The sequence below is a fragment of the Rhodococcus sp. GB-02 genome, from assembly GCF_053470465.1.
This window is the reverse complement of record NZ_JBPUKE010000001.1, coordinates 858,330-1,089,015: the sequence shown is the minus strand read 5'-3', so window position 1 is coordinate 1,089,015 and position 230,686 is coordinate 858,330. Positions and strand designations below refer to the sequence as shown.

At 61.4% G+C, this 230,686-nt stretch carries 207 protein-coding genes, 1 tRNA gene, 6 rRNA genes, 3 pseudogenes and 3 riboswitches (2 of these 220 only partly in view); of the genes and pseudogenes, 86 read left to right on the top strand and 131 right to left on the bottom strand.

Features of this window, described 5'->3' with window-relative positions; translation table 11 throughout:
• The 4 genes in view from cysS to carD are tightly spaced (at most 23 nt apart) and all read right to left on the bottom strand, a layout consistent with a single transcriptional unit that may run on beyond the window.
• Positions 1–127, bottom strand: the 5' portion of a protein-coding gene (cysS, locus tag ACSW29_RS05210; RefSeq protein ID WP_448276729.1) for a cysteine--tRNA ligase. It extends 1,268 nt beyond the left edge of the window; 127 of the gene's 1,395 nt are visible here — the first part of the coding sequence; the start codon lies at positions 125–127; its stop codon lies off the left edge, out of view.
• 11 nt (positions 128–138) lie between these two features.
• Positions 139–615: a 2-C-methyl-D-erythritol 2,4-cyclodiphosphate synthase gene (ispF, locus tag ACSW29_RS05205; RefSeq protein ID WP_230816685.1), complete on the bottom strand. Its 477-nt coding sequence runs from the start codon at positions 613–615 to the stop codon at positions 139–141.
• Positions 616–1,314, bottom strand: coding sequence for a 2-C-methyl-D-erythritol 4-phosphate cytidylyltransferase (ispD, locus tag ACSW29_RS05200; RefSeq protein ID WP_347871839.1), 699 nt, complete (start codon positions 1,312–1,314; stop codon positions 616–618).
• Positions 1,315–1,337: 23 nt separating this feature from the next.
• Positions 1,338–1,826, bottom strand: coding sequence for a CarD family transcriptional regulator (gene carD / locus ACSW29_RS05195; protein WP_230816687.1), 489 nt, complete (start codon positions 1,824–1,826; stop codon positions 1,338–1,340).
• Between the two features lie 265 nt (positions 1,827–2,091).
• On the opposite strand from carD, the gene ACSW29_RS05190 reads away from it, so the two are divergent.
• The gene (locus ACSW29_RS05190; protein ID WP_448276727.1) at positions 2,092–2,727 is read left to right on the top strand and encodes a hypothetical protein; all 636 of its coding nucleotides are present in this window, start codon (positions 2,092–2,094) and stop codon (positions 2,725–2,727) included.
• Between the two features lie 98 nt (positions 2,728–2,825).
• Positions 2,826–4,259: a DNA repair protein RadA gene (gene radA / locus ACSW29_RS05185; RefSeq protein WP_230816689.1), complete on the top strand. Its 1,434-nt coding sequence runs from the start codon at positions 2,826–2,828 to the stop codon at positions 4,257–4,259.
• 23 nt (positions 4,260–4,282) lie between these two features.
• Here the strand turns inward: radA and ACSW29_RS05180 are convergent, their stop codons facing one another.
• A complete protein-coding gene (locus ACSW29_RS05180; RefSeq protein WP_347871840.1) occupies positions 4,283–4,843 on the bottom strand; it encodes a PaaI family thioesterase in 561 nt (186 codons plus the stop codon).
• 96 nt (positions 4,844–4,939) lie between these two features.
• On the opposite strand from ACSW29_RS05180, the gene disA reads away from it, so the two are divergent.
• A complete protein-coding gene (gene disA, locus ACSW29_RS05175; RefSeq protein WP_347871841.1) occupies positions 4,940–6,025 on the top strand; it encodes a DNA integrity scanning diadenylate cyclase DisA in 1,086 nt (361 codons plus the stop codon).
• 21 nt (positions 6,026–6,046) lie between these two features.
• Here disA and ACSW29_RS05170 read toward each other — a convergent pair whose 3' ends face one another.
• Both ACSW29_RS05170 and ACSW29_RS05165 read right to left on the bottom strand, forming a co-directional pair.
• A complete protein-coding gene (locus ACSW29_RS05170) occupies positions 6,047–6,787 on the bottom strand; it encodes a DUF4232 domain-containing protein (RefSeq protein ID WP_317827578.1) in 741 nt (246 codons plus the stop codon).
• A gap of 97 nt (positions 6,788–6,884) precedes the next feature.
• Positions 6,885–7,514: a carbonic anhydrase gene (locus ACSW29_RS05165; RefSeq protein ID WP_124568919.1), complete on the bottom strand. Its 630-nt coding sequence runs from the start codon at positions 7,512–7,514 to the stop codon at positions 6,885–6,887.
• A 229-nt stretch (positions 7,515–7,743) separates the two neighbouring features.
• Between ACSW29_RS05165 and ACSW29_RS05160 the strand changes: the two genes are divergently transcribed.
• From ACSW29_RS05160 to ACSW29_RS05115, 10 genes are all read left to right on the top strand, one after another.
• Positions 7,744–8,583, top strand: coding sequence for an MlaE family ABC transporter permease (locus ACSW29_RS05160; protein ID WP_317827579.1), 840 nt, complete (start codon positions 7,744–7,746; stop codon positions 8,581–8,583).
• Positions 8,583–9,428, top strand: coding sequence for an MlaE family ABC transporter permease (locus ACSW29_RS05155; protein WP_095970882.1), 846 nt, complete (start codon positions 8,583–8,585; stop codon positions 9,426–9,428). The genes ACSW29_RS05160 and ACSW29_RS05155 overlap by 1 nt, the downstream gene beginning before the upstream one ends.
• Positions 9,389–10,609 (top strand): MCE family protein, encoded by a 1,221-nt coding sequence (locus ACSW29_RS05150; RefSeq protein ID WP_448276724.1) that lies wholly within the window; start codon positions 9,389–9,391, stop codon positions 10,607–10,609. Before ACSW29_RS05155 ends, ACSW29_RS05150 begins: the two co-directional genes overlap by 40 nt.
• Positions 10,606–11,631: an MCE family protein gene (locus ACSW29_RS05145; RefSeq protein WP_448276723.1), complete on the top strand. Its 1,026-nt coding sequence runs from the start codon at positions 10,606–10,608 to the stop codon at positions 11,629–11,631. The genes ACSW29_RS05150 and ACSW29_RS05145 overlap by 4 nt, the downstream gene beginning before the upstream one ends.
• Positions 11,628–12,620, top strand: a complete 993-nt coding sequence (locus ACSW29_RS05140) for an MCE family protein (protein WP_317827583.1) — start codon at positions 11,628–11,630, stop codon at positions 12,618–12,620. The genes ACSW29_RS05145 and ACSW29_RS05140 overlap by 4 nt, the downstream gene beginning before the upstream one ends.
• Before the next feature lie 2 nt (positions 12,621–12,622).
• Positions 12,623–13,696 carry an MCE family protein gene (locus ACSW29_RS05135; RefSeq protein ID WP_448276722.1) on the top strand — a complete coding sequence of 358 codons (1,074 nt, stop codon included), beginning with the start codon at positions 12,623–12,625 and terminating at the stop codon, positions 13,694–13,696.
• On the top strand, positions 13,696–14,769 hold the full coding sequence (locus tag ACSW29_RS05130; RefSeq protein WP_448276721.1) for an MCE family protein: 1,074 nt from the start codon (positions 13,696–13,698) through the stop codon (positions 14,767–14,769). The genes ACSW29_RS05135 and ACSW29_RS05130 overlap by 1 nt, the downstream gene beginning before the upstream one ends.
• Positions 14,766–16,016, top strand: a complete 1,251-nt coding sequence (locus tag ACSW29_RS05125) for an MlaD family protein (RefSeq protein ID WP_448276720.1) — start codon at positions 14,766–14,768, stop codon at positions 16,014–16,016. Before ACSW29_RS05130 ends, ACSW29_RS05125 begins: the two co-directional genes overlap by 4 nt.
• Positions 16,013–16,537, top strand: a complete 525-nt coding sequence (locus ACSW29_RS05120; RefSeq protein ID WP_448276718.1) for a hypothetical protein — start codon at positions 16,013–16,015, stop codon at positions 16,535–16,537. The genes ACSW29_RS05125 and ACSW29_RS05120 overlap by 4 nt, the downstream gene beginning before the upstream one ends.
• Positions 16,538–16,653: 116 nt before the next feature.
• On the top strand, positions 16,654–17,535 hold the full coding sequence (locus tag ACSW29_RS05115; protein ID WP_347871966.1) for an A/G-specific adenine glycosylase: 882 nt from the start codon (positions 16,654–16,656) through the stop codon (positions 17,533–17,535).
• Here the strand turns inward: ACSW29_RS05115 and ACSW29_RS05110 are convergent.
• Both ACSW29_RS05110 and ACSW29_RS05105 read right to left on the bottom strand, forming a co-directional pair.
• Entirely contained in the window at positions 17,532–18,557 is a 1,026-nt protein-coding gene (locus tag ACSW29_RS05110; RefSeq protein WP_317827587.1) for a hypothetical protein, read from the bottom strand. The two genes, ACSW29_RS05115 and ACSW29_RS05110, sit on opposite strands and share 4 nt — an antisense overlap.
• Positions 18,558–18,616: 59 nt before the next feature.
• Complete coding sequence (locus ACSW29_RS05105) at positions 18,617–19,519, bottom strand: hypothetical protein (protein ID WP_448276716.1); 903 nt, start codon at positions 19,517–19,519, stop codon at positions 18,617–18,619.
• 225 nt (positions 19,520–19,744) lie between these two features.
• On the opposite strand from ACSW29_RS05105, the gene ACSW29_RS05100 reads away from it, so the two are divergent.
• On the top strand, positions 19,745–22,432 hold the full coding sequence (locus tag ACSW29_RS05100; protein ID WP_448276715.1) for a LuxR C-terminal-related transcriptional regulator: 2,688 nt from the start codon (positions 19,745–19,747) through the stop codon (positions 22,430–22,432).
• A gap of 38 nt (positions 22,433–22,470) precedes the next feature.
• A complete protein-coding gene (locus ACSW29_RS05095) occupies positions 22,471–22,896 on the top strand; it encodes an HIT family protein (protein ID WP_317827590.1) in 426 nt (141 codons plus the stop codon).
• On the opposite strand, the gene ACSW29_RS05090 is transcribed toward ACSW29_RS05095, so the two are convergent.
• Positions 22,881–23,618: an alpha/beta fold hydrolase gene (locus ACSW29_RS05090; RefSeq protein ID WP_317827591.1), complete on the bottom strand. Its 738-nt coding sequence runs from the start codon at positions 23,616–23,618 to the stop codon at positions 22,881–22,883. The two genes, ACSW29_RS05095 and ACSW29_RS05090, sit on opposite strands and share 16 nt — an antisense overlap.
• Before the next feature lie 45 nt (positions 23,619–23,663).
• On the opposite strand from ACSW29_RS05090, the gene mhuD reads away from it, so the two are divergent.
• The 3 genes from mhuD (at position 23,664) to ACSW29_RS05075 (ending at position 25,185) form a co-directional block, all read left to right on the top strand.
• Positions 23,664–23,972, top strand: a complete 309-nt coding sequence (gene mhuD, locus ACSW29_RS05085) for a mycobilin-forming heme oxygenase MhuD (protein WP_007726927.1) — start codon at positions 23,664–23,666, stop codon at positions 23,970–23,972.
• Positions 23,973–24,060: 88 nt separating this feature from the next.
• A riboswitch (cobalamin riboswitch) is annotated at positions 24,061–24,198 on the top strand.
• A 25-nt stretch (positions 24,199–24,223) separates the two neighbouring features.
• Positions 24,224–24,418: a CbtB domain-containing protein gene (locus tag ACSW29_RS05080; protein ID WP_230816706.1), complete on the top strand. Its 195-nt coding sequence runs from the start codon at positions 24,224–24,226 to the stop codon at positions 24,416–24,418.
• Positions 24,409–25,185 carry a CbtA family protein gene (locus tag ACSW29_RS05075; protein ID WP_317827592.1) on the top strand — a complete coding sequence of 259 codons (777 nt, stop codon included), beginning with the start codon at positions 24,409–24,411 and terminating at the stop codon, positions 25,183–25,185. Before ACSW29_RS05080 ends, ACSW29_RS05075 begins: the two co-directional genes overlap by 10 nt.
• A 59-nt stretch (positions 25,186–25,244) precedes the next feature.
• Here ACSW29_RS05075 and ACSW29_RS05070 read toward each other — a convergent pair whose 3' ends face one another.
• Both ACSW29_RS05070 and ACSW29_RS05065 read right to left on the bottom strand, forming a co-directional pair.
• On the bottom strand, positions 25,245–27,080 hold the full coding sequence (locus tag ACSW29_RS05070) for an NAD(P)-binding domain-containing protein (protein WP_448276712.1): 1,836 nt from the start codon (positions 27,078–27,080) through the stop codon (positions 25,245–25,247).
• A gap of 140 nt (positions 27,081–27,220) precedes the next feature.
• Entirely contained in the window at positions 27,221–28,366 is a 1,146-nt protein-coding gene (locus ACSW29_RS05065) for a hypothetical protein (protein ID WP_448276710.1), read from the bottom strand.
• Between the two features lie 219 nt (positions 28,367–28,585).
• On the opposite strand from ACSW29_RS05065, the gene ACSW29_RS05060 reads away from it, so the two are divergent.
• Positions 28,586–29,365 carry an acetoin reductase gene (locus ACSW29_RS05060; protein ID WP_230816709.1) on the top strand — a complete coding sequence of 260 codons (780 nt, stop codon included), beginning with the start codon at positions 28,586–28,588 and terminating at the stop codon, positions 29,363–29,365.
• Between the two features lie 77 nt (positions 29,366–29,442).
• Entirely contained in the window at positions 29,443–30,711 is a 1,269-nt protein-coding gene (locus ACSW29_RS05055; RefSeq protein ID WP_448277405.1) for a GAF domain-containing protein, read from the top strand.
• Here the strand turns inward: ACSW29_RS05055 and ACSW29_RS05050 are convergent.
• The 3 genes from ACSW29_RS05050 to ACSW29_RS05040 form a co-directional block, all read right to left on the bottom strand.
• Positions 30,690–31,334 (bottom strand): DsbA family oxidoreductase, encoded by a 645-nt coding sequence (locus ACSW29_RS05050; RefSeq protein WP_223257813.1) that lies wholly within the window; start codon positions 31,332–31,334, stop codon positions 30,690–30,692. The genes ACSW29_RS05055 and ACSW29_RS05050 overlap by 22 nt on opposite strands.
• Positions 31,335–31,410: 76 nt before the next feature.
• Complete coding sequence (locus ACSW29_RS05045) at positions 31,411–32,064, bottom strand: response regulator (RefSeq protein ID WP_019746809.1); 654 nt, start codon at positions 32,062–32,064, stop codon at positions 31,411–31,413.
• Between the two features lie 48 nt (positions 32,065–32,112).
• Positions 32,113–33,468, bottom strand: coding sequence for a sensor histidine kinase (locus ACSW29_RS05040; protein WP_448276709.1), 1,356 nt, complete (start codon positions 33,466–33,468; stop codon positions 32,113–32,115).
• Positions 33,469–33,492: 24 nt separating this feature from the next.
• On the opposite strand from ACSW29_RS05040, the gene ACSW29_RS05035 reads away from it, so the two are divergent.
• The gene (locus ACSW29_RS05035; RefSeq protein ID WP_230816713.1) at positions 33,493–34,008 is read left to right on the top strand and encodes a DUF4352 domain-containing protein; all 516 of its coding nucleotides are present in this window, start codon (positions 33,493–33,495) and stop codon (positions 34,006–34,008) included.
• The gene (locus tag ACSW29_RS05030) at positions 34,005–34,487 is read left to right on the top strand and encodes a hypothetical protein (RefSeq protein ID WP_448276708.1); all 483 of its coding nucleotides are present in this window, start codon (positions 34,005–34,007) and stop codon (positions 34,485–34,487) included. Before ACSW29_RS05035 ends, ACSW29_RS05030 begins: the two co-directional genes overlap by 4 nt.
• Here ACSW29_RS05030 and ACSW29_RS05025 read toward each other — a convergent pair.
• Together ACSW29_RS05025 and ACSW29_RS05020 are read right to left on the bottom strand one after the other, a co-directional pair.
• Positions 34,462–34,896, bottom strand: coding sequence for an OsmC family peroxiredoxin (locus ACSW29_RS05025; protein ID WP_317827597.1), 435 nt, complete (start codon positions 34,894–34,896; stop codon positions 34,462–34,464). The two genes, ACSW29_RS05030 and ACSW29_RS05025, sit on opposite strands and share 26 nt — an antisense overlap.
• Positions 34,897–34,993: 97 nt before the next feature.
• Positions 34,994–36,217, bottom strand: a complete 1,224-nt coding sequence (locus tag ACSW29_RS05020; RefSeq protein ID WP_347871857.1) for a TetR/AcrR family transcriptional regulator — start codon at positions 36,215–36,217, stop codon at positions 34,994–34,996.
• A gap of 338 nt (positions 36,218–36,555) precedes the next feature.
• On the opposite strand from ACSW29_RS05020, the gene ACSW29_RS05015 reads away from it, so the two are divergent.
• From ACSW29_RS05015 to fadD5, 3 genes are all read left to right on the top strand, one after another.
• Positions 36,556–37,545: an NAD(P)H-dependent flavin oxidoreductase gene (locus tag ACSW29_RS05015; RefSeq protein WP_448276706.1), complete on the top strand. Its 990-nt coding sequence runs from the start codon at positions 36,556–36,558 to the stop codon at positions 37,543–37,545.
• The gene (locus tag ACSW29_RS05010; protein ID WP_317827599.1) at positions 37,542–38,321 is read left to right on the top strand and encodes an enoyl-CoA hydratase; all 780 of its coding nucleotides are present in this window, start codon (positions 37,542–37,544) and stop codon (positions 38,319–38,321) included. Before ACSW29_RS05015 ends, ACSW29_RS05010 begins: the two co-directional genes overlap by 4 nt.
• 95 nt (positions 38,322–38,416) lie before the next feature.
• Positions 38,417–40,006 (top strand): fatty-acid--CoA ligase FadD5, encoded by a 1,590-nt coding sequence (gene fadD5, locus ACSW29_RS05005; protein ID WP_448276704.1) that lies wholly within the window; start codon positions 38,417–38,419, stop codon positions 40,004–40,006.
• Between the two features lie 56 nt (positions 40,007–40,062).
• Here the strand turns inward: fadD5 and ACSW29_RS05000 are convergent, their stop codons facing one another.
• The 5 genes from ACSW29_RS05000 to ACSW29_RS04980 form a co-directional block, all read right to left on the bottom strand.
• On the bottom strand, positions 40,063–40,542 hold the full coding sequence (locus ACSW29_RS05000; RefSeq protein ID WP_317827601.1) for a nucleoside deaminase: 480 nt from the start codon (positions 40,540–40,542) through the stop codon (positions 40,063–40,065).
• A 77-nt stretch (positions 40,543–40,619) separates the two neighbouring features.
• The gene (locus ACSW29_RS04995) at positions 40,620–43,163 is read right to left on the bottom strand and encodes an ATP-dependent Clp protease ATP-binding subunit (RefSeq protein ID WP_003945604.1); all 2,544 of its coding nucleotides are present in this window, start codon (positions 43,161–43,163) and stop codon (positions 40,620–40,622) included.
• Positions 43,164–43,460: 297 nt separating this feature from the next.
• Complete coding sequence (locus ACSW29_RS04990; RefSeq protein ID WP_448276702.1) at positions 43,461–44,351, bottom strand: esterase/lipase family protein; 891 nt, start codon at positions 44,349–44,351, stop codon at positions 43,461–43,463.
• Positions 44,352–44,356: 5 nt separating this feature from the next.
• The gene (locus ACSW29_RS04985; protein WP_448276700.1) at positions 44,357–45,298 is read right to left on the bottom strand and encodes an esterase/lipase family protein; all 942 of its coding nucleotides are present in this window, start codon (positions 45,296–45,298) and stop codon (positions 44,357–44,359) included.
• Positions 45,299–45,403: 105 nt separating this feature from the next.
• Positions 45,404–45,742 (bottom strand): histone-like nucleoid-structuring protein Lsr2, encoded by a 339-nt coding sequence (locus ACSW29_RS04980; RefSeq protein ID WP_230816812.1) that lies wholly within the window; start codon positions 45,740–45,742, stop codon positions 45,404–45,406.
• A gap of 434 nt (positions 45,743–46,176) precedes the next feature.
• Here ACSW29_RS04980 and ACSW29_RS04975 point away from each other — a divergent pair, with 434 nt between their 5' ends.
• Positions 46,177–46,506 carry a hypothetical protein gene (locus ACSW29_RS04975; protein ID WP_448276699.1) on the top strand — a complete coding sequence of 110 codons (330 nt, stop codon included), beginning with the start codon at positions 46,177–46,179 and terminating at the stop codon, positions 46,504–46,506.
• Between the two features lie 48 nt (positions 46,507–46,554).
• Here the strand turns inward: ACSW29_RS04975 and lysS are convergent, their stop codons facing one another.
• From lysS to ACSW29_RS04960, 3 genes are read right to left on the bottom strand one after another with little or no spacing between them, the layout of a single operon-like run.
• Complete coding sequence (lysS, locus tag ACSW29_RS04970) at positions 46,555–48,066, bottom strand: lysine--tRNA ligase (RefSeq protein WP_003945834.1); 1,512 nt, start codon at positions 48,064–48,066, stop codon at positions 46,555–46,557.
• Positions 48,067–48,077: 11 nt separating this feature from the next.
• Entirely contained in the window at positions 48,078–48,581 is a 504-nt protein-coding gene (locus ACSW29_RS04965) for an anthrone oxygenase family protein (protein ID WP_317827604.1), read from the bottom strand.
• The gene (locus tag ACSW29_RS04960; RefSeq protein WP_448276697.1) at positions 48,578–49,411 is read right to left on the bottom strand and encodes an NAD(P)H-binding protein; all 834 of its coding nucleotides are present in this window, start codon (positions 49,409–49,411) and stop codon (positions 48,578–48,580) included. The genes ACSW29_RS04965 and ACSW29_RS04960 overlap by 4 nt, the downstream gene beginning before the upstream one ends.
• An 80-nt stretch (positions 49,412–49,491) precedes the next feature.
• Here ACSW29_RS04960 and ACSW29_RS04955 point away from each other — a divergent pair, with 80 nt between their 5' ends.
• Positions 49,492–50,451, top strand: a complete 960-nt coding sequence (locus tag ACSW29_RS04955) for an AraC family transcriptional regulator (RefSeq protein ID WP_448276696.1) — start codon at positions 49,492–49,494, stop codon at positions 50,449–50,451.
• Between the two features lie 21 nt (positions 50,452–50,472).
• Here the strand turns inward: ACSW29_RS04955 and ACSW29_RS04950 are convergent, their stop codons facing one another.
• The 14 genes from ACSW29_RS04950 to ACSW29_RS04885 form a co-directional block, all read right to left on the bottom strand.
• Entirely contained in the window at positions 50,473–50,895 is a 423-nt protein-coding gene (locus ACSW29_RS04950; protein WP_003945445.1) for a rhodanese-like domain-containing protein, read from the bottom strand.
• Positions 50,892–51,452 carry a cysteine dioxygenase gene (locus ACSW29_RS04945; RefSeq protein WP_317827686.1) on the bottom strand — a complete coding sequence of 187 codons (561 nt, stop codon included), beginning with the start codon at positions 51,450–51,452 and terminating at the stop codon, positions 50,892–50,894. The genes ACSW29_RS04950 and ACSW29_RS04945 overlap by 4 nt, the downstream gene beginning before the upstream one ends.
• 219 nt (positions 51,453–51,671) lie before the next feature.
• Positions 51,672–52,487 carry a type III pantothenate kinase gene (locus tag ACSW29_RS04940; RefSeq protein WP_448276695.1) on the bottom strand — a complete coding sequence of 272 codons (816 nt, stop codon included), beginning with the start codon at positions 52,485–52,487 and terminating at the stop codon, positions 51,672–51,674.
• Positions 52,488–52,490: 3 nt separating this feature from the next.
• Positions 52,491–52,937 carry an aspartate 1-decarboxylase gene (panD, locus tag ACSW29_RS04935; protein WP_003945761.1) on the bottom strand — a complete coding sequence of 149 codons (447 nt, stop codon included), beginning with the start codon at positions 52,935–52,937 and terminating at the stop codon, positions 52,491–52,493.
• A gap of 27 nt (positions 52,938–52,964) precedes the next feature.
• Positions 52,965–53,897 (bottom strand): pantoate--beta-alanine ligase, encoded by a 933-nt coding sequence (panC, locus tag ACSW29_RS04930; protein WP_448276694.1) that lies wholly within the window; start codon positions 53,895–53,897, stop codon positions 52,965–52,967.
• The gene (locus ACSW29_RS04925) at positions 53,890–54,831 is read right to left on the bottom strand and encodes a Rossmann-like and DUF2520 domain-containing protein (RefSeq protein ID WP_317827607.1); all 942 of its coding nucleotides are present in this window, start codon (positions 54,829–54,831) and stop codon (positions 53,890–53,892) included. Before ACSW29_RS04925 ends, panC begins: the two co-directional genes overlap by 8 nt.
• A gap of 110 nt (positions 54,832–54,941) precedes the next feature.
• Entirely contained in the window at positions 54,942–56,051 is a 1,110-nt protein-coding gene (locus ACSW29_RS04920) for a DUF6779 domain-containing protein (protein WP_448276693.1), read from the bottom strand.
• 68 nt (positions 56,052–56,119) lie between these two features.
• The gene (locus ACSW29_RS04915; RefSeq protein ID WP_347871969.1) at positions 56,120–56,587 is read right to left on the bottom strand and encodes a DUF3180 domain-containing protein; all 468 of its coding nucleotides are present in this window, start codon (positions 56,585–56,587) and stop codon (positions 56,120–56,122) included.
• A gap of 17 nt (positions 56,588–56,604) precedes the next feature.
• Positions 56,605–57,108: a 2-amino-4-hydroxy-6-hydroxymethyldihydropteridine diphosphokinase gene (folK, locus tag ACSW29_RS04910; RefSeq protein WP_448276692.1), complete on the bottom strand. Its 504-nt coding sequence runs from the start codon at positions 57,106–57,108 to the stop codon at positions 56,605–56,607.
• The gene (gene folB / locus ACSW29_RS04905; protein ID WP_448276690.1) at positions 57,105–57,470 is read right to left on the bottom strand and encodes a dihydroneopterin aldolase; all 366 of its coding nucleotides are present in this window, start codon (positions 57,468–57,470) and stop codon (positions 57,105–57,107) included. The genes folK and folB overlap by 4 nt, the downstream gene beginning before the upstream one ends.
• A gap of 1 nt (position 57,471) precedes the next feature.
• Entirely contained in the window at positions 57,472–58,332 is an 861-nt protein-coding gene (gene folP / locus ACSW29_RS04900) for a dihydropteroate synthase (RefSeq protein ID WP_448277404.1), read from the bottom strand.
• 5 nt (positions 58,333–58,337) lie between these two features.
• Positions 58,338–58,955, bottom strand: a complete 618-nt coding sequence (gene folE / locus ACSW29_RS04895) for a GTP cyclohydrolase I FolE (RefSeq protein ID WP_019746783.1) — start codon at positions 58,953–58,955, stop codon at positions 58,338–58,340.
• A gap of 59 nt (positions 58,956–59,014) precedes the next feature.
• Positions 59,015–61,537: an ATP-dependent zinc metalloprotease FtsH gene (ftsH, locus tag ACSW29_RS04890; protein WP_448276688.1), complete on the bottom strand. Its 2,523-nt coding sequence runs from the start codon at positions 61,535–61,537 to the stop codon at positions 59,015–59,017.
• Positions 61,538–61,803: 266 nt separating this feature from the next.
• Positions 61,804–62,451 (bottom strand): FadR/GntR family transcriptional regulator, encoded by a 648-nt coding sequence (locus ACSW29_RS04885; protein WP_347871869.1) that lies wholly within the window; start codon positions 62,449–62,451, stop codon positions 61,804–61,806.
• Positions 62,452–62,550: 99 nt separating this feature from the next.
• Between ACSW29_RS04885 and ACSW29_RS04880 the strand changes: the two genes are divergently transcribed.
• A complete protein-coding gene (locus tag ACSW29_RS04880; RefSeq protein WP_347871870.1) occupies positions 62,551–63,891 on the top strand; it encodes an SLC13 family permease in 1,341 nt (446 codons plus the stop codon).
• 28 nt (positions 63,892–63,919) lie between these two features.
• Positions 63,920–65,329, top strand: coding sequence for an acyl-CoA synthetase (locus tag ACSW29_RS04875; RefSeq protein ID WP_448276686.1), 1,410 nt, complete (start codon positions 63,920–63,922; stop codon positions 65,327–65,329).
• A 42-nt stretch (positions 65,330–65,371) separates the two neighbouring features.
• Here ACSW29_RS04875 and hpt read toward each other — a convergent pair whose 3' ends face one another.
• The 4 genes from hpt to dacB are packed head-to-tail and all read right to left on the bottom strand — an operon-like array spanning position 65,372 to position 69,390.
• Positions 65,372–65,926, bottom strand: a complete 555-nt coding sequence (gene hpt, locus ACSW29_RS04870; RefSeq protein ID WP_317827613.1) for a hypoxanthine phosphoribosyltransferase — start codon at positions 65,924–65,926, stop codon at positions 65,372–65,374.
• 3 nt (positions 65,927–65,929) lie between these two features.
• Entirely contained in the window at positions 65,930–66,907 is a 978-nt protein-coding gene (gene tilS / locus ACSW29_RS04865) for a tRNA lysidine(34) synthetase TilS (RefSeq protein ID WP_448276684.1), read from the bottom strand.
• A complete protein-coding gene (locus ACSW29_RS04860; protein WP_448276682.1) occupies positions 66,908–67,981 on the bottom strand; it encodes a zinc-dependent metalloprotease in 1,074 nt (357 codons plus the stop codon).
• Positions 67,981–69,390, bottom strand: coding sequence for a D-alanyl-D-alanine carboxypeptidase/D-alanyl-D-alanine endopeptidase (gene dacB, locus ACSW29_RS04855; RefSeq protein WP_317827615.1), 1,410 nt, complete (start codon positions 69,388–69,390; stop codon positions 67,981–67,983). Before dacB ends, ACSW29_RS04860 begins: the two co-directional genes overlap by 1 nt.
• 103 nt (positions 69,391–69,493) lie before the next feature.
• Here dacB and ACSW29_RS04850 point away from each other — a divergent pair, with 103 nt between their 5' ends.
• The gene (locus ACSW29_RS04850; protein ID WP_003941181.1) at positions 69,494–69,985 is read left to right on the top strand and encodes an inorganic diphosphatase; all 492 of its coding nucleotides are present in this window, start codon (positions 69,494–69,496) and stop codon (positions 69,983–69,985) included.
• Positions 69,986–70,075: 90 nt separating this feature from the next.
• Here the strand turns inward: ACSW29_RS04850 and ACSW29_RS04845 are convergent, their stop codons facing one another.
• The 3 genes from ACSW29_RS04845 to ACSW29_RS04835 all read right to left on the bottom strand — a co-directional run bounded on the left by ACSW29_RS04845 (position 70,076) and on the right by ACSW29_RS04835 (position 72,873).
• Entirely contained in the window at positions 70,076–70,906 is an 831-nt protein-coding gene (locus tag ACSW29_RS04845) for a crotonase/enoyl-CoA hydratase family protein (protein WP_317827616.1), read from the bottom strand.
• Between the two features lie 96 nt (positions 70,907–71,002).
• Positions 71,003–71,209, bottom strand: a complete 207-nt coding sequence (locus ACSW29_RS04840) for a hypothetical protein (RefSeq protein ID WP_124568973.1) — start codon at positions 71,207–71,209, stop codon at positions 71,003–71,005.
• 134 nt (positions 71,210–71,343) lie between these two features.
• Entirely contained in the window at positions 71,344–72,873 is a 1,530-nt protein-coding gene (locus ACSW29_RS04835; protein ID WP_448276679.1) for an LCP family protein, read from the bottom strand.
• Positions 72,874–72,995: 122 nt separating this feature from the next.
• Between ACSW29_RS04835 and ACSW29_RS04830 the strand changes: the two genes are divergently transcribed.
• From ACSW29_RS04830 to ACSW29_RS04820, 3 genes are all read left to right on the top strand, one after another.
• Positions 72,996–73,814: a polysaccharide deacetylase family protein gene (locus ACSW29_RS04830; protein ID WP_448276678.1), complete on the top strand. Its 819-nt coding sequence runs from the start codon at positions 72,996–72,998 to the stop codon at positions 73,812–73,814.
• Positions 73,815–73,818: 4 nt separating this feature from the next.
• Positions 73,819–75,798 carry an amino acid permease gene (locus ACSW29_RS04825; protein ID WP_448276677.1) on the top strand — a complete coding sequence of 660 codons (1,980 nt, stop codon included), beginning with the start codon at positions 73,819–73,821 and terminating at the stop codon, positions 75,796–75,798.
• A 271-nt stretch (positions 75,799–76,069) separates the two neighbouring features.
• Positions 76,070–76,432, top strand: a complete 363-nt coding sequence (locus ACSW29_RS04820; protein ID WP_448276676.1) for an ASCH domain-containing protein — start codon at positions 76,070–76,072, stop codon at positions 76,430–76,432.
• 137 nt (positions 76,433–76,569) lie between these two features.
• Here ACSW29_RS04820 and ACSW29_RS04815 read toward each other — a convergent pair whose 3' ends face one another.
• Positions 76,570–76,710: a hypothetical protein gene (locus ACSW29_RS04815; RefSeq protein WP_157920627.1), complete on the bottom strand. Its 141-nt coding sequence runs from the start codon at positions 76,708–76,710 to the stop codon at positions 76,570–76,572.
• A gap of 563 nt (positions 76,711–77,273) precedes the next feature.
• Between ACSW29_RS04815 and ACSW29_RS04810 the strand changes: the two genes are divergently transcribed.
• Entirely contained in the window at positions 77,274–77,813 is a 540-nt protein-coding gene (locus tag ACSW29_RS04810) for a hypothetical protein (RefSeq protein WP_448276675.1), read from the top strand.
• A gap of 150 nt (positions 77,814–77,963) precedes the next feature.
• Here the strand turns inward: ACSW29_RS04810 and ACSW29_RS04805 are convergent, their stop codons facing one another.
• Complete coding sequence (locus tag ACSW29_RS04805) at positions 77,964–79,094, bottom strand: lipase family protein (protein WP_448276674.1); 1,131 nt, start codon at positions 79,092–79,094, stop codon at positions 77,964–77,966.
• Positions 79,095–79,771: 677 nt separating this feature from the next.
• Between ACSW29_RS04805 and ACSW29_RS04800 the strand changes: the two genes are divergently transcribed.
• The gene (locus ACSW29_RS04800; RefSeq protein ID WP_007727034.1) at positions 79,772–80,293 is read left to right on the top strand and encodes a 2-oxo-4-hydroxy-4-carboxy-5-ureidoimidazoline decarboxylase; all 522 of its coding nucleotides are present in this window, start codon (positions 79,772–79,774) and stop codon (positions 80,291–80,293) included.
• Positions 80,294–80,349: 56 nt separating this feature from the next.
• Here ACSW29_RS04800 and ACSW29_RS04795 read toward each other — a convergent pair whose 3' ends face one another.
• From ACSW29_RS04795 to ACSW29_RS04755, 9 genes are all read right to left on the bottom strand, one after another.
• A complete protein-coding gene (locus tag ACSW29_RS04795; protein ID WP_003941110.1) occupies positions 80,350–80,805 on the bottom strand; it encodes a tellurite resistance TerB family protein in 456 nt (151 codons plus the stop codon).
• An 84-nt stretch (positions 80,806–80,889) separates the two neighbouring features.
• Positions 80,890–82,446: a TerD family protein gene (locus tag ACSW29_RS04790; RefSeq protein WP_448276673.1), complete on the bottom strand. Its 1,557-nt coding sequence runs from the start codon at positions 82,444–82,446 to the stop codon at positions 80,890–80,892.
• A gap of 40 nt (positions 82,447–82,486) precedes the next feature.
• Positions 82,487–83,380 (bottom strand): SGNH/GDSL hydrolase family protein, encoded by an 894-nt coding sequence (locus tag ACSW29_RS04785; protein WP_020906054.1) that lies wholly within the window; start codon positions 83,378–83,380, stop codon positions 82,487–82,489.
• 158 nt (positions 83,381–83,538) lie between these two features.
• Entirely contained in the window at positions 83,539–84,933 is a 1,395-nt protein-coding gene (locus ACSW29_RS04780; RefSeq protein ID WP_019746739.1) for a TerD family protein, read from the bottom strand.
• Between the two features lie 27 nt (positions 84,934–84,960).
• A complete protein-coding gene (locus ACSW29_RS04775; protein WP_020968322.1) occupies positions 84,961–85,818 on the bottom strand; it encodes a hypothetical protein in 858 nt (285 codons plus the stop codon).
• Positions 85,815–86,924 carry a cysteine protease StiP family protein gene (locus tag ACSW29_RS04770; RefSeq protein ID WP_428691446.1) on the bottom strand — a complete coding sequence of 370 codons (1,110 nt, stop codon included), beginning with the start codon at positions 86,922–86,924 and terminating at the stop codon, positions 85,815–85,817. Before ACSW29_RS04770 ends, ACSW29_RS04775 begins: the two co-directional genes overlap by 4 nt.
• Entirely contained in the window at positions 86,921–88,210 is a 1,290-nt protein-coding gene (locus ACSW29_RS04765; protein ID WP_030534831.1) for a phosphoribosyltransferase family protein, read from the bottom strand. Before ACSW29_RS04765 ends, ACSW29_RS04770 begins: the two co-directional genes overlap by 4 nt.
• Positions 88,207–89,364 carry an HpcH/HpaI aldolase/citrate lyase family protein gene (locus tag ACSW29_RS04760; RefSeq protein ID WP_042950575.1) on the bottom strand — a complete coding sequence of 386 codons (1,158 nt, stop codon included), beginning with the start codon at positions 89,362–89,364 and terminating at the stop codon, positions 88,207–88,209. Before ACSW29_RS04760 ends, ACSW29_RS04765 begins: the two co-directional genes overlap by 4 nt.
• A 92-nt stretch (positions 89,365–89,456) precedes the next feature.
• Positions 89,457–90,602 carry a hypothetical protein gene (locus ACSW29_RS04755; protein WP_007727045.1) on the bottom strand — a complete coding sequence of 382 codons (1,146 nt, stop codon included), beginning with the start codon at positions 90,600–90,602 and terminating at the stop codon, positions 89,457–89,459.
• A 243-nt stretch (positions 90,603–90,845) separates the two neighbouring features.
• Between ACSW29_RS04755 and ACSW29_RS04750 the strand changes: the two genes are divergently transcribed.
• The 6 genes from ACSW29_RS04750 (at position 90,846) to ACSW29_RS04725 (ending at position 97,279) form a co-directional block, all read left to right on the top strand.
• A complete protein-coding gene (locus ACSW29_RS04750) occupies positions 90,846–91,421 on the top strand; it encodes a TerD family protein (protein ID WP_020906049.1) in 576 nt (191 codons plus the stop codon).
• Positions 91,422–91,558: 137 nt separating this feature from the next.
• Entirely contained in the window at positions 91,559–92,680 is a 1,122-nt protein-coding gene (locus tag ACSW29_RS04745; protein WP_317827636.1) for a DUF475 domain-containing protein, read from the top strand.
• A gap of 231 nt (positions 92,681–92,911) precedes the next feature.
• On the top strand, positions 92,912–94,906 hold the full coding sequence (locus ACSW29_RS04740) for a TerD family protein (protein WP_448276671.1): 1,995 nt from the start codon (positions 92,912–92,914) through the stop codon (positions 94,904–94,906).
• 104 nt (positions 94,907–95,010) lie between these two features.
• A complete protein-coding gene (locus tag ACSW29_RS04735; RefSeq protein WP_448276670.1) occupies positions 95,011–95,385 on the top strand; it encodes a GNAT family N-acetyltransferase in 375 nt (124 codons plus the stop codon).
• A gap of 18 nt (positions 95,386–95,403) precedes the next feature.
• Positions 95,404–95,853 (top strand): GNAT family N-acetyltransferase, encoded by a 450-nt coding sequence (locus ACSW29_RS04730; protein WP_448276668.1) that lies wholly within the window; start codon positions 95,404–95,406, stop codon positions 95,851–95,853.
• A 64-nt stretch (positions 95,854–95,917) separates the two neighbouring features.
• Entirely contained in the window at positions 95,918–97,279 is a 1,362-nt protein-coding gene (locus tag ACSW29_RS04725; protein ID WP_448276667.1) for a lipase family protein, read from the top strand.
• Between the two features lie 18 nt (positions 97,280–97,297).
• On the opposite strand, the gene ACSW29_RS04720 is transcribed toward ACSW29_RS04725, so the two are convergent.
• From ACSW29_RS04720 to ACSW29_RS04710, 3 genes are all read right to left on the bottom strand, one after another.
• Positions 97,298–98,002 carry an MgtC/SapB family protein gene (locus tag ACSW29_RS04720; RefSeq protein ID WP_003941187.1) on the bottom strand — a complete coding sequence of 235 codons (705 nt, stop codon included), beginning with the start codon at positions 98,000–98,002 and terminating at the stop codon, positions 97,298–97,300.
• Positions 98,003–98,011: 9 nt separating this feature from the next.
• Entirely contained in the window at positions 98,012–100,705 is a 2,694-nt protein-coding gene (mgtA, locus tag ACSW29_RS04715; protein WP_448276666.1) for a magnesium-translocating P-type ATPase, read from the bottom strand.
• A gap of 348 nt (positions 100,706–101,053) precedes the next feature.
• A riboswitch (M-box (ykoK) riboswitch) is annotated at positions 101,054–101,227 on the bottom strand.
• A 45-nt stretch (positions 101,228–101,272) separates the two neighbouring features.
• Positions 101,273–101,857, bottom strand: coding sequence for a TetR/AcrR family transcriptional regulator (locus ACSW29_RS04710; RefSeq protein WP_054187932.1), 585 nt, complete (start codon positions 101,855–101,857; stop codon positions 101,273–101,275).
• A 126-nt stretch (positions 101,858–101,983) separates the two neighbouring features.
• On the opposite strand from ACSW29_RS04710, the gene ACSW29_RS04705 reads away from it, so the two are divergent.
• The 3 genes from ACSW29_RS04705 (at position 101,984) to dszD (ending at position 104,364) form a co-directional block, all read left to right on the top strand.
• Positions 101,984–103,087, top strand: coding sequence for a hypothetical protein (locus tag ACSW29_RS04705; protein WP_317827641.1), 1,104 nt, complete (start codon positions 101,984–101,986; stop codon positions 103,085–103,087).
• Between the two features lie 15 nt (positions 103,088–103,102).
• Positions 103,103–103,576: a YbaK/EbsC family protein gene (locus ACSW29_RS04700; RefSeq protein ID WP_317827642.1), complete on the top strand. Its 474-nt coding sequence runs from the start codon at positions 103,103–103,105 to the stop codon at positions 103,574–103,576.
• 209 nt (positions 103,577–103,785) lie between these two features.
• Positions 103,786–104,364: an NADH:FMN oxidoreductase DszD gene (gene dszD, locus ACSW29_RS04695; protein ID WP_003941189.1), complete on the top strand. Its 579-nt coding sequence runs from the start codon at positions 103,786–103,788 to the stop codon at positions 104,362–104,364.
• Between the two features lie 52 nt (positions 104,365–104,416).
• On the opposite strand, the gene ACSW29_RS04690 is transcribed toward dszD, so the two are convergent.
• Both ACSW29_RS04690 and gabT read right to left on the bottom strand, forming a co-directional pair.
• On the bottom strand, positions 104,417–105,862 hold the full coding sequence (locus tag ACSW29_RS04690) for an NAD-dependent succinate-semialdehyde dehydrogenase (protein ID WP_448276665.1): 1,446 nt from the start codon (positions 105,860–105,862) through the stop codon (positions 104,417–104,419).
• A gap of 1 nt (position 105,863) precedes the next feature.
• Entirely contained in the window at positions 105,864–107,228 is a 1,365-nt protein-coding gene (gabT, locus tag ACSW29_RS04685) for a 4-aminobutyrate--2-oxoglutarate transaminase (protein ID WP_448276663.1), read from the bottom strand.
• A gap of 128 nt (positions 107,229–107,356) precedes the next feature.
• On the opposite strand from gabT, the gene ACSW29_RS04680 reads away from it, so the two are divergent.
• Positions 107,357–108,874 (top strand): PucR family transcriptional regulator, encoded by a 1,518-nt coding sequence (locus ACSW29_RS04680; RefSeq protein ID WP_448276662.1) that lies wholly within the window; start codon positions 107,357–107,359, stop codon positions 108,872–108,874.
• Here the strand turns inward: ACSW29_RS04680 and ACSW29_RS04675 are convergent.
• From ACSW29_RS04675 to ACSW29_RS04660, 4 genes are all read right to left on the bottom strand, one after another.
• A complete protein-coding gene (locus ACSW29_RS04675; protein ID WP_448276660.1) occupies positions 108,851–112,057 on the bottom strand; it encodes an NAD-glutamate dehydrogenase domain-containing protein in 3,207 nt (1,068 codons plus the stop codon). The genes ACSW29_RS04680 and ACSW29_RS04675 overlap by 24 nt on opposite strands.
• Positions 112,058–112,184: 127 nt before the next feature.
• Complete coding sequence (locus ACSW29_RS04670; RefSeq protein ID WP_448276659.1) at positions 112,185–113,873, bottom strand: flavin monoamine oxidase family protein; 1,689 nt, start codon at positions 113,871–113,873, stop codon at positions 112,185–112,187.
• On the bottom strand, positions 113,870–114,715 hold the full coding sequence (locus tag ACSW29_RS04665) for a carbon-nitrogen hydrolase family protein (protein WP_448276658.1): 846 nt from the start codon (positions 114,713–114,715) through the stop codon (positions 113,870–113,872). Before ACSW29_RS04665 ends, ACSW29_RS04670 begins: the two co-directional genes overlap by 4 nt.
• Before the next feature lie 133 nt (positions 114,716–114,848).
• Positions 114,849–115,484: a helix-turn-helix domain-containing protein gene (locus ACSW29_RS04660; RefSeq protein WP_448276657.1), complete on the bottom strand. Its 636-nt coding sequence runs from the start codon at positions 115,482–115,484 to the stop codon at positions 114,849–114,851.
• 146 nt (positions 115,485–115,630) lie between these two features.
• Between ACSW29_RS04660 and speB the strand changes: the two genes are divergently transcribed.
• Positions 115,631–116,587, top strand: a complete 957-nt coding sequence (gene speB, locus ACSW29_RS04655; RefSeq protein ID WP_317827648.1) for an agmatinase — start codon at positions 115,631–115,633, stop codon at positions 116,585–116,587.
• Here speB and ACSW29_RS04650 read toward each other — a convergent pair.
• From ACSW29_RS04650 to ACSW29_RS04600, 11 genes and pseudogenes are all read right to left on the bottom strand, one after another.
• The gene (locus ACSW29_RS04650) at positions 116,551–117,225 is read right to left on the bottom strand and encodes a class I SAM-dependent methyltransferase (protein ID WP_448276656.1); all 675 of its coding nucleotides are present in this window, start codon (positions 117,223–117,225) and stop codon (positions 116,551–116,553) included. The two genes, speB and ACSW29_RS04650, sit on opposite strands and share 37 nt — an antisense overlap.
• A 58-nt stretch (positions 117,226–117,283) precedes the next feature.
• On the bottom strand, positions 117,284–118,711 hold the full coding sequence (locus tag ACSW29_RS04645; RefSeq protein ID WP_448276654.1) for an FAD-binding protein: 1,428 nt from the start codon (positions 118,709–118,711) through the stop codon (positions 117,284–117,286).
• A 73-nt stretch (positions 118,712–118,784) separates the two neighbouring features.
• Positions 118,785–119,634 (bottom strand): annotated as a pseudogene (locus ACSW29_RS04640) (LLM class F420-dependent oxidoreductase).
• 184 nt (positions 119,635–119,818) lie between these two features.
• Positions 119,819–121,123 carry an MFS transporter gene (locus ACSW29_RS04635; RefSeq protein ID WP_448276653.1) on the bottom strand — a complete coding sequence of 435 codons (1,305 nt, stop codon included), beginning with the start codon at positions 121,121–121,123 and terminating at the stop codon, positions 119,819–119,821.
• A gap of 119 nt (positions 121,124–121,242) precedes the next feature.
• On the bottom strand, positions 121,243–121,938 hold the full coding sequence (locus tag ACSW29_RS04630; RefSeq protein ID WP_448276651.1) for an alpha/beta fold hydrolase: 696 nt from the start codon (positions 121,936–121,938) through the stop codon (positions 121,243–121,245).
• Positions 121,935–122,792, bottom strand: coding sequence for an alpha/beta fold hydrolase (locus ACSW29_RS04625; protein ID WP_448276650.1), 858 nt, complete (start codon positions 122,790–122,792; stop codon positions 121,935–121,937). Before ACSW29_RS04625 ends, ACSW29_RS04630 begins: the two co-directional genes overlap by 4 nt.
• Positions 122,793–122,946: 154 nt before the next feature.
• Complete coding sequence (locus ACSW29_RS04620; protein ID WP_448276648.1) at positions 122,947–124,275, bottom strand: MFS transporter; 1,329 nt, start codon at positions 124,273–124,275, stop codon at positions 122,947–122,949.
• A 680-nt stretch (positions 124,276–124,955) separates the two neighbouring features.
• A complete protein-coding gene (locus tag ACSW29_RS04615) occupies positions 124,956–126,170 on the bottom strand; it encodes a cytochrome P450 (protein WP_448276646.1) in 1,215 nt (404 codons plus the stop codon).
• 327 nt (positions 126,171–126,497) lie between these two features.
• Positions 126,498–127,739, bottom strand: coding sequence for an NAD(P)/FAD-dependent oxidoreductase (locus tag ACSW29_RS04610; protein WP_448276645.1), 1,242 nt, complete (start codon positions 127,737–127,739; stop codon positions 126,498–126,500).
• Between the two features lie 5 nt (positions 127,740–127,744).
• Positions 127,745–128,065, bottom strand: a complete 321-nt coding sequence (locus ACSW29_RS04605; protein WP_448276643.1) for a 2Fe-2S iron-sulfur cluster-binding protein — start codon at positions 128,063–128,065, stop codon at positions 127,745–127,747.
• Positions 128,066–128,100: 35 nt separating this feature from the next.
• Positions 128,101–129,105 (bottom strand): fumarylacetoacetate hydrolase family protein, encoded by a 1,005-nt coding sequence (locus ACSW29_RS04600; RefSeq protein ID WP_448276642.1) that lies wholly within the window; start codon positions 129,103–129,105, stop codon positions 128,101–128,103.
• A 350-nt stretch (positions 129,106–129,455) separates the two neighbouring features.
• On the opposite strand from ACSW29_RS04600, the pseudogene ACSW29_RS04595 reads away from it, so the two are divergent.
• A pseudogene (locus tag ACSW29_RS04595) lies at positions 129,456–129,934 on the top strand (Lrp/AsnC family transcriptional regulator).
• Positions 129,935–130,126: 192 nt separating this feature from the next.
• On the top strand, positions 130,127–131,272 hold the full coding sequence (locus tag ACSW29_RS04590) for a PucR family transcriptional regulator (RefSeq protein WP_448276641.1): 1,146 nt from the start codon (positions 130,127–130,129) through the stop codon (positions 131,270–131,272).
• Positions 131,273–131,532: 260 nt separating this feature from the next.
• Here ACSW29_RS04590 and ACSW29_RS04585 read toward each other — a convergent pair whose 3' ends face one another.
• From ACSW29_RS04585 to ACSW29_RS04575, 3 genes are all read right to left on the bottom strand, one after another.
• On the bottom strand, positions 131,533–131,973 hold the full coding sequence (locus tag ACSW29_RS04585) for an EthD family reductase (protein ID WP_448276640.1): 441 nt from the start codon (positions 131,971–131,973) through the stop codon (positions 131,533–131,535).
• A gap of 69 nt (positions 131,974–132,042) precedes the next feature.
• Positions 132,043–132,843 carry a cyclase family protein gene (locus ACSW29_RS04580; RefSeq protein WP_448276638.1) on the bottom strand — a complete coding sequence of 267 codons (801 nt, stop codon included), beginning with the start codon at positions 132,841–132,843 and terminating at the stop codon, positions 132,043–132,045.
• Between the two features lie 70 nt (positions 132,844–132,913).
• Positions 132,914–133,348 (bottom strand): RidA family protein, encoded by a 435-nt coding sequence (locus ACSW29_RS04575; protein ID WP_448276637.1) that lies wholly within the window; start codon positions 133,346–133,348, stop codon positions 132,914–132,916.
• Between the two features lie 529 nt (positions 133,349–133,877).
• Between ACSW29_RS04575 and ACSW29_RS04570 the strand changes: the two genes are divergently transcribed.
• Positions 133,878–135,479, top strand: a complete 1,602-nt coding sequence (locus ACSW29_RS04570; protein WP_448276636.1) for an ABC transporter substrate-binding protein — start codon at positions 133,878–133,880, stop codon at positions 135,477–135,479.
• A 35-nt stretch (positions 135,480–135,514) separates the two neighbouring features.
• Here ACSW29_RS04570 and ACSW29_RS04565 read toward each other — a convergent pair whose 3' ends face one another.
• The 3 genes from ACSW29_RS04565 to ACSW29_RS04555 all read right to left on the bottom strand — a co-directional run bounded on the left by ACSW29_RS04565 (position 135,515) and on the right by ACSW29_RS04555 (position 137,211).
• Positions 135,515–135,805 (bottom strand): hypothetical protein, encoded by a 291-nt coding sequence (locus ACSW29_RS04565; protein WP_317827651.1) that lies wholly within the window; start codon positions 135,803–135,805, stop codon positions 135,515–135,517.
• 35 nt (positions 135,806–135,840) lie between these two features.
• The gene (locus ACSW29_RS04560) at positions 135,841–136,206 is read right to left on the bottom strand and encodes a metal-sensitive transcriptional regulator (protein WP_317827652.1); all 366 of its coding nucleotides are present in this window, start codon (positions 136,204–136,206) and stop codon (positions 135,841–135,843) included.
• A 198-nt stretch (positions 136,207–136,404) separates the two neighbouring features.
• Positions 136,405–137,211, bottom strand: coding sequence for a hypothetical protein (locus tag ACSW29_RS04555; protein WP_448276635.1), 807 nt, complete (start codon positions 137,209–137,211; stop codon positions 136,405–136,407).
• Between the two features lie 251 nt (positions 137,212–137,462).
• Between ACSW29_RS04555 and ACSW29_RS04550 the strand changes: the two genes are divergently transcribed.
• From ACSW29_RS04550 to ACSW29_RS04540, 3 genes are all read left to right on the top strand, one after another.
• A complete protein-coding gene (locus ACSW29_RS04550; RefSeq protein WP_230816783.1) occupies positions 137,463–138,893 on the top strand; it encodes an MFS transporter in 1,431 nt (476 codons plus the stop codon).
• Between the two features lie 69 nt (positions 138,894–138,962).
• Complete coding sequence (locus ACSW29_RS04545; RefSeq protein ID WP_448276633.1) at positions 138,963–139,490, top strand: carboxymuconolactone decarboxylase family protein; 528 nt, start codon at positions 138,963–138,965, stop codon at positions 139,488–139,490.
• On the top strand, positions 139,474–140,808 hold the full coding sequence (locus tag ACSW29_RS04540; protein ID WP_448276632.1) for an MFS transporter: 1,335 nt from the start codon (positions 139,474–139,476) through the stop codon (positions 140,806–140,808). Before ACSW29_RS04545 ends, ACSW29_RS04540 begins: the two co-directional genes overlap by 17 nt.
• A 178-nt stretch (positions 140,809–140,986) precedes the next feature.
• On the opposite strand, the gene ACSW29_RS04535 is transcribed toward ACSW29_RS04540, so the two are convergent.
• The 3 genes from ACSW29_RS04535 to ACSW29_RS04525 are packed head-to-tail and all read right to left on the bottom strand — an operon-like array spanning position 140,987 to position 143,630.
• Complete coding sequence (locus ACSW29_RS04535) at positions 140,987–142,213, bottom strand: CaiB/BaiF CoA transferase family protein (protein WP_448276631.1); 1,227 nt, start codon at positions 142,211–142,213, stop codon at positions 140,987–140,989.
• Complete coding sequence (locus ACSW29_RS04530) at positions 142,210–143,076, bottom strand: HpcH/HpaI aldolase/citrate lyase family protein (protein ID WP_448276630.1); 867 nt, start codon at positions 143,074–143,076, stop codon at positions 142,210–142,212. Before ACSW29_RS04530 ends, ACSW29_RS04535 begins: the two co-directional genes overlap by 4 nt.
• Before the next feature lie 29 nt (positions 143,077–143,105).
• Positions 143,106–143,630 carry an Lrp/AsnC family transcriptional regulator gene (locus tag ACSW29_RS04525; protein WP_095970770.1) on the bottom strand — a complete coding sequence of 175 codons (525 nt, stop codon included), beginning with the start codon at positions 143,628–143,630 and terminating at the stop codon, positions 143,106–143,108.
• Between the two features lie 283 nt (positions 143,631–143,913).
• Here ACSW29_RS04525 and ACSW29_RS04520 point away from each other — a divergent pair, with 283 nt between their 5' ends.
• From ACSW29_RS04520 to ACSW29_RS04480, 9 genes are all read left to right on the top strand, one after another.
• Positions 143,914–145,185: a pyridoxal phosphate-dependent decarboxylase family protein gene (locus ACSW29_RS04520; protein ID WP_448276628.1), complete on the top strand. Its 1,272-nt coding sequence runs from the start codon at positions 143,914–143,916 to the stop codon at positions 145,183–145,185.
• A gap of 30 nt (positions 145,186–145,215) precedes the next feature.
• The gene (locus tag ACSW29_RS04515; protein WP_448276626.1) at positions 145,216–146,697 is read left to right on the top strand and encodes an aldehyde dehydrogenase; all 1,482 of its coding nucleotides are present in this window, start codon (positions 145,216–145,218) and stop codon (positions 146,695–146,697) included.
• 73 nt (positions 146,698–146,770) lie between these two features.
• Positions 146,771–147,280, top strand: coding sequence for a MaoC family dehydratase (locus tag ACSW29_RS04510; RefSeq protein WP_095970767.1), 510 nt, complete (start codon positions 146,771–146,773; stop codon positions 147,278–147,280).
• On the top strand, positions 147,277–148,440 hold the full coding sequence (locus tag ACSW29_RS04505) for an acyl-CoA dehydrogenase family protein (RefSeq protein WP_095970766.1): 1,164 nt from the start codon (positions 147,277–147,279) through the stop codon (positions 148,438–148,440). The genes ACSW29_RS04510 and ACSW29_RS04505 overlap by 4 nt, the downstream gene beginning before the upstream one ends.
• Positions 148,441–148,475: 35 nt before the next feature.
• On the top strand, positions 148,476–149,414 hold the full coding sequence (locus tag ACSW29_RS04500) for a carbon-nitrogen hydrolase family protein (protein WP_448276625.1): 939 nt from the start codon (positions 148,476–148,478) through the stop codon (positions 149,412–149,414).
• Between the two features lies 1 nt (position 149,415).
• Entirely contained in the window at positions 149,416–151,008 is a 1,593-nt protein-coding gene (locus tag ACSW29_RS04495) for a N,N-dimethylformamidase beta subunit family domain-containing protein (protein WP_448276624.1), read from the top strand.
• A gap of 13 nt (positions 151,009–151,021) precedes the next feature.
• Complete coding sequence (gene pdxS / locus ACSW29_RS04490) at positions 151,022–151,939, top strand: pyridoxal 5'-phosphate synthase lyase subunit PdxS (protein WP_448276622.1); 918 nt, start codon at positions 151,022–151,024, stop codon at positions 151,937–151,939.
• A 713-nt stretch (positions 151,940–152,652) separates the two neighbouring features.
• On the top strand, positions 152,653–152,778 hold the full coding sequence (locus ACSW29_RS04485) for an AAA family ATPase (protein WP_448276621.1): 126 nt from the start codon (positions 152,653–152,655) through the stop codon (positions 152,776–152,778).
• Positions 152,775–153,233 carry an ATP-binding protein gene (locus ACSW29_RS04480; protein WP_448276619.1) on the top strand — a complete coding sequence of 153 codons (459 nt, stop codon included), beginning with the start codon at positions 152,775–152,777 and terminating at the stop codon, positions 153,231–153,233. The genes ACSW29_RS04485 and ACSW29_RS04480 overlap by 4 nt, the downstream gene beginning before the upstream one ends.
• Before the next feature lie 105 nt (positions 153,234–153,338).
• On the opposite strand, the gene ACSW29_RS04475 is transcribed toward ACSW29_RS04480, so the two are convergent.
• Together ACSW29_RS04475 and ACSW29_RS04470 are read right to left on the bottom strand one after the other, a co-directional pair.
• Entirely contained in the window at positions 153,339–154,994 is a 1,656-nt protein-coding gene (locus ACSW29_RS04475) for an ABC-F family ATP-binding cassette domain-containing protein (protein ID WP_448276618.1), read from the bottom strand.
• A 431-nt stretch (positions 154,995–155,425) separates the two neighbouring features.
• Positions 155,426–156,307 carry a LysR family transcriptional regulator gene (locus tag ACSW29_RS04470; RefSeq protein WP_448276617.1) on the bottom strand — a complete coding sequence of 294 codons (882 nt, stop codon included), beginning with the start codon at positions 156,305–156,307 and terminating at the stop codon, positions 155,426–155,428.
• Positions 156,308–156,444: 137 nt separating this feature from the next.
• Between ACSW29_RS04470 and ACSW29_RS04465 the strand changes: the two genes are divergently transcribed.
• Together ACSW29_RS04465 and ACSW29_RS04460 are read left to right on the top strand one after the other, a co-directional pair.
• The gene (locus tag ACSW29_RS04465; protein ID WP_448276615.1) at positions 156,445–157,032 is read left to right on the top strand and encodes a 2,4'-dihydroxyacetophenone dioxygenase family protein; all 588 of its coding nucleotides are present in this window, start codon (positions 156,445–156,447) and stop codon (positions 157,030–157,032) included.
• Positions 157,033–157,049: 17 nt separating this feature from the next.
• Positions 157,050–157,901: a mycofactocin-coupled SDR family oxidoreductase gene (locus ACSW29_RS04460; protein WP_448276613.1), complete on the top strand. Its 852-nt coding sequence runs from the start codon at positions 157,050–157,052 to the stop codon at positions 157,899–157,901.
• Between the two features lie 1,085 nt (positions 157,902–158,986).
• On the opposite strand, the gene ACSW29_RS04455 is transcribed toward ACSW29_RS04460, so the two are convergent.
• The 8 genes and pseudogenes from ACSW29_RS04455 to ACSW29_RS04420 all read right to left on the bottom strand — a co-directional run bounded on the left by ACSW29_RS04455 (position 158,987) and on the right by ACSW29_RS04420 (position 168,630).
• A complete protein-coding gene (locus tag ACSW29_RS04455; protein ID WP_448277442.1) occupies positions 158,987–159,769 on the bottom strand; it encodes a hypothetical protein in 783 nt (260 codons plus the stop codon).
• A 9-nt stretch (positions 159,770–159,778) separates the two neighbouring features.
• Positions 159,779–160,147: pseudogene (locus tag ACSW29_RS04450) on the bottom strand (GNAT family N-acetyltransferase); the annotation flags it as partial.
• 20 nt (positions 160,148–160,167) lie between these two features.
• Positions 160,168–161,922 carry a DUF885 domain-containing protein gene (locus tag ACSW29_RS04445; protein WP_448276611.1) on the bottom strand — a complete coding sequence of 585 codons (1,755 nt, stop codon included), beginning with the start codon at positions 161,920–161,922 and terminating at the stop codon, positions 160,168–160,170.
• 36 nt (positions 161,923–161,958) lie between these two features.
• Positions 161,959–163,638, bottom strand: coding sequence for an ABC transporter substrate-binding protein (locus ACSW29_RS04440; RefSeq protein WP_448276609.1), 1,680 nt, complete (start codon positions 163,636–163,638; stop codon positions 161,959–161,961).
• Between the two features lie 27 nt (positions 163,639–163,665).
• Positions 163,666–165,411: a dipeptide ABC transporter ATP-binding protein gene (locus ACSW29_RS04435; RefSeq protein WP_448276608.1), complete on the bottom strand. Its 1,746-nt coding sequence runs from the start codon at positions 165,409–165,411 to the stop codon at positions 163,666–163,668.
• Positions 165,411–166,142, bottom strand: a complete 732-nt coding sequence (locus tag ACSW29_RS04430; protein WP_448276606.1) for an ABC transporter permease — start codon at positions 166,140–166,142, stop codon at positions 165,411–165,413. The genes ACSW29_RS04435 and ACSW29_RS04430 overlap by 1 nt, the downstream gene beginning before the upstream one ends.
• Before the next feature lie 122 nt (positions 166,143–166,264).
• Positions 166,265–167,260, bottom strand: a complete 996-nt coding sequence (locus tag ACSW29_RS04425) for an ABC transporter permease (protein WP_448276604.1) — start codon at positions 167,258–167,260, stop codon at positions 166,265–166,267.
• A gap of 1,091 nt (positions 167,261–168,351) precedes the next feature.
• Entirely contained in the window at positions 168,352–168,630 is a 279-nt protein-coding gene (locus tag ACSW29_RS04420; RefSeq protein ID WP_448276602.1) for a YHS domain-containing protein, read from the bottom strand.
• A gap of 273 nt (positions 168,631–168,903) precedes the next feature.
• Here ACSW29_RS04420 and ACSW29_RS04415 point away from each other — a divergent pair, with 273 nt between their 5' ends.
• Positions 168,904–169,863 carry a DMT family transporter gene (locus ACSW29_RS04415; protein WP_448276601.1) on the top strand — a complete coding sequence of 320 codons (960 nt, stop codon included), beginning with the start codon at positions 168,904–168,906 and terminating at the stop codon, positions 169,861–169,863.
• Here the strand turns inward: ACSW29_RS04415 and ACSW29_RS04410 are convergent.
• A complete protein-coding gene (locus ACSW29_RS04410) occupies positions 169,853–170,527 on the bottom strand; it encodes a TetR/AcrR family transcriptional regulator (RefSeq protein ID WP_317827658.1) in 675 nt (224 codons plus the stop codon). The genes ACSW29_RS04415 and ACSW29_RS04410 overlap by 11 nt on opposite strands.
• A gap of 158 nt (positions 170,528–170,685) precedes the next feature.
• Between ACSW29_RS04410 and ACSW29_RS04405 the strand changes: the two genes are divergently transcribed.
• The gene (locus ACSW29_RS04405) at positions 170,686–172,188 is read left to right on the top strand and encodes an MFS transporter (RefSeq protein WP_448276599.1); all 1,503 of its coding nucleotides are present in this window, start codon (positions 170,686–170,688) and stop codon (positions 172,186–172,188) included.
• 340 nt (positions 172,189–172,528) lie between these two features.
• Here the strand turns inward: ACSW29_RS04405 and ACSW29_RS04400 are convergent, their stop codons facing one another.
• A complete protein-coding gene (locus tag ACSW29_RS04400; RefSeq protein WP_448276597.1) occupies positions 172,529–174,136 on the bottom strand; it encodes an ABC transporter substrate-binding protein in 1,608 nt (535 codons plus the stop codon).
• Between the two features lie 159 nt (positions 174,137–174,295).
• Positions 174,296–174,874 carry a CGNR zinc finger domain-containing protein gene (locus ACSW29_RS04395; protein ID WP_448276596.1) on the bottom strand — a complete coding sequence of 193 codons (579 nt, stop codon included), beginning with the start codon at positions 174,872–174,874 and terminating at the stop codon, positions 174,296–174,298.
• A gap of 63 nt (positions 174,875–174,937) precedes the next feature.
• On the opposite strand from ACSW29_RS04395, the gene ACSW29_RS04390 reads away from it, so the two are divergent.
• Together ACSW29_RS04390 and ACSW29_RS04385 are read left to right on the top strand one after the other, a co-directional pair.
• Positions 174,938–175,315, top strand: a complete 378-nt coding sequence (locus tag ACSW29_RS04390) for a hypothetical protein (protein WP_347875839.1) — start codon at positions 174,938–174,940, stop codon at positions 175,313–175,315.
• 93 nt (positions 175,316–175,408) lie between these two features.
• Complete coding sequence (locus ACSW29_RS04385) at positions 175,409–175,753, top strand: hypothetical protein (protein ID WP_317827663.1); 345 nt, start codon at positions 175,409–175,411, stop codon at positions 175,751–175,753.
• Here the strand turns inward: ACSW29_RS04385 and ACSW29_RS04380 are convergent, their stop codons facing one another.
• Both ACSW29_RS04380 and ACSW29_RS04375 read right to left on the bottom strand, forming a co-directional pair.
• Positions 175,754–176,965, bottom strand: a complete 1,212-nt coding sequence (locus tag ACSW29_RS04380) for a saccharopine dehydrogenase family protein (protein ID WP_448276595.1) — start codon at positions 176,963–176,965, stop codon at positions 175,754–175,756.
• On the bottom strand, positions 176,958–177,995 hold the full coding sequence (locus ACSW29_RS04375; RefSeq protein ID WP_448276594.1) for an alpha/beta hydrolase family protein: 1,038 nt from the start codon (positions 177,993–177,995) through the stop codon (positions 176,958–176,960). Before ACSW29_RS04375 ends, ACSW29_RS04380 begins: the two co-directional genes overlap by 8 nt.
• A gap of 71 nt (positions 177,996–178,066) precedes the next feature.
• Between ACSW29_RS04375 and ACSW29_RS04370 the strand changes: the two genes are divergently transcribed.
• Positions 178,067–178,975 (top strand): PaaX family transcriptional regulator C-terminal domain-containing protein, encoded by a 909-nt coding sequence (locus ACSW29_RS04370; protein WP_448276593.1) that lies wholly within the window; start codon positions 178,067–178,069, stop codon positions 178,973–178,975.
• On the opposite strand, the gene ACSW29_RS04365 is transcribed toward ACSW29_RS04370, so the two are convergent.
• The 3 genes from ACSW29_RS04365 to ACSW29_RS04355 form a co-directional block, all read right to left on the bottom strand.
• Positions 178,954–179,568: a hypothetical protein gene (locus ACSW29_RS04365; protein ID WP_448276592.1), complete on the bottom strand. Its 615-nt coding sequence runs from the start codon at positions 179,566–179,568 to the stop codon at positions 178,954–178,956. The genes ACSW29_RS04370 and ACSW29_RS04365 overlap by 22 nt on opposite strands.
• Before the next feature lie 211 nt (positions 179,569–179,779).
• Positions 179,780–181,105 carry an aminotransferase class V-fold PLP-dependent enzyme gene (locus ACSW29_RS04360; RefSeq protein WP_317827668.1) on the bottom strand — a complete coding sequence of 442 codons (1,326 nt, stop codon included), beginning with the start codon at positions 181,103–181,105 and terminating at the stop codon, positions 179,780–179,782.
• A 53-nt stretch (positions 181,106–181,158) separates the two neighbouring features.
• A riboswitch (SAM riboswitch) is annotated at positions 181,159–181,273 on the bottom strand.
• Between the two features lie 34 nt (positions 181,274–181,307).
• Positions 181,308–181,616: a helix-turn-helix domain-containing protein gene (locus ACSW29_RS04355; RefSeq protein ID WP_448276590.1), complete on the bottom strand. Its 309-nt coding sequence runs from the start codon at positions 181,614–181,616 to the stop codon at positions 181,308–181,310.
• 304 nt (positions 181,617–181,920) lie between these two features.
• Between ACSW29_RS04355 and ACSW29_RS04350 the strand changes: the two genes are divergently transcribed.
• Complete coding sequence (locus tag ACSW29_RS04350; protein WP_230816799.1) at positions 181,921–182,061, top strand: hypothetical protein; 141 nt, start codon at positions 181,921–181,923, stop codon at positions 182,059–182,061.
• Positions 182,062–182,076: 15 nt separating this feature from the next.
• Here ACSW29_RS04350 and ACSW29_RS04345 read toward each other — a convergent pair whose 3' ends face one another.
• Positions 182,077–182,403, bottom strand: a complete 327-nt coding sequence (locus ACSW29_RS04345) for a hypothetical protein (protein ID WP_448276589.1) — start codon at positions 182,401–182,403, stop codon at positions 182,077–182,079.
• A 39-nt stretch (positions 182,404–182,442) separates the two neighbouring features.
• Here ACSW29_RS04345 and ACSW29_RS04340 point away from each other — a divergent pair, with 39 nt between their 5' ends.
• The 6 genes from ACSW29_RS04340 (at position 182,443) to ACSW29_RS04315 (ending at position 192,705) form a co-directional block, all read left to right on the top strand.
• Positions 182,443–182,847, top strand: coding sequence for a hypothetical protein (locus ACSW29_RS04340; protein WP_448276588.1), 405 nt, complete (start codon positions 182,443–182,445; stop codon positions 182,845–182,847).
• 428 nt (positions 182,848–183,275) lie between these two features.
• Complete coding sequence (locus ACSW29_RS04335; protein WP_448276587.1) at positions 183,276–185,129, top strand: BCCT family transporter; 1,854 nt, start codon at positions 183,276–183,278, stop codon at positions 185,127–185,129.
• Positions 185,130–185,251: 122 nt separating this feature from the next.
• Positions 185,252–189,145, top strand: coding sequence for a Pls/PosA family non-ribosomal peptide synthetase (locus ACSW29_RS04330; protein WP_448277403.1), 3,894 nt, complete (start codon positions 185,252–185,254; stop codon positions 189,143–189,145).
• A gap of 11 nt (positions 189,146–189,156) precedes the next feature.
• Positions 189,157–190,458, top strand: a complete 1,302-nt coding sequence (locus tag ACSW29_RS04325) for a M1 family metallopeptidase (protein ID WP_448277402.1) — start codon at positions 189,157–189,159, stop codon at positions 190,456–190,458.
• A gap of 148 nt (positions 190,459–190,606) precedes the next feature.
• Positions 190,607–191,122: a hypothetical protein gene (locus tag ACSW29_RS04320; protein ID WP_448276585.1), complete on the top strand. Its 516-nt coding sequence runs from the start codon at positions 190,607–190,609 to the stop codon at positions 191,120–191,122.
• Positions 191,123–191,133: 11 nt separating this feature from the next.
• Positions 191,134–192,705 carry an SPFH domain-containing protein gene (locus ACSW29_RS04315; protein WP_448276584.1) on the top strand — a complete coding sequence of 524 codons (1,572 nt, stop codon included), beginning with the start codon at positions 191,134–191,136 and terminating at the stop codon, positions 192,703–192,705.
• A gap of 48 nt (positions 192,706–192,753) precedes the next feature.
• Here the strand turns inward: ACSW29_RS04315 and ACSW29_RS04310 are convergent, their stop codons facing one another.
• Positions 192,754–194,028 (bottom strand): MFS transporter, encoded by a 1,275-nt coding sequence (locus ACSW29_RS04310; RefSeq protein WP_448276582.1) that lies wholly within the window; start codon positions 194,026–194,028, stop codon positions 192,754–192,756.
• Positions 194,028–194,672, bottom strand: coding sequence for a GntR family transcriptional regulator (locus ACSW29_RS04305; RefSeq protein WP_448276580.1), 645 nt, complete (start codon positions 194,670–194,672; stop codon positions 194,028–194,030). Before ACSW29_RS04305 ends, ACSW29_RS04310 begins: the two co-directional genes overlap by 1 nt.
• A 175-nt stretch (positions 194,673–194,847) precedes the next feature.
• Here ACSW29_RS04305 and ACSW29_RS04300 point away from each other — a divergent pair, with 175 nt between their 5' ends.
• Entirely contained in the window at positions 194,848–195,969 is a 1,122-nt protein-coding gene (locus ACSW29_RS04300) for a GGDEF domain-containing protein (RefSeq protein WP_448276579.1), read from the top strand.
• A gap of 14 nt (positions 195,970–195,983) precedes the next feature.
• Here the strand turns inward: ACSW29_RS04300 and ACSW29_RS04295 are convergent, their stop codons facing one another.
• On the bottom strand, positions 195,984–196,781 hold the full coding sequence (locus ACSW29_RS04295) for an SDR family NAD(P)-dependent oxidoreductase (RefSeq protein ID WP_448276577.1): 798 nt from the start codon (positions 196,779–196,781) through the stop codon (positions 195,984–195,986).
• Between the two features lie 352 nt (positions 196,782–197,133).
• Positions 197,134–197,592, bottom strand: a complete 459-nt coding sequence (locus tag ACSW29_RS04290; protein WP_317827680.1) for a carboxymuconolactone decarboxylase family protein — start codon at positions 197,590–197,592, stop codon at positions 197,134–197,136.
• Between the two features lie 49 nt (positions 197,593–197,641).
• Between ACSW29_RS04290 and pdxR the strand changes: the two genes are divergently transcribed.
• Positions 197,642–199,033 carry a MocR-like pyridoxine biosynthesis transcription factor PdxR gene (pdxR, locus tag ACSW29_RS04285; RefSeq protein ID WP_347875240.1) on the top strand — a complete coding sequence of 464 codons (1,392 nt, stop codon included), beginning with the start codon at positions 197,642–197,644 and terminating at the stop codon, positions 199,031–199,033.
• 210 nt (positions 199,034–199,243) lie between these two features.
• Here pdxR and rrf (ACSW29_RS04280) read toward each other — a convergent pair.
• The 5 genes from rrf (ACSW29_RS04280) to pdxA all read right to left on the bottom strand — a co-directional run bounded on the left by rrf (ACSW29_RS04280) (position 199,244) and on the right by pdxA (position 206,970).
• A 5S ribosomal RNA gene (gene rrf / locus ACSW29_RS04280) occupies positions 199,244–199,360 on the bottom strand.
• Between the two features lie 151 nt (positions 199,361–199,511).
• Positions 199,512–202,648 (bottom strand): 23S ribosomal RNA (locus tag ACSW29_RS04275).
• Positions 202,649–202,994: 346 nt separating this feature from the next.
• Positions 202,995–204,512, bottom strand: a 16S ribosomal RNA gene (locus ACSW29_RS04270).
• The 16S, 23S and 5S rRNA genes sit together here, the layout of an rRNA operon.
• Before the next feature lie 643 nt (positions 204,513–205,155).
• Positions 205,156–205,923 (bottom strand): DeoR/GlpR family DNA-binding transcription regulator, encoded by a 768-nt coding sequence (locus ACSW29_RS04265; RefSeq protein ID WP_448276576.1) that lies wholly within the window; start codon positions 205,921–205,923, stop codon positions 205,156–205,158.
• 27 nt (positions 205,924–205,950) lie between these two features.
• Positions 205,951–206,970 (bottom strand): 4-hydroxythreonine-4-phosphate dehydrogenase PdxA, encoded by a 1,020-nt coding sequence (pdxA, locus tag ACSW29_RS04260; protein ID WP_448276575.1) that lies wholly within the window; start codon positions 206,968–206,970, stop codon positions 205,951–205,953.
• Between the two features lie 287 nt (positions 206,971–207,257).
• Here pdxA and ACSW29_RS04255 point away from each other — a divergent pair, with 287 nt between their 5' ends.
• From ACSW29_RS04255 to ACSW29_RS04220, 8 genes are all read left to right on the top strand, one after another.
• A complete protein-coding gene (locus ACSW29_RS04255; RefSeq protein WP_448276573.1) occupies positions 207,258–207,446 on the top strand; it encodes a hypothetical protein in 189 nt (62 codons plus the stop codon).
• A gap of 68 nt (positions 207,447–207,514) precedes the next feature.
• Positions 207,515–208,072, top strand: coding sequence for an ABC transporter permease (locus ACSW29_RS04250; RefSeq protein ID WP_448276572.1), 558 nt, complete (start codon positions 207,515–207,517; stop codon positions 208,070–208,072).
• Positions 208,073–208,075: 3 nt separating this feature from the next.
• Entirely contained in the window at positions 208,076–208,753 is a 678-nt protein-coding gene (locus ACSW29_RS04245) for an ABC transporter ATP-binding protein (RefSeq protein ID WP_448276571.1), read from the top strand.
• The gene (locus ACSW29_RS04240) at positions 208,753–208,908 is read left to right on the top strand and encodes a hypothetical protein (RefSeq protein ID WP_448276570.1); all 156 of its coding nucleotides are present in this window, start codon (positions 208,753–208,755) and stop codon (positions 208,906–208,908) included. The genes ACSW29_RS04245 and ACSW29_RS04240 overlap by 1 nt, the downstream gene beginning before the upstream one ends.
• Positions 208,905–209,771: an ATP-binding cassette domain-containing protein gene (locus ACSW29_RS04235; RefSeq protein ID WP_448276569.1), complete on the top strand. Its 867-nt coding sequence runs from the start codon at positions 208,905–208,907 to the stop codon at positions 209,769–209,771. The genes ACSW29_RS04240 and ACSW29_RS04235 overlap by 4 nt, the downstream gene beginning before the upstream one ends.
• Positions 209,771–210,505, top strand: coding sequence for an aldo/keto reductase (locus tag ACSW29_RS04230; RefSeq protein WP_448276568.1), 735 nt, complete (start codon positions 209,771–209,773; stop codon positions 210,503–210,505). Before ACSW29_RS04235 ends, ACSW29_RS04230 begins: the two co-directional genes overlap by 1 nt.
• Positions 210,502–210,729, top strand: a complete 228-nt coding sequence (locus tag ACSW29_RS04225; protein ID WP_448276567.1) for an aldo/keto reductase — start codon at positions 210,502–210,504, stop codon at positions 210,727–210,729. The genes ACSW29_RS04230 and ACSW29_RS04225 overlap by 4 nt, the downstream gene beginning before the upstream one ends.
• 34 nt (positions 210,730–210,763) lie before the next feature.
• A complete protein-coding gene (locus ACSW29_RS04220) occupies positions 210,764–211,561 on the top strand; it encodes an HpcH/HpaI aldolase family protein (RefSeq protein WP_448276566.1) in 798 nt (265 codons plus the stop codon).
• Between the two features lie 29 nt (positions 211,562–211,590).
• Here ACSW29_RS04220 and ACSW29_RS04215 read toward each other — a convergent pair whose 3' ends face one another.
• From ACSW29_RS04215 to cspE, 12 genes are all read right to left on the bottom strand, one after another.
• Positions 211,591–213,015 (bottom strand): aldehyde dehydrogenase family protein, encoded by a 1,425-nt coding sequence (locus tag ACSW29_RS04215; RefSeq protein ID WP_230817979.1) that lies wholly within the window; start codon positions 213,013–213,015, stop codon positions 211,591–211,593.
• A 308-nt stretch (positions 213,016–213,323) separates the two neighbouring features.
• Positions 213,324–213,440 (bottom strand): 5S ribosomal RNA (rrf, locus tag ACSW29_RS04210).
• A 151-nt stretch (positions 213,441–213,591) separates the two neighbouring features.
• Positions 213,592–216,729, bottom strand: a 23S ribosomal RNA gene (locus ACSW29_RS04205).
• Positions 216,730–217,075: 346 nt separating this feature from the next.
• Positions 217,076–218,593, bottom strand: a 16S ribosomal RNA gene (locus ACSW29_RS04200).
• A gap of 511 nt (positions 218,594–219,104) precedes the next feature.
• Positions 219,105–219,302: a hypothetical protein gene (locus tag ACSW29_RS04195; RefSeq protein ID WP_003946112.1), complete on the bottom strand. Its 198-nt coding sequence runs from the start codon at positions 219,300–219,302 to the stop codon at positions 219,105–219,107.
• A gap of 152 nt (positions 219,303–219,454) precedes the next feature.
• Entirely contained in the window at positions 219,455–219,877 is a 423-nt protein-coding gene (locus ACSW29_RS04190; RefSeq protein ID WP_230816488.1) for a DUF2752 domain-containing protein, read from the bottom strand.
• Positions 219,878–219,907: 30 nt separating this feature from the next.
• Entirely contained in the window at positions 219,908–220,477 is a 570-nt protein-coding gene (locus ACSW29_RS04185; protein ID WP_448276564.1) for an RDD family protein, read from the bottom strand.
• Positions 220,478–220,598: 121 nt separating this feature from the next.
• A tRNA-Thr gene (locus tag ACSW29_RS04180) sits at positions 220,599–220,671 on the bottom strand.
• A 30-nt stretch (positions 220,672–220,701) separates the two neighbouring features.
• The gene (locus ACSW29_RS04175; protein WP_230816490.1) at positions 220,702–221,931 is read right to left on the bottom strand and encodes a DNA polymerase III subunit delta'; all 1,230 of its coding nucleotides are present in this window, start codon (positions 221,929–221,931) and stop codon (positions 220,702–220,704) included.
• 33 nt (positions 221,932–221,964) lie between these two features.
• Positions 221,965–224,895, bottom strand: a complete 2,931-nt coding sequence (gene topA / locus ACSW29_RS04170) for a type I DNA topoisomerase (RefSeq protein ID WP_448276563.1) — start codon at positions 224,893–224,895, stop codon at positions 221,965–221,967.
• A gap of 192 nt (positions 224,896–225,087) precedes the next feature.
• Entirely contained in the window at positions 225,088–225,672 is a 585-nt protein-coding gene (locus ACSW29_RS04165; RefSeq protein WP_003946106.1) for a hypothetical protein, read from the bottom strand.
• Between the two features lie 185 nt (positions 225,673–225,857).
• A complete protein-coding gene (gene cspE, locus ACSW29_RS04160) occupies positions 225,858–226,061 on the bottom strand; it encodes a transcription antiterminator/RNA stability regulator CspE (RefSeq protein ID WP_003946117.1) in 204 nt (67 codons plus the stop codon).
• Between the two features lie 456 nt (positions 226,062–226,517).
• On the opposite strand from cspE, the gene ACSW29_RS04155 reads away from it, so the two are divergent.
• A complete protein-coding gene (locus ACSW29_RS04155; protein WP_448277401.1) occupies positions 226,518–228,806 on the top strand; it encodes a DEAD/DEAH box helicase in 2,289 nt (762 codons plus the stop codon).
• A 7-nt stretch (positions 228,807–228,813) separates the two neighbouring features.
• Here ACSW29_RS04155 and ACSW29_RS04150 read toward each other — a convergent pair whose 3' ends face one another.
• The 5 genes from ACSW29_RS04150 to ACSW29_RS04130 all read right to left on the bottom strand — a co-directional run.
• Entirely contained in the window at positions 228,814–229,164 is a 351-nt protein-coding gene (locus ACSW29_RS04150; RefSeq protein ID WP_448276562.1) for an Rv3654c family TadE-like protein, read from the bottom strand.
• Positions 229,161–229,520 (bottom strand): TadE family type IV pilus minor pilin, encoded by a 360-nt coding sequence (locus tag ACSW29_RS04145; protein ID WP_317826497.1) that lies wholly within the window; start codon positions 229,518–229,520, stop codon positions 229,161–229,163. Before ACSW29_RS04145 ends, ACSW29_RS04150 begins: the two co-directional genes overlap by 4 nt.
• On the bottom strand, positions 229,520–229,723 hold the full coding sequence (locus tag ACSW29_RS04140; protein WP_230816494.1) for a DUF4244 domain-containing protein: 204 nt from the start codon (positions 229,721–229,723) through the stop codon (positions 229,520–229,522). Before ACSW29_RS04140 ends, ACSW29_RS04145 begins: the two co-directional genes overlap by 1 nt.
• Before the next feature lie 65 nt (positions 229,724–229,788).
• Positions 229,789–230,352, bottom strand: coding sequence for a type II secretion system F family protein (locus tag ACSW29_RS04135; protein WP_448277400.1), 564 nt, complete (start codon positions 230,350–230,352; stop codon positions 229,789–229,791).
• Positions 230,353–230,369: 17 nt separating this feature from the next.
• Positions 230,370–230,686, bottom strand: the 3' end of a protein-coding gene (locus ACSW29_RS04130; protein ID WP_347875579.1) for a type II secretion system F family protein. Its footprint extends 472 nt past the window's final position; only the last 317 of its 789 coding nucleotides appear in the window; the start codon falls outside the window, past its right edge; it ends in the stop codon at positions 230,370–230,372.

Below are 230,686 nucleotides of genomic sequence, written 5' to 3'. Positions count from 1 at the left end.
GAACGTGTCCGATGTGAGGGTCGCCCTGAACTGTCGCCCCACACAGGTACACCGATGCATGTCCGGGGGCCAACGGAACAAAATCCCGAAGGGCCCGCGTACCGGTGTCGTATAGGCGCAGGGTCACGACCAGCGATCTTACCTGTCGTGTTCGGTTGTCATGACCAACGCGGTGGCCATCGCGGCGATCCCCTCGCCGCGACCGGTCAAGCCGAGGCCGTCCGTGGTGGTCGCGGACACCGAAACAGGCGCGCCCAGTATCTCGGAAAGCACCCTCTGCGCCTCGTCGCGTCGCGGCCCGATCTTCGGACGGTTACCGATGACCTGCACTGCTGCGTTGCCGACGGTGAACTGGTTCTCCTCGAGCAGTCGGCGAACCTCCGCCAACATTCGAGCGCCGCTCACACCGTCCCATTCGGGCCTGCCGGTGCCGAAAACCGAACCGAGGTCACCGAGGCCCGCCGCGGAGAGCAACGCGTCGCAGAGCGCGTGGACGGCGACGTCGCCGTCCGAATGCCCTGAGCACCCGTCCGCTTCCTCGAACAGCAACCCCGCCATCCAGCAAGGTCGGCCCACCTCGATGGGATGGACATCCGTGCCGAGACCGACGCGCATCTAATTTCCGTTCCGTGAGTCCGCACTCAACTCTGTCTCCGAGATCAGGAGCGCCCGCGCAAGGACGAGGTCGAGCGGAGTGGTGATCTTGAAGGCGAGAGCGTCGCCGGGAATCGTCTGCACCGAAACACCGAGACGCTCGACCAGAGCGGCATCGTCGGTCGCGGCGACATCACCGGCGTCGTACGCACTCCGCAGGACGTCGGTGGAGAAGCCCTGAGGAGTTTGGACCGCACGCAACTCCGAACGCAGAGGCGTACCGGTGACTGCGCCGAGTACGTCGACCGACTTGATCGTGTCGGTAACCGGAAGTACCGGAATGACCGCGGAGCTGCCGGCCTGGAGAGTTTCGACTACGCGCGCTATCAGCGCCGGCGGCGTCAATGCCCGTGCAGCGTCGTGCACGAGTACAAAATCCGCATCACCGGCAGCACTGAGGCCGGCTCGAACCGAATCGGTCCTTTCGGCGCCACCACCGACGACATCGACATCCGTCGCACGACCGAGGTCGGCCACGACGGATTCGACCAGTTCAGGCGGCACAATGACAACAACGCGGTCGATCGCTCCGGATTTCCGGAGTCCATCGACCGCGCGTGCAAGCATGGTGCACCCACCGAGTTCGACGAATGCCTTGGGTAATTTCTCACCCAAACGCACTCCCCGACCTGCGGCAGGTACCAGGGCTACTACTGCCACTGTCAGCTTTGGTTGTATTACCGTCAGGACGCGGCCGCGAGGACCTCGTCGAGAATGGTATCTGCCTTCTCGGTGTCAGTACCCTCGGCGAGCGCGAGCTCTCCGACGAGAATCTGACGAGCCTTGGCGAGCATGCGCTTCTCACCAGCGGAAAGTCCACGGTCCTGCTCACGACGCCACAGGTCACGAACAACTTCTGCAACCTTGTTCACGTCACCTGAGGCAAGCTTCTCGAGATTTGCCTTGTATCGACGAGACCAGTTGGTGGGCTCTTCGGTGTGCGGTGCTCGCAGAACCTGGAAAACCTTGTCGAGGCCTTCTTGGCCGACCACGTCACGAACTCCGACGTACTCTGCGTTGTCTGCAGGAACCCGTACTGTGAGATCGCCTTGAGCGACCTTCAGAACCAGGTACTCTCTCTGCTCACCCTTGATGGTGCGGGTTTCGATAGCTTCGATCAGCGCCGCACCGTGATGGGGGTATACGACGGTGTCTCCGACCTTGAAAATCATGTGTCCCGTGCCCCTTTCGATTCCACTAGTTTAACACGTGAAAGAACCGACCACTCATCAACTGTGCAGGTCAGGGGCATCCTTGCTCGAGCGTAGGGGTTGACAGGGCTTGTTGTACGTGCATTCAACTGGTCTGGAGCACCCCTGCGTAACCGACTGAAAGCCCACGCAGACAACCGTTGTGGCGACCCGACGGCCAGCCTGCAGGACCTTATCTACTACTCTGCCTAGTGGAGTGCGAACCTGACGCCGTGGAGGACAAATCGTGACTGCTATCCGTAAGCCGACTCGTCGAGTCGCTACCGCCATTGCACTGGCTGCAGGCGCAGCCATCGCGCTGTCCGCTTGCGGTTCCGGACAGGTGAGCCAGACCGCCGTCCAGCAGGCCGCCGTGAACGGCAACACCGCCGACCTCGGTGAGATCGCACTGCGCAACGTGCACATCGCTTACCCCTCGTCCGAGGAATACAGCATCGAGCCGGGCGGCAACGCCGTGCTCGCGTTCACCATCGTGAACGACAGCGCCGAGACCACGGACAAGCTCGTCAGTATCACCACCGATTACGCAGCACGCGTCATCGCAGGTGAAGAGGTCGGCGGCTTGACGATCAAGCCTCAGACGTCATTGCAGGCCGGTCAGTTGCCCGCCGGCGAAGGCGCCGCGACCGAGGCCGAGACCCAGATCAAGAACAACGAAGAGAACGACGACGCACCCGCTGCGCTCACTCTCGTCGTTCTGCAGGACATCAAGGCAGGCGTTCGCCCGGGCTTGACCGTCCCGATCACCTTCAAGTTCGAGAAGGCCGGTTCGGTCACCGTCGACGTGCCTGTCGATGCCGGCCCGCAGCTCGAGCGCAACGAGTCGGACAAGTCGCCTGACGTTGCAGAAGCTGGGCACTGAGCCCCGAATCACCAAGGCGCACACTGCGCCTCGCAGAACAATTTCAGCATCGCACTAGAGGCGGGGTCCATGTCGGACCCCGCCTCTAGTCTGTCCCGGTGGCCAAAGTGAAATCGAACTACCGATGCTCCGAATGCCAGTCGGTAGTGCCCAAATGGGTCGGTAGATGTCCGGACTGCGACTCGTGGGGCTCGATGACCGAGGTCGCCGTCGTGGCACCCGTCGCCAGTCGCGCCGGCGCTTCACTCGCGAAAGCGGGGTCAAGCGCCGTACTACCCACGACGCCGGCCACCCCGTTGACACAGATCGACAGCACCTCGACGCAGGCCAAGCCCACCGGAATCGGCGAACTGGACCGCGTCCTCGGCGGTGGTGTCGTTCCGGGTTCCGTAGTTCTGCTCGCGGGAGAGCCCGGTGTCGGAAAATCGACGCTACTTCTCGAGGTCGTCTACCGCTGGGCGATGCGCAGCGAAGATGATCGAGCGTTGTACGTCACGGGCGAGGAGTCTGCCGGTCAGGTCCGACTTCGGGCAGATCGCACCAACTCTGTCCACGAACGGATGTATCTGGCGGCCGAATCCGATCTCGCGACCATCCTCGGCCACATCGAGCAGGTCAAGCCGACCCTGGTCATCGTCGACTCGGTGCAGACCATGCTTGCTGCCGACGTCGACGGAGTCGTCGGCGGCGTGACTCAGGTCAAGGCCGTCACCAGCGCCCTGACCTCCCTGGCAAAGGCCAGCGGAATCCCGGTGCTTCTGATCGGCCACGTCACCAAGGACGGCGCCGTCGCCGGTCCGCGCTCGCTCGAGCATCTCGTGGACGTGGTTCTGCACTTCGAAGGTGACAAGCACTCCACCCTGCGCATGGTCCGCGGTGTCAAGAACAGATTCGGTGCGGCCGACGAGGTGGGATGCTTCGAGCTGAGCGAGCAGGGCATCAACGAGATCAGCGATCCGTCCGGCCTGTTCCTGCATCACCGTGAAGAAGCCGTGGAAGGCACTGCCGTCACAGTGATGATGGACGGTAAGCGACCTCTACTCGGTGAAGTTCAGGCCCTCGTCGCCGCCACGCCTCTACCGACACCTCGCCGAGCCGTCAGCGGGCTCGACACCGCCCGTGTGGCCATGGTTCTGGCCGTGTTGGAGCGCCGCGTCGGAGTGTCGATCTCGAAGGCCGACGTCTACGCCGCGACCGTCGGCGGCATGCGGATGACCGAGCCGGGTGCCGATCTGGCTCTCGCCATAGCGGTCGCTTCCGCTGTGAAAGCCAAACCCGTCCCCAAGGGGCTCGTCATCCTCGGCGAGGTCGGACTCGCCGGAGAGGTTCGACGAGTTGCCGGCGTCAACCGGCGGCTGATCGAAGCTGCCCGATTGGGATTCACCAGCGCCATCGTGCCGGTCGATTCCGGCCCGAACATTCCCGGCATGCGCGTCAACGAAGTCGCGAACCTGGCCGAGGCACTCGCCTATGCCGGATTGATGGGCGGCAAACAAGCCCCGTCTCGCCCCAAGCTCACTCCGGTGAAATGACCGGCCTCCGGCCGACTACCGCGTCAGACCGAGGAGGTGCCGAACGGGGAAGTCGGTTCGCCGTCCACGAACTCCTTGGTCTTGGCGAAGTGTTCCGAGGTGATGGTCAGGAACAGTCCTCGGGAGGTTCCCACCACCGTGTCCGGGTCCGCTGTCGGACCTTCGACGATCACCGCTTCCGCGCTGGTGTAGACCTTGCGGCGCAAAACGCCGTCGATACGAGCCCGGAATTCGAGCACCGATCCCAACGGGATCGGCCGGGCGAAGTCGATCTCGAGGTGCCCGGTCACCACCGGTGAGCCGAGAGCCATGCATGCCATGCCCTGAGCCTCGTCGAAAGCCGTCGACAGAATGCCGCCGTGAATGACACCCGGACCACCCTGATACTTCTTGGCGACCTCCAGACGACCGGTCACTTCCAGCCCGCTACCGGCCCTGAAACTCATCGCCATTCCGGCAGGCTGGTCGTCGCCGCAGCCGAAGCATTTCGACCAGTGCTGAGGCAACTTCTCGCCGGCGGCCGGAAAGAATTCGGTCGGCTCCGGGAGGGTCAGGTCGTCAGGCAGGGTCCAGGTACTACTCATGGATAGGTAATCTAAACGGGGATCAGTCCGGCGCAGGCATCGGACCCGACCGAAGTGACATCGACCTCAGCAGGGAGTTTCTCAATGATCAGTGCGATGGCGGACACACAGTCGTCGTCGGCATTGCGAGAGACCATCGCCAGGTTGGCGCCGGGTACCGCGTTGCGAGACGGGCTCGAACGCATACTTCGCGGTCGTACCGGCGCGCTGATCGTCCTCGGATACGACGAGGAGATGGAAGCGCTGTGTGACGGCGGATTCAATCTCGACGTGGAGTTCGCCCCGACTCGCTTGCGTGAACTCTCGAAGATGGACGGCGCGGTCGTTCTTTCGACCGACGGCACACGCATCGTGCGTGCCAATGTCCAACTCGTTCCCGATCACAAGATTCCCACCGTCGAATCCGGTACCAGGCACCGCGCCGCCGAGCGCACGGCGATTCAAACCGGCTATCCCGTGGTCTCGGTCAGCCAGTCGATGTCGATCGTCAGTGTGTACGTCGGCGGTATCCGGCATGTCATCGACGGATCGGCCACCATACTTTCGCGTGCCAACCAGGCCGTCGCCACGCTCGAACGATACAAAGCGCGACTCGACGAAGTGACACGGCAACTGTCGGTCGTCGAGATCGAGGATTTCGTGACCCTGCGCGACGCGTTGACAGTCGTGCAGCGGCTCGAAATGGTTCGCCGTGTGTCGATCGAGATCGAGCAGGACGTTCTCGAGCTCGGCACCGACGGTCGCCAGCTTGCATTGCAGCTCGAGGAACTGGTCGGCGACAACGACATTGCACGTCAACTGATCGTTCGGGACTACCTTGCCGGCCCCGAACCCATCGGCACCGCGGCGATGGACACCGTCCTCGTCGCACTCGATCGCGTCACCGACGCCGACCTCCTCGATCTCACGACTCTTGCGCGGGTTCTCGGTTATCCGGGCACGATCGAAGCACTCGACACTCCGATGACCCCTCGCGGATACCGCGTACTGATGCGTGTACCTCGATTGCAGTTCCATCAGATCCACCGGTTGGTCGGATCCTTCGGCACTCTCCAGTCGCTGCTGGCCGCTACGGCTGCCGATCTGCAGTCGGTCGAGGGCATCGGCGGGCTGTGGGCCCGTCACATACGTGAGGGACTTTCCCGGCTCGCGGAGACGTCGATCACCGGATCGTTCAACTAGCGGGCCCGGTCAGGCTCGCTCTCACGCGATGTTGAACGGCTCCGGGGAGCTTCGCAATGCGCCGAGCTGACCGACAACCGTGTACGCGCCTGCGCCCACCGGATTGCGCTCGGGATTCTGCGCGGTCGCGCACTCGGGGTTCGACGTCGTGGCCGACCAGGCGACTTTGAACGCGGCTTGCTCACCCGGAGCGAGATTGCGCACGTCGGCAGCGGGCTGTGGGTAGCAGTCGACGTTGGACCACAGACGGGTCTTGCCGTCGATGCTGTAGACGAGCACCTGCTGAAGGCCGCCCGCCAGATCTCGATCACAGGGTGCCGACCCGATATTGGTGATGACGATCGTGAACGACGGCTCTTCGCCGGGAGCAAAGGTCGCCTTGTCTGCGGTTGCCTTGACCGCCAGCGAAGAGTCGGCGCACTGACCGGCCGGGACCGGGGCCCCGGTGGTCGACGAAGACGACGACGACGAAGATCCCGAAGCCTGCGTGCCCGAGCCGCCCGAACCTCCGGCAGCACCGCCACCCGAGCCACCGCCACCGTCCGGTGCGTTGGATCCGGAGGGGTTGGGGGTGAAGGAGACGTCTGTTGTCAGCGAGGAACTCGCAGCGGCCGAATCGGCCTCCGGGGTATCACTTCCACCGCCGAAGAGGGCGGACGCCGCCCAGATGATCAACGCCAGCGCAATAACGGCGGCACCAATGGCCAGCGCCCGGCGACGCCAGTAGATCTCAGGGGGCAGTGGTCCATTCGGTTCCAACACGGACTCAACGGTAGTTGGCTCAGGGTCGACTAACCGTCAGCTGAGACGGCGTGTCGGTACCCATTGTCCGGCACCAGGGATCACTGCCCCGGAAGATCTAACCCTCGACGCTCTCGCCGATGTCGCCGACAGCGCCCTGAACACGCATGTGACCGTCGGACAATGTGTACGTGACGCCGACGATCGCGCACGCACCCTTGTCCACCTTGTCGGCGATGATCCGGGACCTCTGCATGATCAACGAGCCGGTCTCCACGACGTGACGACCTTCGAGTTCGTCGACGGTGGACAAGCCTTCGTTGCGGCCCATCAGGATGGACGGAGCAACACGCTCGACCACGCTGCGAATGAAGCCGTCGGGAACCGCACCCTTGTCCAGGGCGTCGAGCGTTGCCTTCACGGCACCGCAACCGTCGTGACCGAGGACGACGATGAGCGGCACGTTGAGCACGTGAACGGCGTACTCGATCGAACCGAGAACCGAATCGTCGAGTACATGACCGGCCGTACGCACGACGAACATGTCGCCGAGGCCCTGGTCGAAGATGATCTCGGCGGCTACGCGCGAATCACCGCAACCGAACAGCACCGCTGTGGGGTGCTGCCCGTCGACGAGTTTCGCGCGGTCGGCGATTCCCTGGCTGGGATGGATGGATGCGTCGTTGACAAATCGCTCGTTGCCTTCGCGAAGAGACTTCCAAGCGGAAATGGGGCTTGATCGTGGCATTCACTCATTGTGCACCCGCTGCATTTCGGACTCTCGCCGGGAAGGTTGCGTAGACGCAAACGAAAGTTCCGCGTCGACATTCACACTTTGTGATGAAGCAGCCGAATTGGAACTTACTTCAGAGTCAGTTTCCTGATACCGTCTCCGAACGTGACCTGGAGCACTTTGAGCTTCCGAGTGTGATCTAAGAAACCCGACCAGAACGATTCGGCCGGAAAGGGGGGATGGCGTGAGCACCGAACTTGGAAAAACCGGGGACGCAACACCTGCCTCCCCCGCCAAGACGAACATGTTCTCGAACCTGCTCTCCGAGATCGGACTGCTGTTCACCTTCACCGTTCGCGTGTGCGTTGCTGCGGTCACGACCCTGCGACGCAGGCGCCTCGCCTGGCGTGAAGCGCTCGACCAGATGTGGTTTCTCGCCCACGTCACCTCCGTCGCGTCTGCTCTGGTGATGATTCCCCTCGGTGTGGGAGTGGCGCTGCAGATCGGTGCGCTGGCAGATCAAATCGGCGCGGGTGCGTACAGCGGTGCCGTGGTCGCGTTCCTCATCATCGGACAGGCCGGGCCTCTGGTGTGCGCCCTGATCATTGCCGGCGTCGGTGGTTCCGCGATCTGCGCAGACTTGGGCGCGCGAACGATCCGCGAGGAAATCGATGCGCTCGAAGTACTAGGTCTACCCGTGCTCGAACGCCTGGTCGTGCCCCGGATGATCGCGATCGCGATCGTCTGCCTCCTACTGAATTCGATAGTTCTCGTAATCGGTTTGGGTGCAAGTCTCTTCGTTCACGTCCTGATACTCGACGGTAACGCACAGAGCTTCCTACGCAATCTCGTCCAATTCAGTCAACCCAGCGACTTCGTCGTCTCCGGCATCAAAGCCGTTGCCTTTGCTCTCATCTCGGGAATCGTGGCCTGCTACAAGGGCTTGACCGTCAAGCGTGGAGCCCAAGGCGTCGGCGATGCCGTCAACGAGACCGTGGTGCTCTCGTTTGTCCTCGTGTTCGTCGCCAACCTCGCGATCACCCAGTTCTACCCGCTGTTCGTCTCGGTGAAAGGTGCCTATTGATGCACCTTCCCATCGCAATTCGTGCCAAGCGGGTCAGTTCGCGCACCGTCGACGGATTGAGTCGACTCGGCGATCAGTTCACCTTCCACGCGCGCGTGATCACCTCGATTCCGGCAACCCTCAAGCGCTACTGGCGTGAAGTTGCCCGTCTGGTTGCACAGGTGGCATTCGGTTCGGGCACCCTGCTCGCCGGCGGCGGCAGCGTCGTCGTCATCTTCGCGATCTCGTTCTTCGCCGGTTCCCAGATCGGCCTCGAGGGCTACCGCGGGCTCAACCTCGTCGGCCTCGCTCCACTGTCGGGGGTGATGTCCGCCATCGCGAACACTCGCGAAGTCGCACCGCTCGTTGCCGCAATCACCTTGGCAGCCAAAGTCGGAACCGGATTCACCGCGCAACTCGGCGCCATGCGGATCTCCGAGGAAATCGACGCTCTCGAGGTCATGGCGATTCCCTCACTCCGGTATCTGGTCACCACCCGAATGATCGCGGCACTCATCGCGGTGGTCCCGCTGTACCTCGTCGGCCTGTTTGCCTCGTATATGGCAACGGCGCTTGCGGTGATCCGGGTCAAAGGTCAGTCCGAGGGAACGTACGGGTACTACTTCAGTCTTTTTCTCTCTCCCAACGACATCTGGTTGTCCTTGATAAAAGTCATGGTGTTCGCGGTCGTCGTGACCCTCGTGCACTGCTACTACGGTTACACCGCGACGGGTGGACCTGAAGGCGTCGGCCGAGCAGCCGGGCGAGCGCTGCGCACCAGCATCGTCTTCCTGGCCTTCACCGACGTCGCCATGACCATCGCGCTGTGGGGACTCAAACCTCAGGTACCCGGGTTGACCGGATGATCGTCACCGGCACCAGTCGAATTGCGTTGTCACTGCGTGGTTTACTTGCGGTCGCCGCGCTGATCGTCGCCTATGTCTTCTTGTTCAGCAGAGGTACGGACACGTTCAGCTCCGCACCGCAGGTCAGTGCCGTCGTCCCCGCCAGCGCCGGTGCGCTGCGAGTCGGATCCTCGGTTCAGTACCGCGGCGTCGTCGTCGGTTCGGTGGCCGACATCGAGCCTGGCACCACCGCGTCCACCGTCTCACTCGCAATCGACGAGGGTGCGTTCGAGGACATACCGTCGACAAGCCAGGTGCGGCTGATGCCCCGCAACATCTTCGGCGACTTCTTCGTAGACCTGATTCAACCCGACGGACTCTCCCGTGGCCCTGCTCTCGCGCCGGGTACGGAGTTGGTCTCGGATCAGTCCGAGGTCGCGGTCCAGCTCTACCAATCGATCTCGCGGATCTACTCGCTCGTTTCTTCCCTCGACCCCGCCGACATCAACGTCGCGCTCACGGCAGTCTCGGACGCGATGAGCGGCAAGGGAAACCAGATCGGTGAATCTCTCGATGCCGTTCACCACGCGTTGGTCGGTGCGCAGCCGGTCATCGACGGGCTCGGTGACGACCTCGACGACATCGCCACCCTCGCCGACAGTCTCTCGTCGAGTGCGCCGGACATTCTCGCCGCATTCGAGAACTCCATCACCACATCCAAAACCGTCGTCGAGAAATCCGACGGATTGGCGTCGCTTCTGCGAGCCGGTACCAGCACGGGTTCTGCTGCCGCGACTGTGATCGGTGACAATCGTGACCGCATGATCACAGTGATCGACGACGCCGATTCCCTCACCGGCGCAATCACTTCACGACCCGACCACATCACCACCTTCTACACCGGCTTGCGCAATCTCACGATCAAGCTTCCGCCGGCGTTGGCGCAGGGCCCATGGCTGAGCACCGACCTGCGCCTGTCCGTCACAGATCTGTACCCGTACGGCAAAACCGACTGCCCACAATACGACGCGGCCCGCGGCCCCAACTGCCCTGCCGCCGCAGCCGCGTTCGGTGGAACAGTCGGACCGGTCGGCAGTCCCGTCGAACAGTCGCTGATCGCAACTCTCACTCAGGGCGGTACAGCGTTGGACACTCTGGTGGCCGGGCCGGTACTTCGTGGCACGACGGTGGTGGGCGAATGAGCGTGAAGAAGTCTCTGATCAGATTCGGAATGTTTGCTGCACTGTCGATTCTGGCCACCGTGATCGTGGTGAGCACCCTGATCAACCCCGTCTCCGGGCCGAGTTCGCAGTACCAGGCCGTCTTCGTCAATGCCTCCGGTCTGGTCACGGGCAGCGACGTACAGATCGCCGGGGTCCGAGTCGGGCGCGTCGAGAGCGTCGAGTTGGTGAACAATCAAGCCGTCGTCGGCTTCCAACTCGAATCCACACAACGCATTCCGACCGACGGTCGAGCAGTGGTGAGGTATGCGGATCTGTTGGGGGCGCGGACGATTTCAATCGAATCAGGCCCAGACGAACGAGCAACCGGCGAACCCGCAACCGGCAACTACCTGCCCCCCGGGGCCACCATTCCGGTGGAACAGACTCAGCCGGCGATCGACCTCACCGACATCCTCGGCGGCTTCCGTCCACTGTTCGACGCACTCGACCCCGCAGAAGTCAACGAGCTTGCCGGACACGTCGTCCAGGTATTCCAAGGACAAGGTTCCACCATCGAAAGTCTGCTCGAGCGCACCGTTGCCGTCACCGAGAACTTGACGTCCTGCGACGCAATCCTGGACCAGCTACTGACCAACCTCGACCGGGTACTGACCGTCACCACGACGAATCGACCCAACTTCGTCGAGATGATCAACACCCTCGACACACTGGTGGTCGGTTTGGCACAGGACCGCCAACATATCTCGGCCGCAGTGGATTCCGCAGGTGCCCTGACCTCTTCCCTTCAGGACTTGGTCACGCGGGTCGAGCCTGACTTGACGGGAACACTGACGTCCATCGATCAGTCGGCCCGCGCCGTCGTCGACAATCGAGACTCGCTCGCGACAGGTATCACCGCCTTCGATCAACTGTTCTCCCAGTTGGGAATCGCAATGAGCTACGGCAGTTGGGCGAACATCTACATCTGCAACTTCCAACTCAGTGCATTGGGCCAATCGGTGTCACTGGGTGGTCCTGAGCGCTCGGCGGTATGTCGATGAACTGGCTCACCGTCAAGAACCCGGTCCGCAACGGAATCATCTGCATTCTCGTCGGAGTCGGTGTCGTCCTGGCCGCACTTGTTGTCCCTCAACTGATCTTGAAGGTCAAAACCAACGAGTATCACGCCGTATTTGCCAACGCCACCGGGTTGACGCAGGACGATACGGTCAACGTCGCAGGAGTTCCGAGCGGGGTAGTCATCTCGTTGGCGGTCAGTGGCAACTCCGTTGACGTCACTTTCCGACTCGACGACGGCGTCAGTCTCGGCAAAGACTCGCGTGCGGACATCAAGATCTCGACTCTGCTCGGCCGACGCTCGCTCGACATCACTCCGAACGGATCGCGCTCGTTGCCCGCAGGTTCGACCATCCCCATCACGAACACCAGTGTTCCGTTCACTCTCGACGATCTCGGACGCAGCGCACAATCCACGTCGGAAAACCTTGATCTGCAACAACTGCGAAACATGCTGACCGTGGTCTCCGACAACTCACCGAACGATCCCGAACTCATCCGCCGCTCACTCGAGGGAATCGACGCACTCTCCGGGGTCGTCAACGACAACGACAATGCACTGCGCTCCCTTCTCACCGGGGCGCAGCAGACCACGACAACCCTCATCGAGCAGAAGGACACTCTGCACACCCTTCTGGGAAACGCAGATCTGGTGATGGCCACGATCGCCGACCGACGGGACGTGTTGAACGCCCTTGTACAAGACCTGAATCAGTTGAGTACCACCATTGCCCAGTTCCTCGGTGACAACCAGGCTTTGGTCGACTCGGTCATGGGAGACATCCACGAGGTGACGGGAGTTCTGTCCGAGAACGAACAATCGCTGACCACGCTGCTCGACAACTTCGCGCCCAGCGTCCGCTACGTCACCAACGCGACCGGCAACGGCAACTGGCTCGATCTCAACTCACCCTCCACGCTCATCCCGGACAACTGGTTGTGCGTCGTAGGGCTTGTTCAGGGGTGCCGATGACCATGACCGTCAAGAAACTCGCTGTCCTGGCCGCAATAGTGATCTGCGCGATCGGCGCTATCCTGTTCGTCACGCGTGACGAGCACCGACTCACTCTCACTGCCGAATTCACCTCCACCGATGCCATCTTCACCGGCAACACGGTGACAATTCTGGGAGTTCCCAGTGGGAGAGTCGAGAGCGTCACACCGGACGGGCCCCGGGTACGGGTGACCCTGAGCCTGCCACCCGGAACACGCGTGCCAGCCGACGCGCAGGCCTGGGTCCTCTCTCCCTCGGTCATCAGTGACCGCACAATCGAACTCGGCCCCGGCTACGAAGACGGTGAGTTCCTTACCAACGGCGCCGTGATCCCTCTCGCACGCACTCACTCTCCTCTGACGTGGGACCAGCTCACTGCTTCGGTGAACGAACTGACGGTCGCGCTCGGCCCCGGCGCCGACGGCGGTGGGATCGGCGACCTCATCGGAGAAGGCGCCCACGCGGTGCACGGCAACGGGCAAGCATTTCACGATGCCGTGCAGTCCATCTCACAGGCAAGCTCGGTGCTGGCGGGTGCAAGTCCTGACATCTCCGAGCTGGTGAAGAACCTGAACACCATTGTGCAGTTGATCGCGGACAACCAGACCCAGGTCGATTCGCTGTCGAACTCGGTGACAGTGACCGCCCGCGCGTTCAGTGAACAACGCGAAGACATCAGCGGGGCGCTCGATTCCCTGACCACGTTGCTCGGACAGGTCTCGTCGCTACTCGCCGAACACGGCGAGACAGTCACCGCCGACCTGGGTGCGCTCGCACAGTTGACCGGAGCAGTAGCGACCAAGCAGGACCAACTGCGCGAGATCATCGAAACGGCACCAACGGGATTCGAGAACGTCGCCAACCTCGTCACCGAAGACGGCAGAGCACGCGGCCGCTTGGACATCGCCACCGATCTCTCACAGTTCGACACGACGCGAGCACTGTGCGAGAAGATGCCGATTCCACTGTGCACCGGGCCGGGAATCGTCAATCCGATCGAATTCCCTTCCGCAGGCAGTTCCGAGTTGGCACGCATCTTGGGTGGAGGCAACTGATGGCGTCGAACAGGTCCGTGGCGAGCATTGTTGTGGCACTTGCCATCGCAGCACCATTGACCGGCTGCAGTCTCAATTTCCAGCATCTCCCCCTCGGGCGCGGGCTGCCAGGACAGTCGTACCCGTTGAACATGGAATTCGTTGACGCGTCACTACTTCCCGTCGGCGGCGAGGTACGGATCGGGCAGGCCGTGGTCGGCAAAGTCACCTCGATGAGCGCGGAAACCTTTGCCGCCGTCGTCCATACCGACATCGAGTCCGACATCGAACTACCCATCGGAACCCGCGCCCGAATCGAGCTGTCCACCCCGATCGGCGATGCATTCGTCAACCTCGAAGTTCCGGCCGATGCGACCGGACCCATCCTCGAACCAGGTTCCACCATCAAGCGATCGGAGACCGTGCGCGGGCCCGACGTCGCACAACTACTCGGCGCCGTCGGAACTCTGTTGAACGGCAGTGGGTTGGCTCAGGTCAAGAACATCGTCAGCGAGGCTGATCAGATTCTCGACGGCAGGGACGAGACGATCCGCGATCTGCTTGCACGCCTCGATGGTTTTCTCGGAACACTCGAAAACCGAAAGGAATCGATCAACTCGGCCCTGGACTCACTGAATCGGCTCAGCACTCTCATCGGTGACGAGAGCGCCACCATCGACGAAGGGTTGCGCGCACTCACCCCTGCCTTGGGTGTCGTCTCCGACCAACGGCAACCACTGCTGGATCTTCTCGATGAGACCGACAGACTCAGTACCGCAACCAATTCCGTACTCGATCAGTCGGCCGACCAGATTTCCGACATCACCGATCGACTCTCACCCATCCTCGACCAGTTCTCGGCGATGGAGCCGACACTGGGTGAGACGATGGCCAACCTGGACAACGCGAGAGTGCTCCTCGAACGCGCCAGCCCAGGTGACTACGTGAACATCGACCTCGACGTCGATCTCGAGGGAACCGTGACCGGAGTGCTCAACGAGATCATTCCCGGTGCCGCACCGCCACTGCCACCTCGGCCGGCCTCCGACCGGGAGCTGCCGATCACGACACCCCTGCAAGGAGGCACACGATGAAGAACCGAACTGTCTATTTCGAAATCGTCGCCTTTCTCCTCATCGCGGTGGTCAGCACTACGTACGTGCTCCGACAAGTAGGTGCTGGAGATCCCTTCACCGGAACATTCTCGGTCACCGTCGAATTGGAGAACGCAGCCGGAATCGCTCCGGGTTCGGAAGTGGCCTATCGCGGAGTCACCGTCGGCGACGTCGAGTCGGTGGAGGTGGACTCTGCCCGGGACCTCGTCGTGATGACGTTGAGCATCGCCGCCGACCAACAGATCCCCAACGATTCGCATGTGGCCATCAGCCAGGACACCGCCGTTCCGGTAATGAAAGTTCAGTTGTCCTCGCAGACCGACGGCGGCCCGTATCTGGTTGAAGGTTCGGTTGTTCCGACTGAGCGCACTTCGATCCCGGTCGCGTTGGGAACCGTGATTGCGAATTTCAACGCTGCTGCCGACACCGTCGATCCGGCAGACCTGCGAACCCTCTCGCACGAACTCGGTGAGGGATTGAACGGATTGGGTCCGGATCTGCAGGCGCTCGTCGACAACTTCGACGTACTCGCGCGCACTGTCCGAGCCGATCAACCGCAAGTCAACACACTCGTACAGAATTCGCGTTCACTCTTCGCCGCGAACGAAGACAACGTCGACGCTCTTCCCGAAGTTGCACTCACACTTCGCCAATTGACAGATCAGGTACGAAACTCCGATCCGCAACTGCGCACACTCCTAGATCGAAGCCCGAGCGTTCTCGACAATCAGCTACTCCCTCTCATCGAGCAGAGCCGTGAACCGTTCAGTCTGCTGTTGGCCAATTCCCTCGTCTCCACGCAGATCGTCACCGCACGGATGCCTGCCGTCGACGCCCTGTTGGTGGTGGTCCCGAAAGGCTTCGAGAAGTTCGGAAGCATCGTCAAAGACGGACGCGCGCAACTTGATCTGATCACAGCACTCGGTCCGGTCTGCCTCTACGACACACCCCGGCGATCGGTACAGGACACCTCACCGACCACAATCGACAAGAACCAACACTGCACGGACCAGTCGGGCCGCATCCAGAACCGAGGTTCGCAGAACATCCCCACCGGAACCGGAGCAAACACTGGAACGATCGACGGGTTCGCTGAATACGATCCTGCCGTCGGCACAGTCGCTACGGGTGACGGATCATCGATTCGTCTGGGCCTCAACGGTGGTCAGAACACCGTTCTCCGCGACAACTCGTTTGCCGCACTACTAGTACAAGGAACGCAATGACCGAGCCATCCGAACCCCAAACCTCCGCAATCGTCGACAAGCCCACACGCCTTCGCAAGCAGAGCATGCTGATCGCTGCCGGAGTCCTGGTCGTGGTCGCTGCACTCGGATGGGGTGCATTCGCGACCTGGCAGAAATCCGTCGACGATGACGCCCGCACCAGCGCATTGGAGAGCGGGCAGCAATTCGCCGCCGACCTCGCGACCTACAACTTCGGGAATCTCGATCAGAATCTCTCCGTGGTGCGCGACAACTCCGTCGGAGAGTTCGCCGGCCAATACGCCCAGGTGGCAGCCAACCTGCAGGACATGATCGTGCAGTATCAAGCGACCTCGTCCGCGCAGATCATCTCTGCCGGGCTGGCGAGCAGTGACCGCGACAACGCCGAAGTACTCGTTTTCCTCGATCAAACGATCACCAACACCAACTCCCCCGATCCGAGGATCGACCGCAACCGCATGCAACTTTCGCTGGTCCGCGAGGACGGCGAGTGGAAACTGAGCAACGTGCAGTTGTTGTGATCGGGAGGTCGGGCGTCAAAGACAGCCGTGTCGGCGACTGCCGATAAAGTGGCCTCCACAAGTCGACGTGTCCTTCGTCGGCCGGGAGCGCAGGTTCGAGGAGTGTGTCGGTAGCGGTGGCAGTGGAATCTTCGGTGCTGCTGAAGTGGTACTCCGATACGGCCCGTGACCTGCCGTGGCGACGTGCGGGCGTCAGTGCCTGGCAGATCCTGATGAGCGAGATCATGCTCCAGCAGACTCCGGTGGTGCGCGTTGCGCCCATCTGGGAAGAGTGGGTAGAGCGCTGGCCGGTTCCGTCGGCGATGGCAGCGTCCAGTCAGGCAGAAGTGCTTCGCGCGTGGGGCAAACTCGGTTACCCGCGACGCGCGTTACGCCTCCACGAATGCGCCGGCGTCCTGGCGTCCGAGCACGGTGACGTGGTGCCAGAAGACGTCGACATCCTGCTCTCGCTGCCGGGAATCGGTTCGTACACCGCCCGCGCCGTGGCGTGCTTCGCCTACGGACAGCGAGTACCGGTAGTGGACACCAACGTACGACGCGTAGTTGCGCGGGCCGTACATGGCAATGCGGAACCTGGCAATCCATCCAACACGCGCGACCTCGCCGACGTTGCGGCACTTCTACCGAAGGCGCGAGCGCGCGCCGCTACCTACAGCGCAGCTCTCATGGAACTCGGCGCACTGATCTGCACTGCGCGGACACCGAACTGCGAAAACTGCCCTTTGCCGAACTGCGCGTGGGTCGCGTCGGGCAAACCGGCACACACCGGACCGCCCAGGAAGGTGCAGAAGTTCGCGGGCACCGATCGCCAGGTTCGTGGAAAATTGATGGCCGTTCTTCGCGAGAGTCACCGTCCGGTCGAGCGCGCGCAACTCGACATCGTCTGGCCGACCGATCCGGGTCAGCGTGACCGCGCACTGCATTCACTGCTGGTCGACGGACTGGTCGAGCAAACCGATGACGGCTTGTTTGCGCTGGCCGGAGAGGGTACGGCTTAGCCGGCTCGCAGCGGGTTGCATTCTTCGGCTGTGGGTTCGTCGGTCTGGAGCGGTGCGACTTCCGGATCAGAACGCCGAAGTACAGCAGGAACGGCAGGCACCACCGGGTCGCAAGGTGCAAGTGTCGGAATCTGTAGGTCAGCGCCGGGGGGAGGCCCACTGATCGAAGTCGTCGGCTCGGCGCCGACGTTCGGGCGATCCGTGGACACCGCGCGCGACCCGTCTGGGGACAGCGCGATCAGCAACCCCGTCAGCATGAGTAGAAGCGGCAGTACTATTGCCGCCGCCCACCGGACCCTGTTGACGGGCCGGACAGCCATGCCGCCACCGGACCGAACTTTGCTTCCGCGATCGGCCGCTACCAGCGCAGCGCCTATCGCCAGTTGGGTCCGCTCGCCGAGAAACAGGAAGCCGAGACCTGCCAGTTCAGCGGCTTCCGCGGACGGCTGTCGAGAGTCTTCCTTCACGAGCATCGCGACGAGCATCTTGGGCGCAGGGTCTCGTTCGGCGACGAGGAGATCCAATGTCGCAGCAAATGTCGAGCTGTCCGCAAGCAACTCAGCGGTGTCGTAACGATGCGCCGAGTCCACGACGCCTGCTCTCGGGTCGACGGCAGCGATCACGGTCTCGCCGCCGTCCGGCCAGAACGCGAGAATCGGCGAAACACCATTCAGGGCGTCGACCGTCCGCAAGTAGGCAAGCCGTGCGTCGAGACCGTTGACCAACTCGACGTTCTCGAAAGGACTGGAGGACAACGAATCCGAGACAAGTTCGCGCACGTCCGCACGCTCGCACATCACTCCGACGACCGTGGGACACAGATTCGAGCGCAGGGCTCGACCGGTAGCGACCTCGGCGGCGGAGGCGAGTGCGCGCGCCGACGCTTGCGGAGAGGGAACAGTCCCGTCTGCACCCCAGGGGTGACGGAACTCGTCGATCGAGCCCAGAAGGGGTGTGTCCGCATCTACGAGAGCTGTTGAAATTGACTGATTTTCGAATACAACGCCCAGGCTTTCACGCACTGGATCCTCCATCGACTGCTACTGACTGTTACGAGTGTTGCCATTCCTGCGAAGCTGTATCAGAACGTCAGGCCACCGACCGCCATTGCACCTGGTTCCAGCACTACGTCCACCGGCGCTCGGCCGTCGACCGTGACGCGATACGTCCCCGGTAGTAGTCCGACAAACGAGAAGTGACCCTCGAATGGTTTCACCGTCCGCGCTGTCGCGTGCCCGCATTGATCGACGCCGTTGATCACCACCGCCTCCGAGATGCCCGATGTCACCAGACCTGAAATTCGTCCATCTGCCGAGACAGCAGTCCCCTGGCTTCTCTGACCACCGACAGAAATCCCGTGTGGATCACACACTCCCGCGGTGGTCGCCACCCGCACGGTGACATCGCCCGACCGCACGCGAACCGCCCCCTGATCTGCGGTGACCAGTGCAGCGATCGGTAGACCGTCGGCGTCTACCCGCTTTCCCGCAGTCATCGTCGCCGTTCGGGTGAAGTACCGGTCGGCTTCCAGATTGCCTATCAGGCAATGTAACCCGAACTCGTCGACACCCGAGCCGTCTCCGCAGTAGTCAGGCACGGACGGCAGAACGAAACCTCGAGGCACCGGAAGTTGCACGACCACGTCGGAGAGCGGATTGCCCCGGACACCGATGTCGATGACATACGTCACCGGATCACCCTCTCGGATAATGCCGTTGGACGGTCCCGAATCGAGCCCTGGACCGTCAGTGGAATCGAAGGGCGGCGCACCGTCAATCGCCGTCAGCTCGACGGTGAAGGGAGGCACGAACTCTCTCTCAGCCGCCAATCGAACATCCGACTGCATCGGAAGCACGCCGAGCGCAGCAGCGCCGACCACCAGGGCTCCGGTCACGACAACTATGCCGATACCTCGGCGCCACGCTCTCGGCCGGAGTCCGACGACAACGCCCTCCGACCACACCTCTGACAGACGAGTTCTCACGACGCTCCTTCGATGTCTGACTCTCGGGGCCCCCGACAGGCGCTCGCGGCTACATTTGGCGAATCCCGAGCTACGTTCAATAGAAGTCGCTCGAGGGACTCGAAAGCCAATGGTGACGGCGTGATTGTGTGGGTGAACTTCCCTCACCCAGGGTGAATTCCCGGGTGAATTGCCCGGGATGGCACGCTCTGGATTCGCACCAGCTACGCTCCTCCCTGTAGATAGATGGATCGAGACAATCCGCCCAAACTCTTCAATCACTGCGGGGCGCGAAAGCAGAAAGGGTCCGCGCTGATGTTCGGGATGGACGGCCACGACTGGGCAGCTATTCCCGAAAGGCGCACTCTCGCGACGTCGATTCCCCGGCAAGCGCTCTTCAAAAAACTTGACCGACGTGCCGCCCTGACCATCGTCCGTGCACCGAACGGCCACGGGAAATCGTCATTGATCGCATCGTGGCTGCGCGCTCACCTGGCATCCGAACGAGTACTCGTGTGGGTCTCGGCCCCACAGCCCTCGTCGACACTCGAAGATTTCTGGGCCGTTGTTCTCGATCGAATCCACGCTGCCGGAATCGCACTGCCCGACGTCGACGATCTCGCCGATCCTTTCACCGCTGTCGCCAAATCACTGAACGCCCTCAGCCGCCCCGTACTGCTCGTGCTGATCAGGCCGGATCTGATATCGGAACCAGAGTTGGACGATCAGTTGATCGAACTCCTCACCCTCTGCCACAACCTGGACCTCGTGGTCACGCTCTCGGGCTTCGGCATGTTCTGCGAGCCGTACCTGCTCGACACCGACCACGAGGTGATAAGCGCGAGTGAGCTGTTGTTCACGAAAGCCGATACCGCCCATTTGCTCGCACAAGCTGACGTACACACGACTGACGGTGATGCCGAACAAATCACATCCCTGACGGGTGGGCTGCCAGCGCTGGTTCGCGTCGCCGTTCCCGCCGTCCAGGCATCGGGTAGCCGCAACCGCGAGCAGATGATCAGGAAGAACATCGCGCAGGCGATAGACGACTACGTGAACAAATCCGTTCTCACGACCGCTGATCATGTGAAACAACTCGAGTTCCTGCTCGCGACGGCCTTTGCGCGATCGATCACCGTCGACATCGCCGCAATGCTGTTCGAGTCCCAACACCCTGAGGATGCCGAGACCGTTCATCAGGTTCGCGTGCGCCTGGCGATACTGGAGACAGCCGGATTGTTGTCGCGGGTCGAGACCGAAGCCGAAGAAACATGGGAGTTGCCGCCTGCAATCCGTCGATCGATACTCGCGCGCCACACCCGCGCTGGAGTCGATCCGGCGCAACGTCTTTCATTCCTCGCGCACAACCGACTCGACCACGGTCATCACGCGTCGGCACTGGACTACGCTGTCGAGGCACAGAACTGGACCCTGGCCGTAGACATCGTCGAGCAACACTGGGTGACGATGATCGTCCACAGCCTGGACTCGGTTCGCTCTGCCCTCCAACGGATTCCGGCGGAAGCTGCAGACAAACACTCTGCTGTGGAGGCGGGGCGCGCACTGTTCACGATGCATCCGAGCGAGCGCTCGACGGTAGTCGACTTGCTACCCGAATCGCCGGCAGAACTGTGGGATCTCGGCGCTGAAGCCGGCGCGAAGGACGCCTTGAGCATTGCCTGCGTTCAATCGATCATGCTCAGGATGGCCGGCGAGTACGGGCTCGCAGCAGAAACCACCCGGCGCCTGTCTCACCTCAGTCGCAGTGCGCTGGAGAACAACCCGGAAGCGGTCAGTGCACAGCTCCCTCTCATGCGGCTTCAATGGGCGATCAATTTCCAATTGAGCGGCAGGCTCACCGAATCCACGATCAAGGCCCGAATGGCATACCACGGCGCACTGTCTCACGGAGTCGACTTCATCGCTCGCAACTCCGCGGGTAGTGCCGCACTGAATTGGGCGCTGGCTGGTGAGCCTCGCCAGGCCGCATACTGGTTCGAACTCGAGCAAAAGCATCCGGATCCTGGCGGTTGGCTCGAACCTGTGGTCAAGATCGCCGGCCTGACAGCACGGGCGCTAACGGCTCTCGACACACTCGACTTCGACGACGCACGTGGGACACTGACCGAACTCGGTTTTCCTTCCGACACCGAGGAACTGTGGGCATTCGTCGTCTATGCGCACTGCCAATTCGCCTTGACCTCCGGCGACCACACTGCGGCACTACTGTTGCTCCACAATGCGATCGAAGCACATTCCAAGCAGTACACGGCTACATCTTTCGCACTCCCACTGATGCAATCCGCCGAGATCGATCTCCTGCTCGCTCTCGGACAGGGGAACAATGCCGTAGCACTGGCCAAGGAGATCATCGATCCTGCCGCCAATCCGTGGACCCTCACGTCGGTGGCACGCCTACGGCAGCGGATCGGCCAGAACGAAGCCGCGGTCGCCCTCTGCCACCAGTTCGACTGGTCCGGCGAGTCGTATCCGCGAGCACAGATGGAATCGCTTCTGGTGCAAGCGGTTGCACACTCCAGATTGGGTGAGCCGCGCCTCGCGGCGCAGGAATGGTCCAGAGCCTGCAGTATCGCGGATCAGACCGGACTTCTGCGTTCGTTCGCGACCATCTCATCGGCGGACGTCGAGAAACTCGAATCGATGGCGAAGTCGAATTCGCGAGCACTCGCCGAATTCGCGAAAACGCCTCGGGCTGACTCCTTTCCGGAATTCGTGCACATCGTGGAGCTGACCGAACGCGAACAGATGGTCCTCTCACTCCTGGCGATCGGAATGGGGTCGGCCGCGATGGCGGACAAACTGTACGTCTCCGTCAACACCGTCAAGACTCAACTACGCACTCTCTACAAGAAGCTCGACGTACACAATCGAAACGAAGCGATCACGAAGGCACGCCAACTGCGCCTGCTGTAGTCCCGGGTCGGATCTGATTCGGACTACATTCTGTAGACATGAGCACCGATACCTGCGTCTTCTGCAAGATCGTCGCACTGACCGAGCCGGCGATTCTCGTTCACGAGAGCGAGACGACTCTCGCATTTCTCGACGCCAGACCCGTGAGTCGCGGACACACTCTGGTGGTCCCCAAGCGCCATGCAGAAAACCTCGATGCTCTCGAAAGCCATGAGGGCGCAGAGATGTTCCGCGTCGGGACGCTCATCGCCGGCGCTCTACGTCGCTGCGACATCGCCGCAGACGGCGTCAACTTCCTGGTCAACGACGGTCGCGCCGCGGGCCAGACCGTGTTCCACTCGCACCTGCACGTCGTCCCCCGCCATCGCGGCGACAAGGCGAAGTTCGCTGCCGGACTTCTGGCCAGACGAGCCGTCGAACTGGAGCAGGTGGGCTCGTCGATCCGCAGTCAGCTCACCGTCTGAAGGAACTTCGTCACGACGTCGCGGTAACGCTGCGGTTGATCGTCGTGGACCAGGTGACCGGCGTCGGCAATACGTACGTACCGGGTTTGCGGCCGCTCGGCCATCTCTCGCATCTGTCCTTCGGGGGTGATGGTGAACTCCCCCTCGATCAGCAAGGTCGGTGCCTCGATCGCCTTCCACTGATCCCAGAAATGCCTCGTGCCCCATTCCTCGGAGATGTCGCGGAAGGTCGACACGTCGCCGTGCAGGTACCACCCGTCGTCGCGACGGTCGAAGGAGTCGAGAAAGTACTGACCGGCGACGGGGCCGAAGAATTCCTTCATCGCGTCCTCGGAAGCAAACGGCTGCGGCCACGCCGAAATCATCTGCGCCCAGTCCGCAGCGGTGCGTCCCCGAAAGTCCGGGGCCATGTCTTCCAGGACCAGCGCACAAACCTTTTCGGGATGCGCGGCGGCGAAGCACCACGCGTGCAGAGCCCCCATCGAATGACCGATCACGGTGATCGGCTCCTCGATGGAGGCAACGGCCGATGCCAGGTCGTCGACGAATGCCTCGGTAGTCAGCTCTGACGGCGCCGGCCTGCCGTGACCGGCAGCGTCGAAGGTGTAGACGTGGCCGAACTCGCGGATCCACGGAACATGGCGACGCCACGTTCGGGAGCTGCCCATGAGGCCGTGCAACAACAGAATCGGTTGGCCCGTTCCACCTTCGTCATGCAACACGAGTGTCACGGTACGCGGTGAGGCTACGCGGGTAATGTCGCTTGCATGGCAGTCGTGAAGATCAATGCAATCGAAGTCCCCGAGGGCGCCGGCCCCGAACTGGAGAAGCGCTTCGCAGCACGCGCTCACGCAGTCGAGAACTCCCCGGGCTTCCTCGGGTTCCAGCTCCTCCGCCCCACCGCCGGCGAGAGCCGCTACTTCGTGGTGACGCAGTGGGAGTCCGAACAGGCGTTCGCCGATTGGCGTGACGGCCCCGCCCGCGAAGCACACTCCGGCGAACGAGCGAAGCCCGTCGCTTCGGGTGCGTCGTTGCTTGAATTCGAAGTTGTCCTGGACGTAGCCGCCAAGAGCTGATCGCGAGCGATTGTGCCCGCTCGTGCGGGCACAATCGACGGTCATCTCGGGTTCGCGCGTTGACACGGAGCGGGCGGTAGTGCAAAAGTTCGCTTGTAAACGCGATGGTCCGACAGGAATCCGGTGCAACCCCGGAGCGGTCGCGCCACTGTAATTCGAGGTGAAGTGCCTTTTCGGTACGGCTATTTCGACAGCCAGACACTTCGGCCATCGCATGGACCTAGGGGACGCGAAAATCCCAGGAGGCTTCGATGGCTCTCGCCTATTCTCCCGATACGTCGATCGATTCGACTCGTCTTGCTTTCCTCGCCGCTGCAGTAGTTCTGTTCGCGATGCTGGCTCTCTACCTGGTCGGATTCGACCAGGGCGCGGTCTCTCGCACCGGCATGTACATGCATGAATTGATGCACGACGGACGCCACTTGATGGGCCTGCCGTGCCACTAGTCGACAATTTCACGAAGCTTCTCATTCGTGGATTGTTGGCTGGTTTGATCGCGGGCATTCTTGCCGGCGGTGTTGCGTTCGTGCTGGGTGAACCACACGTCAACGCTGCCATTGCGATCGAAGAAGCCAACAGTGCAGCCAGTGAGCATGCCGGCGAAGCCGCTGGGCATTCGCACGGCGACGAAGAAGAACCACTGGTGAGCCGCGACGGGCAGCGCGCCGGGCTGTTCCTGGCCACTGCGCTGGCCGGACTCGCACTCGGCGCGATCTTCTCGGTTGTCGCCAACTACGCGCGACGACTCACCGGAATGTCCGGGCCGTTGTTGGCGATCACCATCGCCGTCGGCGGTTGGCTGGCCATCGAGGCCGTGCCGTTCTTCAAGTACCCGGCCAATCCGCCGGCCGTCGGAGACCCGGACACCATCAACCAGCGGACACTGCTGTGGCTGGCTGCCGTGATTCTCGGACTGCTGTCCGTCACAGCGGCCGCAGCGGCGGCAAAGGCAGTTTCAGGACACGAGTTCCTCAGCGTGCGCATCGCTGCTCCGGTGGCTGCGTTCCTGGTGATCGTCGCGATCGGTTACCTCTCGCTTCCCGGCATCAACGAGGTGGGTGAGGACTTCCCGGCAAACCTGCTGTGGGAGTTCCGACTTTCCTCGCTCGCTACGCAGGCGACGCTGTGGCTCGTACTCGGATTGGCATTTGCCTTCCTCACCGAGCGCGCGACCAAGAACGCCGACGTGGCAAAGAAGTACGCCCTTCGCTGAACCTGCTGTGCGCCTTTGTTAACCGCCCGCGGTTGACGAAGGCGCACAGCAGTTCTTTTTCAGCTCAGATGATGCACTTCCTGCAGCCCGTAGACCGGCGTCGGAATGCCCTCGTAGCGCGCCTTCAACTGCAGCGCGAGGTACAGCGAGTAGTGCCGCGACTGGTGCAGATTGCCGCCGTGGAACCAGAGCGCTTCCTGCTGCGTCGGCTTCCACATGTTGCGCTGCTCGCCTTCCCACGGTCCCGGATCCTTGGTCGTGTTCGAGCCGAGGCCCCACACCTTGCCAACCTTGTCCGCGGTGTCCTGACCGATCAGATCCGCCACCCAGCCGTTCATCGAGCCGTAGCCGGTCGCGTAGACCACCACGTCGGCAGGCAGTTCCGTACCGTCTTCGAGGATCACGCTGTTCTCGGTCAGCTCACGAATGTTGCCGTGCGCGAGCTTGATGTCCCCGTTGGCAACCAGTTCGGCCGCACCGACGTCGATGTAGTAACCCGAGCCGCGTCGTAGGTACTTCATGAACAGGCCCGAACCATCGTCGCCCCAGTCGTGCTCGAAACCCGCCTTCTCGAGGCGATCGTAGAAGTCCTTGTCGCGCTCACGGATTGCGTCGTACACCGGGATCTGGAACTCGTGCATGATCCGGTACGGCAGCGAACCGAACGTGAGATCGGCCTTGTGCGTCGTCATTCCGGCAGCGAGCGCGCGCTCCGAATACAGATCACCCAAGCCCAGATCCATCAGCGAATCCGACTTCACGATGTGCGTCGAGCTGCGCTGCACCATCGTGACGTCGATGCCGTTCTCCCACAGAGCTCCGCAGATGTCGTGCGAGGAGTTATTGGCCCCGATCACGACGACCTTCTTGCCCACGTACTGATCCGGGCCGGGGTGCTTGCTCGAGTGGTGCTGATCGCCGAGGAATTTGTCCTGCCCGGGGAACGTCGGCACGTTGGCCTTGCCGGACATACCCGTCGCCATCACCAACTGCTTGGGACGCAACGTCAACTTCTCGCCGTTGCGGTTGACCTCGACTGTCCATTCCTGGGTCTTCTCGTCGAACGACGCGGAGGTGCAGGTCGTGGAACTCCAGTACGGAACCTCCATGACCTTGGTGTACATCTCGAGCCAGTCGCCGATCTTGTCCTTGGGCGCGAACACCGGCCAGTTGTCGGGGAACGGCATGTATGGCAGGTGGTCGTACCAAACCGGATCGTGCAGGCACAGGGACTTGTAGCGTCCGCGCCACTGGTCGCCCGGCCGCTCGTGGCTGTCGATCACGATGGCCGGAACTCCGAGTTGGCGCATCCGGGCACCGAGGGCGATGCCTCCCTGCCCGCCGCCGACGATCACGACGTAAGGCTGTGTGGTGTAACCGAGTTCGCGATCCTCGATCTCCTTCTGCTCGGCCCACGTGACGCGGTTCGGGTCTGCTCCGTGCTTCGCTCCACGAGGCCGGCGAGTGCCCTTACCTTCCTCGTGTCCCTTCAATTCCTGCAGCGACGTCAGCAGGGTCCAACCTTCATCTCCCTTCAAACGAAGGTGCCCGTGCGCGCGACCGGTTGCAGTCTCGAATTCGATCCAGGCCGACGTGACGCCGTCGGCTTCGTCGGGTGTCTCGGTCGTCCGAAATCCCGAAGGATCGGTGTCGTCGAGACGCTCGGAGAGCATGTCGGCAATCTGCTCGCGACCTTCGACGGTCTTGATGTTCCAGGTGAACGACACCAAGTCTCGCCAGAAGCTGTCGAGTGCAAATTTGCCTGCCACACGCTCGATGTCACGAGCCGCGAGGGCCGACTCGAAATCCGCCAGCCAGGCGTCGACGCGTTCCTGAGGTGTCACCGCCGTCAACTTCACCTCGGGGGTGACTGCGGAATCGATGGTTTGCGTCATCACTTCTCCTTGTTTGTGAATGTGACACACAGCACATCCCATGAGTGGCCCCGGTCACAAGCGTTGCAGTCTGTTGCAATCAGCGGGCGCGGTGCCGACGTCCGATACCGGTTGCTCGCACCGATGTGCGGGCAACCGACTCACCCCTCCGAAGGCTTGAATTTGCCGAGTCCCAGCGACTGAAATCCTACGACGTAGAACAACGTCCACAACACGGCCCAATCCACGAAACCCAGTGCATTGCCGTGCAATCCGTCGACAACTGCCGGCTCGTGAAGAATGTGCTCTGCCGCAAAGCGGTAATAGAACAAGAATGTGACCACCGCGAGCACAAACGTGAGCAGCGCGCGGATCCCCAGGTTGACCCCGCCCGCAAAGCCCGTGGGCTTGTTACCGAAGGCGTTGGCCCAGAAGATCATCCAGAAGGCCCAGCACACACCGAGCTGCGCCGGGAACTGATGGATCACACCGCCCAACTCTGCAACGGCATCGCTTCCCACCAGCACCTTCACAACCGGAAGTGCCACGAAGTACAAGCCTGTTCCCACGGCAAAGTTACCGATCGTGGCTGCGAGCGCCGTCTTTCCGCCGCCGCCGAACAGTCGCCACGGCCAGTTGTCGAGCGTCTGGCCGGTCAGGATCACGACCACCACGACGCAGTAGAACCACCCGAGTACGGTGTCGACGGTCATCAACGGATCCGTGGCGGACAGCGACACGGACGGCAGACCGAACACGAAGTACAGCGCCAGCGTCGGGACGGCGACAAACGCGATCTCACACAAACCCACCAACGGCTGCTTCATCCCTAGGGAAGTCCACGGCCAATGCTGCCAGTTCAGGACCACCATCACCCAGGTCCCGAAGCCGAAGAGCACGAACAGCGCACCCGCGAAATATCCGAGGCCGCCCTCACGATCGGCCGCGAAATCCGGGTACAAGCTCCCCAAGCCGTTTGCCAGGAGCCACGTCACGACGACGGCGAAGACCGCGGTCGCGACCATGATCGCCAGGCCTTTCGCCGGCTGCGGGAGTCGATCGAAGCCGGCGAACTCGCAGTTGAAGCCGATGAACACAACAAAGAGGATTGCCCAGAAAAGCGCCGCGTTGAACGGCAGAGGATAGAAACTCCAGGGACTGGTGGTCGGATCGGCCAGAAGATACCAACTCGCCACGGCCAGCACGAGAACGATCACGAGGTTCGCGATCCCGAACCCGATCCAGCGGCGTGACGGTTGTCGGCTCGGCGTGGCCGGTTCCGTGGGTGTGTCGACTGTAGCGGTCATGTGCCCTCTCCCAGATTGTCTCGCAAGATGATTCGCGAAGTGGTGGCGCAACTATGGAACCGTCGCGCGGGGTACCGGGAGGGTTGCCGAGGGTTGCAACCGCTGCCCCATTCTCCGGAATTGCAACACGGTGCAACCCTTCCGGACTGTGGTCGCCGTCACATACAAATCACTCACCGGTTCACAACCGACTGGTTCACTGCTTACGAGGAGATCTGCATGAGCATCACGGGCAAGGTAGTACTGGTCACCGGCGCCGGCCAAGGTATCGGACGTGGAATCGCTCTCCGCCTGGCCCACGACGGCGCCGACATCGCGTTGGTCGACCTCGACCAGAGCAAGTTGGACTCAGTTGCCGACGAGATTCGACAGATCGGGCGTCGTGTGACGACGTTTATCGCCGATGTCAGCGATCGCGCGCAGGTTCACGCCGCAGTCGAACACGCGCACAGTGAGTTGAGCGGATTCGACGTCATCGTCAACAACGCGGGAATCGCTCTCGTCGGCCCGATCTCCGATGCGACGCCGGAAGAGGTCTCCAAGATCTGGAGCGTCAACGTCGACGGTGTCCTGTGGGGAATTCAAGCCGCGGCAGCAAAGTTCCAGACGCTCGGTCAGCGCGGAAAAATCATCAACGCGTCGTCCATCGCCGGTCACGACGGGTTCGCCATGTTAGGTGTTTACAGCGCAACAAAATTCGCGGTCAGAGCCCTCACTCAGGCTGCGGCCAAGGAATACGCATCCGACGGAATCACCGTCAACGCGTACTGCCCCGGCGTCGTGGGCACCGACATGTGGGTGACGATCGACAAGAGGTTCGCCGAGTTGACCGGTGCGCCGGAGGGCGCCACCTACGAGAAGTTCGTCGGCGGAATTGCACTGGGTCGAGCTGAAACCCCCGACGATGTAGCCGGTTTCGTCTCGTACCTTGCCGGGCCCGATTCCGACTACATGACCGGTCAGGCCGGTCTCATCGACGGCGGCCTCGTCTACCGCTGACCGCGGTGTCTTCACTGAAAGCGGTGTCTTCACTGAAAGCGGTGTCTTCACTGAAAAAGCGGTTGCCCGAGCCCGCGATGCCGCCCGGCGAGGATCCTCGCGACTACGCGAGGACCCTCGCCGCGGTGTACGACGCGACGATGGCCGGAGACCGCGCACCGGCCCGGCCCAGGGACGTGGTGCGCCAATCGTGGCAGCGTCTGCGCGAACTCGGCATCGACCCCGAGCACAACCGGATCGAACCGTCCATGGACGTAGCCGAACTCGATCTCCGTCGTCGTGAGTCCGGACTGTACGACGTGCTCGACGACGTGACGCGTGGGCTCGAATCGGTCACCGCGAGCGGTGAGAACATCATGGTCGTCGCAGATCTTCGCGGAACTGTACTGTGGCGCAGCGGGTCCCATCGCGTACTGGACCAGGCTGCGCGTCTGGGATTTATCGAAGGGGCGAACTGGGCCGAGGACAGCGTCGGCACCAACGCCATCGGAACGGCATTGGTGTCACGACAGGCAGTTCAGATCTTCTCGGCGGAACACTATGCGCGCAGCCATCATCCGTGGACGTGCGCGGGGGCACCCATCCGCGATCCGCGGCACGACCGTGTCATCGGCGTCGTCGACATCAGTGGTCCTGCCAAGACCGTCCATCCCACGACGCTCGCTCTGGTCGACGCCGTCGCACGCCTCGCGCAATCACACCTGCGCGACAAGCATCGGGACAATCTCGATCAACTACGTTCTGTTGCAGGGCCGATGCTTGCACGAAGCGGATCACCCGCATTGGTGATCGACACCCACGGATGGGTCGCGGCGGTCGACGCGCTACCCCATCGCTCGCGCGTGCTGCTCCCCGCAGCTTTGACTCCCGGCAGGACATGGTTCCCCGCCCTGGGCCTGTGCGAACTGGATCCGCTTCCCGGCGGGTGGCTGGTTCGGCCGGTCACCACCGGCGAGAAGATCACCGCTCCCACCGTGCATATCGATCTGCGCGATTCCGAGAACATGTCGGTGACCGTGACGTCCGGTTTGGGCGAATGGGCGTACTCCCCGACCCAGCGCCATGCGGAGATTCTGTTTCTCCTCGGATCAGAGAGGCGCGGACTGACTGCATCTCGGTTGGCGCAGGATCTGTTCGGCGACCCGGCCCGCACGGTGACCGCGCGGGCCGAGATGTCGCGTCTGCGAAAGAACCTCGCCGGAGTTGTTGCAGCGCAGCCGTACCGGTTCGTCGATGCAGCCCTGGTGACGTTGTCCTGCCCCGTGAACGGCGCGCACCTGTTGCCGTTTTCCAACGCGCCGGCAGTTCGTGCCGCTCGCCTTACTCAGGCCGGTTCGGAGGCCTGAGTAAGCAACTGCAAGAACACTTCTTCGGGCTGAGCGCCGGATACTGCGACCGCACGGTTGGCAACGAAGAACGGAACGCCGCTGACCTGGAGTTGGCGCGCCATGGACAGATCCTCGCGTACCGCCTCCGCTGCGGCATCGGAGTCGAGTTGCTCGCGCACGACGTCGGCGTCGAGGCCGACGCTCACGGCCAGCTCGACCAGCACCTCACGGTCGTCGATCACCTTGCCGTCGCTGAAGTGCGCTTTGAACAGCGCTTCGAGGAGTTCGTTCTGCCGCTCACCGGCGAGATGCAGCAACCTGTGCGCATCAAAGGTATTGGCGGCGATCACGGTTTCGAAGTCCAAGGTCAACCCGACCTCGGCGGCCGTCGCGCTGACGTGGGCGAACATCTGACGTACCTGATCAGGCGCCATCCCCTTCATCTCGACCAAGGCGTCGAGTTCTGTTCGGCCCTCTCCCACTGGGGTCTCCGGAGCGAGCTGGTACGAGCGCCAGATGACGTTGACGCGGTCCTTGTTCTCGAAACGATCCAGCGCCGAGAGGAACCTGGTCTTTCCGATGTAGCACCACGGACAAGCGACGTCCGACCACACTTCGATGGTCACGTCTTGGTCAATCACGATTTGATCAGTCACCGAAGGTGCAACAACGAACAGGGTCGGGATTAGTCCCGAGTCACGTCACTAGGCCACAGAATCACGTGACCAGACCACACCGGAACGCGATCAACGACGCACTCACCCGGTTGGGCACACCGAGCTTGGCGAACAACGAAGAGATATGCGTCTTGACGGTGGTCTCACCGAGGTACAGCCGCTCCGCGATGACGCTGTTGGCCGCGCCTGTAGCCAGGATTGTCAGCACTTCACGCTCACGCTCGGTGAGCGAAGCGAGCGGAGTCTGATCAGGCGCTTGCCGACGCGGCGACGAGGCCACGATGGCGCGCAGAGAATCGCAACTGAACAACGAGTGGTCTGACGCCACTACCCGCACTGCCTGCTGGAACGCCTGCGGAGCTGCGTCCTTGCTCAGGAAACTGTGCGCGCCCGCCTCGACTGCCTGCACAACCATGTCGTCGACGTCGAAGGCGGTCATAGCAATGACCTTCGGCGGATTGCTCATGGTCATCAATTCACGCGTGGCCTCCAAGCCGCCGACCCGTGCCATCTTCAGATCCATCAGCACCACGTGGGGACGAAAACGAGTGACCTTGGCCGCGACCTGATCGCCGTCCTCGGCCTCGGCAACCACCACGATGTCCGGCGCTGCTTCCAAGATGTCCTTCATTCCGCGCCGAACCCACGCGTCGTTGTCGACGATCAAAACTGTGATGCGCGAGTCAGCGTCCATAGTGCGCTCAGATTACCCAGAGCCTCCGACGGTTGGAGGGTGGGAGGGTTACGACGACCAGGGCACCCAGCAACTGACAAGGAAATCGTCCCCCAGCGCGCCTGCCTCGACCTTGCCGCCGATCTCCCTCGCCTGTTCGGCCAACCCGCGTAGGCCGGACCGTGAACCGATCGACGTCATGGGTGCAAGCTCGCTGAGCCTATTGCGTGCGAGGATACGAATTCCGTCGTGCGGCGACCCGGTCACCGAAATGACCAGCATCTGATCGCTCGCGTATTTCTGGACATTGGTCAGTGACTCCTGCACGACGCGATAACAGACGTGCCCCGCCAACATTCCGACATCACCCGGGAGCAACTCCGATTCGAGACGGCAGTGAATGCCGGCGGCGCGTGCACCGTTGACCAGATCGCCGATCGCGTCGATCCCCTGATGCCCGCCGTGTTCGCGGCGATCACCGCTCCCCCTGAGCACTCCGACGATTCCCTTCAATTCGTCCAAAGCCTCGTGCGCGGTGGTTCTGATCATCGCAGCGGTGTTGACGACCTTCTCGGGATTGTCTGCCGCGCTGACCTGTAACCCACCGGCGAACAACGAAATCCGGCTCAGACTGGCCGCGATTGTGTCGTGCATGTCTCGAGCGATCCGCGTTCGCTCTTCGGTGCGAATCATCTCGTCGCGCATCACGTCGGTTTTCTCAGTGGCCAGATCCCGTACGTACTCGGCCTCGACGAGTTCGGTTCTGGTCCGAATCAGGAGCGAGAGCGCCACGACGATGCCGACCATGACGGCCGCGACGAGCCACGGGATCCAGATGGCGACGTCGTATTGAACAACCGCCGAACCGTCCTTGGGTTTCGCGGTGCCCATCGTGAGAACGGAGTACTCACGATTTCGAAAAGCGTCGTAGGTCAACGAAATTCCGCAGACGACGAAAGCAGCTGCCGCAGCGGCTGCAAGCCTAGGCCCACGCGCGATCCGAGCAACGGCGAACAACGCGATGAGCGCCGCCGTCGCATCAGTGGGGAAGAACAGCGGGCCGACAAGCGTGATCGCCAGAACCACCCAGGGATGTTGATGGCGCCAGACAAGCGATATCCCACCGGCCACACCCAGGACGAACCCGATACCGACCAACACCGGTGGCATGTTTCCCGACGAACCGGCGATGGTCACCGTCATGATCGAGCAGAAGATGCTGAACGCAACGGCGGCGGTAGTCCACACGCGTAGTCGCACAACAGTTCCTTTGGTGGTGATCACCGAGCAAGCGTATCGACCGCCACCGACGCCTCGAATCAGCCGAACGGGTGGACGAACCGCCAGGCTCCGACCGAAAGGATGAGGCGGACCGATCTTTCGACTGAAGCGGTGGAGGGTCCCCACATCGTTGACTTGTGCCATACCAACTCTCGAAAGGCGCACATCATGCGATCACTCCGCACTCCCCTCGCCCTCCTCGCCGTCGGCGCAGCCCTGTTCGCAACCATCGCCTCGGGCGAGACCGACGAAGCGAAGAAGGTCGACGACAACGGTTCTTCCGCCGCACCCGCGGCTGCCTTCGGAATCGGTGACGTCGTCGAACTGGGCGACTGGCGCGTCCAGGTACACGGCGTTGTCGATCCCTATGTCTCGACCAATCAGTTCATCACCGCGGATCCCGGAAATCGCTACATCGTCGTCGACACCGAGGTCACCAACAACAGCGACAAGCCGTCGACTGTGTCATCGGTGATGTGCTTCGAACTGCAGGACTCGACCAACAAGTCGTACAACATCACGTTCACCGACAGCAGCACGTCGAGTGTCGACGGAGAACTTGCGCCGGGCGCTGCCAAGCGAGGCGAATTGGCCTACGAGGTGCCTGAAACCGCGACCGGTCTTCGCCTTCAGTTCAAGTGCGACCTGTTCTCGTCCGGCTCGGCAACCATCAACCTGTCGTGAACCGCCCGGGCGATCTGCTGCTGAGTCCGTGGGCGCTGGTCTCGGTAGCCGTCATCTTGGTCAACGACCACGTACTCAAAGGGGCATTCGGGAACACGATGACAGGCAAGCTGTCCGACGTCGCCGGCGTGTTCCTGTTTCCCCTGCTTCTTCTCTCGGTTCTCGAGGTGCTCGGACGAAGCCTGGCGGGGCGAGCAGCGATCGACTGGTCCATCGCGGTCACGGGCATCGGCTTCGCCGCGGTGAAGACGGTCTCGCCGATCGGCGACGCGTACGAGTGGGTGATCGGATTTTTCCGCTGGACCGCAGGAGGATTCCGCGGCGAGCTCTTGCCGATCGTGGTCTTTCGCGATCCCTCGGATCTGTGGGTGCTCCCGATATTGTTCGCAAGCTACCTGGTCGTCACACACAACCGCACTCGGGCGCCGGAGGGGGCGCCCGAGCACGAGGTGATCAGTCCAGTGCCGCATCCAACGTGATGTCGACGCCGGTCAGTGCCTTGCTGACCGGGCAGGTTTCCTTGGCCGCCTGGGCAACCTTGGCAAAACCGTCGGCGTCGAGGCCGTCGACCTCGGCGCGAACGGTGAGCTTGATTCCGGTGAGCTTGAAGCCGACCGTGTCGGGGCCCAGCGACACGTCCGCGGTGATGTCGAGACTCTGCGGGGTTCCGCCGGCCTCGGCGATCAGCGCCGACAACTGCATCGCGTAGCAGGACGAATGTGCTGCGGCGATCAGTTCCTCGGGGCTGGTGGTTCCGCCGGCTTCCTCAGCTGCGCGCTTAGGAAACGACACATCGAAGGTCGCGGCACCCGAACTGGTGAGTTCGACCTGTCCCGACCCGGCTTCGAGGGTGCCGTTCCAGGCGGTGCGTGCGGTACGAGTTGGCATTGCTGTCCCTACTTCCGTCTTCACATGATTCGGTGAACGCCTTGCGATCACGAACCTACCCGCGATACGTGACGTCACACCTACTGTTTCGGACGCGCTACCCGAGGAGAGTCGCGGTCAGCAATTTCTCGACGCGTGCCTGCGCGGAGTTCTCCGAGGAAAAGTGCACGATTCTGCCGATGTCGAAGACCAGACCGAGCGCCGCGTGGACGAGGAACCGCGCTTGGACGATCGTCAACTCCGGACGCGCCTCGACGCACAGGTGCGCCCACTCCTCGACGTTCAAACGCTGAATGTTGCGCAACTCGGTCCGTGATCGATCCGGCAAGCTGCCGATCTCGGCAAAGTACACGGCCAACAGTTCGCTGGTTCCGAACGAAACCTCGACGTACATCTTCGCCAACGTCTCGACGGCCGCGAGAGGAGTCTCCGACTCCGCCAACGCCGAGCCCAACGTCATAGTCAGACGATCGGACGCCCGGTGGAAGGCCGCAGCAAGGAGGTCGGCTTTGCTCGCGAAGTGCCGATACACACTCGACGCATTGATACCCGCCGCGGCACCGATCTCTTCGATGCTCACGTCGTGGTAGCCGCGCTGATAGAACAGCAACACTGCTTCCTGAAGCAGCACTTCACGTTTCGACGTCCGTACGAGGCCTGTTTTGCGTTCGGACGCCTCTGCCCTCGCACCGTCCTCCTCGCCAACGGGCAATTCGACGCCGATGACGGACCAGCATGCTGCAAGAATCAGCGCTTCGATCTGCTTGGCGGACAATGCAGATCGATGCCCGGTGATGCTGGCTATCACACTGAGCACGGCGGGCGCGATGAGTTCGACATCGGCCGGGTCGAGTTCCGGACGAACTGCTGCCAGCGGCTCGGCAATCCGAAGATTGAGCGCGCGCATTCCCACCCGCAGTTGCTCACGATCCTCGTCGACCAGGTACCTGCCCTCCCATCGGTAGAGCCCTCCCCTGCGCCGATTCTCGATCGTCGCGCGGATGACACCCACCATCGTGGAGTTCAACTGCTCGCGTGGATTTTCGTTTCCGTGCACAGCTGGATCACTGGCATCCAACAACGCCTGCGTCAGGTTGTTCACGGTGTAGACGAACAGCGCGTATTTCGTAGGGAAATGACGATAGAGGGCCGGCCCGGAGATGCCGACCTTCGCTGCGATCTCGTCGATGCCGACCGCGTGGTAGCCACGTTCACTGAATGCCTCCGCAGCAGCGGCCGCGATTTGGGCCTTCCGATTCTTCGGACGCGTTCGTGGTACAGAGCCACTGCCGCTCACGGAGACGCGAGTCTGTCCGGGCACCTGACCCTCCACTTCCGTTGCCTTCTTCCACTGCCTTCGTCCGCTGCACCGCACTTCTAGGGGCGCGAGTCCGAACGGACCATGTTAACCGTCGCGAAGGTCGCAATTCGCGCCCGGTACGGCTTCACCCGAAACCCTACAACGCGGCTGTCACGGCGGACGGATTCCGGAAAAAGAGTCTTGACACCCGCTCTCACACCAGTGTTATGTTAGTGATGATTCGCACAAACTTGCACGCAGTCCGCTGGCGGGCTCGTTCCATGCAGCGCAGGATTTTTCTTCGCCTGCACTAGAGTTCGATGCCGATTGACCGATCGTAAGAAAGTAGTTGTGAGCAGATGATTCGCACTCGCTTCACCGAGATGTTCGGCGTAGACCATCCGATCGTGCAGGGCGGCATGATGTGGGTAGGACGCGCAGAACTTGTTGCGGCCACGGCAAATTCCGGCGCCCTGGGGTTCCTGACCGGCCTTACCCAACCCACTCCGGAAGATCTCGTCAAGGAAATTGCTCGGACCCGCGATCTCACCGACAAGCCTTTCGGCGTCAATCTCACGATTCTGCCGTCGATCACGCCGCCGCCGTACGCCGAATATCGTCAGGCGATCATCGAATCCGGGATCAAGATCGTCGAGACGGCCGGTTCCAATCCGATCGATCATCTTCCGCATTTCAAGGACGCGGGCGTGAAGGTGATCCACAAGTGCACTGCAGTTCGTCACGCCGTCAAGGCCGAGAGACTGGGCGTCGACGCCGTCAGCATCGACGGCTTCGAATGCGCCGGACACCCAGGTGAAGACGACATACCAGGGCTGATTCTGATTCCGGCGGCCACGCAGGAACTCACGATTCCGGTGATCGCTTCGGGCGGAATCGCAGATTCTCGCGGACTCGTCGCGGCCCTTGCGCTCGGAGCAGACGGCGTCAACATGGGAACTCGATTCATGTGCACCGTGGAATCTACTGTAGCGCAATCGGTTAAAGACCAGATAGTCGCCAACACCGAGCGTGACACCAAGCTGATTTTCCGGACCCTGCACAACACCGCACGCGTAGCAGCGAATGCGATCAGTGCCGAGGTCGTCGACATCGAGGCACGCGGCGACGCGCAGTTCAGCGACATCCAGCATCTGGTCGCCGGGGCACGCGGGCGCAAGGTCTTCGAAGACGGCGATCTCGATGCAGGCATCTGGTCCGCCGGGCAAAGCCAAGGGTTGATCAACGACATCCCGACCGTCGCCGACATGATCGACCGCATGGTCGCAGAGGCCGAACACCTCATCACCTCACGGCTTCCCGGATTCGTCACCGCCGTGAGTGCGGCATGACCGCCACCGCCGAGACGGGCTTTCGCTCCGAAATCACCGACGGTGTACTGCGATTGGCCTTCGACCGCCCGAAGCGGATGAACGCGATCGACCTACCCACGATGACTGCTTTCGCAGGCGCCGTCAGAGAGGGCGGCGCAGACCCGAGAGTTCGTACCATCGTGATCACCGGATCCGGTCGAGCGTTCTGCACCGGAGCCGATCTTGCGGCAGCCGCCCTCAACCCCGCAGACCCGAAAGTTGTCATGGATGCGGCGACTTCTCTGATTCGCGCCATCACCAGCGCCCCGGTCCCGGTGATCGCCGCGGTCAACGGCCCGGCAGCCGGCGTCGGAGTGTCCATCGCTCTAGCCGCGGACCTGACGTACGCAGCATCGAGCGCCTATTTCCTCCTCTCGTTCGTCAACATCGGCCTGATGCCCGACGGCGGCGCCAGTGCGCTGGTACCGGCAGCTATCGGACGTGCCCGAGCGGCCGAGATGGCATTGCTGGGCGAGCGGGTTTCCGCCGAGGACGCAGAGCGTTTCGGGCTCGTGTCCCGCACCGTCGCAGACGACGCGTTCGACGCACTCATCGACTCAGTCGTCGATCGCACGTCGAAGGCTCCCCGACGCGCCCTCGAACTCACCAAGCGCGCACTCAATGCGGCGACGCTGGACCGCCTCGATGCCGCGTTGGAGCTCGAAAATACCGGTCAGGCAGAACTTCTCACCGGCGACGACTTCAAAGAAGGCGCGATGGCGATGCTGCAGAAGCGCACACCGCACTTCAAGTAGTCATTGCGAATTTTCGTTAACAAAACCACTGTGAGAATCGACGGCTCACTGTAGCCTGAGTCACACAATCACCCACGCATGAGAGGAACCCATCGATGGCCTCCACCGATGCAGTCTCCGAGGCGCAGCGTTCACGCCGCACCAACTGGAACAATCAGATCGCCAGGCATGCGCAGATGATTCCCGATCGCACCGCGCTGCGATTTTTGGGCGATTCCATCACCTGGAGCACCCTCGACGCGCGCGTCGAGAAGCTGGCAGACGCTCTAGCCCGACGCGGCGTCAGCTTCGGCGACCGCGTGCTCATCCTGATGCTCAATCGCCCCGAATACCTCGAGATCGTGCTCGCGACCAACGCACTGGGCGCGATAGCTGTTCCGGTGAACTTCCGTCTCACGCCACCCGAGGTCGCTTACCTGGTCAACGACTCCGGCTCCAAAGTCATTGTCGCCGAGGGACCATTGGCTCCACTGGCCGGAGCGGCGCGTGCCGTGTCAGAGGGTATCGACATCTCCATCACCGTGGGCGCCCCCGCCGAGGGTGACAGCCTGAACTACGAGGACCTGGTCAGCGAAGAGGGCGAGGCTCACGCGTTCGTCGACATCCCGGACGATACTCCTGCACTCATCATGTACACCTCGGGAACCACCGGTCGCCCCAAGGGTTCGGTGCTCTCCCACTCGAACCTGGCTTCGCAAGCATTGACCTGTATCCGGGCCTTCCACCTGTTCAATGCCGATTCCATCGGCTTCTGCGCGTCGCCAATGTTCCACATCGCGGCCCTCGGTTCCATCGCACCGAATCTGCAACTCGGCACGACCACGGTGATCCATCCGGTCGGCGCATTCGACCCTGGTCAGCTACTCGACATTCTCGAAGCCGAGAAGGTCACCAGCTTGTTCCTCGTGCCCGTGCAATGGCAGGCCGTGTGCGCAGTTCAGAAGGCGCAACCTCGAGCACTGTCACTGAAGAACATCTCGTGGGGCGCCGCACCATCGTCCGATACAATCCTGCGGGCGATGGCAGAGACCTTCCCAGACGCGTTCAATGTCGCAGTCTTCGGTCAGACCGAGATGTCGCCCATCACTTGCGTTCTCGACGGAGAGGACGCGATTCGTAAGCTCGGATCCGTCGGTCGGGTCATCCCGACCATTTCGGCCAGGGTCGTCGACGAGAACATGGACGACGTGGCGCCCGGTGAAATCGGTGAAATCGTCTACCGCGGGCCCACGATGATGAGCGAGTACTGGAACAACCCCACCGCCACCGCTGACGCCTTCCACGGTGGATGGTTCCACTCCGGCGACCTCGTTCGAGTCGACGACGAGGGCTTTGTCTACGTCGTGGATCGCAAGAAGGACATGATCATCTCCGGCGGAGAGAACATCTACTGCGCCGAGGTGGAAAACGTTCTCTACGAACACGAATTGATCGTTGAAGCGGCCGTCGTCGGTCGCCCCGACGCCAAGTGGGGCGAGGTGCCGGTAGCGATCGTCGCGATGGCGCCAGGTTCGGCCGTGGACCTGACCATCGAGGAGCTGAGCAGCTTCCTCAATGATCGTCTCGCGCGCTACAAGCACCCGAAGGACATCGTCGTCGTCGAAGCGCTGCCGCGCAACGCTAGCGGCAAGGTTGTCAAGGGTGAACTGCGAGAGAAGGTTCGAGCGGTCGACGCAGTTTCCTGACTCGACATGAAACGGGCGGCACCTCCAGCGAGGTGCCGCCCGTTTGTGCGTGCCCTTCAAGCACTCTGCGAATGCAACTTCCGATGCAGATCCCGCACCTGCGGAACCAACTCCGGAATCGGACCTTCGACCGGGATGTTCGGCGCAACCTCGTTGACCGACAAAGACTTCACCGGCGCCGGAACCACGCCCCACTCCTCGAGCCAGTCGCCTAGTTGGGCCGAAGAACAGATGTAGACGATACGTCCCAGTCCCACCCATGCGTGCGCGGCCGAACACATCGCGCAGTGCTCGCCCGAGGTGAACACCGTTGCTGTGGAGCGCTCTTCCGGCGTCAGGTACTGAGCCGCCCACCGCGCCAGCTCGAACTCGGGGTGGCGAGTGTTGTCGCCGCCCGCAATCCTGTTTCGATCCTCCGCCAGAAAAGTTCCGTCGGCCGCTGCCAGGACGGAACCGAAAGGTTCGTCCCCCGCATCCAATGCCTCCGAAGCCAATTCGACGCAACGGCGCAGGTGACCCAGTTCGATGTCGTTCATGTGCTCATCCTCTCCCGCGATACACGAAACGGGCGGCACCGGTGAGGTGCCGCCCGTTCGTTACTTGCTGTGCTGTACTACTCTGCTGCGCTTTCGCTTTCGCCGGCCTTGGTCAGCTCGATCGGCGGTGCGTCCGGCACGTCGATCGGCTTCTTGGTGGGCGTGAACGTGAACTTCGCGTCCTCGCCCGAACCTTCGCCGTCCCAGTTCTCGACGTCGACGAGCACGATGTGACCCGGTCCGATCTCTCCGAAGAGGATCTTCTCGGACATCTGGTCCTCGATCTCGCGCTGGATGGTACGACGCAGCGGTCGTGCACCCAGTACCGGATCGAATCCGCGCTTGGCCAGAAGCGACTTGGCCTTGTCGGTGACCTCCATGGCCATGTCCTTGTTCTTGAGCGCTGCCTCGACGCGAGCGAGCATCAAGTCGACCATCTGAACGATCTGCTCGTTCGTGAGCTGATGGAAGACGACGATGTCGTCGATACGGTTCAAGAACTCGGGACGGAAGTGCTTCTTCAGCTCGTCGTGAACCTTGAGCTTCATGCGCTCGTAGTTCGACTCCGTGCCCGTTCCCGAGCTGAAGCCCAGGCCGACTGCCTTGGAGATGTCCGAAGTACCGAGGTTGGATGTGAAGATCAGCACCGTGTTCTTGAAGTCGACGGTACGTCCCTGACCGTCGGTGAGACGGCCGTCCTCGAGCACCTGCAGGAGGGTGTTGTAGATCTCCTGGTGTGCCTTCTCGATCTCGTCGAACAGCACAACGCTGAACGGCTTGCGGCGCACCTTCTCGGTGAGCTGGCCACCCTCTTCGTATCCGACGTACCCGGGAGGGGCACCGAACAGACGCGAAGCGGTGAAGCGGTCGTGGAACTCGCCCATGTCGATCTGGATCAGAGCGTCGTCGTCGCCGAACAGGAAGTTGGCGAGCGACTTCGCAAGCTCGGTCTTACCGACACCGGACGGGCCGGCGAAGATGAACGAGCCCGAGGGACGCTTGGGATCCTTCAGACCTGCACGCGTACGACGGATCGCCTTCGAGACGGACTTGACTGCCTCTTCCTGCCCGATGATCCGCTTGTGCAGTTCCTCTTCCATGCGGAGCAGACGAGTGGTCTCCTCCTCGGTGAGCTTGAAGACGGGGATACCGGTCCAGTTGCCCAGAACCTCGGCGATCTGCTCGTCGTCGACCTCGGCGATGACGTCCAGGTCGCCCGCACGCCACTGCTTCTCACGCTCAGCGCGCTGAGCAACGAGGGTCTTCTCCTTGTCACGCAGGTTCGCAGCCTTCTCGAAGTCCTGCGCGTCGATAGCGGACTCCTTCTCGCGACGCGCGTCGGCGATGCGATCGTCGAATTCGCGCAGGTCCGGCGGTGCGGTCATCCGACGGATACGCATTCGCGCGCCCGCCTCGTCGATGAGGTCGATCGCCTTGTCCGGCAAGAAGCGGTCATTGATGTAGCGATCGGCCAGCGTCGCAGCTGCCACGAGAGCACCGTCCGTGATGGAAACACGGTGGTGAGCCTCGTAGCGGTCACGAAGACCCTTGAGGATCTCGATGGTGTGCTCGACGGTCGGCTCGCCCACCTGGACGGGCTGGAAACGACGCTCGAGAGCGGCATCCTTCTCGATGTACTTGCGGTACTCGTCGAGAGTGGTGGCACCGATGGTCTGCAGCTCACCGCGGGCAAGCTTGGGCTTGAGGATGGAGGCCGCGTCGATAGCGCCCTCGGCCGCGCCCGCACCCACGAGAGTGTGCAGCTCGTCGATGAACAGGATGATGTCGCCGCGGGTGTTGATCTCCTTGAGAACCTTCTTCAGGCGCTCTTCGAAGTCACCGCGGTAACGGCTGCCGGCCACGAGCGACCCGAGGTCGAGCGTGTACAGCTGCTTGTCCTTGAGGGTCTCGGGGACCTCACCGTTGACGATTGCCTGAGCCAGGCCCTCGACCACAGCGGTCTTACCGACACCGGGTTCACCGATGAGAACCGGGTTGTTCTTGGTACGACGCGAGAGAACCTGCATGACACGCTCGATTTCCTTCGAGCGGCCGATGACCGGGTCCAGCTTGCCTTCGAGGGCAGCTTGCGTCAGGTTGCGACCGAACTGGTCGAGCACGAGCGAGGTGGACGGCGTGCCGGCCTCTCCGCGGGTGCCACCGGTTTCGGTGGGCTCCTTGCCCTGGTAGCCCGACAGCAGCTGGATGACCTGCTGGCGGACGCGGTTGAGATCGGCACCGAGCTTGACCAGAACCTGGGCTGCTACGCCCTCACCCTCGCGGATGAGACCGAGCAGGATGTGCTCCGTACCGATGTAGTTGTGTCCGAGCTGCAGCGCTTCGCGCAGACTCAGCTCGAGGACTTTCTTGGCGCGCGGCGTGAAGGGGATGTGACCGGACGGAGCCTGCTGGCCCTGGCCGATGATCTCCTCGACCTGGCTGCGGACTCCCTCGAGGGAGATACCCAACGACTCCAACGACTTGGCTGCAACACCTTCGCCCTCGTGAATGAGGCCGAGAAGGATGTGCTCCGTGCCGATGTAGTTGTGGTTGAGCATCCTGGCTTCTTCTTGAGCCAGGACAACAACGCGCCGCGCGCGATCGGTGAACCTCTCGAACATCGCTCTCCCTCACACTCTCCGGCGGGCAGGTTCGAGACCGGATGTCTCGTCCCTGGTCGCCGCGTTTCGCTCCGGCACTACAGACTGATCGCCTCGCCGGTCAGCGGACTGACGTCCACGAATCGACAAAGGTTGCACGACCCCACTTATTACTCTAGAGGGCGCGAAGTCCACCTGCTGCTCCTCCACCCGATTGGCGGCGGAAGCCGGACTGCTTACCGTTCACAACGTCGCAGCTGAGGGAATCGTTTCCCGGTTCCTGTACGCCTGAAGCGAACAGCGATTTTCGACGCCTGATCAGCCGAATATCGGGAGTACCCGAGTGCACGGCACCTCACGCGGATTCGACGGATCCAGCGCGTTGAGCGTCAGAGTCGCTGTTCGCTGCGACGCCACCAGCGCGATGTGATCCGACAGGTCCTGTTCGCAACCGTCCTGAACAACTATGTTCGACGCGTTCGACGCGGCCAGTATTCCGCTGCTGTACGGAACGACCACTTGATCGAACCGAGTCACGATGTTGGTGTACTCGACGTCATCGGAGTAGACACCCGCGTCGCGCAGTTCGGTCACGAAGGTGGCGTTGTCGAAATCCGGTCCCCCGACGCCTTCCGGCGGCCCGACCTCCGAGCCGTCCCACAACGGAGCGATGGAGACGATCTTGGAAACATGCGCGTCGCCGCCGAGGAACTTGGCGTAGTAGGCACTGACCGTCGTCCCCTGGGAGTGTCCGATCAGGTCAACCTTCGAGCTACCGGTCGCGAAAAGGACTTGGTCGACGAACTCCGCCAACTGCTCTGCGCTGTCTCCGAGCGGCGCGAGACCGCCGGCTGCAGAAATCGGCCACGGCTGGTCCGTTCGATTCCCGAAGGTGAGCGCGAAAACGCAGTACCCCTCGTTGGCCAGTACGGGTGCGAGTACGCCCCAATTGGTCTGACGGTTGGCCGCCGTCCCGTGCACCAGAACGACGGGATCAGGATGAGCGGCGGAAGGCGTGCACGAGAAGTCGTTGGTGCCAGGGGCCGATCCACCCGGGTTGGTCGCTTCGAGGGCGATTCCACTGAAGAAACCGGACGGAACGGGAAGAGGTTCGTTCGCCGACGCAAGAGGTGCGGCGGTCGCGGCCACGGCTCCCGCCAGAGCGAGAGCGCCCACGCATGTTCGAATCCCCACCGAAGGCCTCCACATATTGATCAACCCACGACGGGCAATACCGAGTTGCACGGTACCGGCCGCTGATGCGCGGGATCGAGTGCATTGAGAGCAAAAGTCGCCGCGCGCAGCGACGCCGCGATGGCGAGATGATCGGAGATGTCTTGCTCACAACCGTCCTGGACGACGATGTTGGTTGCGTTCGGCCCGGGCTCCAGCCCATTTGTATACGGCAGCACCAGTTCGTCGTAGCGGGTCGTGATGTTCGTGTAGTGAACGCCCGGCGCGTAAACGCCTCCCGCACGGAGATTTTCGATGAACTCCGAACCGGCCCCCATGTTCAGGCACGCCTTGCAGATCGGGAATCCGGCCTGTGCTGCCTCGGATACCCCGAGTTCGCGAAGGCTGCGGCCGATACTTGCCTGCTCGTTTCCGAGGGTTCCCTTCCACAGCGATGCCACCGAAACGATGTTGTCCACTTTGTCGGCACCGCCGAGGAACTTCGCGTAGTACCCGTTGATGATCGTGCCTTGCGAATGCCCGACGAGATCCACCGACGTTGCGCCCGTAGCGCCCAGAACTTGATCGACGAAATTCGACAATTGTGCTGCGCTGGAAGGAATTTCCTGCATTCCACCGATGGCCGACAGCGGCCACGGCTGCTCGGGGAAGTTTCCGTACGTCAGCGCGAAGACGCAGTAGCCCTCGTTGGCGAGCAACGGCGCATAGGTAGCCCAATTGGTCTGCCTGTTTCCACCCGTTCCGTGAACGAGCACAACCGGATTGGGATGTTCAGCAGTCGGCCTGCACGAAAAGTCATTGGATCCAGGAGCTGAACCGCCAGGATTTCCCAACTCCTGAGGAACACCGGCAAGGAAGGCATTGGGAACGGGCAGAGGAGCCTGAGCCGACGCCACCGATGTGAACCCGACGAGCATCACCGCGGCAAGAATGGCTCCCCCGAACAACCTGATTCTGCGCACTTCCGACCCCTCTTCGTTAGATGCGAACCGGGCAGACGCTAGCAAACTAGAACACGTCATCATTCCATTTCGGAGAAATGTGTCCGAATCCGTTTGCGATCCATTTCAGACAGCCTTTTCGTAGGCTCGGCGCACCTCGGTGGAAATGCGTCCCCGGGCCGAAATCTCGAAGCCCGCACCCTTGGCCCATTCGCGGATGGCCGCACTCTGATCACGGTCGGCAACCGGTCGGGATTTGGTCACCGACCCGTTGACCGATTTGGCGGAATTCGACCTTCTCGCATGGGGAATCCACTTTTTCAGTGCATCGCGCAGTTCCACGGCGTGGGCGGCGGTGAGATCGATTTCGTAAGCAACTCCGTCGACGGAAAACTCCACAGTTTCGTCAGCGGGCGATTTTTTGTCCAGATCGTCAACCATCGTGACAACAACCTTTTTCACCACGACCATTCCTCCCCAGATCCTTTGATAAGCAGCGACGATAGCACCTGGACAAACGTCCTGTCTCGGCTGATCCAGATGATTGGAACTGCTCACCGCCGGGTACGTCTTTGCATTTACTTACGACAGGGATGGAATACAAAATGGGGTTCGCTGGCAAACACCGTCGACTTTCCGCCGCCCCAGTCTGCGACCGACGACATCCGAAAGGTCATCGCGGAATCTGCAGGGGTGGGTGGGAGACGTCGACAACGTATTCAAGACCGTGACCGGGTGGAGCCCGTTGGAACGACTGATCGCACCGCTGAGCGGTAATTGGAACGAAAACTCGATGATCAGAAAACCGGCTACAACCCGGGGACCGGTCGCGATCCATGGGCTGATGCCGTACAGACTCCGAGGTACCGCCCGAGCTGCGCGGCGGCTACGACAAGATCATGAAGGCAGCAGCAGCGGTGGACGATGCAGCGATCAAGTTGGACCGGGTCACGGACGGGGACTGGGACTCCCGGATCGACGTCACCGACCACTTGCTGAACTTTCTCACCGGCGGACCCGAAGCCTCAGCCGAACTTCGCCACTATGCAACGCGGGTGGCGGGAGGCGAATGTCGTTGGGAACAAATCGAATCCCAACTTCGAGCGCTCCCCGCTGAACTGGTCGAGCTGAAGGACTCACCCAGATTCATCTGGTTCTCGGCACCGCCGATAGCTGACGTGGACGAAGACTACGAACCGTACCGAATCCCTTGGGAGCGTCCCAACTGAAAAAGGTTCGGCCGCAACATGTGCGGCCGAACCTTGATCGAAGTGAAGTCAGCGAGCGGACGGACGAACGATCGGGAACAGGATCGTCTCGCGAATACCGAGGCCGGTCAAAGCCATCAGCAGTCGATCGATTCCCATGCCGGTGCCCGTTGTAGGCGGCATGCCCTGTTCCATCGCGGCGAGGAACTCCTCGTCCAGCACCATCGCTTCGTCATCGCCGGCCGACGCGAGGCGCGCCTGATCGACAAAGCGCTCACGCTGGATCACCGGGTCGACAAGTTCGGAGTAGCCGGTCGCCAACTCGAATCCGCGGATGTACAGGTCCCACTTCTCGGTGACACCCTTCTTGCTGCGGTGATCACGGGTCAGGGGCGACGTCTCGACCGGGAAGTCACGGACAAACGTCGGCACGTACAGCTGATCGCCGCACTGGTGCTCCCACAGTTCCTCGACGAGCTTGCCGTGGCCGTAACCCTTGTCCTTGGGAACCTCGAGGCCGACCTTCTCCGCCAAAGCGAGAAGCTCGTCGACCGTCGTATCCGGGGTGACCTCGGTGCCGATGGCCGCCGACAACGACGGGTACATCTCGAGGACCTGCCACTCGCCACTGACGTCGTACTCGGAACCGTCGGCGAGAGTGAGGACCTGCGTGCCGAATGCTTCCTGCGCAACTTCCTGGACGAGCTCACGAATCATCTTCGCGGAATCGTCGTACGTGCCGTAGGCCTCGTACGTCTCGAGCATCGCGAACTCGGGCGAGTGAGTGGAGTCGACGCCCTCGTTGCGGAAGTTGCGGTTGATCTCGAAGACCTTCTCGATACCGCCGACGACGCAACGCTTGAGGAACAGTTCCGGCGCGATACGCAGGTACAGGTCGATGTCGAGAGCGTTCGAATGTGTGACGAACGGACGAGCTGCCGCCCCGCCGTGCAGCGTCTGCAGCATCGGCGTCTCGACCTCGAGGAAACCGCGGCTCTCGAGCGCATTGCGCAGCGCGCGGACAACAGCGACGCGCTTGCGAGCGTTGTCACGAGCCTCGGGGCGAACGATCAGATCCGCGTAGCGCTGACGCACCCGGGACTCTTCGCTCATTTCCTTGTGCGCAACCGGCAGGGGGCGCAGCGACTTGGATGCGATCTGCCAGGCGTCGGCCATCACACTGAGCTCGCCGCGACGGGAGCTGATTACCTCACCGTGAATGAACACGAAGTCGCCGAGGTCGACGTCGGACTTCCAGGCAGCCAGTGCCTCTTCGCCGACGCCGGCGAGGCTGATCATGGCCTGCAGCTGGGTGCCGTCGCCTTCCTGCAGAGTCGCGAAGCACAGCTTTCCGGTGTTGCGCATGAAGATGACGCGGCCGACGACACCGACCAACACACCCGTTGCCGTGTCCGGCTCGAGTTCCGGGTACTCCGCGCGGATCTGCGCGAGCGTGTGGGTGCGATCAACCGAAACCGGGTACGCCTCCTGGCCCTGCGCGAGGATCCGTTCACGCTTCTCACGCCGGATACGGAGCTGCTCGGGGGTGTCGTCGACTGGCTGGGCTTCTACATCACTCACGGGGTACAAGACTACTGGGCCGTGTCCACCGCGTTTGTTGCTGGTAGCACCGCGGCCACCGCGAGCACGATTCCCGACAGCAAGTACAGCCCGACCCGGACGTGATTCCACATAGTCCAACCAGCCTCGTACGACGCCCATGCGGCGGCGTCGGTAGTGCTGACCGAGGCAAACGCGTCGTTGTGGGGGACGTGGTAGATCGCGGTCACCGCGAAGGACGCGAGTATCCCGACGCAACCGAAAACAGCAAGGACCCAGCCGTCCGGCCTGGAGATCGATGCCCAGATTCCGGCGGCGATCGCGGTGAGCGCCGATCCAACCAGCGGCAGCATCAACGCACTGCGCGGCGCTTCGACGTTGATCGCCTGCATCGACGTGATCGCGGTATGTGCATCCACCGACCGAAGGGCGGGCATCACAAAGGAAGAGAACGCAAACAACGCACCACCGGCGACGAGCGCACCGAGCGCAGTCATGCCGACCAGCAGCTCCAGAATGATCTCGGATTTCTTCACGACCAGACCCCCGTTCGAGCGGCCTCGGCGGCAAAAGTAGGGAAATCGCGTGCGGGCCGTCCCAGGACCTCTTCGACCACGCCGGTCACGCTTTGATTCCGTCCGTCGAGAACTTCGGCAAACAGGTACGTCAGTAAGTCCACGATGTCACTCGGGACGCCGACTTCCGTCATGCTGTCGGAAAATTGTTGCCGTCCAATTCTTTCGAACTCCACCGCGCGACCCGACGCCGTCGAAATCGTGTCCACTGCCTCCGCGAAAGTGAGCAACTCCGGACCTGTCACCTCGAGGACTCGGCCGAGGAGGTCGGTTCGAGTCAACGCGGCCACCGCCACGTCAGCGAGATCGTCGACGTCGATGAACGGCTCCCCCACCCCACCTACCGGAAGTGCCAGGTGGCCTTCTCGAATCGGGTCGAGCAGATACCCTTCGCTGAAATTCTGGGCAAACCAACTGGCCCGCACCACAGCCCATTCCAGGTCGCTGTCGGCCAGAACCTGCTCGGCTTTCTGTGCCGCCGGTTCACCCCGTCCGGACAGAAGCACCATGCGACGAACCCCTTCGCTGTACGCAAGCTCCGCGAATTCCTCGATGTGCGTGCTCGATCCCGGCACTGCGAGGTCCGGCGCATAGGTCACGTATGCCGCTTCGACACCCGACATCGCGGGCTGCCACGTCGTCTGATCGTTCCAGTCGAAAAGTGTCCCGGATGCTCTCGACGCGATTCGGTTAGGGATTCCCTCCGCCGTCAGCCTCTGTGCAACGCGCGCACCGGTCTTGCCGGTACCACCGATCACTACCGCCGACTGAATTTCACTTGTTGAAGTCATGAACTCATTCGACCGCGCGACGGCAATACGATCCATAGCTGAAGGTCGCAAAAACATACGCCAGCGTCTACCGTCGAAATATGGATGCATTGTCGATGATGCTGGCCGGGTCTCGAGCGGAAGGTGCATTTCTGTTGCGCTCGTTGCTCGATCCGCCGTGGTCGTTACGTATCGAGGACCACGCACCCGTCACCGTGCTGATTCTGGTTCGCGGCAGCGCAGTCGTCATCTCCGACACCGGCCAGACCGAGAATCTCGAGGCCGGCGACGTGGCACTTCTGCGGGGTCCGGATCCGTATACGGTCGCCGATCAGCCCGGCACCCCGGTTCACGTACTCATCGACGAGGCGCAGAACTGCGCCGCGGTCGACGGCTCACCGCTCGAGCACATGTCAGTGCTCGGGGTTCGCACGTGGGGCAACTCGGCGAGCGGCGAAACCGTCATGCTCACGGGCACATATCGTTTGGACTCCTACGTCAGCCGCCAGATCCTCGACAGCCTGACACCCGTCGCGGTGGTCCGACGCAGCATCGAAACTGCGCCGATGACAAACCTCCTGGAACAACAGATCGCCTCCGATGGGCCAGGGCAGGAGGTGTTGTTGGACCGACTCCTGGACCTTGTCCTGATCTCGGCGGTCCGTGCGTGGTTCGCCGAGAATCCGGATCGATCACCGCGATGGATCAAGGCATACGAGGATCCCGCCATCGGGTATGCCTTGCGGCTCATACACAATCGGCCCGAACATCCCTGGACGGTCGCGAGTTTGGCCCAGGAAGCCGGCAGTTCGCGAGCAGCTTTCGCTCGCCGGTTCACCAACCTCATGGGCATCGGGCCGGTTGGTTATCTGACTGAATGGCGCATGTCCGTGGCCGCGGATCTGCTCGCAGACCCGGCACGAACGGTGTCGTCGATCGCCCGAGAAGTCGGCTACTCGAGCCCCTTCGCCCTCACGACGGCCTTCACACGCCATCACGGAGTGAGTCCGAAGATCTATCGCCAGACCTGCTGTGCGCCTTTGTTAACCGCCCGCGGTTGACAAAGGCGCACAGCAAACGGGTCAGTGAGCGGAAACAGCCGCCAACTCGCGGGAGCAATGACGAACTCCGCTGAGCGCACCGAGCAGGCCGGCCGCCTTGATCGCCTGGTACCCGCCCACCAGATCGGTGGCCTTGTGCAGGCCGAGCTGCTGCAACGACGCTGCGGCCAGGCTCGAGGTGTAGCCCTCAGAGCAGACGATCACCCACTCGACGTCGTGGTCGGTGGCCAACGCGAGGTGTGCGCTGCTGGTGGGGTCGAGTCGCCACTCGAGAACGTTCCGCTCGATCGCGAGTGCGCCGGGAAGAGTTCCCTCGATGGCGCGCTGCGCCTGCGGGCGAATGTCGACGAAGATTGCTCCGCGGTGAAAAGCTTCTGTGAGCTGGAAGACGTACATGCGATCGATCTGTGCGCGAGCGTCGTCGAGCATTTGGTCGATGGTCATTTGGTGCCCCCCTCGGGCAGGTCGGTCAGCTCGGTACGGGTGCGACGAAGAGTCCGGTGATCCGTCACTTCGTAGAAGGACATTGCCGTCAGCGGCGGCGAGTAGGCATGAACACTCAGAGTCGGTGCATCCGAGCTGATTTCGACCGGAGCACCAGGAGCATTCGTCGAACGCACGACGTCGTGAACCCACCCGAGCGGGAACGAAGCCTGATCGCCGGCGTCGAGCTGGCGTTCCACCAGGGCGTCACCTGCCCAACGGAATTCGGTGAGCGAACCACTGAGGACGGTCAATGCGCCGAACGAGCCTGCGTGGTCGTGCAATTCGGTGTTGCGTTCGGGCACCCAGCTGATGAGCCACACATCGACGTCGTCGTCCGCATGCAAGCGGGTGGACCAACGATCGAGCGTCGGGAAGGCGTCGGGGATGAGGTGATCGAAACGGCCGTCGAGCACGCCATTCGCTCCCTCGTCGGTCAGTCGCAGCAAATCGGCCGGGCGAAGGCGGGTAGGCAACGACGCACCGCTCGGACGGCGTCCGGAGGGCCCGCGATTGATGCCACGACCTGCGGAAACACCACGGTCAGCGGTAAGAGTCGGGGCCAAAACAGAGAGATCTGCAGAATATGTGGATAGCACGAGCTAGCTCCAAGGAGTGTGAATTGGTCAAGGCAGCGGTCAGCCTCGACAACACTCCTGAGCACCCATGCAGCGATTCACGAGCACCATTGTGGCATAACTTTCGCGATCGCGAAACTGCTGGAACATGACCATCGATCAGGCGACCGGTCGTCGACCTGATCCGCGACGCGCCTGATTGCGCTCGAAGACCAACCTGAGCCCTTCGAGTGTGAGGTCTCGTTCGAAGTGATCGATGGTGTCGGATTCGGGGATGATCAGCGGTGCACTGTCCCCGGTTGCGATCACGGAGACATCGTCACCACCGAACTCGGGCAGTTCGTCGCGTACGCGGTTGACCAGTCCGTCCACGAGGCCCGCAAAGCCGAATACCGCGCCGGACTGCATGCATTCGACGGTGTTCTTCCCGACCACCGAACGCGGACGCACCAATTCGACCTTGCGCAAAGCAGCAGACTGCGACGCCAAGGCGTCGGTCGAGATCTCGAGCCCAGGCGCGATACAGCCGCCCAGAAACTCACCCTTGGCGGAAACGACGTCGACGCAGGTCGACGTGCCGAAGTCCACGACGATGCACGGACCCTCGTAAAGATCGTGCGCGGCAAGGCTGTTGACGATCCGGTCGGCTCCGACTTCTTTGGGGTTGTCCACCAGCAGTGGCACCCCGGTGCGCACGCCCGGCTCGACCACGACATGGGGAACATGACCCCAGTACCGCTCGAGCATGACGCGGATCTCACGCAAGACGGACGGCACCGTCGACAGCGCGGCGACGCCGGCGATCTGATCGACATGAGTACCCAACAGCCCACGGAAGGTCAACGCCAACTCATCGGCAGTCATCCGAGGGTCGGTTCGCATTCGCCAGTCCTGCAATAGCTTCGAATGCTCACCAGTTCCGGAAAACAGACCGAGAACAATATTGGTGTTCCGCACGTCGACCGTGAGCAGCATGGATTACACCAGGCTGGATTCGCGCGAGGCCTCGAGTGTCGACAGCATGCGCGGGGTGATCAGACCCGAACCCTCCGGCGCGTGAGCCGGGTCGGAGCCGAGTTCGATCTGCTTGTTGTCGGCATCGACGAAGACGACGCGCGGGGAGTACTCCTTGACTTCCTGCTCGTTCATCACCCCATAGGCGATGAGGATGACCAGGTCGCCCGGCTTGACCAGATGCGCTGCCGCACCGTTGATTCCGATGACACCAGTTCCGCGCTCGCCGGCGATGACGTACGTCTCGAGACGCGCACCGTTGTCGATGTCGACGATGCACACCTGTTCTCCTTCGAGGAGGTCTGCTGCGTCCATCAGATCCTGGTCGACGGTGACGGACCCGACGTAATGCAGGTCGGCGTGAGTCACGGTGGCGCGGTGGATCTTCGACTTCATCATTGTGCGAAACATATCCAGGTCCTTACTCGTGAAAAGTGCTCAGTGAGACAGCAGGTCGTCGATGGCGTCGGCAGATGGATCGGTGTCACGCTCGAGGAAGCCGGTTCCCACGGCGACACCGACATTGTCGATCAAGCGGGTGGTTCCGAGCTTGGCGGCCACCAACAGTCGGCCATCACCTCGCTCGGGAGCGGGGCCCAGATCGACGCCCCGAACCTCGAGGTAGTCGACCTCGATTTCCGGAACAGCTGCCAGGACAGCGCGTGCGGTTTCCAGAATTGCTTCCGCTCCCCCGGCCGCCGCGTGTGCACCGGCGATCAGAGCTGCGGACAGCGCGACCGCTGCGGTGCGCTGGCTCTCGTCGAGGTAGCGATTGCGAGAGGACAACGCAAGGCCGTCGAACTCGCGGACGGTCGGAACTCCGATGATCTGTACGTCGAAATTGAGATCCCACACCATCTGACGGATGAGCGTCAGCTGCTGGTAGTCCTTCTCACCGAAGTACGCGTGATTGGGTGCCGCGATCTGCAGCAACTTCGCCACAACGGTCAGCATTCCCGCGAAGTGCGTCGGGCGCGAGCCGCCTTCGAGTTCGCTACCCAACGGACCCGGCACGATGGTGGTGCGCTGGCCCCGCGGGTACATCGTCTTGGCGCTCGGCGCGAACACCAATTCGACGCCCTCGGCGCGCAGCAGGTCGAGATCGGCATCGAGAGTGCGCGGGTACGCGTCCAGGTCTTCGCCGACACCGAACTGAAGCGGGTTCACGAAGATGGAAACGATCACGACGGCGCCCGTGACCTTGGCCTGACGAACCAGTTCGATGTGGCCCGCATGCAGCGCACCCATCGTCGGAACGAGAGCCACCTGACGCCCGACTCCACGCAGTGCCCGCGAGACGCGCCGAAGCTTGTCCGGATCGTGGTGCACCGTCAGTTCGCCGCGCTTGTATCCGCCCTGCAAATCACTCACGACGGTCACCTCCCGTTTCAGTCAAGATGTCGAACAATTCGGTGGGGGCGCCCACCCGCTGGGCCGATCGCAAGGACATCGCTCGATAGCCGGCAGCGAGCTCCGGATCCAGTTCTGTCAGTACGCGCAAATGTGTGTCGACGGCAGCGGCATCGCCGCGTGCCACCGGGCCGGTCAACGCCGAGGGACCGCGTCGTAGTGCGTTGTCCAGGGCAGCCGACAACAGCGGTTGCAGGACACGCTCGGCCACTCCACCCGGATCGCCGTCGATCAACTGCTGACCGAGCAGCTCGTCACCTTGCAACGACGCTCGCAGCGCCTCGACGGCGTCGACCACGAGCGTGACCAGGTGATTACTGCCGTGCGCCAGTGCCGCGTGGTAGAGCGCGCGGTTCTCCTCGCGCACTCGGACGGGCTCGCCGCCGACCTCGAGAACCAGTGACTGCGCGATCGCGTATCCGATGTCGTCGGCAGCGGTGATTCCGAAGCACGCCGACGACAGACGCGCAGTGTCCTCGTCGTGACCAGTGAACGTCATCGCCGGATGGATGGCCAAGGGCAGCGCGCCCAGTTCGGTCAGCGGGGCCAGGATCGCGATGCCGTTGGCACCGGACGTATGGGCGACGAGCGTGCCCGGCTTGACGGCGTGGGTGGCCGCGAGCCCCCGAACAAGATCAGCAAGCTGGTCGTCAGGAACAGCGAGAATCAGCAGTTCGGAGCGAGCTGCGACGTCGGCAGCCGGAAGAATTTCGGTATCGGGAAGCCGCTTCACAGCGCGGGCGACCGAGGCACTGGAGACGGCGGAGCAAGCGCTGACAACATGACCGGCTCGCTCCAATGCGGCACCGACAGCTGTTCCGACCCGGCCTGCGGAGACAATTCCTACCGTCAATCGCGCAGGTGCAGGTCCATTAGTGATCCCGAAGGAAGTCACCGGATTCCTCTCGTTCGTTCCAGTCCCGCTCGGCGGGTACCAGACGTTCTGGGTCCGAGGATATCCTTCGCCCGAACCGTCATGCCATGGCTGGGCGAGTGATCTGCGACTCAGTCCTCTCGGCGACGACGTCGACCGGAGCCTTCGGACGGGTTGGTCGAACTCAGATTTGCCATTATTTCGGCGACGGTCAATCCGTTGGAATGAGCACCACTCGCGGCATCCTCCGGGGCAGCGCGACGACGACGGCGCGGCTCTGCGTCGGACTCAGCGGCGGGTTCAGGTTCTGTTTCCGCAACAACCTCGGGAACAACCTCGGGCACCTCTTCGACGACGGCGTCTTCGATGACGGCGTCCTCGATGTTCGGGGCCTGGGCGGGAGCCTTGATTTCAGGCTCGACCGGCGCGACCGGCTCCGGATCCTTCTCCACCGGAACATCTTTCGCCGTTCGTGTCGGCGTGGAACTCACAGAACTCACCGGAGAACTCTTCGGAGCCTGGTTCCGGGTCTGATCCTGGGGCTTCTGCGCCTCTTGAGACTTCTGGGTCGGCACGACACGCGGCGCCACGAAGCTGCTGTCGCGCCACGACGTCTCGGCGAACACGACGGTTGTCTCGGCAGTCACCGGATCGTCGTTGGGCGAAGCCAACCCGCCGACGTTCGGTGCCGGTTGGCTGGGCCCGCTCTGGCCGGCGCCGGGAACGTACAGTCCCGACGGTGCCGGCTGGTACGCACCGTACGAACTGCCGCCAAGTTCCGGTACTCGCGTCGAATCGGTCTTGAGCGCGGTCTGTTCGGGCAGAAGTCCACCTTCGAAAAGCGCTTCGAGGTTTCGGCGCAGCGCGACCAATTCGGCGCGCAGCCCGGCCAGTTCCTCCGCGTCTGCGGTCACCTCACGTCGCACGCGGCCTTCGACGCTCAGTTCGTACTCGCGTCGAGCAGAAATTTCACGTTCGAGCTGCAGTTCGTACACGGTCTGCAGATCGGCAACCTTGGCTTTGTCCAGTGCCGACTCTCGCCGATACTTGGTCATGGCGATAGCGCCGAGGGTGGCTGCCCACAGAGCGACGACCAGTCCCACCCGAAGAAGCTGAACGCTGTTGCTGAAGATCAAAAACAGCGAAGCAATGACAGCAAGTGCCAGAAGAGCAGCAATGATCATCTGGCTCGCGCTGCGCTTGCTTCGGCGCGCAGACTTCGATCGACCAGAATTTGTCATGGTTGCCAGGGTACTTGCCGCGACCGGGGTCGCCACGTACCTCGGTGGGTGATTTGCCGACCAGGCTGTCAGTGCGCCGGCTCGTCAGGTGTATCTTCCGGCGTCTTGCAACAGTGTTCGAGCCACAGAGCTGCCGCTACCAGCGCAATTGCGGCGCCCAACCCCACCCACGCGCCCGGCGTGTCGGAGGCCGCGGCCTGCAGAACCGAGCGCTGTGGGATGAGATACACCAGCACTCCAACCCAGACACCCACGGTAGCTGAACCGACCAAAGCGGATGCTTTTGCCAATGCCAGCGCGCGGGCGGCAGTGATCGGATGGAGCTGTCTGAGCCCGTCGCCGACCTGACGATTCTTGACACGCGAACGAATGACAAAAGCGAAGACGGCTTCGGCAACGGCCACGAAGTACAGCGACGCTCCCGCATAAACAGGGATGGGGGGCATCGAACCGTAGAACACGCGAATCAGAATCCAGGTGGCCACGGCCGCAACCGCGGCCAGAACCGCGAGTGCACTGATCCGGGTCGGCTTCAATCCGTTGTCTTGTTCGGTCACCGCGCAAGCACCACATCGGTAGTGCGCACACCTTCACGTTCGCTGCGATCGAGGCCGTCCAGAATTTCTACCACCGACAACTTCCGACCGTCGACGATCAGCGTCGCATCAGGCTCGACGTCCAGCCAGGGAACGAGCACGAAGGCACGAAGATGAGCCCGGGGGTGCGGAAGTGTGAGTTCAGGATCGGAACTGACGACGCCTTCGCAGTCGACCACGTCCACATCCAGGCTCCGGGGTCCCCAACGCTGTTCGCGCACCCGGTCGGCGGCTTCTTCGAGAGCTTGCGAACGGCGAAGCCATTCAGCGCTGTCGGCCTCGGGGTCGTCGACCACCACCACCGCATTGTAGAAATCCTGTTGCTCGACGCCACCCCACGGCGCCGTCGAGTAGACCGGTGAGACAGCAACGACGGCGCTGCCCAACCCGTCGACAACGGACTGCAGGTGAGCCACGCTGTCGCCGATGTTGGAACCGATCGACAGAACAGCGCGCGTCATGCCGCTCTGGTCCGATGTGCGACGACGGCGACGTCCGCGAAGACCAGCGGAATCGGCGCCGACGGCTTGTGCACCACGACCTCGACGCTCTCGACTCGCGAATCCTTCATGACGTCGTCAGCGATCTCGGCAGCGACGGTCTCGATGAGATCACGCGAAGGGCCGGCGACGATGGCTGCGGCGGCTTCCGCCAACTCGCCGTAGTGCAGGGTCTGGGTCAGATCGTCCGACGCCGCCGCGGGCGCCAGGTCCATCCACACCGTGATGTCGATGAAGAAGTCCTGACCGTCACGCTTCTCGTGGTCGAACACTCCGTGATTGCCGCGAACCTTCAGCCCGCGCAATTCGATTCGGTCCCCCATGTCAGGCCCTTTCTCGTCCACGGTTCCAGGCGTCGACCACGGCAATGGCGTCGAGCGAGGCTTGTGCGTCGTGCACCCGAACGCCCCAGGCGCCTTCGCGCGCCGCAAGGGCGGAGACCACGGCCGTCGCAGTCTCGCGGCCAGCCGGCGGGCGCGGATTGCCTTCCGGATCGCTGAGCAGCGACCCGAGGAACCGCTTACGGGAAGCGCCGACCAGGACCGGGAATCCGAGTGCGTTGAACTCGGGCAGGGCCCGCAACAGAGCCCAGTTGTGGTCGGCGTTCTTCGCGAACCCGAGGCCGGGGTCGAGGATGATCGACGACGAATCAACGCCCGCCTTCAAGGCCAGGTCCACCTGCGACAGCAGTTCGTCGCGGACGTCTCGGACCACGTCGTCGTAGTGATCGGCACTGCCACGATGGACGTAGTCGCGGGCCGAGCGCCAATGCATGAGGATCCAGGGCACTCCGGCGTCGGCCACAACGGACGCCATGTCGGGGTCCGCGCGACCGCCCGAGACGTCGTTGACGATCCCCGCGCCCGCTTCGATCGCGGCTGCGGCGACAGAAGCACGCATCGTGTCGACGCTGACGCGGATTCCCGCAGCAACCAGTTCTTCGATCACCGGGGCAATACGATCGGCCTCGAGTTTCGGGTCCACTCGAGTGGCACCGGGACGCGTCGACTCGCCGCCGATGTCGACGATGTCGACGCCTATGCGTTGCAGTTCGAGCCCACGAGAGATCGCCGCGTCACGATCGAGGAATTGGCCACCGTCGGAAAACGAATCGGCGGTGACGTTCAGAATCCCCATCACGACCATTCGGTCCGGATCGCTGTCTGCAACGGGAGCCGCGGACATCTCGCTCACTTACGAAGGATGAGGTCCAGCGCTTCGGACCGTGAGGCCGCGCTGGATTGCAGGAGCCCACGAACCGCAGACGTGGTCGTGCTGGCTCCTGGCTTGCGGATACCGCGCATCGCCATGCACAGATGCTCGGCTTCGATGACGACGATGGCTCCACGCGGATCGAGCTTGCGCATCAGAGCGTCCGCGATCTGACTGGTCAGGCGTTCTTGAACCTGCGGACGCTTGGCGTACAGGTCGACAACACGCGCCAGTTTCGACAAACCGGTGACCTTGCCGGACTTTCCCGGGATGTAACCCACGTGGGCAACACCGTGGAAAGACACCAGGTGGTGCTCGCACGTCGAGAACATCGGAATGTCTCGCACGAGCACCAATTCCTGATGCCCCTCGTCGAAAGTTGTGTTCAACGCATCGTCGGGTTCGGAGTACAGACCCGCGAAGATCTCCTTGTACGAGCGCGCCACCCTGGCCGGCGTATCGAGCAGGCCTGGGCGCTCGGGATCTTCACCGACCGCGATCAACAATTCCCGTACGGCAGCCTCTGCCCGCGCCTGATCGAACGGGCGGCCCGTTCCGAGCGACACCAGTTCACTGGCCACATCATTCACCGACAACCGAACTCTCCTCGAGAATTGTTCACAGGTCCCCCGCCGCAGAGCCTAGTGGCGCAAGGTCAGCGAGATCCGTCCGGTCCGTCCCAGCGAACGGTGCTCGGTCCCTCGTCCTCAGCCGAATGATGCGGCGGAGGAGTTTGCGGCTGTTCCGGTGCGGGGCTCTGCCACTGGTTTTCACCCGACGGGTTTCCCCGGTTCGGATCGGCGAAGGGTCCACTGTCCGGGTACTGCACCGGGTAGTCGGGCTGTGCGGGGTAACGGCGGCCGGGGTGCGGCTGCTCCGGGTACGCCTGCTGTCCCGGATGCGGCTGACCGTACTGCCCCTGATCGGGCTGGGGCTGACCGTGTTGGGGCTGACCATACTGGCCCTGTGGCGGGTTCGGATTCTGTCCACCGGTGTATCCACCCGACTGCTGTCCGGGGTACGTCGGCGACTGGTTCTCACGCGGAGGCCAACCCGGTGCCGACCATCCGGCGGGCGCTCCGTAGTCGGGTGTACCCGGTTGCGGAGCGTTCTGCGGAGCACTCGGCTGCGGGTACGACGGCTGTGCGTAGCCGTTCGAGGGTCCCTGGTTGCCGTTGTTGGGAACACCGTTGTTGGGTGCGCCTGCCTTGACGAGAACAGGTGCGGCAGCGGGCTCCGGCCAAGTTTCGCCACGCTCGATCGCGAGTTCGCGCGGAGTCTTCACCGGCGGACGATCCGAAGGCGTGCGCCCACCGAAATCGTTGAAAGCCGTGATGCGCGGACGCTTTTCGACGCCGGCAAGGATCTTCTCGAGGTCCTTGCGAGTCAACGTCTCACGTTCGAGTAGTTCGGTCGCGATGAGGTCGAGCGCGTCGCGGTACTCGTTGAGGATTGCCCACGCTTCGGTGTGCGCCGCCTCGATGAGGTTGCGCACCTCCTCGTCGATTTCCCGAGCGATTTCATGTGAGTAGTCGGACTGCACGCCCATCGAACGGCCGAGGAACGGATCCCCGCCCTCCTGTCCGTAGCGAACCGCGCCGAGCTTGGCACTCATGCCGTATTCGGTGACCATCGCGCGGGCGATCTTTGTCGCCATGTCGATGTCCGAGGACGCTCCGGTGGTGGGTTCGTGGAACACCAGTTCCTCAGCGGCACGTCCACCCATTGCCATCACGAGACGAGCGATCATCTCGGAACGCGTCATCAAACCCTTGTCGTCCTCGGGCACGGTCATCGCGTGACCACCCGTGCGACCGCGAGCGAGGATCGTGACCTTGTAGACCGGCTCGATGTCAGGCATTGCCCAGGCAGCGAGCGTATGCCCGCCCTCGTGGTAGGCCGTGATCTTCTTCTCGTGCTCGCTGATGATGCGACTCTTACGACGCGGCCCACCGACAACACGGTCCACCGATTCCTCGAGTGAAGCTTCGGTGATGACGGTTCCGTTTTCGCGTGCGGTGAGCAGCGCAGCCTCGTTGATGACGTTGGCGAGATCGGCGCCCGACATTCCGACGGTCCGCTTGGCGAGACCTTCGAGGTCGGCGTTGGGATCGATCGGCTTGCCCTGCGAGTGCACGCGCAGAATCGCGCGGCGACCGGCGAGGTCGGGGGCGCCGACCGGAATCTGGCGATCGAAGCGTCCCGGACGCAGCAGTGCGGGGTCCAGGATGTCGGGGCGGTTGGTTGCGGCGATCAAGATGATGCCGGTGCGATCCCCGAAGCCGTCCATCTCGACGAGCAACTGGTTGAGCGTCTGCTCACGTTCGTCGTGTCCGCCGCCCAGACCTGCGCCGCGCTGACGACCGACAGCGTCGATCTCGTCGACGAAGATGATGCAGGGGCTGTTCTGCTTGGCCTGCTCGAACATGTCGCGAACACGCGAAGCACCGACACCGACGAACATCTCGACGAAGTCCGAACCGGAGATGGTGAAGAACGGGACGCCGGCTTCGCCTGCAACAGCGCGAGCGAGCAGCGTCTTACCGGTTCCGGGAGGGCCGTACAGCAGCACACCGCGAGGAATCTTGGCGCCGAGCGCCTGGTAGCGAGCTGGGTTCTGCAGGAAGTCCTTGATCTCGTACAGCTCTTCGACAGCCTCGTCCGCACCGGCGACGTCGGCGAACGTGGTTTTCGGCATGTCCTTGGTGAGCTGCTTGGCCTTCGACTTACCGAATCCCATGACTCCGCCGCGACCACCGCCGCCCTGCATCCGGTTCATGACGAAGAAGAAGATGCCGAACAGAATGATCATCGGCAGCACGAACAGAAGGATCGACGTCAGCCAACTCTCCTGTGTGACCGAAGTGTTGAACTTGTCCGCACCGGCGCCTTCGACCTTGTCGAAGATCTGCTCCGACGCACTCGCGGGGTACTTCGCCAGGATCTGCGTCTTACCGTCGGTGGCGTCGTTGCCATTCTTGAGCCACAGACGAACCTGCTGCTCACGGTCGTCGATCTGCGCCGACGCAACATTCTTGGCGTCGAGTTGGGAGATCGCGACCGACGTGTCGACGGTCTTGAAGTCGCGGGTGTCGTTGCTGAAGTAGCTGAAGGCATAGATCACCAACAGCACGACGGCTACGAGTAGCACGTTACGGAACACAGTCTTACGGTTCATACAGGTCGGCCGATGTGGCCGGTCCTTTCGAGAGTGCGGGTCTGCCAGGTCGCCTTCCGGCTGCCAACCGGACACCTGCAGGTTACCGCGATCGGCCCCATCGATGCCCGCCAGCAGCCGTGCCGCTTGGTCGGAACGGTCGTCACTGTGTTCAACGTGCGTATTGCCGATCAGGTTCCCGGGCTACGCCGCAGCACAGTTTCCCGTGAGCGAACAGGCTCACAGTGGTTATCGTGCGCTTTCCCGTGCCCTTCCGTCGTTATTCGTCAGGCCGTGTCGGAGAGGATTCCCGCAACAGCGTCAGCGGCGCCCGACGGGTCACCGTCGATGATGCGGTGTGCGAGCTGATCGAGTCGCGCAGACAGCCGTGCCGAGGATTCGGGCACGTCCGCCTGCTGGGCGATGGTGTCGTCGAGATCCGCCAACAAGCCACCTCCGGCCAGGTGTCTGACGCAACGCCATGTCTCGGCGAAGTTTCTCGCGGTGCCGTCGTCGGTCAGCATCGCGACCCGCAGCGCAGCGTTGGGATTCGACGCCGCCGCCCGAGCCAGGCCGGCCATGATCGCTTCCCTGGCCGCAGTCAGTTCGTCGACGGTTCGATCCTGCAACCGCACGCTTGAGTCTGTGGAGCGGCCTGCGTCGGGCGTCGGTGCTTCGCGAATCACCGCTCCGTTGCCGTGCTGGATTTCGACTCGGCCCCGAATCTCGAGGGCAACGAGCGCCTGAGCCAGCGATGCGCGGCTCACGCCGAGCTCGGCAGCCAGGCTGCGTTCGGGAGGAAGGCGATCGCCGGGCGAAAGACCTTGAGCCTCGATGAAATTCGAAATGTGCTCGGCCAGCTGCTCGTACAGACGCGGACGCTTCAATCGTCCGGGCAGGCCCGAGCGCGAGCCGGGCGATGACGTCGAATTCATGCCTCGGAGTGTACTTGACAAATGGAGCAGTGGCAGAGAGGCTAGGCCAATTCCAAGTGATGCAGACCACAAGCTGGTCGCGAACGGATTGAGAGTTCGATGGCAAATGTCATAGCCCTGTCAGTACTTGTCCTGGTGTTCGTCATATCCACCGTGAGGTCGGTGAACATGGGTGCGCTTGCCCTGGTGGCTGCCTTTGTCGTCGGAACACTGGTCTTCACCGTCGATACCAGCGAGATACTCGACGGCTTCCCGGCCAGCCTCTTCGTCATCCTGGTCGGCGTCACCTACCTGTTCGCGCTGGCCAGAAACAACGGCACGGTCGACTGGATCATTCACGCGGCCGTCCGGGCGGTCAGAGGACGAGTGGCCCTCGTGCCTTGGGCGATGTTCGCGGTGTGCGCGGCCGTCACCGCCATGGGCGCGGTCAGTCCCGCTGCCGTCGCCATCATCGCGCCGGTGGCAATGGGCTTCGCCACCCGCTACCGGATCCACCCCATGCTGATGGGCTTCATGGTCGTCCAGGGCGCAACTGCGGGCAGCTTCTCCCCCATCGGAATCTTCGGTGTCATCACCAACGACGTCATGCGCCAGAACGGTCTCCCGTCGAGCCCGGCCTTGCTGTTCGTCTCGACCTTCGCGGCCGCGGCCGTTGTTGCTGCCATCGCCTACGTCTCGTTCGGCGGTCGCGCACTGATTGCGCGCGGCGCCTCCGAACGCGTGCTCGTCAACGCAGTCGGCAACGCGTCTGGCGGTGGCGACACCATCACCGGTTCGGGTCCCGGTGACAGCTCGAAGGGTGGCGGTAAGTCCTCCGGTGGGACCGCTCCGCACGAGGGAGCACTCAATCTCGAGCGGCGACTCACCCTGCTCGGACTGGCGTCGCTTGCACTCGGCGCCTTGGTTTTCGACCTCGACGTCGGATTCACCGCACTGACCGTCGCGGTACTCCTCACTCTGATCTTCCCGGCCTCCGCCCGCGGGGCCGTCGACAAGATCAGCTGGGGCACCGTGCTCCTCATCGGCGGAATCGTCACGTACGTCGCTCTTCTGCAGAACCAGAACACCGTCCAGTGGCTCGGGGATTCGGTTGCACACGTGGGTATTCCACTTCTCGCAGCCTTCTTGATCTGCCTGATCGGCGCGATCGTCTCGGCGTTTGCGTCCACCACGGGAATCCTCGGAGCACTTATCCCCTTGGCCATTCCCTTCCTCATGACCGGTCAGGTCAATGCAACCGGCCTGGTCATCGCGCTGGCGATCTCCTCGTCTCTGGTCGATTGCAGTCCGTTCTCGACCAACGGCGCGCTGGTGGTGGCGAACGCCGCTCCGGAAGAACGCGACGTGGTGTTCGGGCTGACCATGCGGTGGGGCATGACCATCATGGTGGTGACGCCGATCCTCGCCTGGTTGCTGTTCGTTGTTCCCTGGTCCGTCTGAATCTTCCGTTAGAGAAAGGAAACTCGAGATGAACAGCGAATCCGCACTTCTGCGCTCCCTCGACCCCCACATCTTCGACGACCACCAGGCTGCGGTCACCTTCGGCGAAGGCGCAACCCTCTCTCGCGCCGACCTGTTGGCCGCCGCCACCGCGGTCGCCGATCGAATCCACGGTGCTAAGCGAGTGGCTGTACAGGCCGCCGCCGGCCTCGATACGGTGGTTGCTGTCACCGGCGCGCTGATCGCCGGTGTTGCCGTTGTCCCGATTCCACCGGACTCCGGCCCGCTCGAACGTCAGCACATCATCGCCGACTCCAAGGCCGAACTGATACTCGGAGAAGGACCGTCGGATTCGAGTATCCCGTTGGTTCCCATCGATATTCACGCGCGATCCGCGACGCCCTATCCCGAACCGAGCGCGGCAGCTACCGCACTGATCATGTACACCTCGGGAACCACGGGATCTCCGAAAGGCGTCGTCCTCTCACGAGCGGCGATCGCAGCAGATCTCGACGCACTTGCCCACGTGTGGGATTGGACTCCGGAGGACACACTCGTCCACGGGCTGCCCCTCTTCCACGTCCACGGACTGATCCTCGGAGTGCTGGGCGCGCTGCGCGTGGGTTCACCGCTGATTCATACCGTCAGACCAACCCCGGATTCGTATGCCGCAGCGGGTGGCTCGTTGTACTTCGGTGTTCCGACCGTCTGGTCACGCGTGTGCGGTGATCCCTCGGCGGCAGCAGCATTGCGATCTGCGCGCTTGCTCGTGTCCGGAAGTGCACCACTTCCGGTTCCATTGTTCGAGCGGATCAAATCGCTGACCGGGTTGGCACCGGTCGAGCGCTACGGAATGAGTGAAACCCTCATCACCGTCAGCACGACGCACGACGGCGAACGTCGCCCGGGTTGGGTTGGGCACGCTGTTCCCGGAGTCAGGACGAGGTTGCGCGGCGAGAACGGTGAACTGTCGGCGCACGACGGACAGCAGCTAGGACAACTGGAAGTTGCGGGCGCCGTTCTCTTCGACGAGTACCTCGGGAACCCCTCGAAGACAGCGGAATCCATGACCGATGACGGTTGGTTCCGCACCGGTGACATCGCGGTGATCGACGAAAACGGATTCCACCGCATCGTCGGTCGCGAGTCGGTCGACATGATCAAGTCCGGTGGATACCGCATCGGCGCCGGCGAGGTGGAACAGGCCCTTCTCGCATACCCGGGTGTTCGCGAAGCCGCCGTCGTCGGCGTGCCGGACGACGACCTAGGCCAGCGCATCGTCGCGTTCATCGTCGGGGAGGTAGCCGACTGCGCAGTGGTTTCGGACTTCGTCGCCGAATCGCTGTCGATCCACAAGCGCCCTCGCCAGGTTTGTCTGGTCGACAGCTTGCCGCGCAACGCCATGGGCAAGGTGCAGAAGAAACTGCTGACACCCTGAGCGTCGGGTTCACACCTGAGCTTCACTCAGGTGCGGGCAGGCTCAGCCGCCGTAGACCTCGGGGTCCAGGGTGCCGATGTACGGCAGATCGCGGTACCGCTCGGCGTAGTCGAGGCCGTAACCGACGACGAACTCGTTGGGGATGTCGAAGCCCACGTCGCGGACGTCGACGTCGATCTTGACCGCGTCCGGCTTGCGGAGCAGCGTGACGACCTCGAGCGAAGCGGGGTTACGCGTCTTGAGGTTGCGCATCAACCACGACAGCGTGAGACCGGAGTCGATGATGTCCTCGACGATCAGCACGTGACGACCGGCGATGTCCTTGTCGAGGTCCTTGAGGATGCGGACGACGCCCGAAGACGAGGTCGAGGATCCGTAGGAGCTGACGGCCATGAATTCCATCTGCGACGGGATCGGCAGAGCGCGGGCGAAGTCGGTCATGAAGAAGACCGCTCCCTTGAGGACGCCGATCAGCAGGAGATCCCCTTCGGGGGCGCCTGTCGGGTAACGCTTGGCGATGTCCTGCGCCAGTTCCGCCGTTCGTGCACGGATCTGTTCTTCGGAGATCAGTACCGATGCGATGTCGCCCTCGTACACGCGTCAAACCCTTCGTCGGTCTTCGAATCCGAGGATCAGCCTGCCACGTCGGCGGGCCGCCACCAACCTCGCCTCCGGTGTTCCGCCGCCGATCGCGACGCCGCCTTGCCCGCGCCAGTCGACAACCAGGGAGTCGACTGCGCGTAACTGTTTGTCCGTCAATGCTTTTGCGCCGCCCTGCAGCAGCCAGGCCCGCAGAGCGCGTCGACGGATTGCGGTGGGCGCTTCGACAAGTGTGTCCACTTCCACTTCCCCGTCGACGACAACCCGCAGGAGTAGGGCCTCGGCGTACTCGTCGAGCGCTTCGCCGTCCTCACGCAACTGCGTCGCGGTTCGGGCCAACGCCTCCGGAACTCCCCCGCCGAGAATTTCTTCGAGCAGCGGCAACGCCTCGTGCCGCAGACGCACACGAGTGAATTCGGGATTGTTGTTGTGCGGGTCCTCCCACGGCGTGATTTCCAGGTCGACGCAGGCCGCCCTGGTCACCGATCGACGGATGCCGAGTAGCGGCCGTCCCCAGGGAGCGTCGAATGCAGTCATACCTTGAATCGATCGCCCACCGGACCCGCGGGAGAGTCCGAGAAGCACGGTCTCGGCCTGATCGTCGAGTGTGTGTCCGAGTAGAACCGGGAGGTCAGTTCTGGCGCCACGCAGGGCGTAGTACCGAGCCTCACGCGCTGCGGCCTCGAGACTCCCACCTTCGGCTACGTCGACGGTCAGGACCGTCGCGGTCCGGCAACCCAGCGCCAGTGCCTGGTCTGCGGCCGAGCGTGCGACGGTATCCGAGCCATCCTGCAAGCGATGGTCCACGATCAACGCGTCGACCGATTCGGTTTCCACCACCGCAACCGCGGCCAACGCCAGCGAATCAGCTCCCCCGGACAGGGCGACGACCACGCGGCGTCGTGGCTCGTATACAACCATCCAGGCCCGCACGGCCTGTCGCAGCGCCAGTAGGGCAGGCGTCTCAGGCAGCAGCATCTATCCGAGAACGCGCTTCACCCACGCGTCGGGGTTGTCGATCTCGTCGAGCAACGGCAGGGTTTCCGGCCCGGTCCAGATGGCGTTGAACTGCTCCATGCCGACCTTGAGAACCACCGCGTCGACGAAGGCCTTGCCACGTACGTACTGCGCCATCTTGGCGTCCATGCCGAGAAGCATCTTGATGATCCGCTGCACAGGGTTGGACTTGCGCTGCCGACGCTTGTCGAAGGCCGCGCGGATAGTTGCCACCGACGGCACCACGGCGGGGCCGACGGCGTCCATCACGTGGTCTGCATGCCCTTCGAGGAGGGTGCCGAGTACGAGCATCCGATCCAGCGCGTCACGCTGGGGTTCTGCCTGCGAGGCGCGCAGCAGTCCGATGATGCCGCCCGCCGTCGCGCCGTCACTCGAATCGGGTTCCTTCCGCGAGCGCAGCTCTGCGGCGAGGCGCCCGACGACGTCGGTCATCGACTCGTCCACCGTCGCACCGAGTGTTTCGACGGATTCCTTCATGTAGTCAGCGAGCCACGGCGAGGACGAGAACTGGACCCGATGCGTGACCTCGTGCAGGCAGACCCACAACCGGAAGTCGCTCGGGTTCAGCCGAAGGGACCGTTCGACGGAGACGATGTTCGGTGTGACCAGAAGCAGCGTGCCGTGCTCGCCGGTGAACGGGTCGTACTGCCCCAGGATCGCCGAAGACAGGTACGCCAGCATCGCGCCGGCCTGCAGGCCCGCCGGCTTTCCGACGATGAGATTGCCACTGCCGTCGGGGTCGGCGCCGGTGAGATGCGCCATCGACCGCGAGGCTGCAGTAATCCATCCCGCCCGGTCCAGCACGTCAGCGGCTGGGACCGGAAGACCGTCGGCCAAACCGGTCACTTCACGAACCGGCAGTTCTGCGCGCTTGGACGCTTCGGCTAGTTCTGATGTCGCAGTCTCGGCCGTGTAGCGAGACATCGCGGGGCCGCCGCGCGCCAGTTTTATCCCGGCTTTGGCGGCAAGACTCCAGTCGACGGCACCACCGAGCGGAGCCGAGGCTTCGTCATCTTGTGGAGTCTTTTCGGCCACTATTGGCACCCGCAATTCCTCAATGCTCCGGCAATCGCGTCCAGGGCAGGACGGCTCACTTCTGGCGGCCGGTCATTGGACATCAGTGCGAAGGTGAGCACTCGCCCGTTCTGATCGACCACGAACCCTGACAACGCGCTGGCCGTCGAGAGAGTTCCCGTCTTGGCCCGCACCCAACCCGCACCGGTTCGGTTCCCGGACGCGTAGCGGTCGGACAAACTTCCCGTTCCGCCGGCCACCGGAAGGTAGTCCAGCAAGGGGCGCAGTTTCGGATCACCGTCACCGGCCGCAGCCGTCATGACGCGATCGAGTACCTGAGCGGGAATGAGATCGTCGACGGACAGCCCGCTGGAATCGTGCAGCGAAACTCCGGTGTAGTCGAACCCGGCCGCCTGCAGGGTCTTGCCGGTCGCGTCGACGGCTCCGGTGAACGACGCTTCGATTCCGGAGGCAATCGCGACCTCACGCCCGATGGTCTCGGCGAGCACGTTGTCGGAATGTTCCATCATCTGCAGCAACCGGTCGCTCAGCGGTGCCGACTGAACTGTCGCGATCGGCTTGGCACCCGCAGGCGCCACACCGAGACTCACGTTGGCGGGATCGACACCGAGCGCCCGAGCGAGAACCTTGCCCGCGTCCAACGCGGGAGTCTCCGACCGTGGCGACTCGTCTTGAGTGCCGTCGTACCGACCACCTTCGATCATCACCGATTCGATCGGGGTGATGTAGCCAGCCGCGATGTCAGCGGGGAACCAGCCGGTGGCCATGTTGTCGCCCTTGAACAAGCTCGAGTCCACCACGACGCTGGTCACCGGTGTACCGGCAGCCTTGATCTGGTCGACGAGATCCGCGATGTGAGCAGCATTGGCGTAATACCCGCTCTCCCCCTTCGGCGTCGCCGTCAGCGTCGGATCGCCGCCGCCGACCAGAATGACCTGGCCGGGGCTCGCTCCGGGAACCACCGTCGTGGACAGCCGGTGGTCGAGCGGCAACTTCAGTAGTGCCGCCGATGCGGTCAGTACCTTCGTCGTGGACGCGGGCGTCATCGGCGTCGACGGGTCTGCACTCCACAGAATGTTTCCGGTCAATGCATCGGCCACGACTCCGGTGAACTTCCCCAGATCCGGGTTGGCCACAGCCGGGCCGATCGCCGCGGCGATTCCCGACGAGCTCGGAATCGGTGCGTCCGTGGGGACGGGCACCACCTGCGGTGACGGTGTCACGAGCGCAGGCTGCGGCGACGTAGTCACGGTCGCACTGCCGGCAGTGTCGTTCGACGTACCGAGTTTCACGACGACAACTCCGGCGACGGCCAGTACAACCACTGCACCGACCGCCAGAAGGATGCGGAAGTTGCGCCGTCGACTCTCTTCCAACGAGCCGATCTTCTTCTTTCCTTGGCCCGCCAACGCCCCTCCGTCTGTGCTCTGCCTACTGGGTGGTCAGGCAACCTTATCCTTGACCCGATATCCTTCCGACGAATCATTACCGACACGACAGCGAGGAATCGGCGTGGAGTTCGACGTCACCATCGAGATCCCCAAGGGTCAGCGCAACAAGTACGAGGTCGACCACGTAACCGGTCGCGTCAAACTCGATCGCTACCTCTACACAGCTTTCGGCTACCCGGCCGACTACGGCTTCATCGAAAACACCCTGGGTGAGGACGGCGATCCGCTCGACGCCATGGTCCTGCTCCCCGAGTCGGTCTTCCCCGGCGTAATCGTCGAGGCTCGCGCAGTCGCGATGTTCAAGATGGTCGACGAGGCCGGCGGAGACGACAAGGTCCTCTGCGTTCCGGCCGGTGACCCCCGCTGGGATCACATCCAGGATCTGGGTGACATCTCGCAGTTCGAGCTCGACGCGATCAAGCACTTCTTCGTCCACTACAAGGACTTGGAGCCGAACAAGCACGTCGAGGCTGCCAACTGGGTCGGCCGCGCCGAGGCAGAGGCCGAGATCGAGGCTTCGATCAAGCGTCTCGCCGCCAACGGCGGTCACTGAGCGTCAGTTCTCAGGCCTTACAAAAAATCCCCGCACATCGGAGAATGTGCGGGGATTTTTTGTGCTGTTTCCTACTCGCCCTGGAAGTTCCTACTCACCCTGGAAGACCGGTGGGCGCTTCTGGAAGACGGCGGTGATGGCCTCGGTCAGATCCTGCGAAGGCAGGAACGCCGCGTTCCAAGCTGCGACGTAGCGAAGGCTGTCGTTCACGCTCGCGCTGCGGGTGTGATCGAGCACGTCCTTGATGCCGTGGACGACGAGTGGTGGGTTGAGGGCAATCTCCTTCGCGGTTTCGCGCGCCGCGGCCAGTACTGCATCGGCATCCTCGAACACGTCGTTGACGAGCCCGATCTTCTCGGCGCGCACTGCGTCGATGTCCTTACCGGTCAGCGCCAATTCACGCAGGTGTCCGTCGCCGATGATCGCGGGCAGACGCGCGAGGCTTCCCATGTCTGCGACGATCGCGACCTTGACCTCGCGGATGCTGAACTTGGCGTCGGCGCTCGCGTAGCGGATGTCCGCTGCAGTGATGAGGTCGACGCCGCCGCCGATGCACCAGCCCTGCACAGCTGCGACGACGGGCTTGCGGCAGTCTGCGACGGCATTGATGCCCGACTGCATGCGCTTGATCATGTCGTGGAACTTGGTGCGCGGGCCTGCCTGAGCCTTGTCTGCGAGGACGGCACCGAATTCACCGCTCATTGCCGGCAGGTCCAAGCCGAACGAGAAGTGCTTGCCGGAACCGGCGATGACGATTGCACGCACCTCGGGATCGGCGTCGAGGTCGGCGAAGATTTCGGGGAGTTCACTCCAAAAATCCGGCCCCATCGCATTGCCCTTGCTCGGCCCGATCAGCGTCACCTGGGCGATGTTGTCTTCGCACTCGACGGTGAACGCATTCCAGCTCTTCTGTTCAGTCATTACTCAAGAGTAACTAAAGGTCGAGCTCAGCCGAAGACCCCGCCCTATCGAAGGCGCTGCCCTATCGAAGGCGCTGCCCTATCGAAGACGCTGCCTTCATCCGAAGATTCCTGCCTCGTCCAGGACGAGCACTACGAGCGTGACGGCCATCAGGGCGAACATGATGAGCATCGCCATCCTGGCCGCCCGCTCACTGGTCGGCGGGAAAACGCGCTGCGCGGGATGTTCTGCCACGTACTCGGACAAGGACATGGTCCTGGCACGTGAGCGTGTCGGATTCTGTACCGCTGCTGTTGTAGCCATGTCGGTGATCCTTTCAACTACGCAATCTCAGTCAGGTACCCCCAAAGGTGAAGTACCCGACTGAGTTCGACTTCTCCAATGTAGACCCGCAGACCGAAGAAGTCAGCGTGAGTTTCGTGCGAATTACCTGAGAGTTAGTCCACACAGGGGATGCCGCCATTCGCGTCGGCTCGGATAGGCGATCCCTGTGCTCCCGTGTCGGGAACGGTCCCGGCCGATACCGACGAGTCCGGCTGCGCCGGAGCGGACGAGAACACGGTCTGCGCGTTGTCCTCACCGATCAATACGGACACCGATTCGGCCGCTGCCTGCTCGTTCGGTACTGCGACCACACCCAACTGCTCGGCCAGCGCCTCTGCGACAGCTTTGGCGCCGACCCCATAGCTGACCACAGACTTTGCCGTAGGAGATGCGGTGCTCACCTCGCCGACTTCAACTCCCGACGCTTTCATCTCCGACGCCAACGCGGCGCCCAACCCGTCCGTCGCGGTTCCGTTGCGGATGTCCACAACTTCGTTCCCGGTCGAGATCGCCGTGTCCATCGCAGGCGCAGACACCGAGTCACCTCCCGCGAAGATCCTCGACACTTCACTACGCAGACGCGTCGGATCGACCATATTGACGTCCTGGCCGTCGACGGTCTCGTATCCCTCGATGGGCAGGGTGTAGAAGTCGATGTTCCCACCCGCGAGAGCGCTTGCCTGAGAAGCGAATCGGACGGGATCCATGGCGGAATCGATCACCACGTCCTTCTTCACCACGTCGGCCAGTGCCGTCATCTTCGGAATGTTGCCGATGACGCCGGAGCCCTTCAAGTTGGCGATCACCGCACTGATGAACGCCTGTTGCCGGTGCGTGCGATCCAAGTCCCCGTTGTCCAGACCGTGGCGTTGGCGGACAAACGAAAGCGCCTGTGACGCATCGAGAGTCTGAACCCCCGCCGGGAAGTTGGCGCCCGAGAAGTCGTCCTGCACCGGATTGTTGAGGCATACCTGAACAGGGCCGATAGCCGAGACGACATCATAGAAACCCATCAGGTTCACTTCGGCAAAGTGATCGATCGGAACCTCGAGCAGATTCTGCACGGTGGTCAGCGTCGAGCGCCTTCCGACTTCGCGTGCTTGTTGTTCTCGTGCAGCAGGATCCGTCACACCGTCCGCTACGAGTTTGGCGTCCGCTTCAGCCTTCGCCATTCCGTAGGCTTCCTTGATCTTGGCCATCCCGTAGCCGGGTACCGCGACGTAATCGTCGCGTGGGATCGCCACCGCACTGGCCTTGCCACCATCACCCGGAACATGGAGCAGGATAAGCGTGTTCGTGTTGTACCCACCCACGTCACTGTCCCCCGCGTGCAACTTGTCGGTGACGAACTCTGCCGGCAGATCGCTGCCGTCCATCGCCTTACGACTGTCGAGCCCGATCAACAAGATGTTGGTATCCCCGTCGAGCGAGCTGCCGGCGGCGTCACCGAGGGCGGAGAGCGCGTCCGATCGGTACAGCCCCGACGTCAGATCCGACTGCACGTACCACCCGATTCCGACGCCGACCAAAATCGTCGTCGACAAGGACGCCGCCGCCAGCTTGCGCCCCACCGAGAGCGTCGACCGCTGCGGTGGACGCCTACGTCTGTGCCTGGTTGCCGAGTGTCGAGGTCGCGGTTCCACGGCCGACACGCTATCCACCGTTCCTGAGTAGAACCTGTCGATACCGGACACGGCTGGTCATTGGCTGAAAAGACGCTGAGAATGAAGTCCGAATTGGGCGAATCTGCTCTAGGCTCCGCCCTGTGGACCGCCGACGCTTCCTCAGTGCCCTCGCAGCAGCAACTCTGACCGGAACCGCCGCGGTGACCATGGGAACCGCTTGTTCGTCACGTTCAGTCGGGACGGCCATCGCCGCAGCCGACGAACCGGCGGGCCCCGTCCCTGTCCCAGATCTCCCGCCTGCCTTGTTCCCGCCTCCACCGCCGTCCGCCCGGGTGCCGCTGCCCGCCGGCGGATCGTTGACCGCCCTGCCCGGTGGCGGAGATCTGCTCGCACTGACGGTTGACGACGGCGCCAGTTCCGAAGTCGTCCGCCTCTACACACAGTTCGCAAAAGACACCGGCATCCGTTTGACGTACTTCGTCAACGGGCAATACAACTCGTGGACCGAAAACGCCGGACTTCTGAGACCGCTGGTCGAGAGCGGACAAATTCAGCTCGGCAATCACACCTACTCGCACCCGGATCTGACGTCAGTGTCGAAGCAGCAGATCGCCGACGAGCTGACGAAGAACGGCACGTTCCTGCGCAACACCTACGGCGTGGACGCGGCGCCGTACTTTCGGCCGCCGTACGGAAGGCACAACGCGACAGTCGATTCCGTGGCCGCGAGCGTCGGCTACACCGTGCCCACCCTCTGGTACGGGTCGCTGTCGGATTCTTCATTGATCACCGAGGAGTACATCCTCCAAATGGCGAACCAGTATTTCAATCCGGGGGCCATAGTGATCGGACACCTCAACTATCTGCCCGTGACCCACGTGTATCCGCAACTGGTGGACATCATCCGGAGCCGGAACCTGCGGACGGTCACGCTCAACGATGTGTATCTGAAGCCGTGACGCCGTGGTGACCGCAGCCGACAACGAGGTCCCGGCCGAAAACACGGCTCCGTCGGTGAAACAACGCACCGAGGCCTGGCTGCTCGCGGACATCACCGAGGAACCCGCCGGACATCTCGGGCCACACCGGATGGCACCGAAGAAGGAGAAGCGCCACCCGTGGTGGAAGGTGATGTGCCTAACGGGTGTCGATTACTTCTCCACTCTCGGCTACCAACCCGGTATCGCGGCACTGGCGGCCGGCACGTTGGCTCCCATCGCGACAGTCGTATTGATCCTGCTGACGCTGTTCGGTGCGCTCCCGGTCTACCGGCGAGTGGCTCGCGAGAGTCCGCACGGCGAGGGTTCGATCGCCATGCTCGAGAAACTCCTGCCCAAGTGGCGCGGCAAGATCTTCGTTCTCGTACTTCTCGGCTTCGCAGCCACCGATTTCCTCATTACTATGACGCTCTCGGCTGCGGATGCCACGGCGCACCTCGTCGAGAATCCTTTTGCTCCAACCTTTCTCTCCGGACACACCGTCGCCGTCACCCTGGTTCTGCTCGCGCTCCTCGCCGCGGTGTTCCTTCGCGGATTCACCGAAGCTATCGGTATCGCGGTCGGATTGGTCGCCGTCTACCTCGCCTTGAACGTGGTGGTCATCTCCGTAGGTTTGTGGCACATCGCAACCGCGCCGTCATTGGTCACCGACTGGACGCGCGCCATGACCACCGAGCGCGGAAACCCGGCGATGATGATCCTGATCGCGCTGATCGTGTTCCCGAAGTTGGCGCTCGGCCTGTCCGGCTTCGAAACCGGAGTCGCAGTCATGCCGCAGATCAAGGGCGAGCCGCACGACACCGAACAGAATCCGCGCGGCCGAATCAAAGGCGCACGGCGCCTGCTCACCACTGCGGCGCTGATCATGAGTGGATTCCTGCTGACGTCGAGCCTGGTCACCACCATCCTGATCCCAGAAAACGAGTTCCAGCCCGGAGGCGCTGCCAACGGTCGCGCGCTTGCCTTCCTCGCGCACGACTATTTGGGTGAGATCTTCGGAACTGTCTACGATCTCAGCACGATTCTGATCCTCTGGTTTGCCGGTGCGTCGGCAATGGCAGGGTTGCTCAATCTTGTTCCGAGGTATCTCCCCCGCTACGGCATGGCGCCGTCGTGGGCCCGCGCCGTGCGTCCTCTGGTCCTCGTGTTCAGCGTCATCGCCATCACTGTCACGATCTACTTCGACGCTGGTGTCGACGCTCAGAGTTCCGCGTACGCAACCGGTGTCCTCGTGCTCATCTCGTCGGCGACCGTCGCCGTTGCCTTGTCTGCTCGCAAACACGGACAGCGAAAACTGTTCGTAGGGTTCAGTTTTGTTGCAGTTCTGTTCGTCTACACGACGATCGCGAACATCTTCGAACGCCCGGACGGTGTGAAAGTGGCGTCGTTCTTCATCGCCGCGATCATGGTGGTGTCCTTCCTTTCCCGGATCTCGCGAGCCTTCGAACTTCGGGCAACCTCCGTCGAATTCGACGAGACTGCACTGCGATTCATCACCGAGGCGGCCGAGAAGGGCTACCTCGCGATGGTGGCGCACGACGTCGATCGTCTCGACGAGGACGAGTATCGGCAGAAGGAATCGCAGCAGCGCGCCGAAAGCAATATCCCGGAGGCGGAGTCGATCATCTTCATCGAGGTAAACGTCACGGACTCCTCCGAATTCAGCACCGACCTCCTTGTCCACGGCCGACAGCGCGGTGAGCACCGGATCCTCTGGGTCGACAGCCCTGCCGTCCCCAACACCATCGCGGCGGTTCTCCTGCGGACGAGAGACATCACCGGCGTGATTCCCGACGTCTACTTCGAGTGGACCGAGGGAAATCCGATCATGTACCTGCTCCGATTCCTCTTCATCGGTGAGGGCGAAACCGCTCCCGTGACCCGTGAGGTCCTTCGCCGCGCGGAACCCGACCAGTCCAGGCGGCCCCACGTCCACGTCGGTTGACACGGCACTCCCCTTGACCGCCCACGCGCGTACAGATGCGGCGTTGCTCGCACAGCCAGCATTGTTGATTGCTTCGGGAACAACCGACCTCGGCCACGATGTTCGAGCATCCTGCGAGAACGCATCCGGTGAACATCTGCAGCCTCGGAAGTCGGCGAATATCAGCGACAAGCAGTTGGGAGCAGGACGGGCTTACCGGGCGGGGAGTGGTTGAACGCGATTCTTCGTTCGATCTATGGTCCGGAGCAGACGCTTAGTGGAGAATACGAACATGACGACCGGCGCGCCTGCTCAAACCGTGCACTTTGATCAGAAGCATTACACGGCAGTGGTTTCTGGCGCGAAAGTTTCCACCGTCCGCTGGCGCGAAGACGTACACGAAGGGCCGGCAATTTTCATCTTCGATAATCACCCGACGGCCCGCCCCCTTGCAGGACAGGTCACTGCTGTAGAAACGTACGATCTCGCTCATCTGTCGCCGCTAGCAGCTCGCCAGCCACCCGGCACCGACATGACGAATTTCGCAAGACAACTCCGGGTCAACTACTACCCCGAGATGCCTGAAGACGCTGTTGTTCAGGTGGTCGTCATAGCCACTGGTCACCACGGGGATTCGTCACTGCCCACGACGTAGTGCGACCGAACTCAGCCGTCGAAAACGTCTGTTGCACTTCCGTGTGCGTAGAGGTCTGCGCTGCCGGCGCCGATCGGGTAGTTGCGGCCCATTCTGGCTGGGTTGATCGGTCCAGGCGCGCTGGCACTCGTCCGAGGTCAGCGTTGTCGTGGATCCTCTGCGACAGGGCCGCCTTCGTTTTCCCACCGATCCAGTGCGCGTTTTTCCTGCTTGGCGGCGGTGTCTTTGCGTGATCCGAGTGATCTTACGGACTTGAGTAGTTCTGTGAGTCGGCCCATGACCGGACCATACTCGACTTTCCGGCGAAGCTGGCCCAGGGTTGGACGATCTCCATCGGAGATGCCATAGGGGACTTCGACGGCGTCGACAACCACGACAGAAAACGGCTCCGGAGCGAAATCGATTTCAACAGTTGCCGAATCGCAACGTGTCTCAGAAGGGCTCCAGTGGATGTGAAACTTCGCGGTGTCGAGGTTGGCTAGTTATTTTCGCTCCGGAGCGACCGGTTTGGTAGTCGGTCGAATCTCGAATGGCGTCGGGTTTTGTTGCGGTGCTTAGTTTTATCCAAATTGCCCACGCGCAGGCCTGTTCGGGCGTGGTGCCGTAGCGCTCGATCGTGGCCTGCCAGTGCTGCGGAAAAGTCATGGCGGAGCGAGGCGAATTTCTCTCCGCGAGGACACCGCAGGTGGCCGGACCGCCGAGCAAGCGGATGCAGTAGATGATCCACCTGACAAGGGTTCCTGGTCTGTGGCTCGTCCGACAGACAGGTGCACTGACCGAGCCCGTCCACGACCGCAGACGGCGACCCCATCGCGACGGGACGATGCGACGGAGATCTGGAATGACCGCGACATACAATCGCGATCAGAGCGAAGCGCCAGGCCGAGATTCCGGCACCGTAGTGAGGGAGGGCAGGATGTTCGGCTGGAAGAAGAAGCGCCACGATTCGAAGATGACGCTCGACGATGTGATGTCGAAGCTCCGGCCTGACCTGAGTCGGGAATCGCTCGGCGTCGGGCCCGACTTCCCGGGCGTCGCCCCGAATCCTCTCCTGAGCAGTGGTGCACGCAAGCGAAATGCCGAACTGCGTACGGCGGCACTTGCACTCGGCGTTCTCGTCGACTGGCGAGAGGTCAGCAGCGACGGCAGTCCACGCGTCGTCCTGATGTTCGACGTGGAGACCGCCGACGGCATCTCGTTCCGCGGTATCGCAGACGAAGACCTCACGATCACCGAGCTGACACGACTCGCCCCAGGACAGACGTTGCCCGTGCGCTACCGGCCGGCCGTCATGGACCACTACGTCGCCCTTGCCCGGGACGCGGACCCCGCCCACGTGCAGCAGCTCTCCGACGAGATCGCGAGCGGCAAGCGGACCTGACCCGAAGCCTTGGCCGGATCCCTAGGTCGCCGGCAATTCGGTGATGGCGTCCGCGGTCACGAGCATGTCGATTTCGACGAGGTTGTTTCCGCTGCTATCGGTGACTCGCACAGTTACCCCTGCAGCCATGCGACAAACGCATGAATTAACCTACGGCTGGAAGAGGTTCGAGGCGAAGGAGAGGCTTTCGGGGAGCGCTGCCCGCATCGTCTCGATATGACCGGTCGGATATGTTCGGAATGTAACTGGCTGGCGGTTGGCGGCGAGTTCGGCCGCGAGTTTCAAAGCCAGCGGCGCCGGTACCATCTCGTCCGTCAGCCCCTGCCCGAGGAACACTGGCCGGTCGTACCCGGTCGTCGGGATCTCCAGCATGCCGCGAGCAGCAGCCAGCACCGCGGGATCGTCGAGGGGCCGGTTCACCAGATCGCCGATCGTGAGGTCGCCGAGGCCCGATGCCATGTCCTGGTAGCAGTCGGTTTCGGCTCGGGCCAGGGCATCCGTGCCGCGCGGTGTCAGGTAGCGATCGATGTCGAGATCGGGTCGCGCCGCCCGCAGTCCGGCCAAGAGGTACGAGACGAACACGGTGCTGCCGGTCAGTGGCAAGCGGGGAAAGTCCGGCCCCACGAGTGGTGCAAGGTTCTCCAGATTGGACGGCGCCCCGGTCGCGACCGCGCCCCGGTAGTCCAATTCGGGCGCGTACCGTGTGGCGATCGCTGCCGTGACCATAGCGGCCTGCCCGCCCTGAGACTGTCCGAGTGCCAACCACCGCGGTGAGAGCGACGGTTCGACCGCACGCGCGGCACGCACCATGTCGATCACGCTGTGCGCCGCCGACGGTCCGTCCAGGTACGCGTGGATTCCCGGCGTGCCAAGCCCCACGTAGTCGGTCGCGACGATCGCGTAGCCCTGCGAGAGCCAGTTCGTGAGGTATGGACTGCCGACGGTCCCGGTCACGGTAGGAGCGCACTGGTCGGAAATACCTACAGTGCCGTGAGCCCACGAGATGACCGGCCAACCGCCTTCGGGTGGATCGCCGGGGGGCAGGAAGAGCGCGCCCGTACTCAACGCGGGCCGGTTCAGCGGACCCGTGGACCAGTACGTGAGCTTTGATGCGTTGGCGGCGCCGGGAATCCAGAAGGAGTGCGGCAGGGAAGTTGCCGCGGTCACTGTGCCCGGCGTCGTGATTGACGACGGTTCCTGCGCGTGGACGGGCGCGGTCGAAACGGCCGCGGAGGCGAGCGCGATCACCATCAATGCTTGGCCGAGCCGTCGTCGGATCATCGCATCGCTCCCGTGGTTCGTCGGTGTCTGCGCCGACTTCCATTCTGCGCGAACCGGCGGCGCCGGCGTACGGGTTCGACTATCTTCGGGTGCCGCGAATACGGGAAGTTGTGGGCTGGATAGCCACCTCGGGCTTCTCCCCTGGACAGCCAAACTCCCTGATCGGCAGAAGGTTCTTGAAACGAGTGCCGTGCGCTTAGGTTTGGTCTCGTGCAGCACGAAAGGCTGAGACACGGAGGCAATTACATCATCTAGCGGACGCACTCACTTCTGAGTGAACTCTGTGCACACCGAGACGTCGGCAACTGGACATTCCACAGCCAAATCACGAACTTCGAAGATTGACACTGACTCCCGAATTGCGCGCGATTAGAGAGCCTGGCCAGCTGTCCACTGGGTCGACTTCGAATCAAATCGATGTCACCAGCGGGACAAATCGCCGCCAATCGCAACCGCGAGAGCTGCGAACAAAGCGCCTAGCTGGATACGCCCCGGTTGCCGCCCGTGGGGTTCCTGCGTTGTGTGGGTCAGCTCGTTACGCCGCGTTAAGAACCTGAAAACTCGGTGAGCAAACCTTCCTTTCCCAGGTGAAGCGGCGGATTATCGAATTGGCCGCGCATCTGGTTACTGCGCGGCATGTCGAGCGCGCCTGAAGGCACAACGGGCCGGGAGGTCACATGCTGCTACATCAATCGATCGGGTTGGAGCGCTTCAACGAACTACCGCGTCAGAAGGCGGTTCACGCATTGTTCGAGTGCTGCTGCTCTCTGACGTGGGCCGGATGGGTCAGCGACGGGCGGCCGTTTGCCGATCACGCGGAGATCCTCTCGCGAGCCGAGGACGCGATTCTCAACCTCTCGGACGAGGACGTCGAGCGAGCATTGCAGTGCCATCCACCCGTAGGCGTGCGCAAGAACAGCGTGCCGTCCCACCTCGAGCAATGCTCGATCTGGGTTCCGGACGACGCCGTCATGGCAACCATCTATCGCGCCGGCGAGGAGTACGAGCGAAACTTCGGCTTCCGGTATCTGTGGTGTTCGCACGGCCACGACGCCGACGACCTGCTCGAGAACATCGGCCAGCGCATGTCCAACGAACGGTCCGTCGAGCGCAAGGTCTGCGTCGACGAGCTCGCCAAGATCACGCGGACGAGAATCGAGCGCATGCTCGGGCCCGAGGACGGTTATCCCGAGTACTGAAAAGAAAAGCGGGTGCGGCGCTTTCGCGCCGCACCCGCTTTCATGCCCTGAATCGATCAGAGGTCGAACTCGGCCGGAGAGATTCCGACTGCAAAACACATGTCGCGTACGACGCCGCGCTCGTGCTCGTCGAAGTTGCCGTCGGCGCCGCCGATGATGATGCCGATCTGGATGACCGCGCGGGCCTGATCCTGCTTCGACTTGAGCTTGGCGATGGTCGCGGTTGCCTCGACCTTGCCGAACTCGTAGTCCGAGGACAGCTTGCTGCAGTACCAGTCGAACTGCTCACGAAGCTCGTCCGGCGGGAAGACCGCGAGCGACTCGTTGCTCATGATCAGCGCGGCGGTCTTCTGACGCTCCGACGGATCGATCGAACCGTCTGCGGCGGCGATCAACGCGCACATTGCCATGCTCGCGTTCTTGAATTCCTTGTTCTGGAACTGGCTGGTCTTTGTCTTGAGCTGGCCGTTCATCTCCTGAGCCTTAGCCTTCAACTGATCCCAGAATGCCATGAGTCTCCTCGAGTATTGCCGCCACACACCGCGCGTGGTCGTACCACCACTCTGCCTGTGCGCTCGGCAATCCGCCATCGGCCACTAGGTGCGGTCGAACACTGCCAGAATTCGCGACTCGGAGATCGGGTCGAGCACGTCCGGGGTGAAGTGCCATTGCGTGCGGGTCCACGGATCGTGAACCTCCGTCTGCCCTGCTGCCGAAAGATGTTGGCACCCCTCGGACAGCGCGGCGACGGATTCTTCCGCGAAGTTCGACTCGTCCTCTCCGACAATCAGTATCGACAAACCGATTGCCGGTCCGCGTTCGGCGAGGAACATGACGGTCTGTGCGTCTTCGGCGGAGTATCCGTGCGGGAAATCGCTGAGGATCAACAGGCGCAGGGAACTCGGGCCATCTGCGACACCACTCATTCGCGCGAGTTCGCCCATGTCGACGGCCTCGGCCAGTGCCCGCAAGCGCGCCGAGATCTCGGTGTGAGCGGTGATGACCGGCCCCGCGAGCATCGGTGCCAGTCGGTCGGTCAGTGGCGTCAGCGAGCCGGTCAGATCGACGACGTCGAGTAGCGGCATCGGGCCGGCGGCCATGACGCGCACGGTGACGGCACTGATCAGACCGAGCGCTGCTTTGCTCGACGTACTGTCCACCCAGATGGGCCGACGCAGTGGGAGCGGGACGCAGTAGGGAACGGTGAGCGTGCCGCGGTCCGGAGCCGACAGCTCGCCAAGACGCATACCGTCGCTGACGGCCGTGATCTGGGCCGGATCAGTTGTTCCCGCCCACGACACCGACTTCCACGACGCCATCGACCGTGGGAGCACGCCGTCGATCACACCGAGTTCGTGCGCAAGCTGAGCGCTGTCGCGGGCGTAATTGTCCCGCGCGAGTGAGACGAGGTCGTCGTGACGCTTCTGTGCGGCATCGCGCGCCGCCACTCCCGCTGCCGAGTTCCGCAACGACGGATCTGCGACGGCAGCGGTCAGATCTTCGTCCAACCGAGCAAGCGCGTACTCACTGCTGGAGACGAAGGAAGCGGCAGAACGCGAGGCGTCCTCGAAGATCATCCACGCACGCTCGAGGCCGCGGCCCACCTCCAACGGCTCCACCGCGGAGTCCCACGCGGGCGCAGCCGTCGGGGCTGGTTGTGCCGGCTCGTCGTCGACCTCGACGCCGTGCACCGAGATCAGTTCCGCCAGACCACCCGCATAGCCCTGCCCTACGGCCCGAATCTTCCAGGCACCGGACTTTCGGTACAGCTCCCAGCAGATGACCGCTGTCTCGGTGCCTGCGGTGGGGATCGCGAATTCGGCCAGGACCGAACCGGATTGATCGCTCAGGGTGGCGGAGAGCCCGGCCGTGCGAAAGGCTCCCGCAGCCGTCGCTGCCGGATCCACGCTCACGATGCACAACACGGCCGCGGCATCGGGGTGAAGTCGATCGAGTTCCACCCGGATGCCGCTCTGGTCGAGTTGCACTCCAGCGGTGGATGGTTGGTTGTAGAACACGAAGTCCGCGGACGTCAATGCCCGCAGGTTCGCGTCCGCTACCAGCGCCGACACGTCGAACGGCGTCTGGCTCTCGGCTCGAAACGTCACCACGGGCGCCTGCAGCGGCGCGTTCTGTCCGGGAACAAAAGTCATACCCACAGCAGCGAACTATGCCATGACCGCGCGCTCTCGGTCAGCCTTGCAGGTCCGCCACCACTAGATCGGCCACTGCGGTCATCCCGGCGTCCGTGAAGTGCAAGCGCTGCGCTGTCGACTCCGAGAACAGGCCTTCGAACCAACGCTGATCTGCACTCGCGCACGCGTCGTGCCCGCCGGCGATGCTCGCCGCCGCAATGTCGACAGTGCGCACACCGTGGGCGTGGGCGACCTCGTCGAACTTCGTGTTGTAGCGAGCGAAGTAGTCCATGAACCAGGCTGCGTCGGCGTCTGAGAACGGGATGTTCGGCCAGCATCCGCGAGAGGAGATCATGCCGCCCTCTCCGATCAGGTAGATGCGAGCGTTAGGCGCGCGCTGCGTGACCGCGGTCAGGATGCGATCCAATTCTCCGGCAGCCCGGTCGATTCCGGACTGGGCGACGGAATTCGCGAGCGGGTCGTACCGGCATCCACGATCGGTTCCTGGTCCCGGAGCGACGCACAGGGGGCCGAGGAAGATGCTGTTGGAGTCGTTGCCGCCGATCGAGATGGTAATCAGGTCGGTGTCCGGGTGAACGGCATCGAGCTGGACGGGCCAGTAGTTCGGAATCAGCTGTGGGGTGTCGATGATGTTCTCGGCGCGTGCCGCGCTGCAAGAGACATCAGCGAACTCGGCCACGTCGAGCGCCCGCGAGATTTTGCCCGCGAAGTTCTCGTACGAACGCGAGCAGGCGTCGGGGTACATCGGTTCCAGCCTTGGACCGGAGGCGCGGGAGTCACCGAGGGCGACGTACTTGATCCCGGTCTCGGAAAAACCTGCCGGCGGTGCCGACTGGGGCACCGAAGCCTGCGCGATTCCGGTGCTCACGAGCGCCAGCACAACGCCTGCGACGGCCGCCGCCCGACCGAGAAGTTTCCCTCGAGTGATCATCTACTGTGCCAAGTCCTCTCGCGCACGGCCGCTCGACTGACGGCTCGACATGCCGCATGAGGTTAACGCACGGAGGGGACAACGATGTCCGGTTCGGCGGACGGCGATCGAAACCACCTACCGCCGAACCGGATTCATCTCGACTATGCAGTCTCGACTCAAGCAGTGAGGAAACGTCCCAGCTGCGGCGCAGCTTCTCCTGCGTGCTTGGCCTGGATACCTTCACCGATGGCCTGCAGCTTCCATTCGCCGTTCGCGCGGTACACCTTTGCCATCACCATTCCGGTGAAAGCCATGCCGCCCTGGAGCGTGTATCGAGCGAGCTCAGAGTTGGTGGTGCTGTCCACGAGACGGCAGAAAGCGTTGGAGACCTGCTCGAACGTGTGTCCGCGGTACGAGGTCACGGTGAAGATCACGGTGGTCACGTGAGCCGGGACCCGCTGCAGATCGACGAGCATGACCTCGTCGTCGCCGTCTCCGTCGCCGGTGAGGTTGTCACCCATGTGACGGACCGAGCCGTCCTTGGACGTCAGCTGACCGTAGTAGCAGACGTCGACGAGGTTGCCGTCGGCGTACAGGAGCGCCGAAGCGTCGAGGTCGACGTCGGCGGTACGGCTTCCGAACAGGCCGCTCTTCTTGATCGGATCCCAACCCAGACCCATCTGGATCATGGTGAGCGCGACGCCGCCCTCCTTGCGGAGCGTGACCTTCTGGCCCTTGGTCAGGCTGACGGGGCGTCCCTTGACCAGGCTCACCTCGGGCTGCTGCGCCGGCGGCTGGTTCTGCACGGGAGGCGCCGGGGGTGCCTGGTTGTACGTCGGCTGCTGGTTGTACGCAGGCTGCTGCGCCGGCGGGTAGGCCGGCGGCGTCGGTCCCTGGTTGTAGGCAGGCGGCTGGTTGTACGCGGGCGGGGCCGGCGGAACCGGCGGCGCGTTGTACGAAGGCTGCTGCTGCGGCGGCTGGTTGTACGCCGGCGGAGTAGGAGCTACGGACGAGGGCGGGGTGATCGGAGCCGGAGCCGCGACCGGAGTGGGCGGCGGCGGCGCGGGTGCATCGTCGACGGACACACCGTGATCGGTGACCAGCGCGGCAAATCCACCCGCGTACCCCTGGCCGACGGCGCGCACCTTCCACGCACCCTGGCGTCGGTACACCTCGAGCGCGATGACGATGGACTCGGTGGTGAGACCGTCGATCACGTACTCGTACAACACGTTCCCGGCCGCGTCGGAGACCCGAGCGGTGGGTGCAGCGCTGCGCCCGAAGTTCGACGAAGCGTCGTCGAGCGTGATCACGGCGCGAACCTGCTCGATATCGGCAGGGACGCCGGCGAGCGAGACTCGGAGTGAGGCAATGCCACCCGGGTTGGGCACCAATTGCACGCCGGGTCCGGTCGGCTGGTTGAAGAAGACGAAGTCGGCGTCGGAACGAACTTTTCCGTTGCTCGTCACGAGGAGTGCAGACAGGTCAGCGGCTGCAGCCAGCTGAACCGACACAACTACATCCGAGACGTCCAGCGGGCCGTTCTGCCCTTTGGCAAGCGATACAGACAACTAAATCCCCTTCATAGAGAGCGTGTATTACCCGAGCGCGGAAGAGAACCACCGCAATATCTCCGCGCTCGCTGCGATACCGGACCTTTCTGTCACAGTAACGGTCGGCCGTTGCCAATTCAGTTCTTCCAGCTCACCGTGCCTCGGCCGGATCGCGAAATCGGAGTATTCGAGCATGTCCGCATCCAACGCGCCGTCACCTGCCGACATCACGACTGCGGATTGATCCAGATCACCCGACTCGACCAGTCTGCGGCGCACCTCTGCCAGTGCGCGTGACTTCGACACGGCGTCGGGCATCGTGTAGATCTTCCGGCCTTGACGCGAAACGTTCCAGCCCCGCGTCACGCACCAGTGATTCCATTCGGTTTCGAATTCACTCGGCATCACGGCCAGATCGACGACCAGGTACGGAAACAGGTCGTCGGCAACACGAACGGAGCTGACCCAGCTCGAGTCGATCCGTGATTCCAGTTCGGCCTGAACCTGCGGCAACTCGGCGCCGGACTTGCTGGTCGAACGGTCGATCTCGTTTCGCCACTCGCGATCGGCTTCGCCGTCCACCAGGATGTTTCCGCCGTTGCTCGTAATGGCGTACTTCCACGGTCCGCCGGGAAGATCGATCCGCTGGAACTGCGCAATGGTCCTGGTGGTTGTCGGAATCACCGGAACCCGCGAGCTCAGCGCGGTCAGCAGTTCGATCGATTCGACGCTCATGTGCGAGAGCGGACCGCCGTTGTAGTACTCGACGCACAGCGGGCTCGGCGCCGAATCCAGGTCGGAGCCACTGGGATCGCCGCCGATCGCGGCCTGCGAATAGATCATCGTGCGGTCCAGATCCGTGGCGATCAGGACCTGGGACGCAGCGGTGTCCGCACGGCTCACGTGATGTCCTTGATCAGCCCGACACACGAGTAGGCGAGGTCGGGTACCACCTCGACCGGAACCCCGCGGGCCTGCGCCAACAACCGGATGTGTGCATGCTCCGGGGCGTCGAGTTCACGCACCAGAACCTTCCAGGGGAGCCGGCGCAGCAACACCCTGGTTGTTTCTCCGACACCTGGTTTGACGAAGTTGACCGTCGAGATCCCGTACTCGGCTTGCACCTTCTCCACCGACTCCCAGCCGGCCCAGGTCGGCGTCCGATCGGAATCGAGCACTGCAGCAAGAGAATCCGCTGCGTCGCCGCGAACCGAATCGAACTCGGCCGAGACCACGTCGAGCAACCGATTGGAGACGTCGACGTCGGCGAGGTCGGCGTAGAACTTGGCGCCGTGGAAATCGCCGGGCCCGATAAGGGTGTCGTTGAGGACAGTTCGTGAGACCAAGCCGGACACCGTCGAATTGAGGCACGCCGACGCGATCAGGAAGTCGTCGCGGGTTCCGTACGTTCGCACGCAGTGGCCGGGGTCTGCGAGAACAGCCAGATCGGAATCGAACTTGGCTCCGCCTGCCTCGTGGTACTCCGTCAACGCTGCGTCGAGTTCGCGGGCGATGGCGCCCTTACCTGTCCAGCCGTCGACGAAGACGACGTTCTCCGAGTCGTGATGGTGCGCAAGATAATCGAGTGCGACGGAATCGATACCTTTGCCACGGACGATGGACACCGCGTAGTGCGGCAACGTCAACCCGCGGGTCTGCTGGGCCCAGCGCCGCATCAGAATCCCGATCGGTGTTCCGGCCCGGGCGAGTGAGACCAGCGTGATGTCACTCCCCCGCTCGGCCAAGACCAAGTCCATCACGGTCCCGACAGCGCGCGCCAACCGTGGAGCGCTCTCGGCGAGCACCGTCTCGAACAGATCCCGGTATGTCTGATCGGGTTGGTACTCGATGGGAAGCGACTCGGCATAGTGCGCCTCACCCGACTGAATACGCTTCTCGCGCACGGATACATCCGCTTCGAGATCCACGTGCGAAAGATCTTTGAGCAGCCACTTCACTTCGCCCGGCGCGTACGAACCGAATTCGGGCCCGACCAATGGTTCGTTCATGACGAGCCTCCTGCTCTGGATTCTCGCAGCGCCGACGGATCGGCCCCGCGAACGGTGGCGACCAGGACGTCGGTGCCGGAGTTCCGCAGCACCTCGATCACCCCGTCCATCGCCGTCAACCGATCGGTATCGGCGGGCTCGTCCACGACGAGCAAGGCAAGGGCGTCGACCGCCGCGTCAGGCCACTGCGCGTTGTAGACGTATCGGGGTTCGTTCTCGCCCAGTTCCGGTGCCGGAAAGGTGAACCCGCGACGCAGCGGGTATCCCGGCACGTCGACGACGTAGGCGGGTGAACGCGTCGTGGTCTGGTACCGAACCGCTCGCCCAGAGCTTTCCAAGCCCGCGGCGATGCGCAGTGGCAGGTACATCAACTCCTCGTGACCGATCACGATCACAGCACGCGACGCGTCGATCGACGATCCGAGAATGGACACCGCTGCCTCGACGGCTGACTCGAATGCCTCGGTGTCGCCATCGAGAAAGCCGTGCCGGCCTCCGTCGGGGACATGTGCCGGCCACGGCAGATCCATCCGGGACAGCGTGCCGCGTCGGTCACCGATCGGATTGAGGTCCGGAGCATCCAGAGCCGTGACGCGCTCGGTCAGGCCGTCGGGCAGAACCGTCGAACCCGAAGCAAGAGAGACGTAATCGATCCGCACACCCAGTTCCGTGGCCGCGGCTTCGCTGGCGGCTCGGTGTTCCTCGGTTCTCATGTCCACCAGCGAGGCCACGACATAGCGGCTGCGCGGGCATTGCCCGTGCAGTGCCCGGATGGCATCGATCGCGGTGGCGCCGGTGGAGATCTCGTCGTCGACGAGGACCAGTGGCAGGTCGTTCTCGAACAGTTCGGCGGACGTCGGCTGCATCAGATGGCTCGTGGCGTGCGAGTGCCCCTCCTCGAACCCGGCGAGCGTCGTAGCACCTGGCACGTCGCGACGAGTCGAGTGCAGGTAGCAGTGAGCGCGCAGACGGGCCGCAACGCAATGACCCAAACCTGTTGCGGTTTCGGCAAACCCGAGCACGACGACGTCGACACCCTCACCGAGGGTTGTCCGCACCAGATCGCCGAGGTCGTCGGCAGCACCGATGACCACGGACGGCTCGGTGGGCACGTGCTTTCCCAGCACAGTGGACACCAGCAGGTGAGCGCGACGCGGATTCCGCCGAAGACCCGGGATCACCAGATCGGGCACCGAATGCCCGAGCGACGAATCACCGTGAACGAGGTCCAAGCCGAATTCTGCTGTAGCCCAGGGAACGTCCCGGGACTGGACAACCTCTGTCATCGATCGACCAACGCCGTCAGCAACTCGACAAACGTGATCCCCTTGTTGGTCACACCGAACACGTGAGCGCGGAGCGCAGTCTGATGGGCCCAATTGCGGTGCGGCTTCATCTCGTTCATCTTGTTCCGGTAGCCGGAGGCCTGAACTCCCCCGGCGTCGGCACCGAGAATGTCGAGGGCATCGTGATATTCCTCGTGCGTGACCGCGGAGAGAGCATTGACCGCTGCGACGTGCGACGGGTGGATGACCGTCTTGCCCTGGATTCCGTTGGCTCGGTCCAGCGCGATCTCACGGAGCAGGCCGTCGAGGTCGCGGCTGACGAGATGCTGACGGAACCGGACGGCGTCATGTTCCTCGAACGGGGTGGCGCGCAGCATCGGCCGGAACATGCGTTCGTGATCGGCGAAGTACTCCCACACCGGCCCGGTGATGACAAAACCTGAACCGTCGGCACGCCCGAGGTAGTTGACGATGTCGGCGATGACATCGACCACCACGCGCACGTCGTAGATGGTCAGATCGCGGTCGCGACGGATGCCGAAGGTGCTGCACATGTCGGTGGCGCCGATGCGGACGGCAAGGATTCGATCGCGGTGTTGCGCGAGAATCCCACTGATGGTGCGCAATTCGAGATCGCGAGTATCGCGGTGCACAAGCGCGGGTGATTCGAGTACCGGCATCGCGTAGAGATGCTTGCCCAGCAACTCGGATGCGTCCGCGACGGCGTCGAGGAACACAGGGCCGGACTCGCTGCCGAACTTCGGGATGACGAACCCGGTGAGCGCGGCGCGCCCCTCGGTCAACGACGCGGCGACCTTGTGGATGTCCGCGACTTCACGAACCCGCACGAACAGCAGCATGCCGACGGCGTCGGTGGACGCGATCTTGTCGAGAGCGTCAACCGCGTTTGCCCGCGCCGATTCGACCTCGTGATCAGCGACGGCGTCCTCGAGATCGAGCACCATCGAGCTGACGCCCTCGGACGCACGCTTGACCACGATGTCGGCCAACCCGGCTCGGGTGGCAGGAACGTAGAGAGTTGCACCCAGAGCAATCGCGAGCAGATCCCTCTCGTCGGAATCCGCGAACGATCGAGGCGCATGCAGGAACAGTTGCTCCCGCACGTCATCCTCGAGATGTTGAAAGTGCTGCATTTCTCTTCTCTCTGTAACCGCAATCAAGTCCATGAAACGACCCCCTGTGACAACGCGTCGAGCAACTCCGATCCCCCGATCGGCCCGACCATTCAGTTTTTGCCGGCTCGCGCCCGCATCTTCTCGACAACTTCGGTGATGAACGTCGATACCGAGTCCAGCTGTAGTACATACGACCAGTAGTCCGGATGAGTTCCCGACAGTGACGCACTCGCTCGCTCGATCCTTGCTAGTTGAGCATCGAGTACGGAGCCCCACTCCGCCACCAACCCTTGGTTAACAGCGAACATCTGGGCGTCTTTCAGCCGGAAACGAACCTCACGTTCCTTTTGGCTCGGATCTGCCCGAACTGCACGCAGAGTAGCGAGACGGTCCGTCACGGCGTCGGCACACGCTTCGGCGTCGGCGAGGTGCACGCGGGCTTCGGCCATCAAAGCCAGTGCATGTTCGGGGTTTCCCGCAGCCAGCGACTGCTTCGCTTCCTTGAGATCGATGTCGGCCTGATCGATATGCGCTCGACTGCGACTGCTGTTGTCGACGAGGTCAGCGGAACTCGCGGCGTTGAACTCGCGCAGCAGTGCGGAGTACGCCGGGTCGAGGCGGTCCACTCGAGTGCGCACTGCCGACAACCTGGTCGAGACCGAGGAGATCGTCATCTCGGCACGGTGCTGGGTCGACGGGGCTTCTGCCAATGCTTCCTCGAGCGCCGATACCGCTTCGCGGACACTCTCGGCCCGCGTGCGGACTGCGTCGGCGCGACCGGATGAGCGCGCGTTGTCGAGCGCTGCAACCGCGTCGTCGAGGTGTTCGGAGGCCGTCACCACCGACGGGTACTCGCGATAGCGCTGATCGGTGGCAGCCAGTTTTTCCCGGACGGCGTTTGCCAGGGTTCGGGCCTGTTGGCCGAGGACGGGAATGGCGGACATCGTGACCGTCGCCTGCTCGAGGTGCGCACGATGCCCGTTGTAGAAGGCGTCGACGCCCTTCGCCGCCTCGACGAGTTCGGCTACCGACTTTTCGAACGCCGCCCGAGCACCGTTCGGGTTCTGGTGGAGTACCTGATCGTTGCCATAGCGCTCGGAGGTGTCGAGGTAGTCCGACGCAGCCTGGAAGCACCGATCCCGAACGGGTTCCCACGCAGCGCGCAACCCTCGCTCGGGATACAGCTCGGCGGAAGCGTCGACGGCTGCCGACGCGATGGTCTGCCGCTTGTCCATGTCGAGGAACGCCGAAACCATGGCCGTCTGCGCCTCCCGCGCACGACTGACCGACTCCCCCACTCTTGCCCCCCGATTGAAGCGCTCCGACCATCTTCCCACCACGATTGAATCCTACGGGTCCAGCACTTCGCTTCTCGGTTCGTAATTCTGCTGTTACGGCGAACACACCGGAACTGCGGTTAGGGTGGTGGAGGTAAACACACTCCCAAGACGACTTCGCGTCGTAGTGGGCCTTGTCTCTCCTCTTGAAAGGACCCCTGAATGGGCGTCAGCTTGACCAAAGGCGGCAATGTCTCTCTCACGAAGGAGGCCCCGAACCTGACTGCAGTGGTCGTCGGCCTGGGCTGGGACGCGCGTTCCACCACCGGAGCTGCTTTCGACCTCGACGCCAGCGCAATCGGCGCAGGCTCGAACAAGAAGGTCCTCTCCGACCAGCACTTCATCTTCTTCAACAACCTCCGCTCGCCCGACGGCTCGATCGAGCACAAGGGTGACAACACGGACGGCGAAGGCGAAGGCGACGACGAGCAGATCGACGTGAACCTCGCAGCGGTTCCCGCCGAGATCGAAAGCGTTGTCTTCCCCGTCTCGATCTACGACGCAGAGGCTCGCTCGCAGTCCTTCGGTCAGGTCCGCAACGCGTACATCCGCGTCGTCGACAAGGCCAACGGCAACGAGCTCGCTCGCTACGACCTCTCCGAGGACGCTTCCACCGAAACCGCCATGGTCTTCGGTGAGCTGTACCGCAACGGTGCAGAGTGGAAGTTCCGCGCAATCGGCCAGGGTTACGCATCCGGCCTGTCCGGCATCGCGCGCGATTACGGCGTCAACGTCTGATCTTCGCTCTCGACGAGCTGACTCGGGGAAGGTTCCGCAGTAGTCTGTGGAACCCTCCCCGTTTTCACGTTCGGATGCGGTGAGAGACCGCTTGCAGTAACCACTCTGCATTGACCAACTAGAAAGGGCCACGCTCCGTGGTACTGCGAATATTCGGTTTATCCATCGCGATCTCCATCATCGCGATGATCGTCGCGTTCATCTACGGCGGACCCGAGGCACTGTTCCTCGTCATCATCCTGTCGATTCTGGAAATCTCGCTTTCCTTCGACAACGCCGTCATCAATGCCACCGTTCTGCGAAGAATGAGTGACTTCTGGCAGAAGATCTTCCTTACCATCGGCATTGTCATCGCCGTCTTCGGTATGCGTCTGGTGTTCCCGCTCGTGATCGTCTGGGCTGCTTCCGGGCTCGGACCTGTAGCTGCGCTCGACCTCGCGCTCAACCCGCCTGCCGACGACGCCGCGTACTTCGCCAACGGCGAGCCGAGCTACGAAACCATCCTCACCGACGCTCACCCGCAGATCGCCGCATTCGGTGGCATGTTCCTGCTGATGCTCTTCCTCGGCTTCATCTTCGAAGAACGCGAGATCACCTGGTTGTCCTGGCTGGAGAAGCCCCTCGCTCGCATCGGTAAGCTCGATCAGCTCTCGGTCGTCGTGGCCGGCATCGTCCTGGTACTGAGTGGTTCGTTCCTCGCCGCCGACGACAAGGTTTCGACCGTCATGATCTCGGGCGTTCTGGGCATGATCACCTACATCGCGGTCAATGGATTGGGTGAACTGTTCAACTTGCCGGAAGAAGGCGAAGAAGAGGAGACCACCAAGTCCGGTGGTCCCACCGAATTCGCGAAGGCCACCGGCAAGGCCGGCTTCTTCCTGTTCCTCTACCTAGAGGTCCTCGACGCGTCCTTCTCCTTCGACGGCGTCATCGGCGCATTCGCCATCACGGCGGACCCGATCATCATCGCCCTCGGCCTGGGCTTCGTCGGCGCGATGTTCGTCCGTTCCATCACGGTCTTCCTGGTCCGCAAGGGCACGCTCTCCGATTACGTTTACCTCGAGCACGGTGCCCACTGGGCCATCGGCGCTCTGGCCGTCATCTTGATGGTGTCCATCGGCGTTCACATCAACGAGATCATCACCGGCCTGGTCGGTGTCTTCTTGATCGGCGCTGCTTTCATCAGCAGCCTCATTCGCAACAAGCGAATCGCGAACGACGATCCGAAGTTGGACGAGAACACTCCGGCAACTGTCTGACGTTCTTTTTTCGAAACGCCCGCGACCCTTTCCGGTCGCGGGCGTTTTGTTTGCTATGACTGAATTGAAACTTTCCGAATACACAGCCGCGCGCCAATTGTTCATCCGCGCGCCAAATTCAGCCTGCGGGTGAACAATTGCCCTGCGGATTCGAAACCGCACAATTTTCGACCTACCCCGGCACAATCAAGAGGCGAAATCCGACTGTGCACAGTAATGAGGGGGAAAGTCGTGGAAGACCAGTTTCTGTCCAAAGGCCAGAACATCGAGCTCCCCGACGAACTCGATCAGATCGACATCGTGATCACCTGGGACAACTCGGAATTCGGTGTCGATGCCTCGGCATTGCTTCTGGGCGCCGACGGAAAAGTCAGGTCCGACGCGGACTTCGTCTTCTACAACCAACAGGAATCTGCTGACGGCTCAGTTCGATACCTCGGTCGCCGCGAAGCCGAATCCGGCCCGCACGAGCGACTCCTCGTCCACCTCGCTGCTGTACCCGATCAAGTCGACGCGATCGCTTTAGTGGGCAGCGTCGACTCCGGTTCCTTCGGCGACCTTGGCAAACTTGCGCTCCAGCTGGTTGATTCCGGCGGCTCTCCTATTGCCGAGTACGTCACCGCCGACGCGTCCACCGAAACAGCATTCGTCTTCGGTCAGGTCTATCGACGTAACGGGAAGTGGAAACTTCGCGCAATCGGCCAAGGTTGGGCTTCAGGCCTCGCCGGGCTCGCCGAAGACTTCGGGGTCGACGTGAGCGCGGACGCACCCGTCGAGGAGGCTGGGTCGCCTGAAGTGGAGGCACCCCAACCGATATCGGAACGGGAACCGTCAGTCACCGAGCCCTCAACGCCCACGAAGCCCGTCCGACAGCGCGGGGTTCGAACAGCGAAGCCCGTGCCCAAGAAAGCCCCACTACCCGAATTCAAGCACGCCGAGTCCGAGGCCTGGCAACCTGCACGACTCTTCTCTGTGATCGGCGTCGGAACCGGTGAGGAACAAGAGCGTCGAACGACGTCGGCATTGGTTTCCACGATGCAAGCGGTTCCCATGTTTGCGCGGGCAGTTTCGTCCCGTGTGGGGGCACCGGCCGGCTCGTTCGAGGGATACGTCGAAGTTCCCTACGTCAAAGGTGAATCTCGGGTGATCCCGGATGCGGTGTGGCGCATCGCCCGCGGAAGTCGACTCTGGACCGGCTTGCTCGAGGCAAAGACTGGAGCAGGCACCCACACCCGAGAGCAGCTCGAGAACTATCTCGACGTCGCCAAGAAAAACAAGTACGACGTCGTGATCAGCCTGTCCAACGACTTGCCTGCCGGCGCCGGCGAATTACCCGTCGAGGTGGACAAGCGCAAGCTCACCAAAGTCGCGTTACGGCATCTCTCCTGGGCAGAAGTCATCCACGAGGCACGGATGGTGCTCTCGCACGGCGGAATCGACAATCCACTGCAAGGTTGGATTCTCAGCGAGTTTCTCCGGTACATCGAACATCCCAAGTCCGGGGCCGCGGAGTTCGTCGACATGGGTCGGCACTGGGTATCGATACGCGATTCCGTGGGTGCCGGAACGCTCCGTCCTGGAGATCCGAAAGCAGCGGCGGTTGCTCAGTCATGGATCGCGCTCGCGCGGAACCTCGCGCTGCGGTTCACCGCAGATCTCGGTGTCGTCGTCAAACACGTGTTGCCCCGACGGGTAGTCAACGATGCGGATGCGCGTACCGCGCTGACGGTCAACGAATTGGCGAACGACGGCACCTTCAGCGCCACCCTCCGAATCCCCGACGCCGCCGGAGAGCTACGGGTTACTGCTGATTTGAGAACCAACAAAGTGAGCTGCAGTACGACGGTTTCTGCACCCGACGAAGGTACTTCGGGAAAACGAGTCACCTGGGCTTTGCGTCAGTTGAAGAATGCTCCTGCCGACTTGTTGGTCGAAGCGTTGTTCACCGGCCCGGCCTCGTCGACGTGCGAGACCATTGCATCCGCTCGCACAACGCCACGCCTGTTGACGGACGGTCAAGGCGGCCAACTCAGTTCATTTGTACTGACGCAGTCCTTCACTCTCGGCAGCAAGCGTTCGGGTACTGCTGCGAGTTTTATCAACAGTGTGACCAGTTCGGCCGAAACCTTCTACTCCGAAGTCGTTCAACCGCTCCGTGAATGGGTCCCCGCTGCCCCGAAAGCGTCCGATCTCCCTCGCGACGAACAAGTCGACAACGAAGACTGACAATGGACGAGATAGTCATTGAACGCGCAACGAATGAGGATGCCGCGGAAATCCTTGTTCTACAACGCTGTTGCTGGGTTTCGGAAGCAATCTCCAACAACAGCATGGACATTCCCCCACTCCACGAGGACCTTCCCACGGTCCGGGCCTGGGTTCAGGAGTCGACCGTCTGGACTGCACGGCGCAGCGGACGGCTCGTCGGGGCCGTTCGAGGTAAAGCGGACGGAACCGCTTGGCAGATAGGGCGTCTCATGGCGGCTCCGGACTTGGCGGGTAACGGCCTCGGCCGGCGCCTCCTGCAGCACGTGGAACAGAATGCTCCGGCACACATCACCAGTTTCGAGTTGTTCACTGGAAGCAAGAGCGTGCGGAACATTCGCCTGTACACCCGGGCGGGTTACGTGCAGTTGCCGCCGGACCCCAGTCACATTCCCGGAGTTGCCTACCTGTCCAAGCCGAACTTAACCGCCTCAGCTTGAACGGCAATACTGATGTGTGTGGTGAACATTCGCGTCGCAGCGCAGACAGAATTGCCGTTCTTACGTGAGAACGACTCGCACATCGCAGACGAGGAACTCGTGTCGGTGGTCCGACGCGGCCGGATACTCGTCGCCGAGGACAGCGGTAATCCAATCGGATGGCTCCGTTGGGGCCTGTTCTGGGACGAGATTCCGTTCATGAATATGCTGACCGTCCTGTCTTCGAACCGCGGCCAAGGCATCGGGAGCGCGTTGGTCAGATACTGGGAAACACAGATGCGCCGTGCGGGATATTCGACGGTTCTCACCTCCACGCTCGCCGACGAATCAGCCCAGAACTTCTATCGCGCAATGGGATACGTCGACGCAGGAGTTTTGCTACTTCCCGGCGAGCCCTCCGAAATCTTTCTACGCCGAGAACTCGACACGGCGCCCGAGATGACAGATCCCCACATTACCCGCGAGTAATATATGGTGGTCGTCACACCGCGATCTCAGGGTGGGGCGTGGCACACCAATGTGGAGGACGAGTATGTCGTCAAGGGTCTTGTCTCGCACAGTTGTCGGAGTACTCGCTGTCGCACTGACAGGCGTCGGCGCACCGGTAGCGCTCGCACAGCCGGCTCTTGCCCAGTCCCCTGATGACGGTTTCTACAGCTACGACGGCACGACGCCCCTCTCGTCGTACGCTCCCGGCGCAGTCCTCGAGACTCGCACCGTGCCGTACACCGTGCTCAACATCCCGACCCCGATACAGGCAGTCCAGGTTCTCTACCGATCAACCGACGCCCTGGGACAGCCGTCCGCCAACGTCACCTCGATCCTGCGCCCGGCCAACGCTCAACCGGACAAAGTTGTTTCGTACCAATCCTTTTACGATTCACTGAACCCCGACGACAGTCCGTCGCGGGCCATCGCGGGTAACACCCCGATCGGTGACTGGACGCCGAGTGGACGCAACTTCAACATCGGCGGAACCTTCACGAGCATCGAAGCGGCTCTGTTCGGGCCGCTCTTCGCGCTGGGCTACACGATCGTCGTCCCGGACACCGAAGGCCCGGATGCGAACTTCGCTGCCGGACCCGAATACGGGATGATGACGCTCGACGCTCTGCGTGCCGCTCGAGATGTCCCGGAAACCGGAATCACCGACGACGCCGAGATCGCACTGATGGGGTACTCCGGCGGAGCGATCGCCACCAACTGGGCTTCGATCCTCGCTCCCGCGTATGCACCGGAGATCAACGACAACTTGATCGGTGCCGCGCAGGGCGGCGTGCTGGTCAATCCGGCCAACAACCTTCGCTACGCGAGCGGAAGCATCGGGTGGGGCGGCGTTGTCGGCATGGCAGTCGTCGGCGTTGCGCGTTCGTACGACATCGATTTCGGAAAGTATCTCAGCGACCGTGGACGCGACGTCATGGCTCGACTCGAAGACGCGTCCATCGGCAATGTGCTGGCGCAATACCCCGGATTGACCTGGCAGGATCTGGTCAAACCCGAGTACGCCGATCCCAATACGGTTCCCGAGTACGTCGATGTCGTGAACAAGATCAACATGGGCACCGCGGCGACACCGACCATTCCGATGTTCATCGCGCAGGCAGCCAACGGCACCATCGAGGGCACCCAACCCGGCGGCCCCGGCGTCGGAGCAGGAGACGGCGTCATGATCACGGGCGATGTCCGCACCCTCGCACGCAAGTACTGCGACGCCGGCCTGGCGATTCAGTACGACCAGTACGACACCATCAGCCACTTCCTCGGCGCCATGCTCTGGCTCCCCGGTGCGCTCGCCTGGGTCGACGACCGATTGAACGGCAAGCCTGCACCGTCCAACTGCGCGAACATCGCACCGGGGAACTCACTTGCGCCGCAGGAACATGCGCGCTAGCTGACAGAGACCTCGAATCTACTTCGACGGCTCCACCTCCCACCGAACGTGAGTCACCAACGGTTCCAGGCTCAACCGGCTGACGGCGGATTCCAGGAGTCCGTCGTCACGCTCCGCAGCAGCCAGTTCGGCCACCACCCGCACGCGGTCGCTGTCCGGGATATCGAAGGACTGCACTGACCGAAGTTGGAACTCCGGCCTCGAAATGGACTGCACGGTAAGCCCTCTGATGTGAGCTTCGGCGTCGCCATGGCAGGTCACCTCGAAGGTGTAGTCCGCGGGCGGTTCCTCGCGTCCGGTGCGGGCAGGCTGGTGATCCATCATCCGACCCAACGGCCTCAACAGTGTGTTCGCCAACATGATCGCGCCGGCCCCGAACACCGCGACCCAGTACATTCCGCCGCCGGCCAGTGCGCCGACGGCGGCCGTGGCCCACAGAGTTGCGGCGGTGTTCAGGCCAGTGACCGAGGCCCCCTGCTTCATGATCACTCCAGCACCGAGAAAACCGATCCCCGAGACGATCTGCGCCGCGACGCGCGTCGGATCAGCGTCCGGCCCCTGAAAGCCGTACGCGCCCATGATGACGAAAAGAGTCGCACCCAAGCTCACCAACGCGTTGGTTCGCAGACCCGCCATCCTTGCGCGCCATTGCCTTTCGATCCCGACGGCAGCACCGAGGACGAGCCCGAGCGCTATCCGCACAAGGATGACGTGGATTTCCACGGTGAACTCCTAGAGCCAGGTCGCGAATCGACGGATGAACATTCCCTTGGCCACCTGCGTGACGACGCAGTATGCCGCGAGAGTGAGGACCAGCCACGGGAAGTAGTTCCACGGCAGTGAAACCAACCCGAGGGAATGACCCCAGGACGTGAACGGGAACACCAGCGCGAAGACGCAGGCGGCGCCCGTGCTGAGCAGTACCGGCAGCGATGCACGCGACTGGATGAACGGGATCTTGCGGGTGCGGATCATGTGAACGATCAGCGTCTGCGAGATCAATGACTCGATGAACCAACCCGATTGGAACAGGGCTGCGTGCTCGGGAGAGTTGGCGGCGAACACGAACCACATCAGCGCGAACGTCGAGATGTCGAAGATCGAACTGATCGGGCCGATGAACACCATGAACCGACGCAGGCTCTTGGTCTCCCACTTCCGCGGCTTCGCGAGGAAGTCGTCGTCGACGCGGTCCCACGGGATCGTGAGCATCGAGAGATCGTAGATCAGGTTCTGCAACAACAGAACTACGGGAATCATGGGGATGAACGGCAGCAAGGCGCTTGCGACGAGCACCGAGAACACGTTCCCGAAGTTCGACGACGCAGTCATCTTGATGTACTTCTGGATGTTCCCGAAGGTCCGACGCCCTTCGATGACTCCCTGTTCGAGTACACCGAGGTCCTTCTCCAGCAAGATGATGTCCGCGGATTCGCGCGCGATGTCCGCTGCGGTGTCGACAGAGATGCCGACATCCGCCGCCCGCAGTGCGGGTGCGTCGTTGACACCGTCGCCGAGGAAGCCGACCGTGTGGCCGACCCGGCGTAGCGATTCGACAATGCGTGCTTTCTGCATCGGATCCGTCTTTGCGAAGACAGTTGTCCGTTGCACCAACTCGTCGAGGGCCTCGTCGCTCAACGCTTCGATCTCAGTCCCGGATACCACGGTTCCCACATCGATACCGACTTTGCCGCAGACGGTTTCGGCTACCAGTTCGTTGTCACCCGTCACCACCTTGACGGCGACGCCATGGTTCGCGAGCGCTTCGATCGCCCCGGCCGCAGATTCCTTCGGCGGGTCGAGGAAGGCAAGCAACCCGACCAGGGTCATGCCTTCTTCGTCGGCAGTGGAGTATTCCCGTCGCTGCTCGTCGGCAACGACCTTGGTTGCCACCGCAAGCACTCGCTTGCCCTGACCGTTCAGCTCCGCGACCAGACGGTCGACGCGGGCCAGCCATCCCGGTGTCAACTGGTGGGTGACCCCGTCCAGTTCCACCGATTCGCAGACCGAAAGGAGCTCTTCCACTGCACCTTTGGTGACAATCAGATCGGCGTCGCCGTGGTCGACCACCACGGAGAGTCGACGGCGCTTGAAGTCGAAGGGAATCTCGTCCACCAACCCGTGCCGACGCGAGATCTCCTCGACCACTTCGGGACCGGCGGCTTCGATCACCGCGTCGTCGAGAAGACTGCGCAATCCGGTCTGATTCACGGAATTGACCGCCGCGAGCCGCAACACGTCCTCGGACTTACGTCCAGCGGTATCGAGATGCTCACCGAGAACGATACGGTCCTCGGTGAGAGTTCCGGTCTTGTCCGTGCACAGAACGTCCATAGCGCCGAAGTTCTGAATCGCGTTGATCTGCTTGACGATCACCTTCTTGCGCGACATGTGCAGCGCACCCTTGGCCAGATTCGCAGTCACGATGAGCGGCAACATTTCCGGTGTCAACCCCACTGCGGTGGCGACGCCGAAGAGTAGTGCCTGGCTCCAGTCCTTGGTCAGTCCGTTGATGATGAACACCGCGGGAACCATGATCAGCATGAACTTGATCAGCAGGTAGCTGACGCTGCGCACCCCGACGTCGAAGCTGGTTTCGGGTCGCTTGGACGCCAATTGTGCTGTCATGGCACCGAAGTAAGTCCGCTTGCCGGTGTGTACCGCAACGGCGGTGCCGCTGCCCGACACGACGGAAGTACCCATGAATCCGATGTTCTCGGCTTCGAGCAGTCGATCGACGTCGATCCCCGAGGATGGTTCCGCCGACTTCTCGGCCGGCATCGATTCACCGCTGAGCATGGACTGATTGATCTGTAGATCTTTGGCCCGGATGATGCGGACATCGGCCGGGATCATGTCGCCGGCGGCAAGCTGGACTACATCACCTGGCAGTAGTTGCTCGATCGGAATCTCCGCCGTGACCACAGTGTTGTTGATCTTGCGGGTGGCTGCAACTGTTGTCGTGACCATCGCCTTGAGCGCCTCGGCGGCCCGACTCGAACGGTATTCCTGCCAGAACCTCAGTGACACACTGACAAAGATCATCAACCCGAGGGTGATGATCCCCTCGTAGGAAGGTCCGTCTTCCGGGTCCGCCCACACCACGTCGGTCGCGACCATGATCAGGGCGAGGAACACCAGGATCAGGATGAACGGGTTCTTGAACGCCCCCGCGAACTGCACGATTGCCGGGGCCGGGCGGTCGTGGCGGACGTCGTTGCGCCCGTATTGCCGGCGAAGATCGTCGATCTGATCCTCACGAAGCCCGTTGGTCGTCGTGGTCAGATCTGCGAGAACGGTGCGGGTGTCCGCGGTCGAGTAGTCGACCAATTCCTGTGCGCTTTCCTTGGCCAGGACTGTTGAATGTGTTTGTTGTGCATTGTTTCTCGTGGGCCGTGGCCGCAATGCGAGAACGGAAAATGACATGACGAATCTCCTCGGCTGCCCGAACACATCAGACCATGTCAGTGCATCAGGGCAGCAGAATGCGCTGAACGACAACGAAAGTCGTCAGCGGACGCGGCAAAGCCGCGCAGATGAAACCGAGGGTGCAAAAAGGTCAGAGGCTGACGAGCGAAAGACCGGGGTGAGCACCGTCGGTAAGAGCAGAGGGCTGGGTCGAATATCGACTCGGCGGGTCGTCCACGATGGTCACCTCCTGAAAGTTCGGGGCGTCTGATGACGCCACACGATTGCATGCGCACAGCACACGCCAGGAGAACCGAATATCGACGTACTCTCGCCTTCGCCGGAAGAAACCGGCATCAAGCTGCGAAAACACCTCCACGTCCGAGTTTTGGCACTGCACGACGTGTCCCGATCCAAACCGGGAAGCCACTTTGGATCACCCCTTAAGCCGGGGAGATCTGTCCTAACCTTGGGCGTCTCTCGACGTCGTGAGATCAGTGGCCTGTGTTCGTGCAGAAGCCTCACCTAACGAGGTACTGCACCCAGAGGGTAGTTCTCAAATCTGTTGCCTGTCAACCGAGCAACTCAGACGGCGGGCAATCCCGCCCGTGCGACTGCACCGGCGAAGAGTGCCGTCACAGCGGCGCCCATCACGCTCTGGTCAACTTCTTCAGGATCCACGGAGTGCTCGAGGACGAGCCCGGATATCAAGGCCATCAACGAGATTGCGGTGGTTCGCACATCGAAAGAATCGTCCACTCCCCATTCCCGGGCACGTTCGCCGATCAACTCCACCAACTGACTGCGCAAGTGGCGACGCTCACGCAAGTATGCCTGAGCGATCTGCGGATCACGCCCGGCGAGGACTCCGAATTCGAGAACGAGCAGTGACCATCCCGGATCGTCGACCATCCACGTTGCAATGGCCTCGCCGCCTTTGCCCGCCGCGTCGGACGGGTTCATCCCGGCGATCTCGGCGAGCACACGGCCGGCCAGTTCGAGAGACCGTTGCGCGAACAGTTCGGCGAACAGATCTTGTTTCGACTCGAAGTTGGAGTAGACAGCCCCCTTGGTGAAGCCCGCTCGGCGAGCAACTTCAGTGAGACGTGCAGCACTGAATCCGCGCTCCGCAAACTCTTCCGCCGCAGCGTCGAGCAGTCTTTGCCGCACCACGTCACGTCCGGGGCGGGTTACCGGAGTCCAGTCCGGTTGACGAGATTCAGTCACGATACCTAGAGTATTCAATACCTCGGGTATTGACAAGCTCTTTACTTTCGACAAGATCAGGACTCTTTCGTGACCACTACGCATCCGGCACACGCCGCACCAGACAACAGCCCCACCCACGACGAACACCACCACGACAATCTGCTGGTGAAATACGGCGCACCCAAGGTGATGGCCGCGTTGTTCGTCGGCGTGCTCCTGCTGCAGATGGGCTTCATCCTCAGCTACGTCGCCGCCTTCCATCAGCCGACTCCGCGAGACATCGAAATCGCGGTCATCGCCGATCAGGGCACACCCGACGGCATGGATCAGCAGATCGCCGACAAACTCAACGCCATCGACGGCAGCCCGCTCGACGCTCAGGTGATCGACAGCACGGCGACCGCTCGCCGCATGATCAACGACCGCGAGATCCAGGGCGCCTTTGTCATCAACCCGGCCGGACCGGACACCCTGATCACCGCGAGCGCGGGCGGCAGTTCCATCGCGACGTCACTCGAAGCGGTTTTCACGAAGGTCGAGGCGACACAGGACCGACAGTTCGTCGTACGCGACGAGATCCCCGTCGGAGCACACGACAACCGCGGCCTCTCCGGCTTCTACCTCTCGGTCGGCTGGGTCGTCGGCGGCTATCTACTCGCGGCAGCCATCGGACTGTTCATCGGCGCGCCGAAGACCCTCCGCCAGGCAAGCGCACACACCGGCGTGATCGCGATCTACTCGATCATCTCGGGAGCCCTCGGCGCCCTCATCACCTCACACGTGCTCGGAACTTTCGCGGGCCACTGGTTCCCGCTCTGGATCCTGGGAACAGCCGTGGTGTTCGGCACTGCCATGTTCACACTCGGATTGCGTGCCGCCATCGGCGTTCTGGCAGTCCCGTTGGCTATCGCCGTCTTCGTGATCCTCGGCAATCCCAGTGCGGGAGGCGCATTCGGCTCCAACGTGATTCCCTCGTTCTACGCCGCCATCGGCCGATGGATCACACCCGGCGCCGGCACCGAGGGCGTCCGGAGCATCGTCTACTTCAACAACGTCGGCGTCGGCCAGCCTGCCCTGACGCTCTTCCTGTACGCGCTGATCGGTGCGGTCATGCTCTTCGGCTTCACGATCCGTCGTAACCGAAAGTCCACCGACACGACGCCGACTCCAGCTGTGGCGAACGCCGACTAGTCCTAGTCTGAACTCATGACGAGCCTCCTCCACCCCAACGCCTCGCACGTCGCCGAAACACTGATCTCACGGGGTCACCACGGCGTCATCGTCACGCAGCCCGACGCCACGCACACCGCGGCCGAGGCAGCGGCGGCCGTCGGGGTGGAGGTAGGCGCGATCACCAAGTCACTGGTGTTCCTTCTCGACGACGATCCGGTCCTGCTGCTGGTCTCCGGCGCACATCAGGTCAACCTGAAGACCACCGGCGAACGCCTCGAAGGCAAGCTCACGCGGGCGCCGCTGGAAATGGCGAAGTCCGCGACGGGCCAGCCGATCGGTGGGGTCGCTCCGCTCGGACATCCCACCAACCTGCCCACGTACATCGATACTGCCCTCGAGCAGTACCCCGAGTTGTGGGCTGCTGCCGGGCACCCGAACACAGTCTTTCGCACGACGTACTCCGAACTCCTCCGAATCACCGCCGGCCTCGCCGTCGACATGGACTGAAGCGCTCCCGGGCAGGCCGGTCCGAACCCACTCGTACGTGCGTCCACCTATAGTTGGACGCACCATGTGCACTGCAACAAGGACCCCGGCCGGCAACCACTGGCGACGACGGCACGTAGATCTGTGCCGCACCGACGCATGTCTGTGTATGCCGAGCGCAGTCACCTCGACCACACCGCACACCTCGAGTTCCAGCCGGAGAGTTCCCGTTGTCTGACAAGCCGAATGCCGTTTCCAGCCACACCACCCCCGACGTCCCCGAAGTAGCGGCGACGCCCGAGTTGTCCACCGGCATCTGCGCCGGCGACTACCGCGCAGCGCTTCGCCGCCACCCCGCCGGTGTCACCGTCGTGACCCTCGATTCGGGTACCGGCCCGGTGGGTTTCACCGCCACGTCGTTCTCGTCCGTCTCCCTCGAGCCGCCGCTCGTCTCGTTCAACATCGCGGAGACGTCGTCGAGCATCAATGCACTCAAGGCCGCCGAGTCCTTGGTTATCCACCTTCTCGGCGAACATCAGCAGCATCTGGCCCAGCGCTTTGCGCGTAGCGCCGATCAGCGTTTTGCAGACGAGTCGCTGTGGGCAGTGCTCGACACCGGGGAGCCGGTTCTGCACGGCACCCCCAGCTGGATGCGCGTCAAGGTCGACCAGTTGATCCCTGTCGGCGACCACACGCTGGTCATCGGACTCGTCACGCGGGTTCACGCCGAAGAGGACGACGAATCCGCTGCCGCACCGCTGCTCTACCACGAGGGCAAGTACTACCGCCCCACTCCGTTAGGTCAATAGACAACTGTGCGCCTTTATTAACCGCCCGCGGTTAATAAAGGCGCACAGCAAGTTACAGCGCTACGTACTTGGTATCGAGGTACTCGTCGATACCCTCGGTTCCACCTTCACGACCGAAGCCCGATTCCTTGACACCACCGAACGGCGCCGCAGCATCGGAGATCGCGCCGCGATTGACGCCGACCATGCCGGTGTCCAGCTTGGCCGAGACGCGCATCGCCCGGTCGATGTCGCGGGTGTAGAAGTACGCCACGAGGCCGTATTCGGTGTTGTTCGCAGCCGCGATCGCTTCGTCTTCAGTGTCGAAACCGACCACTGCCGCAACGGGTCCGAAGATCTCTTCCTTCAGCAGGCGCGCATCGGCGGGCACCTGATCCAGAACGGTCGGGGTGAAGAAGAAGCCGGCTCCTTCGGGCGCCGATCCACCGGTGCGAACGCGAGCGCCCTTGGACACGGCGTCGTCGACGAGTCCGGTGACGGTTGCGAGTTGCTTGGTGTTGATCAGCGGGCCGATGTTGGTGCCCTCGGCGTCACCGGCGCCCACCTTCAAGGCCGCAACCTTGGCGGTGAACTTGTCGGTGAACTCCTCGCGCACCGAGTTGGCGACGTAGATGCGGTTGGCCGCGGTGCAGGCCTCGCCGCCGTTACGCATCTTCGCGAGCATTGCGCCGTCGACAGCTGCGTCGATGTCGGCGTCGTCGAAGACGATGAACGGCGCATTGCCACCCAGTTCCATCGACGTGCGGAGCAGCTTGTCAGCAGCATTGCGCACCAACAGCTTTCCGACGCCAGTGGAGCCGGTGAAGGTGACCTTGCGCAGACGCGCATCTTCCATCAGCGGTCCACTGATGGAGGCCGCGTCGGACGTCGGGAGGATCGAGAGCACACCGTCGGGCAGACCAGCATCGGCGAACACCTGACCGAGGAGCTGCATGGTCAGCGGCGTGTCCTCGGCGGGCTTGACGATGATGGTGCAACCGGCAGCCAGCGCCGGTCCGATCTTGCGTGTGCCCATTGCGAGCGGGAAGTTCCACGGGGTGATCGCGAGGACCGGTCCGACGGCTTCCTTGGTGACCAGGATGCGACCGTTGCCGGCCGGAGCCTGCGTGAAACGGCCACCGATGCGGACTGCTTCCTCACTGAACCAGCGCAGGAATTCGCCGCCGTAGTTGACCTCACCGCGGCTCTCTGCCAACGACTTACCCATTTCCAGGGTCATCATCAGCGCGAAGTCCTCGGCCCGGGCGTGCAGCAATTCGAAGGCGGTGCGCAGGATCTCGCCGCGTACACGTGCCGGAGTGGCCGCCCAGTCTTCCTGCGCCGCAGCGGCGAGGTCGAGCGCGCGGATACCGTCGGCAGCGGTGGCGTCGGCTACCTGGGCGAGTTCCTCACCCGTCGCCGGGTTGTAGACCGCGAAGGTCTTCTCGGCCGGGACGAGCTTGCCGCCGAGCCAGAGACCCTGGGGTACCGAGTCGAGAAGATCCGAGACGTTCGACATGTCAGTTCCCCTGTGCTGCAGAGCGGATAGCGGTCTCGAGGACGGTCAACGCGTCGTCGAGCAGCTCCTCGGAGATGACCAGCGGCGGTAGCAGACGGATGACGTTGCCGTACGTACCGCAGGTGAGGATCACGACGCCGGCAGCGAGGCACTCGGCGGCGATCTTCTTGGTGATGTCGGCGTCCGGCTCCTGTCCACCGGGCTTGACCAGCTCGATGGCGAGCATGGCGCCGCGACCGCGAACGTCACCGATGACGTCGAGTTCCTTTGCCAGTGCGTTCATTCGGCCGACGACGGTCGATTCGATGGTGCGCGCACGGCCGCAAAGGTCGAGCTCACGCATCTGATCGATGGATGCCAATGCAGCGGCGCAGGCGACGGGGTTACCGCCGTAGGTGCCACCGAGGCCGCCGGGGTGGACGGCGTCGATGAGCTCGGCGCGGCCCGTGACAGCGGCGAGCGGCATGCCGCCGGCGATTCCCTTGGCGAGCGTGACCAGGTCGGGGACGATGCCCTCGTGATCGCTGGCGAACCAGGCGCCGGTACGCGCGAAGCCTGCCTGAACCTCGTCGGCGATGAAGACGACGCCGTTCTCCTTGGCCCACGCGACGAGCGTCGGGAGGAATCCTTCTGCGGGAACGATGAATCCACCCTCGCCCTGAATCGGCTCGATGAGGACGGCGGCCGTGTTGGCAGCGCCGACCTGCTTCTCGATCATCGTGATGGCGCGCTGTGCGGCCTGCTCACCCGTGATCTTGGAGCCGTCGACATTGAGGCCCTCGCGGTACGGGTAGGACATCGGGACGCGGTAGACCTCGGGGGCGAACGGACCGAAGCCACTCTTGTACGGCATGGACTTCGAGGTCAGTGCCATCGTGAGGTTGGTGCGGCCGTGGTATGCGTGGTCGAAGACGACGACTGCGTCGCGACCGGTCGCGTGACGGGCGATCTTGACTGCGTTCTCGACGGCTTCTGCGCCGGAGTTGAACAGCACGGAACGCTTCTCGTGGTCACCGGGGGTGAGCTCGGCGAGACGCTCGGCGACCTCGACGTAGCCCTCGTACGGAGCGACCATGAAACAGGTGTGGGTGAAGTGTGCGACCTGATCCTGAACTGCGGACACGACGGCCGGGTTCGAGGCGCCGACGCTGGTCACCGCGATACCGGCACCGAGGTCGATCAGCGAGTTGCCGTCGACGTCGACGATGACTCCGCCGTCTGCGTCGGCGACGTAGACCGGGAGGGTGGATGCGACGCCTGCGCCGACGACCTTCTTACGCCGTTCGGCGAGCGCAGCCGAGCGCGGGCCCGGGAACTCCGTGACGATGCGACGCTCCTGCGGAAGCCGGTATTCGATTGCACTCATGTGACCACCCTCTCGGTTGTGTATTGCATTCGAGTATGCGACGCGCGAAGCACCGCAAGCACTGCCGAAATGGATACCCGAAGGTTCGGGACTACTCCATATCGGCAACGACAGCTAGCCTTGATCGGGTGACGGTTCCGATCTCGTGGCTCTTGCGCCAGAAACACCTCTCACTGGCTCTGCTCACCGACCGAGCAGCTGCCACCCACCCCGTCACGTTTGCGCAGGCCACAGAGCTGACGGACCCCACCCCGTGGCTTTCCGGCGGCGAATTAGTCCTCACCACCGGGCTGGCACTGGTGGGCGCGGACGCCAACGACTACAGCGAGTACATCGACCGTCTAGCCGCCGCAGAAGTATCGGCTCTGGGTTTCGGGACCGGCCTTTCCCACGAGAGTGTGCCCGCAGACCTGATTGCCGCTGCCCGCAACCGGGGACTCCCCCTGCTGGAAGTGCCGTTCACGACCCCGTTCGCGGCGGTCACGCGCGCGGTGATGACCCGTCTGAGCCAGCAGGAATACGAATCGGTACTCCGCGCGGCAGAAGTGCAGACACGCATCACCCGGGTTGCGCTACGCGGAGGCGTGTCGGCCATCGTGCGCGAACTGGCCACGGCCACAAAAACTTCGGTGGCGTTTGTCGGAGATCGGATCACCGCGGTGCATCCGGCAAACCAGAAGTCGCTGATCACCGAGGTTCGCGCAGTCGCGACCACCACCCGCGATCCCAATGCTCCGGCGTCGATTTCGCAGAGCACGCCCGAACGGACGCTGACACTGTCCCCGGTCGGCGTCACCGACAGTTGGCACGGCTACCTCGCCATGGCGGGCGCTGGACCCCTGAGCAATATCGACAGGGTGCTGCTCGGACATGCCGTCTCGCTGCTCACGCTCGAACTCGAGAAACCGGTTCGACTACGGGCCGAGCGAACTCGACTCAACGCCATGGCTTTCGGGCTCTTACTCGACGGTCGAATCCCCGAGGATGGTGTGCCGTCGTACTTGGACGAAGCGAGCGACACGCACGGCAACATTCGTGTCGTCCACGTTCGCGGGTCCGGACTCGGCCCCGTTCTTCGCGAACTCGACAACGCTCTCGCGCGAGCAGGCCGGCCGTTGTTCGCGCAATCCGAGGACGGTTCGCTGACTGTCCTCCTTCGCGGAACCGACACAATCGATACTGCCAAAACACTACTGGCGCAACTCTCCCCCACCGAGGCGAAGACGGTGCGTGCCGGAATCAGCACCCCTCACCGTCTTCTGGACGCACCGCGCGCACTCGTCCAGGCCCGCGCCGCGGCCAATCTCACGACGGCCACTGCCCGCATTCTCGAGTTCGACGCTCTGAGTGGTTCGACGATTCTGGCATCCGAGCCTGCCCGCGAGGCACTGATCGCAATGGCTGCGGACACCATCCCGGTGCTGACGGAACACGACCAGGCACACGGGACCGCGCTGGTCGCGTCTTTGCGCGCCTATCTCGAGGCAAACGGCCAATGGGAATCGGCCGCAGCCGAACTCGGTGTTCATCGGCACACCCTCCGAGGTCGCATCGCACGCATCGAGGAACTGCTGCAATGCGACCTCGGACAGGCCAGGGTCAGAGCCGAACTGCTGCTATCGCTACTCGCCTGGGAGGGCCGCTGAACGCTCCGCGGCATGCACCGAAGCGAAACTGGACGCACCGCGAACGAGTAGTTCGAGTTCGGCGTCGACCGTGCAGAGACGGGCGGTGTCCAGCGCTCCACCGCGGCTCACGCTCGACATCAAAGCCGTGAACCGGCGCACCGCTTGCGGATTGGCGGCGATCCACAACTCGACCACCTCCGGAATACCTTCTCCGAGCGCTCCGGACACGAGGTCCGCGAAACGCGCCGTCAACCTGGCATGGACGGCAGCGCTGCCCATGACCTCCCAATGCGAGGCACCGACGGCAACGTCGACGCCCCCGAGAACGTCGCCCAGATCGAGGGTGTCGGAGAGTTCCCGATAGATCGCGGCCGCGGCCTGAACCGTCGTATTCTCCTGCAACGCAATGTCAGCCAGGGCGAGCGCCCCGAAAGACGCCTCGATGCGGTCGCTTGCCGACAGCCCTTCGGTGAGAGCCCGCACGGGCGCGGCCCATCGATCGATGTCGGCTCGCGGGTTCACGGTGAACCGGCCGGCTGCTCCCGGACGACGCAACACCCAGCTCATCTCGGATTCCAACAACTGCTGCAAGCGATCGAGAGCCTGCAACTGCTCGGTGGCGCGGAGCTCCGAGTTCAAGATCTCGCGCCGAAGTTCCTCGGTGCCGAGCACTTCGCTGACCACCGCGTAGGCCAGAGCCGCTTCCGGACTGCGGACTCCGAGGTGTTCCTCGAGCCGGAACAGCACGCCGGGGCCGACGCGGTTGACCAGTTCGTCGACCACCGAGGTGATGATGATGTCGCGGCCCAACCGATGTGCGCGGACCGCGTCCGGTGCTGCCTCGACGACGGAGAGCGGGAAGTACTGGGGAAGGCGATCGGCGAAGATCTGATTGTCCGGGACGGTCGACGCCCCCAATTCCGCCGTCAGCACGTTCTTCGACTGCGCCACCAGCACAGCAAGTTCCGGTCGCAGGAGACCCTGCCCGGCTCGAGCCCTGACCGCCAGCGCCTTGGCGTCCGGCAATGATTCTTCGAGGCGCTTCATCGCGCCCGCCGAGACCAGGTTCTCGATCAACCGTTCGTGCTGATCGAGTAGGGCGGGAGCGCGGTGCTCGGCCAGGCTGATCGCGAGGGTCTGATCTTCACTGGCCTCGAGTACTGATGCGGCAACCTCGTCCTGCGCCGCCGCGAGTAGTTCATTGCGCGAGGTCGCGTCCAACTCTGCAAGTGCGATCTTGATGTTGACCTCACGGTCCGAGGTAGCCACGCCTGCCGCGTTGTCGATGAAGTCGGCGTTGATTCGGCCACCGCCAGCGGCATATTCGATGCGGGCACGCTGGGTGAAACCGAGATTGCCGCCCTCACCCACGACGGTTGCACGCAACTCGTCCGCGCTGACGCGAACAGCGTCGTTGGACGGATCAGCTGCGTCGACGTTGCTTTCGGTCGATGCCTTCACGTAGGTGCCGACGCCACCGTTCCACAACAGGTCCACCGGAGCGCACAGGATCGCTCGGATCAGTTCCTGCGGAGTCAGCTTCTCCTCGGCGATACCGAGGACCTGACGCGCCTCGAGCGGAAGACGGATCGACTTCGCGCTGCGTGGCCAGACGCCACCGCCAGGCGACATCACGGTGCGGTCGAAGTCGTCCCAGGACGAGCGCGGCACGGTGAAGAGACGAGCGCGTTCGGCAAACGTCGTCTCGGTGTCGGGGTTCGGGTCGATGAAGATGTGGCGGTGGTCGAATGCCGCGACTAGACGGATCTTGTGCGAGAGCAACATTCCGTTACCGAACACATCGCCGGACATGTCACCGATGCCCGCGACGGTGAACGGATCGGTGTCGACGTCGAGGTCGCGCTCGGCGAAGTGGCGTCGAACCGCTACCCAGGCGCCGCGAGCGGTGATGCCCATCGCCTTGTGGTCGTAGCCGGCCGAACCGCCGGAAGCAAAAGCGTCGCCGAGCCAGAAACCACGCTCGACGGCGATGCCGTTCGCGACATCGGAGAACCGTGCGGTCCCCTTGTCCGCCGCCACGACGAGGTAGGAGTCTTCACCGTCGTACTCGATTACTTCTGCCGGGTGCACCGCTGCGCCGTCGACGATGTTGTCCACCACGTCCAGCAAGCCGCGGATGAAGGTGCTGTACGACTCCTGCACCTGCGCCGGGGTCGGTGACGACGTGCCCCGAACCACGAACGCACCCTTGGCTCCCGAGGGAACGATCGGCGAATTCTTCACGCTCTGGGTCTTCATCAGACTCAGAGCCTCGGTGCGGTAGTCCTCGTATCGATCCGACCAACGCAGGCCACCACGGGCGACGGAGGAGCTACGCAGATGCACGCCTTCGACATTGGGTGCGCTGACGTAGATCTCGCGGAAGGGAACGGTCTTCTGTGGGGTGGAGAGCAACTGCGAGTCGATCTTGAACGACGCGTACGGCAGCGGCTCGCCGGCCTCACCGCGCAGGTACCAGTTGGTGCGCAGAGTCGCCTGCAAGAATGAACGCACACCGCGCAAGACGCGATCCTCGTCGAGAGTGTCTGCACCGTCGACTGATTCGTCGATGGCCGCCGCCGCGGTGGCCACGGCCGTCTCACGCGAACCTGCTACTGCGGGATCGAAACGCGCGGTGAAGAGTTCGATTGCCTGCCGTACGAAGAGCGGCTTCGCTGCCAACACTCCGACGATGTAGCTCTCGGACAACCCGATACGAGCCTGAGCGAGGAAACGGCACGCAGCGCGCAGCAACTCTGCGTCGCGCCACGTGATGTCTGCTCGTCCGATCAGACTGGAGAATGCGTCCATCCGGGTCTGTCCGGCGATGACGGCTTCGAAGGCGTCCGCCATCTTCTCCAGCGCACTGCCGTCGAAGGTGCTCGGCTCGAAGGTGAAGTAGTGTGCCGAACCCAGAACGGTCGGAAGCGGGCGGTGCGTCGAAACTCGGAGTCCGAGGGACTCGAAATTCTCGCACAGATCGGAGAGGGAGGGCTCTCCGGACGGCCACAGCACCACACAGGTCAGATCGTCACTGTTCAGGGCATCGCTGTTCAAGTCGTCGCCCTGACGGAAGACGAGTCGCTGGCCCGCTGCTGCCAATTCGGCGACCAGTTCGAGCGCCGGGTCACCGGATCGATCACCGCCCGCGGGTCTCGATTCTGCAGCTGCGGTCTTGGTCGCCGATGATGTGCTCGCCATTGAACACCCTCCTGGAAATTATTGGATCCGAACACTTTCCAGTGTTGCGTGGATCACCGGAAAGAGGTCGTGCCCGATAGGAGTACCAACCCCCATCGGGCACGACATTTCGGCAGTTGCGGTGAGCTCAGTCGCCCAACCTGATCGGAGCGAGCTCCTCGAACACGTCGCCGGGTCCGGGATTCTCGGTAGGCGCAGCGCCGCCGAGATGGTTGACGACGCCCCACACCGCGTTGATCGCGGTCTGAATCGCGCCCTCGGCCCAGCCGGCAGTCCACGACACGTCGTCTCCGGCGAGGAAGATTCCCCGATGACGCGGTTCGAGATCATTCTGCACGAAGTGAGAGAACAGGCGCTCCTGGTACCGGTAGTGCCCCGGAAGGTTCGCCTTGAATGCACCCATGAAGTCGCGCTCGGTTTCCCACGACAGCGTCACCGGGCTCGAGATGATGTGGCTGCGGAAGTCCACGCCTGGGTAGATCTCTTCGAGAGAGCGCAGCATGATGTTCATGCGCTCGGTGGCGTCGAGCGCCAGCAGCTTCAGCGAATCGTCCGACCAGGTGTACGACAAGCAGATCAGGCCTGGCTTGCCTTCGCCCTGATCGAGCAGGTAGGTGCCGCGACTCATACGGTCGGTCAGTGTCATCGACACCGAATCACGGCCGGTCACGGGGTCCTTGTCCTTCCAGAACGGGCGGTCGACGAGAACGAACACCTTGGTCGAACCCATGTAGTGAGTGCGCTCGATCGCAGTCCAGTGATCGATCGGGAACAGATCGTCGTCACACCTGATGTTGTTGAGCAGCATCCAACTCTGCACTGTCACAACGGCACTCGCATACGTGCGAATGAAACCTTCGGAGTCCGTGACCGTGATGTTGCCGGGCTCGGTACGGCGGAGTTCGGTGACGCGGGGACGCGTCTCGCCGTCGTTGAGCGAAGCGACCGTCGTACCGGCAGGCCAATGCTCCATGTGCGCCGGGGCGCGGTTCCACAACCGCATCGGCAGCTGCTGCGATCCACCGACGATGCCGCGGTGGTCGTCGTCGGCGGCCGTGATGACCACACGAAGGATTTCGAGAATCGAGTTGGGGTAGTCGGTATCCCAACCACCCGTACCGAATCCGACCTGCCCGAACACTTCCCGCATGTGGAAGGACTTGAAGTGCTTCGACGCGGCGAGGAATCCGTAGAACGTCTGGTCGTCGTAGCGCACCACGAGGTCGTTCCAGATCCGCTTGATTTCTGCGGTGTCGCGGTCACGAATGGCCTGCTGCAACGGGATCAGATCGGCATGCTCTTCGAGAGTGCGCTGCCAGGCCTGCGCCACCTCGGTGTAGATCGGCGGCAGATCCTCGAGAGTGTGCGCGTAGTGGCTCTCACCCTTGAGATCGATGACCGTGCTCGGTGTGACCTCGGCAAGGGGATTGGGGAACTCTTCGGTCTGCAGACCCAGTTCGTTCAGGTAGTGGAACAACGTCGTCGACGACGGTGGGAAACGCATTGCGCCCATCTCGGCGACAACCCCGGGGTGCCCGTCGAACTCGACCGACCGCATCCGGCCACCGATCTGATCAGCTTCGTAGACAATCGGCTTGAGACCGACCTTGAGCAACTCGTAGGCCGCGATCATGCCGGAGAGTCCACCACCGATCACGGCAACTTCTGTACCCAGTGCCAGATCGGGCACCGAGCCGAGTCCCGCCGGACTGGAAACGTAGTCGTCGTACGGGAACGGAAAATCCGGTCCGAACATCGTGAGGGGCGGCTGCTTGCCGGGTTCCGAGGAACTGTCCGGAGCTACTGGGATGGTCATCTACGGTTCTCCTTGGAGACAGTCGTGACAGAAAGGTCTGGATACAGATCGAGGCGTCGATCGTCGAGATGCGTGTTGAGGGTGCGAGATTGCGAGACGGTGGCGGCGGCGATATCCGCGAAGAGCAATTCCCGGCCGCCCCCTGCCCGCGCCAACTCGGCACCGTCGGGTGCGATGGCGCACGAGAGACCGCAGTAGGTCAACTCGGTTTCGGCGCCGCAGCGATTGACGTAGGTGACAAACATCTGACTCTCGTATGCGCGGGCCGGAACCACTTGCTGCGCAATGTGTTCGTACGGAGTCATCAACCCCGTCGGCACGATGAGCCATTCGGTACCGGCGTCGGCATGGGCCCGAACCGCTTCGGGAAATTCCACGTCGTAGCAGATCAACAATCCGCAGCGGATGCCCTCGAAATCGAACCCGACCACCAGGGTCTCACCTGGCCGGAAATATTCGCGGTCGAGCGTGCCGAACAGGTGCGTCTTGCGGTAGTGCGCAAGCGAAGTGCCGTCGCGGTCCACCACCTGCACGCTGTTGTAGACGTCTCCCCCGTCGAGTTCGGGGTAACCGTAGACGACGGCAATGCCTGCACTGCGAGCCATCTCGGCGACGGAATCGAAGATCGGGCCGTCGGCCGGTTCCGCGCGCAGCGACACCAGTTCGCCGATGTCGTAGCCGGTTGCGGACATCTCCGGCGTCACCAGGATCTTCGCACCGGATGCCGCGGCCTCGCGGGCAGCGGTGTCGATAGCAGCGAGGTTGAACTCCACCGACGCAAAGGTGTCCGGGGTGGTGAGCGGACCTTGGAACAGTCCAACTCGAACTGAATCGACATGCATGGTGCGCTCCTTCAGGAGTTCCGTGACGCCAATTTTCGACGGAGTGTGTGACGGGGACAACTACCAGCGTGACGGGTGCCGCCAATCATGTCAACTCTTGTTTCCTAAGAATCAACATTCACGGATTCGAGTCTCACGAAGGCGACGCGCGTGGCCCTTCCGGCAATGCCGGATTCAAGACCCACAGAACCTTCGCCGGAACCGAGCCTTCGGCCTGAAAACTATGGTTGTGCGTCGGCGTGAATGTAAAGGAATCGCCCGCCGCAAGCACGACGTCTTCGGCATCGACGGCCTCACCGTTCGGATCCGTCCGACCGCCCTCGAACGAGACCCGCAAGCCGCCCTCCAACACGTGCACGAAGTTCACGTCGATCGGCAGACTGTAGAACTCCTGGCCACTTCCGCCGCCTGGTTCCAGCTCGCCGAGCAGCACCTGAATTCGGCGCTCGTTGGTAGGCGTGAGCAGGTACTCCGTCATCTTTTCGCCACCGAAGCTGATTTGCGGCATGGCGTCGGCGCGGACCACTTCACCGGCGGACGCATTCTCGAACAGGGATCCGACGGGGATCTCGAGCACTGCGCACACCTTGATCAGGGTCGCCACCGACGCGTTGACGTGATCGCGCTCGAGTTTCGAGAGGTACCCCTTCGTCACACCACATGCCTCGGCCAGGTCGTCGAGGGTCAACCGCTTCGACTGACGTGCCGCCTTGAGCCTCGCCCCGATGCGCGGTCCGACCGGCTCGACCGCTTCCTTCGCCTTGGCCACTGAACCCACTCCTTCACGACCGCCGTGTCCCTTTCAGGAAACAGGGGTTGACAACCGAGCCTCTTGAAGAAACCATACTTGCTCAGAGAGCTACATCACTGAAGGGCGCCCGGTGTGCGCCGAATCGAGAGCAGGGACCTCTGCACATGGCTACCAACAAACCCGGATCGTTCATCGGACCCGTCGACGCCACGCGCGTCCCCCGCTACGCCGAGCCGACCACTTTTGCGCGTCTGCCGCGCCTCGATGAGGTCTCGCGCGCCGACGTGACAATCCTCGGCATCCCCTTCGATTCGGGTGTCAGCTACCGACCCGGCGCTCGGTTCGGTCCGGGGCACATCCGCGCTGCGTCGAAGCTGCTGCGTCCGTACAACCCCGCGCTCAAGGTCTCGCCCTTCGCCAACCAGCAGGTAGCCGATTTCGGCGACATCGGCGTCAACCCCTTCGACATTCAGGAAGCTCTCACGACGGTTCAGTCCGCCGTCACCGACCTGCGCGCCGACGGTTCCTCCGTGCTCACGCTCGGCGGCGACCACACCATCGCACTGCCGATCCTGCGCTCACTGGCCCGCGATCACGGCCCGATCGCCGTCCTGCACTTCGACGCTCACCTCGACACCTGGGACACCTACTTCGGTCAGCCTTTCACCCACGGCACCCCCTTCCGCCGCGCCAGCGAAGAAGGCCTGATCGATATGGAGCGGTCGCAGCACATCGGCATCCGTGGACCGCTCTACAGCGAGAAAGACCTCGAAGACGACCGCGTCCTCGGCTTCCAGGTGATCCGCAGTGACGACTACGAGGTCGACGGCGTCGCCAGCATCGTCGAGCGCATGCGTAAGCGCCTCGACGGTGGCCCGGTGTACGTCTCCGTCGACATCGACGTGCTCGATCCTGCCCACGCTCCGGGTACCGGAACACCCGAAGCGGGCGGCATGACCTCTCGCGAATTGTTGAACACACTGCGCGGGTTGGTGGGACTCAACGTGGTCGGCGCCGACATCGTCGAGGTAGCGCCGGCGTACGACCACGCCGAGATCACCGGTATCGCAGCGGCTCACGTCGCTTACGAGTTGCTGTCGGTGCTCGCACTCAATCGCTGAAGCAGCACAACGGTATCCGTGGTGTGATGCATCTCGGGGTTCGCGGGAAGATCACGTTCCCGCGACTCCGAGACCAGCACCTTCCAACCATCGGTGAACAACGACTCCACATATTCCGGGGTATGCAGCATGGCCCGATGATGTTCGGTGGGCGACTCGTGGGGCGAGTGGCCCACGATCAGCAAATGCCCGCCCGGCGCGACCAGATCTCCGAGAGCACGGAACAATTCCCCGCGCGCGGGTTCGAGCATGTGGAAGAACTGCGCGGACACCAGATCGAACGAGCGCCCCTGCGGATCCCACTTCGACAGGTCGGCTTCCAGCCATTCGATGTCGACGCCCTCGCCTTCGACGTGTGCCTGGGCGCGACCGAGCGCCACCGACGAGATGTCGGTGCCGGTGACCTTCCACCCGCGACGCGCCAACCACAAAGCGTCGGCGCCTTCACCGCAACCGACGTCCAGTGCGGTGCCCGGCTCGAGGCCGGAGGCCTCGGCAATCAACTGTGGGTTGGGATTTCCGCTCCACCGCGCTGGGCGTTCTTCGTACAGCGAGTTCCAGAATTGTGCGTCCGCCTTGGCGTACGGATTCTCGGTGGTTTCAGAGTTTTCGTGGTGATTGTGGTGTTCGTGGCTCATGCACCCAGGATGAACGACCTTCCACAACTCACGCAACCATCTTTGCTGAAACAGCAATTCATTCCGACTGTGATTCCCGAGAATTCGTCTGCCTACCGAAAAGTGCGCTGGCCACATCACGTCCCGCGATTCGGCCGAACGTCACGGACCGCAGGACAGAGAGCGCTCCGGGGTACTCCTGGTACCAGACCCCGGTGAGAACCCCGGCGGCATAGAGGTTCGGGATCGGTGTGCCGTTTCCTGTGACTACTCGCGCGTGCGTGTCTGTGCGGACACCGCCGAAACAGAATGTGATCGCTGCGGATCCGGGAACCGCCTTGAAGGGCGGTTGCTGTATCGGGCGCGCCCAGTTCGACTTTTCGATGGCAAGACCGTTGGTGCGCTTGCCGTCTGGTCGTGACGGATCGAATCCGCCGTCTTGGACAGCCCTGTTGAATTCGTGGATGGTATCTGAGAACTTCGCGGCGTCGATGTTCATCGCCGTGCCTAGTTCTTCGATGGTGTCCCCTTCGAAAGGAGGTACGTCAGTTTGGTTCAAGAACTCGAATCCTGGCAGCGCTTCCGTTTCGGCGTCGTATACGAAGTAGGCGAGGTTGTCGTGATCGCGCCACACGGTCCACGCGAGTTTCTCGTTGAGACCTTCGAAAGTTCGACTCCCCTCGTCGATGAATCGCTCGGCATCTGCGTTGATCATGAGCCCATAAGGTGCGCCGAACACGCCGGGGTCGGGCTTCGTGGACCGGGGATCGACCAATTCGACGTGCAACATGTCGAATTGGCCGGCGGTGCTGCCGCCGATTTCGGTGACCATGCGCAGTCCGTCACCACGGTTGTATTTGAGGCCGGGAGCGACAGGCCGGATCTCGTTCGCCCGTGGGCCGACGTATTGAGTCAGCATTTCATAGTTGCCTTCGAAGCCTCCCGAGGCAAGGACGACCTTCTTCGCCGCCAGTGTTCGCGTGAGGCCATCAGCATCTCGCACCACGACCCCGCTGACGCGTCCTTGGTCATCTTGTGTGAGGCGCACCGCCTCGGTTTGGTACAGGAAGCGCGATCCCGGATGCCCTTCGATGCGAGCGGCGAAAGCCTCGATCAGTGAGAGCCCTCCGCCCTCGACGGCGCCGTAGTTGGACTCCATGGCGAACGGTGGGGCCGCGTGCGAGACGCTCACACCGTTGGCCTTCATCCAGTCAACCGACTCATGTCCGAGTTTGCGCAGTACTGAGAAGTATTCGCGGTCGTAGGCCGGGTCCGAATCCAGGACTCGTTCCATGATGGCAGGGTCGACGGTCCCGTCGGGGTCGACCATGACGTTGACCCAGGACCACCGCGTGGCTCCCCCGCGGTCCGCTTCGGTACTGCGCTCGACGATTGCGACCGAGGGGCTCACTCCTCGTTCTCCTGATTCTTCGAGGAAGCCGAGGGCTGCTGACAAGCCTCCGGCCCCGCAGCCCACCACGACCATGTCGAATGATTCATTTGTCATCAGGTTCGTATCTCCTCGTGTGTTGGTGCGTTGAGTGATTGGACTCGCATAGGTCGACACAGTCGAAAAAGTCTCAGCAGGAATAGGTTTCGGTGAAGGATCGCAGTTTGTCCAAGATTCCAAGGGTCTCGGAAGACGACACGGTGGGAATCAGGAACACCGATCTTTCGACACCGAGCGCCTCGTACGACTCGATCACCGCCGGATCGGTCGGGGCGCCGAGCACGGTGACGGGAATGGGCGGTCGCGCTGCATCGGCTGCCTTGTTCTGAAGTTGGACAAGCATTGCGCGAAGCGTTGCAGGCTGCTGACCGATCATGTTCGGGAGCCAGGCGTCACCGTATTTCAGTACTCGATCGAGCACGGTTGGACCCATTCCACCCACGAGAATCGGGGGGTGCGGTCGTTGCAGAGGTTTCGGCCACATGTAGCTAGGTGCGAGGTCGATGTGATTGCCGTGAAATTCCGCAACTTCTTCGGTCCAGAACCGCTTCATCACCTCGATACGTTCTTCCATCAACGACAGCCGCGTGGACGGGTCCGTTCCGTGCTGTTTCATTTCCTCGCGTAGCCAACCAGCACCGACGCCGAACAGGAACCGACCATTGCTCAGGACATCAATGGTGGCCACCTCTTTTGCGGTATGTATCGGGTCTCGCTGAAATATTGTGCAGATTCCGGTACCGATCCTGATGCGCTGGGTAACGGCGGCGGCGCAACTGAGCGCGACGAACGGATCCAGAGATCGATAATACGAGTGCGGAAGCTGACCACCCCCCCGGGTACGGTGTGGCTCGCTCCACTGGAATATGCGAATGCTCAGGGATGAGCAGGGATTCGAAGCCCCGCTCTTCGACCGCAATGGCCAATTCGTCGGGGCGAATTCCCTCATCTGTCACAAACGTCGCAACTCCGAATTCCATGAACGTTCTCCTTCTCTGGCGGCGACTCGGCGACCAACGCCGTGAATAGTTGGGCGGCCGACCTTCTGTGTGTCCCGGCCACGGTGAATGAAGGCGCGCTGCGCTTTTCGATCAGGACCGACAGCAGTCGGGTGGTGGCGATCAGCGCCGGCGCGAACCGTACAAACACGGCTTCACGATGACTTCACGGTCGAGGGCTGTCTTTCTCCGGCTTCGCGAAACTGATCGTCAGGACTGCGCATACAGCCGCGATCAGCCCGAATACCTGAAATGACGCTGTATAACCTGCGGCGGGAGTGCTGGCCACGTCGACGATCAGGCCTGTGGCATACGGTGCGATCAGTCCACCGGTGGTGAATATGGCGATCAGTACCCCGAGAGTTCCCGCGGTCTGCCTGGGTGGAGACAATTCCACGATGGCGGCTTGCACCAAAGGCAAAGTCGGCAAGGAGAATCCATACCCGAGTGAAATGGCGGCCACAGCCACAGCCGGGGTGGTGATCGCCGGCATCGATACCAGGACAGCGCCACTGATCAGAACACCGACAGAGGGAATGATGATGCGAACGAAACGCGTCGTGGAACCGCGGCGGAACAGGCGATCGCTCAGAACCGAGGTGGTCAGCGCGATTGCCAACCCGAGAATGGCAGGAAGTCCGGACAGCGTTCCTGCTTCGAGCCGACTGTAGCCCAATCCCACCTCGAAGTAGGACGGTAGCCATGTCAGAACTGCTGACCCGAGCGCGAACACACTCATACCGAGAGCCGCACTGGTGACAAAGGTCTTCGTCAGGAAAATCCTGGACCAGGGCACTTTCGCGATCTCCTCAGTCCCGACCTTGTCAGCATTCGGTTCACCTGCACCTTTCCCCAGGTACGGACCCTCTTTCCATCTGGCGAGCCACACCACACACCAGACGGCGGTGGCAACGGCCAAACAGACGAGTGCTGCTCGCCAGCCGAACTTCACGGTGACAAACGCGAGGGCGGGGATCACAGCGAACTGAGTAAACGCGGCAGCACTGGTGAGTACCGCGCCGGTGAATCCGCGCCGCGATGCAGGGTGCCAGGAATACGTCGCAGTGAAAATAAGTGGGGCACTTGGCCCCTCCGCGAGTCCGAGCAGGAGCCGACTGATGATAAGTGTCGCCAGACTGGCTGCAGCGATGAGCGGCACGGCAGTGAAAGACCACGCGAACGCGAGGAGCACCATTGCCCAACGCAGTGACATCCATCGGTTCAACAGTCCGGTGAGCAGCCCGCCCGCCGTCAGAGTCAGATAGAACAAGCTGCCGACCAATCCGATCTGAGACGAACTCAAGCCCAGTTCGTCGGCAATCGGTTGGGCGATGATTCCGAATACAGCTTGATCCGAGTAATTGAGGATCGTGAGGAGAAGGAGCAGTGAGGTCATGCCCCATGCACGTCGGCTCGATGGTTCCGAAGGTAAGACGCGTGTTCCGACTGAATCGTCATCTCTGACATCCATTGTCATGGTCTTCTCAGTTCACTAGAAGTAGTTTTCAGGTGGGTTGGCAAGTAGTGCTCGGCGAATCGCGTGACGCCTCGCTTCGACGGGAGGCTGCGGATGTAACTCCTCCGAACCGATCACACAAATCCGTCGAGGGTTCGGAAGAAGTCGTCGAAGTCGTCGTTGAACAGAACATGGCCGGCATTTTCGACCACGCGTACGGTGAAGCCGCGCTGTTCCAGGATCGCGGCGGTTTCCGGTGTGACCATCGATCCACGGCCCGCGAGCTGGAGCAGGGCATGAGCGTGCGCAGCTTCGGGTAGGTAGTTTCTGCCTCGAAAGTGCTTCATCGCGGTAAGGAGATCGAGGTCGAGCATGTGCCCGGCCGCGACTGCCGTCTCGATGTCCTGATCGCTCCAGCGGGGGCTGTTTTTCCTCAGCGCGGCAGCGGATGGCGGGAACGTCTCTCGCAGCTTGTCGAAATAGTCTCCGGGCACAATTTCCTGATCGAACCCCGGTTCACTCAATACCAAATTCTGTGGTTTGAGGTGCTCACTGGCCAGCGAGAGGAACAGGCCGCCGAGCGAGTGGCCGATGGCGAGGTCTGCACCCACGGGCAGGGTGTCGCACAGGTCCTCAACGAACGCATCGGGGTCGGTGTAACCGCCGCGGCCGCTGAGTCCGTGTCCTCTCAAATCTGGTGCCAGCACACGATATCCGCGCCTGTTCAACTCCGGAGCGACCGCATGCCAGACGCGACCGTCCACAGCGCCCCCATGGATCAACACGGCCAGTTTGTCGCCTTGACCGAATTCGCGAATCTGGAGCTTCACGAAACAACACCTTCCGCAGGCGCCGAGGCGAGATGCGCGAGTAGGGGTTCGACCACCGATTCCGGGGAGGATTCGAGAATCCAGTGCCCGACGCCCGAGAGTTCAATGCTGCGGTAGGGACCGTCGACCCACTGCCCGCAGCTCTCGCTCGTCGAACGCACCAACGCGGGACTGTGTGACCACAGGTACAGCGAGGGGACGTTGACGCGACCTATCGCTGCCATATCGTCGAGTGGAACCAGATGCCATGCGATGGCCGGAACCAGGACTTCTTCCGTCCCGACGCGCGCCACGGTGTCTTCAACAACCGGGGCCGGCATTCCGGAGTCGAGCAGAAAGGTCCGGAGACCGTTTCCGTTGTCGGCGAGCAGCGCTCGCGCCGCTGGCTCTGCTGGGCTCATCTTCTCCAGTCGATTCCAGGCTTCGGTTTGTGCGGGAACGGTCTCGATGGCGTGTGCGAATGCGGCCGGATGCGGGAAGACGAGGGCAGTAACTGATCGCACGCGTTCAGGGGCGACCGCTGCCACAGCCCAGGATTGCAGTCCGCCCATACCGAATCCGATCACATCGAAATACTCGAGTTGCGATGCGTCGGCGATCGCGAGCACATCGTCGACATAGTTGGGGACGGTGTAGGTTTCGAGGGGAGGCCGCGCCCCGGGTGAGTAGCCGCGTTGATCGAAGGTGAGCAGGCGGATACCGGATCTCGCCAACAGCTGCCCTAACCCTTCCCAGCTGACTGCGCCCTGTGGAAATCCGTGCAGGGCAAGGACAGGGCGTCCAGCCTGCGGTCCCCATGCGCGCATGTCGAAGGTCATTCCGCTTGCTGTTGTCAATTTCCACGTATCCGTCATCGGATGTTCTCCTGAGCGTTTCGACGTGCTGGTGGTGGTGAAGACTGTTGTAGGTCGGGCCGAAGCGGGTTGCTTCATCGCCTTTCGAAACTCGGCTTGTCGAGGTGGGACGAGAGCTGTTTCTCCGTGTTATTTCGCACCCTTGCTGCCGTCGTTATTTCGACTGAGCGACAGCATATTTCGGCTCCTTCACGGGGCTGTCGCGCTCCGGATTGGCCATGATCGAAGCGAGGATGCCCGCACCGATCGCGACCAACCCGAAAATCTGAAATGCCGACGCGTACCCGGCGGCTGGAGTGCTGGCCGCATCGGCGATGACTCCGGTCGCGAAGGGCGCGACCAGGCCGCCAATCGTGAAGACTGCGACCAGCACTCCGAGTGTGCCGGCGGTCTGGTGTGGTGGGCATATCGAGGCCATAGCAGCCTCGATGAGTGGCAGGCACGGCATCGAAAACCCATAACCGACCGATACAGCTGCTACTGCCACCGCGGGGGTGTCGATTGCAGGGATAGTCGCGAGGATGATGCCGCTGACCACCAAAGCAGTTGCGGGCAGGATGATGCGGGCGAGGCGGGTGGAGTGCCCGCGGCGCAAGAGCAAATCGCTGACTGCCGAGGTGATCAGAGAGATGACCAGTCCGACCAGCGCGGGGAGTCCGAAGATCATTCCCGCTTGCAGCCGGCTGTAGCCGAGACCGACTTCGAAGTAGGACGGCAACCATGTCAGCACTGTCGCGCCGAGCGCGAAGGCACTCATGCAGAGAAGGGAGGAGACGACGAAGGTACGGTTCCAGAGAATCTTCGACCAAGGGATCGAAGCCGGAAACATATCCGATTCAACGGAATCAGAGGATTTGCTGTGACCGTGGGGGCCGTCTGACCAACCGCCGACCCAGATCCCACACCAGAGAACCGCGGCAACCGCGATGCACAGGATCGCTGTACGCCAACCCCAGGTCACGCTGACGTAGGCGAGTGCCGGAATGACGGCGAATTTCGTGAAGGCAGAGGATGCCTGTAGGCATGCTCCTGCCACACCACGCCTGACCGGTGGATGCCACGAGTAGACGGCGGTGAAAATGAGGGGAACGCTCGGCCCCTCGGTCAAACCCAGCAGCAGTCGGAATGCGATCAACGTCGCCAGACTTGCTGACACTACGAGCGGTAGCGCGGTGATCGACCAGATCAACGCGAGTATGACCAGGGCCCACTTCACTGAGATCCAGCGGTTGATCACGCCTGCCATCAGGCCGCCGATGGACAACGCTGCGTAGAAAAGACTTCCGACCAATCCCAGTTGCGATGAACTGAGGCCGAGTTCTTTGGCCACTGGCTGCGCGATGATTCCGAACACTGCCTGGTCGGCTTGATTGATCACTGTCAAAGCCAGAAGCAGTCCGGTCATCCCCCATGCCCGTCGCTGGGATCCCGAACTCTGCGTTGTCTGCGATCGATTCGCATCCAGAACGGGTTGAGTGTGCATGACTTCCTTTCAATAACTGGCGTTGGATCCCCACGACACTGAAACCGGAATGAGGAACAGATTGGCTGCACACGATCGAATACGTCCGCCGCGAGATAACTCAAAAAGAATCTGCATCATATTGCGCCACAACATAATTAAGCGTACCTCGAAGTTTGTCGCACCATCCATCGGAGGTTTGGGGAGCGTCGGGTTTCGTCCGGCGACGCGAATCGAAGTGGCCACGAGTGCGTGGTGAAGTACACCGTGCCCGGCGCGCGACCCTGACGAATCATCGGGAGTGGTAATCACCTGGCGTTTCGGCTCTCGGGCCTGCCCACCCGCATAAGATCTGCTCGAAGCGATCTAGTCCCCACGGGCGATAAGGTCGCCCCTCGATGGCGTATGCAATTTTGCTCGCTCACAGGATGCCGGTCGCCGTACTGCGTCCACGAAACGAAGGGACATCAAATCCTGTCCCCACGCCGCCTGCTGCCCTGCAAGCTCAAGACAGTAACGAAAGCGGAATGAGGCGCTTTTAGCTCCGCGGGATCCAACGCGCTCGTTGAGGGCGCAGGTACAGCAGGATTCGAATACTTCCGCTCCCCGACGTGCGAACTACAGGAGCCAGCAGTCCCGAGTCATTTCGGGCGTCCACCCCCGCCCCGGTCAGCGAAGCCGGGCCCGCCAACCCCTGACAGTCATCGCGTGGCGTTCACTGCCAATGATGGCAGCGTAGGAAAGCTGAGGTCGCGCCCCCAAGCAGGAGACGTGCCTCCTAGCTCGATCTGCGGGAGCCTGGTGGGCAGCAGGCGAAGAAAGATATCCCCTTCAATCCTCGACAGTGGCGCTCCGAGACAGAAATGCCCTCCGGCAGCAAAAGCCAAGTGCCTGTTTGATTTCCGTTCGATATCGAGTGTATCGGGGTTGTCGAAGACTCGTTCGTCGCGATTCGCCGCGGCGATGGCGAGGAGCATGTGAGTACCTTCTGGGATGTCTTCGCCGTGAAAGTGCATGTCCTCGCCGGCATATCTATGGAGGAAGTGCACTGGCGAGTTGTACCGAAGGACTTCTTCCCACGCGTGGGGTGCGAGATCCGGGTTGCCTGCGAGTTTCTGGAATTGATCTCGATTGTGCAGGAGTGCGTGAACTGCATTGGTCATCGCAACCATCGTGGTGTGGTAGCTAGCTACGAAGAATCCGACCAGGGTGATGACGAGTTCATCCCGGGTCAGCTTTGACCCGTCTTCCTCCGCCTCGAGAAGCGCGCCGACTGCGTCGTCGCTGGAGAGCTTGCCCCGCAGTGAATCTACGATGTCGCCTATGTAATCGAAGTAGAACTGTGCGGCCGCGTCTGCCTCGACGAGGCGTTCGGGGTCGACTTCAGAATGACCAAGCACCGCATTGAGGGCTGGCATGCGCTCGAGTACCGTGTGGGCGTCGGCTGCTGGTGCATGAAGCAAGCGGCACGCGATCTCTGCGGGAACTTTGGTCGCAAACTCCGATACGAAATCGATATCCGTGTCGAAATCGGCCAGACGGTCGAGGCCTCCAGCGATGATTTCTTCGACCCATGGCCGCATAGCGACTACCGCCCGGCCGGAAAATGCCGAGGATGCGAGTTTGCGCAGGCGCGTGTGGGACGGTGCGTCCAAACTCGGCATCGATAGTCGATAGAACAGGGACGCCGGCCCTGACCCGATATGTTCGGGGAATTGGCCGGGATGTGGTTGCACTCGGGCCGACGGGGTTTTGAACACGCGGCTGACGTCACTGTATCGGCTCAGCATCACGGTGGGTTGTCCGTTGATCACGGTGCGTGAGACTGGGGCATTGTCGCGCAGGTCGCGATATGTCGGGAACCTGTTCGACAAGAAGTCGGGGTCCGTGGGATCGAAAGTGGCGATAGATTGCATAGTTGGCCTCTCTGAGCATGCGCGCCGCGTCCTATGTGTCCGGCATCACACGATGTTGGACAAGGTTATCGATTCGCAGACTTTCGATCGCCGGGTAATCCCTGAAAAGAAGTACGAGTTTCTTGGTGATTCAACAGTCCGCGGCCCGGCGCTGACCCTGTCCGACTACTGTCCGGAGCTTCAGCGGGCAGCAGAGATGCAACACTGCCCGGTAAGGCGCCTTGCGCTTTACCGGGCAGCGTACTCACGTTCTGAAGAGATGACTTATGTGGTACGGAATCTGCTTTGCCGCAATCAGTTCGGCTCCTCAAGGAGGAACCGGGTCACTCAGGCGGGCACCATATTCTGGGCATACGATTTGAGATCGAAGTTACCTTGCCGTGCAACGTCCAGGGGCAGCCCTCGTGGGTGGCCGAGTATCCGCCGTGCAGTGATATGGTCCGCCGGTTTGTTGACCGACTCGACGCACGTCAGTTCGCTGTCACGGAACCTCAGCACGGAAAAGGCGGACGATGTCTGATCGCCGAGCACAAGTTCCACGTCGCTTCCGGTTGAGAGTCCCGCAATTTGCAGTTTCGAATCGAACTGCTGACTCCAGAACCATGGAACTGCAGCGTATTCCGTTGCCGATCCCGTGATGTGCGCAGCGACGAAGCGGGCTTGATCCGTGGCGTTCTGGACGGATTCGATCCTCACACGATCCCTTCCATTCCCAGTGGGGAAGCGAGCGCAATCGCCGATTGCGAAGATTACCGGGTCGCTGGTCCGTAGGTAGACGTCGACCTCAACCCCGTTGTCCACCGCCAAGCCCGCCGCTTCTGCCAGTTCGGTACGTGGTTCGACTCCCACGCCGACGATCACCAAGTCCGCGGCGACCGATTCACCATTCGCAAACTCCACGCCTTCGACCGATTCCCTGCCAAGAAACGACGAACAGTGTTCCCCGAAGTGCAGTAGCGTCCCACGTTCGGTGTGCAGCCGTGCGAAGTGATTCGATGTTGGCCTCGACAGTGAGCGGGCCATAGGCCGATCGAGTGGATCGATGACTGACGTTTGTTTTCCCAATTTCGTTGCCGCCGCTGCTATTTCCATGCCGATGAAGCCAGCGCCGACTGCGACGACCTGGGTCGCCGTTTCCAAAGCAGAGCGGATACATTCCGCGTCGTCGAGTGTTCGTAGCTGTTGTACGCCGGCCAAATCCGCGCCGGGAAGGGTGAGGATGCGGTTTCTCGCGCCGAGCGCCAAGATCAGATAGTCGAACTCCAGTCGTTCACCTGACTCGAGAACGACGGCGCGACTTTCACGATCGATCCGGGCGGCAGTTCCGTACTTCAGGTCGATCTCGTGCTTTGTGAAGTAGGCGGCGGGCCGAAAGGGCGTGCTCATATCCGCACCGATCGCTGTCAGGAGCGCAGCTTTCGACAATGGTGGCCGTTGGTACGGCAGTCCGGGTTCGTCACCGACGAGAATGATTCGCCCCTCGAAGTCGCGCTCCCGCAGAGAGGCGGCAGCTTGGAACCCGGCCTGGCCGGCTCCCAGGATCACCACGGAAGTGTGCCGTTTCCTCACACCGATCACTGCTCCTGTGGCAGTCGAACCACAAGTCCGTTCAAGGTTTCATCGAGAACCAACTGGCAGCTGAGTCGGCTGTCGTTGCTGCGAGGAGATGTGGTGCACTGCAGCATTTCCTCCTCTTCCGGCTGCATTGTCGGCAGCACGGTGTCGGCAGCATTCTGCACATGGACGTGGCATGTGGCGCACATGACGTTGCCGCCACACTCGCCGGTGATGCCGTAGATATCTGCTCCGATAGCGGTCTCCATGACCGATTGCCCTATCTGACCGTCGACAGATCGATGTGATCCGTCCAAAAGTACATACGTTACGTTGACCATTGATGCTCCTCACGGATCGGTGTATCGAGAAACCGTCAAACCTGTTCGTTTTGAACCTGGAACGTCATCTCTCCCAGCCCTGTAATTCCGGCCTCGACACGATCGCCATGCTGCAAATACGCTGGGGGGTCGAGCTGGAAGCCGCAGCCAGCCGGGGTGCCGGTCAGAATCACATCACCCGGCTCGAGCTCCATGCTCGCGCTGACGGATGCAATGAGTTCGGGGATGGATGCGAGCATGCTGCTGGTCTTACCATCTTGTCGCACAACACCATTGATGCTGAGTGTCAGGCGCAGATCGGCGGGCTCCGGCACCTCGTCGGCCGTCACCAACCACGGCCCCAGCGGGCAGAAGGTCGCGTAGCCCTTGCCCCTGGCGATTTGCAACTGCAGTGGATGATCGAGGCCTGCGCCCAGGGCGATGTCACGGGCGGTGATGTCATTGGCGACAACGTAACCCGCCACATGATCGAGCGCATCGATCTGCGAGATTCTCCGACCCGTTTTGCCGATGACTACGCCGAGTTCGATTTCGTAGTCCAGCATAGTGGTCTCGAACGGCTTCACCACCGGGTCATTGGGTCCTGAAACACAATTCGGCGGTTTCAGAAAGATGACTGGTTCTCTGACTTCTGCACTCGGACCGAGGATTTCGGTTGAATGCTGCGGGTAATTGAAGCCGATGGCAATGACCTTGTTCGGCCTGAGGATGGGAGGGCCAATTCGCACATCCGATAGGGCAAAACGGTCACGTTCGAGCGTCAGCTGAGGCTCGACGATCGTACGGATGGTGGACCACAGGGCGAGGATGTCCTTCATGTCGTGCAATCGCAGTCCTGCCCGCGCCAGAATCGGCACCAACGGAACTACCGTATCGTCGTCGACGAGCACCCCGGGCTGCTCGATACCCACTGGACCAAAGTTCACAAGCCGCATGACAATTCCTCGAGTTCTGTTGAACAAAGCAATATTTGAGACCCGGAACACCGTTAGCGCGATGATCGCGTCCCGCGCGACGTCACCGAACCGCTCCTCTTGCACGTGCGCGGAACACCTCTCGCCTGACTGTCGACATCAACCTTAGAATGCGAACGTGCACACATCTTCAGGGAAACGACAACGCAAGACGCGAGTTTTTCGTGCATTCACCAAAGCTCCCGCACGGTGAACTTCAGACCGTGTAGATTTCACTCGTTCAGCCCCTAGTTTGCTGTGACTACCCCCTCGGGCACGGGTACTCTCGCCAATCAAGTCCCAATCACGCTGTGGCGGTGCACCTTCCTCTCAACCTTCAGCGCGAGCAGACTCGTGACCCCAGCGGCAATCGCTGATAACCTTCCACTTCCCAAATCGTCTCCGATCCGGAGTGGCGGCTGAAATGAGGAAGACCGATGACTTCCCGGACTGGGGACGAGACGAACTATCCACTCGATGCGCTGGACCCCGCCTGATCGATGTGCTGGTCCACGACAGTCGAATCTCGATGCGCTCTTTGGCCGAGAAGACTCACATATCACGCGCCCACGCATACGTTCGGGTGGAGCGACTGCAGCGAGAGGGCGTGATCAGAGGGTTCACCACGCAGATCGAGCACTCCAAGGCTGGTTGGGGATCCTCGGCATTCGTATCTCTGACGATCAAGCAAGGGTCATGGCGAGGACTTGCACACCAACTACGGAGCCTGTGCTGGGTTGACCACTTCGCATTGTTCGGCGCTGACTTCGACGTCTTGATTCTGGTCCGTGCTCCGGACAACTCGACCTTGAGGCGCCTCGTGCTCGAACAGCTGCAAAATCTTGAAGGAGTGCGTTCGACGACGACATGGCTACTTCTCGACGAGGCTCACGGGCCGGGGCCACGATGGGTGTAAATCACCTCGTCCGCCCCTCGCGGTTCCACGTGGCAGGCACGCAATCCACATCGACCGAATGCTTTCACCGACCGTCCGGAACCATGTTCCCCGTACCTCGACGACGTCCAGACTGTCTGAAACGCTGAACGCTGTACACCACGCCGGAGAACTATCACGAGAGGTCGCCGATCATATGAACAGTTCCTTGCCATGGGGATGAACCACGACGATGCACGCGCGTTGTGCGAAGCGGTTGCCTACCGGCTCGCGCATGCCGATCCCGATCTCTCGTCTCGAGTTCGGGCGGAGTTGCCCTCCTACACGAAGCTTCCAGATGCCGAGCACCGGCGGACCGTGCAAGATCTCACGCGTCAGCTTCTCGAAGGGATGGCTGCCGGTGTCGGGCCGTCCGGTGAAGCCCTCCAGTTCACCCGCCGGGCTGCACGCCGCAGAGCACAACTGGGTGTATCGGCATACGACGTACTGAAGGCTTTTCACATCGTCAGCCGCGAACTCTGGAACGCCCTGCAATCGGCCCCCGAAGCCACGGACTCGGTGCTTATTGCCCTCGTCGAACCGATGGGTCGTTGGACCGAGGCAATGACCGCCTCGGTGGTCGACGCGTTCGTCGACGAATCACCCACCACCCATGCCCAAGAGGCGGAAGTCCGACGCCGCTTCTTCGGTGAACTCGGCGATCGAACCCGCGGCGAGTACGTGGCAGAAACCGCTCGGGCATTGGCCTTCGACATCCAGGGTCAGTTTCAAGCCATCTGTTCACCGCGCTCGTTCTGGCCCGATGCGGAAGTGGAGAGCCTGCAGCGCGCAACACGCAGACTCCCGGGGGTCGTGCAATGCGGAGTGCGCGCTTCCGGAATGTACGTGCTGGTCCAAGACAGCGATGTGGACGCAGTAGTCAGATCGGCGCACGGAATCAGTGGGACCGAGGTGCCCATCGGGATCGGCCTTCGTCGTGAGGGACTCCACGGAGCGCATTGGAGCATCGTGGACGCCGAGCGAACGCTGCGTGTCGCCGAGATGCGCGGCGCGCAGTCGGCGCTCTTTGTCGACACCTGGCTGGAATCGACCTTGCTCGACAGTGAGCCACGCTTGGCGCTGCTCTTCGACACAGTGCAAAAAGTCAGGCACGAACATCCTGACCTAGCCGCCGCGGTTTTCGCCTTCGCAGAATTCGGATTCTCGCAAGCCCAAGCAGCGAAAGAACTTCACCTGCACCCGAATTCGATTGCTTACCGACTGAACAGGTGGAAAGAGCTCACCGGTGCTGATCCTCGAACCTTCTCCGGTCTCACCAGGTCGATCATCGGATGCCGAATTGAAGGGATTCGTGAGTAGACGCATTCGGACGGGTCAGCCGTCTTTGCCGAATTGAGCCTTGCCGAGCGAATCGTCGGAGCGCGCTCACACCCATGGTCGATGATCACAGTCGAACTCGGGATGCAGAATCACGTCACCGACACCATCGCACCCGTGCTCATCGGAACGGCAACTGCTGGTGGGCGGAAGTTCAATCGACTGGAATGACTGTGGCCCGCCGAAAGTGACTGCCCCCCTTCGACGGGCCAAAGCTTTTCACTTCGAAAACGCGTGTTTTCCTACACTGACTCTGAATGTCCTGCAGTCGAATTCGACGAAGCTGGAACCATCAGTGAGCCGTCGATACCTCTTTCGAGCGCGACCCGTTCCCTCACGATATACACCGACATGCTCGGATCCGCTTCGTAGTCCTGAAAATTCGGGTGATCGTCGAACAGTCGAGCCATCTCCGGGTTGCTGAACAGTTGGTTGACGGCGTCCTCGTCGGTGAAATACAACTCCAGCATGGTGTGGAATTCGGGATCGCGCTCTTCCGGTTCGGGAGAGTTCTCGCGATGCACCGAATGTGCCACGACGCTGTTCTGTGTGTACTTCAGGAACCCTGGAATCTCGGAGAGCAGACTCAATGCCATCGGCGTGTGTCGCTGGAAGTAGTGTTCGTCCGACATCTGGGCGCCGAGTTCTGGGTTGTGCCGCCACATCGAGACAAGTTTGATCACTGACGTCCTTTCCTCATGCAGAACCGGTCCGCGGGAGCGTGCTCCGAGACCGAGGGATCACTCGCCTGACTACGACTGCTCGACGAATGCGAAGACACGTGCGGGGCCGGCGGTGCCTCCGACGATGGGAAGCGGCGCCACCACGATCGTGGCGCCCTTCGCCGGGAGCCGGTCGACATTGCGAAGTGAGGTCAGCCCGTACTTGTCGGAGCCGAGCAAGTAGTAGTGTCCGGGGCCGAATTCGCCTGGATCTGCGTCCTCGTCGGGAAGTTCCAGTTTCGAGTCATCGCCGGAACTGACGCTGTCGATGCCCACTGCTTCAACTCCGTACCCGCTGACCGCGGGATTCTCGGCGAGCCATTTTGCACCATCGAGCGAAAGACCAGGCCAGCCATTCGGATTCAAGAAACGCTGCGGGTCATCACCATACGCGCTCCACCCCGAACGAAAAATGACCCACGACCCTGGCTCGATCGGTCCATACTTTTCCTCCCACTCGACGAAATGCTTGGCCTCGAGCAAAAAGGTCGGGTTCGCCAGTACCTCTTCGGTTTTGTCGATGACAGCTACAGGTCCGACCAGCCGTGCCGGGGGAATTTCGTCGACGGACAATCCATCCCGTCCACTGATCCAGTGACGGGGGGCGTCCACGTGAGTTCCGACATGCTCGCCCAACGTGATATCGCTCCACGCCCAGCCTGGTCCGTTCTCGTCGAAGTTGCTGACCTGATTCATCGAGAATCCGGCGGTCGGCGCGAACGGAGGTGGAACGGGCACGGTTGGAGTGCCTGCGTGGAGGGGGGTGGTGAGGTCGACGACCTCAATTGCGCCAGTGCTGATGCTTTTCACGAAGGAGGACAAAGCGGTCACAGGATGTTCCTTTCGGCGGGTCGGCGCAAGAGCCGACGCGATAAGCTTGGAGTCGATGGATGGAGCGTTATCAACCTGCAGTGGTGAGGCCGAGGTACGCGTGAGCCTCGACCTCGATCTTCATATGCGGTGCCATGAACCCGGCCACGTATCCCGATCCGATGAATCCGCGGGCGGGCATACGTTCTTTCAAGATCTCGTTCAGAGGGCCGAAGAGATCGCGATCACTGAGCGCGACACGGATCTCGTAGATATCGGCAAGAGTCCCGCCCTGAGAGACCAGTACCTTCTCGATGTTGTCGAAGGTAGTCTCAGCCTGTTCTCGAAAGCTCTCAGGCAACGTACGCTCCTCAACTGTGCCAGTGAGATTGGTGAGCGCCGATGTCCCCGAGATGTGGAGAAAGTCGCCGATTCGAACCGCTCGATCAAAGTGGCCGGCAGGCTCGGCCAAACTCCGCGGGTTCACCGCAACCACCGCCATGTTCTTCGTATCTTCGTTTCCCACTGGTCTTCCTTTCAAGATCCCGCCAACGATTTATTGACATTGCGGGCGAACCAACCGACATGGATTCGGCGAAGTGGCCTTCCGAAATTCTGATCGGATGGTTCGACTACAACTGAAGTCCGTGTGATGACTCAGCTCCGACATTCTGTCGAGACTCGAGGTTCCCTCATTCCTGAGATCGCGGGCCAGGGGGAAACCCAAGACTTTCCGGCATCCGATTTGTGGATTCTCTTACGCTCCGCAGCACCGCATCGCGAAAGCGATCCCTGTCGAGGAGTTCAGCACTCAACAGAGTTTCGAACACACAGTCGAGCAGACCGATACCAGGTGGCCACATCGACGTAACCTCAACCCGCCGCGAGCCAGACTGGTTCATCACCCCGGTTCTCGTGAGATCGAACAAAAATCGGCATGATTTTCGTGAAGATCGACCGAGATGCCCGTCACGTCCTACGCCAAGATTTAGCGGTCACACTCGACCGCGCCCTCTCGAACTTCGCTCGGGCCCTGGCTCCTTCACGGAGGCACAATGAAACACCGCTCTTATCCGGCACTTGCAACGGCAGCGGGGCTCGCACTCGTGTTGTCGGCTTGCAGCTCGGGAGGCACGTCCTCGGGCTCCGACGGCGGTGAGCCTTTGACAGACGGAACCTTCCGTTATGCGTTGCAAGCCGATCCGGGTGCACTCAACCCGATCATGTCCGGCTCCGCGGCAACCGCTGACATCTCGAGGCTGGCCTACGACTCCCTGGTCTACCAGGATCCGGACACCAGTGAATTCAAACCGTGGTTGGCAGAGAAATGGGAAGAGACGCCGACCTCCGCATCCTTCACCATCCGCGAGGGAGTGACCTGTACCGACGGGTCGACGCTGAACGCGCAGACCGTCGCGAACAACATCAACTTCGTGGCCGATCCGGCCAACGGTTCACAACAACGCGGCACTACGGTCCCCGTAGGCGCTTCGGCCACTGCCGATCCCGCGACCCGCACCATCACGGTCACCACTCCGGCGCCGAGCCCCTTCCTCCTCCTCACGGTCAGTCGCCTCCCGATCATGTGCGACGCCGGACTCGCGGACCCGACCGCCTCGAACAAGAAGTCTCTCGGTTCCGGGATGTTCGAAGTCACCGAAGTCGCCGCCAACGACCACTACACGTTCGAGCGTCGTGACGGCTACAACTGGGGCCCCGACGACACCACCTCCGACACACCAGGTGTCCCCAAGACCGTCATCGCTGTCATGGCACCCAATGTCAGCACCGCCGCAAACCAGCTTCTCTCCGGCGAACTCAACGCATCTCCGATCGCCGGTCCGGACAAGGACCGGATCGAAGCCGCCAATTTCGCCTCGATCAATCGCCCGATGCCATCCGGTCAGATGTACTTCAACCAGATCGCGAACAATCCCACCAGCGATCCCGCCGTTCGCAAAGCACTCATCCAGGGAGTCAATCTCGACGATCTGGCAGAAGTTATCACTGCCGGCCAGGGCACCCGCGCAACAAGTCTCGTCGGTGTAGAGCCCCGCGCCTGCGTGTACGACTCCGTCACCGGCAACATTCCGGACTACGACGTCAGCGCAGCGAAGGCAACCTTGGATGCGGCCGGTTGGACCGCCGGTGCGGACGGAAAACGAAGCAGGGACGGAAACCCGTTGACGCTCCGCCTCTTCTACGCAGGAGGCGAAGAAGCTCGCAGCGCAGCAGCCGAACTCGCTCAATCTGCATGGTCGGATCTCGGCGCAACCGTCGAGGTGACGGGAGCCGACCAGACCAAAGTTGTCGACGTCATGCTCAGCGGTAAAGACAACAATCAGTGGGACATCGCATGGATCCAGATCAACAATTCGATCCCCAGCGGGTTCACCCCGTTCTTCACCGGACCTGCTCCGGCAGCCGGTAAGAATTTCTCTTCGATCAACAACCCCGCCTACGAAGCAGCGGTGGCCAAGGCTTCCGGGTTGACCGGCGACGCAGCGTGCGCAGAGTGGGCAGACGCCGAGTCGCAGATCACCAAGACGGTGTCCGCGGTGCCGTTCGCGAATACGAACATGAGCTTCTACTTCAACAAGGCCGGACTCGCATTCGGTAAGTCCTTCATCGGGTCTGCACTGCGTCTCTACCAGTAGTCCGTCGACCGAACCTTGTGCCCCAACGAGATACGTCAGATCAGTGCGATCTGACGTATCTCGTTGCCACGCCTATTGTCTAAAACCTCCGGCCAGACACCGCTCGCCGATCGCGCGGCACATCGATCGACGGACTCGTCCAGAGCGTCCGTGTCGACAAACCATCCACGTCCTCCGAGTTGGTCGTCCTCGAACGAGAATGCCGCTCGCATCGTCACGCGAAATCCCTCGGCAGGCATCAGCGGCGGAAAGTCTTTCGCGTCCCGCACCGGTGCCGGAAGTCCCTGCCTCACAGCGAATGTACGACGGATCTCGATGCTGAACATGACGACCACGGTATCAATGTTCGTCGAGCACAGTTCTACGAGCGAACGAGCCTCGCAATCGCGTCGGTCGCTTCCTTCACCTTTGCCTCCGCCTCGGGACCACCGTCAACGGCAGCTTTGACGACGCAATGGCTGATGTGGTCCTCGAGCAGTCCCATAGCCACCGCGTGGAGAGCCTTGGTCATCGCCGAGACCTGCGTGAGAATGTCGATGCAGTATTTGTCCTCGTCGACCATGCGCTGCAGGCCGCGAGCTTGACCCTCTATGCGACGCAGACGCCCCAGGTAGTCGCCCTTGGCGGTGATGTAGCCGTGCGAATCACTCGTGCAGCATGCATCGCCGGCCGTATCGCTGCTTGGGGCGCTGCTTGGAGCACTGCCTACTTCTGTCGCTTCCAACATTCGATGTCCTCCTGTTCGTCAACGCGTGACTTCGCAACAATTCTCGTTTCCGGGGCGATGTGCGGATACTCGTCGGCTTCCGTTGTCCTGCAGAGCAATCACTGCGCACATCGCCAGGCACTTCGCTACTGCACGAACAGATGGGTGCATGGTGATCGCCCATGCCCGTTTTCCCGTTGCTGCGAGACTCATTCGGTCTCAGTGCCCGTGGCGCGAGTGGCTCGAGTGTTCGCCCCCAGGCGTGGTCGCATTGTCGGCAGTCAGAGTGAATTCCGCCGTACGCACCACTTCGCCATGTTTGAAGTCCAGGAACAACCGGTAGTCCTCAGCGCTCGGCATGTTCGCATAGAAGGTGATTGCCGGTCCAGCCGGCGTGACACCGTCACCGGGATGACCGTCCGGATGCACATGGAGATACGCGAGGTCAGAGGCACGCAACGCGACCAGGTGCCCGTACGCGGCAAGGTAGGGCTGCAAGTCCGTGACCGGGATTCCGTCACGACTGACCGAGAGCGTGAGCTTCGATGTCTGGCCGGCATGGGCCGCACCTTCGAGAGAGACGGTATAGCCGTCGACCGTCGTGGCGGCACCAGCGGCGGGCAACGGCCGAGGATCATAGGAGCCGGCGACGCGTACATCCGCACTCAGCGTCATTCCGTCACCGCCGTCCGGGGTGAAGTCAGCGAAGACTCGGTAGTCTCCCACGTGATCGAAATCGACTGACACACGCCAGTTTCCGTTCTCGTCCAATTCGGGATGCACGTGCTGAAATCCGGTCAGGTCCAGACCGACCACGATCAGATGCAACTGCTTGTCGTGGGTGTCCGTGTACCGGGTCAACGGAGTTCCAACCGAATCCAGGATCCGGAACTGCAAGGGGACATGGCTGCCGACGGCCGCCTCCGACGTTGCCAATTCCAGTGTGTAGCCGTTGTCGCTGAACATCTTGCCCTCCAAAGATTGGGTCGGCAGCACTTCCGTTGCCGTCTGCGTCGGGTTCGACACTCCTTGAAATCGAACCTGTTGCAATTTGTACCATACCCCCCTAGGGTATGCAACGAACTACTCGAACACCCTGAATTCACTCGAAGGAGATCCGATGCGCATCTACGCAGAGCGCCGGCCGAATGAGTTCCAAGAACAGCATTTCCCCGCGCACCTCGACGAAGCGCTGCGCCGATGTCGCCCAGGCTCGCTTTCGACACCCCCTGACCACACGAGCATCACCTATACCCCGTACAGGTAAGGAACTCAGAATGTCCACACAACCGAAATCCACCCGTAAGTGGTGGGCGTTGGCGTTGATCGCCGCCGCTCAGTTCATGGTCATCATGGACACCTCCATCATCGGTGTCGCTCTCCCCCAGATGCAGAGCGATCTCGGCTTTTCCCAAGAAGGCCTGACCTGGGTCTTCAATGCGTACGTCATCGCGTTCGGCGGGCTACTCCTACTCGGCGGCCGCCTGTCCGACCTGTTCGGCGCCCGCAGAGTGTTCTCCGCTGGTTGGCTGATCCTGCTGATCGGCTCCGTTGTCGCCGGTGCCGCCGGTAACGTGGCGGTCGAACTTGCGGGCCGCGCAGTTCAGGGCGCAGGCGCCGCACTCATCGCACCCTCGGCGCTCACCCTGCTGATGATGCTGTTCGGCAGCACGCAAAAGGAAATGACCAAGGCGCTGTCCATCTACGGCGCTGCCGCCCCGGCAGGCGGTACGGCCGGCGTGTTCCTCGGCGGCGTCATCACCGAATACACCAGCTGGCCTTGGGTGTTCTATCTCAACATTCCCATCGCTGTCATCGCACTGATCGCCACGCCCTTCCTGATGCCGAACGCACCGGCGCGTACCGGGTCGATCGACTTCCTCGGCGCACTGGCCGTCACCGCAGGCCTCGCTGTCGGAGTCTTCGGCATCGTCAGGGCACCTGACGTCGGATGGGGATCCGGGCAGACGTGGCTGGCACTCGCCGTTTCGGCCGCTCTGCTGGGTGCATTCGTATTGATCCAGTCGAAGCGTCGTGAGCCTCTGGTGCGTCTGGGAATCTTCAAGGCGCCCAACCTCGGTGCCGCGAACATCGCTCAGCTCGTGCTCGGCGCCGCCTGGATACCGATGTGGTTCTTCCTGAACCTGTATCTGCAGCAAGTGCTCGGATACAGCGCCTTCCCGGCCGGCGCGGCGCTGCTGCCGATGACGATCTTCGTCATGCTCGGCATGGTCGTCGTAGCACCACGGGCCATGGCGCGCTTCGGTGCAAAAGCAATGATCGTAACCGGATTGCTGGTACTGGGAATAGGTTTGGGTTGGATGTCGCTGATCCGGCCCACCGGCAACTTCTGGGTCGACGTACTGCCGGCGTCTCTGGTGGCTGCCGCAGGTATGACGCTGGCGTTCATTCCTTCACTCGGTACGGCGATTTCGGCCGCGCGTCCGGAAGAGGGCGGATTGGCCTCCGGCATCGTCAACGTCAGTTACCAGGTCGGCTCGGCTGTCGGCCTCGCGGTGATGACCGCGATCGCAGCAGTGTTCGGCGCTGATCAACTCGGTGACCTGACGGAGTTGACGAACGGTTTCTCCGCCGTATTCCTCGGAGCAGCCGCCATCGCAGTGGTGGGCGCAGCAATCACCGCTGTCGTGATGCGGTCGACCAAGGTCGAGGATCCTAGAACCGTTCAATCCACCGTCAATTCTTGACCAACTCCGGTGGTGAGTTCGGCCGGCGATCACCGCCGAACCCACCACCGGCAAGCACCAGGACTCGTTATGTCGCGCCTTGCATCTCTCACTCCCGCCACAGCTGTCGGTACATCGAAAGACCTTCTCGCCGAACTCGTCAACCGTCACGGACAGGTCGGTGACATGGTCGCGGCGATGGCTCATTCGCCCGCCGTGCTGGGTGGCTATCTGCAACTCAGCCGGGCAATGAAGCGAGCGAAACTCAGCCGCAAGATCACCGAGCGAATTTCGATCGCCGTGCAGGTCCAGCAAGGTTGCGCTGTTTGCCTCGAAGCCCACGTCGTCGCCGCGCACGCCCACGGCGTCGAGGCGGACGAGATCGAGCGTGCCCGCGCGGGCACATCGGCCGATCCCGCCATCGCGGCAATGATCGACTTCGGACTTCGCGTCTATCGGGAGCCTGCCTCGATTTCCGACGAACACATCGCGGGCCTTCGAGCGCACGGCTACGGTGATCGCGAGATCGCTGACGTAGTCGGAATCGTCGCCCTCAATGTTCTGACCGGAGCTTTCAATCTTGTCGCGGGAGTGAAACCAGATGAACCGGACCGCTAGGACCGCACCGGTACGGAACAGCATGCACCTGTTCTTGATTCGCGACTATCGCCTGCTCTTCAGCGCCCAGATCATTGCGTTGTTCGGTACCGGGTTGGCGACGGTTGCGCTGGGTCTACTCGCCTACGAACTGGCCGGACCGAGCGCCGGAGCTGTGCTTGCCACCGCGCTGACGATCAAGATGTCCCTGTACGTCGTGATCGCTCCACTCGCAGCGGCGTACGTCGACCGGTTGCCGAGACGGGCTTTCCTCGTTGCCCTCGACGCCATTCGCGCAGCGGTCGTGATCGCACTGCCCTTCGTCAGCGAGATCTGGCACATCTACGTGCTGGTAGGTGTTCTCCAAGCTGCGTCGGCAGCGTTCACACCCACGTTCCAAGCGGTCATCCCTGACATCGTGACCGACGAGGCCGATTTCACCCGCGCACTGTCGGCATCGCAGGTCGCTTACACGATGGAAAGCCTGCTCAGCCCTGTTCTTGCCGCAGTCGCACTGTCCTTCATGACATTCAACCTGTTGTTCGTCGCCACCTCCGTGGGCTTTGCGGTCTCGGCACTGCTCGTGCTGGCCACCCGGATCCCCAACGCTCGTCCCAGTACTCACCGCAAGGCGTGGGATCGGATCGCGTCGGGAGTGCGAATCTTCGTGACCACGCCGCGACTGCGCGCCATCATGGCCCTCAATCTCGTGGTGGCAGCGGCCGGCTCGATCGTCGTCGTCAACACCGTCAACTACGTCCGCGACGAGCTCGGTGGAACCCAATCCGACGTGGCGTGGATGCTTGCCGCGTCAGGCACCGGCACGTTGGTAACCGCGCTGCTTCTCCCCCGCGTTCTCGACCGAACCGCCGAACGCACTGTGATGACAGCAGGTTCCGTTGTCCTGGTCTTCAGCGCCAGCGCGGCAGCATCCCTTGCCGTGGCCGGTGTATTCACTTGGATACTCACTGCCGCAGTGTGGGCGCTCGTCGGCGCCGGCATGGCCATGATCGTCACTCCGACAGGAAAAGTACTTCGGCGCTCCGTCGACCCCGCAGGTATACCGGAGGTGTTCGCAGCCCAGTTCTCCCTGTCACACCTCGCCTGGCTTGTCACCTATCCGATCGCCGGATGGGTTGGTTCGAGCGCGGGATTTGCGGTCACCTGGAGCATCCTTGCAGCGCTTGCCGCAGTGGGAGCCGTTGCAGGGTTCGCACTTTGGCCCCGGGAGACGGGCACCGAGACGCCGGCATCATCGAGCGCTGTTGCGACTTACGAAACGACGCAAGGAGAATGCACCCTGGCCGCGACCCAGTGCGCCTGCGCTCGCACCGTCTGACGTACCACAATCTGGAAGACAACTCACCGACTTCGCGTGGGTGGCCGATGAGTGCCCGACCGAATATGCAGATCGAGTCAAAAATTCCCGACAACAACCACCTTTCGCGACAGACAACTCGACCTGTCGCATTGCAAGTCACCGATGACTCACACGTCACCATCAAAATGTTTGGCCGCTACGCAATGATTCCACCGCGTTCCAGATCGGATATCTTCTGGTCGCTATATCCAATCTCACGGAGTACCTCGCAGGAGTTTTGGCCAAGCAATGGCGGCGCAAAGCGATGAGTCACACGCGTGCCGTTGATAGTCAGAGGTGGTCTTACTGATCGGAAATCTCGAATGCTCTTGTGCACCATCGGCTGCAGAAGTTCGAGCGCCTCTGTCTGTTGATCGTTGACGACTTGATCGACCGTTTGAACGATTGATACCGGGACTCCAGCGGCCCTGAATTCCGCGACCCATTCGCTGGCTGGGCGAGCCAATAGACAGGCACCAAGTATCGCGGCCAATTCTTCCCTGTGTCGCACGCGTTCACGATTGGTCTGAAATCGCTCGTCGGTCGGCAGGTTTTCGAGGCCCAAAACGGAACAGGCTCGGGCGAAAAGTCGATCATTTCCGGCAGCAAGCATGAGCCACGAACCGTTCGCGGTTTCGTAGGCTTCATACGGAGCGATTACTGCCATTCCGCTTCCCATCGGTTGCGGCAGCGTTCCATTCGCCAGATAGCTCGCGACGTGGACAGGCATCCAGTTGAGGGCAGTTTCATAGAGGGACGTTTCGATGAGATGTGGCTCGTCTCGAGACTCCCGCGTACACCAAGCGGACAAAATCGCAATAACCGCCCATAACGCGGAACCCTGGTCGATGAGTGACACACCAGCACGGACCGGTGAACGTCCAGCTTCACCGGTGACGCTCATTATTCCGGCAGCTGCCTGCATCAATGGATCGTAGCCGGGCTCGGACGATCGCTCTCCTGCGTTTCCGAATGCGCTGATCGTGCAGTAGATGATTCGATCGTTGACGGAGCTAAGGTCGCCGAATCCGATCCCAAGCTTGTCGACCAGCCCAGGTCTCAGGTTTTGGAGGAAGACGTGTGACTGCGAAGCAAGGTCCAACACCACTTGGCGGCCCTCAGTCGATTTGAGGTCTACTCCGATCGACCTTTTGCCTGCGTTGTTGGCAAGGAAGGCTGCACTCTCACTTCCCCAGTCCGGCGGAGACCAGGATCGAGTGTCATCACCACGCGTGGGGTGTTCGATCTTGATCACGTCTGCGCCTAGCGCGGACAGAGTCTGTGAGCAAAACGGCCCAGCAATGGAGCCGGTGATGTCTACGACCCTCATCCCCTTCAGTGGCCGGTCTTTCGATTCTGCTTCGTCGTTGCTAACCACGGTCACTGCTGCTCCTCGCATTGCTGCAGGATGCGCTGTGCCCTCGTTAACACAGGCCCGTCCACCATAGTGTCTCCTGCTCTAAAAACCCCGCCATTATGTTGGGGCGGAAGGTGTTCCAAAACTTGTCGTGCCCATTCGAGGTCCTTCTCGGACGGCCGAAATGCTCGTGCGACAATGTCAAGCTGTCCCGGATGGATGCAGAATTTCGCGCCAAAGCCTTGCGATTTGGCAAACTTGGCCTCACGTTCGAGGCCCTCAGAACAAGCCACATCGACATATGCGGTGTCGATGGGTGAGCGCAGTCCAGCCGCCACAGACGCGACCACGATTCGAGATCGCGCATACAAGAATTCGAGCCCGTTTGCGGATGGAACGATTCCCAGTTCAGCGGCGAAATCGACAGCCCCGAAGGCCACCGCCTGGACCAGTCGATGATTGGCAATCCTTTCAACGTCCTGAAGCCCAATCGCAGTTTCGACGATGGCAATCACTGGAAGTCCGTTGTCGTGCAAAGAATCCAACGCGCACACTGAAGCCTTCGGCAAAACGATGGCGTCAGGTTCGACGTCGGCAAGCGCGGCAATGTCAGCGTCATGATCCGGCGTGTCGACTGCATTCACTCGAACAAGGCAAGGTTTTTGAAATGATTGCGGTTCGCTCAAGACTCGGCTCGTCAGTTCACGCGCTTTGGCTTTCTCGTCGGAGCGGACAGCATCTTCCCAATCAATGACCACAGCGTCTGCGGGTGACCGTAGTGCCTTCGCGAGAAGCTTCTCACTCGATCCGGGCGTGAAGAGAAAGGTCGTCAGTCCGGACAACCAGTTGGGCGTCGCGCTCCTCCACACGGACGCTTCAGCGGGTTCCATCGGTCAGCACCTCAACGCAGGTTCGGTATTCATATGGTCGCCTCTGGCTCATTAACTTGATCCTGTACGTTTCTGCGTTCCACGCCGGGGGGCCACGTGTACGTCTGCTTGTGATACTTGATGTAGTAGTGCGTCTCGAGACCGCTCACTCCAGGAACGCTGAGGACTCTGTTCGTGAGCTGAAACAACTCGTCGTTACTTTTGCACTGCGCCTCGAAAAGAAGTCGATATTTGCCAGCCGTAGAGACGATGTAGTCAACCTCCGGCATCGCATCGAGGGCTTCGATAACCGCGGTCGCATCGTCGTCGCAGAACACTCCGACCGTTGCTCCGACCGTCTTACGCAGGTACGCCGTGTCCGATACCGCAACGATGCGTATGACTCCCGAGTCGATCAGACGTTGAGTGCGCCGACGCACTGCAGTCTCGGACAGTCCTACAGTCTTGGCTAATTGGCCGTACGAGCGACGCCCGTCCTCCTGCAAGCCAGAAATGATGGCCAGATCCTGCTCGTCGAGGGCAATCTCGCCTTCCCCGTGCTCAAGCTCGAACATTCTTTCCTTCTTTCTCTGACTGCTGTTCACATTCGATCGATCCCCATCCAATCCTGGACCGATGAGGTCCTGTCACGCGAGGTGGCTCGGCGGTTGTTTCGATCTCTGCCCAGGCAATCGAGAAGCCGTTTTCTACTGAAAGCGAATTTAGGCTCGTCTAGACCACTTGTCAAGCTATTGACGCCAGTACTATGGTGTGCAAAGCCGATATTCGCCGAATCTACGTCTGATCGAGCCCATATCCGCATTCACAGCAATCCTTCGCAATCGAAAGTGGAGAGCCATGACACCCAAACCATCTCTGACGGGAATGCCTGCTTCCGGCTGGCGGCAGTACGAGATCGAACAGCGCCTGCACGAGCTACTTGCGTCCGATCCACCGCTACACACGGGCTGGCCGGACACCTTGTGGCCAGTACTTCCCGACAAGGCCCTGTCCGCCTCCCGTGCGGCGATGAGCCAATTCGCGCATCTCAACGGCTTTGTAAAACCGTCGAGCCTGAACGTGATCGAAGCCGAACTGCTGGCGATGGTGCGCGACCACCTGGGCGTCCCAGAAGATGGGGCGACCACTCTCACTGTCGGCGGGACGGAAAGCAATTTTTTGGCAGTCAAAGGCGCACTGTTCAAGGCCCGCGAAAACGGTGGAGTCCCTGGCCAACCCAACATGGTGATCCCGGAGACGGCGCACCCGAGCTTCGACAAGGCATCGGAAGAACTGGGAATCGACGTCCGACGGATTGCCGTAGGAAACGAATTCCGCGCAGACCCCGAAGCCATGGCGAACCAGATCGACGAGAACACCGTCCTTCTCGTGGCTTCAACGCCGAACTACACGCATGGAACCCTAGATCCTGTCAAAGAGCTCGCTGCACTCGCACAGACGCACGACTTGTGGTTCCACATCGACGCCTGCGTGGGTGGTTGCCTTCTGCCTGCGTTGAAGCGAGTCGCGGGCGAGTCGTCAACGACACCATTCGACTATCCGGGCGTGACGTCCGTGTCAGCAGATCTGCACAAATTTGGATTCACTCCCACAGGAATCTCGACGCTCTCGGTGAATTCGAGCGAACTTATTCGCCATCACTCATTCAGCATCGACGTCGCGTCGAGTTGGCCCTTCAGGCCCTACCGCCGAACGGGCTTCACAGGAAGCCGATCCGGTGCCGTACTCGCAGGAGCATGGGCAACCTTGGTCGCCCTTGGTCAGGAAGGGTACGAGCAGATCGCCCAGGAGATCGTTTCCGGGGCAGACATTTTCGCGAAAGGGCTATCTACTATCGATGGATTCGAACTCGTCGCTCCGCATGAGAGCGGAATCATCGTGTTCACCTCTACTGATCCGCAGTGCCAGATCGAACGCGTAGCAAACGTGCTCGAGCGCAACGGCTGGCCGGCAATGCTCGCAGTCAGCCCCCCTCGCCTTCAGTTTCTCCTGAGCCCACTGCCACCGCACTACTACGAGCAATTCGTCGAAGCGATTCGAGTAGCCGCGAACGAAGTACGGACCGGGGTTGCAATCGACGGTGCCGAACTCACCACATACGGCGCCTGAACGAAACCTTCGAGGAAACGGCAAGAAGAGATGAGCGGAACCGCAATGAACAAGTACGGCATGTTGATCGACGGCCATGAGACACAGTCGATTTCGGGAGAGACGTACGAAAGCCTCGATCCGTGGACGGGTAAACCCTGGGCGATCGTGCCGGATGGAGGCGCAGCCGACGTCGACCGAGCTGTCATCTCAGCACGCGCCGCGTTCGAAGGCGAATGGCATCGAATAGGGCCCACCGAGCGTGGGGCAAGGTTGCGTAAGCTCGCTGCGATCCTCGAGCGAGAAGCGCCCCGACTCGGCGAGATCGAGACCCGAGACAACGGCAAACTTCTCCGCGAGATGTCAGCGCAGACAGCTTATCTGCCCCAATGGTTCTACTACTTCGCTGGCCTGGCAGACAAGATCGAGGGTGCGACGATCCCATCAGCGAAGCCCAACTACTTCGTCTACACGCGCCCAGAGCCAGTCGGCGTAGTGGGCGCAATCATCCCGTGGAACTCGCCACTTCTCCTCGCCACCTGGAAACTCGCGCCAGCACTGGCTGCAGGTTGCACGTTTGTCCTGAAGCCGTCGGAACACACTCCCGTGTCGGCATTGGAGATGGGCAAATGTTTTGCTGAAGCCGGCATTCCACCCGGAGTGGTCAACATTGTGACCGGGCTCGGTCCCGAGACCGGCAAAGCCCTTGCATCGCATCCCGGAATCGACAAGATCGCATTCACCGGATCCACTGCTACCGGAATTCAGGTCGGACACAGCGCCATCGAGAATCTCACACGTATGTCACTCGAGCTGGGCGGCAAGTCGGCACAGGTAGTCTTTCCGGACGCTGACCTCGATGCAGCGGCCAGTGGCATCATCGCCGGAGTGTTCGCCGCTACCGGGCAGACCTGCATGGCAGGTTCAAGGTTGCTCGTGCACAGCAGCATTCATGACGATTTGGTCAAACGCATCGTAGACAGAGCCAGCACGATCAAGTTGGGTGACCCCAAGATGCCGGCAACTGAGATGGGGCCGGTCGCCAACGCCAACCAACTAGCTACAGTGCTCGGTTTATTGCAGTCCGCGAAGGACGAGGGCGCAACCGTCGCCTATGGCGGAGGTCCGGATCCAAAGTTGGGCGGGCTCTTTGTCCAGCCGACCGTGCTTACCGATGTCAAACACACTATGCGCATCGCCCGAGAAGAAGCCTTCGGCCCTGTGTTGAGTGTCATGCGGTTCGAAACCGAGGAAGAAGCCGTTTCCGAAGCCAACAACAGCGAATACGGACTGGCGGCGGCCGTATGGACCAAGGACGTTCATCGCGCGCACCGCGTCGCAGCGAAGCTGCGCGCAGGAAGCATCTACGTCAACTGCTATCGGCTGTCCGCACCGGGTGTTCCGTTCGGCGGATTCAAGAAGAGCGGATGGGGGCGCGAAAGTGGACTTGAAGGGCTACGCGAGTACACCGAAAACAAGTCGATCTGGGTGGAACTCGAGGGCGCCAGTCGTGATCCGTTCACCATCGGCTGACACCACTGACTCGCCATCCGATCCAGGCCGTCACAAGCCGCCGAGCACACTCGGCCAATTGCAAGGAGAGACAATGACTTTACACAAAGCACCAGCTGGAAGATTCTATGAAGACTTCGTCGTCGGTGACCTCATCGAGCACGCTGCGCGACGGACAGTCACCACCACCGACAACATCTGGTTCACGCTACTTACTCAGAACACTGCGCCGCTCCATTTCGATCATGAGTACGCCGCACAGACAGAGTTCGGCCGGCCACTCATGAACTCGGCCTTCACTCTCGCACTGGTTTCAGGCCAGAGCGTGGCCGAGATCTCACAGAACGTTTTCGCGAATTTGGGGTGGGATGCGGTTCAACTGCCGAACCCAGTGTTCGAGGGCGACACCATCTCATCGTTGAGCAAGGTCCTCGCTGTGCGCGAGTCCACATCACGACCGAACCTGGGAATCGTCACGGTGAGTACGACTGGATACAACCAGCGGGGCGACGAGGTCGTCACCTACGTACGCACCGTCATGATCTACAAGCGCGGGCAGGGACCGCAGCGCGGTAGCGATCGCCATACGGCGGTGACCGTATGACCAATAGGCGGAAGGACAATTCAATCCGGGAAGACTTCCGAAGTGTCGTCGCCCACGTATTAAGTCGCTATTCGCCGGACTATTGGCGACGAGTAGACGAAAAGAGTGAATACCCAACAGAATTCGTAGACGATCTCACCAAGACAGGTGCGCTCAGCGCACTGATTCCGGCCGAGTACGGTGGACTCGGACTCGACTTGGGAGACGCGTCGGTTCTCCTGGAGGAAATCAGTTTTCGTGGCGGCGTGGCGACTCCAGTACACGCTCAGCTTTACACGATGAGTCCGCTATTGAAGTACGGCAACCCCGAACAGAAGGACAAGTACCTACCATCGATCGCAGATGGGACGGTCCGGCTGCAGTCATTCGCTGTAACCGAACCCGACGCTGGGTCCGAAACGACGCGCATCAAAACGAAGGCTGTCCGCAACGGCGACCACTACGTGGTGTCCGGACAGAAGGTCTGGACTTCACGGGTCAATCACAGCGACCTGATTCTGCTTCTCGCCAGAACGACGCCACGCGACCAGGTCACCAAAAAGACCGATGGACTCTCGCTGTTTCTGATCGATATGCGCGAAGTTGAAGGGCTTTCGGTCACGCCCATCGAGACAATGGTCAACCACGATACGAACGAACTCCACTTCGACAACATGGTGATCCCTGCAGATTCGTTGATTGGCGATGAGGGCGCCGGTTTCCGCTATCTTCTCGATGGACTGAATGCCGAACGGATTCTCGTTGCGGCTGAGTGTGTCGGTGACGGTCGATGGTTCATCGAGAAGTCACGCAACTATGCCAACGAACGTGTCGTCTTCGATCGACCCATCGGAATGAACCAGGGTATTCAGTTCCCGATTGCGAGAGCCCATATAGATATCGAAGCGGCCGACCTAATGAGATGGAAAGCGGCCGATCTTTTCGACGCTGGACTGTCATGCGGGCCGGAAGCAAATATGGCGAAACTCTTGGCGGCAGACGCGTCTTGGCAAGCAGCCAACGTAGCTATGCAAACTCACGGAGGCTACGGCATGGCTCGTGAGTACGACATCGAGCGCAAGTTCCGGGAGGCACGCCTGTACCAAGTTGCACCAGTATCGACAAACCTGATCCTCTCTCATATCGCCGAGCGGGTTCTCGGCCTCCCCCGCTCATTCTGAGGAGATACATGATGACGTCCGCTACACCAATACCTGTGGCTTCCCGACACCTGAAAATTGCCTTGGTTCAACAGCCCACACCAGGACAGGACCCGAAACGCGCTCTCCAAGAGGGAGAGATCGCTGTCCGTCAAGCTGCCGCCGCGGCAGCAGACATCGTCCTCTTCCCAGAAATGTGGCAGATCGGATACACCGCCTGCCCGGATGACGATGCCGGACGCCAGGAATGGATTTCCATGGCGACCGATGACCAGGGTGAATTCGTCCAGCACTTCGCAACCTTGGCCCGCGAACTAGGTGTCGCTATCGTGGCAACCTACCTACAGAAGTGGGATCCACTCCCCCGCAACGCTGCCACACTCATCGACCGTCATGGCCAGATCCTCACGACCTACGCCAAGATTCACACCTGCGATTACTGGATGGAGGCTGCCCTCACACCCGGCCAAGATTTGCCGGTGGTTCAATTGGATACAGCCGCCGGCCCCGTCGCCGTCGGGATGATGATTTGCTTCGATCGTGAGTTCCCCGAGACTGCGCGGATACTCATGACAAAGGGCGCAGAACTAGTCTTGGTGCCGAATGCTTGTCACCTCACGGACGATCGGATCGCTCAGTTCCGAACCCGCGCTTTCGAGAACATGATGTCGGTGGCGATGGCGAATTACACCAGTACACCCGAGGCCGCCCTTCGCGAGTATCCGCTGAACCTTAACGGGCGCTCGGTGGTGTACAGCGGAGTTTGCTTCGAACCGGACCGAACTCCTCTCGACCCGACTCTCCAACTCGCCGAGGATAGCCCCGGTATTTATTACGCCGATATCGACCTGAACGCTCTGAGGAAGTTCAGGGCCAGTGAAGTGTGGGGCGACGCGTATCGAAAGCCCTACACATACGACGCTCTCGTCAATGGAGAAATCGCGCCCGTTTTCGGACGTGCCGATTCGCGTCGTCTCGCCCCGGAGGTGTCGTGAAATGCAGTCACCTCCGAACATGATCCAAGGCCGGATCGAGGGCTACGCGGGAAAGCTGAGCTACGAACCGGGCGAAGAACTCACTCTCCACCTCAGTTCTCGAAGCGAAACTGACGTCTGCACCGTCGAGATCGCCCGCATCGGGCGAAACCGTGAGGTGGTCTGGTCACAGAACGAAGTGACAGTCATCCACCAGTCGACTCCAGAAGATGCCTACGCCCGCGGGTGCGATTGGTCGGCGACGCTCTCGTTCACGCTGCCCGCTGAATGGGCACCGGGATACTACGAGGTGCTCTTTCGCGCCAACGGAGACGAGGTCCTCGAGACACCTGCATTCTTCGTACTTCGCTCGGCCCAATCCGTCACGAGTCCGAAGATTCTCCTTGTTCTAACAACCAATACCTACTGCGCTTACAACGACTGGGGTGGGAACAACCTGTATACAGGTGGAGTCCAAGTGTCATTTGAGCGTCCCATCGCGCCTGGACTGCTTCGCCGTCCCCCTGGCGAGCTGTTACGAGCCGCCACACCGCATGGAATCTATGATCCCGAGTTAGCTCGACAGCGCGATTACATTGATCGACACCGAGTTTCAGGGTGGAGCGCCGCCGCAGGCTGGTTCAACTGGGAAGAGCCGTTCGTCGTGTGGGCAGAGGAAAACGCGATCGAACTCGACTATGCAGTGAGTTCCGACCTGGAGTTACACCCGGAAGTCCTTGACGGCAAGAACTTGGTCCTGAGCGTCGGGCACGACGAGTACTGGTCGTGGGGAATGCGTGACACGCTCGAACAATTTATTGCCGAAGGCGGCAATGTTGCGTTCTTCTCAGGCAACAGCGTGGGCTGGCAGGTGCGCCTGGATGACGATGGCCGCACCATGACGTCCTATAAGTATGACGCTCTGACGAAGGACCCTGTGAGAGATACCGACAACCGCAGATTCCTAACCGGCTGCTGGTCTGACCCTGTCATCGGACGTCCGGAGAATCTACTGACCGGAGTGAGCTTTACTCGTGGGGGGTACGCACGTGTCGGCTACGGAGCTCCGCGTGGAACCGGGGGCTACTCTGTCTGGCGACCTGATCACTGGGTCTTCGAGGGTACGGGACTTCGCTACGGTGATCTCGTCGGCTCTGAGAACGTCGTAGTCGGATACGAGGCAGACGGCTGCGAGTTCGTTCTCGGAGAGGATGGGTTACCTAGACCGACGTCGAAGGACGGAACACCGGAAACGTTCACGATTCTTGCAACTTCACCTGCCCGACAATGGTCTAACACACCATCATTCACTGATTTTCCTGCCAACGCAGCCCTGGCGAAGGACGAACCAGGCGATCTCGAGTTTTTTGCCGACCGACTGTTCGGGAGCACCGACTCGTCGGCAGCGCGTCGGTTGGGCCACGGAAACGCAGTGCTCGGGATGTACACCAAGGGCGGCGTCGTGTTCACCACCGGATGTACGGACTGGGCATTCGGCCTTCGCGGCCACGACCCACTGATCGAGCGCATAACACTGAACGTGATCGAACGACTTTGCGCCGCGACTCCTGTTGATAGGCACAAAGCGACCGATCACCACTACACGGGAATGTAAGGAAAGGGAACACATGACGCATTCATTGGCAGATATCCCGTCCACCTCAGCTGCACTCGGGACCGCCCGCGTCAAGAGCGGCATGGCTGAAATGCTCAAGGGCGGTGTGATCATGGACGTTGTCACCGCTGAGCAGGCCAAGATCGCCGAAGACGCAGGCGCCGTCGCCGTCATGGCACTCGAGCGGGTCCCCGCGGACATTCGCGCACAGGGCGGCGTCTCGCGCATGAGCGACCCGGACATGATCGACAGCATCATCTCCACCGTCAGCATTCCCGTCATGGCAAAGGCACGCATCGGTCACTTCGTCGAAGCGCAGATCCTGCAGAGCCTCGGCGTGGACTACATCGACGAGTCCGAGGTCCTGACCCCGGCCGACTACGCCAACCACATCGACAAGTGGAAGTTCACCGCTCCCTTCGTCTGTGGCGCCACCAACCTCGGTGAAGCGCTGCGTCGCATCAACGAAGGTGCGGCCATGATCCGCTCGAAGGGTGAAGCCGGTACCGGAGACGTCTCCAACGCCACCACTCACATGCGCACCATCCGCGGCGAGATCCGCCGGTTGACCTCGCTGAGCGAAGACGAACTGTACGTCGCTGCCAAGGAACTGCAGGCACCGTACGAGCTGGTCGTCGAGGTCGCCAAGGCCGGCAAGCTGCCGGTCACCATGTTCACCGCCGGCGGCATCGCCACCCCGGCAGACGCTGCGATGATGATGCAGCTCGGCGCCGAAGGCGTGTTCGTCGGATCGGGCATCTTCAAGTCCGGCAACCCGAAGCAGCGCGCCGAGGCCATCGTCAAGGCCACCACGTTCTACGACGACCCGGACGTGCTCGCCAAGGTCTCGCGCGGACTCGGCGAGGCAATGGTCGGCATCAACGTCGACGACCTGCCGGTTGGACACCGCCTCGCAGAGCGCGGTTGGTAGCCCCACAATCGATACGAGGAAATGCGGCTGAGGCGCTGCGAACCGCACGATGGCCGCCATCGCCGAGTCTGGAAATCGAAAACTATTCTGCTGAAGAGAAATTCGACTGTCCAGCACTCGATGTGGCGGTCATTGTCGGCAACTCCTGACAGTGATGGTTGCCACACGGCAGTAGTCGGGTACCAATGATCCCCGAAAGTCCGCTCCCCACTTCTCCATGTATCTCTTCGAGAAGTCACAACAGTCTTGGATTTCGCATCATCGCAAAGTCGAAATGATGGAAGGGGTGCGCGGCCTGTTTCCCCGCCCACCGCTCCGATGATTGCCGCGAGGACAGCGCAATTCATCGCGAGCATGTCCAGACTCAACGACGCTGACGGGACCAGGTTCGAGCAGGACCTGGAACGGAAGAATGCTGCGGGCGTGCAATAGAGCTCGAAAACGATGTCAACGCGATCTACGAACTCGGGCATCGCCTCACCTATGCGAAAAATGGGTTTCGACAGCGACGTGCTGGTTGCGATTCCTGCACGCACCTGCCGGCTACCCTGAGATCGAATCAGTGGATAACCGCAAGACCCGACGACCCGTTTGATCACTCTCAACCAGTTCGACCGCACAAGACTCGCCTTCGAGGCATTCAACCCAAGCCGGAGAAAATCAGGTGCTTCAGTTGCGAAGATGCGGATAGATTGTGGTGTGTGAACGCATAAGTGATCATTCTCAGCGGCCCACCAGGGGCCGGGAAGTCGACCCTTGCTGCGAAACTTGCCCGCAGTTATGACAAAGCGTTCATCTGCACACGGATGACTTCTGGCACTGCATCGTTTCGGGTGTGATCCCTCCGTACGATCCCGCATCCGATGCACAGAACCAGACTGTGATGGATGTTATCGCCTGCGCCGCCTATACCTACGCGCTCGGCGACTTCACCACGGTGATCGACGGAATCATCGGGCCGTGGATGCTCGATCACTTCGAAACCCACTCGACGCAGCACCCGGACCTAACGGTCCACTACGTCGTGCTCAGACCACGGCGCGACATCACGCTGAAGCGAGCCCAGGCCCAAACCGTGCCAAACGCCTTGATCGATGAGGGACCAATTCTCTCGATGCGGGATCAGTTCTCCAACCTCGGCACGCTCGACGCTCATGTACTGGACACATCTGGCGAAGCGGAAGAACAGAGTATCCGACAGGTGATAGAAGCCATTCGCGACGGCCGATTCAAACTCTTTGCAGGCCAGCGCCGCAATCCGCCGAAAAATGTTTCTTTACAGTCAATCTCATGAGCAAACCACGGAAGAGTCGACGGTGAAACCCGTCGATTGAAGACTCACATTGAGCGACTGCATGCATTGCTCGTACCAGAGGTCGCAGCGCATCGAGACTACTGCTCATTCCGATGCTCCGCTCGTGGCTGTTTCGATCAATTGCATTGGGGGCCAGTCGTCGACGTCGCGAAGAAGCTGACGGTCGTGCGTGGAGAGAACGACCGCGGCGTTGGTTGCGGCCAGTGCCTCGGTGAGTTCGTCGACGAGGGCAACTGAGAGGTGGTTGGTCGGCTCGTCAAGAAGGAGCACATGCGGCTTGGACGCCAGTATCATCGCGAGGTCGAGACGACGTTGCTGCCCCATCGACAGTTCACCGATCCGCTTGCTCGATTCACGCGCACGAAGAAGACCGAGGTGCGAAAGCCCGATTGCGTCCGACGAATCGAGAAGACCCGCCGTGACAAGCGCATCGAAGTGCGCGGAAAAAGCCTCACCAGCCCGCCGATCCAAAGGAAGATCGGTCTCCTGGCGCAAAAATCCGAGACGGACGCCCGGCGGCCTCCGAACGAAGCCCGTACTCGGTTGCAGCTCGCTGGCGAGCACGCTCAGTAGCGTCGATTTCCCCGCCCCGTTGGGGCCGGTCACCACGAGCCGGTCGCCGCGAGAGAGGGCAAACGACACCTCACACGTCACGCGTTCCTTAACGGTAATCTGATCTGCGCTCAACAACACGGAACCGGCATTCGGCAGGAGTTCAGGAAATCTGAAATGTAGCGGCGGTTCCGGCACCGTCACCGCATGCGCTTCGAGCTGCTCCTGGCGGCGATGAACGCTCTGTACGAGTCCGCCTGCACGGGTCGCGCGTCCGTGCTTGTTCGTACCCTTCTCCGGTCGCCACCCGGACTGCAGGCGATTCTGGGCCGCGCTGAGACTGTCTTTCAGTCGGGCATGCTCGGCCTGTTGCTGGTTGTACTCCTGCTCCCAGAGTGCGCGTGCGGCGAGGCGACCCTCGCGATATCCGGTATAACCTTTGCCGTACAGGCGAATCCGGCCATCGGGTGAGGGGTCGACGTCCACGATGGTCTCCGCAATATCGGAGAGCAGTGCGCGATCGTGGGTGACGACAACGACGCCTCCTTGGCGCTCCCGGAGCTGCGCAGTCAGGAATTCGAGACCGCTTCGATCAAGATGGTTTGTCGGCTCGTCGAGTAACAGGAAATCGTCATCTGCACCGAGAAGGCAGGCCAGGCGTACGCGGTACCGCTGCCCCACGGAGAGAGTGTCAAGCAACCGGTCAGAGTCGGTTTCCGCATCGAGCGCTGCCAGGGCGATCTGCACCCGCCGCTCGGCATCCCACGCATCCAACGCTTCAGCGGATTCCAACGCGGCTGCGTATCGCTGAGCACCGTCAAAGGTCCCGTCGGACAAAGCAAGCATCGCCGCATCGAGTGCCACCAACGCCTTGAGTGGTTCGGCGATCGCCTCCGCGACGGCTTGACCGACAGTTCGATCATCGTGTGCCGGCATCTCCTGCTCTGCGACGCCTAGTGTGCCGATGCGCTGCACCGTGCCGGAGTCAGGAGTGAGGGTTCCGTCGAGCACATGCAGGAGGGTGGATTTACCTCGCCCGTTCTCTCCCACGATGGCGATACGCGATGCGGGAGTGACATTGAGGTCGACGTGGTTCAGGACCGGGTTCGTACCGCGCGTCACGGACACGTCAGAGGCGATCAGCTGGGCGCGTTGGCGCGCGGATTGAGGGTTCGTAGAAGTGAGCATTCGGATCCTTCGAGAAGGCACACCGGCTGCCAAAGGCAAATAGGTACGCCGAGACGGCGACCCCACGCAGGGGTCGATAACGAGCGGCCGCCGCAAGCTCGGATGACTCGACGAGCGCGGAAGGCCTTACTCAGCCGTCTCAGAGAAAGTACAAATGCACGCCACAAAGATAAACGGACTAACCCTCACCGGCAAACGAATCATTAGATTCCCGCGGGCTTATCCGTCCAGACATACGCGCTTCGTGGTCGACATGGTCGACGTCCCGAACTGTAAGAATCGGGTCCATGCTCTTCGCCGAACAGTCGGGTACGGACAAGTGCCTACGGGGTGAGGGCGTTAGGACCCAATAGGGGCGACATCGTCCGTGCTGCGCTCGACGATCGAATCTGTCATGTGGTCATCCGACGTTCCCTCTCCGGAGGCTCGGATCATCTCACAGCGTGAACTAGTGCGTTGATCGTTACCCGTTCCTCCAAGGGTGTGATGAGAACTATCTGCGTCGGGTCAATATCGGAGATCGGGCGATACACGATGTCCTGTCGAGAAAATGCGGCGACGAGGCTTTCGGCGGTGACGGCGACTACGTCGCTGGTCGCGACGACTTCGAGCATCTCCTCGACTCCGTGCACTAGCGGACCGTAGGTAACAGGGCTTCCATCCGGGCGTGGATCGACTGACCACCATCGCCGCCAACCCTCCGGGACATTATCGGTATCAACCTGAACAACCTCGGCCAGATCGGACGCTTTCAGTTCACTTTTCACTGCGAGGCGATGATTGGCCGACATGGCCAGGACTCGCTGTTCGGTGAGGACGGGAAATGCGCGGATGTGTGTCGTATCCAATGGTGGGCGTGCAAACACGACATCGACGCGGCCGTCGAGGATGGCGAGGACTTGTTCACCCCAACCCACTTGGACGAGTTCAATTTTGATACCGGGCACAGCATTTCGCAGTTTGTCCAAAATCTCGCGAGTGCGAGAGCCTGCGACTGTGGCAAAGAATCCGATCCGAATCTGTTGTTGTGCAGCGCGGCGATGCCGGCGAACGACACCGATTGCTTGGTCATGCACGGACAGCAAATTGATGGCCATGGGAAGAAACTCTGAGCCCGCATCGGTAAGCCGCGCACCGCGATGATCCCGCTCGAACAGTCGTACACCGATCTCATGCTCTAGTTTGCTGATCTGCTGGGACAGTGACGGCGTCGCGACGCGCAGAATTTCCGCGGCCCGTGTGTAGGTGCCGGCCTGGGCGAGAGCAACGAAGTAGCGCAGCACCCGAGTATTGAGGTCAGGGATGGATTGCACGCTATCGTCCCCTACTGCGGTTGAAGTGGCACGTTAGTCGAAACCTAACGACCCTGTGAACTCTGGTCATGGACGTCTCCTGTGCGCCGAGGCAAGTTTGTCAGTGGAATGTGACACCCCCCACAGAGAGACTAATCATGACACTGAGCACAGAGGCCCGAACCCATCAGGACCCCAGCCCGGCCCAACCGGCGGTTCCCAACGAGGGTTCCGACATCGACCCGGCACAGAATCCACCAGTTGCCGAAATCTTCAGTCGCGCAGTTGGGCCCGTGACCGAACCTACCAACAGTCTGGCTTCGCGGGTCACAAACTGCGACAACATTTCGTGGACCCCGTTTCCGATGCCTGGAACCTCGTTCAAGCTTCTCAACATCAATGAGACGACTGGCGCCACCACCATTTTGCTGTACGTCTCCGAAGGGGCTGAGGCGCCGTTGCACCGCCACCTCGGCGGCGCGGAGGCCTACAACATCTTCGGCACATGGGCATACGAAGGAGAGGCCGACCCAATCGGACCGAACTGTTACGTATACGAACCCGCCGGGATCGTGCACCTGCCGAAACAGGAATCCGAATCGTTGATGTTGGGGATCTTCCACGGGCCGATCGTCGGGTACGACGACGACGGCAACGTCGCCGGCATCATTACCGCAGACTTGCTGTGGGATCTCGCCGAGGCCAACGGCGCTATTGCTCACCTACCGGCCCGCACCGGCCGCTGACAAAGGGGGCCGAGCCCATGACACGACTGGCGGGAAAGACCGCATTCATCACCGGAGCCGCTCGAGGGCAGGGCAGGGCGCATGCCGTCCGACTTGCCGAAGAGGGGGCCAACATCATCGCGCTCGATATCTGCCGCGATCTCGATACTGTCTCCTATGCCGGATCGACTACCGATGAGCTCGACCATACCGTCAAACTCGTCGAGGCAGCGGGCGGACGGATCATCGCTGAAGTGGCTGATGTCCGACAAAGTCCGGAAATCGAGAAGGCCGTCGATAGAGGCATCGAAGCCTTCGGTGGCATTGACATCCTTGCCGTCAACGCAGGCATCGCGGGCTACGGGCCGGCAATCGAGCTATCCGAGACCGACTGGCAAGAGATGATCGACGTCAACCTCACCGGCGCATGGAAGACAGTGCGGGCTGTTGCACCATCCATGATCGAAGCCGGACTGGGCGGATCAATCATCTTGACCAGCTCTGCCGCCGGAATGATCGCCTTCCCGAACCTGGCACATTACACGGCGGCCAAGCATGGACTTATCGGTCTGATGAAGGTCCTCGCGGTGGAGTTGGCTCCGAAAAAGATCCGCGTAAACGTTGTCTGTCCAAGTCACGTGAACACCCCGATGATTCAGAATCCTGCAGTATACGAGCTGTTCACCGGCGGAATCCCGGGAGCAACTGCGGAGCAGGCAAGTGTGGCGATGAAATCGATGCATGCGATGCCGATCCCGTGGGTCGAGCCCGAAGACATCAGCAACGCTGTGCTGTGGCTCGCCTCCAACGAAGCCCGCTACGTAACCGGAGTTGTCCTGCCTGTCGACGGTGGGCTGACCGCGCCATTCAAACTCCCACACGAGGCGTAAAGCAGACATGCGCGGGCAGCATTACCTCCCCCACCAACCGCAGTCCTGGCACCACCGCCCCACGTCTGAAAGGTTGCGGTTTCGTCCGTTTCCATCGACTGGCAATAACCGAATGGCGTCGAGGATTGAACTCGTCGGTGCGTGAGTTTTGCACAGTCCGTGGCGCTGATCTCGTTGTGGATGCGGCGCTAGGGGCGTCCGATCAATGTGTCGACGTTCTTCCCACACCATGCACCGAGCGCCCGATCGACAAGGTCGGTCGGGCGCTCGGCGGCCTCGAGTTCCCCCACGACGCACGCCGGTTACCACGACACCCTGGAATTTCTGGACGCTTTCGGTACCCTGGCCTGACCAACCGAACGATCCCGTTCAATTCTTCGTTCGAGATTCGTCAAATAGCAACCACCAGAAAAGTTCTCGCATATGGCAGGTCACCTAACATCGCACTCAGCCCCCCCCTGCCTCCTCTACCTCTCGAGCACACGTGCTCATCGGCGCAAATGGTGAACCCAACTGTCGAACTGTCTCCGGGGAACAGTCAAGGACGGCAGATCGGGTCCCGACTACCAGATATCGGACATTCCATATTGATGTAGACCGCAGGCTTCGGTAGGGCATTGCCGAGTTGACGAGACCACCTGATCTGAGATGACATGCAGGTGTCGTCGACGTACAAGGGCTACCGGTTTTCGCAAGAGATCATCCCCAATTGCGCATGGCTGTACCACCGGTTCGTCCTATCGTCCCGCGAGATCGAGTCTCCGCGGCAGCCCGAGCATCTCCCGATCACCGCCCCACCAAAGTCGAAAACAGCTGCACTCCAAGAAACTTGACAGCGCACGATCGCTACGCCGACAGTGAACCCGGATGGATCCCGTGGGGTGCGCAGCGATGCCGATTGATTCCGGAATCGCCTGTGCTGCTGTCTACCTCATCCACTGCATCTCGGCATGCCTGTTCCTCTAGACAACGGCGGGAAGTGGCCCGCTAGTTGACTCTACTTACCAAATCGATTCTGTTTCAATACTACTGGGGCAATAAGTGTCGAGGATCTACGCACCCGCCCACCTGGTGTCCTCACACGGTCAGAAGTGATCACGAATATGGACCTGCCTACGACAGAACAGCGCGTCCCACTGCAAGTCGGAACTCACGTCTCCACCGCTCAGGAAATCCAAACTTCGCAAGTTGGCACTGGATTGCGCACCAGCCAATGTAAGAGCTAGACCACCGAGTGCGAGAACACGGCCACTGGAGGTCTCCGCTTGCGTGCAAACTCCGGCCCCGCTGTTGACCTCCAGGCGGTTCTGCACTCCTGCGACCGAATAGTTCAGTGCCAGAGACATACCTGAAGGAAATGTCAGGTGCCCCAAAACTTGCGGGTCGAGAACCGCAAGCATGTAGGGCGCGGATTGTAATACCTCCCACTGCGATGACTGCAGAATAAGGCGCACAACGTCCATACCCGACGTTCGCAGTTGAGCGATCGGTGCGACCGCGCTGAATGAGCCTAGTGCCGCGGCTAGCGCGAGGACGGACTCGCGATCATCGGCGACGAATTCATCTATTTCGAGCACACTGTCTACGCCAAAATTGCTCGGGCAACGCCAGATCGCATAGCCGCCGATCGAACCGTCGTCGCGATCAACTACCGTAACTTGAAAACCTGGACGATTGAGTGGATTTGAGCCAGTTGGGAATGCCGCGCCCACCCGCGTCAGCGGGCCGTTCTGCTGCCGCGCCCAGCGATCGTAGACGGCAGAGATTTGGGCTGCATCGCTGTGGTGTGCACGTCGCGCACTTGAATAGGTACCCGCGCTTGCCAACTCGTGAGTCGGAAATCGAACCGTCAGCAGCTCGGCAATCACCTCGTATCCATATCTCCGGTAAACAGTCGTCGAGGTAGGGAAGAGACTCGTGAGGAGCGCGCCACGTATGCGCGCGACTTCGGAAATCTCGCGCATCAGTTGACGGAGTAATCCCTGACCTCTGTGCTCAGCACGGACAGTCACGGCTGCGATGCCAGAAGTTGCCAGCGCCGATCCGCCGAACCAAGATTGGAAATCAAGCTCCGAGGCCGTTGCTATCATTCCCGACCGATTGAAGACGCCCCACACTGTTTGTCCAGGTCGACCAAATGATGCCTCGATGTCGCCTTGGAGCGTAGAACTACCAAAGGCCTCTCGGCACAAGCCGCGCCACTCCTCGGCGTCAGAGATTGACAGCGGTCGAATTGAGATACTCATATTATTTCGCACTTTCGTCTTTAGAGCGTCTCCAGCACAGCCTGGCGCATTACATCCAGGCCAACCGACCCGACATCGAGCGCAGTCTTGTGGAACTTTCGGAGTTCAAATTTCGATCCCTGCATCAATGCAGATTCTTTGCGCAGCTCCAACCACAAGCGTTTCCCCACGTAATAGGCGGGAGCCTGTCCTGGCCAACCCAAATATCGCTCGATCTCGAACTGAAGCGTCTTCGAGTCCCGTGCACAGTGCGCAGCTAGGAATCGGTGTGCCTTTGCGTAGGTCCAACTGCCACCGCCTATTTCGGCCGGTGCTTCAAAGTTGCAGTGGATTCCGATATCGAGAACGACCCGCGCTGCCCGCATGGACTGTCCGTCGAGCATTCCTAGCTTTTCGGCTGGATCCCCCAGAAATCCGATCTCAGCCATGAGCTGTTCACCGTAGAGCGCCCAGCCTTCCCCATGCCCGCTGACCCACGATCCAATTCTGCGCCAACGGTTAAGTTCGTCAACCCGCGACAAGGCGTGAGCGGCCTGCAAATGGTGACCTGGGACACCTTCATGATAGACAGTGGTCAACTGCCGCCAGGTGGAGAATTCATCCACCCCGTCTGGCAAGTCCCACCACATTCGTCCGGGCCGCTCGAAATCCTCAGTCGGCGGGGTGTACGTGATAGCGCCAGTACCTCCGGGACTTATTCCACATTCAATGACACGAAGCGCATGCGGAATATCGAAGTGCGTTCCTGCACACGCTTCGACGGCAATGTCCGTCTTCGACTGCATCCATTCGACCAGGGCGCCTCTCCCCCGGATCAGTCTGGTCTCGTCGGCATCGAGGAAGCTGTGCACTTCTCGTAGTGAGGCCCCCGGCAAGATTTTGTCGCCAAGTTGAATCATCTCTGCCGTGATTCGGGCGAGTTCGGCCTGCCCCCATTCGTAAGTCTCTGCAAGGTCAATAACCGTCCCCAGAGAGGCACGCGAATGCAACTTGTATACGTCAATCCCGACAGCGTCGCGATCAGACGCAGTTGGGAGCAAATTGTCCGACAGAAATTCAGCTAGGTCATAGCACGCCTCACGCGCGGACGCAGCAGCTTTCAAAAGGTCGGTGCGCAACGATTGTGCGAGGGATTGCGGGGCAGATTCGACAAGGGTGGCAAAGACTCCACCCTGTCCGCCATTGCGTGAAAGCTGTTTCACTACTGCAATTATTTGCCTCCGCGGACTGATATCGCCGCGATCGGAAGCTTCATGGAGGGACCTGGCGTAGCCATGAAGGACTTCCGGCACTCGGGACATTCGTGTTGCGATGGCCGACCAGTCATCGGCGGACTGCTTGGGCATGAGGTCGAAGATTTCGCGCACCTCTTGTACGGGCGACGCGATGTTGCGAAGCAATGAATCCTCGCGGCCCGCGGAGCGCAACTCCTCTGCGACAGAAAGTGATTCCCTGAGAGCAGCGATCGTGACTCGATCCACACTATCGGCACCTTCCGCCCATTCGAGAGAAGCAAGAGTTCGCCGGCGCAACGCTGACATCTCTGCAAGCCCATCCGGCGAGAGATCGGGAAAACTGTTGTAGGTACCTTCGACGCCAAGATACGTCGCAGCAAGTGGATTCAGGAGCAAGTATCGGTCAAAATAGTCGTCCGCGATGGCGTCTACGACGGTCTGCGTTCGCAAGTTCTGTTCACCTCTCAAGGTTTGATGGACATAGTGGTAGTCAATACGGCTTCTTGTCACGAAGCTCTTGAGCGCCACCAGCGGAATCACCGAGCGCGCGTGGAACCGGGCGGATCGACTTCGCGATCAGCTGTTGGCCACTCCGATGGTCTGCGCCCATGGGCGGTAGTAGGTGAACGCATCGAAGTCGTTCAGGTTGTAGTTACCTCGGATGCCGGCTGTCGCATTGATCCACGCGATTGGCGCGACTGGCAGTTGCTCTTGGCCGATCCTCGTAATCTGCTGCAAAAGGTCGACGCGTTCCGGGCCTCTTACACCACGTTGTTGCTGCAGAAGCAACTGAACCGTCGGATCTGCGAATCCAGAGGCGTTGAGATAGCCAACATCAGGATCAGAACTGAAGAACGGACTGAGCATATCGGTAGGATCAGGATAGGTCGGTGCCGTGGAACTCAGCACAAGGCCTTGTTTCTTGCCCGGCGCGATGAGGTAATCCTGTTGGAGTTCGTTCAGCGAGATTACCTTGAGGTCGAGTTTGATTCCGATCATGGAAGCATTTGCTGCCAATGATGAGGCCGACTTTATCGATATGTCTGCATCAGTCGAGACATAGATATCGGCGCTGAATCCACCGGATACCGATGAGGCTGCGAGCGCACTCCTGGCCTGATCGAGGTCAAAACTGAACGCCGGCAATGAATTCAGGAAGAGGTCAATCTCGCCATTCGAGAGGACTCCCTGCCAGTGTCCTCTAGTGGGTAGCCCGACTGCGGGCTCTCCTGCCCCGGCCAGCACTGACTTAACGATGCCTTCCCGATCAATACAGTGAGCAATCGCCTGCCGGACCTTGAGATCGTCAAAGGGCTTCACGGTCATGGGGAAACGCAGCAAAAGTGGGCTCAGGCCTGTTGCGGTTCCGACGCGCACGTCGGGGGTCTTGTTCCATTGTGACAGTTGCGCGCCTGGTACGTCGAACATGCCATCGTTGGCTCCTTGCTGGGTAGCCACTCGAATCGTTTCCGGGTTCTCAACCACCTTCACAGAAATCTTCTGAATACTTGGAGGCACACCCCAGTAGTACGGGTTCAACTCGCCGGTAATACCGCCACCGGTTGTGTACTCCGCGAGCCGGTACTGACCGGTGCCGATAGGGATGGCAGTTGGCGATCCAAATGCAGACCCCGCTTCGATACCCTGCGCCTTTCCAAAGATCTGAATAATTGACGCCGCGTACTTGAATGTGGGATCCGGCGACGACAGGGTGATCATGACTTGGCTGTCACTCACAGCCTCTACAGACTCAACATTTGCCAGCAATGATATTACGGCAGAGGACAATTCAGGATCGAGGTGGCGCGTGTAGGACCATACGACGTCTTCAGCAGTGAGTCGCGTCCCATCCCAGAATTTCACGTCCTCACGCAAGTCGAAACGGTACTCAACGAGAGAAGTCTCGACCATGGTGGCTATCCAGGGCGCGATCTGCAACTCGTGATCGAGAATCACCAGCGTGTCGTAGCCCAACGAACTCAGCACGCCAGTTTGCGAAGTAAAACTCTGAGCGATATCCAGACTGTCCGCACTTTTGGTAATCGACCAGTTGAGGCTAGGGATCGACGTGGAAGTCACAGGTCCACTCAGGTTTTCGCTGATCATCCCGGCACTGGTCGACTCTTCTCCACACCCTGCCAAGATCGACCCCCCTGCCGCTAGCAGGCTCGCCTGGCCCAACTTCTTCAAGAGTGTGCGCCGATTGATTTGGTACTGCAGTGCTGTTTGCACAATTTCTCCTTCGGGTTCCGTCACTGAGATGATTGCAACTCTTTGCAACAGTTAGTGGTTCATCGCTGCCACTCCGGCCATGGGGCCGTCGACATACGTCGGACCTCCTCGAAGGAGTTCTCTCGTGTACTCGTCCTGAGGGTCGTCGAATACCCGCTCGGTTGGACCGTGCTCGACGCAGTGGCCATGTTTGAGCACATAAAGGTAGTCCGTCATTTGACGAGCAACACCCAAGTCGTGGGTAACGAACACCATCGCGACGTCAAGCTCGTCACGAAGATCTCGAAGTAGGTTCAGGACTTGCGCTTGGACCATTACGTCAAGGGCGGATGTAGGCTCGTCACATAGCAGCACTTGCGACTTAGGTCCCAATGCTCTGGCGATCGCAACTCGCTGTCTCTGTCCACCCGACAGACTCGATGCTTTTCGATCCGCAAAGGATGCCGGCAAACCAACAAGGCTTAGTAGCGCGACGGCGTCGCTGGGCCTGGAATCCAGACTTCCCGCAGCAAGAGCGTTCCGCAGGATCTTTCCGACAGTCTGGGAGGGATTCAGGGTTCCGGACGGGTCCTGGAAAACCATTTGGACAGGCTTCGCTCGACAGCGTTCCTTCATCTCCATCGGTGTCTCGACGACACCTTCGTCCGCGACCTCCAAGCCTGCGATAATTCTCGCGAGCGTGGTTTTGCCGCTACCCGATCCTCCAACGATTCCGACGATCTGCCCTCGTCGGGCTTCAATAGAGACGCCACGTAGCGCTTCGTGCTCTCCGAATCGCTTTTTGATGCGCGACGCGGATAACACATTTGGTCCACTATTTCTATCTCGTGCGCACTCCGAGGCTCTGTGAGTGGGGAGGGTGAGATCAAGGCTGCGGACACACGCCGTTCGGCGGTTGCCGACCTCGACCAACAGGGGTCGCCCATTTGCGCAGTCTTCGATTGCGTAGTCACATCGCGGTTTGAAAACGCATTCTGGCCGTCGATCCCCGGGGGTCGGAACACCGCCCGCGACTGACGCGAGGCGCGCAACCTTTCTGTCGACGGGTGGATCGGCCATCAAGAGTGATTGTGTGTAAGGATGCAGGGGCCGGTTCGCGAGTTCACCTGGCGCGAATTCCTCAACTACGGTTCCGGCATACATCACATAGATGCGGTCAGCGACGGATAATGCCACCGGCAAATCATGTGTGATCAGGACGAGTGCGAGTCCCCGCGCGCGCTGAACTTCACGTATCAGGCTAAGCACCTTGCGCTGCGATGTGACGTCAAGGGCTGTCGTCGGTTCGTCGGCGACAAGAATTCGAGGATCCGACGACAGCGCACACGCTATTCCAACTCGCTGCCGAATACCGCCTGAAAGCTGGAACGGATACTTGCGTGCTACGGACTCGTCGTTGATTCCTACTTCGTTCAGCCGCTTGACAAGCTCATGACGGGGTACACGGGTGCCGGTTCCGTCAGAGATAGCACTTTTGACGTTTCGCAATGGGCTGAGCATGGTGAACGGATCTTGAGGCAGCCAGGTTATGGCCGATCCTCGTGCGGAACGCCAGGTCTTCTCGTCAGCGTTCTCGAACGACCTTCCATCGATTTGAATATGCCCCCTGGTGGACAGTCCTGCTGGAAGCAAACCGGTGATTGCGCGGGCTGTCACAGATTTCCCGCTGCCCGACTCGCCGACGATTGCGATGGTCTCGCCGGCGCGGGCGCGCAGTCCGACGTCGTCGACGATCACCGCGCCTGCGTCAGTCTCGATAGTCAGGTGCTTCACATCCAAGGCCCAGTCTCGAGTCATTACGCAGTCCTGCCCTTTTCGTGTCGGTAATCCTGAACTGCGTCGGATAGCAGGGCCACTGACGTAGCAACAACGACGATGGCCAGTCCGGGAGCTAGCGCAATCCAAGGATTCGCGCCGAGGTAGTCGATTGAGTTCGCGAGCATCAGACCCCAGTCAATTGAGTTGGCGGGAACCCCGATTCCCAAGAAGGTAAGCGCAGACAATGTCACCAATGCGTAAGCAAAATTCACACATGCATTAGCGAGTTCGACCGATCTGATGTTCGGCCACAGCTCAAGAACCAAAATTCGCCATCGCGGCGTTCCCATCAATCTGGCCGCATCCATATAGGGCTGCTCGAGTTCTACGAGAGCCGCGTTGCGGACGAGTCGAGCGTCGTATGGCGAGAACAACACCATCATCAGGCCGACGGCCATAAAGTACCCACCACCGCTTATCCCCGCGAGCACGAGCGCCACCAACAGCGCGGGGAGCGCATAGATAGCATCGACGAATCGCATCAATCCCGCGCCCACCCAGCCGCCGGCAAGGGCGGACATCAGCCCGACCGAACTTCCGATCACCAAGGCACCTGCAGCAATGAGGAACGCACCGATTACCGGCGCGCGTCCGCCAGCGACGAGCTGGGCGAGGACATCTCGTCCCAGATCGTCAGTGCCAAGGGGATGTTCTCGCGTTGGGCCCTGAACTCCGATCAGCAGGTCTTGGACTTCAGCCTGACGCAGCATGAGCCAAGGGCCAATCAGCGCGAGTAGCAACACTATTGCGACCAGGCACGATAGAAAATAGATTGTCTTGCTCGAACGGTGCCGACGTCGTCGACGAGCCGTCCTCGGAATCGTAGTCATATCTAAACCGCCTCACTCAGATCGACTCGCGGATCGAACGCGGTACTTGCAACATCGACGAGGAGATTGAGCACTAGAATGAAGGCAGCCAACACAATGGTCAGTGCCTGGACCACCGGTAGATCTCCAGCCGAAACGGACGCAATCAGCAAACTGCCCGCTCCGGGAAGAGCGAAGATCTTCTCCACGAGGACCGTGCCAACGATGAGCGTGGTCAGTGTCAACCCGGCCGCCGTTGTTATCGACGTCATGCTGTTGCGGAACCCGTAACTCAGCAGAACGCGCCCCCCGCTCACTCCCCTAGATCGAGCGAACGTCACATAGTCCTGCGAAAGCGCACTACTGAGCGCGGACCTCGTGACTTTGACGACCAGACCGATCTGTCCAAGCGCCAGCGCTATCGCCGGCAACAGAAGATGGTGAAGTCTTCCGAAAAATCCTGCCCCAGGCCCGAATACGGGGAGAATGTCCCACTTCAGCCCGAAAAGGTACAAAAGCAACAGCGCCACGGCAAACGACGGCACCGAAATCGCCAAGATCGCAGTACTGGACGCAAGACGGTCCACGATGCGCCCCTTATGGATCGCAGCGACTGTCGCCAGGGGGATCGCCACGATCATGGCGATCACAAAGGCAAAGATCGCCAGTTGCAGCGATAACAGGCCCTGATCAACGACCAATTGGTCGACTTGAACATTCTGTACGTAGGAGGTGCCGAAGTCGCCACCTAGTGCACGCCGCAGCCAAGCCCAGTACTGGACGAGGATCGGATCGTCGAGGTGATGCTGCCGGCGCAAGTCATCCAGGACGGCTTGACTCACGGGGCGTCCGCCTGTCAGTGCTCCGACAACGCCACCGGGTGCCACGAACTGGAGAGCGAAAACTCCGAATGACATGGCCAATAGAAGAGTGAAGAGCGCCACTGTCCGCTTAGCGAGCGCCAGGGTAACGAGGACACGGGGACTGCGGTGCCCCTCCCGTCCAGTCTTGATAGGCATGTGGCGAATCTATCACCCAAATAGCTCAATGTCGCCGATATTCGCTAACAAGACACTTGAGATGTTTTGATCGAGCTATTTGGGCCTTTCCAGACGCCTTAAACCGGCAGTGCTTGCCGTTCACGGATTGCGCGTCGGTTCGCCGGCAGGGGTACCGGAACCGTAAGGAACTGACACAGTCGCCAGGATGAACAGAATTTGACACATCCGTTTACTGTCCGCAGGTCCGGGCCCACCATCGAACCAACACATCACTACAGAGTGCGCGGATGATCCGTGTGATCGCTCTACCACGACGTCGCGTCATACTGCTTGCCACTTCGAAGGACATTGCCCAATTCAGCGAGTGCCCAGCCGTGTTCGGGGGGTAGATCCAGAACTGAGGGTTGCAGAGCTCGTCAAATCCTGCGCCGATTCCGCTTCGATGATCGAAAGCCACTGTGCACCAGGACTGAAAGTGTTGATGCAAATGCGAACTGGTCGGTCGGCAGCCTGACCGATGATCCACCCGAGCAGTCGAGGGGCTTCGATTCCGACCGCTCACATCAGTTTGGGCGGCACCGAGCGGAGTGAAAGTTGCTCGCCTGTTTGATATTTCACGCCTTGCAATGAAATACACAGGCGCGGTGATCAGGCGGACCAATTGCAAGTGCGTGCGATGGCGAGCCGATGACTAGGCTACCTCCACCGCCCTTCCGGCGAGCGCACCTCTCCCACGACGTGACCTCGTCCGGCCCTTTTCGGCAAACACGCACTTGCGTTCACGTTTGCGTTCTGCGAACACTCGTCGGCATATCGTCATACAGGCTGAAAGCCCGCGAAGAATCTTCCGCGGGGCGAGGCCAGGACCTCGTCGTAGACAACTTTCCGCAGGACCGGAATAGCAGAGGCGACGTGGACCGCTGAACTTACCAACCGGGCAGCCAGCACGATTGCCGCTCCCCACGCCGACATATCAACTTGCGTGCCGGCCCGCGACCTCGCCTGAATCGGCCGGCATACACCACCGAACTCGACGGTGAGACATTCTCATTCACTAGTTTGACGAAAGAAGTGGTGGCACAGACATCGCCTGCACCACCACTTTTCGCTCAGCTCACGTCGGCATACTTCCTGGGATTTGCGTCGAACTGTGGTCCACAACCCTTGCAGCAGAACCAGTACCGGTTGCCTTCGTAATCACGAAACAGGCCCTCGGCCTCGGCACGCGTCTTTTCGATCACGCTGCCGGGCATGACTCGACATTCGACGAGTTCACTGCTCCCCGAGTTGAGTAGGTCTTCTCCACCGGGTGGCATCGCCGTACCGACAGCGCCTACAGCGCCGTTGTCGTCTGTCGTCGGGGTATTGCCACAGCCACAGCTACTCATTGCGATTCCTGTTCTCTTGCGGACGTGCCCCGGGAAGCGAGCTCACACGTTCCAAGCATACCCCCTATAGGTATGTGAGCCAGAAACCATAGGAGAGTCCTGTCGACATTTCACTCCTCTCGATCATGCAAGCCACTGCAGGAGAGCAAAGAATCGATCACCCAGCCCTCACTCGCCTCCGACGCCACAACGATGCGACATTGATACCCATAGGGGGTATAAGTTAGGTCAGTACACAGACCATACCCACGAGGTCTTCGACGAAGAGGCTCAATGAAGAACTGGACAGCAATCGGTAGCAGCCGATTCGCCGTGGTTGGAGCTTTGCTGTTGGTTGGCGTGCTCTGGGGAAGCTCGTTTCCCCTGGTTGCTGCGGCGGCACCAACCCTCGGCGCCGTCGGCACGACGCACGGCCGCTTCATTGTTGCAGCGTTGGTTCTCGCGCTGATAACGGCTTCCAGCAGATCGACTTGGCGCGCGGTCGGTCACCGATTTCCTGCATTCCTACTGCTGGCAGCCCTCAACGTCGCCGGGCCCCTGACGCTTGTCGCAACTGCGATCGTCGGCCTCAACTCGTCGACGGCGTCGATCCTGAATGCCACGACGCCGATGTTCACCGTATTCGTCGCCGCTTTCTGGCTTCGACAAAAGATCACCTGGCGAAAACTCTCGGGGGTCGCGATCGGCATCGTCGGCGTATCGGTGCTCGTCGGTGGAATTCCGTCAGCGATCGACAGTCGCGCAATGCTGGCCATTGGCGCATCTTTGACCGCGGCGCTGCTGTACGCAGTCGGAGGTGTTTACGCACGAAAGTCGTTCCAGGACACTCCACCTATGACACTGGCCCTCGGACAACAACTTGCCGCGGTTGCCCTATTGGTTCCCGTGTCCGCCGTCGCTCCCCCACCGGGGCCCATAACCGTCGGTCCACTCATCGCCGTGGCAGCCCTGGGGCTGGGGGCTACCGCCGGTGGCTACCTGGTCTACTTCTGGATAATTCGTCAGGCGGGTCCAGTCGCGGCATCGGCCGTCACTCTTCTCGTTCCGATTTCGGCATCAGCCATCGGAGTGCTGTGGTTGAACGAGCCTGTTACCTTCGCGCTCGTTGGCGGTCTTGTCATCATTCTTGCCGGAGTCGGCTTGCTCCTGGATCTTCCGCCGACGCGAGATCCATTGCGCAGGGTTGCCCCGGGCCGGGCGGCTAGCGCGGACAAACGGCCGGTCAGCGGCTGATCGGAGCCGTCCAGAGTCCGACCAGCGCGTCGACGAGGTCGGTCGTGAAGTCCTCCCATGACGTGACCGCGTCCGGCCCCTCTTCGGCAAGCGTGCGCTCACGTTCGGCGAACATGTGCACGATCGCATTGCGTCCGATGTCCGCGCGGGCGCGTCGAACACTCATCGGCATGTCAGTGAGACAGGCTGAAAGTCCGCGAAGCGTCTCCTGCAGGGTGGGCGAGGCCAGTACTTCGTCGTAGACGATTTTCCGCAGGACTGGATCGGCGAGAATCTGCGCGCTGAACCGCGCGTACCAGGTCGGGCCACCCATTTCGGCGTAGTGATCGGTCGACGCCCGAACCAGACACGAAATCCAGTCACGAACGTTTGTGGACCCTTCGATCTCACGCAGCAGTTCGCCACGCTTCTTCTCGACCTGCTGGGAATGCTTGTTCACGATCGCCCGGACCAGGTCGGTCTTGGTCCCGAAGTGATATCCGACGGCGGCATTGTTGCCCTGACCTGCCGCCTCGCTCACCTGACGATTCGAAACCGCGAAGACTCCATGTTCGGCGAACAGCTGCTCGGCGACGGAGAGAATGCGGTCTCGGGTTGCAGCAGAGCGCGCGGAATTTGCGGCGCCGCCGACGTCGGCCGACGCATCCTCAGTCCTCGTAGTCATGAACACCATCATCCTCGACCATCCGAAGCTGCTCGGCACCGGAGATGTTCGTCACGATCGAAGGCACACCCTTCCGTTCAGTCAGTCACTTGATTTAACTTTAGTTCAAGCAACTGACTTAAATCACTTTTCTTTCTTCCTCCGATGGAGTTACCGCAATGTCGTCAAACACTTCTCCACCACCGACAACGCCGCCACAAACCTCGAAGTCACCAGCCACCACCGCAGTGGTGGCGGTTCTGGCATTCTCCGGCATCGTCGTCTCGCTCATGCAGACGCTGGTCATCCCGATCATCCCGCACCTCCCGGAGTACTTGAACGCTCCCGCGTCCGATACCGCGTGGGCGGTAACCGCCACCCTGCTCGCAGCTGCCGTCGCCGTCCCAACCATGGGCCGCTTGGGCGACATGTTCGGCAAACGGCGTCTTCTTCTGATCAGCATGGCGCTGTTGGTAACCGGTTCGGTGGTCGGAGCCCTCAGTTCGAGCGTTACCCCCCTCGTTGCCGGCCGAATCCTGCAGGGCCTTGCGGCCGGCGTCATTCCACTGGGCATCAGCGTGATGCGCGACGTGCTTCCGCCCAAGAAGCTCGCCGGCGCTGTTGCGATGATGAGTGCTTCGCTGGGAGTCGGTGGCGCTCTGGGGCTTCCGATCGCGGCTTTGATCGCCGAGTACGCCGACTGGCACGTCCTGTTCTGGGCGTCAGCCGTGCTCGGCGCTCTTGCGGCCGTTCTTGTTGTCGTCCTGGTCCCCGAATCGACGGTTCGCACAGGTGGCACGTTCGACTTCGGCGGGGCAATCTCGCTCTCAGCCTCCCTCATCGCTCTACTACTGGCCATTTCCAAGGGTGGCGACTGGGGTTGGACAAGCACGCTCACGCTTTCCCTGTTCGGCGCCGCGATCCTGATGTTCGGATTCTGGGCTTGGTGGGAACTACGCACCCCCAAGCCGCTGGTGGATCTACGCGTATCCATCCGCCGCCAGGTGCTCTTCACCAACCTCGCATCCATCGTGTTCGGATTCGCGATGTTCGCCGCCAGCATGGTCTTTCCCCAGGTAGTCCAGTTGCCTGAAGTCACTGGTTACGGCCTAGGCGGTTCGATGCTCACCGCAGGTCTGGTCATGGCTCCCTCCGGCATCATCATGATGCTCATCTCTCCGCTGTCCTCACGCATCACCAATTCACACGGCCCCAAGGTGACGCTCATGCTCGGCGCCGTTGTGGTCGCAATCGGCTACGGCATCGGCATTTTCGCCATGCACTCGATTTGGGAACTGATCGTGATCGCAGTGATCATCGGCGCCGGTACCGGTATGGCTTACGGCGCGATGCCCGCTCTCATCATGGGGGCTGTTCCTCCGTCCGAGACCGGTGCAGCCAACAGCTTCAACACCCTGATGCGCTCCCTCGGTACATCATTCGCCAGCGCCATCGCGGGAGTCGTCATCGCCCAGATGACCATGTCCATCGGTGGGGCAACGCTGCCGTCGGAGAACGCTTTCCGCGTCGTCATGGCCCTCGCTGCCGGATCCGCCGTCATCGCACTCGTCCTGGCCGGTTTCCTCCCTCGGTTCAACAGCTCCAACTCCCGCAAGGAGATTGGAAGCGAACACACCGACACGTCCCCGACCGCGTCGAAGGATCCCGTCCCGACGCACTGAGCCAGCGTGCAAGACGCATTGTCGGCCCCGGCGGAGTTGAACTCCGCCGGGGCCGACGCGTTTCACACATTTTGCGGTTGATACACCTGCAGACGACAGTTTCGTGAAATGCTCCGTTGAAATGGGTGCTCGTTCGATACTCGGGGAAAGGATGCCGCGATCGCCGCTCCTCGTGCTGACGTCGCCCTTGCCGTCGCCGCTGCTGCCGTCCTGGGCATAGGCGTCGGCGTTCTTCTTGTCGATGTCGTCGCCGGCCTGGCTGCAGGTGCGGGTGCTGCAGTGGTATTTCGGTTTGCACTTCGGATGATCAATACCCGAAAGTGAGCGTTTGCCGAGGGTCCTACTTCAGGACACGGATCGCCGAGCCCGGAAGGATTCCGCTCGACGGCGGGTAGATCGACGTTGCGCCGTTGAAGAACATGTGAGCGGGAGTCGTGGATACCGGCAGCAGGTCGATGTCGTTGAACAATGCGCGCTCACTTTCCTCCCAGACCTTGCAGGACTCGTCACCGGGAAGAAGCGAAGCCTCAGTAGACAATTCGATGTACTTCTTGTTGTCGAGGGAAGCGAAGTTCACTCCTTCAGGTTTGGGCGGGCCGGTGAAGTACTTGGCAAAGATGCTCGGCGTATCACTCCCCAGCGTCAAACCGATGGAAACGTCCCACGACGACAGGTCGGTGTTGCTGAATGTGTTGGCGATGACGAAACTGTAGTCGCCGCCGGTCAGTTTCACCTTCGCGCCCAGTCCTTCCCACTGTGTTGCTACGTATTCCGCGGCGGCAGAGTTCGTATCGCGCGAGTTGTTGAAAATTACGTTGAGGGCAAGCGGCCGCCCGTCCTTCGTCAGGACGCCGTCGGACCCCGCCTTCCAACCTGCGTCGGACAGCGTTTTCATTGCTGCATCGACGTCGAAAACGGGGAACGTCCCCTCGACACTGTTGTAGTCGCAGGCAAGGGGTTCCGAAACCGCGAGGGCGCGTGCGCGGGTTCCTTTTCCGCCGGTGGTGATCTCGGTGTAGTCGTCCAGATCGACTGCTTGAACGAGCGCCTGCCGCACAGCACGGTCCGACGTGGGTAGAGATGAGAAATGGTTGAAGATGAACTCGCCGGACAGCGTGGTGTAGGTCTTCGAATCCAGACCCGCTGCCAAGACTCGTTCCTCGTCCGAACCGGTCACCGCCGCGGCATTCACTCCGCCGGTGAGAACAAGATTCGCCGTCGTACTCGGATCGGTGACAATCTTGATCGTCACTGTCTTCGGCACCCCAAGAGTGTCGGAAGTGGTCTCGCCGTTCGGACTCCAGGTGTAGCCGTCGCGGCGTTCCATCGTGATGTGATCATTGGGAACGACTTCGGTGACCTTGAACAGACCCGTTCCGTTACTACTCGAACGGATACTGGCCGGGTCGTCGAGCGTCGCAGCGCACGGAAGCCGCATCGAGCCTATTCGAGAGAGCAAGAAGGGTGCCGGTTCGGCTGTAGTGACCGTCAGTTCGTCACCGTCCGCGGACGCGACCGTCGACGACGGGACGGTGGATCCGCGTAGCGGTGAAGCGTTTTCAGGGTCCATGACCCAGTTGATGTCATCGGCCGCGGTCTGTGCGGTGAACGAAGTGCCGTCGGCACAAGTAATGCCCTTCTTGAGCACGAACTTCAGCGTGTTCCCTTCTTCACTCCAGCTCTCCGCCAGATAGGGACGCACAGTGCGTGTTTGCGCGTCGATGTCGATCAACGAATCGTACGAGTACGCGTTCACGATCTGAGTCGACGTAAGGTTGGTGATCAGAGGGTGCAGATTTCCGGGATCGGCGTTGATGACAGTCGTGAAACTGCCGTCCTGTGCATACTCACCGACCGAACCTTCGGAACTGGATGCGCCGCCACACCCGGCCAGGGTGAATACGCCAACGCTGATAACTGCTGTCGCGGAGACAGAACGGGCTTTCATACGAGCCGCCATCTACTAGGAGTTGCCATGGCGACAATCGTGCGGGACTGACGTGGTCTGTATCTCGTTGAAGTTCCCCATACAGTCGGCCGTACTCTGTTCGATTGTCACTATCGACCGGGCAATCGCAGGCGCTAAGTGCGACGCCATCGTTGACGATTAAGTACGACGCTGCCGTTGACGGTGATTCGCGACGTTGATTCGGTTGCCGCACAACGCCGGCATGCAGTAGCGGCGTCGCCCTCCCCTGCTCGTATCGACAAACACGCCGTTGCACGTCGGCGATGCGCATGGGCGGAATCGTTCGTACCCCAATGTGCGCAGAGTCCCCAGCAACGAGTAGCCGATCAACAACGTAAGTTCACCGGCGAGGTCGATTCTGCTGTCCGGTACCGCATTCCATCGATAGTCGAACTGGGCATCAGGCACGAGTCGAACGTGATGCGGGACAGTCTGCAGGAGTCGATCAGTGCGATCAACGAGCTCACCAGAAGTCGGAGCATCGAGAATCGAACGAATCTCCTCTCTGAGTGCCTGCACGTCAGCAAGTTCACCGCTGGAAAGCCGACGCCCGTTGCGGAGCGCATCCGGCGAGAGTCCATGTTCATCCAGTAGATCGTGAAGCGCCTGAGGATCACGCAACGCGTCGCCTGCCTCCACCCACACGCGGGGCGAGGTGTTGACCAGGTCGGTCGCGAACGACGCACCGACGACGTAATCGTCTAAAACTACTTGCATCCCTTACCGCCCTGCTCTACCGTAATTGAATAACCTAACTTTACACCTTACGGAGGCGGCGGGATGGAACATTGCGCAGACCACAGACTGCCCGAGATACTCCGAGACACTCACCACCGATTGCGCCGCGCCGGCACCGTGGCATCGCAGACACCCGTCGTTGCTGCCGATCTCTACTGGTCGATCGGCGCGCTCGCCCAGTGTCTGACCGCGATGGACGAGGTCATTTCACAACTTGGAATCAATGCCCGAAAGCAGTTGCGCGCTGGAAAATTCGACGTCGAGAGCGGACCATTTGAAGGACAACCCGACGCCGCCCTGCTCACCGCAGTTCTTGCGCTCGCCAGAGCATCGAGCAGTTGTGAAACAGTTCAGTCGGCAATCGGCAATGCCCAGATCGCGGTGAGCGATCTCGTCGTCTCGAGGCCCACCAGCGCCTGACACCCGGACTCGCGGCCTGTCCCAATAGAGACTGTATGGTTGGTTTTCAGACAGCCATCAAGAGCATCGAACAGCAGGAACCGGGTTATCACTGTGAGTGCAGGGACATCGACAATCTACGAAGACCGAACCGTCCGGATCGACGATCAGGGTGTCACGATCCGCCACTACTACTTCCCGTTTGTCAGCAAGTTCGTCCCGTACTCGCAGATCGAATCCGTCGACCTCGGAGTCATGTCGTGGCTGAGCGGACGCCTACGAATTTGGGGAACAACAGATTTCAGCTCGTGGTACAGCCTGGATCTTTCACGTCCATGGAAGGAGACCGCGGTGGTACTCACCCTCGCCGGCCGCGGAGCGCCTTCGTTCAGCCCCAAGGACGCCGATCGCGTCGAGACCGAAATCCGAAGTCGCATCGGATCACACGCCGCGAACTGACTAGCAGAACTCGGATTCGACGGTCACGATCTCGCTCCAGTCGGTTCGATCGAACAACCTCGCCAGTGCAGTGAACAGAACTTCCGGGTCGATGGCGCTCTCAGCTGAGTGCGCACCGACCCGATCCGAAATCGTTCCGTCGGCCAGCCGGGAAACCACCTGAGCAAGGCCCAGCGCCAAGGGGATTCCCGTTGCACCGGCCATGTCCGACAGTAACGCCGATACCGGTGAATCGTCAGCGATCCGTGCCACGACGCGCATCTCTCGACCTTCGCGCACCCCGGTCGCCGAGGCGAAAAACAACGGCAAGGATCCATGACCGGCACGCGTGAGCATTCGAGGCGCAGCACGGATCATCCGCCGGAGCGAGGGCTTGCCCAATTCTTCAGCAGCCGAGTCGAGATCGATTCTCCCCTTGTCGATATCTGAGCGGAGAACGTCGAGAAACGCCACGGTTTCCGGTGTGATCACCATCAGATTTGCCGAATGCCCTGCAGGATTGATGGTCCGATGAAACATCACCGGCTCCGGATGCCCGACCACGTAAGCGTTCCCCCGACGTCCGCCGGGCAGTTCGAGTGCGATGGAACGCAACGGTTCTTCGTTGACGATTCGCCCCGCACGAACCACTGGAACCGTGCCGCTGATCTGCTGCATCCAGTGAACGGCCGCTGCACTCAGTGTGTCTACCGACTCGTCCTCGCCCTCGACATCAACCGGCCAGGCTGTGTACAGATCGTCGACCACGTCCAATCGCGAGACTGCCATCGCTGCCAGGAGGTTACTCATCCCGGGACTTGCGCCCATGCCGACTACCGCACAGATTCCGGCTTCCCTGGCAGCACAGTCCAATTCCAGCATGTCGACGGCAGGTTCCCAGTCGTCGCAGATGTCGAGATAGTGCGTCTCGGTCTCGATCGCTGCCTGGAGAACGCCGACACCGAAACGGAAGAACGGGCCGACGGTATTGATGATCACGTCTGCGTCATCCAACAATTCACGTAGCGTGCGACCGTCCGTGACGTCGATGCTGCGCGCCTCGACTTGCGCTGACGCCTGAGCCAGTTCAACTGAAAGACGCTTCGCAGCATCGATATCGCGATCCGCGACTACTACCTTGCCGATTCCCGGCAATATTGCGGCCAGACGAACTGCTGCCGAGCCCATGGCACCGGCACCGCCCAGTGCGACAACCGTGATTCCGTCAGCCATGAATTCCCTCCAAAAATGCAGTCTGATCCGCTAGATAACCGGGAGCGAAGATCGAACGGGGAGCAAGAACGGCCACCAGAGCCGACATCAATTCCGAGTCTTCGAGGTCCTTCTCCACAATCGAGTGAGTGGCGTCGGGATACTTCTTGACCACCAGTTGCTCTGGCGAGTCAAGTAATTCGCGGTACACCCTTTCGGTATCGGCCACGTCGACGTTGACGTCTTGTCCGCCGATGATCAAGAGCACCGGAACCCTCACGGATTCGAGATCGGCTCGCGCATCCGATCGGTAGTTCTTTCGAATGAAGTTCCACCGGTCTTCGGTGAGACCGTCGGCCTCGCCGGAGGCCACGAGATCGTCGAACGATGCATCACGGGCCAACTGATCCAAGTTCTTCGCACGATCGACCCGCGCTTTCTCGAACTCGTCGGCCGACGCATTTCTCTCGGAAAGCTCGGCAAGGGTGTTGAATTCACCTTGTTGGAGCCAGTTGATAGCGGGACCCACGGCAATGACGAACGCGACGTCCGGGTCGAGGTTCACCACCTTGGGCACCACCCATCCTGCCTGGCTGGCACCCCACAGACCGATACGAGACGGATCGATGTCCGAACGGCCCCGTGCCCACTCGATTGCCGCTTCCGTTTCCGCCGCCCGATCGTCCATGCTCTGATCGAGCCAATTGCCCGGTGCCCCATTCACCCCCGGCTTGTCCCAGGAGAGTGACGCGTACCCGGCCTTGGCGAACGCCTCCCAGACCGGCCTGTAAAAGGTCTCGTGTGTTGCATCGACCGGGCCGTCTCCGTGGACGAAAACCACGAGCCCGAAGGGACCGTCACCGTGTTCGGGCAGTGCAAGGACTCCCTGGAGCGGCACCGATCCCCCAGCGATCGTCACTTTTTCCTCACGGATGTCGTAGGTGTTCTGGTACAGCGTCCAGCCAACCAGACCCACGATCAGAACAACGACCACCGCCAGGGAAGTAACCGTCCACCTGCGTAAACGAGGCTTACTCTTGCTTTCGCTCATCGATTCCGCTGCCATCTTCCCGCCCTAACGTACGAATTTGAAACGATCGTATTGCATTCGATAGTACAGTTATGAGCGAAGATGTCGAGAAGCGAGGAAAGGACATGGCGATGACCGACAGGGACGTCGATGTACCCACGAGGATCTTGATCGAGGGATTACTGCGCACGGACGGAACTGTCGACGGGCACACCCTCTATGCCACCGCCGACGCCCTCGACAAAACAGATCAACAGGTTCGGCTGTGCATCAAACGGTTGGTCACCGAGGGGAAGTTCACTCAGGAAGGTCGCGGGCGGCAGGCCACGCTACTAGCAACGCCGAAAGCCGTGCGCGAGATGGAACCCGACGTCGAATTCGTTCGGCTGGCCTATCAACAAGATCGCAACACTGCGACACCGTGGGACGGGTATTGGCATCTTGTCGGATTCGCAATTCCGGAGTCGTCACGGAAAGCACGAGATGCGCTGCGCACCAGGGTCGTTTACCTCGGCGGCGCGCTCGTCCAGGGCGGTCTGTACGTCTCGCCGCACGCCTGGGAACCGTACGTTCTGGATGCGGCCGCCGAACTCGACGTCGAACAGCACCTGTCTTCTCTCCGCACTCGAGATCTGAAAGTGGGCAGGCTCGAAGACCCCGTGAAAATTGCCGCACAGTTGTGGCCGCTGGACGAGATCGCAGCCGGATACGAACGGTTGCTCGACGTAGCGACTGTGCGCCTGGAGAAACTGCAGAACACTCCGGGCACCGATGCTGTCACTATGACCATCGAACTCGCGGCGGAATTCACGCGAGCCATGGAGCCGGACCCTCTGCTGCCGCCGGAACTGCTGCCCACCAACTGGATCGGCACGCGGGCGCGCTTCGTCACGGCACAGTGCTGGGCGCTTCTGGCACAGGTGGACGGTGCAGACGAATTACCGTCGCTGTTCCACCTGTACGCAGATGCGATCGGTGATCAGGACGCGAGCGTGCGCTGACGGGGCGGCAGTCCGAAACGACCGAGCACTTCGTCGACTGCGGTGGACGGTGTGACAAGTCCGCGATCCTGGAGCCACGGAATGGTGCTGTCCACCAGATGTTCGAGCGTGCGGGGCAAGGCGAGGGGGAGCAACGTAACGCCGTCGGCGACCTCGGCAGCTCGGATATCGGCGATCAAACTGCCGAGCCCGGAGGGTGTTCCGACGTAGTGAAGCGAAACCGGGACCCGCGGAGCAGTCAACGCACTGTCCAACTGTGCAAGCTCTTTACGAGCGGAGCGAGCTTCCGGTGCGATCAGAATCTCGAGATCGACCAGTACTGCGACACTCTCGGGATCGCGGCCTTCTTCGGCGACAGCAGCACGGATCCGTGCGCGTTCGAGCTGCGCCTCACGCAGGTCCGCAGCGCGAATCCGAACCACATTGGTAGGGAATGAAGCTAAATCGAGAGCCCTGTCGCTCTCGGTGAGGTCCACCCAGTAGTCGCCGCCGATGATCGGCAGGTTTCCTGGTGCGCCCTCAGCGGCCGGATGGTGACCGGATCCGGTCAACTCGACCGCCACGTGCAGAGAATGCGAAGCGAGTGAAGACATGTGTGACCTCCGAAAATCAGAAAAAGTGTGGGATGAGCGAGACGAATCGTCAGCTCGAACACATTCCTGACGAGGTACGGCACAGATCGACATGACGACGGCACCACTGACCGAGAGTGATGCTCACTCTCGAAGGGGTGGCGGGGAAATCCGCTGGTGCCATGGCTGCCATGCTAGTTGTCCGTTCGAGTTTTCGGGGACCGAGCTCAGCTCAGACGCACTCGGCTGCGCCGGCATTGTCGTCTGCGGCTCCGAGGAAGGGGCGGGTCTCGGGCACGGGGTTCCACGCACCGGCAGTCTTGGCGTAGTTCCAATCACGCTGATTCGAAACCAGGATGTTCACGGCGTCGACCAACCGCGTCACGTCGTCCGAACTGCTACCGAGGCCGAGGCTGGCGCGGACTGCACCGCCGGAGAGGCCGAGGCGTGCGAGAACCGGATGTGCGCAGAAGCGACCGTCGCGAACTCCGATGCCGTGTTCTGCGGAGAGGAATGCGGCGATTTCGCCCGCTTCGAATCCGTCGACGGTGAAGGTGACGATTCCGACGGCGTCCGGTGCGTCGTTCCACAGTCGCACGAGCGAGACGCCCTCGATGGCGGACAATCCGTCGGTGAGTTGCGCGGTGAGTGCCTTCTCATGCTCGGCGATGACGTCGAAGTCCAGGGCGTGCAGGGTTTCGCATGCGGTCGCGATGGCTGCCGCACCGAGCACGTTGGGGGAACCGGCCTCATGACGTGCAGGCGCGCAAGCCCATTCGGTGGACTCGACGGTCACCTCACGCACGGCGCCGCCGCCGGCGAGGTACGGCTGAGCTTCGTCGAGCCAGTCACGGCGTCCGACCAGTACGCCGGCGCCGAACGGCGCGTAGAGCTTGTGGCCCGAGAACGCCACGTAGTCGACGCCGCATTCCTGCAGGTCGATGCGACGGTGGGGAGCCAACTGAGCAGCGTCGACGAGAATACGTGCGCCGCAACGGTGCGCGATGTCGGCCAAGCGTGCAATCGGCAGGATCTCGCCGGTTACGTTGGAGGCGCCGGTGATTGCGAGCAGCGCAGCAGGCTTGGTGCACAGTTCACCGATCAGACGCTCGATCGTCTCTTCGATGGTGTCTGCGGCGGTGACGATACGAGCGTCGTTCCACGGCAACAGGTTTGCGTGATGCTCGACGTCGAGGACAACAGTGCTGCCGGGGACGCACTGGGCCAGCAAGTTCAGCGAATCGGTGGTGTTCCGGGTGAAGACGACGACCTGATCGTCGGCACAGTTCACGAAACGAGCAACGGATTCACGAGCGTTCTCGTAGGTGAGAGTGGAGATACGAGACGCGTAGCCGGCACCGCGGTGGACGCTGGCGTACGTGGGCAACAATTCGGCGATACGGTCGGTGACCTGGGCCAATGCCGGCGCGCTGGCCGCGTAGTCGAAGTTGGCGTAGGAGCATTCGCCGCCCTGAACCAATGGAACCTGCAGGTCAGCACCCGAAACCTTGGCAATCGCGGTGGTGCAGCAGGTGTCGGCACTCAATACAGCAGTCATCGAAGACAATCCTCACGTTCAAGGACTCGTTCGTCGGGTGATGGCCCCGGAAGAGTCCGCGCTTGCCGCATTCGTTTTCGAACGCAGCCGGGTCGTCACCCGGAGCACCCCACCGCGGAGGAGGGTTGCCGACCAGCAAGCCGGGGCTGAACACTGGTACTCGTGACCTGGCAACGAGGATGGCAGGAACGTCCCGTGCTTGTCAAGACGAAGCTGCGAAGGCCGTCTTCACCGCGTAATCGCCCGGCAGGCGAGGTGGAGTGCAAGCCTGGGTTTCCGGATCGGCCAGATCCACCGAGAGAAGGCGCTGAATTCGATCGATTCGACTCGATACGGTGTTGCGGTGCAAGCCCATTCGGGTTGCGGTGTGAGCCAGAGACGATTCTTCGTCGAGGTACGTCGAGAGAGTCTCGAGCAACTCTCCATTCGAATCTCGTAGCGGCGCGGGCCGTGTCGCGGCGGCAGGCTGAAACGTGTCGGCCCGCGTCCATGCCTCCACTGTGGGTTCCACTTGCGGGTTCCAATTGTGGGTTCCAACCGAGCTCGAGCTGCGCGAATACGCTCGGCGATCCTGCGCAGAACGCACAGATTTCACTACCGCACGATGCTAAGTATCCAAACTCCACCGATGGAGTTTGCCCCGGCAAGTCGTAATCGCGCCCGTTGTCATCCGCCGCCCCCGAAGATCTCATTTGACGACGTTTGCTGAGTCGAAACTGCAATCACATCTACTCCTCCTTCGAGTTCGCTTGTAACAAAACAACTCCCACGACCGAAAAGGTCGTTGAACCACAACAGCGAAGGGACGAAAGACTATGGGATCAGCAGACGTAATGGCCTGGCTCGCCGAGGGTTACCTCGCCGGCGATCCGGTTCGCTATCCGCTCTACGTCGGATCGATGTTCCTGGCAATGCCGTTCCAGCTGATCGGCGTAATTCTGGGTCACCCCTTCTGAGTCACCCCTTCCGAGTCACCCCTTCTGAATCGTCACATCAGGCCAGGGCGGCCGACGTAGAACGGCCAGAGTTGCGATCACCGCGGCCGCCAACCCGATGAACTCCCCCATCAAAGCCACCCTGGTGTGATCGACAGCCGGTGACCACGACGGCTCACCCTCGTGGATCGAGAACACTCCCACTGGCACCGGTATGGGGTCTCCGCGCCACCGCCGATGCAGACGCGAAACCGTGATGATCATTGATCCGTCGCTGGACTGGTGCGGTTCACCGAAGATCATCGAGGTCCCGGAATCCCCTCGAAGTCGCTCCACCGCATCACGAATCTCCATGATCACCATGTTCGCACCGAAACGGCAGCCCTGTGCGAGTATCGGTCGGTGGCCGAGTGGTGGATACCGAGCAGGCGCGTCGAGCGATGGTGGCAGACGATCGTGCTGGCCTGGCTACTCGTTTTCTTCGGCCCAAGCACCATCGACAAGGTCATCACAGAACCCACAGCTTGGAATTGGACATGGTTCGCGATCTGGCTCTTCGCGACGGTCGGATCTGCTTACTACACCGTCCAAGCCTGGCGAAACAGGAACAATCCTCAGGCAGTGTGGTGGGAAGGGACAACTGCACCCTCCGACATACCCGCCGACGATGTCCGTAGCGCACTCGCGTCGACTGACGACCGTATTTCGGCAATCAAGGCACTACGCGAACTACATCCGGGCTTGGGCCTGAAGGATGCGATGGATCTCATCGACGCCCAGCGGGGCGAACAGGGCCCGCATCACTGATAGTTGCGACCATCACAATCACAGTTAGATATCGACACCTTACCGCCACGATCGAACGAGCACGCCAGGAGTTAACCACCTGACAGACAGGCTGTTTCGCCGAGTTTGACAATTGCGATCAATCGGTGAGCGTCGACCCGACCGATTCAACTCAACGTACCAATCGAATTCGTCGTTCAGCCTTCCACTTGTGACCCAATGCCACTATTGCCCAATGGTTTACAACCGGAACAACGGTATTCAGTGGGAATTTTCGCGGCAGTACAGCATCTTTCGTCCAGTTGAGTTGACCGAAACTTGACGTTACGTTGAATTCCAAAGCAATAGCCCGGTCTTGACCTGCGATGGTGTGAGCGAAACGCCCACCTACGCGTGACACGTGGCCGCCCTGATGGGCGCTGTGAATGCCTGAATGTTCGAGGAGTGGAATGACTGCGGTCAAAACTGCGTGGCGTGAACTACGGAAACCCGTGTTCATCCCCGCATCGATAGTGATCTTTGCCCTGATCGCCTTTGCCGTGATCTACGCGGGAACCGCCGCGGATGCTTTCGAAACACTCAACAACGTGATCAGCGACGGCGTCGGCTGGTGGTACATCCTCTCCGCGACCGGTTTCGTGATTTTTGCTCTGTACTGCGGAATCAGCCGCATCGGCAACATCCGATTGGGACGTGACGACGAGCAGCCCGAATTCGGGATGCTCTCGTGGTTCGCGATGCTCTTCAGTGCCGGTATGGGCATCGGCCTCGTGTTCTACGGAGTAGCCGAACCGCTTTCGCACTACGTGACCCCTCCCGTCGCCGGGCAGGTCGCCGGATCCACGGACGCCGCGGCCAATCAAGCAATGGAACTGACGATGTTCCACTGGGGCCTGCATGCATGGGCGATCTACGTCGTCGTCGGCCTGGGTCTGGCGTACATGACCTACCGAAAGGGCCGCCCGCTGTCGATACGTTGGCTGCTCGAGCCACTGCTCGGACGTGCTCGCATCGAGGGAAAGATCGGCCACGCCATCGACGTCGTCGCCATCGTCGGCACGCTCTTCGGTGTCGCCACGTCCCTGGGTTTCGGTGTCCAGCAGATCTCGGCCGGCCTCGACTACCTCGGCTGGGTGGAGACCGACAACTGGTTGGTCATCACCATCATCGTCATCGTGACGGGTATGGCCACCTTCTCAGTCGTCTCCGGCGTCACCAAGGGCCTCAAGTGGCTCTCCAACATCAACATGATGCTCGCTGCAGCGCTAGCCCTGTTCGTCCTGATTCTGGGACCGACGCTGTTCCTCATGCAGTCGTGGGTGCAGAACCTCGGCGGATACGTCCAGGCCTTGCCCGAACTGATGCTGCGCACGTCCCCGTTCGCCGAAGACGGCTGGCAGGGCGCCTGGACCATCTTCTACTGGGGTTGGTGGATGAGCTGGGCACCGTTCGTCGGCATGTTCATCGCGCGCATCTCACGCGGCCGCACCATCCGCGAATTCGTCTTCGGTGTACTGCTGGCCCCGACGCTGGTCGGTTCGTTGTGGTTCACGATCTTCGGTAACTCCGGCATTCTGCGTCAGCGCAACGAGGGCACGATGCTCGACGCATCCGGCGCAGTGGACACCAACACGTCGCTGTTCACGCTTCTCGACGGACTTCCGCTCGGAACGATTTCGAGTGTCCTCGCGATCGTCGTGATCGTGTTCTTCTTCGTCACGTCCGCGGATTCCGGCTCGATCGTCATCGACATCCTTGCGACCGGTGGCAGCTTGGAGACCTCCAAGATCACGCGTGTCTACTGGACGTTCCTCTCCGGTGCCGCCGCCGCGGTTCTCCTCATCGTGGGTGGCAGTGGATCGCTGACCGCGCTGCAGACCGTTGCCATCGCCACCGCTGTGCCGTTCTCGGTCATCATGGTGCTCGCGTGCCTGTCGATGCTGAAGGCGTTCCGGTACGAGGTCGCTTCGGCACCTCGCTACCTGCGAGTTTCGACTAATACCCCGGCGTCGACCGACGTTCCACAACCCACCGAAAAGCGGCTCCGCGATCTGAAGATCTCGTCGACCTTCGCCGGTCTGACCCCGTCGCAAAACGGGATCACGACGGAACCCTCCGACGCCCACATGCTCTTCGCGGTCCACGAAGTTCCCGCCCATGCGGTCAATATCGACCCGGATACCGGCGCCGTCGACTTCTCCGAGGAATCGAAGGTTGTCGATCCACTGGGCGGAGAGGTGTTCGACACACCCGAGTTCGCCGACTCGGCAGAAGGCCACGCCCAAGCTGCCAGTACGGACTGACCGGCACGTTCGGCATGTTGCATTAGGCATATCTGTTCACCAACTCGCAAACTTGTCATGAGACTTTCAACTCGACAGTTCGCAGGACTCTAAGTTTCGTGAGTAGAACAGGACCAACGGGTTTGCCACTCCAGTCGCAGTCGGAGACGGAACAATCTTTCGGGATACCGTCCGTATTCCTACGGTCGGCGCATGCACCTGCGCCGCGCACGCTCATCGACATCGTGCGGGCCTCAGCCGAGGCCAACCCGGAAGCACCTGCCATCGACGACGGCGACACCACACTGTCGTACTCGGAGTTGCTCGACGAGATCGAGCTCGGTGCGCGCTGGCTCGGTGATGCCGGCGTCGGCGCAGGTGACCGCGTCGGAATCAGGATGCCGTCAGGTTCACGTTCGCTGTACGTGGCGATCCTGTCCATCCTCGCGGCGGGCGCCGCGTACGTGCCCGTCGACGCCGACGATCCGGAAGAGCGCGCCGAGCTGGTCTTCGGTGAGGCGCAAGTAGCGGCGATCATCACCGGCGACGGTATCCAGCCAGGTACGGCAGCTAAGCGGCTCGAACATCCACCGGTTCGCGAACCCGAACCCGAGGACGACGCCTGGATCATCTTCACCTCAGGATCCACGGGCACCCCCAAGGGCGTCGCGGTCACTCACCTCAATGCCGCGGCGTTCGTCGACGCCGAAGCGCGCATGTTCCTCCAGGACGAGCCCATCGGACCTGGTGATCGCGTCCTTGCGGGGTTGTCCGTGGCATTCGACGCGTCCTGCGAGGAGATGTGGCTCGCGTGGCGCCACGGCGCCTGCCTCGTCCCGGCACCTCGTTCGCTGGTTCGCAGCGGCATGGACCTCGGCCCGTGGCTGGTCTCGCGTGACGTCAGCATCGTCTCCACCGTGCCGACCCTTGCGTCTCTGTGGCCGGCCGAAGCTCTCGAAGCCGTTCGACTGCTGATCTTCGGCGGCGAAGCCTGCCCACCCGAACTGGCCGAGCGCCTGGCTGTCGAGGGTCGCGAGGTCTGGAACACTTACGGCCCCACCGAGGCAACCGTCGTCGCCTGCGGCGCACTGATGGACGGCAAGAGCCCCGTCAGCATCGGCCTCCCCCTCGACGGCTGGGACCTTGCCGTCGTCGACGCCCAGAGCAATCCCGTAGCGGTCGGTGAGGTGGGCGAGCTGGTGATCGGCGGCGTCGGCCTGGCCCGCTACCTCGATCCCGCGAAGGACGCCGAGAAGTACGCGTCGATGCCTTCGATCGGGTGGGAACGCGCCTACCGGAGCGGCGACCTGGTCCGACTCGAGACCACCGGCCTGATGTTCCAAGGCCGCGCGGACGATCAGGTCAAGCTCGGCGGCAGGCGCATCGAACTCGGTGAGGTCGACAACGCCTTACAGAACCTGCCGGGCGTCAGCGGCGCTGCCGCAGCCGTGAAGAAGACGGCGGCCGGCAATCAACTCCTCGTCGGATACATCGCGAGCACGGATCCCGACTTCGATCTCAAGGCCGCTCATGCACTGCTCAGCGAGCAACTACCAGCAGCGCTCGTGCCGCGTCTGGCCCTGATGGACGAACTTCCGACGCGTACGTCAGGCAAGGTAGACCGAAATGCACTGCCATGGCCATTGCCCGGCGCCGGTGAAGATGCCGGGGCTGCGTTGGGGCTCGACGGCACCGCCGCCTGGGTTGCCGGTCTGTGGGGTTCGATCCTGGGCGCGCAGATCACCGGACTCGACGACGACTTCTTCGAGGTGGGCGGCGGATCCCTCTCTGCTGCTCAGTTGGTGACCGCCCTGCGCGAGCGGTTCCCCGAAGTGACCGTCGCACAGCTCTACGACCATCCACGGTTGGGATCGCTCGCCGAATATCTCGACGAATTGGCACCCACCGAAACTGTCGAGCCGCGCACCGTCGCCCCCACGCCCTTGAAGACTCAGCTCACGCAGATCGCCGTCACCGTTCCACTCACGACGCTCACCGGACTGCAGTGGGTGACGTGGCTGGCGATCGCGAACAACGTCCTCGGCTGGTTCGTCGACGTCAGCTGGGCGCCCACTGTCTCGTGGTGGTGGATCCTGTTGGCGTTCATCGTGTTCATCACGCCGATCGGCCGTATGACCATCGCCGTCGTCGGGGCGCGAGTGCTCCTACGCAAGTTGAAGCCAGGGACGTACCCGCGAGGTGGTAGTGAACATCTGCGTCTGTGGATAGCGCTGCGACTCACCGAAGCCAGTGGCGCAGCCAACCTTTCGGGCGCGCCGTGGATGCTCTATTACGCCCGCGCCCTCGGCGCCGACATCGGCAGCGGCGTCGATCTCCACACACTTCCCCCGATCACCGGCATGCTCGAGCTCGGTGACGGCTGCTCCGTCGAACCCGAAGTCGACCTCTCCGGCCACTGGATCGACGGCGACGTCATTCACATCGGCGAGATCAAGATCGGCGACGGCGCTTCCGTCGGTTCACGCTCGACGCTTCTGCCCGGCGCGCGTATCGGTCGGGACGCCGTCGTCGAACCCGGATCTGCGGTGTTCGGCCGAGTGAAGGCAAACCAGCAGTGGGCCGGCTCCCCCGCCACCAAGGTCGGGAAAGCGAATCATCCTTGGCCTGCTGAACATCCGAAGCGCGCACCCGGCTGGGTACCGGTATACGGCGTCACCTCGGTCTTCCTGGCCGGTATGCCGATCTTTGCTCTGATGGCCGGGATCGCGTTGATCGGTTGGTGGATTCGCGACACCGACACGCTCGCGAGTGCAGTGCTCCAATCGTTGATCATGCTTCCCGTCGCAACCGTCCTGAGTTTGCTCGTCTTCGCAGTCATCACACTGGTGGCAGTTCGTCTTCTCTCGATCGGGCTGACCCCCGGCTACCACCCCGTCCGCAGCCGCATCGGCTGGCAGGTGTGGGCGACCGAACGCCTGCTCGACTCGGCCAGAACCTTCCTCTTCCCGCTCTACGCGAGCCTGCTGACGCCGGGATGGCTCCGCCTCCTCGGCGCCAAGATCGGCAAGAACGTCGAAGCATCCACCGTGCTCCTCCTTCCCAAGTTCACGACGGTCGCCGACGGCGCATTCCTCGCCGACGACACCATGGTTGCGAGCTACGGCCTCGGCGGCGGATGGATGCACATCGAACAGGCGAAGATCGGCAAGCGCGCGTTCCTCGGCAACTCCGGTATGACCGCTCCCGGTCGACGCGTTCCCAAGAACGGTCTCGTCGCGGTTCTATCGGCTACCCCGTCCAAAGCGAAGTCCGGATCATCGTGGCTGGGTAGTCCACCGGTGCGTCTGAGAAGGGCTGCTGGAGACACCGACGCCGCCCGCACGTTCAATCCGCCGATGCGCCTCAAGATCGCCCGCGGAGTGGTCGAAACCTGCCGACTGATCCCCGTTATGGTCACGTTCGGCATCGGTCTCGGTGTTCTGTTTGCACTCGAAGCACTGGTCGGTGCAGTCGGATTCTGGTTCGCAGCGCTGCTGAGCGGCGTAATTCTGCTCGTCGCCGGAGCAGTGGCGGGCGCGATCACCATCGCCGCCAAGTGGATCGTCGTCGGACGCATCGCCAAGGTCGAGCATCCGTTGTGGAGTTCGTTCGTCTGGCGCAACGAGGTGGCCGACGCGTTCGTCGAGACCGTCGCGGCGCCGTGGTTCGCTCGCGCGGCGACTGGTACTGCCGTACTGAACATCTTCTTGCGTGGACTCGGGGCCAAGATCGGCAAGGGCGTTTGGTGTGAGTCGTACTGGCTACCCGAGGCAGATCTTGTGACTTTGGGCGACGGAGCGACAGTGGAACGGGGGTGCGTCGTGCAAACTCATCTCTTCCATGATCGGATCATGTCCATGGATACCGTCACTCTGGGAGCAGGAGCAACGCTGGGACCGCATTGTGTCGCGCTACCCGCAGCCGGGATCGGCGCGGGAGCAACGGTAGGGCCTGCATCTCTGGTGATGCGAGGTGACACCGTTCCGCCTTCCACCCGCTGGCAGGGCAATCCGATTGCACCGTGGGTGGCGTCGTGAAGCCGAACAGAATGCTCGAGGAGCCGCTCGATCCGTACCTGCCGCTCAACGGCAACCGCGGCTACCGCGTGTCCCGGTACGAACTGGAATTGACGTACAAGGTCTTCAGCAACCGTCTCGCCGGCAAAGCCGTCATCACCGCTGTGACCACCGAGAGCCGATCCAAGTTCAGCTTCGACCTCGCGCAGAACCTGCAGGTGTCCAAGGTGTCCGTCAACGGTGCCCGCGGCACCAAGTACGCGCACTTGAACAACAAGCTGATCCTCACGCCGTCTACCAAGATCCCCGCGGGCGGCGCCCTGTCGGTCACCATCGCGTACAGCGGCAACCCCGAGCCGATCAAGAGCCTGTGGGGCGACGTCGGCTGGGAGGAACTCGACGAAGGAACTTTGGTCGCAAGTCAGCCCAACGGCGCGGCGTCCTGGTTCCCGTGCGACGACCATCCGGTTTCCAAAGCGTCGTACCGCATCTCGATCACCACCGATTCCCCGTTCTATGCCCTCGCCAACGGCAAGCTGATCCGCAAGCAAACCCGTGCGAGTCAGACGACGTGGGTCTACGAGCAGACCGAACCGATGGCAACCTACCTCGCCACCATTCAGATCGGTCAGTACGAGCACCGGCAGGTGAGCGCCGGCCCGGTACCGGTCTTCGCCGTTCACCCGCCGCGGCTACGCGCAGCGTTCGACGTCGACTTCGGGCGCCAACCCCAGATGCTGGAGGTCTTCGGAAAGCTGTTCGGCCCGTACCCCTTTGCCGACTACACCGCTGTGGTCACCGACGACGAACTCGAAATCCCCATCGAAGCGCAGGGACTCTCGATCTTCGGAGCCAACCACTGCACGGGTAGGCGCGGTTCCGAACGTCTTGTCGCACACGAGCTTGCCCATCAATGGTTCGGCAACAGCCTCACTCTCGGGCAGTGGTGCGACATCTGGCTGCACGAAGGCTTTGCCTGTTACGCGGAGTGGATCTGGTCTGAGAATTCCGGTGGCCCATCCTCGAACCAACTCGCGACCAACGCCTATCAAGGACTCGGGCGTAAATCTCAGGACTTGATCGTCGCCAATCCCGGACCTGCCCTGATGTTCGACGATCGAATCTACAAGCGGGGCGCGTTGACGCTGCACGCCCTGCGCGGCGTTCTCGGAGACGAGAAGTTCTTCGAACTGATCCGCCAGTGGACCATGAAGCATCGGCACAGCACGGTCAGCACCGAGCAATTCACCGATCTCGCTTCGCGTTTCACCGATACTCCGCTCCGCCCGTTATGGGACTCGTGGCTGAATCAGCGCTCCCTGCCTCGTCTCTGACGCTTTCTCACTGCGATGTCACCACGCCGAAACATTCCGAATGCGCCGATTAGCTTTGTCTTACCTTTACTATAGAGGTGGGCCGAGGGACGACCCCGACAACACAATTTTCAGGGCACACTTCCTCGACAGGTAGATCGGGGGATCGATGTTCGTTGCATTCACAATATGTTTCGTGATCGGGGTTGTCGCCCTGATCGGAGCCTTTGCCGTCGGCGAGGTTGCGGATCTGGGCGGGGGCCACGCAGACGGGCTGCCATTTCTGAGCCTGACAACTTTGGCCACAGCACTTTTCGGTTTCGGTGCCGGCGGCGTAGCTGCCACTCTGGCGGACGCTCCGACGCTGGCAGCGGTGACTGCAGCACTCGCACTCGCCGCCGTTCTCGTTGTCGTCACGCGCGGACTCCTTCTTCCCTATCTCCTTAAACAACAAGATAATTCGCACATCGGGCGAGGTTCATACCCCGGACTGTTGGGCACGGTCACCCTCACCATCGCAGCCGAAGGTTGGGGAGAAGTCTCGTTCGTCGACGCCGAAGGCAATCGCGTGCAAGCCAAGGCCATCAGTGCACAGCCGATGACACTCACCACCGGCACCACCGTCTACATCGCCGATGTAGACGATCAATACCTTCACGTCGTCACGGTTGACGACGCGATCTAAGGACTCGATACATGCTGGCAATCATCATCATTGCGGTTGTAGTCGCAGTAATCATCTTCATCGTTCTCCCCGCGATCTACGTGAAGAACTACGTCAAGGTCCCGCCGAATGAAGTGGCGGTCTTCACCGGTCGAGGCAAGCCGAAAGTCGTCCGCGGCGGTGCCCGGTTCAAGATTCCCGGCATCGAACGCGTCGACATCATGTCGCTCGAGCCGTTCAACGTCAGCATCAACCTCAAGAATGCGCTCTCCAACGACGGTGTTCCGGTCAACGTCGAGGCAGTGGGCCTGGTGCGGATCGGTTCGGCCGACGAAGCGGTTCAGACAGCGGTGCAACGATTCCTGACCTCCGATCTCGACGAGCTCCAACAGCAGATCAACGAAATCCTCGCGGGCAGTCTTCGCGGAATCACCGCGACCATGACGGTCGAGGATCTGAACTCCAACCGCGATTCGCTCGCGCGCAGTGTGGTCGAGGAGGCAGGCGGCGACCTCGCGCGCATCGGCATGGAAGTCGATGTCATCAAGATCGCGGGAATCTCCGACTTCAACGGCTATCTCGAATCGCTGGGTCAGCGCCGGATCGCCGAGGTCAAGCGTGATGCCGCGATCGGAACTGCTGAAGCAGAGCGTGATTCGCAGATCCAGTCGGCAAAAGCGCGTCAGGCAGGCTCCGTCGCACAGGCCGAAGCCGACACCGCGATCGCCAGTGCAAATCAGAAGCGAGACGTCGAACTCGCTCGCCTTCGAGCACAGACCGAAGCCGAGAACGCCGAAGCCGACCAGGCCGGACCTCTCGCTCAGGCAACGGCCGAGAAGGCCGTCGGAATCGCACGTGAGCAGGCCGAGGCGGCCCGCGTCGAAGCTCGCACCGAGGTAGAGCGTCGTCGCGCCCAGCAATCGGAAGCGGCATTGCAGGCAGATGTCATTGCACCGGCCGAGGCCGAACGCCAAGCCTCCATCGCACGTGCGGAGGGTGAGCGACAGGCCGCGATCCTGCGGGCCCAGGCACAGGCCGAGTCCGCAAGGCAGGCCGGCGGGGCTCAGGCCGATGCACGAAAGCTCGTCGCCGACGCCGTTCGCTCTGAGCAGCAGGCTGACGCCGACGGCCTTCGGGCACGTCTGGAAGCCGAGTCCGACGGCCGCAAGGTAGCGGCCGACGCCGTTCGCGCCGAACAACAAGCCGAAGCGGATGGTTTGCGCGCCAAGCTCGAAGCCGAGGCTGCCGGTAAGCGTCAGATCGCCGAGGCGCTCAATTCCTACACCCCGCAGGCAGCGCAGTTGCTCACTCTGCCCGACGTCCTGGGAGCTCTGGTCGACGCCACCGCAGCGGCGGCGAAGCCGGTCGGCGACATCGATCGGATCTCCATCGTCGGCGGCAGCGACGGGGCGCAGGGTTCGATCGGCTCGATCCTGGGCATCAGTCCCCAGGTGATTGCCGGTGTCATCGAAACTCTCGAAAGCTCAGGCGTCGATATCACCGGATTGCTCAACGGCCTGAACAAGACCGCATCGGTTCCGGTTGGTTCGGTAGACAATTCGGTCCACAGTTCGGAAAACGGTTCCGCAACCGTAGACGCGTGATTTCGCCCCGGTCCGCGGACTCTCGCAGGAGTCGGCGGACCGGCGGCATCAGGCAGCCGGAAGATGTGAACGCGACTTGAAGAGGATCAGCACAAGGCAAGCAGCCGCGGCCACGGACCCGAACAGAAGTGTCACTGTATAGTTCAGCGCCGGAATACTTTCCGACAGCATCGCCAGCAACGCAGGCACTGCAAACCCGATGTAGGTGATCGAGTAGAACACCGCAGTCAGTCCTGCCAGATCGTCCGGCCCCGCGATTCGCTGGATCTCCAGCAACCCGGACACCAATGCCATGCCGTACCCGCAACCGAGGATCGCTGCAGCCACGATCGCGATCGCCACGGTCAGCGTCGACGCAACCAGAGCAGCGCCGGCCATACCGACCACCAGAAACACCAGAGCCACAACGGCGCCGCGCGCACTGCGGTCGGTATCGATCTTGCGTCCCAACGACTGAATCGCGAATCCGCATGTCAGCGCGACCATGCACAGCAGAGCCGAAAAGGCCACGGGCGCATCGCCACTGTGCCCGGTCATGAGCGCCGGAATAACTGCATACGCGACACTGGCAGCACCGAACACCCACGGCGCCAACGGAACAACGACGTAGAGGAATCTGCGATGACCTGCGGAGGGGATCTTGAGGTCGTCGATCAACCTGCGACGGTCGGATTTCGCCTGTGCCGGTCGTGTTTCGGGCGCACGCCACAGCGCTACGGCGGCGAGGACGGTGATCACGATGTGCAGCACGTACGCCAACACACTCGGCATGGGCGCCCATTGCGCCAAGATTCCCGCAGCACCCGCCCCCAAGGCGAAGCCCGCGGTCAGACTCATCGCCGCTCGCCTAGCACCTGCGCCTTCCGAAGCCGTCGAATCCCAAGGTTGCGTGGACAACTCCTTGACCCAGGAGCCGCCGACTGCCATACCGATCCCCAAGGCGATGCCACAGAGGATTCTTCCCAGGATGAGAGCAGCGGCGGAGTCCGCCCCGAAAGCGAGCAGCGTCGAACCGGCGATCGCGATGATCGGCGCGGGGAGCATGATCGGGCGTCGACCCAATCGATCGGAGAGCGGGCCGCCGAGCAGCAGGGCTGGCACGATTCCGACGACGTAGGCGAAGAGGAAGAAGTCGACCATCACTGGCGAATAGCCGTGGTCGAGTCGGTACATCACCAGCAGCGGCGTGAACTCGTTACCGCCCCACGCTGCGGCGAACATGCTGGCGGCAACGGTCAGCCACAGCCATTTTCCGCCGGTGCCACGTTCACTGCCTGGACGATGTTCGGCCGCGGTCCCAACGCCCATCGTTTGGGTGCTCATCACAGAGCGCCTTCGAAGCCGAGGCCGTGCACCTGGCGCATGTGTGTGAGTACGGCAGCGTTGTATCCGTCGGCATCGCCTGTTTCGACGAGGTCGGTCAGCGCGGTGTGATCGGCAAGGATGCGCGACAGTTGGCCGGGGTCGCGTGAGATCGACCGGGCTGTCATCCGTCGTTGCCTGTCGCGCAGACTCGCGTAGAACGAGTCGAGCAGTGGATTCCCACCCGCCGCGACGATCATCTTGTGAAAGTCGGCATCGCTCGCGCTGAACGCGGCCACGTCCCCGCGATCAGCAATCTCACGTTGCTCTATCAGATTCGCGCGCAACGCCTCGACAAGCGCTTCGCGTGCGTGAGGTCGGACCGATACCACTCGAACGCTCTGAGTCTCGACGAGCTGCCTGGCACTGACCACTTGTTCCGCTTCGCCGTCCGCGACCGGGACGATCAACGCACCCTTCTTCGGGTAGAGGCGCATCCAGCCTTCCGCTTCGAGTCGAAGAAATGCCTCACGCACCGGCGTTCGGCTCACACCGGTCCGTGCGGCGATGTCACCCTCACTGATCAACTCCCCTCCGGCGAGCTCGCCGGACAAGATCAGTTCCTTGACTTCGCGGAAGACGGTTTCGGAAGCGGAATACAACATAGACACAAGATGTATTTATACTCCACGCTGGCTCAACCCAAACATTCGGGTCACCGATCCGAACATCTCAATCCAATGCGGCATCGGTCCAGTTAGCATTGCAAGGTGCGGGACAGAAGAGGAGTCGGTTCACGATGAGCGGTGCATACCCCCGCCATCGCACACTGAAGCACCCATGACGTCGCAGATGAAGTCCATGAGGACGCTGACCCGCGAGTGGTTGGTTCTTCCCGATCAATACGACCGCTTCACTCGCTATCTTCGCGACAACGGCCTCACTACTGCCACCCGGTTACTACTTGGCATCATTGTCATCGGGCTGGGAGTGTGCGCGCTACTCAACAGGTTCAGCCCTGCCGGTCCGACAAGCACGATTGCGCTGTTCTTCAACACTGTTGTCGTGATCGCGTGCTTCATAGTCGGAGTCTCATGGTGGGTCTTCGGCCCCACAAAGCGTCGCTCGTTCGGTTTCGTGGTCTTCTGCGACATCGCAGTCACGATCTCCGTCGTTGGAGATTCCTCCCAGCTGGCACGATTGCTCACCTGCGTCATTTTTGCCCTGATCGGTATTTACATCGCCTACTTCCACAACCCGAAGTTGCAGATCGCACACTTAGCTTTTTCGCTTCTTGTGATCGCGGTGGCTGCGCAGCCAATTCTGTTCGGGCCGAATCGAGATCCAGCCCTTGGTGTTTCGAAAGTACTGGTTGTCGTCACCGCGTTGGTGGTCTGCGCATTCATCTCGCAGATCGTGCTGACGATGCTCAGCGTGGATGCTTCCAGTTCCGACCTCGATCCTCTCACCGGCCTCTTGAACCGTCGTGGCCTCGACCGCCACGTCGAGAAGGTACTCGAGGGGTTCCAGCGTCAAGAATCGGCGGCACTACTCGTGATCGCGATCGACATCGACCGGTTCAAGACGATCAACGACGTCCACGGCCACGACGTCGGCGACCGCATAATTCTCCGGGTTTCACAGCGGTTGTCCGCCTGGGCACATGCCGATGCTGTTGTCGCGCGGGTCGGTGGCGACGAATTCGTCCTCGTACAACCACTTCCGGTCCCGGCAATCGGCCCGATGCTCGACTCGATCGGACCGGCAATGCACTCGAATGCCGACGAGATCCAGTCGACGTCAAGCATCGGAATCGCCGTACGCACCCACAAATTCGTCGCCGGCGAAGAACGTACGAGGGCATTCACGGACATGCAGAAAGTCGCTGATTCGGCGATGTACGAAAGCAAGAGACTCGGCGGCGGACGCGTTCACACGATCGTCACCACCGCGACCAGGTAGCCGCACGCGAAGTATCAATAGTAGACCGGCCCCGGCACTCCCCCACCGACAGCCACTGCGTCGCCGGTGATTGCGATGCTCCGCGGCGATGCCAGGAAGGTCACGACGTCCGCTACCTCTTCGGCGTCGATGATCCGATGAATCGAGTTCGTCGCGATGCCCTCTTCCACCTGCGCCGGCGACTGGCCGGATTCTTCCGACTCGCGCGCGATCCGTGCGGTCAACCTTTCGGTTCGCGTAACCCCCGGATGGACGACGGTGACGTTGATTCCCTTGGGACCCAGGTCGTCTGCAAGATTCTTGGTCAGAGCCGACACACTGACGTTGCGGATCGTGTGGGCGATCGAGGTGGCCTGTCTGGCCCCCAAACCGCTGATGTTGATGATCCGGCCCCAGCCCTGATCGATCAGATATGGCGCTACAGCGCGGGCAGTGCGCAGGTACCCCAGCACTTTGACGTCGATCTCACCACGAACGACATCATCGGAGGACGCCTCCAAGTCGAACGATCGACCCGCACTGAACGGCGTCGCAGCCGAGTTGACCAGAATGTCGACGCCGCCGAACTCTTCGACTACCCGCCGCACCGACACCTGGACTGCATCGTCGTCACGCGTGTCGGTCGCAATACCGATTGCTCGGACTCCGAACTGCGAAGCCAAGTCTCGAGCAACGTTCACGACAGTCGATTCCGTGCGCGCGAGTATCGCAACATCAACCCCCTCAGCCGCGAGACCCCTGGCAATCGCAAGACCGATCCCCTTGCTCCCGCCGGCGACAATGGCACGTTTCCCAGAGAGGTGAAGATCCATGCCTGCGACACTATCCAACATGTAGTCCTCTAGCTCTACGAAGAGAACTCGGGGACAGCGCCAACACCAACTTGCGGGCGCCTCCGGGCCGGCCGACCTTTCCTCCACACCATCTTCCACCTCCTGCTCTTGCCGGTCGCGTCGGACGTGAGGATCGCCTCGCCGGTCAAATTGACTTGTCCGGTAATCAAAGTCGCGCCGGTGACCCACCTGATCGACAGGAGTTGCGGGGTCCACGTCGACGGGCTCGTTGCTGCCCCAAAGCCAATCTTTTGGTCCCCATTGTGACAATTACCTAGAACGCCGACTGCGCCAGTCGGACCCGATCGAACGCGAAGGATTCGGTTCCGGATCAGCTTCGGACCGGAGGCGCCATCCTCGTGGTCACGGCGATGCGATTCCACGCATTGATCGTCAATATTACGCTGATGAGCCGGGCCAGTTCCTCGTCCGAGAATTCGCCGGCCGCCTCGCTGTACACCTCGTCCGGAACGAAACCATCGGTAAGGACTGTCACGGCTTCGGTCAAGGCAAGAGCGGCGCGTTCGCGATCGGAGTACATCCCTCGCGCTTCTTCCCACGCGTTCAGTAGATAGAGCTTCTGCTCCGTCACACCGACCTTGCGAGCATCACGCGTGTGCATGTCCAAGCACCATGCGCAATGATTCAGCTGCGACGCGCGGGTGAGGACCAATTCGACAAGCGTCGGCTCCAGCCCCTGACGCGCAGCGGCATCCAACGCAATCATCGCCTTGTAGACCTCGGGCGCCAGCTTCGCAATGTCGATTCGTTGGCCTGTTGTTGTAGTCATACCTAAACCGTAAGCCCGAAAAGACCCCGAAACATGGTTCAATCCGGTGGTGAATTCATGGGCCAATCTTGGGTTCGATCTGCATGTCGAACTACCGCACGGAATTGGGGTTCGAGCCGCGTTGCTACAGACGCTTCGCGACGCGATCGACAGTGGGCTGTTGAAACCTGGCACCAGGCTTCCACCCTCCCGCACCCTGGCACTCGACCTCGGCGTCGCACGAAACACCGTTGCGGACTGCTATGCCGAGCTTGCTGCAGCTGGATGGCTCGTCACACGGCAGGGTTCGGGGACTGTAGTCGCTTCGCTCGCCGACGCACACATTCGCGGGACCGATCCGTCGCCGACAAGACCGCGCTTCACCTACAGCCTTCTCCCCGGATCGCCGGACGCGTCGGCGTTTCCCCGCGCTGCATGGATTTCATCCGCCAGGCGGGCGTTGACTGCCGCACCGAACGACGCCTTCGCCGCCACTGACCCCAGAGGCCGAGTCGAACTCCGAAACGCCCTCACCACCTATCTGAGCCGAGCCAGAGGAGTTCGCGTCGACCCGAGCCGCATTGTGATCAGCGCCAGCTCGGGTCACGGGATCTCCCTCCTCGCCCGTGCCCTCGGCGGAGCGATTGCAGTCGATTCTTTCTGCCTTCATCTTCACCGGCAGCTACTTGTCGACGAAGGATTACGAACTGTTCCCATCTCGGTCGACGAATCTGGAACTTGCACAGAAGAATTGGGATCAACGTCCACCCGCAGCGCGCTTCTGACTCCCACGCATCAGTTCCCCCTCGGTGGACCACTGACGCCGGCAAGGCGTGCAACCGCTGTCGAATGGGCCTCGAGCACGGGCAGCGTCATCATCGAGGACGACTACGACGGCGAATTCCGTTATGACAGAAAACCTGTCGGAGCACTCCAAGGCATCGCGCCGCAGCAGGTTGCCTACCTGGGCACTGTCAGCAAGACACTGTCGCCGGCGATTCGAATTGGGTGGATGGTGTTGCCGGACAGGCTGATCGAACCCGTTCTCGCAACAAAAGGACCTTACGAACGCTGGGTCAGTTCAACGGATCAATTGACGTTGGCAGACTTCATCGAGTCCGGAAGATTTGACAGCCATATTCGGAAGATGCGCGCCACTTACCGACGACGACGCGATCAACTGGTTGCGACGCTCGCTCAGAAAGTGCCCCACGTCCGGATCGAGGGGATCTCCGCGGGACTTCACGCTGTGATCCGACTGCCTTCCGGCAGCGAACAAGCCGTGCTTACTGCTGCTCAGACGTGCGATCTCAGCCTCGAAGGACTGTCCACCTTCCGACACCCCGACGTGGCGTCAGTCGGCGGTGACGGAATCGTCGTCGGATACAGCACGCCGACGCAGTCCCAGTACCCGAGGACGCTGGATGTGCTCTGCGAGGTGCTACAGACGGCGCTGCGATAGGAAGTAGCCCACGATTTTCCCGGTTCTCCCTGCCCCACTCTGTCTGCCTTTGCCCAGCCTTGTTCGGGTGAACGGTACGTTGGGTCGGTCTGAGGCGACGGAAGTGCCGTTGGCTCGATGTGGGGGTGCCGGCGGCGGGTCGTTTGGGGGTGTTGTGGGTACGAGAAAGCCCCCCAACCATCACTGGTTGGGGGGCTTCTCTTAAATTGTGTTCGGCGGTGTCCTACTCTCCCACACCCTGTCGAGTGCAGTACCATCGGCGCTGAAGGGCTTAGCTTCCGGGTTCGGAATGGGACCGGGCGTTTCCCCTTCGCTATGACCGCCGTAACTCTATGAAACTGTCACAGTAACCAACCTGTGATCCAGATCCTCCACACACCCACCACCCGTGAATATCAGGGGTGATCGATGATGGATGATCGAAATCAAGGTATCTGTGTGTTGTTTCAGATACCGCACAGTGGACGCGTAGCTTCTTTGTGGTAAGTCCTCGGCCTATTAGTACCAGTCACCTGCATCCGTTACCGGACTTCCAGTTCTGGCCTATCAACCCGGTGGTCTGCCGGGGGCCTTACCCCCTCGAGGGGGTGAGAAACCTCATCTTGGAACAGGCTTCCCGCTTAGATGCTTTCAGCGGTTATCCCTTCCGAACGTAGCTAACCAGCGGTGCTCCTGGCGGAACAACTGGCACACCAGAGGTTCGTCCGTCCCGGTCCTCTCGTACTAGGGACAGCCTTCCTCAAGTTTCTAACGCGCGCGGCGGATAGAGACCGAACTGTCTCACGACGTTCTAAACCCAGCTCGCGTGCCGCTTTAATGGGCGAACAGCCCAACCCTTGGGACCTACTCCAGCCCCAGGATGCGACGAGCCGACATCGAGGTGCCAAACCATCCCGTCGATATGGACTCTTGGGGAAGATCAGCCTGTTATCCCCGGGGTACCTTTTATCCGTTGAGCGACACCGCTTCCACTTGCCGGTGCCGGATCACTAGTCCCGACTTTCGTCCCTGCTCGACCTGTCAGTCTCACAGTCAAGCTCCCTTGTGCACTTGCACTCGACACCTGATTGCCAACCAGGCTGAGGGAACCTTTGGGCGCCTCCGTTACATTTTGGGAGGCAACCGCCCCAGTTAAACTACCCACCAGGCACTGTCCCTGAACCAGATCATGGTCCGAGGTTAGAGGTCCAATTCGATCAGAGTGGTATTTCAACAACGACTCCACGATAACTGGCGTCACCGTTTCACAGTCTCCCACCTATCCTACACAAACCGAACCGAACACCAATACCAAGCTGTAGTGAAGGTCCCGGGGTCTTTTCGTCCTGCCGCGCGTAACGAGCATCTTTACTCGTAATGCAATTTCGCCGAGTCTACGGTTGAGACAGCTGAGAAGTCGTTACGCCATTCGTGCAGGTCGGAACTTACCCGACAAGGAATTTCGCTACCTTAGGATGGTTATAGTTACCACCGCCGTTTACTGGGGCTTAAATTCTCAGCTTCGCTCCCGAAGGAACTAACCGGTCCTCTTAACCTTCCAGCACCGGGCAGGCGTCAGTCCGTATACATCGTCTTACGACTTCGCACGGACCTGTGTTTTTAGTAAACAGTCGCTTCTCACTGGTCTCTGCGGCCCCACCCAGCTCAGACAGTAAATGTCGTCACCAGACAGGGCCCCCCTTCTCCCGAAGTTACGGGGGCATTTTGCCGAGTTCCTTAACCATAGTTATCTCGATCGCCTTAGTATTCTCTACCTGACCACCTGTGTCGGTTTGGGGTACGGGCCGTGTGAAAGCTCGCTAGAGGCTTTTCTCGGCAGCATAGGATCACTGAATTCGCCTCAATCGGCTACGCATCACGTCTCAGGCTATGTGCGACCCGGATTTGCCTAGGTCACGCCCTACACGCTTACACCAGTATTACCACTGACTGGCTCAGCTACCTTCCTGCGTCACCCCATCGCTTGGCTACTACCAGATCAGGTCCCATGCATCCACCAACTCGAGACCCGAAGGTCTTCTCGTGGCTTCAGGATGGTTAGTATCACTGATTCACCATGGGCGCGTTCACACGGGTACGGGAATATCAACCCGTTGTCCATCGGCTACGCCTGTCGGCCTCGTCTTAGGTCCCGACTCACCCTGGGCGGATTAACCTGGCCCAGGAACCCTTGGTCATTCGGCGGACGAGTTTCTCACTCGTCTTTCGCTACTCATGCCTGCATTCTCACTCGTGTGGCCTCCACGGCTAGGTCACCCTGCCGCTTCCATGGCCACACGACGCTCCCCTACCCATCCACACACCTGCCCAACACTCCGCAGAGTGAAGGGGGGCTATTGCGTGAATGCCGCAGCTTCGGTGGTGTACTTGAGCCCCGCTACATTGTCGGCGCAGGATCACTTGACCAGTGAGCTATTACGCACTCTTTCAAGGGTGGCTGCTTCTAAGCCAACCTCCTGGTTGTCTTCGCGACCCCACATCCTTTTCCACTTAGTACACGCTTAGGGACCTTAGCTGGCGATCTGGGCTGTTTCCCTCTCGACTACGAACCTTATCGCCCGCAGTCTCACTGCCGCGCTCTCACTCACCGGCATTCGGAGTTTGGCTGATTTCGGTAAGCTTGTGGGCCCCCTAGACCATCCAGTAGCTCTACCTCCGGTGAGAAACACGCGACGCTGCACCTAAATGCATTTCGGGGAGAACCAGCTATCACGGAGTTTGATTGGCCTTTCACCCCTACCCACAACTCATCCCCTCAGTTTTCAACCTAAGTGGGTTCGGTCCTCCACGACGTCTTACCGTCGCTTCAACCTGGCCATGGGTAGATCACTCCGCTTCGGGTCTAGAGCATGCCACTACGATCGCCCTATTCGGACTCGCTTTCGCTACGGCTACCCCACACGGGTTAACCTCGCGACATGCCACTAACTCGCAGGCTCATTCTTCAAAAGGCACGCCATCACCCCCAACAGACAAGTCTGTTCGAAGGCTCTGACGGATTGTAAGCGCACGGTTTCAGGTACTATTTCACTCCCCTCCCGGGGTACTTTTCACCTTTCCCTCACGGTACTAGTCCGCTATCGGTCACCAGGGAGTATTCAGGCTTATCGGGTGGTCCCGACAGATTCACACCAGATTTCACGGGCCCGGTGCTACTTGGGTTTCCATTACAACAGTCACAAAGTTTTCGTGTACGGGATTCTCACCCTCTACGACAGGCCGTTCCAGACCACTTCCACTAACCCAGTGATTTCTTACTGTTGGCCAACACGGCAGCATTGACAAAATGAACCCCACAACCCCACGCACACAACCCCTGCCGGGTATCACATGCACATGGTTTAGCCTCTTCCGCTTTCGCTCGCCACTACTCACGGAATCACGGTTGTTTTCTCTTCCTGTGGGTACTGAGATGTTTCACTTCCCCACGTTCCCTCCACACGCCCTATATATTCAGGCGCGGGTAACACGACATCACTCGTGCTGGGTTTCCCCATTCGGACATCCTCGGATCACAGCTCGGTTGACAGCTCCCCGAGGCTTATCGCAGCCTCCTACGTCCTTCATCGGCTCCTGGTGCCAAGGCATCCACCGTACGCTCTTCATTACTTACAACAAAGATGCTCGCGTCCACTGTGCAGTTCTCAAACAACACACAAACAACCACCTCACGCAGACACCAACACAAACCACCAACCCCGAAAGGCGATAATCTCTGCGGTATGACTGCAGCAGTCATTTGTCGTTACTTCCTAGAAAGAAACACTCGCGTGTTCTCTCAGGACCCAACAGTATGCCGATATAATTTGTTCTCCCACCAGCACTGAGGCCGGCAGTAATGAAAACGAATGCTTGTCAGCGTCCACCCATGAGCTCCCGCCGGACCACAAATGGATCCGAAACAGGCTCTGCCAACCAACCATCCACCTGTGTGGACGTTGTGTTGGAGAATGCTCCTTAGAAAGGAGGTGATCCAGCCGCACCTTCCGGTACGGCTACCTTGTTACGACTTCGTCCCAATCGCCGATCCCACCTTCGACGGCTCCCTCCCACAAGGGGTTAAGCCACCGGCTTCGGGTGTTACCGACTTTCATGACGTGACGGGCGGTGTGTACAAGGCCCGGGAACGTATTCACCGCAGCGTTGCTGATCTGCGATTACTAGCGACTCCGACTTCACGGGGTCGAGTTGCAGACCCCGATCCGAACTGAGACCAGCTTTAAGGGATTCGCTCCACCTCACGGTCTCGCAGCCCTCTGTACTGGCCATTGTAGCATGTGTGAAGCCCTGGACATAAGGGGCATGATGACTTGACGTCGTCCCCACCTTCCTCCGAGTTGACCCCGGCAGTCTCTTACGAGTCCCCACCATAACGTGCTGGCAACATAAGATAGGGGTTGCGCTCGTTGCGGGACTTAACCCAACATCTCACGACACGAGCTGACGACAGCCATGCACCACCTGTATACCGACCACAAGGGGGGCCACATCTCTGCAGCTTTCCGGTATATGTCAAACCCAGGTAAGGTTCTTCGCGTTGCATCGAATTAATCCACATGCTCCGCCGCTTGTGCGGGCCCCCGTCAATTCCTTTGAGTTTTAGCCTTGCGGCCGTACTCCCCAGGCGGGGCGCTTAATGCGTTAGCTACGGCACGGATTCCGTGGAAGGAACCCACACCTAGCGCCCACCGTTTACGGCGTGGACTACCAGGGTATCTAATCCTGTTCGCTACCCACGCTTTCGTTCCTCAGCGTCAGTTACTGCCCAGAGACCCGCCTTCGCCACCGGTGTTCCTCCTGATATCTGCGCATTTCACCGCTACACCAGGAATTCCAGTCTCCCCTGCAGTACTCAAGTCTGCCCGTATCGCCTGCAAGCCAGCAGTTGAGCTGCTGGTTTTCACAAACGACGCGACAAACCGCCTACGAACTCTTTACGCCCAGTAATTCCGGACAACGCTTGCACCCTACGTATTACCGCGGCTGCTGGCACGTAGTTAGCCGGTGCTTCTTCTGCAGGTACCGTCACTTGCGCTTCGTCCCTGCTGAAAGAGGTTTACAACCCGAAGGCCGTCATCCCTCACGCGGCGTCGCTGCATCAGGCTTTCGCCCATTGTGCAATATTCCCCACTGCTGCCTCCCGTAGGAGTCTGGGCCGTGTCTCAGTCCCAGTGTGGCCGGTCACCCTCTCAGGTCGGCTACCCGTCGTCGCCTTGGTAGGCCATTACCCCACCAACAAGCTGATAGGCCGCGGGCCCATCCTGCACCGATAAATCTTTCCACCACCCACCATGCGATAGGAGGTCATATCCGGTATTAGACCCAGTTTCCCAGGCTTATCCCGAAGTGCAGGGCAGATCACCCACGTGTTACTCACCCGTTCGCCGCTCGTGTACCCCGAAAGGCCTTACCGCTCGACTTGCATGTGTTAAGCACGCCGCCAGCGTTCGTCCTGAGCCAGGATCAAACTCTCCGTTGAAGACTCTAGATTCACAGCCGAAACTGCTAATCAGTCATAGACAAAAAGAGTCAAATCACTAGCAAAAAAACTCAACTAGCAAAAAATGTGTCGGCAACCATTCAGACGGAAGAATGAACAATCACCGACGAAAAATACTCACACCACACACAAACCAACCAAACCCCAAAAGGCGGTTGATCATTCGCGGATGTGAAGTACCAAAAAAATTTGGCACTGACATTCATCGACACACTGTTGAGTTCTCAAAGAACACGCACACACCATCACCACGACCCTATGGCCGCCGCTCCGGGGCAACTTTTCCAGCCTATCCCAACCAGGTCACCGGCGCAAACCACTGAACATCCGAGGAAGAACTGGAAGTGAAGCACAACCATACATGATGGAAACTACTTCGAAATTTGGTCAGGGACTTCGTACAACCTCGTGTCACTCGCCGTAAGGCGGGAGTCGGTGTCCGTGTCGCTCTGACTTGGAATAAGTTACGCGTCCGCTGAAGTCTTTGACAAATCCACAGGTCAGAGGCTCGGAGATATCCATTTCCCCAGCAAGATTGTCCGTTTCAACCGATTTTTGCCGATTCCGACATCATGTGACGCCGGACACCGTGGCCGAATCGGCACGCAGCGGGACCTCACACTCACACCACTTGGACTCGGATTCCGGCGGCCTCGAACAACGTGACCTGCCCTGCGCCTACCGCAGCATCGGTGACCAGCACAGCCCCCGGCGGTATCGGCGCCCACGCATGGAAAGGACGTTCACCGAGTTTGGCGGAGTGCGCGAGTATGTAGACCTCGCCGGCACGTTCGATCATCATTTCCTTGAGCCGTGTCTGATCGAGCTCAGCTTCACAAATACCCAGGTCAGCGGTAACCGCGTCGGCTCCGAGGAATGCCTTGTCGAACGACACCCTCTGCAACGACGCTTCAGCAAGTGGTCCGACAAATCCTTGGCTGAGCGGCCTCAACGTCCCACCGAGACATTCGACTCGGACACCATCAGCATCGGCTAGCGCTTCGAGCACTGTCAGCCCTGCAGCAATCACCGTCAAATTCGTCACGTGACGTAAGAACTCACCCATCGCACCCACAGTGGTGCCTGCATCCAGGAGCACAGTTTCTCCGGGCCGGACCTGCTCGGCAGCCCACTCTGCAATCCCCCGTTTGGCGTCGAATCCCTCCATCGCTCTCTGACGCAGAGATGATTCCGGATGGGGATTGATTGCAATTGCCCCGCCATAGGTGCGTGCGATGAGTCCCTGAGCAGTCAACTGACTCAGGTCTCGACGGATAGTCGACGCGGTGACCCCGAACTGAGCCGAGAGGTCCTCGACGCTGGCCAGACCACTCGTGCGCGCAAGTCTTGCGATTTCAGACCGCCGCGCCTCCGACTCCCGGATGGCCATCGCTCCTCCCCCTACGAACTCTGGTGCTTACTTGGAAACGAATGTGCTGGTTGCCAATTCGGCCGCCTGCCGCAGCGCTTCGACCATACTACCGGCCTCGGCGATGCCCTTACCTGCAATATCGAATGCGGTTCCGTGATCGACGGAGGTTCGTATGACCGGCAAGCCCACAGTGATGTTGACCCCGGCCTCGATTCCGAGGACCTTGACCGGGCCGTGCCCCTGATCGTGATACATCGCGACGATCAAGTCGTAGTCACCACGGCCGGCCAGGAAGAACGCGGTATCCGCCGGCAGAGGACCGTGGACGTCGATTCCTTCTGCCTTCAACAGTTCAACGGCGGGAATGATCTTCTGCTCTTCCTCCCCGTAGCCGAAGAGCCCATCCTCCTCTGCGTGCGGGTTGATCCCGCAGACGCCAATCTTCGGAGACGGATTTCCCTTGCGCACCAACGCTTCATGACTTCGACGAATGGTCCGCTCCACCAGACCCGGTTCAATCCTGGCGACCGCGTCGAGCAGTCCGATGTGAGTGGTCACGTGAATCACCTTGAGCTTGGGGGTCGACAACATCATCGACACCTCCTCGGTACCGGTCAGGTGCGCAAGCAATTCCGTGTGTCCGGGATAGATGTGTCCTGCCGCATGCAGCGCTTCCTTGTTCAGCGGCGCTGTGCAGATCGCTTGGACTTCACCGCGAACAGCGAGTTCGCGTGCAACGCGGATGTACTGATAGGCCGCATCTCCCGCGACTGCCGACAGTTCACCCCACGCGAGATCCTCAGGTAGCAAGTCCAAATCGATGACGTTGATCCGTCCATCGATGAATTCAGCATCCTTGATCTCCTCGACGTCGACCACATCGACGTCGATTCCGAGAACCTCGGCGGCCAGACGCAGGCGCTTCGCGTCGCCGACAACGACCGGGCGGCAACGCTTTCTCGTTTCGTCGTCGAGGAGTGCGGGGACGATCACTTCCGGCCCGACGCCGGCGCCGTCGCCCATCGTGACAGTGATCAGCGGCAGTGGGGTGGATTCGATTGACATTGGCTTGACCTCGTTGTCTGAAGGTTTCACTGAAGGTGGACTGTCCGGAGCGGCGACCGAAGTGGGGTGCGCGAGAAACTCCGTTATGGAGCAAAGACTGTGTACATCCCCGAAACTCCGTGGCCGCGTGACGATGTACCGACCGGTGTGATCGACGGAAAGAACAGCGCCGTGTTCGAACCTCCCACAACTCCACGCGCCAGCGCGGTCACAGAGGCAGACTTCGCACGCGCCGTAAGCGAGACAGCCGAGTCAAGATCTGGGCCGGCTCGATCTGCGCGCTCCTGGTGATTCTTCCCGTTGCATTGGCCGGACTGCTCCCCCTTGCAGATCCGAACCAGACCAATCTGAGCAGTCGACGGCTACCGCCTCTCACCGACGGCCATCTGTTCGGCACCGATCAGTTGGGACGAGATCTCCTCTCACGGATCCTGCACGGCGGCCAGGTGTCTCTGACGATCGGTATCTCGCCGTAATCGTCGCCGGGTTCATCGGCATCGTCGCCGGATCCGCCGGGGGGTACTTCGGTGGCTGGGTCGACACCGTGATCTCCCGCCTACTCGAAGCACAGCTTTCTCTGCCTCTGCCTCTGCTGATGATGCTGCTTCTCGTTGTTGCGCTGTTCGGCCCGTCCATTCCCGTCATCACGTTTGTCATCGCGATCGCGCAGTGGCCCGAAGTCGCGCGGTTGACTCGCTCATTGGTACTCGTCGAACGCGAAAAGCCTTATGTAGCTGCAGTTCGAGTCCTCGGACTTACCCGCATGGCCATCCTGCTTCGTCACGTCATTCCGAACATCGTCAAGCAGGCATCGCTCGTCGTCCTGCTGCTGCTCGCGCAGGCCGTACTGCTGGAAAGTTCGTTGAGCTACCTCGGCGCCGGACCGCAACGTCCATTCGCGACCTGGGGACGAATCATCGCCGACGGCCAGGACTACATCACCACCTCATGGTGGATCGTGACTCTGACGGGCCTGATGATCGTGCTGCTGGTGGTCGGAGTGAACCTACTCGGCGACGGTCTGCACGATCGGCCTTCAGGATCGAAACGACTGGGCGCAAGCCTGTTCGGGCGTGGCAACGCCCAGAAAACAAAGGCGTGAGACATGGGCAATCTACTACGGGTCGACGACCTCCAGATCGAACTTGTCACGGCCAATGGCGTCATCCGAGCCGTCGACGGCGTCTCCTTCTGCATCGACGCAGGCGAAACCGTCTCCGTCATCGGTGAATCCGGCTCGGGCAAGTCGACGACCGCCATGGGTATCCTCGGGCTCTTGCCGGACGATCTTGCCGTTCTCTCCGGGAGAGCTGAATTCAAAGGCCGGGACATTCTCGGAAAAACGAAGATCTTGAACGAGATTCGTGGCATACACATCGCCCTGATCCCCCAGGACCCGATGACGGCACTGAGTCCGGTCCACACCATCGGAAGCCAACTCCGAGAAGCAATACGGCACAGTGGGATTACGACCAAGAAACGACAGGTCGATCGAGCCGTCGAACTACTCGAGCAGGTACGCATTCCCTACCCGGAGCAACAGCTCGACAAGTATCCGCACCAACTGTCGGGCGGAATGTTGCAGCGCGTCCTGATCGCCGGAGCTCTTGCCGCCGGCCCCGAACTCATCGTCGCCGACGAGCCCACCAGTGCACTGGACGTCACCGTCCAGGCGGCATCTTGGACCTGTTGCTCGAGTTGCAGGAGCGCACCGGGATCGGAATGCTGGTCATCACTCATGATCTCGGAGTTGCGCGGTTGGTCTCCGATCGCATCTACGTGATGAAGGACGGCCGATTCATCGAGACCGGTAGCGCCGACGTCCTCGTCGACTCACCGCAAAGCGCCTACACACAAAAGCTTCTCGACGCCATACCGAACCTGGGGCCTTGGGACGGCGACCCCGCCCGTTCAACACAGATCGGAGCCTCGGCATGAACCCCCACGAAACGCCACTTCTCGCCGTCGAAGACCTCGTTGTCGAGTATCCGGTTCCCGACGGAGTTTTCCGAGCCGTGGACGCTGTGAGCTTCTCTGTGGAAAAGGGCAAGACCCTGGCCATCGTCGGCGAATCCGGATGTGGCAAGTCGACCATCGCTCGATCTATCGTCAGGCTCCTCACACCGACCAGTGGACGCATTCTCGTCGACGGCAAGGACATCGCACAGATGTCCGAGAAGTCACTGCACCCCTACCGTTCTCGCGTTCAAATGGTGTTCCAAGATCCGTGCGGATCACTGGACCCCCATCTCACTGCCGAGGACATCATCGGAGAACCACTCCGCCTCAAAGGCGTTCGAAGCAAGTCAGAACGCGCCAAAGCTGCAGCAGAACTCGTCGATCGCGTTGGCTTGCCAACCTCGGCACTACACCGGCGTCCAGCGGAGTTCTCAGGAGGCCAACGTCAGCGCATCGGAATTGCTCGGGCCCTGGCCAGCGGACCCGAACTGTTGGTGTGCGACGAAGCCACCAGCGCCCTGGATGTTTCAGTCCAAGCGCAGGTGCTCGAACTGCTGCAAGAGATCCAGTCCGATACCGGGTTGACGTACGTTTTCATCTCACACAACTTGGGCGTCGTCCGAGAAGTCAGCGAGACAGTAGTCGTGATGTCGAAAGGAACCATCGTCGAATCCGGTTCCACAGAAACAGTTCTCGCCAGTCCGCGTGAGCCGTACACCCGCGCACTACGTGGCGCTGCTCTCGATCCCACCACCATGGTCGGCATCAAACCACGCCACGTGGTGGCAGCCCTGTCCAAGAACTTGCTAGCCAAGCAGACCGAATCACGAGGAGTTGCCTGATGACCGCCCCACTCGAGCTACCGAAACTGGTGCTCGGCACAATGACCTTCGGAGATACGGTCGACATATCGGGTGCCGGATCGATGCTTGACGCAGCACTGGACGCCGGTATCTCTCACATCGACACGGCCAACGGCTATGCGGGCGGCGAGTCCGAGCGCATGCTGGCAAAACTCCTTCATGGTCGACGCGATTCCATCACTCTGGCCACCAAGGCGGGAATGCCACACCCCGATGCCGTTGACAACAGCCCACTCTCGGCAAAGGGGCTCAGGGCAAGCATCGAAGCAAGCCTGCGCAGACTCGACACCGACTACGTCGACCTGTTCTATCTCCATCAGCCGGATCGAGCGGTATCGCTGAGCGAAACACTCACTACCGTCGCCGAACTGGTTGCGGAAGGAAAGATTCGCGCTCTCGGTCTTTCCAACTTCGCAGCCTGGCAAATCAGCGAAATCAACTACACCGCAGACACAGTAGGTGCGCCGAGACCGATCTTCGCACAACAGCTCTACAACTTGCTCGCGCGTCGCATCGAAGAAGAATACGCAGAATTCGCGGACGTGACCGGACTGACCACCATGGTCTACAACCCACTCGGCGGTGGACTGTTGACCGGGCGTCACACTTTCGAGGAAAGCCCCTCAGGCGGCCGATTCGGTGACTCCCGCCTTGCGTCGATGTACAAGGAACGGTACTGGAACACACAGATATTCGACGCATCGCCCAGTTGACGGCAATCACAGAACAGTCGGGGATTTCCCTGACCGAGCTTGCGTTGCGCTGGCTGGTGAGTAAACCTGCAACTGGGTCAGTGCTACTCGGAGGATCCAAAGTCGCACACCTCGAATCCAATATCGCGGCCATCGGGCGAGGACCACTGGACTCCTCGATCATCGAAGAGTGTGACCTCGTCGGTGCCGCCCTACGAGGCCCCATGCCCAACTACAACCGCTGAAACACCCGACCTTCATCAGAAGGAGTTCTTCACTATGTCAGCACAGGAATTCGCCGCGCGCATCCGAGGACGCGAACGCATTCTCGGATACTGGTCCGTCCTCGACAGTCCGATCTCGACCGAATGGATCGCGCACGTCGGCTGGGACTACATCGCCCTCGACATGCAGCACGGCCTGATCGGCTATTCGGGAATGGTCGCCGGCCTCACCGCAATCGACTCGTCACCGTCCACTGTCGGGATGGTGCGCGTCGAGGAAAACAATCCGACGCCTATCGGACGAGCACTCGACGCGGGCGCTGTCGGCGTCATCGTTCCACTGATCAACAACGCCGACGAGGCCGCGGCCGCTGTGGCAGCCGCCAAGTATCCGCCATTCGGCATCCGCTCTTACGGGCCCATGCGCTCGCAACTCCGTATCGGCCCCGTTCCTGCCGACGCGAACCGCGACACTGTTGTCTTCGCGATGATCGAAACCCCACAAGGCCTGGAGAACGTCGAAGAGGTCTGTGCTGTACCCGGATTGGATGGCGTGTACGTCGGACCGTCCGATCTACGAATCGCCGTCGGCGGTAAGCACTCCAACGATCCGGACGTGTCCGAGGAATTCGAAGCAGCGCTTACCCGGGTGCGCGAAGCTGGCCGCCCTCAGCGGAGTGGCCGCGGGAATCCACACACCCTCCGGTCAGGTTGCGGCACAACGGCTTGGGGAGGGTTACACCTTCGCGACCGTGGCCTCGGACCTGACACACCTGGCGAACATCTCGGCTCAGCATTTGGATGCCGCCAAGTCCTGATCCGGGTACAAAAATGGCGATGCTCCCGTACTTAGTACGGGAGCATCGCCATTCTCGAACAAAACTATCGCTGAATCGCCTTGATCTCGAGGAACTCTTCGAGCCCGAACGTGCCCGCCTCACGTCCGACGCCCGACTGCTTGTACCCACCGAACGGCGCATTGGTGTTGAACGCACCGCCATTCACCTCGACCTGCCCGGCCCGCAGCTGCCGTGCGACACGATCCGCGCGATCGGGGTCACCTGACCAGACTCCGCCGGCCAAACCGTATTCGGTCCCGTTGGCAATCCGCACTGCGTCGGCCTCGTCCTTGTAGCCCATGATCGAGAGGACCGGTCCGAAGATCTCCTCGCGCGCAATGGTCATATCCTCAGTCACGTTCGCGAACACCGTCGGCCCGACGAAATACCCACTGGCCAATCCGGTTTCGCGACCGTCGACAACCGCGGTGGCGCCCTCGGCCACCCCCTTCTCGATGTATCCGCGAACGCGTCCCAGCTGATTAGCGTTCACCAGCGGCCCAAGCACCGAAGTCGGCTGAGTCGGATCACCTACCTGGAAATGAGCGGCCACCGCAGCAGCAATTGCCGCTGCCTCGTCCACCTTCTCCGCGGGAACCAACATACGCGTCAGCGCCGAACAGGTCTGGCCCGAATTGATGAAGCACTTTGCGACGCCATCCGTGACAGCCTTTTCGAGGTCGGCATCGTCGAGAATGACGTTCGCGGACTTGCCGCCCAGTTCAAGCGAGACCTTCTTGATTGTGTCTGCAGCCACGATGGCCACTCGCTTGCCGGCCCGAGTCGATCCGGTGAAGGAGACCATGTCGACCTCGGGGTGGCCGGCGATGGCTTCACCCACTACCGGGCCGTATCCGCTCACCAGGTTGAATACACCTGCAGGCAAACCGATTTCGTCGAAGATGTCAGCGAGAGCGTACGTGATGAGAGGCGCAACCTCGGTAGGCTTGAGAACCACGGTGCAGCCTGCGGCGAGTGCGCCGCCAACCTTCAAGACAACTTGGTGGAGCGGGAAGTTCCACGGAGTTATTGCGCCGACAACACCCGCCGGTTCGCGAACAATCAGCGAATTCCCGACCTCGTGTGCGTCGAAATCATAAGTGCGGGCCAATTCAGCAAATGCATTCAAATTCGCCAGCGGCATTCCGATTTGTACGGGCTTGGCGAATCCGATCGGCATGCCCATATCCTGCGAAACCAGCGCCGCAAGATCATCCGTACGTTCGGCAATAATCGCAGCAGCTTTGGAAAGATATTCGGCGCGCTCGCCGCCAGATAGTGCAGACCAAGCGGGGAAAGCATTTCGTGCTGCCTTCGCGGCCGCGTCGACATCTTCGACAGTGCCCTCGGCGACAGTTCCTATCAACTCTTCCGTAGCCGGATTGAGAACGTCGATCCGACCGCTGCCAGTGGATTCGATCCAGGCGCCATCAACATAGATTTTGGTGCGGTCGAGAATATCGGTCATCGAAGCCTCCGTAGTCAGCACGCGTGCACAGGTGAGGTGGGCCCGATCACACGGGGCACCTCTTCCGAGCCTAGCCACGCTCGACGGGTTCCGTGGCAGGTTGGTGGCGCGATTGGCGCTCGACTGCCGAGACTTGCGGTGGGCGCACGCTTTTCAGTGTTCGGGTGAACGGTACGTTGGGTCGGTCTGAGGCGACGGAAGTGCCGTTCGCTCGATGCGGGGGTGCCGGCGGCGGGTCGTTTGGGGGGTGTTGTGGGTACGAGAAAGCCCCCCAACCATCACTGGTTGGGGGGCTTCTCTTGAATTGTGTTCGGCGGTGTCCTACTCTCCCACACCCTGTCGAGTGCAGTACCATCGGCGCTGAAGGGCTTAGCTTCCGGGTTCGGAATGGGACCGGGCGTTTCCCCTTCGCTATGACCGCCGTAACTCTATGAAACTGTCACAGTAACCAACCTGTGATCCAGATCCTCCACACACCCACCACCCGTGAATATCAGGGGTGATCGATGATGGATGATCGAAATCAAGGTATCTGTGTGTTGTTTCAGATACCGCACAGTGGACGCGTAGCTTCTTTGTGGTAAGTCCTCGGCCTATTAGTACCAGTCACCTGCATCCGTTACCGGACTTCCAGTTCTGGCCTATCAACCCGGTGGTCTGCCGGGGGCCTTACCCCCTCGAGGGGGTGAGAAACCTCATCTTGGAACAGGCTTCCCGCTTAGATGCTTTCAGCGGTTATCCCTTCCGAACGTAGCTAACCAGCGGTGCTCCTGGCGGAACAACTGGCACACCAGAGGTTCGTCCGTCCCGGTCCTCTCGTACTAGGGACAGCCTTCCTCAAGTTTCTAACGCGCGCGGCGGATAGAGACCGAACTGTCTCACGACGTTCTAAACCCAGCTCGCGTGCCGCTTTAATGGGCGAACAGCCCAACCCTTGGGACCTACTCCAGCCCCAGGATGCGACGAGCCGACATCGAGGTGCCAAACCATCCCGTCGATATGGACTCTTGGGGAAGATCAGCCTGTTATCCCCGGGGTACCTTTTATCCGTTGAGCGACACCGCTTCCACTTGCCGGTGCCGGATCACTAGTCCCGACTTTCGTCCCTGCTCGACCTGTCAGTCTCACAGTCAAGCTCCCTTGTGCACTTGCACTCGACACCTGATTGCCAACCAGGCTGAGGGAACCTTTGGGCGCCTCCGTTACATTTTGGGAGGCAACCGCCCCAGTTAAACTACCCACCAGGCACTGTCCCTGAACCAGATCATGGTCCGAGGTTAGAGGTCCAATTCGATCAGAGTGGTATTTCAACAACGACTCCACGATAACTGGCGTCACCGTTTCACAGTCTCCCACCTATCCTACACAAACCGAACCGAACACCAATACCAAGCTGTAGTGAAGGTCCCGGGGTCTTTTCGTCCTGCCGCGCGTAACGAGCATCTTTACTCGTAATGCAATTTCGCCGAGTCTACGGTTGAGACAGCTGAGAAGTCGTTACGCCATTCGTGCAGGTCGGAACTTACCCGACAAGGAATTTCGCTACCTTAGGATGGTTATAGTTACCACCGCCGTTTACTGGGGCTTAAATTCTCAGCTTCGCTCCCGAAGGAACTAACCGGTCCTCTTAACCTTCCAGCACCGGGCAGGCGTCAGTCCGTATACATCGTCTTACGACTTCGCACGGACCTGTGTTTTTAGTAAACAGTCGCTTCTCACTGGTCTCTGCGGCCCCACCCAGCTCAGACAGTAAATGTCGTCACCAGACAGGGCCCCCCTTCTCCCGAAGTTACGGGGGCATTTTGCCGAGTTCCTTAACCATAGTTATCTCGATCGCCTTAGTATTCTCTACCTGACCACCTGTGTCGGTTTGGGGTACGGGCCGTGTGAAAGCTCGCTAGAGGCTTTTCTCGGCAGCATAGGATCACTGAATTCGCCTCAATCGGCTACGCATCACGTCTCAGGCTTGTGTGCGACCCGGATTTGCCTAGGTCACGCCCTACACGCTTACACCAGTATTACCACTGACTGGCTCAGCTACCTTCCTGCGTCACCCCATCGCTTGGCTACTACCAGATCAGGTCCCATGCATCCACCAACTCGAGACCCGAAGGTCTTCTCGTGGCTTCAGGATGGTTAGTATCACTGATTCACCATGGGCGCGTTCACACGGGTACGGGAATATCAACCCGTTGTCCATCGGCTACGCCTGTCGGCCTCGTCTTAGGTCCCGACTCACCCTGGGCGGATTAACCTGGCCCAGGAACCCTTGGTCATTCGGCGGACGAGTTTCTCACTCGTCTTTCGCTACTCATGCCTGCATTCTCACTCGTGTGGCCTCCACGGCTAGGTCACCCTGCCGCTTCCATGGCCACACGACGCTCCCCTACCCATCCACACACCTGCCAGAAAATCCTTGGATCAACTGGGGGCTATTGTGTGAATGCCGCAGCTTCGGTGGTGTACTTGAGCCCCGCTACATTGTCGGCGCAGGATCACTTGACCAGTGAGCTATTACGCACTCTTTCAAGGGTGGCTGCTTCTAAGCCAACCTCCTGGTTGTCTTCGCGACCCCACATCCTTTTCCACTTAGTACACGCTTAGGGACCTTAGCTGGCGATCTGGGCTGTTTCCCTCTCGACTACGAACCTTATCGCCCGCAGTCTCACTGCCGCGCTCTCACTCACCGGCATTCGGAGTTTGGCTGATTTCGGTAAGCTTGTGGGCCCCCTAGACCATCCAGTAGCTCTACCTCCGGTGAGAAACACGCGACGCTGCACCTAAATGCATTTCGGGGAGAACCAGCTATCACGGAGTTTGATTGGCCTTTCACCCCTACCCACAACTCATCCCCTCAGTTTTCAACCTAAGTGGGTTCGGTCCTCCACGACGTCTTACCGTCGCTTCAACCTGGCCATGGGTAGATCACTCCGCTTCGGGTCTAGAGCATGCCACTACGATCGCCCTATTCGGACTCGCTTTCGCTACGGCTACCCCACACGGGTTAACCTCGCGACATGCCACTAACTCGCAGGCTCATTCTTCAAAAGGCACGCCATCACCCCCAACAGACAAGTCTGTTCGAAGGCTCTGACGGATTGTAAGCGCACGGTTTCAGGTACTATTTCACTCCCCTCCCGGGGTACTTTTCACCTTTCCCTCACGGTACTAGTCCGCTATCGGTCACCAGGGAGTATTCAGGCTTATCGGGTGGTCCCGACAGATTCACACCAGATTTCACGGGCCCGGTGCTACTTGGGTTTCCATTACAACAGTCACAAAGTTTTCGTGTACGGGATTCTCACCCTCTACGACAGGCCGTTCCAGACCACTTCCACTAACCCAGTGATTTCTTACTGTTGGCCAACACGGCAGCATTGACAAAATGAACCCCACAACCCCACGCACACAACCCCTGCCGGGTATCACATGCACATGGTTTAGCCTCTTCCGCTTTCGCTCGCCACTACTCACGGAATCACGGTTGTTTTCTCTTCCTGTGGGTACTGAGATGTTTCACTTCCCCACGTTCCCTCCACACGCCCTATATATTCAGGCGCGGGTAACACGACATCACTCGTGCTGGGTTTCCCCATTCGGACATCCTCGGATCACAGCTCGGTTGACAGCTCCCCGAGGCTTATCGCAGCCTCCTACGTCCTTCATCGGCTCCTGGTGCCAAGGCATCCACCGTACGCTCTTCATTACTTACAACAAAGATGCTCGCGTCCACTGTGCAGTTCTCAAACAACACACAAACAACCACCTCACGCAGACACCAACACAAACCACCAACCCCGAAAGGCGATAATCTCTGCGGTATGACTGCAGCAGTCATTTGTCGTTACTTCCTAGAAAGAAACACTCGCGTGTTCTCTCAGGACCCAACAGTATGCCGATATAATTTGTTCTCCCACCAGCACTGAGGCCGGCAGTAATGAAAACGAATGCTTGTCAGCGTCCACCCATGAGCTCCCGCCGGACCACAAATGGATCCGAAACAGGCTCTGCCAACCAACCATCCACCTGTGTGGACGTTGTGTTGGAGAATGCTCCTTAGAAAGGAGGTGATCCAGCCGCACCTTCCGGTACGGCTACCTTGTTACGACTTCGTCCCAATCGCCGATCCCACCTTCGACGGCTCCCTCCCACAAGGGGTTAAGCCACCGGCTTCGGGTGTTACCGACTTTCATGACGTGACGGGCGGTGTGTACAAGGCCCGGGAACGTATTCACCGCAGCGTTGCTGATCTGCGATTACTAGCGACTCCGACTTCACGGGGTCGAGTTGCAGACCCCGATCCGAACTGAGACCAGCTTTAAGGGATTCGCTCCACCTCACGGTCTCGCAGCCCTCTGTACTGGCCATTGTAGCATGTGTGAAGCCCTGGACATAAGGGGCATGATGACTTGACGTCGTCCCCACCTTCCTCCGAGTTGACCCCGGCAGTCTCTTACGAGTCCCCACCATAACGTGCTGGCAACATAAGATAGGGGTTGCGCTCGTTGCGGGACTTAACCCAACATCTCACGACACGAGCTGACGACAGCCATGCACCACCTGTATACCGACCACAAGGGGGGCCACATCTCTGCAGCTTTCCGGTATATGTCAAACCCAGGTAAGGTTCTTCGCGTTGCATCGAATTAATCCACATGCTCCGCCGCTTGTGCGGGCCCCCGTCAATTCCTTTGAGTTTTAGCCTTGCGGCCGTACTCCCCAGGCGGGGCGCTTAATGCGTTAGCTACGGCACGGATTCCGTGGAAGGAACCCACACCTAGCGCCCACCGTTTACGGCGTGGACTACCAGGGTATCTAATCCTGTTCGCTACCCACGCTTTCGTTCCTCAGCGTCAGTTACTGCCCAGAGACCCGCCTTCGCCACCGGTGTTCCTCCTGATATCTGCGCATTTCACCGCTACACCAGGAATTCCAGTCTCCCCTGCAGTACTCAAGTCTGCCCGTATCGCCTGCAAGCCAGCAGTTGAGCTGCTGGTTTTCACAAACGACGCGACAAACCGCCTACGAACTCTTTACGCCCAGTAATTCCGGACAACGCTTGCACCCTACGTATTACCGCGGCTGCTGGCACGTAGTTAGCCGGTGCTTCTTCTGCAGGTACCGTCACTTGCGCTTCGTCCCTGCTGAAAGAGGTTTACAACCCGAAGGCCGTCATCCCTCACGCGGCGTCGCTGCATCAGGCTTTCGCCCATTGTGCAATATTCCCCACTGCTGCCTCCCGTAGGAGTCTGGGCCGTGTCTCAGTCCCAGTGTGGCCGGTCACCCTCTCAGGTCGGCTACCCGTCGTCGCCTTGGTAGGCCATTACCCCACCAACAAGCTGATAGGCCGCGGGCCCATCCTGCACCGATAAATCTTTCCACCACCCACCATGCGATAGGAGGTCATATCCGGTATTAGACCCAGTTTCCCAGGCTTATCCCGAAGTGCAGGGCAGATCACCCACGTGTTACTCACCCGTTCGCCGCTCGTGTACCCCGAAAGGCCTTACCGCTCGACTTGCATGTGTTAAGCACGCCGCCAGCGTTCGTCCTGAGCCAGGATCAAACTCTCCGTTGAAGACTCTAGATTCACAGCCGAAACTGCTAATCAGTCATAGACAAAAAGAGTCAAATCACTAGCAAAAAAACTCAACTAGCAAAAAATGTGTCGGCAACCATTCAGACGGAAGAATGAACAATCACCGACGAAAAATACTCACACCACACACAAACCAACCAAACCCCAAGAGGCGGTTGATCATTCGCGGATGTGAAGTACCAAAAAAATTTTGGCACTGACATTCATCGACACACTGTTGAGTTCTCAAAGAACACACACACACCATCACCACGACCCTATGGCCGCCGCTCCGGGGCAACTTTTCCAGCCTATCCCAACCAGGTCACCGGCGCAAACCGGAACCCCGTGAAGAAAAACTGGATTGTGTTCGCCAGGCACTTCGTACAACCTCGTGTCACTCACCCTCGCAGGTGGGAGTCGGTGTCCGTGTCGCTCTGACCTGGACAAAGTTACGCGAAGATCAACACAACACCAAATCGCCAGGTCAGAGCACTGCAGTCGGTAAACTTCACGGAACCCAGTACCTCTCGGCCAGTTCTTCGACGATCGGATCGCCTTCTTCGGCCTGTTCCAAGGCTTCGAGGTCGTCGTTGATCGAAACCAACCGGGGATCGTCACCCTCCGCTTCCTGGATCGGGTGCCGACCGTCCTCGGCGAGTTGCCGCAGCAGCTTCTCCTTGACGCGAGCTTTCAACGAATCCGCCATACCGCCAGCATGTTCCCCGCCGCGCCAGTTGTCGAGGCCTACTCGTCGTCCTTCTTACCGAAGACACGTCGTGCCGTCGGAATCAGAATGATCAGCGCGCCGAGCAGAACGATGAGCGAAAAAACCTGCATTGCCATGTCGACCTCTTACCGTCACGCCGGCGCGAGCCAGCTCCCCCACGGGGTGTTTCGAACAACCGTAAATGCAACGAGAACTCCGAGCACCACAATCGTCACGGTCGGCCGAAGCACGATCATGCGATCCCGCGTGCCTTTCCAGCGGCGCACTGTCCAACCGATCCACGCGATCACCAATACCGCGACAAACGGCACGATCAAGATGTTGCTGGACACTGCGGCACCAAGATCCAGATTAGTCAGGTCATTGACCGCACGAAGGCCGCCACACGCCGGGCACCACAATCCCGTCAACGCGTACATCGGACAAACGCCGTAACTACCCGCACTGTGGGGATCGCGGAAATGGAGAACGGCGGCGGCCGTCACGGCCACGGCGGCGACACCGACGGGTGCGACCAGCGCGCGTCGTCGACTTGCCACCGCTTCCAACTCCATGGCACCCACTGTAAGAGACCCCGGCAACGACTAGCTCGCCCGAACGACTACCGATCGAACCACCATGTCGTGCCAGCACTGGTGCTTCGAGTCCCAGAGCGGCCAGAGATAGTTGAGGAAGCAGGCGCCACCCAGGATCGCCATCAAGACCCAACGAAGCAGCGCCACCACCGGCCCGAGAGGTACGCCGTCGGACTCCCGAATCACAGAGATCCCCAGCCACTTCTTGCCGAGCGTCTGTCCGGTGTTTCCTTGTCTGAAGACGAGATTCCACACCTCGATCAAGAAGATGGCCAGTATGCCGACGACCATGACGATCACGCCGACCGGATTGCCGCCCTCAGCGCTCACGCTGCCGTCGTCGTAGGTGGTCACTTCGGATCCGGAGAACGCGATCACCGCCCCGATGATCGCGAGGATGACGCCCGGAAGCGGAACGACAAGGCCATCGAGGATTGACGCAAGAACACGAGAGATCCATGTTGCGTACGGATAGGCGGGCGTCGGTGACTGATAGCCCTGCGGCGGCATCGGCGGCATCTGCCCGTATGGCGGCGGATTCTGCGGTGGTTGGCCCGATCCCCAGTTCTGATCCGACATCGAAGTCTCCCCTGCTCAGGCACGTGTTCGCCAGAATCAGGATAAACCGCAAATACGTAAGAGTTGGGAACAAACGCCAAGAGCCCCACATCCGGATTTCCGGGTGTGGGGCTCTTGGCCGAGCTGCCTGAGAGAATCGAACTCTCGACCTTTTCATTACGAGTGAAATGCTCTACCGACTGAGCTAAGGCAGCGTGCCTTTCGGCGGTGGCGAGTCTATCTGGTCAACCCCCGGATCGCGAAAACGGGGGTCGGAAAGCGGCTCCGATGGAGGCAACCATCGCGTCGAGCGCCCACTGCAACTTGACGTTGAAGTCGACAGCCTCACGGCATTCGAGCACGGCTTCGATGCACTTCAGCAACCCCTCCGGGGACGTTCGGGCAGCCAACTCGGCAGCCTGACGAGCCATGTCGGGATGGGTCGCCGTCGACGTCGACCCCAGTGAATAGGAAAGTGCGTCCCGGTACATGCCGGCCAAGTCGATCAGGGTCCGGTCGAGGAGATCGCGGCGGGCCCGCGTGTCACGCGATTTCTGACGCGCTTCGAGGTCTTTGATCAGACCAGCCGATCCGCGCAGAGTCCCGGCCGTTCCCTTGCCGGTACCACCGCCGCCCAACGAGACCTTGAGCTCTTCGAGTTCCTGTTCCTTGAGTTCGGCGTAGAACGCCTTGGTGTCGGCCTCGATCGACTTCACCAGGTTCTCGGCGGCCTTGTAGGCCGTCGACGCACCGATCGCGTCTGCGGCTAGCCGCAACGAACGCTGACGCTCGTCCCGCGCACTCTCGTCAGTAGCAAGGCGCCGAGCCCGACCGACATGTCCGCCGCTTATCGATGCGGCGATTCTCGCCCGCTCCGGATCCAGGCCGTCGCGGTCGATCAGCACCTGAGCGATCGATTCGACGGACGGCGTCACCAACGGCATGTGCCGGCACCGCGAGCGCAAGGTGACAGACATGTCTTCCGGATCGGTCGTAGGCGCACAGAGCAGGATGACCGTGCGGTCCGGTGGCTCCTCGACAACCTTCAGGAGTGCGTTGGCCGCGCCCTCGGTCAATCGATCGGCATCCTCGACCACGATGACCTGCCACCGGCCCGTCGTCGGCCGACGCGAAGCGATGTTGACTATCTCGCGCATGCCTTTGACGCTGATGCTCAGGCCGTCAGGGATGATCCGTCGTACGTCACCGTGGGTTCCACCCATCGTCGTCGTACACGCATGGCACTCACCGCACCCTGGTACACCCTCAGAGGTGCATTGCAGGGCTGCGGCGAAGCAGAGAGCAGCAACCGAACGACCCGAGCCAGGTGGCCCGGTGAACAGCCACGCGTGAGTCATTTCCGAGCCGCTGGAATCGCCGCGAGCCGACAGTGCAGCATCACGCAGACTTTTCTCGACGTCGTGCTGACCCACCAGCCGACCGAACACACCTCGTTCGGCCACTTCAGTACTCATGCAAAAACCCTAACCGTCGGCACCGACGAAGCCCTACGAGTCCTTCTTCGCCGGAGCCTTCTTGGCAGCTGCCTTCTTTGCCGGGGCCTTCTTGGCGGCAGTCTTCTTGGCAACGGCTTTCTTCGCCGGAGCCTTCTTGGCTGCTGCCTTCTTCTTGACCGGGCCACGAGCACGACGATCAGCCAGCAACTCCGACGCACGAGCATCGGAAATGGATTCGACGTCGTCGTCCTTGCGAAGGCTGGCGTTGGTCTCGCCGTCGGTGACGTACGGACCGAAACGGCCGTCCTTGATCACCATCGGCTTCTCGCTGACCGGATCGACACCCAACTCACGCAACGGAGGCGTTGCCGACGCCTGACGCCCACGACGTTTCGGCTCGGCGTAGATCTTGAGCGCCTCGTCGAGCGTGACGGTGAACATCTGCTCTTCGTTGGCGAGCGAGCGCGAGTCCGTGCCCTTTTTCAGGTACGGACCGTAACGGCCGTTCTGCGCAGTGATCTCTTCCTTCGATTCGGGGTCGACACCCACGACGCGAGGAAGCGACAACAGACGAAGCGCATCTTCCAAGGTGATCGTCGCCAGGTCCATGGACTTGAGCAACGACCCCGTCCGAGGCTTGGGGCCCGCGACCTTCTTGGCAGCCTTCTTCGCCGGCGCCTTCTTGGCCGCGGCCTTCTTCACCGCAGTCTTGGTACTGCCCGAACTGATTTCTTCCGGCTCGGGAACGGGAACGATGTCCGGTTCCGGTTCGGCCGGAGGCTCGGGCAGGATCTCGGTCACGTAGGGACCGAAGCGGCCTTCCTTCGCGACGATCTCGTGGCCCGTCAGTGGGTCGACGCCCAGCTTGCGGCCCTCTTGAGGCGTCGAGAACAGCTTCTCGGCGTACTCGGGGGTGAGCTCGTCCGGCGGCAGGTCATCGGGAAGATTGGCCCGCTGCGAGATCAGATCGCCTTCGGGATCATCCGGATTCTGAACCATGCGCTCGAGATACGGGCCGAACCGGCCGACGCGCACGTGAACCTCGCGGCCCTCGGCGTCGTCGAAGAGACGGATGGAGTTGACCTCGCGAGCGTCGATCTCCTCGAGGTTGACACCGACCATCTTCTTCAGCCCGCCCTCGCGGGCCACCGAACCTTCTGCGCCTGTCTCGCCGCCGAAGTAGAAGCTGCTCAGCCAGTTGCCACGCTGCTCGCGGCCGCCGGCGATCGCGTCGAGATCGTCTTCCATTCCTGCCGTGAAGTCGAAGTCGACCAGCCGGCCGAAGTGCACCTCGAGCAGTCCGATGACGGCAAACGCCACCCAGGACGGAACCAGCGCGCTGCCACGCTTATAGACGTATCCGCGATCGAGAATGGTCTTGATGATCGACGAGTAAGTCGAAGGACGGCCGATGCCGAGTTCTTCGAGCGTCTTGATCAGGCTGGCTTCTGTGTAGCGAGCGGGCGGGTTGGTGCTGTGCCCGTCCGGATCGAGCTTGGTGGCCTTGACTTCCTGGCCTTTGACCAGTACCGGAAGCCTGGATTCGGCGTCGTCGGACTGACCGCCGGCCTCTTCGTCGACACTTTCGACGTAAGCCTTGAGGAAGCCGGCGAACACGATGGTGCGACCGGAAGCGGAGAACGTGCAGTCCTCGCCGGTGCCTGCCGTGCCGGAGATGCGGAGCGTCAACGTCGTACCGCGGGCGTCGGCCATCTGTGAAGCGACGGTGCGCTGCCAGATCAGTTCGTACAGCTTGAACTCGTCGGAATCGAGCTTGGAGTGCAGCTGACCCGGGGTCTGGAACACGTCGCCGGCGGGGCGGATCGCCTCGTGCGCTTCCTGCGCGTTCTTGACCTTGCGGGTGTACTGACGCGGCGTCGGATGCACGTATTCCGGACCGTACAACTCGGTGGCCTGCGCTCGAGCGGCAGCGATCGCCGACTCCGAGAGCGTCGTCGAGTCGGTACGCATGTAAGTGATGTAGCCGTTTTCGTACAGACGCTGCGCGATACGCATGGCGCGCTCGGACGTGAAACGAAGCTTGCGTCCGGCTTCCTGTTGGAGCGTCGACGTCATGAACGGCGGGTACGGCTTACGGGTGTACGGCTTGTCCTCGGCGGACGACACCGTGAGGTCGACACCCTGCAACGCTTCCGCGAGACGACGCGCATACGCCTCGTCGAGCACGGTGACCGCGCTGCCCTTGAGCTTTCCGTCAGCTCCGAAATCGCGACCGGAGGCGACACGCGAACCGTCGACGGAGACCAGGCGTGCGCCGAAACTGCGCGGACTGGCCTCTGCACCGGCGTCGAGCGTCGCGGAAATATCCCAGTACGACGCCGACTTGAACGCCATGCGCTCGCGTTCGCGCTGGACGATGACGCGAGTGGCCACCGACTGGACGCGGCCGGCCGAGAGCTTCGGCATGACCTTCTTCCAGAGAACCGGGCTGACCTCGTAACCGTAGAGACGGTCGAGGATACGGCGGGTTTCCTGAGCATCGACGAGGTCGGTGTCGAGTTCGCGGGTGTCTTCGGCCGCAGCACGGATTGCCGGCTCGGTGATCTCGTGGAAGACCATTCGACGAACCGGAATCTTGGGCTTGAGAGTCTCGAGGAGATGCCAGGCGATTGCCTCGCCCTCGCGGTCGGGGTCAGTTGCGAGGAAGAGTTCGTCGGCGTCCTTCAACAGAGACTTGAGTTCGGCGACCTTGCCCTTCTTTTCCGGGCTCACGACATAGAGCGGCTCGAAGTCGTGATCGACGTTGACGCCGAGACGGGCCCATGACTCGCCCTTGTACTTGGCCGGAACGTCTGCTGCGCCTCGCGGCAGGTCGCGAATGTGACCGACCGATGCCTCGACGACGTAGTCCTTACCGAGGTAGGGAGCGATTTTGCGCGCCTTGGTCGGTGACTCGACGATCACGAGGCGACGAGGGTTACCGGACGCTCCCTGACCGCTGCCGTTGTCCGCTTTAGCCACCTGCTGCCCGAGCCTTCCTTTGGACGTTCACTGCCGTCGGCAGATCTTCAGAACTAGACGTGTGGAGCAAGTTATACCCCGTGTCTCTCTTTACAGAGTGACATACCCGCAAGACATTCGTGCAGATCAGTACAGTATGGGCTCCGTCGGACACGCGGCATGAGCACCGTCGGACGCGAGGCAAGAGCACTGTCAGACGTGCGGCCAGGCGACCGAAGTGTCGACGTGTTTCGGCGCCTCACCGAGGTATTCGACGAGCTTTGTCAGTCTCTTCTTTCCCGACACACGGAGCCCCGGACCCGGTGTCCGGTTACCCAGTTGAGTCGGCGCGATACCAACCCTCATCAAGGCCTGAGCCAGCGGTGCGTGTGTCTCCTTGGCATGGGGGTCGAGGCCGAACACGAATCGCTCGCCGCCTTCTTCGAGCCTGCCGGCCGCGACGGCCCACACCCGAAGTTGGCGAGAGTTCGGTACCCAACCGACCGGCACCGCCTTCACAGCTCCCTTGGTCCACTGCACGGACAGCGGAAGGAGTGCGGGCGTCGACTGAGTGCGGACCAGTGGGCTGCCTTCTTCACTGCGCGTCACCTCGGCCCCGAGTCCGCACTGCGCGATCAACTCGGCAACGGCCTGCGCTCGCCAGTCCCGATCCACGACGATCGAGATTCGGGCACGATCCTCCGAGGTCACGACCTGACCTGGTCCGGCCAGCATTCCGGCAAGGTCCGTCACGGCAGGTGGAATCGACTCGGCAGAGAAAAAGGACAGTTGGCTCACAGAGTGAAACGTAAGCCACGAAGGTAGTGACGGCCTAGACGACCGGCCGAGGTCGAACAGCTGCGTGTATTCGCTCCGGGTGGAGAAGGTACTTGCGTGCACCGAAAAGATTTGTCCCCCACCGCACAGATGCAATGGGGGACAAATACTGTCCGAACTATTCGCTCAGCAAGTGAGCGGAAAAATCAGACCGCGCGAACGCCGGTAGCCTGGGGACCCTTGGTGCCCTGGCCGACCTCGAACTCCACACGCTGGTTCTCCTCGAGGGTACGGAAGCCGTTGCCCTGAATTTCGGAGTAGTGAACGAAGACGTCTGCGGAACCGTCTTCGGGAGCGATGAAGCCGAAGCCCTTTTCAGCGTTGAACCACTTCACAGTGCCCTGTGCCATGCTTTTCCTTCTCTTTCTAACACCGGATTCGGTGAACAGCCCTTACAGTCCACCGGGCCGGTTCCGACCGCTGTACGTCTTTATTTCCCCCTCAGGAAAGGCAGAGCACCGCGCCCGCAACAACGATCCTGCGAGCGTGCACTTTCTCAAGCCTACGAACACAGAAGCTGCGACCGATTGTCAGTCAACCATGTTCTCCGCGTGCACAACAGTCGAAAAGGGAACTAAAAACGTTAAAAGTTCGCTACGAGAAAAACAGCCCACGATCGTGGTTTCCCGCTTGCGCGCCGAGCACCCGGTTCCACCAAGACCGCCGACCGTTGCGTATCATCAAAACTGCAGGTAGCGACAGTTTCCGATTGCCGCCACACCCCAACGCCGAGCCCGGAGAGTCACGTGAACGCACCTTCCCCGATCCCCGCCCCGGGAGGGAAGCCTGGCGAGACCTACGGGCAGATGCTGCTCGATCGCGTCGTCGCCGGGGTCAGTGGAAGCGAAAAACCACTGATGTTCACCGCGCAGTTACCTGCTCGCGTAGCCGAGTTCACCGAATGGCCGGAATGGGTGCACCCCAGCGTCGTACGTGCGCTCGCCGAGCACAGCGTGCGGTCCCCGTGGATCCACCAGAGTGAGGCCGCCGACCTCGCGTACGCGGGAAAACACGTGGTCGTAGCCACCGGTACCGCGTCGGGTAAGTCTCTGGCATACCAACTCCCGGTGCTGACGGCCATGGCAACCGATCCGCTCGCAACAGCCCTCTACCTCTCCCCCACCAAAGCGCTGGGCTCGGATCAACTGCGAGCGGTGCTGTCCCTCACCGACTTCGACGTCGAACTTCGCAGCACCAACGCCAGTGCGTACGACGGCGACACCTCGCAAGAACTCCGCACCTGGGCGCGCGAGAACTCGCGCTGGCTCTTCACCAACCCCGACATGATCCACATTTCACTGCTCCGGACCCATCAGCGATGGGCGCACTTCTTCCGCAACCTGAAATACGTGATCATCGACGAATGCCACTCTTACAGGGGAGTCTTCGGATCGAACGTCGCGCTCGTGATCCGGCGACTGCGCAGGATTGCGGCCCGCTACGGCGCCGAGCCCACCTTCATCCTGGCCAGCGCAACCACAGCAGATCCCGGCGCGGCAGCCTCGCGACTGATCGGCGCCCACTGCACCGAGGTCACGGAAGACGGATCGCCGCACGGCCCACGTACCGTCGCACTGTGGGAACCGCCGCTGCTCGAAGCATTGACCGGCGAAAACGGTAGCCCGGTACGACGTCCCGCGGGTGCGGAAGCTGCGCGGATCATGGCCGACCTCATGATCGAGGGCGCCCGCACTCTCACCTTCGTTCGCTCCCGCCGCGGCGCCGAGCTGACCGCGATGGCCACCAAACGTCTACTCGCCGAGGTGGACCCGGACCTCGCCGAGCGAGTCGCGTCGTATCGCGCCGGATATCTGGCCGAGGACCGACGCGAACTTGAAGCTGCACTCGCCGACGGCACACTGCTGGGCGCAGCCACCACCAACGCACTGGAGCTCGGCGTCGACATCGCAGGCCTCGACGCCGTTGTCGTGGCAGGCTTCCCGGGCACCGTCGCGTCGTTCTGGCAGCAGGCCGGTCGCTCCGGGCGACGCGGGGAGGGTTCACTCGTCGTGTTGATCGCCCGCGACGATCCACTCGACACCTACCTCGTTCATCATCCGTCGGCAGTACTGGACAAACCCGTCGAGGCGACGGTGACAGATCCCGGAAATCCGTACGTTCTGGGACCACAACTTCTCTGCGCAGCAATGGAACTCCCACTCTCCGATGCCGAGGTGGACGTATTCGGGGCACTCGAGGTTCTGACCAGACTGTCGGAGGAAGGCAAGATCCGACGCCGAAAGCACGGATGGTTCGTCACCGCTGATTCGAACCCCCACGGCTCTTTGGACATTCGCGGCGGTATCGGAACTCAAGTGGCCATTGTCGACGGTGAATCCGGCCGGATGCTGGGCACTGTCGACGCGGGCCGCGCTCCCGCCACAGTTCATCCTGGTGCCGTGCACATCCATCAAGGCGAGACCTACGTCGTCGACGAACTGGACCTCGACGTCGGACTCGCACTGGTACACACCGAGAATCCTGACTGGACCACCTCGGCCCGCGAGACCACCGAAATCACGATCACCGAACAACTCGAGCACAAGAACTACGGCGACATCGCCGTCGCTCTCGTCCAGGTCGAGGTGACACACCAAGTCGTCGGGTACCTACGACGGTTGACTTCGGGTGAAGTCCTCGACTCGATCGAACTCGACATGCCCGCACACACTTTGCCCACCAGGGCAGTGATGTACACGGTCACACTGGAACTCCTCGAATCCATCGGGGTGCCGCCCGAGCGGTTCCCCGGATCACTGCATGCCGCCGAACATGCCGCGATCGGACTTCTGCCACTGGTGGCGATCTGCGACCGCGGAGACATCGGCGGAGTATCGACGGCCATGCACGCGGACACCGGACTCCCGACGGTCTTCGTCTACGACGGTCATGCCGGCGGCGCCGGGTTCGCCGACCGGGGGCACAGCGAACTGTCACGGTGGCTCACCGCGACGCGCGACGCCATACTGTCCTGCGAGTGCGCTCACGGATGCCCGTCCTGCGTCTATTCACCCAAGTGCGGCAACGGAAACGACCCACTCGACAAAGACGGCGCGGTGAAGGTTCTGACCGCCGTCATCGATACAATCAGCTGAGACACGATCAGCCGACCGGACCCGCACGAGCGAAAGCCTGCGCATCGCCGATCCCGAAGCCCGACAACAACACCGGTGCGCGTATCTCGACCACTAGATCCCACCCCTGGACATCGCACTCCTCGAGCACCGTACGCATCCGCTCCGCGATCACCGCGGACATCTCACACGCCGCCTTGTCACCGCCGTCCAAGGCGCCCGCCCCGCCAAGGGCCGAAAGATCAGCCGCCGACTGCGCCGTGTGCCTGGCCACCACCGCGGACCCGACATGCAGTATCCCGCCGGTCACCAGCACGATCGCCGCCAGAATGCAGCATGCCAGAACCGTGGCAACACCTTCGTCGTCACGTAGGTTCACCCCTCCTCCACCCCCGGTTCCACTGCTGCCACCGCCTCGGAAGAAATGTCGACCAACGGCAGCAACGTACTTTCGGCGCTGACAACGGCCACCGCAAAGCCGTCCACGATCTCCACCGAGATCGACGCATCTTCGGGTGCGATCCGACGGGCCGTGGCAACCGCAGACTCACGATCACCACGCGCCACCAGACGTGCAGCCTCACGAGCGGCGTCAACACACCGAACCTGCATCGACACCGCGAGTACACCGCCGATACACAGCACGACCACAGTGACGATCGAAGCCAGAGCAATCGCGGCCTCCACCGTCACGGCTCCGTCGTCGGCTTGCCGAATACCTCTCGTGGACAACATCACACCGCCGTCTTGAGAGCCTTGTCGATGATGCCCGTCAGTGCCGAGACAATGGAGTCACCGGTGACCACGGTGTACAGGACGGCTCCGAACGCCGCGGCAGCGATGGTGCCGATCGCGTACTCCGCGGTGGACATGCCGTCGTCCTCGGCAACCAACAGGGCAAATCTGGCTGACACCGACCTCAACGTCTTCGAAATCATTTCTCCCCCTTCAATCGAAACCTGTGGCAGCACTTCTGCCGCAGGAGCTTTCACTCGGATCCGGCTCACAGCAGGCCGTTACCGAGCACAGTCGTGGCAAGCCCGATCACCACCGGGACGATGCCCAAGGCGATGAAGGCGGGCAGGAAACACAGCCCGAGTGGGCCGCTGATCAACACTCCCGCGCGTTCGGCAGCGGCAGCCGCCAGATCCTCGGCCTCACCGCGACTACGCTCGGCGAGCTCGGTCATGGACGAGGACAACGACGAACCCGAACGCGCCGAACGCCGGGCCATCCTGGCCAGGGCTTCGGTATCCGGATCGAGAGCGGACTCGCTCCACGCTGCGTCGGGATCGGCGCCGAGCGCAAGAAGGTCGGCGACGCGGCGAAGCGAGTCGGCCATCGGTTTCGGCGCGGTCGCCGCCATCGCAGTGATCGCGGCGGAGACGGGAAGCCCAGCGCGTAGGCAAGCTCCGAGAAGATCGAGGCTTGCTGCTACCGCCAGTGGATCCAGCTTGTCCGCTACTGGAGCCTCGGGTTCCGTCGTCGTGCTCGCGAGGAGTACCCCTGCCACCCTGGCCGAAGCACCACGACGATCGGGAACGACCACGAGCGCCAATGCGATCATCACCGCCGACACCCAGTTCACGACGTCACCTTTGCAGTTATCTGATCAGTCCAGAGCAAACCAGCTGAGACACAAGCGGTTCCGATCACGAGGAGTACTCCGCCGAGCCCGCCTCCGAACAGCACGCGCAACGGCGACGCACCCATCAACTGTCCGAGACCGATCCCCAACAGCGGGAGAAAGGCCAGCACCGCAGCGGTCGCCCGAGCGCCCGCCAACCCGGCTTCGGTGCGTTGACGAAAGCGTCTACGTCCCAACATGTCCGTCCGGACGGCGCCGAGTAGTTCCGCCAGAGCCAGCCCGTGTTGGTCTGCGACCCGCCAGACGGATCCGA

Bases quoted from the DNA above. Each gene is read 5' to 3' on its own strand.
- ispF (WP_230816685.1), bottom strand. From the start codon at position 615: ATGCGCGTCGGTCTCGGCACGGATGTCCATCCCATCGAGGTGGGCCGA.
- carD (WP_230816687.1), bottom strand. From the start codon at position 1,826: ATGATTTTCAAGGTCGGAGACACCGTCGTATACCCCCATCACGGTGCG.
- ACSW29_RS05180 (WP_347871840.1), bottom strand. From the start codon at position 4,843: ATGAGTAGTACCTGGACCCTGCCTGACGACCTGACCCTCCCGGAGCCG.
- disA (WP_347871841.1), top strand. From the start codon at position 4,940: ATGGCGGACACACAGTCGTCGTCGGCATTGCGAGAGACCATCGCCAGG.
- ACSW29_RS05165 (WP_124568919.1), bottom strand. From the start codon at position 7,514: ATGCCACGATCAAGCCCCATTTCCGCTTGGAAGTCTCTTCGCGAAGGC.
- ACSW29_RS05155 (WP_095970882.1), top strand. From the start codon at position 8,583: ATGCACCTTCCCATCGCAATTCGTGCCAAGCGGGTCAGTTCGCGCACC.
- ACSW29_RS05145 (WP_448276723.1), top strand. From the start codon at position 10,606: ATGAGCGTGAAGAAGTCTCTGATCAGATTCGGAATGTTTGCTGCACTG.
- ACSW29_RS05140 (WP_317827583.1), top strand. From the start codon at position 11,628: ATGAACTGGCTCACCGTCAAGAACCCGGTCCGCAACGGAATCATCTGC.
- ACSW29_RS05135 (WP_448276722.1), top strand. From the start codon at position 12,623: ATGACCGTCAAGAAACTCGCTGTCCTGGCCGCAATAGTGATCTGCGCG.
- ACSW29_RS05130 (WP_448276721.1), top strand. From the start codon at position 13,696: ATGGCGTCGAACAGGTCCGTGGCGAGCATTGTTGTGGCACTTGCCATC.
- ACSW29_RS05125 (WP_448276720.1), top strand. From the start codon at position 14,766: ATGAAGAACCGAACTGTCTATTTCGAAATCGTCGCCTTTCTCCTCATC.
- ACSW29_RS05120 (WP_448276718.1), top strand. From the start codon at position 16,013: ATGACCGAGCCATCCGAACCCCAAACCTCCGCAATCGTCGACAAGCCC.
- ACSW29_RS05100 (WP_448276715.1), top strand. From the start codon at position 19,745: ATGGATCGAGACAATCCGCCCAAACTCTTCAATCACTGCGGGGCGCGA.
- ACSW29_RS05095 (WP_317827590.1), top strand. From the start codon at position 22,471: ATGAGCACCGATACCTGCGTCTTCTGCAAGATCGTCGCACTGACCGAG.
- mhuD (WP_007726927.1), top strand. From the start codon at position 23,664: ATGGCAGTCGTGAAGATCAATGCAATCGAAGTCCCCGAGGGCGCCGGC.
- ACSW29_RS05080 (WP_230816706.1), top strand. From the start codon at position 24,224: ATGGCTCTCGCCTATTCTCCCGATACGTCGATCGATTCGACTCGTCTT.
- ACSW29_RS05070 (WP_448276712.1), bottom strand. From the start codon at position 27,080: ATGACGCAAACCATCGATTCCGCAGTCACCCCCGAGGTGAAGTTGACG.
- ACSW29_RS05065 (WP_448276710.1), bottom strand. From the start codon at position 28,366: ATGACCGCTACAGTCGACACACCCACGGAACCGGCCACGCCGAGCCGA.
- ACSW29_RS05060 (WP_230816709.1), top strand. From the start codon at position 28,586: ATGAGCATCACGGGCAAGGTAGTACTGGTCACCGGCGCCGGCCAAGGT.
- ACSW29_RS05055 (WP_448277405.1), top strand. From the start codon at position 29,443: ATGCCGCCCGGCGAGGATCCTCGCGACTACGCGAGGACCCTCGCCGCG.
- ACSW29_RS05045 (WP_019746809.1), bottom strand. From the start codon at position 32,064: ATGGACGCTGACTCGCGCATCACAGTTTTGATCGTCGACAACGACGCG.
- ACSW29_RS05040 (WP_448276709.1), bottom strand. From the start codon at position 33,468: ATGGCACAAGTCAACGATGTGGGGACCCTCCACCGCTTCAGTCGAAAG.
- ACSW29_RS05035 (WP_230816713.1), top strand. From the start codon at position 33,493: ATGCGATCACTCCGCACTCCCCTCGCCCTCCTCGCCGTCGGCGCAGCC.
- ACSW29_RS05025 (WP_317827597.1), bottom strand. From the start codon at position 34,896: ATGCCAACTCGTACCGCACGCACCGCCTGGAACGGCACCCTCGAAGCC.
- ACSW29_RS05015 (WP_448276706.1), top strand. From the start codon at position 36,556: ATGATTCGCACTCGCTTCACCGAGATGTTCGGCGTAGACCATCCGATC.
- ACSW29_RS05010 (WP_317827599.1), top strand. From the start codon at position 37,542: ATGACCGCCACCGCCGAGACGGGCTTTCGCTCCGAAATCACCGACGGT.
- fadD5 (WP_448276704.1), top strand. From the start codon at position 38,417: ATGGCCTCCACCGATGCAGTCTCCGAGGCGCAGCGTTCACGCCGCACC.
- ACSW29_RS05000 (WP_317827601.1), bottom strand. From the start codon at position 40,542: ATGAACGACATCGAACTGGGTCACCTGCGCCGTTGCGTCGAATTGGCT.
- ACSW29_RS04995 (WP_003945604.1), bottom strand. From the start codon at position 43,163: ATGTTCGAGAGGTTCACCGATCGCGCGCGGCGCGTTGTTGTCCTGGCT.
- ACSW29_RS04990 (WP_448276702.1), bottom strand. From the start codon at position 44,351: ATGTGGAGGCCTTCGGTGGGGATTCGAACATGCGTGGGCGCTCTCGCT.
- ACSW29_RS04975 (WP_448276699.1), top strand. From the start codon at position 46,177: ATGAAGGCAGCAGCAGCGGTGGACGATGCAGCGATCAAGTTGGACCGG.
- ACSW29_RS04960 (WP_448276697.1), bottom strand. From the start codon at position 49,411: ATGACTTCAACAAGTGAAATTCAGTCGGCGGTAGTGATCGGTGGTACC.
- ACSW29_RS04955 (WP_448276696.1), top strand. From the start codon at position 49,492: ATGGATGCATTGTCGATGATGCTGGCCGGGTCTCGAGCGGAAGGTGCA.
- ACSW29_RS04950 (WP_003945445.1), bottom strand. From the start codon at position 50,895: ATGACCATCGACCAAATGCTCGACGACGCTCGCGCACAGATCGATCGC.
- ACSW29_RS04940 (WP_448276695.1), bottom strand. From the start codon at position 52,487: ATGCTGCTCACGGTCGACGTGCGGAACACCAATATTGTTCTCGGTCTG.
- panD (WP_003945761.1), bottom strand. From the start codon at position 52,937: ATGTTTCGCACAATGATGAAGTCGAAGATCCACCGCGCCACCGTGACT.
- ACSW29_RS04920 (WP_448276693.1), bottom strand. From the start codon at position 56,051: ATGACAAATTCTGGTCGATCGAAGTCTGCGCGCCGAAGCAAGCGCAGC.
- folK (WP_448276692.1), bottom strand. From the start codon at position 57,108: ATGACGCGCGCTGTTCTGTCGATCGGTTCCAACATCGGCGACAGCGTG.
- folB (WP_448276690.1), bottom strand. From the start codon at position 57,470: ATGGGGGACCGAATCGAATTGCGCGGGCTGAAGGTTCGCGGCAATCAC.
- folP (WP_448277404.1), bottom strand. From the start codon at position 58,332: ATGTCCGCGGCTCCCGTTGCAGACAGCGATCCGGACCGAATGGTCGTG.
- ftsH (WP_448276688.1), bottom strand. From the start codon at position 61,537: ATGAACCGTAAGACTGTGTTCCGTAACGTGCTACTCGTAGCCGTCGTG.
- ACSW29_RS04885 (WP_347871869.1), bottom strand. From the start codon at position 62,451: ATGAATTCGACGTCATCGCCCGGCTCGCGCTCGGGCCTGCCCGGACGA.
- ACSW29_RS04880 (WP_347871870.1), top strand. From the start codon at position 62,551: ATGGCAAATGTCATAGCCCTGTCAGTACTTGTCCTGGTGTTCGTCATA.
- ACSW29_RS04875 (WP_448276686.1), top strand. From the start codon at position 63,920: ATGAACAGCGAATCCGCACTTCTGCGCTCCCTCGACCCCCACATCTTC.
- tilS (WP_448276684.1), bottom strand. From the start codon at position 66,907: ATGCTGCTGCCTGAGACGCCTGCCCTACTGGCGCTGCGACAGGCCGTG.
- ACSW29_RS04845 (WP_317827616.1), bottom strand. From the start codon at position 70,906: ATGACTGAACAGAAGAGCTGGAATGCGTTCACCGTCGAGTGCGAAGAC.
- ACSW29_RS04840 (WP_124568973.1), bottom strand. From the start codon at position 71,209: ATGGCTACAACAGCAGCGGTACAGAATCCGACACGCTCACGTGCCAGG.
- ACSW29_RS04820 (WP_448276676.1), top strand. From the start codon at position 76,070: ATGACGACCGGCGCGCCTGCTCAAACCGTGCACTTTGATCAGAAGCAT.
- ACSW29_RS04815 (WP_157920627.1), bottom strand. From the start codon at position 76,710: ATGGGCCGACTCACAGAACTACTCAAGTCCGTAAGATCACTCGGATCA.
- ACSW29_RS04810 (WP_448276675.1), top strand. From the start codon at position 77,274: ATGACCGCGACATACAATCGCGATCAGAGCGAAGCGCCAGGCCGAGAT.
- ACSW29_RS04805 (WP_448276674.1), bottom strand. From the start codon at position 79,094: ATGATCCGACGACGGCTCGGCCAAGCATTGATGGTGATCGCGCTCGCC.
- ACSW29_RS04800 (WP_007727034.1), top strand. From the start codon at position 79,772: ATGCTGCTACATCAATCGATCGGGTTGGAGCGCTTCAACGAACTACCG.
- ACSW29_RS04795 (WP_003941110.1), bottom strand. From the start codon at position 80,805: ATGGCATTCTGGGATCAGTTGAAGGCTAAGGCTCAGGAGATGAACGGC.
- ACSW29_RS04790 (WP_448276673.1), bottom strand. From the start codon at position 82,446: ATGACTTTTGTTCCCGGACAGAACGCGCCGCTGCAGGCGCCCGTGGTG.
- ACSW29_RS04785 (WP_020906054.1), bottom strand. From the start codon at position 83,380: ATGATCACTCGAGGGAAACTTCTCGGTCGGGCGGCGGCCGTCGCAGGC.
- ACSW29_RS04770 (WP_428691446.1), bottom strand. From the start codon at position 86,924: ATGAACGAACCATTGGTCGGGCCCGAATTCGGTTCGTACGCGCCGGGC.
- ACSW29_RS04765 (WP_030534831.1), bottom strand. From the start codon at position 88,210: ATGACAGAGGTTGTCCAGTCCCGGGACGTTCCCTGGGCTACAGCAGAA.
- ACSW29_RS04760 (WP_042950575.1), bottom strand. From the start codon at position 89,364: ATGCAGCACTTTCAACATCTCGAGGATGACGTGCGGGAGCAACTGTTC.
- ACSW29_RS04755 (WP_007727045.1), bottom strand. From the start codon at position 90,602: ATGGTTTCGGCGTTCCTCGACATGGACAAGCGGCAGACCATCGCGTCG.
- ACSW29_RS04750 (WP_020906049.1), top strand. From the start codon at position 90,846: ATGGGCGTCAGCTTGACCAAAGGCGGCAATGTCTCTCTCACGAAGGAG.
- ACSW29_RS04735 (WP_448276670.1), top strand. From the start codon at position 95,011: ATGGACATTCCCCCACTCCACGAGGACCTTCCCACGGTCCGGGCCTGG.
- ACSW29_RS04725 (WP_448276667.1), top strand. From the start codon at position 95,918: ATGTCGTCAAGGGTCTTGTCTCGCACAGTTGTCGGAGTACTCGCTGTC.
- mgtA (WP_448276666.1), bottom strand. From the start codon at position 100,705: ATGTCATTTTCCGTTCTCGCATTGCGGCCACGGCCCACGAGAAACAAT.
- ACSW29_RS04700 (WP_317827642.1), top strand. From the start codon at position 103,103: ATGACGAGCCTCCTCCACCCCAACGCCTCGCACGTCGCCGAAACACTG.
- ACSW29_RS04690 (WP_448276665.1), bottom strand. From the start codon at position 105,862: ATGTCGAACGTCTCGGATCTTCTCGACTCGGTACCCCAGGGTCTCTGG.
- gabT (WP_448276663.1), bottom strand. From the start codon at position 107,228: ATGAGTGCAATCGAATACCGGCTTCCGCAGGAGCGTCGCATCGTCACG.
- ACSW29_RS04675 (WP_448276660.1), bottom strand. From the start codon at position 112,057: ATGGCGAGCACATCATCGGCGACCAAGACCGCAGCTGCAGAATCGAGA.
- ACSW29_RS04670 (WP_448276659.1), bottom strand. From the start codon at position 113,873: ATGACCATCCCAGTAGCTCCGGACAGTTCCTCGGAACCCGGCAAGCAG.
- ACSW29_RS04665 (WP_448276658.1), bottom strand. From the start codon at position 114,715: ATGCATGTCGATTCAGTTCGAGTTGGACTGTTCCAAGGTCCGCTCACC.
- speB (WP_317827648.1), top strand. From the start codon at position 115,631: ATGGCTACCAACAAACCCGGATCGTTCATCGGACCCGTCGACGCCACG.
- ACSW29_RS04650 (WP_448276656.1), bottom strand. From the start codon at position 117,225: ATGAGCCACGAACACCACAATCACCACGAAAACTCTGAAACCACCGAG.
- ACSW29_RS04645 (WP_448276654.1), bottom strand. From the start codon at position 118,711: ATGACAAATGAATCATTCGACATGGTCGTGGTGGGCTGCGGGGCCGGA.
- ACSW29_RS04635 (WP_448276653.1), bottom strand. From the start codon at position 121,123: ATGGATGTCAGAGATGACGATTCAGTCGGAACACGCGTCTTACCTTCG.
- ACSW29_RS04625 (WP_448276650.1), bottom strand. From the start codon at position 122,792: ATGACGGATACGTGGAAATTGACAACAGCAAGCGGAATGACCTTCGAC.
- ACSW29_RS04620 (WP_448276648.1), bottom strand. From the start codon at position 124,275: ATGCACACTCAACCCGTTCTGGATGCGAATCGATCGCAGACAACGCAG.
- ACSW29_RS04615 (WP_448276646.1), bottom strand. From the start codon at position 126,170: ATGCAATCTATCGCCACTTTCGATCCCACGGACCCCGACTTCTTGTCG.
- ACSW29_RS04605 (WP_448276643.1), bottom strand. From the start codon at position 128,065: ATGGTCAACGTAACGTATGTACTTTTGGACGGATCACATCGATCTGTC.
- ACSW29_RS04590 (WP_448276641.1), top strand. From the start codon at position 130,127: ATGGGGATGAACCACGACGATGCACGCGCGTTGTGCGAAGCGGTTGCC.
- ACSW29_RS04570 (WP_448276636.1), top strand. From the start codon at position 133,878: ATGAAACACCGCTCTTATCCGGCACTTGCAACGGCAGCGGGGCTCGCA.
- ACSW29_RS04565 (WP_317827651.1), bottom strand. From the start codon at position 135,805: ATGTTCAGCATCGAGATCCGTCGTACATTCGCTGTGAGGCAGGGACTT.
- ACSW29_RS04560 (WP_317827652.1), bottom strand. From the start codon at position 136,206: ATGTTGGAAGCGACAGAAGTAGGCAGTGCTCCAAGCAGCGCCCCAAGC.
- ACSW29_RS04550 (WP_230816783.1), top strand. From the start codon at position 137,463: ATGTCCACACAACCGAAATCCACCCGTAAGTGGTGGGCGTTGGCGTTG.
- ACSW29_RS04545 (WP_448276633.1), top strand. From the start codon at position 138,963: ATGTCGCGCCTTGCATCTCTCACTCCCGCCACAGCTGTCGGTACATCG.
- ACSW29_RS04540 (WP_448276632.1), top strand. From the start codon at position 139,474: ATGAACCGGACCGCTAGGACCGCACCGGTACGGAACAGCATGCACCTG.
- ACSW29_RS04530 (WP_448276630.1), bottom strand. From the start codon at position 143,076: ATGGAACCCGCTGAAGCGTCCGTGTGGAGGAGCGCGACGCCCAACTGG.
- ACSW29_RS04525 (WP_095970770.1), bottom strand. From the start codon at position 143,630: ATGTTCGAGCTTGAGCACGGGGAAGGCGAGATTGCCCTCGACGAGCAG.
- ACSW29_RS04520 (WP_448276628.1), top strand. From the start codon at position 143,914: ATGACACCCAAACCATCTCTGACGGGAATGCCTGCTTCCGGCTGGCGG.
- ACSW29_RS04515 (WP_448276626.1), top strand. From the start codon at position 145,216: ATGAGCGGAACCGCAATGAACAAGTACGGCATGTTGATCGACGGCCAT.
- ACSW29_RS04510 (WP_095970767.1), top strand. From the start codon at position 146,771: ATGACTTTACACAAAGCACCAGCTGGAAGATTCTATGAAGACTTCGTC.
- ACSW29_RS04505 (WP_095970766.1), top strand. From the start codon at position 147,277: ATGACCAATAGGCGGAAGGACAATTCAATCCGGGAAGACTTCCGAAGT.
- ACSW29_RS04495 (WP_448276624.1), top strand. From the start codon at position 149,416: ATGCAGTCACCTCCGAACATGATCCAAGGCCGGATCGAGGGCTACGCG.
- pdxS (WP_448276622.1), top strand. From the start codon at position 151,022: ATGACGCATTCATTGGCAGATATCCCGTCCACCTCAGCTGCACTCGGG.
- ACSW29_RS04475 (WP_448276618.1), bottom strand. From the start codon at position 154,994: ATGCTCACTTCTACGAACCCTCAATCCGCGCGCCAACGCGCCCAGCTG.
- ACSW29_RS04465 (WP_448276615.1), top strand. From the start codon at position 156,445: ATGACACTGAGCACAGAGGCCCGAACCCATCAGGACCCCAGCCCGGCC.
- ACSW29_RS04460 (WP_448276613.1), top strand. From the start codon at position 157,050: ATGACACGACTGGCGGGAAAGACCGCATTCATCACCGGAGCCGCTCGA.
- ACSW29_RS04435 (WP_448276608.1), bottom strand. From the start codon at position 165,411: ATGACTCGAGACTGGGCCTTGGATGTGAAGCACCTGACTATCGAGACT.
- ACSW29_RS04430 (WP_448276606.1), bottom strand. From the start codon at position 166,142: ATGCTGCGTCAGGCTGAAGTCCAAGACCTGCTGATCGGAGTTCAGGGC.
- ACSW29_RS04425 (WP_448276604.1), bottom strand. From the start codon at position 167,260: ATGCCTATCAAGACTGGACGGGAGGGGCACCGCAGTCCCCGTGTCCTC.
- ACSW29_RS04420 (WP_448276602.1), bottom strand. From the start codon at position 168,630: ATGAGTAGCTGTGGCTGTGGCAATACCCCGACGACAGACGACAACGGC.
- ACSW29_RS04415 (WP_448276601.1), top strand. From the start codon at position 168,904: ATGAAGAACTGGACAGCAATCGGTAGCAGCCGATTCGCCGTGGTTGGA.
- ACSW29_RS04410 (WP_317827658.1), bottom strand. From the start codon at position 170,527: ATGACTACGAGGACTGAGGATGCGTCGGCCGACGTCGGCGGCGCCGCA.
- ACSW29_RS04405 (WP_448276599.1), top strand. From the start codon at position 170,686: ATGTCGTCAAACACTTCTCCACCACCGACAACGCCGCCACAAACCTCG.
- ACSW29_RS04400 (WP_448276597.1), bottom strand. From the start codon at position 174,136: ATGAAAGCCCGTTCTGTCTCCGCGACAGCAGTTATCAGCGTTGGCGTA.
- ACSW29_RS04395 (WP_448276596.1), bottom strand. From the start codon at position 174,874: ATGCAAGTAGTTTTAGACGATTACGTCGTCGGTGCGTCGTTCGCGACC.
- ACSW29_RS04390 (WP_347875839.1), top strand. From the start codon at position 174,938: ATGGAACATTGCGCAGACCACAGACTGCCCGAGATACTCCGAGACACT.
- ACSW29_RS04380 (WP_448276595.1), bottom strand. From the start codon at position 176,965: ATGGCTGACGGAATCACGGTTGTCGCACTGGGCGGTGCCGGTGCCATG.
- ACSW29_RS04375 (WP_448276594.1), bottom strand. From the start codon at position 177,995: ATGAGCGAAAGCAAGAGTAAGCCTCGTTTACGCAGGTGGACGGTTACT.
- ACSW29_RS04370 (WP_448276593.1), top strand. From the start codon at position 178,067: ATGAGCGAAGATGTCGAGAAGCGAGGAAAGGACATGGCGATGACCGAC.
- ACSW29_RS04365 (WP_448276592.1), bottom strand. From the start codon at position 179,568: ATGTCTTCACTCGCTTCGCATTCTCTGCACGTGGCGGTCGAGTTGACC.
- ACSW29_RS04360 (WP_317827668.1), bottom strand. From the start codon at position 181,105: ATGACTGCTGTATTGAGTGCCGACACCTGCTGCACCACCGCGATTGCC.
- ACSW29_RS04350 (WP_230816799.1), top strand. From the start codon at position 181,921: ATGGGATCAGCAGACGTAATGGCCTGGCTCGCCGAGGGTTACCTCGCC.
- ACSW29_RS04345 (WP_448276589.1), bottom strand. From the start codon at position 182,403: ATGGTGATCATGGAGATTCGTGATGCGGTGGAGCGACTTCGAGGGGAT.
- ACSW29_RS04335 (WP_448276587.1), top strand. From the start codon at position 183,276: ATGACTGCGGTCAAAACTGCGTGGCGTGAACTACGGAAACCCGTGTTC.
- ACSW29_RS04325 (WP_448277402.1), top strand. From the start codon at position 189,157: ATGCTCGAGGAGCCGCTCGATCCGTACCTGCCGCTCAACGGCAACCGC.
- ACSW29_RS04320 (WP_448276585.1), top strand. From the start codon at position 190,607: ATGTTCGTTGCATTCACAATATGTTTCGTGATCGGGGTTGTCGCCCTG.
- ACSW29_RS04315 (WP_448276584.1), top strand. From the start codon at position 191,134: ATGCTGGCAATCATCATCATTGCGGTTGTAGTCGCAGTAATCATCTTC.
- ACSW29_RS04310 (WP_448276582.1), bottom strand. From the start codon at position 194,028: ATGAGCACCCAAACGATGGGCGTTGGGACCGCGGCCGAACATCGTCCA.
- ACSW29_RS04305 (WP_448276580.1), bottom strand. From the start codon at position 194,672: ATGTTGTATTCCGCTTCCGAAACCGTCTTCCGCGAAGTCAAGGAACTG.
- ACSW29_RS04300 (WP_448276579.1), top strand. From the start codon at position 194,848: ATGACGTCGCAGATGAAGTCCATGAGGACGCTGACCCGCGAGTGGTTG.
- ACSW29_RS04295 (WP_448276577.1), bottom strand. From the start codon at position 196,781: ATGGATCTTCACCTCTCTGGGAAACGTGCCATTGTCGCCGGCGGGAGC.
- ACSW29_RS04290 (WP_317827680.1), bottom strand. From the start codon at position 197,592: ATGACTACAACAACAGGCCAACGAATCGACATTGCGAAGCTGGCGCCC.
- ACSW29_RS04265 (WP_448276576.1), bottom strand. From the start codon at position 205,923: ATGGCCATCCGGGAGTCGGAGGCGCGGCGGTCTGAAATCGCAAGACTT.
- pdxA (WP_448276575.1), bottom strand. From the start codon at position 206,970: ATGTCAATCGAATCCACCCCACTGCCGCTGATCACTGTCACGATGGGC.
- ACSW29_RS04245 (WP_448276571.1), top strand. From the start codon at position 208,076: ATGGGCAATCTACTACGGGTCGACGACCTCCAGATCGAACTTGTCACG.
- ACSW29_RS04240 (WP_448276570.1), top strand. From the start codon at position 208,753: ATGAAGGACGGCCGATTCATCGAGACCGGTAGCGCCGACGTCCTCGTC.
- ACSW29_RS04235 (WP_448276569.1), top strand. From the start codon at position 208,905: ATGAACCCCCACGAAACGCCACTTCTCGCCGTCGAAGACCTCGTTGTC.
- ACSW29_RS04230 (WP_448276568.1), top strand. From the start codon at position 209,771: ATGACCGCCCCACTCGAGCTACCGAAACTGGTGCTCGGCACAATGACC.
- ACSW29_RS04220 (WP_448276566.1), top strand. From the start codon at position 210,764: ATGTCAGCACAGGAATTCGCCGCGCGCATCCGAGGACGCGAACGCATT.
- ACSW29_RS04215 (WP_230817979.1), bottom strand. From the start codon at position 213,015: ATGACCGATATTCTCGACCGCACCAAAATCTATGTTGATGGCGCCTGG.
- ACSW29_RS04195 (WP_003946112.1), bottom strand. From the start codon at position 219,302: ATGGCGGATTCGTTGAAAGCTCGCGTCAAGGAGAAGCTGCTGCGGCAA.
- ACSW29_RS04190 (WP_230816488.1), bottom strand. From the start codon at position 219,877: ATGGAGTTGGAAGCGGTGGCAAGTCGACGACGCGCGCTGGTCGCACCC.
- ACSW29_RS04185 (WP_448276564.1), bottom strand. From the start codon at position 220,477: ATGTCGGATCAGAACTGGGGATCGGGCCAACCACCGCAGAATCCGCCG.
- ACSW29_RS04175 (WP_230816490.1), bottom strand. From the start codon at position 221,931: ATGAGTACTGAAGTGGCCGAACGAGGTGTGTTCGGTCGGCTGGTGGGT.
- cspE (WP_003946117.1), bottom strand. From the start codon at position 226,061: ATGGCACAGGGCACTGTGAAGTGGTTCAACGCTGAAAAGGGCTTCGGC.
- ACSW29_RS04155 (WP_448277401.1), top strand. From the start codon at position 226,518: ATGCTGCTCGATCGCGTCGTCGCCGGGGTCAGTGGAAGCGAAAAACCA.
- ACSW29_RS04145 (WP_317826497.1), bottom strand. From the start codon at position 229,520: ATGTTGTCCACGAGAGGTATTCGGCAAGCCGACGACGGAGCCGTGACG.
- ACSW29_RS04140 (WP_230816494.1), bottom strand. From the start codon at position 229,723: ATGATTTCGAAGACGTTGAGGTCGGTGTCAGCCAGATTTGCCCTGTTG.
- ACSW29_RS04135 (WP_448277400.1), bottom strand. From the start codon at position 230,352: ATGATCGCATTGGCGCTCGTGGTCGTTCCCGATCGTCGTGGTGCTTCG.